Consider the following 230,686-nt stretch of genomic DNA (forward strand, 5'->3'; position numbering starts at 1 on the left):
TCCTATTCCATAAAAAAGTATAATTGCTTGTCATTTTTGAAAAATAAAGGTACGTTTAAAAGATGTGAAAGTGATCCAAATTCAAAGGTAATTCGATTATATAATAAGGACTCACAAGAGTTAAAGGAGAAGGGTATGAAAGAGCAAAACGACGTTGTCTTATACAATAGAATAAAAGAACGAGACAAAAAAGCCCTTGAACTGCTGTATGACAAGTATGAGCGAATTCTTTATTCGTTTGTATACCGGTTAACAAATAGCTCTGATATTGCTGAAGAAGCTGTTCAAGAAGTATTTATTAAGCTGTGGAGAGGGAAGGGAGTTTACAGCGATGGAAAAGGGAAGTTTTCATCATGGCTGTTTACGATTACAAGAAATACCGCGATTGATATTGTGAGAAAAAGAAAAACCGATCCTATTTTCTCAGAAGAGATTTTTGATTTCATTGAAGATGATCATCCTAAGATTGACGAGCAGCTTCAGTGGAAAGAAGAACAGCAGAGAGTACGGCACGCTGTATCAAAATTGTCTGAAGACCAAAAAAAGATTATTCAATCCGTTTATTTTAAGGGATTAACGCAGCAAAAAGTAGCAGAAGAGCAGCAAATCCCATTAGGAACAGTAAAGGGTAGGGTGCGATTAGCGTTGCGGAAATTAAAAACATATTTAGGTACCGATGCAGAAGGGAGAGCTGATTCATGAGTATGTGCAATAAACTAATTGATTACTATAATGATCAGTTGACTTCCCATGAGAAAAAAGAGTTTGAAATGCACTTGAGAAACTGTCAAAGCTGTCAAGAAGAACTAAGAGAACTGGGGGAAGTTCTTGGAGATCTAACGTATTTGACACCAGAACAATCTCCTCCGCCAGAAATGAAGCAGCGAATACTTGCGAATGTATTCGAAGAAGATCAAGGTGAGACAAAGAGAGAACCAATAGCTTTAAAAAATGAAAAACAACATGCTGCGTCTAAGAAATCAAATAAAAAATCCATCATTATTGGATTAGCTGCGGCACTTCTTTTATCCCTTGCAGGAAACAGCTACCTACTGTTGAAAGATGAAGACAAAGGCAAACAAGAACCAAATGTTTCGGTTGCTCCTCAAAACGAACCTCTTACATCTGAAAAAACAATGAAGCTGCAGGCAGAGCCGAACGTTTCTGGCGAAGCAACAGCATCTCTTACGAAAAAAGGTGGAAATTTAAATGTGGTCATTCAAGCGAATAACTTGAAAAACGTAAAGGGGAATGAAGTCTATCAGGTGTGGCTCATAAAAGGTGATAAGCCTCATCCGGCAGGTGCTTTTATAACAGATAAAAATGGAAACGGGACAGTGGTCTATACGATGAGCCAAAAAGAACAGACTGAAAAGTGGGATGTTATGGCCATTACTTTAGAACCGAACGCGAATAATAAGACGCCAAAAGGAAACATTGTGTTAAGTTCAGCGCTCTAACAAAAACCCTTCTGCTAACAGAAGGGTTTTTGTTACGTGCAGTTAATCATCTTCAAACTGTATAGCAATGGTTTGATCATTTTCTATCTTATTCAGTCGAATTTCCAATAAACCATTTTTGTACTTAGCGCGAACTGGTTCGTCTGTGTAGTGAAAAGGAAGTTTGAGCGTGCGAGAAAATACGCCTGTATGGCGTTCGTTCAGCTTTAACTTTTGTTTAGATGCTTCATAAGCATAAGGAACGTTCCCTTCAACTGTTAATATATTTGCGTCCAACTTAATTTGAATGTCGTTAGTGGATTGTAGTCCAGGAACTTCAACGACGATAATGCCTTCTTTATCGGTTTCATATAAGTCGACGTTTGGAAATCGCTTTGGCAAGATGTGATTTAAATCGCTCCAAAAGTGATTTCCAAGCATATCTTCTACCTTATGCTGAATCGAACCCCAATCAATCTCTTCATATTTTTTACTCAAAGGAACCCCTCCTTATATTCACGTAAATTCCTTCTATATATATGAAAAAAAGAAAATTCAATGCCTGCTTACAAAGAATGAGAAAAATGCGTAAATAAGTGAAAAAATGTGAGGAAAAAAAGAGATTTTGAGTGAAAAAGAAGGATTATGTAGAATAAAAAAAGTATAATTACGTATAGAGCTTTCTATTATTCTGAATGAAAGCAAGTATGTGAAGGGGGAAGTTGAGATGAGAGAAAAGCGTACATCCAGTGGTTTTCTATTAAAACAACGTGCTTTCTTAAAATTATATATGATTACGATGACGGAGCAAGAGCGTCTGTATGGCCTTCGTTTGTTAGATGTGTTGAGAGATGAATTTCGCCCTTTTGGGTTCAAACCTAATCATTCTGAGGTATACAAAGCTCTCCATGACTTGATTGAAGATGGTGTCCTCAAACAGGTGAAGCGTAAAAAAGAAGGAATGAAGCTTCAAGAAGTGGTTTATTATACATTTACAAATGAGGGAGAAGAGAAAGCTAAATTATATAAAAAACAATTAAAAGTAGAGCTGGAGCGGTGTGAAGCTATGATTCAAAAAGCTATTCGTGACAACTTCGGGTCCAAATGAACGTGTCTTTAGTTAGAAAAGACACGTTTTTTCTATAGCTGATTTTGTCGTCTTATGTCGGAATAAAAGTTATAAAATGGGTACAAAGTAGTGTAAAAGATGGATATATAGTTATATTATGGATAAAATACACACTTTTAACATATATGGATGAATTCGATTTTAAAGATTATGCACTATTCATAAATAGTGTACGAATTGATATGATACAAAGTGTATATAAATCTATTTAATACGTTATTTGCCATATTTTAAGAACTTATAAACCGTTATCAGACCATTATTGAAGCATTTTGGTTTTAGCAACTCTGACGAATTTGACTAGATTTGTATCGAGAAGATATTATTTGTTTACTATGAAAGGAATGGATTTTATGAAGTCTACAGGAATTGTAAGAAAAGTAGATGAATTGGGTCGCGTAGTAATTCCTATTGAATTGCGCCGTATTTTAAATATCAACACAGGTGATCCAGTAGAAATATATGTTGATGAAGATATTATTATTTTACAAAAGTATAGTCCATATGGTGCTTGCTTAGTAACTGGGGAAATTACGCGTGAAAACTTAACCTTTGGGAATGGGAACGTTGTGTTAAGTAAAAAAGGTGCAGAACAGCTTTTACAAGAGTTAGAGCGTACCTTAAATAAATAAGAAGTTTTAAGTCTTAGTATAAGGAAGAATATCAATCCATCTTTAAACCAAAAAAGAACGTTCTTTTGAGAACGTTCTTTTTTTGATTAAGCTGTCCGAGAAGATTTATCCTCCTCTAGCAGCTGCTTCTTTTGTATTTTTATCAAACGATACGCAAGTCCTGTTGCCCCTGCAGCGAGCCCCGCAATTAGTCCAACCCAATAGCCAAACGCCTGCAAATCGGTGTATTTTGCTAAAACAACGCCTAAAGGTAGACCAATTACCCAATAAGATACCAAGGACATTAAAAAGGTAACATTTACATCCTTATATCCTCGCAGAGCGCCTTGAATAGGAGCTTGAAGAGCATCAGAAAGCTGAAAGAAAATTGCATAAATCAAAAAGTGAGAAGTTAATGCGAGCACCTCTGCATCTTTTGTATATAAAGATGCTACTGATTCTCTAAGAGTAAATAAAAGACCTGCGCACACAAAGGCCATGCCAACAGCAATTGTTATACCAATTCTGCTATAGCTTCGTGCATCTTGATTCCGTTTAGCACCCGCTTCAAATCCTACAACAATTGTTAAAGCCATAGAAATACTCAGCGGAATCATATAGAGAAATGAGGCAAAATTAATAGCTGCTTGGTGAGAAGCGATCGTAATGGTGTTGTACGAGCTCATAAACAGCGTGACGGCTGAAAAAATACTTGTTTCGAAAAATACGGAAAAACCGATAGGTAAACCAATTTTTAATATTTCTTTCCAAGCAGAAAAAGAGATACGGTGAAATTTTTTAAATAAACCGAAGTTAGAAAAAGGCTCTTTTTTATGAATAATTAAAATTGATATGACAAGTATGCACCAATATGTGATGGCCGTTGCATAACCAGAGCCTACTCCACCCAAGTGAGGGAAGCCCAGCTTACCGAAGATTAATACATAGTTTAAAGCCACATTAATCGGAAGACCTAAAATGGTGATAAGCATAGACGTACGAGTTTGCCCTAAAGCATCAATAAAGTTTCGTAAAACCGTATAAATAAAAAGCGGAATAATACCAAAAGATAAAGCAATTAAATACTGTTTGGCAATGCGCATCACGTTTGCTTCTAAATTCATTCCTTTTAAAATAGGGCTAACAACAAAAATGCCGATTAAAATGATAACGGCAGCCATTAAAATGGAGACGTAAAGCCCTTGAATGACAGAAAACGGCACTTTTTTCTTTTGATTAGCTCCGACAAGCTGTGCAACAATTGGCGTAATAGACATTAAAATTCCGCTTAGCCCTGTAAAAACAGGCACCCATAAGCTCGAACCAATTGCTACCCCTGCCAAGTCATCTGCACTCACTCTTCCTGACATCATCGTATCAAAGAAAGTCATTGAAAACATTCCAAACTGGGTGACCAATATCGGAAATAAAATAAAAACGAACTGCTTAACTTTCTGTGACGTTGAAAACGTTTGTTGCATTAAAAAACCCCCAATTTGAAAACATTTACACCAAAAAGCATTATATCACGCAAAGGCTTGTTTTTGCTAAGAGTTCTGACAATAAATTCAAAGAATGTATCCATAAAGCACAGCCCTTTGAAAGGAAGTAAAAGGTAAAGTAGTATATGATTTTAATTTTGAGACGCAGTGGGCTATGATAGAAAGTATAGTAATTATCATTTAACGTGGAGGGATACGTGTGGATTTACAGTTACAAAGTAAAAATGTCCTCATTACCGGTGGATCAAAAGGAATTGGGAAAGCTATTGCTGCTTTGTTTATTCAAGAAGGAGCAAACGTTGGAATCGCTGCAAGAGGAGAGGAAGCATTACAGCATGCACAGTCAGAATTAGAAAACGTACGTACATATACAGCAGACCTAACAAACGAATCAGACAGAGTTGCATTAATTGAGAAGTTCATTAAAGACTTCGGAAGCATTGATATTTTAATTAATAACGCTGGAGGAAGTAATGGAAGTAAGGCAATGGAAACAGATCTATCCCTTTTCAAAGAAGCGATGGAGCTAAACTACTTTTCAGCCGTACATTTGAGTAAACTAGCAGCGGCGCATATGACAAAAGATGGGTCAATCATTAACGTTACCTCTATTTTTGGAAGGGAAAGTGGAGGGAAAGTCACGTACAATAACGCAAAAGCAGCACTTATCAGCTTTACAAAGTCATTTGCAGATGAAATGATTTCTAAAGGAATTCGTGTAAACGGAGTTGCGCCGGGAAGTATTTTGCACGAGACGGGTAATTGGAAAAAGAGAATGGAGGAAAATCCGGATAAGATCAAGCAGTTTGTTGAAAATGAAATACCAGCAGGGCGCTTTGGAGAGCCGGAAGAAGTGGCAAACGCCGTTGTTTTTTTAGCATCTTCCAGAGCTTCATGGATAGTGGGTGCGACGTTAAACGTAGACGGTGGACAGTCAAAAATGAACTTTTAAAAAAAGTGCAGGAATTTCCTGCACTTTTTTATTATCCAATATCTTTTTGCATACGAGGAATCTGAAAATCTTCATTAATTGCGTCCGCTGTAAGCTGACCTGATAATGTCACCATTGGCACGCCGCCTCCAGGGTGTGTAGAGCCGCCTACAAAATAAAGGTTAGAAAGAAGCTGACTTCTTGCTGGAATTTTAAAACCTCCATTTTTCTTGCGGTCAGTCGCTACGCCATAAATGGATCCGCCGTTAGCACCGTAAAGCTCCTGGATATCGTTAGGAGTAAACGTATATTCAAACTCAATGCTTGAACGTAATCCTTCCAAACCCATTGCTTCAAGTTTTTTCAATACGATATCACGATAGCGGTCTTTTAATACAGTCCAGTCGTCTCCTTCTTTTAAAGGAGGTACATGAGTCAGAACGAACAGGTTTTCTTTTCCTTCAGGAGCTTGCGTAGGGTCTGATTTAGACGATACGCCAATGTAAATTGTCGGATCCATGGCTACTTGACCTTTGTTAAAGATTGTATAAAACTCTTCTTTCTGATCCTTTGAGAAGAAGAAATTATGATGTTGAAGCTGCTTATACTGTTTGTTAACTCCTAATAAAAGAACAAGGCCAGAAACAGTAGGTTCAAATTTTGCAAGCTGCTGAGTTTGCTTAGCTGCTTGCTCATGATTTTTTAATAAATAGCGGTAAGTTGGAATTGCTTCTAGATTAGATACGACAATATCTGCTGATAGATTCTCACCGTTTTCCAGTGTAATTCCAGTTGCCTTTGCTCCGCTTGTTGTGATTTCTTTTACTGGCGTATTTAGATGCACAGTGACGCCAAGTTCTTGAAGGAGCTTATCCATCGCTTCAGCAATTTTGTACATTCCGCCTTTTACGTAATAAATACCTAATCCTAGCTGAACGTGAGCAAGCTGTGTTAACACAGCTGGTGCATGATAAGGAGAAGAACCGATGTACATAATTAAAAAATTAAACAATTGACGCAGATGTTGATTTGAAAAATATTTGCGTGTAGTAGCATCCATAGATCTCATTGGATCCATTTGGAGCAGTTCTTTTACCGTGTGCATCGTTCGTAAATCATGCAGTCCAGATAAACTTTTTTTATAAAAACTTTTTAAGTTCGATTCGTACATTTTATTTGCATAAGATAAATAGTCAAAAAAACCTTCAATGTCTTCTGGAGCAAGCTCTTGCAGCTGCTGAAGCATGCGGGGAAGGTCACTGGTCAAATCAATTTGTGTTCCATCTTGGAAAAAAGTTCTCCACTGAGGCTCAATTCGTTCTATTGTTAAGTAGTCGTGGATATTGCGCCCTGCACTTTCAAACAGCTGCTCTAGCACCCACGGCATTGTTAAAATAGAAGGCCCCGTATCGAAAGAAAATCCTTTGCCGCTGCGAATATTTAACTTACCGCCAATTCGCTCGCTTTTTTCAACGACTGTTACATCATATCCATCAGCTGAAAGACGGATAGCAGCTGACAGACCACCTAAACCTGCGCCTACAACAATTACTTTCTTTTTCATCTTTTTCCTCCTTATAAAACAAAAGCGAGTTGTCAACAATGTGTATAAAATGACTTCACGCAAAATAAAAATAGGTTTACAACTTTTTATTTTGTCCAGTTCGCTAATTTTCATACGTGAAGGAAAGGAGAAAGGGATGTCTTTTTTACTGGTTGCTCTTGCCTTGACAGGTACACTTGTCATCACTATCCCTACATTTAAACGTGTAAAAATAGTAAGAAACGATATGTCATGTTTGTCCATTATTATTCCAGCTAGAAATGAAGAAAGAAACCTTACCTTTTTATTGCAGTCACTCCAGTTACAGAACGCTGACTTTGAAGTGATTGTTGTAGATGACAACTCAACAGATAATACTGAGCGGGTAGCCAAAGCATTCGGCGTAAAAGTAGTGCACCCGGGGGGACTTCCAGCTGGATGGCTAGGAAAGTCATGGGCATGCTGGAATGGAGCAAGAGAAGCAAAAGGCTCGGTGCTTTTATTTTTAGATGCTGATATTACAGTAGAGAAAGACGGAATTGAAAAAGTATTTTTCTACTATCAACAGCAAGGGGGTGTGCTGTCGGTTCATCCTTATCATCTTGTTAAGAGGCCTTATGAAATGCTTTCTGCTTTATTTCACTATGTTACGTTTGCATCGATTGGCGCTTTTCACCCCTTTAAAAATTGGAAAAGTCCTTCCGTCGGTTTCGGGCAGTGCTTGCTTTGCAGCGCAGTCTCCTACTTTCAAAGCGGCGGCCACGAAGGGATAAAAAAAGAAGTGGTTGAAAATATGGCGCTGGTTGAGAAAATGAACAAACAAGGTGAATTTATTACGTGTATGAGTGGACAAGGAGCTCTTTCCATGCGCATGTATCCAAATGGTATGAAAAGCCTTATAAGAGGGTGGAGTAAAAGTTTTGCTTCAGGTGCGGGGAAAACGGAAGCCATTTATTTATTTCTAGTAAGTTTATGGCTTACTAGCATGATTAATTATGTTCTTTTTTTACCTACTCTATGGAATCAACATGCAGGCTTGGCAATTAGCAGTTATGTTTGCTATGTAAGTCTCTTATTTAATAGCTTAAGAAAAATAGGTTCGTTTACTTTTTTTTCTTTGTGCTTATTTCCTATTCATGTGCTGTTTTTTCTAGGTCTATTCGTATGGTCTTTCATTCAAACAGCGGTGAGAAAGCAAGTTAAATGGAAAGAACGCAGCATATCTATAGAAGAAGAAAAAAAGAAGAAAGTGATAAAATGACAGGTGCTCAGCTCTTAATTAATATTATGGCATGGTTTGTGATTCACATGTTCATCGCCTACAGATGCACAAAAATTTCTGCCTTTTACTTAAAAAAGGATCTTGCGCTGTTTAAGGTTCACAGCTGGGAAACAGTGGGAATATATAAAAAATTCGGGGTGCACAGATGGAAAACGTGGCTTCCTGATGCAGGAAAGCTATTTAAACGAGGATTCTATAAAAAGAAATGGGAGAGTAGAACAAAGGAATATGCACAGCTTTTTTTAATTGAAATAAATCGAGCCGAGTTAACTCATTGGATCAGCATACTTCCTTCTATTCTTTTTTTTATATGGAACTCTCCTTCTACAGGTGTTTGGATGGTTATTTATGCCATTATTGCAAACGTACCGTTTATTTTGGTTCAACGATATAATCGAATACGGATTCAACAGGTCGTTTTGAAAATCAAACAAAATTAATTCACGTGCCTTTGGCTCCGAGTAGGGGCCTCGTTTTTTATTTTTTTCTCCTTATTTGAAGACAATAATTTCTTGGATAAAAGAAAAAAAGAAGCAAAGGCGATATAAATACTAAAAAAGACTAAAAACCCCCATAAGCCTGCTATGGCATCATCAAATTCCATATTGCCTCGAGTGGTAATTCCTTGCTGAATTTCAATGGCAAAAACTAAGACAAGCATAACAGTAAGAGTATAGATAAAGGAAATAGCTGTAATACTAAATTTCCATTTTGACAATAATTTAAAGATCATATAAACGCTTAAAAACGTGAGCAGTCCAATAATGCCAATAATCCAGAAGTGAAGTTCTTTATCTGAAAGAGAAAATCCTAGTAAATAAAAAATATAAATTAATCCATCGTGCAATACATTAATAATATTTGTAATGAAAACAATACATTCTTTCATTTTTTCTCCTTTATAAAAATGTAAGACGTTTAAACTTCTTGGTATACAAGTATGCATAGCCCGTACTCATTCCGATTTTATATAAAAAATGCACTTTCTAGATCAGTCATTAAAAAGATCTGAAATTTCAAATAATATTTATAATTTATATTATAAACAAAAAGGTAAAAAAATAAAAATTTTCGATGCAAACTGACACATTTTTTTCATATTTACAGAAAGAAATAACTCAAAATATGTGGTTTACTGTAGAAAGAAAAGAAAATAAAAGGTGTTGATCTAACAAATATTCACAAGTGCTTTTATGCATTCTCTTGTAAAGTAGAAGGAAAACTAAGGCAAGTGTTAAATTTATATGTATAGTGGACAAAATAAAAAATAAATATAAAATAGTGAAACCTAAAGAGAAGCTGTCCGTATTAAATAGTGAGAAGAAAAAAGCGCAGGATACATTTGTGTTTGAAAGCCGATAGAGCTGGGAATAAGAAAGTAGTTATTTTCTCACGTTTGGTGAAAATTATACGTAGCGGTGTTGACAATTTTTTTTAAAGAGTTAAAATGTGAAAGAACAGATTAGCTCTCTTACATTTTTTGTAAGGGAGATTTCTTTTTACATTTACTATAAAAATAAAAGTGAGCTTAAATTTCAATAGAGACAGAGGTGGGAATATGAAACAGCTCATGACAAACGGTAAAAATATTTTTTCGAAACAGCTGCCGTTATTTCTAATTGCAGTTTTGTTGTTTTGGATTAAAACGTATACCGTTTATCGTATCGAATTTAACTTAGGGCTAGACAATTTTATGCAAAAGTTCTTACTTTTCATAAACCCAATTGGTTCGGCAATTTTCTTTTTTGCCATTGCATTACTATTTAAAGGGCGCGGAAAAGTACGAGCACTGCTTGGAATGAATTTTTTACTTTCATTCATCCTGTACGCAAATGTAGTATACTATCGCTTCTTTAATGATTTTATTACTGTTCCTGTATTGACTCAGTCAAACAACTTTGGTCAATTAGGCGGCAGTGCTATGGCTTTAATTAGCCCAACTGATATTTTATACTTCACAGATTTCTTTATTCTTTTAGTTTTAGTATTATGGAAAAAAGTTGACTTACCAGCAACAATTAGTCGACGTACTGTGACAGGTGTATTTTTATCAGGGATTTTATTCTTAAGTGCCAACATCGCACTAGCGGAAATGGATCGTCCTCAACTATTAACAAGAACATTTGACCGCAACTATTTAGTAAAATATTTAGGAACGTATAACTATACAATCTATGACATTATCCAGAGCTCAAAATCTTCAGCACAGCGGGCGCTAGCAGATAGCAGTGATGTGGCTGAGGTAGAGAACTATGCAAAAGCAACGTATGCTGAGCCGAACAAAGAATATTTCGGTCAAGCAAAAGGCAAAAACGTTATCTATATTTCATTAGAGTCACTTCAGTCATTTATGATTGGCTATAAGTTAAATGGTGAAGAAGTAACGCCATTCTTAAATTCACTATTAAAAGATCAGAACACAATGTATTTCGATAACTTCTTCCATCAAACAGGGCAAGGTAAAACGTCAGATGCTGAATTCATGATGGAGAACTCATTATTCGGCTTACCTCAAGGTTCTGTATTTACAACAAAAGCAAATAACACCTATCAGTCGCTATCTGGTATTCTAAATCAGCAAGGCTATACAACATCTGTGTTCCACGGAAATGGAAAATCGTTCTGGAACCGTGATGAAATGTATAAATCAATGGGTGTAGAAAAATTCTTTGATTCAGCTTATTACAATATGTCAGACGAAGATACGCTGAACTATGGTTTAAAAGATAAACCATTCTTTAAAGAATCAATGCCGTACCTAAAAGGCTTAAAGCAGCCATTTAGCGCGAAGTTCATTACGTTATCAAACCACTTCCCTTATCCACTAGATAAGGAAGACCAAACGATTGGACCTCACAATACGGGAGATAAGTCAGTTGACCAATACTTCCAAACGGCTCGTTATTTAGATGAATCAATCAAGCAATTCTTTGAGGACTTACAGGCCTCTGGTTTAGCAGACAATACGATGGTTGTGATGTACGGTGACCACTACGGTATTTCTGAAAACCATAAGCGTGCAATGGGCAAAGTAATGGGTAAAAACATCAATGATTTTGAACAAGCTCAACTGCAGCGCGTACCATTATTTATTACTTCACCAGGCCTTAAAGGCGGCGTAAATCATACGTATGGTGGAGACGTAGATGTTCGTCCAACAGTGATGCATTTATTAGGTCTTGATACAAAAGACTATATTGACTTTGGTACAGACTTATTATCAAAAGAACATCAGCAAGTTGTACCTTTCCGTAACGGTGACTTTGTTACACCGAAGGTAACAAAAGTTGATCAGAAAGTGTATGACAACGCAACGGGCAAGCAGCTTTCAGATAAGGAAGCGAAACAGTATGATAAGTATGATGACCTAGTTAAGAAAAAGCTAGAACTATCAGATAAACTTGTTTACGGAGACTTACTCCGCTTTCATACACCAGAAGGGTTCAAACCAATTGAACGCTCGAAGTATGATTACAACAAGCGCGAAGATCAATAAAAAAACAGGCAGCCATAAAAGCTGCCTGTTTTTTTGTTTTGTGAAACTTTTAAGGGATTTATCCGTATATAAATTATAACAGTAATCGTTTTAAGAGACGGGAAGACAATGGTATAATATGTATACGTTTAAAAGTTCGGTCACATTTAAGATAGGAGTGAAAGCGATGAAAGTCGTTCGAATCATAAAAAAGATTCTTGCCATTTGGGTAACAGGAGCAGTAGCCGTTCCGGTCAGCTATTTTGGATTCAGTACCACGATGATTCAATCCTTTGGCATTAGTATAGGAGTCGTGGTCGTGATGAGCCTGTTTTTTATTATGAGCAGTGCTCGACGTCATTATCAAAATCCGTATAGAGAAGAAATTGCATACGTTCGTCATCAAGTAAAAGAGGCAAGAAAGCAATTAAGAACCATTGGAAGCTATCGTTTTAAAATTCGGTCTGTTCATATGTGGACAGAACTTTCTAAACTATACAAAGTAGGCAAAAGCATCATTGAAATGGTAGAAAAAGAGCCCGCACGATATAAAGATGTTCAGCCCTTTTTTACGAACTACTTACAATCAACGGTTACCGTCATTGAAAGGTATATGTTTTTATTATCAAAACCAACGAAAAGCATAGAAGTAAAAGAAAGTCTTCATGAAGCGGAAGACATGCTGCGCGGGTTATCAGGGAAGTATGAGCATTTATTAACAAATGCTCTTTCACAAGATAAGCTGACATTAGATGTAGAGCTTAAAGTGCTAAAGCAAGCATTTGAAGAAGAGCAGCCGTATATACCGACAGCTACCAATCGCACAAAGTAATGTAAATGCAAAGGATGGGATTTTATGATGAAAGAATATGATCAAAATAAATCGTTAGATGCGCTTCTTGATGATCCTTTTGCTTCGCCTACCCCGCAGTTACAACCGGATTCTCGCGCTGCAAAAAGAAGCACATACGATGATTTGACACCGGAATATCAGGAAAAAGCACAGAAAATCGCAAATCAAATTGATTATAAAAATCAGCAGGCTATCTTACAGTACGGGGTAGCAGCTCAGTCAGAACTATCTCAGTTTTCTCAATCTGTACTACAGCATGTTCAAACGAAAGATACGGGACCAGTAGGAGACGTTATAGGAGATTTGATGAGTAAGATTCGCCAAGTGAATCCTGATGACTTTTCTGCAAAGAAAAAAGGAGTCATCGGTCGATTGTTTTCAGGAGTCTCTAGGCCGATTCAAAATTTATTAACCAAATATCAAAGCATTAATGTTGAAATTGATAAAATTGCAGATAAGTTAGAGCGCTCAAAACAAATGCTGTATCGAGACATTACAATGTTAGATAGCTTATATGATAAAAATAAACAGTTTTACGAGGCGCTTAACGTCTACATTGCAGCGGCAGAATACAAGTTAGTGGCGCTGCAGAATGAAACGCTGCCCCAGCTTCAGCAAACAGCCTCTCAAAAAAATGACTACTTGATGGCTCAGGAGGTCAATGATTTGAATCAGTTTATTAATAGGCTGGAAAAACGAGTGCATGATTTAAAACTGAGCCGTCAAATTGCCATTCAAAGTGCACCGCAGATTCGATTAATTCAAGAAGTCAATCAGACCCTTGTTGAAAAAATTCAAAGCTCTATTTTAACAGCTATTCCACTTTGGAAAAATCAAGTAGTAATCGCAACCACTTTATTACGCCAAAAGAAAGCAATGGAAGCCCAAAAGCAAGTATCCAAGACAACAAACGACTTGCTTACTAAAAATTCAGAGCTGCTCAAGCAGAATACGATTGAAGTAGCTCGTGAAAACGAGGCGGGGATTGTTGATATCGAAACATTGAAAAAAACGCAGTCCGATTTGATTACCACGTTAGAAGAAGTACTAAAGATACAAGAAGAAGGACGTACGAAGCGTACCGAAGCAGAATCAGAGCTGTATCAAATGGAAAAAGATTTAAAAACCAAATTATTAGATTTAAAATAAAAAAAGTCGGTTTACACTTTGTAAACCGACTTTTTTTAGATCTATCTATGCGTTTTGAAGTGTTCTCGCCATTTCTAAAAACGGAGTTAAATCCCTTTCGGATTTAGGAGCAAAGATCGTTAATCGGAAAGTAGGGTGTTGATTTTGCTTTCGAACAAGAAAGCCGTATGCATTACTTTTATCATCGGACGCTTTGTACGCAGCTTCTATCTCTAAGCTATGGTGAATGATGTGCGTGTCAAGAGAAGCCACTTCCGAAAAGCCTGCTCTTAAGATTCCTTTTGTTTCTTTCTTAAGCTCCTCTGCACTTTTATTTGAGGGAAACACTTCAATCCGCATCCACAAAGCATCATTTTTTTTATTGTAAATGACATCTTTTCGGGGTTCTTCTTCTGTAAACTCGTATCCTTCCAATACGTAAAGCGTATAATTTTGATTACTGCTTCTTTTAAGATAACCCACATCTGTTCTGCTGCTTCCCTTGTAAGGGTAGGTGAAGTTTTGCTGTGGCAAGCGTTCTTTTGGAATTTCTTCTTGTGTGTTGATAAGCTCTTCACGAAAAGCAGTTGAGCAGCCACTCATCAAACATATAAAACAAACAAGAAATATCTTTTTTTTCATAGCTGGCTTCCTTATCTATTTTCATTCATGCGTTTTGACTGAGTTAACAATTGAAATTAACTTTTTTTCATCATCAGAATTTCTAGCCGTAACCATCGTGATTTTTAAAGCAGGGTGCCCCTTTGTTTCTCTTAGTACATACAGCTTTGCCGTTTCTTTTTTACTTCCGGATGTAGATGCAAACACAGTTGGTTGAATAAATAGGGATGGAGAAGAAATTTTTAACGATTTTCCAAACTGGTCATCAAACAATTTTTTTGAACGATCTAGATATGATTTGCTTGTACTTTCTTTCCCGGAAAGGACTTCAATTCGCATCCAGGTATAGGGAGTCTTGGTTGAAAAAAGAATATCTTTTCCATCTTCTTCTTTTTGAAGCGTATATTCACCGGGCAATGAAAGAGAATATCCTTGTTCGCTTACGGTGAGCTGCTGATGTTTCTCATTGCTTTCACTGATTGCTTTAACAGAAGGCAGTATAACCATGGTTCCGCTTATCATTAACAGAAGCGCTAAATAAAATTTTCGCATGTATATATCTCCTATTCAAAACGCTAGACAGCGTGTAGTTACTATATAAAAATGTTTTCGCCATGTTAGAACCCGTAGGTTTATTTTTGACTTTTTGGTAAAGCTAAAAACACAATCAATTAGTAATGGAGAGAAGACTATGAAAAACCGTAAATCAACTTCTGCAGCTAATCGCCGTCAACAGCGCGTGTGTTTGGGTGATGAACGATTATTTGCAGTTGGTATTAAAGCGTTTATTGACAATACGCATGAATCACACCTAGACAAAAAAGGAGGTCATTGAGTGAAATGGTGCTTGTCAATTATCATTATTGTTTCCATTAATTTCTATGGTATTCAGGCGGATGCTGAAAAGAAGAGCAGATTTTATTATGAAAAAAAAGGAGATATCGTGTGGGAAGTTCCCATGAAAGATGAGAAGTTAATTGCGCTTACATTTGATGATGGACCAGATCCTAAATATACGCCGACCATTTTAAATTTATTGCAAAAGTACGGTGCCAAAGCAACTTTTTTTGTAGTCGGCGATCGAATAACGTCTTTTCCCAAGCTTGCTCAAAGAGAAGTTCGTGAAGGTCATGAACTTGCTAATCATACATATAGCCATTTGAAAGTAAGGGGCCAGGAAGTAGAGAGAATTGAACAAGAAATTGAAAAAGCGGATGAACGTATACAAGCTATTACAGGAATAAAACCTTACCTGTTTCGTCCACCTACTGGCTATTATGACGATCAGGTAGTAAAAGCTGCTAAAAATCAGCAGTATACTATTATTCTTTGGTCTTGGCATCAAGATACATTTGATTGGAGAAATCCAGGCGTAGGTAAAATTGTAAGTCAAGTGCTTAACCATGCCAGGTCAGGAGATATTGTATTGTTTCATGATACTGGAGGAGATCGAACCCAAACCATTGAAGCATTAAAACAAATTTTACCGAAGTTAAAGGAAGAGGGGTATAAATTTGTAACGGTCTCAGAACTTTTAAAACATCACCCCAATTATAAATCTCTTTATTTGATGCAGCAGCAAAAACAGCACTCCGTTCAATAAGCGGGTGCTGTTTTTCTAGTAAAAGCTTTCGCCAATTTTTTAACTGGTTTTTCCTTTTCTTTCATGCCCATCAGACGTATTTTTTTGGAAAAATGCTTTTACTTTATCTCGTTTTTTCTTCGAAATAAGAATATATAATGTATCACCTGCAAAAATTTGTGTATTTCCTCTAGGTGTAAGTAATTTATCATCTCGAATAACAGCAGTCACTAAAATGTCTTCAGGGAGGTGAAGTTCTTCAAGCGATTTTCCTGATATATCTGCATGTTCCACGAGCTTCAACTCAATCATTTCATTTTTGGTTTTGCCCATCGAAACAAGCTCGAGACTGTGAGGAACCGTCTCTTTTTCACCTTGAGAAAGGTTTAGAAATTTGGCTAAAGGAGCGATTGTTGCTCCTTGAAGAAGAGCGGAAGTTAAGACAACAAAGAAAACGACGTTAAAAATAAGCGTGCTGTTCTCCAAACCTGCCATCATAGGATAAGTAGCCAATACAATTGGAACAGCTCCTTTTAAACCGGCCCAAGAAATAAACAGTTTTTCTTTGGATGAGTATTTAGCAAACATCATCGAAAGAAATACGCCGAGTGGACGAGCGACAAACATAAGTAAAAGAGATAACAGTATACCCTGCCAAATGATATCTAGCAGTTGACTAGGAAAGACAAGAAGGCCGAGTAAAATAAACATTAAAATTTGCATCATCCATGCAAAACCTTCGTTAAAGCGGACAATTGTGTGACGATAAGTTAGATCTGCATTTCCTACTACCACTGCCATTACGTATACAGCAAGTAGACCGCTTGCTTCTACAAATGTGGAAATTCCGTAGGTTAAGGCGGCCAATGACAATGTAAGCACAGGGTAAAGCCCTGAAGAATCCAAATTAATTCGATTAATAATCCAAACGGATGCTTTTCCAAGTACTAAACCAAGTACCAGCCCGATTCCCATTTGCCAAAAGAAATTGAGGATTAATGAGAGAATAGGAGAGTCTGGATGTTGAATTAATTCAATAATAGAAACGGTTAAGAAAATGGCCATTGGGTCATTGGAACCAGATTCTGCTTCTAGCGTGGAGTTTAGTTTTTGGCGGATGTTCTGTGTCCCTAGTACAGAGAACACGGCTGCAGCATCCGTAGAGCCAACGATTGCCCCAAATAAAAAGCCTTCAAGCCAAGTAACACCCAAAATATATTTGGCAAGTACACCCGTTAAAACTGTCGTAATGAGGACTCCGAAAGTAGCTAATGAAACGGAAGGGCGAACGACGCGTTTGACATCTTTCCATTTGGTCTGCACGCCTCCATCAAAAAGAATAATGATAAGCGCTAATATTCCGAATCCTTGTGTTAAAAGAGCATTGTCAAAGTAGATGTAGTGGCTAACAACCATTCCTACAATAATAAAGAGTACAAGCGAAGGGACGCCAAGGCGAGTAGAGAACTTAGCAGTAAGTACCCCTATGACAAGGAGAATAGATAATAAAAGAATTGAATGGTCTACCGTAAAATCCAAAAAATACACCTCTTTTGTTCAAAATTTTTATGTAAACAATAAGTGAGGTTCCTCCATAATAATTGTAGCATAATGAATTTAAAACTTTGAGAAATCTGCTTATCAAAAAAAGAGATGCATAAACATCTCTTTTTTGTCATGTATGAATAACAGGGATAGATTCTTATTTGACATCTTGCTCGTGATAAAGATGAGGTGCTTTAAATGTTGCTCTCTTTTTAACGGAAGAACCTTGTTGATCGGGACGGGAACGATCGTAAATAGCTGTTCCAACAATCTCAGCCACATCTTGAAGTTTTTCTTTGCTTATTTTATCAAGGGTATCTTCAGGCGTATGATACCAAGGTTCAGACGGACTATGAATAAATAGAGCAGCCGGTATTCCTTCCTCTGCAAATGGAACGTGATCACTGCGGCCGCCAGCTTGGAATGGCGTAGGTGATCCATTTAATCTTGTACTTGAAGCTTGAGCTAATTCTGTGACAAGATTTGGTGTTCCATCAGCTGTATTCATCACCAAATCCCCCGCATCTCGACTTCCTACCATGTCTAAATTAAACATTCCAACAATACGATTTTTCTCATCTTCAGATAGCTCACTAACATATTGCTCGGATCCTAGTAAGCCTACTTCTTCAGCTCCGAATGTAACAAATCGCAGTTCTGTATCAGTAGGAAGAGTTTTAAATACGCGAGCTAATTCAAGCACCGTTGCTGTTCCAGAAGCATCGTCATTTGCCCCAGGTGCTCCGGCCACAGAATCATGATGAGCACCTACTACAATAATATCATTTGTTCCTTTTTTCTTAAAAGTAGAAGGTTTAGTAGCGGTTACATTATAAGATGTTCGCTCACTTACGACAGCTCCTTCAATTTTTACTGTACCTGAAGGCTTTTCGCCTTTTTGAATAGAAGTAAGAATCTTTTCACCTTCTTCTTTGGTAACAGCAAGAGACGGAATGTAGTTATCATTAGCGCCGCCAAGCGTTCCGTTTAGCTCACCGTCTGTATTATTAAAAATAATGACTGCTGCAGCCCCTTTTTCAGCAGCATTTAATACTTTTTCACCAAAAGTAATAGTGCCTCGCTGAACTAATACAATTTTACCTGTCACATCTTTGTTTGCTAAATTATCTTTTGTACCCAGTCCTCCATCTACAATTTCAGCTGTGACATTTCCATTGGTGCTATAAGTAAAAGTTGTGGGAGAGTAGCTGGTACCGTTTACGCTTAGTGAAAAACTAGCTGCTGGTGTGTAACCGGTAAATGTAAAAGGCTCTACTGCGCTCTCATAGCCTAGTTTAGACAAACGCTTTTGAACAAATGTAGCAGCTTCGCGTTCAGATTCAGTGCCTGCCACACGAGGTTTTTTTGAGAGATACGCAATGTCTTGATAAATTTTCTCAGCATTGACTTTTTTTAATACTTTTTGTTCGGAACTTTGATTGTGAGAAGCATTTGCAGAAGTAGAAGCTTGTACACTTGTAAAAGATAAAGTCAAACTGGTTGCTACAGCCAAAGAAATCACGGTTTTTTTCATTAAAATCCCCCTAAATTTATCGATGTGGTTGGTGCTATTCGAATTTACAATATTAAGAAAATACAAAAAAGAGCATTATTACCTAAATGTTCCAGTTTATTCCGTATCTAAATTCCTATTTTGATAGAGAAAATAATTCAAATAAAATGAAAATGCGGAAACAAATAAAGGGGGATAAAAGAAACTGTGTCAAAAGTAATGAAAAAAGGTATTAGATAAGAATAAAAAAATAAGGTAAACTAGTTTAAAAGTAAGAAGAATGTTCAGAACTTAATTGATAAGACATAGAGAGTGTTAACGTAAAAAACAAAGGCTGGTGGGAAATATTGATAAAAAATAGGGAGGGTGTACGAAAAGCAGCGGCGGTAGCGGGTCTTCTGCTTGTAGGGGTGTACATCGTCTTTCAAACAATGGCATATTTTAAAGGAGCATATGCTCTTAGCAGTTTGATAAAAGATAGTTTACTCGTAGGCGTAACGGCTGGCACGTTTTACTTACTTCATAAGCGTTCCGTTCATACACAGGTGTCTGATGAACAGTATCAGCTTGCAACATTAATAAACTCAATGCCAGATTTTATTTGTTTTAAAGATGGAGCTGGCAAATGGGTGGCGGTGAATGATTTTGGAAGAGAACTTTATCATTTAAAGGGTATTAATTACAGGGGGAAAACTGATGCAGAACTTGGGGAGCTTGTGCCTTTCTTTCAAGCCGCTTTCTTACACTGTATTTCATCAGATGAAGAAGCTTGGAGAAAAAAGGAAAAGGTACGCATGGAAGAAGCATTTGAAGTACCAAACGGCGAGGTCAAAACATTTGATGTTATTAAAGTACCTGTGTTTTTCGATGATGGCTCAAGAAAAGCTCTTATCACGATTGGACGAGATATCACTCAGCAAAAGCTTGCAGAAGCGCTTCTGATAAAAAAGGAAAAGCTTTCTGTAGTAGGCGAATTAGCTGCTGGAATTGCCCATGAAATTAGAAATCCGCTTACGAGTATTAAAGGGTTTGTTCAGCTCATGAAAGAAACAGACCGATCCGCGGTAGGGTATGCTAACATCATGCTTGATGAGCTGGAACGAATTAATGGTATTGTCAGTGAAATGCTCCTTTTGTCAAAACCTGAAAGTGAACATTTTCGCGTGTTTTCTCTTACAGAAGCGGTTAAGTATGTAATGAGTTTAACTTCCCATGAAGCTTTATTGAAAAATATTGACTTCTTATACGATGAACAAACAAATAACGCGAGCGTATATGGAAATAAAAATCACCTTATCCAAGTATTACTGAATGTTTTTAAAAACGCAATTGAAGCCATGGATAAGCCTGGAAATATCTACATTACGATCAAAACAGCGCAGGATGACTATGTTTTTATAGAAGTTAGAGATGAAGGAGTAGGAATTTCTAAAGACCGTCTAGAACATATAGGAGAACCGTTTTTTACTTTAAAAGAAAAAGGAATGGGGCTTGGATTAACAATCAGCTCTAAAATTATTCATGATCATCAGGGTACTCTGCAGATTGAGAGTGAACAGAAAAGAGGGACGATTGTGAAAATCCGACTGCCTCTGTATGTGGAAGATACGGCGGCTTTTGCAAGCAAATGAAATGTTGTAAACGAAAAGTAATGAAAACGTCATCCATTTCTTATTGCTAAACGCAGCCGTACATGATGTAATAAAAGAAACGAACATGTCAGGAAGGTAGCAAAATGAGACGTGCAGATCAAAAAATTATATTACCGTATACACCGGAAAATTTAAGAATGCTATTGCTTCAAGTATGTGACGGAGAAAATCCTTTTTCCCATCAAGACCTTACGTATTGGTGTGATAAATATACTCTCCATTATTATGAGTATGAAGCGGATGAAACGCAGTGGATGAATGATATGCAGCAGGGAGATAATAGGCAAGATCTAGCTAAATCCTATGCCATTGCTAAAGATATTGGCTGGCAGTGGTACTTTTATATGGCTAGAGGAACGACGCTATCTGATATTCAATATGTCGAGCTTCACGAACTAGAATTACCTAGACATTTGTTTGTAAAATGGCTAAATGAATTATATGAAATGTAATCCTATATATATGAATAGTAGTACATTTGGTGTGATGAAAGAAAGACCATCTCTGGTAACGGAGCAAAAGACCACTGAAGTACATACAAGCGTAAAATAGAAAGCTAAGGAAAATCCTTAGCTTTTTTGTTTTGTCAAAATTATTCAAAAAAACTTTCTTTAGGAAAAAACCTAAAACCCAGTTGACTTATTGGTATTGTTGTATTATAAGTAATAGAGACATAATTTATGGAAAAAATTACAGGGGGAACATCTATGAATAACTTATTAGTCATTCTAAACATCCTTATTATGCTGGCATTGCTTGCGGGGCTGTTTATGATGCAGAAAAAACATGTATCATTCTCAAAGCGTGTGTTTACAGCGCTTGGACTGGGGATTATTTTTGGCTTTGCTCTTCAGTGGGTGTATGGGCCGACTCATGAAGTAACGATAACGACCGCTGATTGGTTTAGCATTGTAGGAAGCGGATATGTGAAGTTTCTTCAAATGATTGTCATGCCGCTTGTATTTGTATCGATTGTAGCGGCATTCACTCGCTTAAAATTGACGAGCAATATTGGAAAGATTAGTAGTTTAATTATTGGGATTTTGCTTGTCACAACAGCGATAGCAGCTACAATTGGTATTTTTACAACAACGAGCTTTAATTTAGAATCTGTCCAAATCACAAAAGGGGAAGCGGAACTTCAGCGTGGAGAGGACTTAGAAAACAATTTATCTAGTTTAGAAGCAAAAACAATCCCGCAGCAAGTAGTAGAATTATTACCTGCTAACCCGTTTCTTGATTTAACAGGCGCACGTTCAACTTCCACGATTGGCGTTGTCATCTTTGCGGCATTTGTTGGAATTGCGTATTTAGGCGTGAAGCGTAAAAAGGCTGAGGAAGCAGCGTTATTTTCAAAAATTATTGATACGCTTTATGCAATTGTAATGCGTGTAGTGACGCTAATTCTTCGTTTAACTCCTTATGGGGTACTTGCAATTATGACCAAAACAGTAGCAACGAGTGATATTGATGCAATTGTTAAACTTGGAAAATTTGTTGTAGCATCATATGTCGCATTGGCAGCTATGTTTATTGTTCACTTAGTTATTCTAACAATTATCGGTGTAAATCCGGTCACATATGTTAAGAAAGTATTTCCTGTATTGGCGTTTGCCTTTACTTCCCGTACAAGTGCTGGAGCATTGCCTTTGAATGTTAACACACAAACAAGACAGTTAGGGGTTCCAGAAGGAATTGCGAATTTTGCAGGTTCATTTGGTCTTACAATTGGTCAAAACGGATGTGCTGGAATATATCCAGCTATGTTAGCCGTTATGATTGCGCCAACGGTAGGTATTGATCCTTTAACACCTTCATTTATTTTCACGTTGATTGCCATTGTAGCAATTAGTTCGTTTGGCGTAGCAGGGGTTGGCGGAGGAGCGACATTTGCGGCTTTACTTGTATTATCTTCTATGAATTTGCCCGTAGCGCTAGCCGGGTTATTAATTTCAGTAGAACCATTGATTGATATGGGACGTACGGCACTTAATGTAAGTGGAAGCATGACAGCCGGAGTCGTAACTAGTAAACTGACAAAAGAGCTAGATACAAACGTATACAACGATCAAACCATCTCGCCTGAAACAGCAGAAGTGTAAAAGAGATAAGGCATCCATAGTTAACATTGTTAACTATGGATTTTTTTCTTTATCAGCATAAAATAGGAAAAAATACTTATGATAACGCTTTCAAAAAAGGTTATAGTGAAAAATGTGTACGTACTCTATTTTACGGGAGGGTTTTAATTGAAACGTAGTTGGACTAAATATGCAATGGTACTGATGGCTTTGCTCTTACTGGTAAGCTCTTTTTTTAGCCCGTTTATGCAATCGTTTGCATCTGCAGCGGATACTACAAAACTAACGATTCACTATCAGCCTGCTTCGAACGATACAAAAGAATGGGGATTATGGGTTTTTCCTGAAGGAGGAGAAGGGAAGCCTTACGCGTTTACAGGGGAAGATCAATTTGGAAAAATAGCGGAAGTTGAATTACCCGGTACTTATGACAAAGTAGGCTTTATTGTACGAACAGAGTCGTGGGAAAAAGATGGAGGAGACCGCTTCGTTTCAGTAGAGAACGGTGAAGGAGAAGTATGGGTGAAAAGTGGAGATGAATATACATATACGTCTCCTCCTGACGGTGAATACCGAGATTTACCGAAGTTTGATAAAGTAAACGTTACCTTAAACTATCATCGATATGACGGAGATTACAGCGGATGGAACATTTGGACATGGCCAGGTGATGAAAAAGAAGGCAAGCAAATCGTATTTACGGAAGACACGAATTTTGGAAAGAAAGCAACTTACACGATTAACAGTGGAACTGGCAATTTATTTGACAAAATTGGTTTTATTGTACGCCATTCTACTAGTGACAGCGATTGGGAAAATAAAGACGGAGGAAACCGTTTTATTACCAAGATTGGTAAAGATGGGAATGTAGAAGTATGGATTGTTCAAGGGCAAAATCGGATTTACTATGATAGAGATGGAGTAGATATCACTCGGAAAATCATGAAAGCGACGATGGATACATTTAATCAAATTACCTTAGAAACAAACGTGCCGTTTGACTCTTCTAAGAGCTTAGGAGACATTGAAATTGACGGAGCTCAAATTGAGAAAGTGATACCTTATAAAGATGGAGGAGACGCTGTTACTGCTAAAGTTAAAATCATAACAAAACAGCCTTTGGACGTTACAAAAACATATAGAGTTAAGCAAAAAGGCTACGGCTCAGCTGACGTAGTCAATGGAAATGTCGTTCGTACAAAAGAATTTGATGAAAAGTATGCCTATAGCGGAAATGATTTAGGAAACACATATTCTAAGAAACAAACAAATTTTCGCGTGTGGGCTCCAACCGCAAGCGAAGCAAAGCTAGTGACTTATTCGTCATGGAACTCGAAAACTATAAAAGAAATTTCTATGAATAAAAGTGAAAAAGGAACGTGGAAAGCGGAGTTAAAAGGAAATCAAGATGAACTAATTTACACGTACAAAGTGAAAATTGGAAACAGCTGGAACGAAGCGGTTGATCCATATGTACGAGCAACAACGGTGAATGGAGATCGCGGAGTTGTCGTAGATTTGGCTAAGACAAATCCAAAAAAGTGGAGTGCAAATAAGCCGAAATTTAAAAATCCAGAAGATGCGATTATCTATGAACTGCACGTGCGAGATTTATCGTCTCAAAAAGAGAGCGGTATCAAAAATCAAGGGAAATATTTAGGCGTAGCGGAGTGGAATACGAAAGGACCAAATGGAGTAAAAACAGGACTCAGTCATATTAAAGACTTAGGTGTAACGCATGTTCAATTCCTGCCTATTTACGATTATCGCACGGTGGATGAAACGAAATTAAATGAGCCGCAGTTTAACTGGGGGTACGATCCAAAAAATTATAACGTCCCAGAAGGTTCTTATTCAACAAACCCATATAATCCCAATACTAGAATTATTGAGCTTAAACAAATGATTCAAACGCTTCATGACAAGCAGCTTCGTATGGTAATGGACGTTGTCTATAATCATGTGTATGCAGTGAGTGAGCATAGCTTTGATAAACTAGTTCCAGGCTACTACTTCCGTTATAAAGAAGATGGAACTCTATCCAACGGAACAGGTGTTGGAAACGACACGGCTTCTGAACGGAAGATGGTCCGGAAGTTTATTGTAGATTCTGTTGCTTATTGGGCAAAAGAGTACCATATTGACGGGTTTCGTTTTGATCTAATGGGGATTCACGATACAAAGACAATGAATGAAGTGAGAAAGAAGTTAGATGAAATTGATCCTTCCATTATCGTCTTAGGAGAGGGCTGGGATCTAGGAACCGAGCTTGACGCTAAGCTCAAAGCTAACCAGAAAAACGCTCAAGATATGAAGCGCATCGCTCACTTTAATGACGGTATGCGAGATGGTCTTAAAGGCAGCGTATTTTTTGATCGTGACACCGGATTTGTTAATGGAAAACAGGGACAAGAAAAGCTCATACAGCAAAGTATAGCAGCTGGAATTGATTATGATCGTTCAACTGCCACGTATGAAGATCCAGATCAAGTTGTTACGTATGTAGAAGCGCACGATAACCATACGTTATGGGATAAACTTCAGCTGACGAACCCTGCTGACACCGAGCAAACGAAAAAGCAAATGCACAAGCTTGCTTCTTCTATTATTTTAACATCTCAAGGAATGAACTTTATACATGCAGGTCAAGAGTTTATGAGAACAAAAGACGGAGACCATAACAGCTATCAGTCACCCGATTCTGTCAATCAGCTAGATTGGAAACGCCGAGCAGCTTTCAGCCAAGAAGTAAATTACATGAAAGGACTTATTGCGCTTCGAAAGCAATATTCGTCATTTAGAATGACGAGTGCACAGGCTATTCATCAAAATTTACGCTTTGTTGATGCACCAGCAAACGTAGTAGGCTATACGTTAAATGCTAAAGCCAACAAAGATAAAGCAAACGAAATAATGGTGATTCATAATGCAAATAAACAAGCTCAAACGGTTCATTTGCCTTCTAACAGAACGTGGAGGGTACTTGTTGACGGCGAGCAGGCAGGAACAAAAACGCTCCGTACGGTGAAAGGAAATACCGTAAACGTTTCGCCTCTTTCGACATTTGTACTAGTAAGATAAGTTTTAGATAGCTAGAATACATGTAGAAAAATTCAGAATATTGTATGCAAAATTGTTGATTTTACTAGATAACATGGTAAAATATTCATTGTTAGCGTTTTCAAAATTCGTGGGGAGGTATGTATTTGATGCAAAATCTTGGAGCGAAAAAAGTTGAAATGAGTCCGAAAGTAGTGGAGTTTTTAAAAGGAGTTAAACAGCTATACATTAACGGTGAATGGGTAGACTCTGTTTCAGGAAAAACGTTTGAAACAGTAAATCCAGCAACGGGTGAAAAGTTGGCAGATGTAGCTGAAGCAAATCCGGAGGACATTGATCGTGCCGTCAGAGCGGCTAGAGAAGCGTTTGATCATGGACCTTGGACAAAGATGTCAGCAGCTGAAAGAAGTCGACTCATTTATAAATTAGCTGATTTAATGGAAACACATCAATTGGAACTTGCGCAGCTTGAAACGCTTGATAACGGAAAGCCAATTCGTGAAACATCAAATGCAGACATTCCATTAGCAATTGAACATTTCCGCTACTTTGCTGGGTGGTCAACTAAAATGGTTGGACAAACTATTCCTGTGCAAGGAGCGTATTTTAACTATACGAGATATGAACCAGTAGGAGTTGTTGGCCAAATTATTCCGTGGAACTTTCCGCTTTTAATGGCAGCTTGGAAGCTCGGAGCCGCTTTGGCAACTGGATGTACAATTGTGCTCAAGCCAGCCGAGCAAACGCCGCTTTCTGCACTTTACTTAGCTCGACTAGCCGATGAAGCAGGGTTCCCAAAAGGCGTGCTAAACATTGTGCCAGGCTACGGGAAAACAGCAGGTGAACCGCTCGTTCATCATGATCTTGTCGATAAAATTGCTTTTACGGGATCTACTGCTGTCGGAAAAGCAATTATGAAACAAGCTAGTGACTCCTTAAAGCGTGTGACGTTAGAGCTTGGAGGAAAATCACCAAACATTATCCTCCCGGATGCAGACTTAACAAAAGCTGTTCCTGGTGCGCTTTCAGGTATTATGTTTAACCAGGGACAAGTATGTTGTGCCGGAAGTCGTCTGTATGTCCAAAAAAGCTTATATGATAATGTCGTAGCTGATTTAGTTTCTCAAACGAAATCTATTAAACAAGGAAATGGATTAGCTGATGAGACAACAATGGGTCCGCTTGTATCTGCGCAGCAGCAAAAACGAGTGAAAACCTATATTGATAAAGGAATTGAAGAAGGAGCGGAAGTACTCGCAGGAGGAAACATACCGTTTGATCAAGGCTATTTCGTAGAACCGACTATCTTTGCAGATGTCGATCATTCGATGACGATTGCTCGTGAAGAAATCTTCGGTCCGGTTGTAGCTGCTATGCCATTTGACGATCTTGATGATTTGATTGCCAAAGCAAATGATACAGCATATGGTCTAGCAGCAGGCGTCTGGACACAGGATTTAAAGAAAGCACACTATATTGCTCATGGTATTAAAGCGGGTACAGTTTGGGTGAACTGTTACAACGTATTTGATGCAGCAAGCCCGTTTGGAGGTTATAAACAGTCGGGAATTGGTCGTGAAATGGGAAGCTATGCGCTTGATAATTACACTGAAGTGAAAAGCGTATGGATCAATATGGAATAATAAGTAAGATTTTTTGTGAAAATCAATAGCATATCTTTGTGTGAAAAAGAGTAGTCTTTAGTGGACTACTCTTTTATTTGTTTAAGTCCCGCATTTTTAGAAAAGGAGTGATAACATTGCCGGTTATACAGGGCCCCTCGTCGTATAAGCTTACCGGTCACCTGCAAAAGTTTAGAGAGAACCCACTGGGTTTTTTGGAAAACTTGACTCAGTATGGAGAAATTGCAACATTTAGAGTTGCGCACAAACGCTTTTATGTAACGAGAGACCCTCAACTTATTAAAGATGTAGTCATTACAAACAGCAAGGCGTTTCAAAAAATTAAACTAACGCATATGTTTAAAATGCTGCTAGGTGAAGAAATGTTATGGACAGATGAAGCATTATACATGAGCCCCATTCAACCCTCACAACTTAAACAACATCTAACTTATAATAAGGAAGCAATCGCAAAAATAATTGAAAAGCATATGGAAACGTGGGAAGAAGGGCAGCTTCGAACGATAGTAAAAGACATCAGACAAATAGTCGTAGCTGTACTCCTTCAACTTGTATTTGGCATTTCGATTGAGGATGAAGATAAAATTCACTATGTTCAAGCGCTTATGAGAAAAAAAGAAAAGTTAGGCAAAATTTATATTCGTCTACCTTTGCACCAGCCTGACTCAGATGAGCAGCTAGAACAACTCCTTTTTGAACGCGTTCAAATGCGTGTTCAAAACAAAACCGAAGGAAATGATTTACTGCAGTATGTATTAAATTCTCACGGGGAAGACATCGATGAAAGAGAAATATATGAACAGCTAAATTCTATATTCCTTTCGATGTATGAAATGATTACGCACGTATGCAGCTGGTCTATTCATTTACTGTCTCAAAATACTAGGGAGCACCTTCAGCTGCATAAAGAAATTCAAGCCTATGCTAGCGGTGAATCACTTTCAACCAAAAATCTGACCTATATGCGCAAAATAATTGCTGAAAGCATGAGGCTGTATCCGCCTCTTTGGTTATTTGGACGTCAAGCACGTGAAGATATACAAATAGATGGTTACAGCATTAAAAAAGGGGAGATTATGTTAATTAGCCCTTATATGATGCATCGCCATGAAGATTATTTTTTAGAGCCAAGTGAATTTTTACCTGACCGTTTTGAAAAAGGAGGGTCCATTGATGTCCCAAGCTATATGTATATGCCGCTTGGGATTGAGCATCAAGCGGAAAGAGGCATGGACTATATCACTGAAATAGTAACTATTTTTCTGTCAGAAATGACAAAGCGCTTTTTATTTCAACTGACTAAGCCCGAGTCTATTGCTCCGATGGCGGGCGTTATGCTGAATATGAAAGAAGAACTGAATGTGAATGTTCACAAAGTTCACACGCAGTCTTGAATGAACGGGAATACTTTCCCTCTTTATATCAGGCTGTCAATTTATTGACACATCCTGCATTGAGATTTATCATAGGGTAATATTTGATAGAGATTACTGAAGGATTTTTAGAGGGGACTATGGATAAAACAATTAAACAGTTAGTGTCGCTAGTTGAAACATCATTACTAACGCAAGTTATGATTCAAAGTGAAAGTGACTATGATCCAGTTGAAGTTACGAACAAAACAAAAGAGTGGGTACTTATTGGTAAAGGAAACTATGCCGGTGTGTTTATGCACGAGAATTATCCTGAATTTGTCGTAAAAGTGTACGGAAGAGACGTTTATGGTGTAAAAAAAGAAGCGCAAGTGTATAGAAAGCTGGGCGTTCACCCAGCTTATTCTCAACTTTTCCATGAGGGAAAGACGTACTTGATTTTAAAAAGACTTACAGGCGTTACTTTGTATGATGCCGTACAGCGGGGAATAAAGATTCCAGAACAAGTCATAAAAGATGTGAACAAAGCTTTGGACTATGCAAGAAGCCAGGGGTTAAACCCTTATGATGTGCATGGCAAAAATGTCATGATGAAAGATGGAAGAGGGTATGTGGTGGATATTTCTGACTTTTATAAGAAGGGTATTGATAAAAAATGGACAGACCTTGTAAAAGCCTATTACACCTTTTATCCGTTTATTGATAAATACCATATCCGCTTGCCGTACCCGCTTTTAAACGTTATCAGAAAAGCATATCGTCTATATCGTAGAATCAAATCAAAAAGGAGTTTCCGCTGAAGGGAACTCCTTTTTAAGATGAAATACAGCGCAGTACATGCTGCTGCTCAAAAGTTGGTTTTAATTTGAATAGAATAGTTTGTAGTATTTCAGATTGATAGACAAATTTTAGCGTATGTTTAAGGGAAAGAGGGTGTAAGAAAGAACGTATTCTTTTTTCAGCATAACGTATCACCTGTTCTTCATAAAATAAAGTACGTGCGGAGATTTTAGCGTGAATGTCTTTTGTTAGTTCGATTGTAAACTGGATAATCATTAAATCAGTGTTTTTACAGTATTTTTCTAGTAGCATAATATCACCTCCATTTTGTCAACTCATTTACATAATCTTAATATAAAATTTACAAATGTCAATAAAACACGGAAAAATAAATGGTAAGACTGTTCTTTTTATATGTTGAATAAACAAGAACGTTACAGAGGTGAATAAAGTTGAACATTAACGTCGGGTTTGCAATTTTAGCTGATATTGATAATAAGATGACGGCTGCTATTTATGTGGAAAATCAAATTGTAGCAATTATAGCTGGACCTTCAGATATTCTGTATGAAAAGTTGAAAAAAGTGTTTTTATAATAGAGAAAAGATGTAATTGTAAATATGCTTCATAAAAAGCTTAAAAATTCTATGAAATAGTCGAAATAAAAGGTGAGGATAAAATATAGAAAAAGAAAGAACAGGAAGTTAAGGATAGGAGAATTACATATGGATAAAACATCTTTTATTGGACTGATTTTAGGAATAGCCTCTCTTATTGTAGGCATGTTTTTCAAAGGGGTTAATCCATCTGTGTTAGGAAATCCCGCTGCTATTTTAATTATTATTGTCGGAACCGTCGGAGCAGTAGTGATTGCATTTCCTTCAAATGAAATCAAGAGAGTCCCAAAACTGTTTGGTGTCCTGTTTAAAGAACAAAAAATGCTGCAGCCTGTTGATTTAGTATCCATGTTTTCTGAATGGGGACAAGTTGTTCGAAAAGAAGGGTTACTATCACTTGAAGCCCAAATTATTGATGTAGACGACCCTTTCTTAAAAAATGGTTTGAATTTAGCTATTGATGGTCAAAGTGCGGATTATATACGAGACGTGTTGTCTGAAGAAATTGATGCTATGGAAGAAAGACATCAAACGGGTGCAAGTATTTTCGCTTTAGCAGGTACATATGCTCCAACTCTGGGTGTACTTGGAGCTGTTATAGGGTTAATTGCTGCGCTTGGGAACATGGAAGACACAGATACGCTAGGACATGCGATCAGCGCAGCGTTTGTTGCTACGCTTCTTGGTATTTTTACTGGGTATGTACTATGGCATCCGTTTGCAAATAAACTAAAGCGTAAATCGAAACATGAAGTAAAGGTAAAGTATATGATGATCGAAGGAGTGCTTTCACTCCTAGAAGGAGAAACACCAAAAGTAATTGAGCAAAAGCTGGCTTCTTATTTGCCCACAGCGGAACGTAAAAAGCTTCTTCAAGAAAGTGAAGTGGGTATAAATGAGTAGACGCAGAAAACGAAAGCATGAAGAGGACCATGTTGACGAAAGTTGGCTGCTTCCTTATTCAGATTTGCTTACACTTTTACTTGCTTTATTCATTGTATTGTTTGCAATGAGCTCAGTGGATGCGCAAAAATTTAAGAACCTTTCTCGCGCATTTAATGAAGCGTTTGTTGGAGGAACGGGCGTGATGGAATTTCAATCTCTGGAGGAATCTGAAGAAGCGGTTCAGCCTTCAAATACTCCCGCAGCTAAAAGTACGGAAAAAACAAATGAAGTGGAGACAGCTCCTAATCAGTCTTCTGCTTCTTCACAATCGTTAACGAGCGAACAAAAGGAGCAAACCATACGAGAAGCTGATGAAGAAGAACTTCAGCAAATTCAATCTAAAATTAATGCGTATATTCAAAAGAAAAACTTAACAAATCAATTACAGACTTCGCTAACCGAGGAAGGTCTCTTAATTTCCATTCGAGACAATGTATTGTTTGATTCGGGAAGAGCACAAGTTCGAAGTGAAGATACAAAAATTGCAAATGATATTTCAGAGCTTTTGGTGATTGATCCTCCTCGTAATATTATTATTAGCGGTCACACCGATAACGTCCCTATACGCAACGCTGGTTTTGAATCCAACTGGGAGTTAAGCGTGATGAGAGCAGTTAACTTTATGAAAGTTATTTTAAAAAACGATAAGCTTAATCCAAGCATGTTCAGTGCAAAAGGATTTGGAGAGTTCAAACCGGTGACATCTAACAATACAGCAGAGGGGCAAGCGAAAAATAGAAGGGTTGAAATATTGATTACTCCTCGTACAATTAAACAGCCGTAAAAGCAGTCCTGCTTTTACGGCTGTTTTTCTATGTGTTATAAAGCTAAGAGTCTTCTCTTCTCAAAGTTTCCTCGTACTAACTTGAGATCCATTCCATCTAAAATCAAGTCAATGAGAGCGCCTTTAAAGACATCCGCTGTTTTTTTCTTATCATTGGACTGCAAATATTGCACCCGATACCACTTGTCTTCAACTTGAAAGTACATAAAACGTCCATGCGTAAAGTCAATCCAAAATTTTGTAGGTTGTCCATTGAGATTTTTATAAACATATCCCCAGCTTCGGCCTTGGTGAGAGTCCTTCATTTTAGGGCGAGCTGTATTAAATACTTCGTAATATACTTTGTGCTTAATATCATAGAGCATCATGTGACAGTCCTCCTATCTATAGACGTGCTAGCAGGTAAAGGTATATTTGTATACAACAAGTATACTCAGCTGAAAGGAATCGTAGACTACTTTTTTGAGACAAGCAGGGGCAAAGGTAAATGAAAAAGACAGTTTAAATTAGCTCAATCATTCCGCTTTTTTTATACTGTAAGTAAATGAGTTAAATAAGGAGGAAAAAATGAAACGAGTAGGAATAGTAGGTGCAGGAATGACAGGCCTTACAGCAGCGGCTGAATTACAAAAAGCAGGAATAGAGGTCTTTCTTCTTGATAAGGGTAAAAGTGTAGGGGGACGAATGGCTACCCGAAGAGTAGGAGAGGGAAAAGCAGATCACGGAGCTCAATTTTTTACAGTGAGATCCGATGAATTTCAGCAAGCCGTAAATAAATGGATAGGCGATAGAGAAGTTAAGAAGTGGTTTGGTGACCATCACCCTCGTTATCAAAGTATTAATGGCATGAATGCGTTAGCTAAATATTTAGCAAAAGATCTATGTGTATATATGAATCGAAAAGTTCAAACCATTGATTTTCAAAACGGGAGGTATCAGCTTTATACAGAAGAAAACGAGATTTTCGAAGCGACTGATATCATTCTTACACCTCCGTCTCCTCAGGTTATTGAGGTGCTTAATAGCAGTAGGTTACAGGCGGACCGATCTATCCTTAACACACTGAAATTCACTCCTTGCTTGGTTGCTATCGTAGAGCTTTATACAGAGATGCTGTATGGTGATCATGGTCAACTCACGAATCCATCTGGCACCATTCAAAGAATCGTGAATCATGAGCAAAAAGGAATATCAAAGACGCCTGTTCTTAGCGTATACATGAATAAAGACTGGTCAGAAAAACATTTTGATAAACATGAACATGAGTTGCTGCGGGCGATAAAAAATGAAATAAAAGAATCGATAGGTGCAAATCATATTAAAAGCATTCAGTTAAAGAAATGGCGCTATGCAGAGGTTGAACAAGTTCTTCACCAGCCCTTTATCGAAATTATGCCGTCGCTACTGGTGGCAGGAGATGCTTTTTTAAGAAGGGAAGATAAGACGAACCACTCACGGTTAGAGAGCGCATATTTGTCAGGGAAATCGGCAGCCGCTGAATTGATGGAAAAGAACATCTAGAAAAAGGAGAGAACAAGAAGTGAAAAACAATTGGATAATGAAGCAAACGTGGAAAGATTTACTGTTTATTCATTGGCCTGTAGATCCGGCGTTTCTGGCTTCTTTATTGCCGAGTCAGTTAGAGCCTGACACCTATAATGGTCAAGCGTGGATTGCCCTTGTGCCCTTTACGATGACAGACATTCGATTCAAAGGGACCCCCGCCGTGCCCGTCTTTTCACGATTATATGAGCTAAATGTGCGTACATACGTTACATATAAAGGGGAAAAAGGCGTTTACTTTTTTAGTTTAGACGCAAGCAACCCACTAGGAGTATGGATTGCTCGTCACTTTTTTCACTTGCCTTATTACCGCGCTGCTATGACATTCAACAAAACTCAGAACTATATTTCTTTTCAGTCAGTTCGAACGCACAGAGACTCAAAAAAAGAGCGAGTAAAGCTTACATATAGAGGTACTTCTCCGTCCTATCACAGTAAAAAAGGAGAACTAGCTCATTGGCTTACAGAGCGCTACTGCTTATTTACCACTCATCAAGGAAATGTCTACAGAGGAGATCTTTATCATGACCCTTGGGAACTGCAAAAAGGAGAGTGTGAAATAAGAGATGATTCTATCACTCAGCCTTTTTTGCGTCCGCCGGACCATCATGATTTAACTGTACACTACGCAAAGAAAGTAACCGCTTATTTTTACCCTTTTAAAAAAGTATAGGCATCAAAACAAAATTAAAAAATCTTCATAGCCTTCTTCTTTAAGCTTCTCTTTTGGAATAAAGCGCAGAGCCGCGGAATTCACTTGATAGTATCCGCTGTTTTCTTCTGTTAAAAGTAAACCCAGGTAGTTATCTCCTTCTTTGCTTTTTAGCGCTGTTGAATGCTGCGCCGGCACTCTTTTTATGTTTCCGTATAAGATAGGGCGCTTAAAAATGGGCCAGCCTGTATGAGAAGGAAGCTGATCTGACGTTTTGAACAGTGCTTCTCCAGTTAGAAGGTCAACGTAAATTCCTTGTTTTTTGTTATTCCAATATAAATTTGTAAAAGGAGGTTCGGTACCGTTTTCCTGCGTAACAAAATATTGCATAGGCGTTAGGATCTTTTTAAGGTAAGAGCGGTCCTTGGGCCAATGCTGCGTCAGAAAATCAGTGCGCCCCGAGCCTTCTTTGTATAATTTATAGTGAAATGCATTTTTTCGATAATAATCCTGATGCTGCTCTTCGGCTTCGTAAAAAGAAGAAAAAGGTAAAATAGGTGTGACGATAGGATTGTTAAAACGTCCGCTTTGGGCAAGCTTTCTTTTAGAATCGAGAGCCGCTTCTTTTTGCTTTTCGTTATGATAAAAAATGATGGCTCGATACGATGGTCCGCGGTCTGAAAACTGTCCGGCGGAATCCGTAGGGTCAATTTGCTGCCAATACAGATTAAGCAGATCTTCAAACGTAATTTGAGAAGGATTCCATACAATTTGCACGGCCTCTACGTATTCGTTTTCCTTTTCTACAAGAGCAGAAGCTTTAGAAGTGATTTGTTTATCTCTAGCGTAGCCCGAGCGGATACTGCTTATTCCTGTAAGCTGATCAAAAGGAGCGACCATGCACCAAAAGCATCCTCCTGCAAACGTTGCATATTCTTTCATATTACTTTCCTCTTTTCGTTGAATAAAATAAATGAAAATATATTTATATATTAAAATGTATAAACAAACAGAAAGCGCTTTATAATGAGTCTTGTAAGAAAGCACATTCTTATGGTATTATGACCACTGGATAAAAGAAAATGGCTTATTGTTTACGCGAGTATCCTTATTTTATGTTCTTAAAAAGATGCAGTTTATTGTTTAAGTACTCATAGAAATACATATGTTGGAGCAGTAAGAGGAACAATTAAAAAATAAGGACGTTTTGCTCTTAAACGATACCACATTCCAGAATCTACATACCAGTTTAGGAGGAGCTAGTTTGAACACAACCCGTTTACCATCTATGTGGGAAATAATGATTGTGCTTGCTTTATTTTTAGCTGTTGTTATTTCATTTGCAACTGTTTTTAATTTACCTATTCAGCTCGCTTTATTTATTTCATGGTTTATTGTTATGGCGCTAGGAGTACGACTTGGGTATACGTATAATCAGCTGCAAGGGGCCATTACAAGAGGAATATCAAACGGCCTAGAAGCTATTTTAATTTTATTAGCCGTCGGTACGTTAATTGGAACATGGATTGCCGGAGGAGTTGTTCCTTCTCTTATTTATTTTGGATTAGAGTTTATTAATCCAACATTCTTTTTACTTGCTACACTTATCATTTGCTCTATTACCTCGATTTCAACAGGAACATCTTGGGGAACGGTTGGTACAGCCGGAATCGCGATGATGGGAATCGGACAAGGCCTAGGTATGCCGCTTCCGTTAGTAGCTGGAGCTGTGATTTCAGGAGCTTATTTTGGAGACAAGCTTTCTCCTCTTTCTGACAGTACCATTTTATCTGCGTCAATGGCTCGAGTGAATGTTATTGATCACGTAAAAGCAATGTTAGTGTTGGATATTCCTGCTTACCTCATTACAGCAGTATTATTTACGGTAACAGGTTTTATGTATGGGGGAAAAGATTTTGATGCTGGACGGGTAGAAGAATTAAAATCTTCGCTGTTGGATACATTCCATATCAGCGGGTGGATGCTGATTCCGGCATTGGCTGTCATTGTTCTTTTAGCTTTAAAGAAACCTTCTCTTCCAGCAATTGCGATTGGTTCATTATTAGGAATTATATGGGCAGTTGTCTTTCAACATATGGATGTGGCGAGCGCATTTAATACGGCTTATGAAGGATTTAAAATTAATACCGACAACACATTTTTAAGTGAGCTGTTAAATCGTGGCGGAATTTTAAGTATGGTAGGTTCCATTATTGTCATTATTTTTGGACTAGGATTTGGCGGGTTATTAGATGAGCTCGGCGTCTTAGAAGTCCTGCTATCTAAATTTGAAAAAATTCTTGTCAATTCAGGAAACGTTACGGCTTCTACTATTTTCGTTGGGTTATTAGGAAATATATTTGGTTGTGCGATGTATGTTTCATTAATTTTAACACCGAAAATTATGGAGAAAAGTTATGATAAGTTAAGAATACAGCGTCTGGTGCTTGCCCGTAACTCAGAAGTAGGGGGAACCTTAACTTCTGGAATGGTTCCGTGGACGGATAACGGTGTATTTCTAGCTACAACGCTTGGAATTTCTACATTCGCTTATCTGCCGTTTATGTGGCTCAGTTTTGTCTCTATTATTTTAGCGATTATTTACGGATATACAGGGAAATTCATTTGGTACGTAAAAGAAGAAAAGCAGCGTTCTGCTATAGCAAAATAAAAGAGGCTGGGACAAAAGTGTTTTAGTTAAAGAAAAATCCGAACGATGAATTAAGATTCTCAATGAAGAATCAACTTCGTTCGGATTTTTTTATTGGTATGATAAACGTAGGTTTCATGTATTTCGTTGCTTCTAGCTGTTGATTGAATTGATTTAGTTATGTCTCGATCTCTTTTTAATCAAATCATTTCTGGATATTCGATTTTCCAATGAACATTTTGAAGGTAAAGCTGAACATCCGCCTTTTTTTTCTGCTGCAGAAGTTTCAGAATATGTCGGTGATGTTCATTCATTACATGTAAAATGGCGTATAGCTCTTTATTGTCATCGCTAAAGTACGTTTGTCTGATGAATCCGTCTTGTAAAGACATAAGCTGTTCTTTTAAGGCCACATTATTGCATCGGTTCAAATAGACTCGATGAAAATACGTTTGATATTTTTGATAATCCTGATAATTTTCTAATTCAATCGAAACATCGATTTTTTTAATAAGCTCATCCATCTTCGTAAAATCTTCTTCCGTTAAGTGATCAATCGACAGGGCAGCTGCCAGACCATCTAAAGCACCGACGATTTCAAATACTTCTAGTTTTTTTTGTGTATCAATTTCTTTTACAGTAAACCCTCTGCGCGGTCTGTATTCTAATAGGTTGTCTGAAGCTAATTTAATAAGCGCTTCTCTTACAGGCGTTCGGCTGACATTCAGCTGAGAACAAATACTGGCTTCATTTATTTTGTCGTTAGGCAGCAGTGTACCTTCTTGAATTTGACTTGCTATGTAGTTATATACATGATCTTTTAATGAATGATAAATCATAGGCCCCTTGTTCATTGTTTCCCCCTAAAATAAATATCGCATCAGCCGTTCTTTCTCTTCATGTCATGATGATGAAAGAGTATAAAAATAGCGTGAAAGAACGTACAGGTGTAAAAATAATCATATCATATCACTTCATTTAATCTTAGTTAGAATATAAAAAATAGAATTATTGAAATATTTTTTACTATTGATTGTTGTAAAAAATCTGAAAAATGATATAATCGTAAAAAGATTTAAGAAGTGTATATTGTATACAATATACAAAATTTGTACATATCGAAGAAATAGAGCCTACTCCTGCAGAGAAGAGACTATAGAGAATATGCAAATAAACCAAGTTTTTGGATGGGTTTACTACAAAAAAGGAGGTACACAATGGGAGAGAATACAACATCTATGAATCAGTTACAAAGAAAAATGAAAAGCCGTCATTTATTTATGATTTCTCTTGGCGGTGTTATCGGTACGGGGTTGTTTCTTAATTCAGGCTATACAATTAATGCAGCAGGTCCAGGGGGAACACTCCTTGCTTATTTAATCGGTGGATTAATTATGTATTTAGTCATGATATGTCTAGGGGAACTAAGCGTAGCAATGCCTGTGTCAGGATCATTTCAAGTATACGCTACAAAGTTTATCGGGCCAGGTACTGGTTTTGCGGTTGGCTGGCTCTACTGGCTGACTTGGGTGGTATCTGTCGGTTCGGAGTTTACAGCGTCTGGATTGCTTATGCAAAGATGGTTTCCTGACGTTTCGGTTTGGATATGGAGCGCGCTGTTTGCTCTTTTATTATTTGGTTTAAATGCAACATCTGTACGTTTTTTCGGCGAAACAGAATTTTGGTTTTCAAGTATTAAAGTATTAACGATTATTGTATTTATTATTTTAGGCGCAGCAGCGATGTTTGGATTCATTCCTCTTAGCGGTCATGAAAAAGCGCCGATGCTTTCTCATTTTACAGGAGAGGGCGGTTTATTTCCAAATGGACTTATGCCTGTATTAATTACCATGGTTTCCGTTAGCTTTGCTTTTTCGGGAACAGAATTAATTGGTATTACGGCAGGAGAAACAGAGGATCCGGAAAAGAACATACCTCGAGCAATTAAAAATATCATTTGGCGTACGTTCTTCTTCTTTATTGGCGCCATGTTTGTACTATCTGGGTTGATTTCGTGGAAACAAGCAGGAGTATTAGAAAGTCCTTTTGTGACGGTATTTGATCAAATAGGTATTCCTTACGCAGCAGATATTATGAACTTGGTTATTTTAACAGCTTTATTATCAAACGCTAATGCAGGATTATATGCATGTTCGAGAATGCTATGGTCATTATCTGATCAAAAAATGGTCAGCACTTGGTTAGGGAAAGTAACGTCTAAAGGAGTTCCATTTAATTCGTTGCTTATCAGCATGGGAGTGGCATGTCTGTCCTTGCTGTCAAGCGTGGTTGCACCAACTACTGTTTACTTAGTATTAGTTTCTATTTCTGGATTTGCGGTGGTAGCTGTATGGATGGCTATTGCAGCTTCTCATTTTATGTTTAGAAGACGCTATATTAAAGAAGGAAATGATGTATCAAAGCTTGTTTACAAAGCACCTTTATATCCTCTTGTTCCTATTTTAGCATTTGTGTTATGTTTTGCTGCTTGTGTAGGACTGGCTTTTGATAAGAGTCAGCGCATTGCATTATACTGCGGTATCCCGTTTGTCCTTTTTTGTTACTTGTTTTATTATTTGAAAAATAAAAAAGGAAACGGAAAAAACGAAAGTCAGCCTATAGCAAAATAAAAAGCAGAAGACCTAGGTCTTCTGCTTTTTTTTGCATACAAAAACACCCTATCCATCCGTACTGGTTAAGTGTCCCGCAACAAGCGAAATTGAATTGGATAGGGTGCGTATCTATATAGTAGAGAAAGAGGCGCCATTTGTCAAACTTATTTAGCGGCACCCTACTTAAAAATAGAAAAAAGAAAGGTTTTCACTGTTTTTTCATTTTCACTATGTATAGTAAGGAATGTAAAGAAAAGATATTCGCAGCAGCACGTCGTACAAATCCATAGAACGCAAAAGAAAGGAGGAAGTCAAATGGCTAAGCGGGATGCGTATTTTGATAACGTAAAATTTATCTTAATTGTACTGGTAGTGTTTGGCCATTTGTTAACTCCCTTCATCAATGATGAACAGTGGTTACGAACACTCTACATATTTATTTACACTTTTCATATGCCAGCATTTATTTTAATAAGCGGATATTTTGCAAAGGGATACCGAAAGAAAGGATATATGTGGAAGATGGCGAAGAAAGTATTGTTTCCTTATATTATCTTTCAACTTATCTATGCGGTATATGATTATAAGCTGTATGATGAATCGTCATTCGAAGTTTCAGTATTTCAGCCAGCTTGGTCACTGTGGTTTTTACTAAGTTTATTTTGTTGGAATGCGATGCTGTTTATTTTTACAAAGATCAAATATCCTTTAGCCGTCGCGGCAGCGTTAGGAATTATGATTGGCTTATGTGAACCGCTAGAAACAACGTTAAGTCTTTCTAGAACATTTGTATTCTTTCCCTTCTTCTTAGCAGGGTTTTATATGAAAAAAGAACATTTTAAAAAATTGACGTCTGTTTCTTGTAAGAAAGTAGCTGGAGGCACATTGCTGATTATTGCTCTGTGGATCCAATATGTAGCACCGGATTTTGAGAAGGAGTGGCTATTTGGTTCAAAATCTTATGCCTCCTTAGGTGTAAATCAAGTAGAGGGAATGATTATTCGTACGCTATTTTATAGCATCAGCTTAGCAATGACGGTTTCCTTTCTAGCTTTGATCCCTACACAGACGATGTCTTTTACATCTCGAGGTGCTCAAACCTTTTATGTGTATTTGCTACATGGATTTCTGATTAAATATATTCGCTTATCTTCTTTTGGAGACTGGATAGAAAGTGTACAAGGATACAGCATTCTTTTGATTGGAGCTTGTGGAGTGGCGTGGTTGTTGTCGAGTAAATACGTATCTACGATTGCAAGGCCTTTAATTGAGCTTAAACCGTTACCAACGCGCAAAAGTTTAAGTTTAGGTAAGTAATGAGAAATGGAAAAGGAGTTTAATGATGTCTAAAAACAAAATAATTATGATTATTGCAGCCGTTGTCATTATTGCTGCAGTAGCTATTGGTGCCGTAGCAATGAATAAATCAAAGGTAGTTGCTACCGTTGGTGATGAAAAAATCACAAAAGATCAGCTGTATGATGCTCTTCTTGCTCAAGGAGGATCAAGCGTCCTTGATTCACTAATCGAACAAAAAGTCATTTCAAAAGAAGCAGCTAAACAAAATATTAAAGTAACCGATAAAGAAATTAATGCTGAATTAGAAAACCTTAAAAGTCAGTACGGGGGAGAGGATGCACTAAATCAAGCATTAGCATCTAGCGGTGTAAAATTGTCAGAGCTGAAAAAAGATTTAAAGACGAATATTGAAGCAAAAAAAATGGTCGAGTCGACTATTAATATTAAAGATAGTGAAATGAAATCGTACTTTAATCAAAATAAAGATTCACTAGCTACAGAAGCACAGGTGAAAGCTAGCCACATCTTAGTAGCAGACGAAAAAACAGCAAAAGAAGTAAAGGCAAAGCTTGATAAAGGAGAAGATTTTGCGAAGCTAGCAAAAGAATATTCAACGGATACAGCTTCTAAATCAGATGGCGGAAACCTTGGATACTTCAAAAAAGGCGATATGGTCGAAGCTTTTGCCAACAAAGCATTTTCAATGAAGGTAAATGAAGTAAGTGATCCTGTTAAAACAGAATACGGTTATCACATTATTAAAGTAACAGGCAAAAAAGAAGCGCAAAAAGCAACATATGAAAACAGCAAAGCAAAAATCAAGCAAACGCTGCTTGATCAAAAATACCAAACAGAGTATCCAACATGGTTACAAAAGCTAAAGAAAAAGTATGATATTACAAACAAACTTGATTCATAAATAATACCTTAACGAAATGAGGGGATGGATATGAAACAAACAGCGTCTTATAGCAAATTAGAAAAAATCGTCGAACAATTGAAGCACAGAGGTGTACGAGCTGAAATATGCCGGCGTGTTGTAAAGGTCACAGAAACTGTTAATGGATCAAATCCTTCATATTCAAATCAAATCGTTAGTCATTCATAAAAGTACAAAAGACGCGAACGGCTGAACAGCAGTTTGCTCTCGTTCTTAATACAGGTAGGGAAAATTAAAATGAAAAGAGATCAGTAGAGGCAGCTTGTTTCTGCTGATTCTTTTTGTATAATAAAGTAAACAAAAGGATGCAGGGAAATGTATCAAACGAAGGAAGGAGTTACGCAGAATGAACGTACTGCTAGCAGAAGATGATTTGCAGCTAGGTGAATTAGTTAGTTATATGCTGAAGAAAAAAGGAGGCTATAACGTCGAATGGGTGACGGAAGGGAATGATGCATATGACTATGCATCTGAAGCACATTATGATGTGTTAATTCTTGACTGGATGATGCCCAATGGGGACGGAATCGATGTATGTAAACGTCTAAGAAAAGAAGGATACGCCGGGGCCATTCTTATGTTAACAGCAAAAGATGCAGTTCAAGATCGTATACAAGGCTTAGATGCGGGAGCGGATGATTACGTTATTAAGCCATTTGAAATTGACGAGCTGCTTGCAAGGCTTCGCGCTTTGGCTCGTCGTAATTATGCACCAATCTTAGAAGAAGAAGTAGAGATTGCAAGCATGATATTAAAAAGAGCAAGTCAAACCGTGCAGTTTGACGAGGAGTTTATTCAATTAAGTCCTCGTGAATTTCAACTGCTAGATTTTTTAGTAAAAAACAAAGGACAAGTTCTTTCTCGAGATATTATTTTAGACAGGGTATGGGGATATGAATCAGATGTTTCGATTAAAACGATTGATGCGACGGTTAAACTTTTGCGAAAAAAACTAGAGAAATTCAACAAACAAGATCTTATTCAAAGCATTCGTGGAGTAGGCTACAAAATTGAAAGCTAAACTTCTTACGAGGGCTAAACAGAAAGTAAAACAAAAAGTAAAACAAGATTTATTCAGCCAGACGCAAAATCGTTTAACATTCCGATACAGCGCATTGCTAATGCTGTTTCTGCTTTTATTCGTATTTATTGTTTATGCATTGGTGTATGTGGTTGTATCCAATAGTCAACAGCAAAACTTAAATAGCATGTTAAAACAAGAGTCTCGAATTGTCCAAAGCATCTTAATTAAACAAGCGGTAAACAGCTCGAATCAACAGTCGAAAGAAGAGTACAAAAACATTGTCGTAGCCGGTGAAGACCAGTTTTTTTATTATGTCATCAGTCCTGAAGGGGACCTTATTATGGGCAACGAAGCGAGTGAGCGTCTTCGCTCTACCTTGTTAGATTTAATTGATGGATGGATCCCTATTGAAAATGAGGTGCGAAAAGAACGAATAAAAGCCCCACGTCCTAGTTTTGAACACATTGAAGGAGTAAAAGGGCAAAACGGAGAAGGCAAAATAGATATTGATTTAATGATGGCGGGGGAACCTATTTTTTATAAAGGTCAATTTTTAGGGATGCTTTATATTGGAAAAGACGTTTCGTTTCTTTATCAGCTGTTAAAGTGGCTCCTCATTATTATGCTGAGCCTTACCGTACTGTTTGTAGGAGTAGCCATTTATATCAGCCGCTTAATGTCAAAACGTGCGATGGTCCCAATTGAAACAGCTTTCCAAAAGCAAAAAGAGTTTGTGGCGGATGCATCCCATGAGTTAAGAACGCCGCTTAGCGTTATGCTTTCTTCTATTAACGCTTTAGAAATGCAGGAGGAAGTAACAGAAGATCCTTTCTCTAAAAAATTAATTAATAATATGAAAGCTGAAGTGAAGCGGATGACGAGTCTCGTCAGTGATTTACTTACGCTTGCACGCTCAGATTCTAATAAAGTAGAAAAAGCAATGATGCCATTTGATATTACAGATGCGGTACAAAAGGTAATGGAATCGGTTGAAACTCTAGCGATTTCCAAACATATTGATTTGCAGTTAGATACGCCCGAAAAATTAGTCGTAACTGGAGATCAAGAGCGTCTAACTCAGCTGATTTACATTTTGTTAGACAATGCTATTAAATATACGACTCCTCATGGAAGTGTAAACATTCAAGTGGTTCAGCATGGGAGTGAATGTATATTAAAAGTACGTGATACAGGGGTTGGAATTCATCCCGACGAAAAGGATCGAATCTTTGACCGCTTTTATCGTGCTGATAAATCCCGATCCCGTCAAATGGGAGGTCACGGGCTAGGCCTAGCAATCGCTAAATGGATTGTAGAAACACATAAAGGAAAAATTGACGTAGAAAGCGAACAAGAAAAAGGAAGTACATTTACAGTAAGGCTGCCAATGTCACAAAAAGTAAAAAAGAGTTAAAAGACGCTGTGACAAAATTAGCTGAAGGAAGATCCGAACGAGCTTGATTCTTGATTGGGAATCAAACTCGTTCGGATTTTTTATGGTTAGAGTGGACGTAGGCTTCATGTATGCAGTTGCTTCTAGCTGTGGATTGGAGGGCAAGGCGAAAAACTCCTGCGAGAAAAACGAAATAGGTGAGCCCCCGCAGAAAGCGAAGGGTTGCACGGAAATCAATAGCAGGGTCACAAGCAATTATACTAGCTCATTTATCCAATTTGTTCGTCCATTGATTTAGTTATGTCGCAACCTCTTTTTAATTAGGGAAAGTGACCAAATGAAAAAAAGTTAAGACAAGATGGTGGATAAAAAATCAGATAATTCAGTTATATTTCCTGACTTAATAATCAGTCTGTGTGTCAGGGTTCTTTACAATGATAAAGACTTTTTAAAGGAAACAGTGCATGATAGAACAATAGCAGACTACTTCGTTTAATAAAAAGATGAAGTAATTAAGTAAAGGAGAGTTTGATAACATGTACGATTTAATTATTCGGGATGGTTCGGTCGTATTAGAAGACGAAATAGTAAAAGCGGATATAGGTATTAAAAAAGGAAAGATTGCAGAAATAGCGCAAGGTGTTAGCACACCAGCAAAAAAATACGTAGATGCTAAAGGCAAATATGTTCTGCCTGGAATGATTGATATTCACGTGCATTTCGATGAACCGAGCCGAGACCATTGGGAAGGGTTTGACTACGGTTCAGCATCTATGGCTGCAGGAGGCTGCACTACATATTTTGATATGCCTTTAAACGGCGTTCCTCCTACCGTAACAGAAGCAGCGCTGTGGGAAAAGAAAACGCTGGCTGATCAGAAGTCAGTAGTAGATTATGGTCTATGGGGAGGGTTGGTTCCTGGTAATAAAGAAGAATTAGCTAAAATGGCTCATTCGGGTGTAATAGGTTTTAAAGCATTTATGTCAGAAGCCGGTTCTGAATTTGATTTCTCAGATGACCTCACATTATACGAAGGAATGAAAGAGATTGCGAAACTAAACAAGGTGCTTGCCCTGCATGCTGAAAGAAATGATTTAATACAAAAGCTTGAACAGGCTAAACAGAAGCAAAAGCAAACTGCTATTAAGGATTATTTAGAAACGCGACCTGTTCTAGCAGAAGTAAACGCAGTAAAGCAAGCGCTTGAGTATGGTGGAAAAACAGGATGTCCGCTTCACTTTGTACACATTAGCAGCTATGAAGCCGTGCAGCTTATTACGGAAGCAAAGAAGAATGGGGTGAACGTTACGCTGGAAACTTGTCCGCATTATTTGCTTTTTACAGAGGAAGACTTTGAAGAAATTGGGGTAACGGCTAAGTGTGCACCTCCTCTTCGCAGCAGGAGTCAGAAAGAAAAATTATGGGCTTGTATTCAATCAGAGGAAGTAGATATGATTTCTTCAGATCATTCTCCCTGCCCGATTGAGTTAAAGACAGCTCATCAGAATGATTTATTTAAAGTTTGGGGTGGAATATCAGGCGGTCAGTACTCTTTGCAAGCAATGATTAGTGAGGGAGCCATCACTAGAGGGATTTCTCTTTCACACATTTCAAAGCTTGTATCAACCAATCCAGCTAAACGATTCGGTTTATATCCTAAAAAAGGAAGCATTTTGCTAGGATCCGATGCGGATTTGGTTATTGTTGATCTGGATCAAACTGAAAAAGTGACAAAAGAAGGAATGTTTTTCAAACATAAGCACAGTATATATGAAGGAACGGTATTTAATAGCGTTATTTTAACTACCATTAATAGAGGAACGATTGTATACACTAAAGAAGAAGGTGTGTTTCCTCTTCACAAAGGACAAATGGTAAACGGTGAATACGTAAAAATGTAGCTACAGTACAAAAAGAGGTAAAAAATAAACCTTTTATCTCTTTTTTTACATAGAAAAATGAGGATGACTTATATTAAAGGTATTACATAGGTGAAAAAATAGTATCTACTATAACAAAAGAGACATTTTTAAAGAGGGTTTTATTATTTTAAAAAAGTATATTTCCGGTTGAGGGAAGCATAATGAAAAAATAATAAAGCTTCTTTTTTAATATAAAGAAAAAATTCCCAAAAAGAAAAATATTATCTGGTTGTATGAAAAGTAGATAATCAGATGCTTTGTAATCAAGGGTTTTGTATAAAAAAAAATTCAAAAAGATATTTTAAGAAAAGAAATCTTGATTTAAAGCTTTTTATAGGTGCAATTTTATAATGGAAAACCGTATTTTATGCACTCATTGTAAAATTCTGATATTGACAGAATCATTTTATAAGAATAAAATTTTCTTGTTTCTATTTTTTTATATCATCATAATTTTTTGACAGTTTTGTCTATGATGGTTTACGGTTGAAAGAGAGGTTAAGGAATATGTCGGTAGAGAGAGAAAAAGTGTATGAAACAGTTCCTCAAAAAGGATTCTTCGGACATCCTAAAGGGTTATTTACCTTGTTCTTTACAGAATTCTGGGAGCGTTTTTCATACTATGGAATGCGTGCGCTACTTGTATTGTACATGTACGATACAATTGCAAATGGTGGATTAGGAATGGAACAAGGAACCGCTTTAGCGATCTTTTCTATTTATGGTTCCCTTGTTTATATGTCTGGAATTATTGGCGGTTGGATTGCAGACCGCATTTTAGGTACGTCTAATACGGTGTTTTACGGCGGTATATTTATTATGCTGGGACATTTAGTGCTTGCATTGCCAGCAGGTGTAACAGCGCTGTTTATTTCAATGTTCTTAATTATTATTGGAACAGGTTTATTAAAACCCAACGTTTCGAGCGTTGTAGGTGATATGTATAGCCCGACTGATAACCGTCGAGATGCTGGATTTAGTATCTTCTATATGGGTGTAAATGCAGGTGCATTTATCGCACCGCTAGTTGTTTCAACAGTAGGGGAAAAATATAATTATCACTTAGGTTTTGGAATCGCAGCAGTAGGAATGCTTTTAGGTCTAATTGTATTTATGGCTACACGAGGTAAAACCTTAGGTCGTGCAGGTAGACAAGTTCCAAACCCTTTAAAACCAGAAGAACGCAAAAAAGTATTTGGTACTATTGCATTTGCTGTAGTTGTACTTGCTATCTTTATTGTACTGACTTCTTTAGCAGGTATTTTAACAGTTGAAGGCGTTATTTTATTTGTAAGTATTTTAGCGATTGTTATTCCTATTATTTACTTTGTGGTTATGTATAAGAGTCCCAAGACAACAGCTGATGAGCGTTCACGCGTATTGGCTTATATCCCTCTTTTTATTTCTGGAGTAATGTTCTGGGCAATTCAAGAGCAGGGGTCAACAATTTTAGCAACGTATGCAAAAGATCATACACAGCTAACGTATGGCGGCTTTAAAATTCCAGTTGGCTGGTTCCAATCGTTAAATCCGTTATTCATTATTATATTTGCCCCAGTTTTTGCAGCGATTTGGGTGAAATTAGGAAACAGACAGCCTTCTACACCAAAGAAGTTTTCATTAGGACTATTATTTGCAGGACTTTCTTTCCTTGTTATGGTTATTCCAGCTAGTATTCATGGAAATGAAACGTTAGCGAGCCCGCTTTGGTTAGTGCTAAGCTTCTTCTTAGTTGTAGTTGGAGAGCTTTGTTTATCACCAGTAGGGTTATCAACTACAACAAAATTAGCACCTGCAGCGTTTTCTGCTCAAACGATGAGTTTATGGTTCTTAACAAGCGCAGCGGCGCAGGCAATCAACGCTCAGCTTGTTCAATACTATGAAAACATTTCGCAAGTTGTTTATTTTGCTGCATTGGGTGGAGTGTCGGTCATTTTAGGTGTAATCGTGCTAATGATTTCGCCAAAAATTCAGCGTTTAATGAAAGGTGTTCAATAAGAAAAACCGTCCTTAAGGACGGTTTTTTTATGATTTATTTGAAAAAATATTCATGAAGGAGGCGTAGGTCTGATCGTCCTCACCCTCATAGAACGCAAGATTTAAAAGTCTGTTAAGTTCGTTTGTTGATTTTTCAGTTTCTGCAATAATTTGATGCATATGAGCAATCTTAGACATAGATCCGTTGCCATGAGCATTTTTGATTTGATTTAATGTTAAATGAAGCGATAAGACCTCTCGGCGGAGAGCTTGTCTTAATTCAGAAGAAGCAGGGATAAAAAAGCGTTTATAAAAATAACTGGCTTCTTCAAACACCAATTCTCCATTTTCTAGCTCTTTAACCGCAATTTCTTTAATCTCTTGATCGTCTAATCGACTGGCCGCTTCTTCGATAAGAAATCCAAAAATAATAGCTGTGTCTGGTTTTAACATACAATAACCTCCATTATTATAAAAAAGAACTATGTAATTTATATGTATAGATAGAAAGGAAAGAATATTCATAGTAATTCATTAATCAGCATAGACAAAAAAATAAAAAATATTCTTTTATAGGCAAACTAAAATTATTTCAAAATAAATTTTTTATAATTAAACATTTTTTCCATATTAAAGGATTATTTTGGCTTTCAAAAAGAGATGAATAGAATAAAGAGGGTTCTTAGTACCTATATAAAAAGAAAATTGATAAAAGATATTAAATTCAGAAATTTCTACCTCTTTATAACTAAAAAATTGCTCTACTAAAATAGTTGACAGCAGAAATAGATAGGCATAAAATATACTATTGTCAAATGAATTAGCAAGCTATTCATAAAAAGTTAACGGACATTTGAATAATATGAGTAATATCCATATAAGGTATCAATTACTTAAATCTAACCAACTTGTATGCTTGTCATACAAGTCTACAGAAAGGAAGATCGTCGTATGCGCAACGTATTTTTTGCAGATAATGAAACAATTGAAACGACTTTACGTGGGAAAGAAATTTTAGGAGCTCCAATGTTAAACAAAGGAGTAGCTTTTACAAAAGAAGAGCGTAAAACGTTAGGATTAGAAGGTTTACTTCCTCCAATGACTTTAACTTTAGATGAGCAGGCAAAACGTGCATATGAGCAATTTTTAGCTCAGGCAGATAACCTTGGTAAGAATGTGTATTTAAACGATTTACAGAACCGTAATGCTGTATTATTTTATCGTTTATTGCAAGATCACTTAAAAGAAATGCTTCCGGTTGTTTATACACCAACAGTTGGACAAGCAATCCAAGAATACAGCCATGAATATCGCCGTCCGGGGGGCGTATACTTGTCAATCGATAATGTAGAAGGCATTGAAGAAGCTCTTAAAAATATCGATGCAAATAGTGAAGACATTGATTTAATGGTTATTACAGATTCAGAAAGTATTTTAGGAATTGGTGACTGGGGCGTTGGCGGTATTAATATTGCTATCGGTAAATTAGCCGTGTACACAGCTGCAGCAGGAATTGATCCAAGCAGAGTACTTCCAGTTGTTCTTGATGTAGGAACAAACAATGAAAAATTATTAAATGATCCTTTATATATCGGAAACCGTCATGAACGTATCCGCGGTGAACGCTATGATCATTTCGTAGATCAATTCATTTCAAAATCTCTTGAAATATTCCCTAATGCACTGTTACACTGGGAAGACTTCGGTAACGTAAATGCTCGTAACATTATTAACAAGTACGGAAAAGAAATTCTAACGTTTAATGATGATATTCAAGGAACAGGTGCCGTGACGCTTGCCGCTATTTTCTCAGCAGTTCAAGTGTCTAAAATGCCGCTTCGTGACCACCGTGTTTTAATCTTTGGACCAGGTACAGCAGGTATCGGTATTGCAGATCAAGTACGTGATGCAATGGTATTAGACGGGATCACAGAAGATGAAGCATACAAAAACTTCTGGGCAGTCGATTTTCGAGGTCTTTTAACAGATGATATGGACGACTTATTAGGTTTCCAAACGCCTTATGCCCGAAAAGCAGAAGAAGTGAAGGACTGGAACCGTGAAGAAGACAAAATTTCTCTTTTAGAAGTTGTCAGACAAGTTAAGCCGACAATCTTAATTGGTACGTCTGGTGTAGCGGGCGCATTCTCAGAAGAAATCGTAAAAGAAATGGCGAAGCATGTAGAACGCCCAGCTATTTTACCAATGTCAAATCCAACTCCGCTTGCGGAAGCTACTCCTGAAAATCTATTAAATTGGACAGAAGGAAAAGCACTTGTAGCAACTGGCAGTCCGTTTGAACCAGTTAACTACGATGGTGTAGAATATGAAATTGGTCAATCTAATAATGCTTTTGTCTTCCCAGGTCTTGGTCTTGGATCAATCGTGGTAAAAGCAGAAGTTATTACAGACAGCATGTTCGCAGCATGTGCACACGCTGTAGCTCAAATGGTAGACAGCAGCAAACCAGGCGCTTCATTACTACCACGCGTAGAAGAATTACGTGAAGTATCATATAACGTTGCTTTAGCGGTTGCTAACGCAGCAATTAAAGATGGCGTTGCAAAAGAAATTCCAGCAGATGTTAAAGCGGCAGTAAAAGCAGCAATGTGGGAACCAACATACAAAGAAATTAAAGCTTTAGAAACAGTAAATGCTTAATTTTTAGATAGAAAAAGCACAGCTTCTGAAAAAAGAAGCTGTGCTTTTTTTAGTTACAAAAAGAATTCTTAAGTTACATAACGTATATAGTTTTTTAAAACTTGTGTATGATTCTCTATATTAGAACCACAGGGGGTTATGAGATGAATACAGCACGTAAATTGGAAACGTTTACTCAAGATTCACAGCCTGAAAATAAGGGTTTTTGGAACCGAATCAACAATATTAAAATAGGAGTTATTCCTCTGCCACTATACGTTTTACTTGCATTAATTGTATATGGCGCGGCCGTTTACAACGAGCTTCCTCCAGATATGATTGGCGGATTTGCGATTATTATGGTAATGGGAATGCTGCTTGGTGATTTAGGATTAAAAATTCCGATTTTAAAAGATATTGGCGGACCAGCTATTTTATCACTGCTTGTACCTTCCGTATTAGTTTTTTATAATGTTTTAAATCCCGCGTCTATGGAAGCGGTAACAACTTTGATGAAAACATCAAACTTTTTATACCTTTATATTTCTTGTTTAGTAGCCGGAAGTATTCTTGGTATGAACCGTAAAGTTTTAATTCAAGGCTTTACACGTATGTTCGTACCGCTTGTATTAGGTACGCTAGTCGCTGTAGCTGCAGGTGTAGCTGTTGGGATGTTATTTGGTTATGGAGCAAAACATACATTTTTCTATATTGTTGTACCGATTATTGGAGGAGGGATTGGTGAAGGTATTTTACCGCTCTCACTTGCTTATTCTCAAATTTTAGGTAGTTCAGCCGAATCTTTTGTGTCGCAAATGATTCCAGCTGCTGTTATTGGAAACATCGTTGCTATCGTATGTGCTGGCTTAATGAAACGTCTAGGAGAGAAAAAGCCAGAATTAACAGGTAATGGAGTTCTTGTGAAGACAAAAGGCGGAGATGGCATCTCAGAAGATACAAATATCAAGAAACCGGTAGATTTTTCGTTAATGGGCGCAGGTCTTTTAATTGCATGTAGTTTCTTTATTTTCGGAGGCTTGGCACATAAATTTTTAGGAATTCCAGGTCCAGTTTTAATGATCGTAGCGGCAACGCTAGTCAAATGTTTACAAGTAATGCCTGCTAAGATGGAGCAAGGTGCTTACCATATGTACAAATTCATTTCTACGAGCTTAACATGGCCGTTAATGGTAGGGCTAGGAATTTTGTATATTCCTCTTGAAGATGTAGTGAAAATTGTGACACCAGGTTATGTAGTCGTATGTGCAGCAGTTGTCATTGCTATGGTAGCAACGGGTTATTTTGTAGGTAAAATGATGAAAATGCATCCAGTGGATGCTGCAATTGTAACCGGCTGTCACAGCGGTTTAGGAGGTACGGGAGACGTAGCGATTTTATCAGCTTCCAACCGTATGTCACTTATGCCATTTGCTCAAGTAGCAACAAGACTTGGAGGCGCTTCCACAGTTATTTTAGCTACGCTTCTTATGAAACTTTTAGGAGTATAAAATCAAAACAAAAAAGCAGTTCGTGTCATGCGAGCTGCTTTTTTTGTCTTATGAAATGCTAACAGGTTTTAAAATAAATTCTTCCACAACTTTTGCCACACCGTCGTTCATGTTTGTATCTGTTACGTGGTTGGCTTTTTCTTTAATATCGTCAGGAGCATTTCCCATTGCTACGCCAAGTCCAGCAAATTCAATCATGGCAAGATCATTATAACTGTCGCCAATGGCAATCACTTCATCGCTTGTAATGCCAAGCTGTTGAATTAATAAGTGGAGACTTGTCCCTTTAGTGACGCCTTCTTCTGTAAATTCAAGGAAGTATGGTTTAGAGCGCATTACGCTTAGCTCTCCTTGAAGCTGCTTTTGAAGTTTCTTTTCAACGTGAACCAGCATTTCCGGTTCTGCAAGCATGAGTACTTTTACAACAGGTTCTGTAACGGCATCAGTAAAAGATGAAACAACACGGATCGGCAGACCAGTAATGTCACTTTCAATATCCGTAAATTTATTTTCTACTTCGGTTATAATTTCATCTCCAACGTACGTATGAATTAAAACGCCTTCTTCGCGGCTAATATCGTTAAGACGTGCAACAGTACGCGGAGATAAGGTGCTGCTAAATAGCTCTTCATTTGTTAGGCAATTAATGATTTTTGCCCCATTAAACGATAAAATAAAGCTTCCGTACTTTTCTAATTCTAGCTCTTTTGCGATGTGAACCATTCCGTAAGTTGGTCGTCCAGAAGCAAGTACAACTTTCACTCCTGATTCTTGCGCCTTCATTAAAGCTTCTTTCGTGCGCGGAGAAATAGTGTGATCATCGCATAATAGTGTATCATCCAAATCTAAAACAATCATTTTGTAAGGCATATTTGTAAATTCCCTTCTTCTACTAGACTCATATCTTCATATGGTACTATAAAAAAACGTTTGATTCAATTTAATGATTTTTTGAAAAAAAGAAGCATGCGTATACTTTGTTTGAACTCCTTGTAAGTAGATCAAACAAAGAAATTGAGACATAACGAAGTCACTCGAATTTATAAACGAACAAATGGGATAAATGATCTAGTATGGATGACTTGTTACACCGCTGTTGATTTCCATGCAGGACTTCGCTTTCCGCGGGCGGGAGCTGAGCCCCCTCGTCGCATACGCTCCTGCGGGGTCTCATCCTTCCGCTTTTTCCACAGGAGTCTGCGTCTTGCCCTCCAATCAACAGCTAGAAGCAACTAAACATATGAAAGCTACATTCATTTTAATAATAAAAAAACGAACAAATAATCAGAATTTTGATTATTTGTTCGTTTTTTTACGTCGACTAAAATTCTTTTGTACCAGCTTCTAGATTAGTAAGCAGCTAGAGTTTGATTCGTTTTCTGGGCGTTTCCTTTGTTGAAAGCTTCTTTTAAGAGCGTGTAAGATCGCTTTTTTTGTTCGAAATTTTGAATAGCAGTAAGTATGATAAATTCATCAATAGAAAACGCCTGTTTCAAAGCTTGCAGTTTTTGACGAACGGTTTCTTTTGTACCGTATATAATGTTTGCTTCTTTTTCTTCAATTCGATAGCTTTCTTTGGACTGTTGACCAAATTCTTCCGCTTTTTCTTTGGAGCCTAGTGTAGCGGACTTTCCATTTTGTAAGTATACTTTAAATATTTTTGTGCTGGATGCTAATGTTTTTGCTTCTTCTACGGTGTCCGCTACGATGACGGAAAGCGCAACGACAAGCGAGCGTGCATGGGATGAAACGTGCTGATTATAGACAGAAATCGCTTCTTCTAGCACTTTTTGATCACCATTAATGAATTGAGCAAATACATAAGGAAGGTTTAATGAACCCGCAAGCTCTGCGCTTGAAGCACTTGCTCCCAGTAAAAATATATCTGCTGATTTTTCCGGCCTTGGATAGGCTTTTAAACCGTAAAGAGGGTGATCTTTTGGCAGCGTATCGTTTAGGTATTGTTTAAGTTCTATCAGTTTGTCTGTTAAGGACTTAGTGGGCTGAGAGTTTTGTTGCAAGGCTTGAGTAGAATGAGGTAGTCCTCCTGGTGCTCTACCGATTCCAAGATCGATGCGATTTGGAGATAATGAGGCTAAAACATTAAAATTTTCTGCTACTTTATAAGGGCTGTAGTGCTGAAGCATAACACCGCCTGAGCCGATACGGATATGATTCGTTTTAGCGAGTAGGTGAGAAATTAACACTTCAGGTGATGATCCTACAACATGTTCAGAGTCATGATGCTCCGCTACCCAAAAGCGGTGGTAGCCAAGTTCTTCTGCTAGCTGAGCTAATTGTATAGTATGCTGAAATGCATCTTCAGCACGCTCACCTTCGTAACGTGGGCTTTGATCTAAAATACTTAATTTCACTGAAAACACTCCTTAAAGTTGATAAAAAAGGTAAGAATAATTGGAATTAATTTTAGCAAAGGATTTTCCAGATGGAAAGAGTTTTTTTAAAAGAAAAATATTTTTTGAAAAATAAGTTGACTTTGCCATTTTGAGGCTATATAGTTGAATCATCAAACAGAAAAACCGATAAAACAACTTGGATAAATAAGAATTAAGTGAGTATGTTTCAAAGACACTTCACTTCATTCTCCGGTTTTATCAAAGAAACAGTTAAAGCTGATTGGTCTACCAAAGGCTCCTGAGGAAACTCCAGGAGCCTTTTTGCTGTAAAAAGGAGGGGAAGAAAGTGAGCGATGTATGTATTTTATATAACGGAAGCTCTCATAATTATCAACAAATAGCCTCAGTGAAAGGTGAGCTAGAAGCTTGCTTAACCTCAAAAGGAGTGGACGCAGAAACTATTTTGTATCATGATGTACACGCTTTGAAGCAGGAAACACAGAAAGAAGTAAAGGCATTTATCTCAAAAGTGAACCAAGCTAAAAGTATTGTCGTTCTGTTATCTGGAGTAAATGAAACATACGTACAGTCTTTTGAACGGCTAACAAAAATAGTGCCGGAAGATTTATTGCATAAAAAAATACTTCTGCCAATTCTTATTGGTGAAAATGTGAATTCTTTACTAAAAGCCAAGTATGATTTAAAACTTTTAGCGTCTTTTTTAGGTAGACCTTATTGGCTCAGCAGTCTTTTTTTGCTGCATGAATACGTCTCTTTTACAGGCATCAACAATGCGAATGCCAAAAGTCGTTTAAAGGAAGCTGTGGATGAGCTGATTTATAAAGCCGATCTATCTCTTCAAACATTTATAAAATGAGGTGAAGAAAATGAGTGAATTATTTCGATTAGCAACCGTAGAAGATGCTAAAGAACTGTTGGATTTAACGCTTCGAGCATACGAGCCGATTCGAAAGCTAGGAATTAAGTTTCCTGCCGCAACGGCAACGATTGAACTTGTAAAAGAAAACATTCAAAACAGCCGCTGCTATGTGCTGGAAAGTGATGAAAAAATCGTAGCTACGATTACAGCAAGAACGTATAAAGAAATAACGAACTGGCCTTTCTTATGGTGGTTTGCTGTAGATCCATTGGTTAAAAAGAAAGGAGTAGGTTCTAAACTCTTAACGTGGGTTGAAGAAACCATTATTCGAGATCAACTGGGGGCTCCTGCTGTTACATTAGCTACTTCTGACCGACACCCATGGTTGATTCCTATGTATGAAAGAAAAGGGTATGAACGCTTTTTTGAAGTCGATCAAGGAGAAGAAGGAAAAGAAGGAAAAGAAGGAAAAGGCGTATTCTTAAGGAAGATCTTACATCCCGAAAGATATGAGTTAGAAAAACATAAGGAGTTAAAACAAGCTAATTAATCATTTAAAAGAAAAGAGGAGAAACCATGTCAGTAAAAATTTTATTATGGAATCGAAAAGGTTGTCATCATTGCGAGGAACTAAAAGCATATTTTTATGAGAAAGGATATCAATATGAAAGTATCGATGTAGAAGGAAAAGATTATTTGCGGGATTTACTTGAAATTAAATACGGTATTCGCTATGTACCGGTCGTTGAAATTGGAGACGAGGGGCAGTTTAAAGGAGTAATTGAAAAAGATTATGAACAAATAGAAAAGTTGATTAAAGACTATTCACCAATCGTTAAATAGCTGCAACATCCATTTTATTAATTCGTTAAAACAATAAATTATTTTGAGACATAGTGAGGGACAAAACACATGAAAAAGCTACAGCTGACAGCTATCTTTTTATCACTTCTTTTATTATTAGCCGCTTGCGGAACACCCAATAAAGAAACAGCAGCTAACGCAAGCAAAGACAAAGTGCAAAAAATTATTGTAGGAACGGGTACGCAATTTCCGAACATTTGCTTTCTTGATGACAAAGGAAATCTAACGGGGTATGACGTAGAGCTTGTTAAAGAAATAGACAAACGTCTTCCAAACTATAAGTTTGAATTTAAAACAATGGATTTTTCTAATTTACTTTTGAGCTTGGAATCCAACAAAATTGATTTAGTAGCCCATCAGATGGAAGTGAATGAAGAAAGAAAACAAAAGTTCTTGTTTAATAAAGAACCTTATAATATCTTTCCGCTGCATGTAGTTGTAAATGAAAAAAATACGTCGATTAAATCAATTAAAGATTTGAGCGGTAAAAAGGTAATTGTAGGAGCAACGAGTAACTCTGCTAACTTAATCGATAAGTATAACAAAGAACATGGAGATAAAATTGATATCGTTTATTCAGGCCAAGGATCTGATGATGCAAAAACGCAGCTAAAAACAGGACGTGCGGACGCTACAATTAGTACGCCGTTTGCAGTTGACTTTGTCAATAAGCAAGCGGACGCAGAGCAAAAAGTTGTAGGACCTGCTATTTCAAATTCAAAAGTATATTTTATGCTTCGAAAAAATGAAACAGGTTTACAAAAAAATGTTGATAAAGCGCTAAAAGAAATAAAAGAAGACGGAACATTGACAAAATTAAGCAAAAAATGGCTAGGAGAAGATTATACAAAAGCAGCTGGAAATAACTAAAGCACTTACTGTGACCCAAGCCTTGAAATTGGGTCCTTTCGCTACCTGCAGAGGGAAACAAAGGAGAGAAAAAGATGGGAAAAGCATTTGATATAGAGCTGATTTTCACCTCTATTCCTCAATTATTATCTTATTTGCATATTACAATTTGGATTTTGATTGCTTCACTTTTGATTGGCAGTACCTTGGGATTGTTTATTGCGCTGCCTCGTATTTATAAAGTACCGGTGTTAAGTCAATTAGCAGCAGTTTATATTTCTTTTATGAGGGGGACGCCTATTTTAATTCAATTATTTTTAGTTTTTTACGGGGTACCTGCCCTTTTACAATTGATTCATATTGACGTTTCTAGAATGGTTCCGCTCGTATTTGTAATTATCACGTATTCACTGAGCACGGCGGCGTCTTTTTCTGAAATGATGCGCGGTGCCATTAATAGTGTAGATAAAGGGCAAACTGAAGCAGCGTATAGTGTAGGAATGACCGGAAAACAAACGTTCACTCGAATTGTGCTGCCGCAAGCTCTCGTTGTAGCCTTTCCTAACTTTGGAAACCTTGTGATTGGGTCCTTAAAAGATACGTCTTTAGCCTTTACCATTGGTGTGATGGATATGATGGGAAGAGGAGATACCATTATCGCTGCAACGGCTCATGCAGTTGAAGTATATATTGCACTTGCCATTATTTATTATTTTGTAGCCATTATATTAGAGAAATTTTTTATGAAATCCGAACAGAAGCTGCAAAAACACGATCAGCCTGTTCATGTATAAAACGAGCTTACTAAAAGAGGTGTAAACATGATTATTGACGTACCGTTTATATGGACGGCATTTGTAGAAATTTTGAAGGCATTACCTTTAACACTCCTTATTACCATCGGTCCATTACTAGGCGGATTGCTTATTGGTATTGCTGTTGCGGCTGTAAGAATTAATTCAGTGAAAATAATAACGCCTATTGCTAACGTATACGTATCATTTTTCCGAGGAACGCCTGCTATTCTTCATATTATGGTTATTTACCTAGGGTTCCCGCTATTTATTAATAAATTATCGAGCTACTATGGATGGGGCTTCAATGCAAACAGCATTCCTATTGTCGTATTTGTATTAATCGCTTTGTCTTTTACAGCGGGAGCTTATATGTCAGAGATCATTCGCTCTGGTTTGTTAGCTGTAGAAAAAGGACAAATTGAGGGTGCGTATTCCATTGGAATGAATCGTTTTCAATCGATGAAAAGAATTGTTTTTCCACAGGCGTTTGCTTTGTCTTTACCGAATTTATGTAATATCTTCATCGGCTTTTTGCATACGTCTTCTATCGCATTCATCGTCTCGCAAAAAGAGTTAAACGGTGCAGCTAATATCGTAGCTTCAAATAATCTTAAGTTTCTGGAAGCCTATATTGCTGCCGCCCTTATTTATTGGATGCTGACGATGTTAATAGAAGGAATAACGGCGCTGCTTGAACGAAAGTTAACGGTTTATAATCGAGGAGGGGTTGTATGATTACATTAACAAATATTAAAAAAACATTTGGTCAACACACAGTATTGGACGGTATTGATTTAATTGTTAAAAAAGGGGATGTTGTAACCATTTTAGGGCCGAGTGGCTCTGGAAAGACTACGTTTCTACGCTGCATTAATTTCTTAGAAAAAGCAGATGAAGGAGAAGTTTCGATTGATCAATTTACGGTGCAGTGCCAAAAGCCAAACCGCAAAGACATTTTAACTCTTCGCCAAAAAACAACGATGGTTTTTCAGCAATACAATTTGTTCAAACACAAAACCGTTATTGAAAATATTATGGAGGGGCTAGTTATTGTTCAAAAGCTGCCAAAGGAAGAAGCGAAACAACGCAGTTTAGACGTTCTTGAAAAAGTTGGGCTTGTTGAAAAAGCAAATGCATATCCAAGTCAGTTATCAGGAGGTCAACAGCAGCGAGTGGGCATTGCTAGAGCGCTTGCTTTGAATCCTGAAGTCATTTTATTTGATGAGCCGACGTCTGCTTTGGACCCCGAACTGGTTGGTGAAGTGCTGTCTGTTATTCGTAAAATTGCTGAAGAAGGAATTACGATGATTATTGTTACGCACGAAATGAGCTTTGCCCGTGAAGTCTCTAATCACGTTGTGTTTATGGACGGAGGCAAAATTGTCGAACAAGGTCATCCTGATGAAATATTTTTAAATCCAAAAGAAGATCGAACAAAGCAATTTTTCAAGCGTATTAACCCAACACATTCTCCTTACTCTTATGTTTATGAAAAAACAATCTAATATTTTAATTTAAAACCTACTTGACTCATAGGAATAATAAGTATATGATAAAATCATCAAATTAAACAAACCGACTAGATCACTAGAGGTTCTTTGCACAATGTCACGCATTGTGCAAAGAACCTTTTATTTTTAACTAGACTTAAGGGAAGAAGGGTGAACGTAGTGAATAGAGGAGCATTAAAAGCTAAAACAAGCAAAAAACTTATTATAAAAGGCCTGGTTGTACCTGGAAGGCAGCAAGGAAGACATTTGGGTTTTCCAACAGCTAATATAGATACTCAGCATGAGGAATTAAAAAATGGCGTGTATGGTGTCCTCGTTCATCTGCGGGGACTTGAACATATAGGAGTTATGAATGTAGGCGTTAAGCCGACATTTGGATCGGAACTATCTAAAACATTTGAGGTTCATATTTTGGATTTTAACGACGTTATTTATGGAGAGACAGTTCAATGCGACGTGATCTTTCGGGTGCGAGGAGAGAAAAAGTTCCCTTCTATTGAGTTTTTAAAGCATCAAATTAAAGCCGATACGCTGCAAGTTAAGCAAAGATTTCAACATATGGGCTATGTATCTAGTGAACATACAGCTTCCAAGCTAGGGCAAGCGCGGTATTTAAATCTTCCTGATCTACAGTTTTTTAATTGGTGCCACAGTCAATTCAGAGTCAATAAAGGGATTTACAATACAATCGATCAATGGTTTTATGACGAAGGAATTGAAAATATTTACCCTAGAAGAGTTCACGTTATCGCTTTTTTACAATTTGCACAAGAAGGAAATGAAAGAAAGATAGAAAAAGAAGGAGTCCTTCGCTTTGGAGCAGGCGGTTTAACCAATCAATTACGAGAATTTATGAATGGGTATGAAAAAGGAGAATGGTAATATGACACATCAAAGACAATTAAAGCTAGGGGCTATTATTCATGGAGTCGGAGGAAATATGGGGGCGTGGAGACACCCTGAAATTTTGTCAGATGCCAGCGTAAATTTCGATTTTTACAAGCAGCAGGCTCAAAAAGCGGAAGAAGGAAAATTTGATTTAGTGTTCATTGCCGATGGGTTATATATTAATGAAAAATCGCTTCCGCATTTTTTGAATCGTTTTGAACCTCTTACTATTCTATCAGCACTTGCTTCTGTCACTTCTCATATTGGTTTAGTCGGCACTCTATCGACTTCGTATAGCGAACCGTTTACGGTGGCTAGACAATTTGCTTCACTTGATCATATTAGCAGCGGCCGAGCGGGATGGAATGTTGTCACATCTCCATTAGAAGGATCTGCGCTTAACTATGGAAAAGAGCACCCCACTCATGACAAACGCTATAGAATAGCTGAAGAGTTTCTAGAAGTAACAAAGGGATTATGGGATTCTTGGGAAGATGATGCTTTTATTCGAAATAAAGAAACCGGACAATTTTTTGAGGAGAAAAAGCTGCACCGATTGCATCACAAAGGCGAATTTTTTTCTGTAGAAGGCCCGTTAAACATTGGCCGCTCAGCTCAGGGGCAGCCCGTAGTGTTTCAAGCAGGCTCTTCTGAAAGCGGCAAAGATCTAGCCGCAAAAACGGCTGACGCAGTGTTTACGGGACAAGATAATTTAGAAGAAGCAAAAGCTTTTTACCAAGATGTAAAATCAAGAGCCGCAGCGCAAGGGCGCAATGAAAACGAACTTTTAATTTTCCCGGGAATAGGTCCTATTATTGGTAGTACAACCGAAGAAGCCGAAAGAAAATATGAAGAACTTGCTCAATTGGTAACAATTGAACATGCGCTAAACTATTTAGGACGCTTTTTCGATCATTTTGATTTTTCACAGTTTCCATTAGAGGAGGCATTTCCTGACTTAGGGGATATAGGAAGTAATAGTTTCCGAAGTACAACCGACAAAATTAAAGAAAATGCTAAAAAATATAAGTGGACACTCCGAGAAGCAGCGCTGCGAATTGCTACACCTAAAACACAATTTATTGGGACGCCAGAGCATATCGCTAATTTGATGGAACAGTGGTTTGAAGAAAAAGGAGCTGACGGCTTTATTATTCATTCAAGCGTTCCGCATGGCTTAGATGACTTTGTTGAACACGTTGTACCAATACTGCAAGAAAGAGGCTTATATCGTACAGAATACGAAGGGAGTACGTTAAGAAGTAACTTGCAGCTGAATGTTCCTAAAAATCGCTACACACAGGTGAAAGTTAACTGAAGTAGATTCAAAGATACCGGGAAAAAATTATTTTAGCTGAAGTGAAAAATGAACTATTAATCGAAATCTTTTGATTGATAGTTCGTTTTTTTTGTTATGGTGAACGCAGGTTTCATCTGTTTAATTCCCTTTAGCAGTTGATTGGAGGGCAAGGTGAAGACTCCCGCGAAAGCAAAGTCTTGCATGGAAATCAACGGCCGTGTAACAAGCCATCCATATGAGCTCATGTTTCCCGTTTGCTCGTCTTTAGATTGAATTAATTTAGTTATGTCTCGACCTTTTTTAATATTTTTAATATTAAAAATATGGTAAAATTCTTTTTGTAGGTTATTCGTTTCAGTTCATAAGGCCTAAAGGGTTTTGAATACCCGGAAAGGAGTCAAATGGAAAAAAGACATAAAAGTAAGAAGGAGCATATGATTATTTGGATATCTTTATCCGTTTTTTTAGTCGGTGGAGGAGCGACAGGATGGATATTGTACCAAAACGGAAAAATTCCTTTTTTATCACAGCAAAGTATAAAAGCAAGTGCCATTAAAGTGAATCAACAAAAAGTTGATAAGTTGGAAAGCAGCGATCAGCAGGCAAAAGATTTTATAGCTGAACATCATGACGTACTAAATGATTTGACGGGGTGGAGTGCCATTGAGCACCCAGACTGGTCTGCCGTACAAGAAGAAGCGACAGCCATTAAAAATACGATTGGGACGATTGAAGTAAAAGATTCTGTTTTAAAGAAAGACTTTGAGCATATGGAGAAGCTCGCTGGACAGCTAGAGCAGACGAAAGATCAAGCACTGTTAAAAGAACTTCATCGTTATTTTCATGACTTAGATGTTGTGATCAATGAAGACGATGGATCAAATACATATTTTGATGTTACCAGCTATGGTAAATCAGTTGTAAAGACTTCTAAATGAGCCATAGCAAAAAGTTTTATACATAAAAGTAGTTTTGTATAACAAACGTCTTCGCTTATTCATGCATATGCTACGGATAAGGAGGAGACAGGTTATATGAAAAAAATTTATTTAGATGCAGGTCACGGAGGGGCAGATCTAGGGGCTGTAGCCAGCGGATTATATGAAAAAGACGTAGTGTTAGCTGTTCAACAGCACATCATCTCTTTTCTTTCTACTCACTATCAAGGATTTTCTTTTTATACAACGCGTACAGCCGATGTGTTTTTGTCATTAAATGAACGGGTCAACAATGCCAATGCGTGGGGTGCTGATGTATACTTATCTATTCATATAAATTCAGGCGGCGAAACGGGATATGAAGATTTTATTTATAGCAAAAATATAAATAACCAAACCATTGTGTTCCGAAACGATATTCATGATCATGTGAAATTTGTTCTCACCAAATACAACCACTCTAACCGAGGCAGAAAATTGGCTAATTATAGTGTGTTAAGGCGTTCATATATGCCGTCTGTACTAACTGAAATTGGGTTTATTGATACAGAACACGATGCAAAGCTCTTAAAAAACCCTCAATTTCTAAAAGATATGGGGGTGGCATATGCAAAAGGGATTGCGCAGTTTTTAAACTTGGAGCCTACGGCCACAAAGTCTGTGGAAGCCTCTGACGCGGAAAGTTTTTCAAAACCTACTTCTTTATATAAACCTTTATGGATAAAAACAACCGAGGATACCTATACGTATAAGGATGCAAATATGTCAGGGAGAACAGGTTCTTTAAAAAAGAATACCCTCTTTCAAGTTTATAGTGAAACACATGCAGCCTGGATAATTGATAGAGAACATTTTATTGAAAAAAAAGATACAATGATTGAAGGAGAAACTATCACAACTGCGGAATTAACAAAAGAAGATGTGGAAGCATTAAAATTGTTTGTGACGGAAGAAAAATTAGAAACAGCCGCAACCTTTTCCGAAGAAGGAGCTTCGGTAGCCATCATTACACTTCACGATAAAAAAATACTGAATGTAAAAGCATTTTTAGATAGAGAAAAATGGTGGTATAAAGCTGAACGGATAAAAAAATAGTAAAAAAACCTGCTTGTTTTTTGAAGCTTTCACCCTAGTAATTTTACTTATTTTTGATAGAATATAAAGAGCTGAATCGTAAAGATGCATAAAGGTGTGATGGAAATGGAAGAACAACAAGAAGCGATTGACTTAACAAAAGTATATGTCTATGAGGAGTTTCCGGATAAAGTTGCAGGCAGATGCGATAACTGTGGACATGTGAAATTTAAAAGCTTAGTAAAAGACTTTATTTTTATCCGTACATGCGCAAAGTGCGGCATGAAAAAAAGTATTTAAATCCCTACTTCTTTATAAAAAACGCTCTTTTCTGAAATGAAAAGAGCGTTTTTTCTCTATTTAACGTATAAATGATCGCTAAGCTGCTCTGAAATAGTTTCTACATCTTCTTGCACATGTTTTTGTTTTTTCATCATTTCTAACAGGATTTCTTCAAGGTTCTGTGAATGATTTTGCTTATCTTTTGGTTTATGTAAATACTTTGCGATTTGATGCATATTATTGCTTAGCCGGCTTAGCTCAGACTCAATTTTTCGCAGGTTAACTAATAGTTCCACACCTGCTTCTTTGCCGATTAAAGGCGGCTTAACTTTTCCATCCATAATAAATTTTCGAATGAGAGACGTTCGTTTTAAATTATAGTGTTCAATAAGTTCCTCTAGTTTTTCTTTTTCTTCTTCATTTAACTTAATTGCTGGAATGCTGTGTCCTCTCATAAGGTATCTCCTTTCAAGAGCAGTTCTTGCTGCGTTCAATCATATGTAAACATTCTCTTGTCTTTAATAATAGCAACCTTTTCCATGGTTAACTATGGTGAAAAGTTACTAAAATATCGAACGTACAGTCTGTTAAAAAACTGGTAAATTAAGAAATTTGGTTTAGTAATAGTTGAATTATAGAAGGAATGACATTATCTACAATATTGCTGCCTTTTTAATAAAGCAGCAAAAGGGATGAATGTACCGCTGTTGTCCTCAAGCATTTTTGATAGCGCAGCTTTAAAGAAGAGGGATGATTTTTATCAATTTTTCATCGTACCACATCTTTCCTCCTAGTAACTCTGTCGAATCTTCTAGACTATTGTCTCAAGGGAATAGAAAGAAAGAAGACGAAATGGTTGAGAACGAGGTAAAGTCATATTATGTCTTTATTTACCTCATTTACATACTTTACGGGGGGGGAATACGTTTGAAACTAAAAAAACGATTAAAACTAAACAAGATAGGGGGAGCTATGCTTGCGGCTGGGGTCATGTGTACATCTTATACGCCTATTCATTCGCTACAAGCGCCTGCAGTCGCTCAGGCTGCAGAGAATCAGTCGGATTCTTTGGAGCTGGCATTTGTACAAGCATCTAAAGAATTTGGTGTGCCAGCTTCGCTTTTAAAAGCAATTTCCTACAACAAGTCGCGCTGGGAAAGTCATAATGGAAAACCTAGCGCAGCCGGCGGATACGGTCTGATGCATTTAACAGACATCCCTTCTTTAGAGGATGGAAAAGGAAACGGAACTGCGTCTTCACAACCAGCATATGACAAACAGCAAACGCTCTCCTTAGCTGCTAAGCTGCTTAAGTCCGATAAAGAAAGATTAAAAAACGATCCTGTGCAAAATATTCGCGGTGGAGCTGCTGTACTAGCCTTTATGGCAAAAGACAAAAATGGAAACGTACCGTCTACTGATCAGAAATGGTACGATGCAGTCGCCGCTTACAGTTCTTCTCAGGATAAAGAAAACGCTCAAGTATTTGCCGATGATGTATATGAAACGCTGGAAAAAGGAGCAGAGCGTACAACATCAGACGGACAGCATCTTAAAATTTCTCCTCAAAATATAGATATGTCGATTCCTCGCGCTGAAAATTCCAATACGAATAAAGCGGATTGTCCGGCATCTTTAAAATGTGAATACATTCCTGCTTTTTACGGGAAATTCAGCGAAAGTCCTTCAGATTACGGAAACTATGATCTTGCAAATCGTCAAAAATCAGATGTTCGCTATATTGTTATTCATGATACAGAAGTAAGTTATGACGGAACGATTGATTTATTTGCTAACCCTAATAGAGCAGCTGCAAACTATGTCATACGTTCAAGTGATGGCCACATTGCACAGATGATTGATAACAAAGATGTAGCATGGCATGCAGGAAACTGGTATTTTAATACGCACAGTATTGGAATTGAACATGAAGGGTTCGCCCTTGAAGGATCCACGTGGTTTACAGAAGAAATGTACCGTTCTTCAGCAAGACTCGTACGCCACCTTGCCAAAGAATATAATATTCCATTAGACCGAGCTCATATTATCGGTCATGACGAGGTACCGGGTTTGTCTCCTAAGGCTCAATCAGGTATGCATTCAGATCCTGGGCCGTTTTGGGATTGGGGGCACTATATGGATTTAGTAGGAAACCCAGTCGAGCGCCAGCATACAAACAAACTAGCCGTTACAATTAATCCCGTCTTTAAAAACAATCAGCCGGAGGTATCAGATGCACCAAAGCAGCCGGCCAACTTTGTGTATTTGCATCAAGCTCCTAGCAATGATTCGCCGCTACTGAATGAGCCTGCAGCTTCAGGGCCAGGAACGAAACAAACGTTAGACTGGGGAAGCAAAGCTGTAACTGGACAAACGTATGCAGTGGCTGAGACAAAAGGAGAATGGACAGCAATTTGGTACGGAGGACAAAAAGCGTGGTTTTATAATCCGCATAATCAAAATACGAGTAAAGGTACGGGCATATTATTAACGCCAAAAGCAGGAAAAGAAAGCATTCAAGTGTACGGAGGAGCTTTCCCGGAAGCTTCGGCTTATCCTTCTGATATCCCGGTTAAAGACATGGTCCCACTTCAGTATACAATCTCTCCGGATCAGGTGTACGTAGGGGTAGAAAAAGTAAAGAGTGACTATTACTATGCACCCAATTTTACAACAAATCCAAACGATCACAAAATGATTGTTGGAAAAGATGAATATTATCAAATTTATTTTAATCACCGCTATGCGTTTGTAAAAGCTTCGGATGTAGAGGTTAAAAGACACTAGAATAGAGTGGTAACAAAAAAGGAAGAGACAGGGTGTATAAAGGATATGTCTCTTTCTTTTCTTTTAAAAACCAAAAAAATTTAGAATGTTATTGATACTTTTTTAGCTTATGATCTTTTTAAAAAAGGAAGGAATGTCCTGTGATTATAATTAAGCCCCTAAGCCAGTGTTCTTTTTCCGATGCGCTACAAGCATTTAATAAAGGTTTTGAAGATTATTATCTTCCACTTGAGATGTCACTAGATCAATTCATTTGTAGGTTTGGTTTGGATCAGCTATCTGTCGATCATTCTTTTGTCGCTTTTTATAATGACACACCAGCTGGAATTATGTTAAATGGAATAAAAAGAGTCAAAGGAAAAAAACACGCTTGGAATGGAGGTACAAGCGTAGCTTTACCTTACCGAAAAATGGGGATTGGTGAAGCCTTGCTAAAAGCCACACTTGAGAGATATCAACAGCAAGGAGTAGTGGAAGCCAGTCTGGAAGCATTTAAAGTGAATGAAAAAGCCATTTACCTTTATCAAAAATACGGATATGAGATTGTAGATGCGCTTTTATTTCTAAAACATAGAGGAAGTTTTCGCGCTTCTTTACTTGAAAAGAAAAATTCGTTTACGTATTCGCTAAAACGAAGAGTTGTAAAAGATATTCAGAACCTATCCTTTTATACATACGACGTTCCGTGGAAAAATCAATTTGACTGTATTCGTGATGGAGAATCGTTTATTGCGTTGAATGAAAAAAACGAAGAAGTTGGCTATCTATTATTTCAAAAGAACTTTTCTTCCATAGGCATTGTGAATTCCGTTACTTTTTATCAAGGAAGCGTTAAGGAACATATCTCAAATTCCGAGGAAGTTCTAAACTTTTTATTGATATCCATTTTTAATATGTATGGGCCAATTGCTTACAATACATATAATCTACCTGAAAAAAGGAATAGCTTACTCGTGAAAATGTTAAAATTATTTGGCTTTCAAGATTTATATACAGATGAAGGAATCAAACTTGAGCAGGTGTTTATGAAAAAACAACTTTAAAAAGCGGCCACCGGCCGCTTTTATTGCATTTCTGTAATTGGATGTGCATCATAAAATTTCTCGATTTTTTCTTGCTGCCTTTCATATTTTGTTTTCCATACTTGATTCCCGTCATTATAATTCCGCAGATCTGTTCCGTAGAAGTCGGTTAACTCTTTTCGAGTAATTGTGATTGTCTGAGGAATAGTCGTATTAATAGTAAAGTGAACGCTGTCGACATTTTGTACGGCAGAAAGTAAAATGGTTGCGTTATGTAAAAGTGTACGTTTGGTTTTAACAGACGTCCAGCTTTTTTCAAACGTATGCTGATTACCTGTTGCAGCGTAGTTAATTGCTAAGTAGTAAGGTTTTTGCGCATTTTGAAAAGTTATACCTTTTAAATAAACGTGTCCTGGAAGTTTATTTGTAATTTCTTCTATTGAAGTATCACGTTCTAAAGAAGAAGTACGATGAATAGAAGAAGCAGAGACTCTTTCGGCAGACAGATTATTATGAGGTGCATAGGCACACCCTGATAGCCAAGTGAACACTGTACAAAGTGTAAGAGAAACATATGTTTTTTTCATAATGGTAACTCCTTTTGTTTATATCTACTTGTAAAGACGAAAGACCTATATATTTTGTTTCATACAAAATATAAGTTTATTCATTAAAAAGACAGATAATCCAAAATAATAGAAGTTAATAACCCTAATGAAGCAATAAAACCAATAACAGGACCACCTTCTTCAAAAGCTTCCGGCAACATCGTAGAAGCAACCATTGCCACAATTCCACCCCCGGCGAATGATGCAATAAAACCCATCATGTTTGGGGTAGCGTCTTGAAGAAATAAGTATCCAATCCAAGAGCAAAGAGCTGATATAAAAAAAACTGAAAGCCATAATGAAAAAATTTTCTTTTGGCTGTATTGGCTTTTTAGTAGTCCGCTTGTCCCGGAGATTCCTTCCGGTATATTACTGATAAAAATAGAGACAACAAGCAGCCAGCTAACGTGATGCTGTTCAATCAAACTTGCGCCAATCATTAGTGACTCAGGTATAGCATCCATAATGGTACCAATAAAAATGGCTAGTCCCGAGCTGGAGGGCACAAGGTGGTTAGAACGTTTTCTTTTGTGAGCGCCTTTTTTAGCTAAGGTCATGTCAAGAAGAGTAAAGAGTCCTGCACCCGTTAAGAAGCCTGAAGAAGAAGCAATAATTCCCGCTTCTTTTACTGAATCTTGAATAAGCTCGTAAGCAGCAGCTCCTAACAAAACGCCCGTGCCAAAAGCCATAATATAAGCAGTCAACTGTTTTTTTAAAGGTACAAAAATAGCTATAATGGCGCCAATTAGTACAGCTGAGCCTGAGATACCACCCCACATAAGGGCATCCATCACATGAGATCCCTACTTTCTTACGTACTTACTTGTAGTGTAACCATCTCTATGATTATTATGAAACAAGATAAATGAACTAAAAAAATGGGGAAAAATCACTTATTTAGACCTTGAATAAAAATACGTCTTTGGTATAATTTACAAAATTTTCTGATTATGTCCGTTGAAAGTGAAAAAACCTTGTGATAGGCTTATCAAAAGATAAAAGATGGAAAAAAATTCTTTTATCCATAGGCGATTAAAAACCTTACCGAGTTTTACTTTTAAACGAAAGAAGGAAGACGAGATGAATCCAAAAGCAGTGAAAAGAGAAAATCGTTATGCTAATTTAATTCCTATGCAAGAAATTAAATCCGTTGAACAGCAGCTTTACCCATTTGATATTTATAATAGCCTGCGTCAAGAAGCACCTATTCGTTACGATGAAAGCCGAAACTGCTGGGATGTATTTGATTATGAAACAGTAAAGTATATTTTAAAAAACCCGTCGCTTTTTTCATCCAAACGAGCAATGGAAGAACGCCAAGAAAGTATCTTAATGATGGATCCTCCAAAACATACAAAGTTACGAAACTTAGTAAACAAAGCTTTTACGCCAAGAGCTATTCAGCACTTGGAGGGTCATATTGAAGAGATTGCAGATTATTTATTAGATGAAGTAAGCAGCAAAAAAAAGTTTGATATAGTAGAAGACTTTGCTGGACCACTGCCGATTATTGTAATAGCAGAGCTACTGGGAGTACCAATAAAAGACCGAGCACTGTTTAAAAAGTACTCCGATGATTTAGTGAGCGGTGCTGAAGATAATTCAGACGAAGCCTTTGCGAAAATGATGCAAAAGCGTAATGACGGTGTGCTTTTTTTACAAGGGTATTTTAAAGAAATTATCGCCGAGCGTCAGAAAAATAAACAAGAAGATCTTATTTCGCTGCTTTTAGAAGCAGAAATTGACGGCGAACATTTAACAGAAGAGGAAGTACTGGGGTTTTGTATTCTATTGCTAGTAGCAGGCAATGAAACAACAACAAACTTAATTACGAACGGAGTCCGGTATATGACAGAAGACGTAGACGTGCAGAATGAAGTTCGTCAAGATATATCGCTAGTTCCGAATCTCGTGGAAGAAACGCTTCGTTATTATCCTCCTATTCAAGCGATTGGACGCATAGCCGCTGAAGATGTAGAACTTGGAGAGTGTAAAATTAAAAAGGGGCAGCAGGTAATTAGCTGGGCAGCAAGTGCAAATAGAGATTCAGCTAAGTTTGAAAGGTCTAACACTTTTGTCGTACATCGTAAAGCGAATCCTCATGTAAGCTTTGGATTTGGCATCCATTTTTGCTTAGGAGCACCGCTAGCAAGAATGGAAGGGAAAATTGCCTTTGCTAAATTACTAGAAAAAGGGGAATTTTCCAAAGTTCAGAATCAGTATTTAAAGCCAATAGATAGCCCTTTTGTTTTTGGTGTAAAAAAATACGAAATTACTTTTAATAACATCTGAAAAGCGAGCGCAAATGATGCGCTTGCTTTTTAGCTTTCAGTGTTCCATTTTTGATCCTCTGAAGGAGACGTGTAGGTGTCCATTGAAGAGATGAGCTGTTCGGGAGTATCAGAAATGTTGATTAGACGAATAGCAGAATCCGTAGAAAATCCTTCATCTACGGCATGCTGAACCATTTGCATAAGCGGGTTGTAGTAGCCGTTCACATTTAATAACCCTACTGGTTTTTTATGTATACCAATTTGAGCCCAGCAAAGAGCTTCAAATAACTCTTCAAATGTTCCGAAACCTCCAGGAAGTGCAATGTAAGCATCAGCTAACTCGTGCATAGTTGCTTTTCTCTCATGCATGCTCTCTACTTCGATGAGTTCTGTCAGCGCGGTATGAACAATTTCACCGCTAAACAAACCGCGGGGCATAATACCAATGACTTCGCCTCCATGCTGAAGCATTTCATTTGCAACTTCTCCCATCAGACCCATTCGTGAGCCTCCGTAAATCAGCCGGTAGTTTTTTTGGGCCATGTAGCGTCCTAGCGAGACGGCGGCCTCTTTATATTCTGTTTTTATTCCAGCGCTTGCTCCTGCAAACACACAAATTGATTTCAATTGCTTCACTCCTTTGTTTCTTTTCTATATAAGTCTTTTCTGTTTATGAAGAACAAATTCCTTCTTAATAATTTATGAATTTTCACAATGCCATCGCTTGATTATTCTAAAAACTTTGCTTATAATCAAAGCGAAACATCTGTTTGAAAGCGTTATCTATTTCTTTTGATGGAAAAGAGAGTACGCATAGATCTACTTGTAAGATAAGTAGATAACATGAACTTATGGGGATTAGACCGTTTTAAACGCTTCATTTAGTAAGCATACGTACTTGCAGGATTAGGACAAGGGGGATATCGGAATATGATGAATAATTTAATACGCACATTAATGGTACAAACACCGACTGTACCGGGAAACTTAGGAAGAGTAGCAACAGCTATCGGAAATGTTGGAGGAGACATTGGCGAGGTTGAAACCGTTAAAGTAGGACATAACTACACCATGAGAAGCATTACGGTTCAAGTAGAAAGTGAAGACCAGCTTGAGGAATTGCTTGAAGCGGTTCGCAGTTTAGAAGGCATTACTTTACATACAGTATCCGATGAAGTTCTTCATGCGCATGAAGGCGGTAAAATTCAAATGAAAAGCAAAATGAAAATTGAATCGATCGCTGACTTAAGAAGAGTGTATACACCAGGTGTAGCAAACGTTTGCCGTGCTATTCAAGAACAGCCCGACAAAGCTAAGATTTATACGAGCATTGGAAATACGGTTGCGATTGTAACGGATGGCACCGCTATATTAGGATTAGGAAATATTGGTCCAGTTGCAGGAATGCCCGTTATGGAAGGAAAAGCTGCGTTATTTGATCAGCTTGCTAATGTAAACGCTATCCCTATTTTGCTAAATGTAAATGAGCCGGAAGAAATTATTCAAACAGTTAAAAATATTTCACCGGGATTTGGCGGTATTTTACTAGAAGATATAGGGTCGCCTCACTGCTTTGAAATTGAAGAACGTTTAAAAGAAGAGCTCGATATTCCAGTTATGCATGATGATCAACATGGAACAGCAGTTGTGACGCTAGCAGCAGCTATCTCAGCTTGTCGCAGCACAGGTGTGAATTTGAAAGAAGCAAAAGTAGGGCAGATTGGCTTAGGAGCTGCCGGTATCGCTACTTGCAGAATGTTCATGGCGTACGGTGTCAAACAGGTGATAGGAGCTGATAAGTCTCCTGAAGCGAATGAGCGCTTAGTCAGCTACGGTGGAAAAGTAGCGGATTCATTAGAAGAGCTTATGGAGAACTGTGATATTGTTGTTGCGACAACAGGTGTACCTGGCTTAATCCAAAAAGAATGGATCCGAAAAGGGCAAATCATTCTAGCACTTTCTAACCCAAAGCCAGAAATTGAACCTGAAGATGCTCTTGAAGCAGGAGCTATTTATGCTACTGACGGCAGGTCAGTGAATAATGTACTCGGCTTCCCAGGTATTTTCAGAGGAGTGTTAAATGCGGGGGTGCGTGATATTACACATACGATGCTTGTAGCTGCAGCTGAAGCCATTGCGAATTCAACGCGTCCAGGCGATTTAGTTCCTCATCCTCTTAATCTAGCTGTACATGAAGCAGTATCTGAAGCAGTTGAAAGAGCGGCTGTTGTACACGGAGAGAAAGACGGCGTTTATCGATAACAAACAAGGCTGCCTCGAAATAGGCAGTCTTGTTTGTTTTTTATCAAAAAATAATAAGAAAATAGCAAACTATGAAACTTTTTTCCTTTTTTAACGTAATATAGTAATAGAAATAGTAAAAAAGGTAGAGAAAGGAGTTTTTATGGAGTTTGAACATTTAAAGGGCAAATTGCCTCTCGAGGCTAAAAAAGCGATGCGCTGGCAATCTATTTTTACGCATAGCCTGTGGCTTCTGGCAACAGCGGGTTATTTTCTACTCGTTCATTTTTTTGATTGGTGGTCAATTATTGGATGGATATCAGCTGGACTATTAGTCGTGAGCTTTATCATATATACAATTATAGCTCCAAATGTATATATGAATGTATATTCATATGAAGTAACAGATACTCAAATTGATGTACAAAGAGGGCTATTCATCTGGTATCATACGAAAATTCCGCTTGTGAAAGTGCAGCACGTTGAAACGTTGACAGGGCCGATTTTTCGGAAATTTGACTTGGCATCTGTTAAAATCATCACAGCAGCTGGAAGTGTCGAAATTCCTGCACTCGGGCAAAGAGATGCTGAAGCACTGCGGGAGTATATTGCTAGACTAGCAGAGGTAGATGATGAAGATGAGTAAGCGGCTGCATCCGCTATATATTGCAATTGCATTTATTGAACATGTAAAAAATAATATCCTGCCTTTTGTATTTGTATTTATTGTCAATCGGCACCTGTTGTTTACATATTGGTGGGCAACGCTATTAGCGGGAGGCGTAGTCGCTTTATTTGCTTTTTTTACTTGGAGGGAATTTCGTTATGAAGTAACGGAAACGGAAGTGCGTCTTTATAAAGGAATTTTTAAAAAAGAAAAACGATTTATTCAACGAAATCGCATTCAATCGATTCAGTTAGATCAGCCGTTTGTTTTTAGAATTCTTTGCTTAGCCCGGCTTCGTATTGACACGGCCAGCAGCGGTACGGATGCTGAAATTGATTTATCTGGTATTTCACTAAAAGAAGCGCACCATCTTAAAGATACGTTAAAGCTGTCAGGAAGTCAGCCGGAAATAAGAGAAAAAAGTCCTGAATGTATGATGAAAGTGTCGGTGAAACAGCTGGCGTTAGCTGCTGCGTTTTCCGGAAATTTTGGCTATATATTTGCTGCTCTTGGTTTTCTCTATCAGTATATTGATACGTATATCAACCGCTGGGTGAAGACAGCTTACGAAGAAGTGATTCATCAATCGATGCTTGGTTTATTTGTATTAGTGGCTGTAATTGTGGTGCTTGCTTATTTGCTGTCTATCGTTTTATATGTGATACGCTTTGGCGGTTTTACAGTGGAACGCTACGATCATTATCTACATATTAAATACGGACTGTTAAATAAGAAATCCCTTACGATTCCTTTTCATAAAATACAGGCTGTTACGATAGAAGAAGGGTTGGTTCGACGCTTATTTGGATGGTCTTCCGTTTCGTTAAACGTCGTAACCTCTGATTTAAAAGAAAAGGTCTATTTACACCCGTTTATCCAGCAAAAAGAGATTTCAGCATTAATGAACGTATATGTCCCGCACTATGAATATATAAAGTGTCCAAGAAATACAGCTATTCAATATGCATGGTACCCATTATTATTACCGCTCTTGTTACTTGCAGCGGCAGGGATTGGCATCAGCTTTTGGAAATCAATGTTCGTGTGGGTTATTGCCGTGCTATCCCTTGTGTACGTACTTATTCAGTGGTTAGGATATCGCCAAGGCGGCTTAATGATGGACGAGGTATTTGTCAGTATTCGCTCGCAGTTTTTAACACGAAAAACAACGATTATTAGAAGAAAGAAAGTGGAACAAATCGAGGTGTTTGCAGGTACCTTTCTATGGAAAAAAGGATACAGGAAAATAAAAATTTCAACTATGGGTACAAGCGGCAGCTATAAGTCGGGATATTTTCCCTTTGAAATTTGGTATCCTATCTTTCTGCAAGCTACTTCTTCTAAAAAGGCATGAAGAACATCATTGTTCTCCATGCCTTTTAACGTTATCTATTCATTAAATTTTTTCCTTGCTCGTAATAGCTATTCATCACTTCAACTGGCACCATACTGCCTCCAGTTGACCAGACAAGGTGAGTAGCTTTTGACATATCGCTTTCTAGTGCTTGCGCTTGTATATATGAAGACCCGCTTTCCATCAGGTGAAGAGGTCCTTGTAAACCAGCCGCTGCTGAAGGTTCTATATACATATTTTGACGATTGGCTAGCTCATAAATAAATCGGAAAAGCTGATCATCTTCTACAGTATAAATTCCGCTAATAAGCGATTTTATCGTTTCGCCTACAAAGCTAGATGGCCTTCCTACAGCTAGTCCATCGGCAGCTGTTACGTTATCAAGTCCAATATCCGTAACGGAAATGCCATCATGCAGCTCGGTCATTAATCCAAGCAGCATGCAAGGGGAGTGAGTAGGTTCAGCAAAAAAGCAGTGAACGTGATCACCGTAGATTGCTTTTAATCCAAACGTAATACCGCCAGGACCTCCGCCTACTCCGCAAGGTAAATAGACAAACAAAGGGTGTTCGGCGTCTACTTGAATTTGCTGCTCGGCTAGCTGCTTTTTCAAACGTAAAGCCGCAACGGAATAACCAAGAAATAAATCTCTAGACTGCTCATCGTCAATAAAATGACAGGCGGGGTCTGCTTCGGCTTGCTTTCGTCCTTCTTCCACGGCTTTTCCGTAGTCAGACTGATATTCAATAACGGTTACACCTTTAGAACGAAGCAGATCTTTTTTCCATTTTTTAGCGTCCGCTGACATATGGACGGTGACATTAAAGCCGAGAGTAGCGCTCATAATACCAATGCTTAAACCTAAATTACCGGTAGATCCTACTGAAATAGAATAAGAAGAAAATAACTTTTTACATCGTTCTTCAGCTAGAAGAGCGTAGCTGTCTTCCTCGGTAAGCAGTCCTTTTTTGATAGCAAGACTTTCAGCAAACTTTAATACTTCATAAATGCCGCCTCTTGCTTTAATAGAACCTGATATGGGAAGATCGTGATCGCATTTCATCAATAATTTTCCTTGCAGCTTATTATTCATTTGTTGATTTAAATAGTCTTTCATGTATGCAATTTCTTGAAGAGGTGATTCAATGATTCCTTTTGATGCTTTCAGCTCCGGAAAAGCGATTTGAAGAAAAGAAGAAAAGCGAGAAAGTCGCTCTTTTGCCTCTTTTATATCTTTGGGATGTAAAGAAAGAGAAGAAAGTGCTTCTTGAGCAGGTTTTATATAAGGATTTATCCAAAGTATTTCCTGTTTATTGATTAAAGGTGTTAGTAAAGGATATTCATGCATCCATGTAGCAAGGGGTTTTTGGTGAAATAAATGTGTCGTCATAAAGGCTCCTTTCGCGATATGTTATTTCCTTTATATGTATAATATCAAGAATAGAAGAAGTTGAAAACGAAAATATCAAAAAGCGCATTTTAACTACCTCTTGTATACTAATAGGGATAACCTATACAACTGCATAGAAAAAAGGAGAGGAATTTATGGCATTTTCAGGTGATGATAGCACATGTCCTATCTGCGGAGAGAGAAATAACTGTGCTTCTGTACAAGGCAGAGAAATAGAAAAGTGTTGGTGTATGCAGAAAGTTTTTACCCCTGATCTGTTTAAACAAATTCCTTTAGACAGCAGAGGAAAAGCGTGTGTATGCGTCAAATGCGTTGGGAGACAGAAGAAAGAAGGTAGGGATTAACGTGAAAAAAGGAATTATTTCATATGGTGAGGCATTTATTGATTTTATCGCCAAAAATGAATCTAACACTGACTTTGCCCCTTTTTTAGGAGGCACAACCGTTAATGTAGCAGTTGGAGTTCAGAAGCTAGGAGCAAAAGCATATTATATCTGCAAGTTAGGCAGTGATGAAACAAGTGATTTCGTAAGAAAGAAGCTTTTAATTGAAGGAGTAAACCAAAGCGGCTGTGTAACATCGAAGACGAAAAAAGTTTGTGAAGTGTATGTACATAAAAGTAAAGAAGGAGATCGTCACTTTCATTCCTACATAGATTCTACACCTCATGAGCAAGTGTATAAACATGAGCTGCAGGAACCTTTATTTGAGCAGGCAGCGATTTTTTATTTTGGGTCAGGCACGTTGTTTCATCGGATTTCCCAGGAAACTACGAAAGAAGCTGTAAGGCTCGCAAAAAAATATCGTATGCTGGTAGCATTTGATCCAAATATCCGAATGAAAAGATGGGAAAGTGAAGCAGCATGTAGAAATACCGTAACACCGTTTTTGTACGAAACAGATATTTTGAAAATCTCTCAAGATGAGCTCCTATTTTTGATGAATTCAACAGATCTGACAGAAAGCCTAGAAAAACTGAGATCGTATCATATTCCGTACGTATGGATCACTCAAGGAGAAGATGGGGCAGTAGCGGTTACTGCAAATCAAACGCTTCATGTGAGTGCAAAAGAAGTGCAGGCGATAGACACGACGGGAGCGGGTGATGCATTTATGGCAGGAATTCTCTGGTGTATTCATGAAAAAGGGTTACCTGAAAGTGAGGAGTCACGGAAGCGGTACACAATGTTTGCCAACGCGTTAGGTGAAGCAGTTTCAGCGAGGTACGGAGGAATGATTTCACTGAAAGCAAAAGATGTATCTAGTATAAAAGCAGGTAGCTGATAGCTACCTGCTTTTGAACGTTTATTATTTAAAAAACGACAGTATAATCATAAGGGCAAAAATAATCGTAAGATGGTTCAATGAGAACACAAACATTAAAGTAGCCCATTTTGTATCTTCTAATTTTTTAAATCCAACAATCCCAAGAAGCATCCACACTAGTGTTAAACCGAACGTTGTAAATGCGATAATTTTACTAAACGATAAAAATAAGAAAGATGCCGCTAGTAAAATAACTAGGTATACAAGCGTTTGGACTTTGGAACGACGGATCCCTTTTACTACAGGAAGCATTGGTACACCTGCGGCTTTATATTCCTCAAGTCTTCTAATCGCAATAGCGTAGAAGTGAGGAGGCTGCCATAAAAACATAAATACAAACAATCCAATTGCTACCGGATGAAATAAGTCTGGTGAAATAGCGGCCCAGCCAATGATTGGAGGCATAGCTCCAGAAATACTTCCGACTTCGGTATTATAAATGGTTGTACGTTTTGTAAGCATAGTATAAGGCACTACATAAAAGAAAAATCCTAAAATACCCATAATGGCGGCCATGTTAGAAACTAAAAATAAAATACCTACACCGATAACAAATAAAGCCAGTCCTAACCATAGAGCAAATTTAGGGTTGACCGCTCCTGTCACAGTCGGTCTGTCTTTCGTACGTTTCATGATCGCATCAATATCACGGTCATAGAAGTTATTAACTGCCCCAGCTCCTCCTACGACAAAAGATGTCCCAATTAAAGCCAAAATAATGATAGGAATTTGTGTCACAAAGCTTAAGTCGTTAACAGCAATTGCGAGACAAAGCCCAGCAACCATTCCTAGTGAGTTCGATTTAATAATCCCAGTTTTTATAATAGCACTGATTACTTCCCGGGAAAAATACTGATTGATAGGAAGTGATTCCTTTGTGATAACTTCGGTATTTTTCACAGCAATTCTCCTTTTTGAGCTTATTCTTACATGAATAAACATAATCTTTATTAATCAACTAAACTATTTTAACAAAAAAATATCGTAATTACATCAAGGTTGCTCGTAAAATTTGTTAACATTCCTTGAACTTTTTAAAAAAACAAAGAATAATGTCGAATTACCAATTGAAAATAAGTACATCCTTTATTATAAGATAAAAATGGAATGCTTAAAAATGAAAATTTTGACTATCTGGTGAACTTTTAACGAGCAAGAAACTCGAACTTAATCGTACCATATTTATTGGTAATTGCAATCACATAGTATGTGATGAAAGAAAAGATGTGGTACATTAAAGAAAAGACTAATAAGTTTATTTACTATGTCTTATTCACAAGGAGGATATATGATGCCAGATAAATATGCTAGCTTCTCTGAACTTGCCTCTTATGAAGTATACAACCAAGACTACAAAATTCAATTTGAAATCAGACCTTCTAACATTATTATGCTCGCGATACACGGTGGAGGTATTGAAACTGGAACATCCGAACTTGCTGTTGGACTAGCAGGAAACGAATACTCGTACTATATATTTGAAGGGTTAAAGAAATCAGGAAATGCCGACCTTCATATCACATCCACTCATTTTGATGAACCTCATGCGCTAACTATTATATCGAAAGAAGACTATGCAGTATCTTTTCATGGATACAATGATAAAAGTGAAAAACACACTAAAATCGGCGGTGCTGACAAAGCGTTAAGGTCCAAAGTACATGAAGCGCTTGTTTCCAAAGGCTTTAGTACAGAAATTTTATCAGATCAAGACCCTTTTTCCGGTACAAGCCCCAGAAATATAACCAATAAAACAGCTAGGCGGATGGGTGTGCAAATTGAGATAAGTAAAGCGCAAAGAGAAGCATTTTTTGCAACTAACACGAGAAATGAACGTAAAAATTCTAAAACCCAGGAATTTTTTGAGTATATATCAGCTATTAGAAGTGCATTTCCTCTTAGATAAATCAGATACGTTTAGTATTTATTAAACAGGTTAGATTTATTACGGACATGTTTGTGGTATACATATAGTAACTACATAAACTGGAGGAGATAATCATGAAAAAGTTTGACCAAGAAGATACCCTAGAACGACTTAAAGCCTCTTATCGATATTTAAAAAGCGTAGATATATCAGAAATCAGCACATTAGATAATCAAAAACGAGCGGAGGCTGTGCAGTTAATCGAAGAGATTGGTCTTAAAATATCAGAAATGCGTGTGAAAGTAGAGTGAGAAAGAAGGACATTTGTCCTTCTTTCTCTTTTTCAACAACTATAAATAGGAGATTGGCCATGAATGAGCAATATTATGACGCTTTATTAAATATAAAAACAACGGGAGAACAAAAGGGATTTAATGATTCATTTCATTACCATCGTTATGAACCCACACCTTATCGTGCATTAGAAACACTTTTCACTCAGTATGAGCTAACAAGCAGCGATAGAATTGTCGACTTTGGGTGTGGGAAAGGAAGGCTGAATTTTTATGTAAACTACCTATGTAATGCCACCGCTGTAGGGATAGAAATGAATGAGCACTTTTATGAGCAGGCCATAGATAATCAGAGGCGCTATTTAAAAAAAGCCAAGGGCCGAAAACGTCATATTCATTTTCAGTGTTGTTTAGCCCAGGAATATAAGATTCATCCACTAGACAACCGCTTTTATTTTTTTAATCCTTTTTCAGTTCAAATTTTTATCCAAGTAGTGAACAATATTTTGCTTTCGTGGGAAGAGAATAAGCGCGAGATTGATTTGATTTTGTATTATAGTTCAGAGGATTATCTTCATCATCTCGAAAAACACCCTTCTTTCACTTTAAAAGAAGAGGTAATGCTGCCAGAGTTGGATCGTAAAAATCCATATGAACGGTTTTTGATTTATAAAGTAGCTTATTAAGACGACCTATTTACTATTTTATAAAACTGTATCGTCGCCGGTTCTATTTAACAAATCAGCAGGGGCTAGAACAAGACCCGCTGATTTTATTTATAACTTTTTAGAAAATAAAGCATAACACTTTATTATGTAAGCGCTTTCTGTTATAATGGAATTAGGTTGGATAGCATGCGTGGCTATCGGTGTACTCAGCGCAGGCGGGGCTAGTACAGAAAGAGAAGGCTACATACAAGTTAATAAACATTTAGTCGATAGAAATAAGAAGTCTCAAAAACAAATTTATTAATTTGTATGCTAAATCGTAAATTAACAAAAACAGCATTTATGATAAGCTTTTAGAGAAAAGAACCCAGCATATACTGTATAAGCAATTTTTTTACTCTAAAAAAGGGTAAAGAAATTGCTTATTTATTTTTAAATAAGTGCACAGCTGTTCAGATTTGTTTTGAGATATCTAGCGTTAGTGTATAATAGTAACAAGTACGAAAAGTTGACATTGTTAATTGATTAAAGGGGATTTAAAAATGAGTGAACTAAAAATAGATGATGTAGCGAAGCAAAGCGGTTTAACAAAACGTACGATTCGTTATTACGAACAAATTGGACTGATGCCAGCACCTCCAAGAAGTGAAGGTGGATTTCGTCTGTACACCGAAGAACATGTAGAATTCTTAAAGAAAATTACCAATGCCAAAGAAGTCATGGGTTTTTCACTTCAAGAATTACAGGAATTTCTTGCTTTAAGTGATACTCTTGAAATACAAAAGATGGATTATAGGCAAGTGAAAGGAACAAGTCAACAAAAAGAAAAGTTAGAGCAAGTGTTACATACGGTAGAAGAGCAGCTCAAGCTGATTGAACAGAAAAAGAAAAACATCTTAAAAGTAGAGTCTGACCTTCTGTCACTGAGAGATCGTGCTAAGGCTGCAATTGTAAAATTTGAGCAGGAAGAATCATAAAAAGCAGGCGCATTCACCAGAAGAGTGCGTCTGCTTTTATGGTTTTTATAGGGCATTCATTTATGATTGTGAAGTGTTTTCTTCTAACTGTACCCCTAAAAGAAGTAGAATAGCCTGTATCCCATCGGCTTTTCCACTGTGAAAGCTTCTTGTTTCAGCATCCAAAGCTTCATTTACAGATTCCATCATATTTGATTCGTATAAGTCTAAAATCAATTGTTTTCCTTCGGGACTCAAATGCAGCTGCCCGCGTTCCTTCATTTTAAACTTCAACTTCTTCAACTCCCTTTCCCATAATACTATCAGTATACAAAATTAATAACATTTACGTAAACGTTAATTTTTGTATATGGACAGAAGAACATATTGAGTATAGGTACTAAGTGAGGTGAGAGATACTGGTTATCCTTTGTTTGTTTTAATGTTTGTCAGCTTATAGCCGCAAGCTGAGCATGTATAGATAACGTTTTGATTGGACTGAGCAGTTAAAACGGTAGCAAGCTCTTTTTGAGAATGACAGTTAGGACAAATAACAACAGGGGATTTCATGTAATTTTCTCCTTTTCTTTTTCATAGTCAAATTTTATTTTATGTAAAGTTTAATCAAATATCCTTCGTGCTATCAAAAACGACGGAAGACATGTAAAAAAGCATTCTCGTTCAAAAGAAACGGGAATGCTTAAGGTGAGTTTAAAATCCGTCCTGGCTTGCTGTAAATGGAATGTTAAGTCTTCTTTCTACATTGCGTAAGCGCTGATTTAATCTGTTTATACGGTCAGTATGTCGCTCAACAACTCGATTTAAACGAGTGATTTCTCTGACTTGCTCCTCATTTTGTCTCTCAAGGGCACGAATTCTTCGTTCAAATCCTCCAAGATTTTGAAGCTGCTGTCTTTCATCGTATTCTTCATGCTGTGGTACGTAAGGGGGATAGTATTGTTGAACTGAGTAATCAACTTGCTGAGGAATATATCCAGGGTTGAAATAATAAGGGTTCATTAGGGCACCGCTCCTTTTAAATAGTAAATTCAAATCAAACACGATATAACGTATGCGAAGATAAAAAAAATGCTATAGGCACATACCTAAAGACATTCTGTATTTAAAAAGGAAAGTATTTTTAAAAGCGAAAAGGAGATAGCTGCCTCTTTCTTGAATATGCAAAATAGAAAAGCTTCTTTTTTAGACACTTTATTTAAGAAAGAGGGAAAGTGACCGATGGCTCAAGGGAAACAAAAACCAGCACCTAAAATAGAAGAATCAAAAGCTCCGCCTGCAAAGAAACAAAAGTCGAAGAGCCGCAGCACCAAAAAAGCGCAGCCTCCTATATCGCCCTGGGTAAAAGCTGCTTCCGCTTTATCTAACATTGATTTCATTCGTTTGTTTCGAGTGCTGTTTCTTGCTTTGGTGGTTGGTTTTATTGTGTATCAATATATTTTACTTACAAAAGGGATCTTCATCAAAACATACGTAAACCTTTGGCATCATCACAAAATGATCTTGCTGGCTGGAGCTGTATTTATTATCTATACTTCTTTCATCTTTTACCTTGGCTACCGCACCGCTAAAAAGCGCTAGAACTATTCTAAACGGCGAATATCATTCATTCTTTAAGCAAACCTTATATGTATATTAGCATAGAGGGGGGAAGAAACGTGGACAAGCAGCGAGCAAACCAAATTGCTGATTCACCCGTTATGGCTAACGTTACGTAAAACGATACGGCCGTTTATATTCAACATGTAAGCGAAGAAAATGATACGGCAAGAATTTATCCGCTAGGTCAGCCTGAAAATGAACAAAATGTTGCGGTGAGCCAATTAGTAGAGAATTAAGGTGGATAAATAGAGCTGCTTTTTCAGTTAAATAAAAGACAGAGAGCACAATACAGCTCTCTGGCTTTTATTTATTCTTCCCATTTCTTACTGCTAATTTTCTCAATAATCCCGTGCAAATCACCTGGCTTATGAAACTCAATCGGGGAAGCGCCTTTTTCAAATAGAATCGATTCCGCTTCAATTAACGCCACGTAGCGTCCGTTCACTTTCGCTAAGTGAATATTTTCCCCGAAATCAGCTAACAGCCCTTTAATCTCTGTTTCGCCAAGCTTCATTTTAAGCTCCGCATCAGGCGTATGCTCGACGATATGAGCAGCAGCTTCCATGACTTGATGGGTATCTAAACGTTCTTGAAGCTCACGCTTTTCACTTGTTGCCCACAGTTCCATGTCCGATTCAAACTGTTCAAGTTCTACGCTTTCTGCTTCAAACGTTTCGCTGACGTGTTCACGCACCATATCCATCACTTGTGTTTTCATAATCTCAGGCATCGGCTCGTTGTAGTCAATGAATTTCAAGAAGTCTTCAAAGTAACGGGCATGAGACGCTTGGTGGATGACGAGTTCACTTTCTTCCACCATGCCTTCTTCAGGCATGTAGGGGTATTGAATGGATTTCATGTTTTTAGTAGTAATCGCCATCTCTACGTGGCGAATAAGGGTTGATTCATCTGAAATTGAAGCCACTTTTGGTTCAAAGTCACATTTTAAAATAAACACAAAAGCATGATCAAAATATTTTCTTGGAACAGCAGATACAACTAAAAATGCTCCTCCTCGAACGGCTGCAGTATCAAGGTACGCATTGATAAACTGTTCGCTGTTTTCTTCAAATTCTTCTTTGGTTGTGGCAAAACGAGTGCGGTGAAATAAATTATAATTAGGGTTTGAATCGAGTGCGTGTCCTGGTTCAACTATAAAATACCCAAGCTTTGTAGGCACTTGTTCTGCTTTAGGGTGTCGCTCTACTTTGCGTTTTACAATTTTTTTAAATTCACCGTCTAAAAAATCTTTAATGGAACTTTCTTCATATTCTTCCGTATCAAGCGTTTGAAAATGCTTATATTGTTTAGAGGCCTGTTCTTCTTTTCCTTCTACTTGTATTACGTAAAATGATAAAAAATTAATTTTAAAATCCATAGCAGTCACCTTGTTTCTTTTTAGTCAGTTACTTCAGTATAAGAAAGAGTCCGGTAAGCGTCAATGCCTGTTAGCTTTAAGGAAAAAGAAGATCTATTTATAGAATTGATCAGCTGAGAAATAGTGTGTAAAGCAAAGAATAAGAGAGGCAGGGGGCCTCTCTTATTTATACTGCTCCAACCGTTCAAAAAAGGTTTTGACAAACTTATAAAAAATTTTATCAGAAGGTGCTAAATCACGGTTTCTAGGAATAATCATCCCGACTGTACGCTGAAGCTGCGGCGTATGAATAGGAAGTTTAGTCGTGAAACGAGGAGTCGTTTCAGACACTGTGCTTTCAGGAAGAAGCGTGACGCCAATTCCTGCGGATACAAGACCTTTAATCGCATCTAAATCTTCTCCTTCAGATGAAATATTAGGCATGAATCCTGCTTGTTTGCAAGCATCAAAGGCCATTTTATGTAAAATGAATCCTTTTGGAAACAGCACAAAATTTTCATTTCTTAAATCCCGCAGCCGGATGTTGTCCCGTTCAGCGAGCGGATGATGAGAAGGAACAAGGGCTAAAAGATTTTCAGTGAATAGAATATGCCCTTCTATACTCTGGTCCTCTACAGGTACAGGGCCTAAAAAAGCGATATTAATATCTCTTTTTTTAACCGATTCAATTAAAAATTTGTACGAACCTTGTCTAAGATGAAAAGCAACATTTGGGTGTTCTTCTTTAAAGGCTGATATAATAGTAGGAAGAAGGTGACTAGCAAGACTTGTTGGAAATCCGATTTTAATCGTCCCTCTTTCGGGATCCAAGTATTCATCAATTTGTTCTTTCGCATAGTCAATAGCTTTCATAGCCGTCTCCGTATGCTCAAGAAAGACTTTTCCTATTGCTGTTAGCTTGACATTTCTTCCTTCGCGTTTGAATAAACTAACACCTAGCTCAGATTCCAGGTTCGCGATTTGACGGCTGATTGCTGATTGAGCTACATGCAGATATTCTGCCGCCTCAGATACGTGTTCTCTTTTTGCAACTTCCATAAAATAGCGTAATTGACGCAGTTCCATAAGCATCCTCCATCTATATATATCAAAATTAGATTAGTTTTATCTAAATTATATATTGTTTATATTGATTTGAAAACTTACAATGTAAACAGGTGATCTTAAAAAGATAAAGAAAACGAACGGGGGAGAAGAAGATGACATACAATCAAATGCCAAAAGCTCAAGGTCTCTACCGTCCTGAATTTGAGCACGATGCATGTGGAATCGGACTATACGCTCAATTGAAAGGCGTAGCGTCACATGATATCGTTAAAAAAGGACTAAATATGCTTTGCCAGCTTGACCATCGAGGCGGACAGGGAAGCGATCCGCTAACAGGAGATGGAGCTGGATTAATGGTACAAATTCCACACGCGTTCTTTAAAAAGACATGCGTTGAATTGAACTTGCCAGAAAAAGGTCGTTATGGAGTTGGAATGATCTTTTTCTCAAATAACGAAGACGAGCGCCGAGAAATCGAAGCTTATATTAATAAATTAATTGAAGAAGAGGGACAAACGTTACTAGGTTGGAGAACTGTACCTGTAAATGTCGGAAAAATCGGAAAAGTTGCAAAAGAAAGCTGTCCGTACGTACGACAAGTATTTATTGGGGCAAATGACAGTATTCAAGATGACTTAGCGTTTGAACGCAAGCTGTATGTTATTCGCAAGCAAGCGGAAAATTGGGCGCAGGCGCGTCAAAACCGTTTTTATTTCACGAGTCTTTCAAGCAGAACAATTGTGTACAAAGGGTTATTAACGCCTGAGCAAGTTGATGCTTTTTATCTTGACCTACAAGATGAAGACTTTACTTCAGCGTTTGCTTTAGTGCATTCTCGCTTTAGCACAAACACGTTCCCAAGCTGGGAAAGAGCACATCCAAACCGTTATTTAATTCACAACGGTGAAATCAATACGCTTCGCGGTAATCAAAACTGGATGAGAGCGCGTGAACAGCAGTTTGTTTCGGACGCATTTGGTAAGGATTTGCCGAAGGTTCTTCCAATTTTAGATGCTGAAGGAAGCGACTCATCTATGTTAGATAATGCGCTAGAGTTCTTTGTATTGGCCGGCCGCAAGCCAGCGCATGCAGCGATGATGCTTATTCCAGAGCCTTGGTCTGAGAATCCGCACATGTCAAAAGAAAAACGTGCTTTCTATGAGTATCATAGCGCATTAATGGAGCCATGGGATGGTCCGACTGCTATTTCGTTTACGGATGGAAAGCAAATCGGTGCTATTTTAGACCGTAACGGTTTACGTCCAGCTCGCTATTATGTTACAAAAGATGATTACATCATACTTTCATCAGAAGTAGGCGTCATTGATGTTGAAGATGAAAATGTGTTATATAAAGATCGTTTAAGTCCAGGTAAAATGCTTCTAATCGATTTAGAGGAAGGCCGAATTATTTCAGACGAAGAAATTAAATCTGAAATGTCACAGGCTGAGCCTTATCAAGAGTGGTTAGATGAACAGCTGGTAACGTTGCCAGAAGTGCAGGGAGAAAAATCTGAATACTTCGATGATTTGGTTATTCGCCAGAAGTCATTTGGCTACACGTATGAAGATATTCATAAATATTTAGTTCCAGTTATTACAGAAGGAAAAGATCCGCTTGGTTCAATGGGTAACGATACTCCATTAGCCGTGTTGTCCGATCGTCCTCAATCGCTGTTCAATTACTTTAAGCAGCTGTTTGCTCAAGTAACGAATCCACCGATTGATGCTATTCGTGAACAGTTGGTTACATCGACAATGACATTGCTTGGTGCAGAAGGGAATTTACTGCATCCAACCAAAGAAAACATTCATCGAATTCAGCTTGAGACGCCGGTTTTAACAAACGATCAAACTCATCAGCTGAAGTCTGCCATTCATCCAGATTTCAAAAGTGCTGTTATATCTGCTGTGTTTACAAATGATTTAAAAGCAGATCTTGATCGCATATTTGCTGAAGCTGAAGCGGCAATTAACGCAGGCGCTAGCATTCTTGTTCTGACAGACCGTGAAGTGGGAGCTCAATCTGTAGCTATGCCAGCTTTATTAGCGGTCAGCGGGCTGCACCAGCACCTAGTGCGAAAAGGAAACCGTACAAAGGCGAGCATTGTAGTGGAAACAGGAGAAGCGCGTGAAGTGCACCACTTTGCAGCGCTTATTGGTTACGGCGCAGACGCAATTAATCCATATCTTGCTTTTGCAACATATCAAAATGAAATTAACGCAGGTACGCTAAACGTATCGTATGACTATGCTGTTGAGAAATATGTAAAAGCCGTTACTGAAGGTGTCGTAAAAGTAATGTCTAAAATGGGTATTTCAACGGTGCAAAGTTATCGGGGCGCACAAATTTTTGAAGCAGTTGGAATCAGTGCAGAGGTTATCGAGCAATATTTTACAGGTACTGCCTCGCAGCTTGGCGGTATCGGTTTAGATGTTATTGCAAAAGAAGCGAAAACGCGTCATGACAATGCTTATGTTGAAACAATTGAGCAAACGTTAGAGTCAGGAAGCGACTTCCAGTGGAGACATACGGGCGAGCATCATGCGTTTAATCCAAAAACAATTCACACGCTGCAGTGGGCTTGTCGTAAGGGAGATTACAGCTTATTTAAAAAATTCTCTGAATCGGCTAATGAAGAACGCATCGGTTTCTTGCGCAACCTATTCTCGTTTAATGGAACGCGCTCATCTATCTCCATTGATGAAGTGGAATCAGTTGATTCGATTGTAAAACGTTTTAAATCAGGTGCTATGTCGTTTGGATCTTTAAGTCAAGAAGCTCATGAAACATTAGCGATTGCGATGAACCGTTTAGGCGCACGCAGTAACAGTGGAGAAGGTGGCGAGCATCCTAGCCGCTACACTGTGGATGAAAATGGAGATAATCGCCGCAGTGCGATTAAACAGATTGCTTCTGGCCGTTTTGGAGTGAAAAGTCATTACCTTGTGAATGCGGATGAGCTTCAAATTAAAATGGCACAAGGTGCAAAACCCGGAGAAGGCGGTCAGCTTCCAGGAAACAAAGTATATCCATGGGTAGCAGATGTGCGTGGATCAACGCCAGGAGTAGGCTTAATTTCACCTCCTCCACACCACGATATTTACTCGATTGAAGATTTAGCACAGCTTATTCATGACTTAAAAAATATAAACCGTGATGCACGAATCAGCGTCAAACTCGTTTCAAAAGCAGGAGTAGGAACGATTGCTGCCGGAGTAGCAAAAGGAGTAGCGGACGTTATTGTTATTAGCGGTTACGACGGAGGTACGGGAGCATCTCCAAAAACAAGTATTAAACATACGGGACTACCGTGGGAACTTGGCTTAGCAGAAGCTCATCAAACGCTTATGTTAAACGGTCTTCGCGAAAAGGTAGTGCTTGAAACAGACGGGAAATTAATGACGGGTAAAGATGTAGTCATGGCAGCACTTTTAGGAGCAGAAGAGTTTGGTTTTGCTACGGCCCCTTTAATTGTTTTAGGCTGTATCATGATGCGTGCATGTCACTTAGATACATGTCCAGTTGGAGTGGCGACACAAAACCCAGAACTTCGTAAAAAGTTCCTAGGAGAAGCGGATCACATCGTTAACTATATGAAATTTGTTGCACAAGAAGTGCGCGAAATTATGGCTGAACTTGGATTTAAAACAGTGGATGAAATGGTTGGACGTACAGACGTATTGAGCGTTAGCGAACGTGCGAAAAATCACTGGAAGGCGCAGCACTTAGACTTAACAACTCTTTTATATCAAGCTGAAGGTGTACGTACCTTTAAAACACCTCAAAACCATAAAATTGACCAATCTCTTGATATGCAAAAAATCTTGCCTGCGGTACAGCAAGCAATCGAGCACAAGTATCAAGTTGAGTTAGAACTGCCAATTTCTAATATTAACCGTGTAGCTGGAACAATTGTAGGAAGTGAAGTTACAAAACGTTACGGTGAGAAAGGTCTGCCAGAAGATACGATTACTCTTCGATTCACTGGCTCTGCAGGACAAAGTTTTGGTGCATTTGTTCCAAAAGGGATGTCTATGTATCTAACTGGAGATGCAAATGATTATATCGGAAAAGGATTATCAGGAGGTAAAATCATTGTTGCTCCACCTAAGGAAACAACAGCTGTGTCAGGTGAAAATGTTATCGTTGGGAACGTGGCGTTTTACGGTGCAACAAGCGGTGAAGCTTATGTTAGCGGGCTAGCAGGAGAACGTTTTGCGGTTCGTAACAGCGGTGTGAACGTAGTAGTTGAAGGAATTGGCGATCATGGCTGTGAATATATGACTGGCGGACGTGTTGTCGTATTAGGTGATGTAGGTAAAAACTTTGGTGCAGGAATGTCTGGCGGTATTGCTTACGTATTTGCTGATGATCAAGAAGTATTCAAAAACCTTTGTAATAAAGACATGATTGGGTTTGAGAGCTTAAAAGGAGAAGAAGCAGAAGAAGTAAAAGAGATGATTACAAATCATTTGAAATATACTGACAGTCATAAAGCAGCATTTGTATTAGAAAATTGGGAAGAATCGCTTTCGAAATTTGTAAAAGTGATTCCGAATGATTATAAACGCATGATGAATCGCATTGAAGAGCAAAAAGCAGCTGGATTAACGGAAGAAGAAGCAGCTATGAGTGCGTTTGAGGAAAATGCAAAACAAGAAAAGAAAGCATCGGCAAAACAACAAGAAGCGGTAGCTCAGTAAGAAAGGGGAGAGTACGATGGGAAAACCAACAGGATTTATGGAAATCAAACGTGAAAAAGGGAAGGAACGTGACCCGTTAAAACGTTTAGGTGATTGGAAAGAGTATGCTGCTCCTTTATCTGATGAAGCGCTAAGCCGTCAAGGAGCACGATGTATGGATTGCGGTACACCTTTTTGCCACATGGGAATGGATATTAATGCTTTTACTTCTGGATGTCCAATCTATAACTTAATTCCAGAGTGGAATGATTTAGTTTATAAAGGGCGCTGGAAAGAAGCTTTAGAGCGTTTAATGAAAACGAACAACTTCCCGGAGTTTACAGGACGAGTTTGTCCTGCTCCGTGTGAAGGTTCCTGTACGCTTGCTATTTCAGATCCAGCGGTTTCGATTAAGAATATCGAACGCGCTATTATTGATAAAGGCTTTGAGAATGGGTGGATTACTCCGCGTATTCCGGAGAAAAGAACAGGCAAAAAAATTGCTGTTATTGGCTCTGGGCCAGCAGGCTTAGCGAGCGCAGATCAGCTGAACCAAGCGGGTCATTCAGTAACGGTATATGAAAGAGCAGATCGTGCCGGCGGTTTATTAACATATGGAATCCCAAATATGAAGCTAGATAAAGAAGTAGTGGAAAGACGTGTTCGCTTATTGACACAAGAAGGTATTGATTTTGTAACGAATACGGAAGTTGGAAAAGACATTACTGCTGAAGAGTTAAAAGAACAATATGATGCTGTTATTTTGTGTACAGGAGCTCAGAAGCAAAGAGATCTAGTATTAGAAGGTCGTGAAGCAAAAGGAGTTCACTTTGCAATGGACTACTTAACAACTTCAACAAAAAGCCTTTTAGACTCTAACTTCAAAGATGGTCAATTTATTGATGCTGAAGGAAAAGACGTTATTGTTATTGGAGGCGGAGACACGGGAGCTGACTGTGTGGCTACTGCTCTTCGTCAAAAATGTCGCAGTGTTGTTCAGTTTGGTAAACATCCTCAGCTTCCTGCTGAGCGTACGGCAGATAATATGTGGCCTGAATATCCACATGTATTTAATCTTGAATATGCTTATGAAGAAGCACAGGCGAAATTTGGGGACGATCCACGTGAATATTCAATTCAAACGAAAAAAATCTTGGCAGATGAGCAAGGCAATCTGAAAGAACTTCATACGGTTCAAATGGAAAAAGTAAAAGGTGAAAATGGACAGTACATCTTTACCGAAATTCCAGGAACAGAAAAAGTATGGCCAGCTCAGCTTGTCTTTATTGCGATTGGGTTTGAAGGTCCAGAGCATCCGGTTCTATCAGCGTTTGGTGTTGAAACGAAAAATCGTCGCGTAGATGCAGCGTATGGAAATTACAAAACAAATGTTGAAGGTGTTTTTGCTGCTGGTGATGCTCGTCGTGGGCAAAGTTTAATCGTATGGGCTATTCATGAAGGTCGTGAAGTAGCTAAACAAGTTGATAGCCATCTAATGGGAGCAACTGTATTACCATAACAAAAAACCGTCACAATTGTGGCGGTTTTTTGTTTATCTAGGATTTGATACGTCATTTCCTCTGCGTAAATTTTCAAATGAAACGGTTAAAATCGTGTTAGTAATTCGAACTTGTGAAGCGGGGGAAACGCTGTATAAGTTAAAAAGTTCAAATATCCAGGGATCACGTTTTTTCAGCTGTCGCGCGGCTTTTTCGACGCGTTCGTTAATAGATCCGCTGTAATTGTTATAGTTATCATCAACAAACCTTACAATGGAACGAAATAAGTATTCTGTTAGTTTGCTATCCATCCCGCCTCGTTGAGCATCTCTGTAGATGGACTGATACTGGCGTTTTAAAATTTTCATCACTCTGTCTACATCGCGTGTAGATCTAACTTCCTCTTCCTCATGCAGGATATAAGAAAATAAGTCTTCATTGTATCTATAAGGTTCTAAATAATTTTCATTCGTAGTAGGAACCACTGGATGGTAGTAGCGCGGCATATAAGGGTAAACCCATTGATTGTACATGAGACATTCACACCTCCCTCGTTCATTTCCCATTAGTTTATGCACTAGAGTGCTAGCTGCTGCATGTTTGTTTTAAATAAAATTTAGGGGTTTGATAATAGGACCACCCTCTAAATTCTTGATAAGTCGATACAAAATAAATGTAAATCGGTGTATTTAGCAGGTCTGGATAATGTTGAAAAAACGCTTGGTCTCCGTAAAATATTGCTTCTAAAGCAAGCGGAAGCTCCCGGCGGAAAATGTGATAACGAAGCTGTGCTTGCTCGCGGCTGAACTCACCTCCACTAACAAAAACTTCGCCTTGAATAACTGCTTTTCGGTCTGTTACGTGAAGAGCAGCTAGTACTTCATCGCGCATATTTTTATCTATCGCCTTGTTGTTATATGAGCATCCGATGCTTAAAAAAAGCTGACCCGTTGTATCAGAATGAGTAAGAGTATATTTTCTTCCGGAAACCGGATAGGAGGAAGTAGCAGGGGGAATGAGAGTCGTAGAGAGTTTTGAAGAATTAAACGAACTCATAGTCATTGACACTCCTTTTTTTGAATAAATTTCAATATTATACGGCACTATGGGCACAGATGTGATAAATGTCTACTTTCTTTCTGCAAGAAAGGCGTTTTAATGTACTTTTTGAGAAATGGATGGTAATATTTAACTAAAATTATGCGTGTACAGTCCCCGAAGATTGTCTTCAAAAGCAAATGTGAATGGAGGTTATCACTTGAATATCACAACGTTTGACGGTAAGTATGGAAACTGGTTAACGACTAAAAATCCTCTTCAATTTCAAGCAGCGACTGCCTATGGGAACATTGGGCTGGCTCCTATCTATTGGGGAACAAAAGAAGAAAAAAATGGATGGTATTACATGTATCAGCCTGAAGAAATAACGGGCGTTCAAGTAGAAGGTGAAGTTGACGGTGGTAAATTTCTCATTCGAATTCCTGATGACTGGAATGGAAAGTTAGTTATGTCGGGAGTTCCAGCTACCAGAGATGAGAAATCAACGGATTTACTGTTCAGCGACTATGTGTTGGCAAAAGGGTTTGCGTTTGCTGCTTCTGATAAAGGGACACAGGGAGAAGAAGTGAGAGATGATCCATTTGCTAAAGCAAAGAACGCTCTAGTCAAAGAAGAAGACTCCATTAGAAAATGGCATATTCAATACCGGGAAGTGACAAAAATTGCTCAGAGATTTTTGTTTGAAAATTATCGTCACAAACTTCAAAAAGAAGTGACAGAATATTTCGATATAAAAACGTATGCTTTAGGTATTTCTAATGGGGGTTATGTTGTTCGCTATGCTTTAGAAAACGATGGGAAAAATGAAGAGCCTCAGCTTTTTAATGGAGGGGTTGAATGGGAAGGGGTTATGTGGCGAGCTGATCACGATAACTTGATTACTTCCCTAACACCTGTTGTAAATCATGCGGAAGAAGCACTGTATACGGTAGGTGAATCGCAAAAAGAAGCTTTGCACCGGTTGTATCAAGCAGGGTTGCCAAAAGGATCTGAGTTTTTATGGCCATATCATGACCAGTATTATTGGTTTTTAACGCTTAATATATATAGAGATGAGTTTGACAGTCAAGCACCTGGAAGCATTCCGTGGCAAAAATACTTGACGCTTTTTGAAAACGGAGTTAGAGATCGTTCATTAGATTCTATTTTTGAAAAGTATGATTATCAAGAAAGACCGCAAGATGTTAAGCAAAAAGTTCGTGAAATTGAAAATACAGGTGATATTTCCGTTCCGTTGATAAGCATTACAGGGTCGTTAGATGCTCTTATTTTTCCGGATATTCATGCTTATCCTTATGAACAACTGGTAAAAGATGCTGGTAAGCAGCACCTTCATCGTCACTATGTAATTGAAAATGGAAACCACATTGATAGCTTAGTATGGAATCATCAAATTGACCCAGATCGAAAGCTTCAGCCTCTCCTGCCTTATGTGTATCAAGGATTTGAACTGCTATGTGATTGGGTGGAGAACTTTGAAGAACCTCCGAAAAATAAGAAAATAAGTGTGCCTCTCAAGGAAATGCATGTAAAGGATCTAAAAACAGAGGAAGACGTGCTGCCGTTGACTACCAAGAAAAGCATATCAACAGAAAAATAAATCGTTGAAAACCGTGCCGAAGGTGCGGTTTTTAATTTGGAAAAGCACCATTTGAATAAAAATAGCTTTGGTAAATGCAAAATATTATAGTACGATAAGAAAGGAATATACGTTATTTGTTATTTATTTTCATCTATTTAAAATAAAAATAATAAAAATATTGAACAAAACCGAACTTTTGTGTTAGATTAATAACTATAATTCGTACATTTATTAAATGGCTACAGTTGAAAGGAGCAAAAAGCATCATGACAGCGAAAGTAATTAAAGGAAAAGAAGTAGCGCAAGAACTGCGCGCCGCATTAAAAGAAGAGGTAGCTCAATTAAAAACAAAAGGTATCGTTCCTGGTTTAACCGTGATTTTAGTAGGAGAAAATCCTGCTTCGCAATCATATGTAAAAGCAAAAGCAAAGGCTTGTGAAGAAATCGGTGTTGCATCTGAAATTATCAAACGCGACGTAACGATTACTGAAGAAGAGCTTTTAAACGAAATCCATCACTTAAATGGAAATCCATCTGTTCATGGTATTCTTATTCAACTTCCATTACCAAAACATATTGATGAAAAGGCAGTATTAAATGCTGTATCTCCTAAAAAAGATGTAGATGGCTTCCATCCAGTAAGCGTAGGGAATATGGTCATTGGCGATGAGTGCTATTTACCATGTACACCACACGGTATCGTTGAGTTAATTAAACGTTCAGGTGAAGAAATTTCAGGTAAACATGCGGTAGTAATTGGACGAAGCAATATTGTTGGTAAACCAGTATCCATGCTGTTACTTCAAGAAAGTGCAACGGTAACAATTGCTCACTCTCGCACAAAAGATTTATCTGCTTTAACAAAACAAGCTGATATTCTTGTGTCAGCTGTAGGACAACCTAGACTTATCAAAGCAGATGATATTAAGCCGGGTGCCATTGTAATTGATGTAGGCAACACAATGGAAAATGGTAAACTCGTTGGTGATGTTGATTACGAAGCGGCTTTAGAAGTTGCAGGTTATATCACACCAGTACCAGGCGGCGTTGGTCCGATGACCATCACAATGCTATTAAAAAATACGGTAGACGCTGCTAAAACAATTAACAGCGTAAAATAATAAAAAGTTAAAAATCCCGTGCGTATATGCACGGGATTTTTTTGCTTCAGTAATGGAATGAAAGCTAAAAGAATAGAATGTAACAATCTGTATAGAAAGAGGAGGAAGCCATGGTTACGCTACCTGCAACGGTATATTCTCAACAAATGGTGAAGAAAAAGTTAAACGTTTACTATCCAGCTGTTCATTTGACTAATCCAGCTGTTCAGCACAGCATTAACAGTAAAATCTTGCAGCGTACGAATGAATTAATACGTCAGCAGGGATATGGAGCAAATCCGGATACAGAAGAAACGGGTTATTATGAGTTGAAAACAAACGAGCGAAATGTGCTCAGCTTAACGCTCGTCAATTTTGCTTATTCCGGGGGAGCGCACGGATTGACCGTGGTAGTTCCGTTAACGTTTAATGTGCTGACTGGAAAAACGTATCAACTAAAAGATTTATTTAAAAAAGACAGTGATTACGTGAGTGTTCTTTCTAAAATAGTAGGAGAGCAAATAAAAGAGCGTGATATTATGGTTCTTGGAGAATATAAAGGAATTAAACCAGATCAAGATTTTTATATCGCCGATAAATCACTTGTACTATTTTATCAGCTGTATGATCTGGCTCCTTATGTATATGGAATTCCTTACTTTCCAATTTCTATCTATGCTATTCAAGATATTATTGCAGATGAAAGTCCACTTGGACAAATGTTTGGATAAAGTTATAAAAAATTGCGGTGCGGCCGTACGTATCTTTTTAATTCGGCCGCTAATTGCTGACGAAGCGAACGAACGCCAATCGCTTCAGCAATATCTTTTGCTACAGGAAACACCCCGATTTTAGTGATATGAACACGGAGATAACCCTCATACAAGCATCCTCGCTCCCCATGCTTGATTTTGGTGCGTACAACAGCTTCTATTTTATCGTTTTCATTTTGCAAAGGGTAAGAATCTGTAATATGAAAACGAAAAGAATATTCCTCCATCAACATCATCCTTTTTTCTATGATATGTACAAGCATACTATACAAATAGTGAATCAGAAAAAATAAATGTGTCAAAAGAACAAAGCGCAAAGCAATCAAGGAAGCAGTTTCTTGCATGTAATGATCATTATTTGTGAACCATAACAGAAAAAGACAAAAAGCTGGAGTTGCGATGATAAAAATAGCATTCAAAGGATTACTTATTATTTTATCTTTATATATTCTTTATGTGGTTATAACGGCGGTGGTTCTCTTTTATGTACCTTTAAAAACAGGAGAGGAAACGGCCTCAATTAAATCGGCTAGCTTTTTTGGTCACAGTGAGTCTACGGACCGAGTGAGACTTCTTGAAGATGGTTATGAGGCAGGAAGAGTTCGTATTCAAATGATTCAAGAAGCTGAGAAATCGATTGATATTGCTTATTACTCAATAGGAAAAGGAGAGTCAACTGATTTAATTATGGCCGCTCTTTTTAAAGCAGCTGATCGAGGCGTCCATACTCGCGTTCTTTTAGATGGGATAGCTAACGGCTTACGGGGAAACCGAAGAGGCGTGCTCTATGCATTAGCTTCACATCCTAATATTGAAGTGAACTATTACGAGCCGTTTCAATTGTTTAAACCTTGGGCGTGGCAAAATCGTATGCATGATAAAATAATGGTTGTAGACGGACAGCTAGGCATAATAGGGGGACGGAATATAGGAGACAAATATTTGGCTAAAAAGCCTCCTCCAGACTTCGTCTATGATCGTGATGTCTTTATTACAAACAGCAAACATAAACAAGACAGCGTCATCACTCAAATGCAAAATTATATAAATGAATTATGGACTCATCCTTACACTAAAAAAGCTTTTCATCATCTCACACAGTACCAGGTCGATCAGGGAAAGAGGATGAAAGCTTTGCTGCTACAGCAATATGATAAAGCTAAGCAAGTAGGAGAAACATTTGCGACGCCTAAGATTAATTGGAATGCTTCCACCGTTCCTACAAAGCGTGTTTCTTTTATTCATAATCCAATTGAACGCTTTAATAAACGTCCTTTTATGTGGAAAACGTTTATTAACCTAGCAGAAGGAGCTAACCGCTCTGTTCTTATTCAAAGTCCTTATGTGGTGCCTACCACTGCGATGAGAAAGTATACAGTCATGAAAAAGAAGCCAGGCGTTCAATGGACGCTACTCACAAATTCAGTTACATCTACGCCCAATGTGTTGGCTTTTTCCGGGTATATCAGTATGCGTGATACGATTATGAACACAGGTGTAAAGCTTTACGAATACCAAGGACCTTATTCGATCCATGCAAAGTCTGTGATTTATGATCAAAGACTTAGCGCCGTAGGCTCTTTTAATTTAGATTCCCGTTCTACATTTTTGAATAACGAATCAATGGTCATTATCGATAGTCCAAAATTCGCAAAAGAGTTGACGACGGCGATGGAAAACAAAATGGATAAAAGTATTCTTGTTGCCAATCACAAGCGCTGGGTGAAACCTCCTGAAATCCAAAAGAAAGAAGAGCCTGTTATGAAGCGTACCTTACTGTATACCCTTGCAAAAGTAACTAGGTTCTTTAAGGAGTTTATTTAAACAACCGGCAGTAGAACAAAAAGCACTCAATGAACATTCATTGAGTGCTTTTTGTTACATACCTTATAACTAAGCTCATACAACGATCACATCACGTAAATTATCCCCTTTCATTTGTTGGGAAAAATCGGTAGTATAAACATAATAAACAAAAAGGAGGAAGGTACGTGGAAACTGCTGTTTTAATGAAACCGGATGCGGCTTATAAAAAGGCTTATATGAGCTTTTATCATGAATGGAAAGCAAGCGGAGAAAAAATGATTCCATGGGTAATTGCTAAAGATCCTGCTTACTTTGAAAAAATGGTTCAAGAGTTATTAGATGCAGAAAAAGGGATCGGATTAAAAAAAGGATATGTACCCGATTCCACCTACTGGCTAATGCATCACGAAAGAGTAATAGGGGTAGTTAACATCCGCCATGAGCTAAGTGAAATACTTCGAAACAGCGGAGGACATATAGGGTATGGTATTCGGCCGAGTGAAAGACAAAAAGGATATGCGAAGCTGCTACTGAGGTTATCTCTTCAAGAAATTAAAAAGCTGGGAGTTCAACGGGCATTAGTTGTGTGTGATGATTGGAACACCGCTTCTCGTCGAACTATTTTGGCAAACGGTGGTATACAAGACGAGGATTATATAGAAGAGGACGGAGCTGTTGTTCAACGCTTTTGGATTCATACGAATAAAAAGGCATAAAAAAGAGATGAATTTTTTAATTCACCTCTTTTCTGCTTAGTCATATTGTTTTAAAGCTAACTTCAGCCGCATATAGGTATACATAGCGTATGCCTGTCTTCCTTTTAAACTGTACGGATTTGCTTTGGAGCAAAGACAGTCAAGGAATTGCTCATCACACGACCGGCAGGATCCGTAATCTTCATAGCATAAATCATGGTATTTACAGCAGCAGTCTACATCATTTACAGGACATCCGGGACCACTGCATCCGGGACCACACCATTTATAGCCGGGGAAGAGGCAGGGTGTGGCTTTCCGTTTGTTCGGAACAGACATAATCATACATCCTTTTCAATAGTCTCTTTACATTAAATGCAAGAAAGAGAAAAGAGACAGGGACAAACACCTTGCAGCAGCAGCCTAATTTTCATGAGTTTCTATTTAATCGATAAATGCGTCATTCATCCGCATTAATAGTTTGCCAAACAGTTCCTTTTCTTCACTTGACCATTTTTTTAACATACCATGATAGCGTTCAAGACGCATTTGCTTATCAGTTTGCAGCATTTGTTTCCCGCGTGTTGTGATGTCAAAGAGGCTGACTCGTCCATCCGAAGGGTCAGAGGAGCGAGAAATAAGCTTTTTATTTTCTAAAGCAGCAGCCTGTCTAGAAAGAGTTGAAATGTCGAGTTTAAATGCTTCTGCCAGTTCTTTTACACGAGCTGGTCCAAATTCATCTAATTGCCGCAGTAATAAATAAGCTGATCTTTCTAGGTTTCCTATTTTTTTTTCGGAATTATCAAGATAGACGGCTCGTCTAATAAAGGTAGTAAGTTCATATTCAATCAATTCAATTGAATTCTTTTTTTGCATCATAATCGCCCCTTACAAAATCATTCATTGACAAAGAAATATATACTTGTATAATACAAATGTATATATAGTTGTATAGTACAAGTAAAAGCAGGTAAAGTAAAGGTGTTTATATAGTTAAATGTTAGACAACATGACAAAATAAAGAGAGGAGGACAGCTGTTCTTTATCTATAGGACAGTGACCTACAATGAAAGTGATACGAATCATTTTACAAATTGCGATTCTTTATGCTTTTTCTATGATTGGCGAAGCTGTTCACCATATGCTTCATCTGCCTATTCCAGGCAGTATTATAGGCTTAATTTTAATGCTCATTTGCTTAACGTGCAAAGTTGTTCCCATCAAAATAATTGAAGACGGAGCAAGTTTCTTGTTATCTTTTTTACCGCTATTATTCATACCGGCTATGGCTGGTGTGATGAATTACCCTTCGCTTCTTTCAAGCAGCGGAGCGGTTTTATTTTTAATTATTGTGCTTAGTACGATTGTTACGATGGCCGCCGCAGGGACTGCCAGCCAACTTTTGGAAAAGAAAGCGAACAAACGAAAGGAGAAACAACAGTGCAAGAATTCTTTATCGCGGTCTTTATAATCGTAGCTACAGTTGCTTTGTATCTAGTCATGGCAAAAGTATACGTACGGTTCTCCTATCCGATTCTTATTCCTGTTTTAACTACAACCATATTCGTTATTCTTCTTTTGCTTGCTTTTCATGTTTCCTATGATGAGTATATGATTGGAGGCAAATGGATTAATTCACTTCTAGGACCAGCAGTTGTTGCATTAGCGTATCCACTCTATAAACAACGTGAGATGCTAGTAAAGTACAGCGTTCCTATTATTGGAGGGGTATTTGTAGGGTTATTCGCAGGCATGATCAGCGGACTTGTGTTTGCTGAAGTATTTGGGGTGGATCGAAGCCTGATTTTATCCATTATTCCTAAATCTATTACTACTCCGGTAGCGATTCAAATTGCCACAGGACTAGGGGGCGTTCCATCGATGACCGTGGTATTTGTTATGATCGCAGGTTTTTCGGGCGTGATTCTTGGACCGCTACTTTTAAAATGGATTCGGATCAAGAGTTCTTTAGGAAAAGGAATTGCACTAGGCAGCGCTTCCCATGCGCTAGGAACTTCCAAAGCATTTGAATACGGTGAACTAACGGTATCGATGAGTTCAGTATCAATGACGTTAAGTGCTGTACTAGGATCGGTTTTTGGACCGATTGTTGTCTGGCTATTCCAGGTATAAAGTGAGATAAAAGAAAGTGAATATAAAAAAACAATCTTGTTCCAATTGGAACAGGATTGTTTTTTTATACGAAAGCATAAGTTTTGTCCGCAGCAAATTTTAAGTTGTGCGGCTCTTACTCTGGCACTATAATAAAAAGAAAGAAAATTCATAAAATAACCGCTTTTTTGTTATTCTTGGGAAGGCTAGTCAATTGTCGCACGGGTAAGTAGGCTTAGTCAAAGTTATATACGCAGTAAAAATAGCAGAAAAGAGGAGCTGAACGTATTTTATGAAAGAGGAGCTCGTGTATATAGGAAAGAAGATTCTTGAACATAAATATAGCTTGTCAGAAAAATTAGCCGAACGTTTAGATGCTACACATACGCTAAGTCTAGAGGAATTGAAAGAAAAGAAAATTCTGAAGTGGCGAGTGTCGATTATGGAATACTTTGGGAGAGCTCTATTTGAAGAACAGGAGGCTGTACTTAAATTTGTTAAAGAATGGGCACTTGATACGGGTAAATACGCAGTGGGAAAAAATATTCCTTTAGAAAAAGCACTAGGTATCCTTCCAATCTATCGCAGCGTTATTTGGGATGTATTTACAAGAGAACTAGAGGAGCATCAGTTTGCTGCAATTACCATGCTGCATGTCAGTGAACGAATTGATCCACTTTTAGATACGGTAACATGTGTTTTTGGACAAATTTATGACGAGCATAATCGATATATGATGAATTTAGCTTATACGTCACTAGAAGAACTTTCAGTTCCGCTCGTACCCGTTACAAAAGGAATCGCTATTATGCCGATTATTGGAGAAATTGATACCCACCGCTCGCAAGTTATTATGGAAACCTGCTTGAAAAAAGGGACAAGCCTTCAATTATCTTATCTTATTTTGGATATTTCAGGTGTAGTGATTATTGATACAATGGTAGCAGACAATCTTTTTAAAATTCATCGATCTCTCAAATTGGTGGGAGTAGAAGCTATTATAACGGGGATACGACCGGAAATTGCCCAAACGGTAGTCAAATTAGGAATTGATTTTAACCAAATGAAAACAGAAGCAAATTTAGAAGCGGCTCTTTTAAAAATTGGGTTTACACGTCCTGAAGAACATAGCCGCACGCATTTATCACCACAACGCATAAAATGACCGGCCGTAAATATGCATTTCAGCAGGCAGAAAGTAATTGCATAGTAAAAAAGCGGATGTTAATCAACATCCGCTTTTTACTTAATAAATGCGATATGCCATGGCAGCACAAAGGCATAAACGAGAAAGTATACCGCTATTGAATAGATAAAAAACCAGCCGTTTAAATGCATATAGCCACTTTTAATCATTCCGTATTCTATAAGTAGTGAACCAGCGCAAAAAAGAAGGGATAAAACCCATTTATTTTTAGCAGTTAAGTAAGCTAAAAATAAAATGGAAAGGGAAGGTGGAATAAACGTATAGCTTACAATATCTCCAATTCCTGTAACTTTTGGATCTCCCAAATCAATCACGTTAAAAACACGCGTAATGATCACATCACAAAGCCATCCCATAAATCCAACTACGCTAAACGTGATATAAAAATCTCGCCAAGTTAGCTGTCGTTTAAATAAAATAAGGGCAAGAATAAATAAACATAAACTAACGGTAATAGGAAACCACAAACCATGTGCAGCTAAGTCTAAATGCTGAATTGCTTGCTCCAACATTGTTCACCTCAAAAGGAAGAGTTAGTGTTGAAGTTAGCCTATGTTATGGAAAGTATTTTATACATTTTCTACACGTTGCGCGTATATTCTTCTCGCAAGATTGAATATAACTTTAAGTCTTGATGAGCTCCCTTAATAAACATGGCTTTTCGAATCGTTCCTTCATAAGACATACCGATTTTTTTCATCACTTTCTCAGATGCGGCATTCTCAACAAAGCACCTCGCCTGAATACGGACTAAATCCATTTCTTCAAATCCAAACGCAATTACTTTTTCCGCTGCTTCCGTAACAAACCCCTTATTCCAATATGCTTCAGAAATCGCATAGCCAATTTCCGCAATGCGATGAGTAGGGTTCCAAGTGACAAAGTCAATGGTGCCAATACATTTTTTCAAGGCTTTGATTTCCATAGCCCAAGGAGAAATGGATTGGTTGCTGTACTGCTTTAAAACAAAGGAAACAAACTCTTTTGTATCTTGAAGCTTTCGGTGCTTTTCCCAATTTACATATCTGCTTACCTTTTCATTTGAGGCATATTCAAACATGTCACGCACATCTTTTTTGGTAACTTTCCGCAAGCGCAGTCTTTCTGTTTCTAGTGTGGGTAAATTTCCGTATATATCTTTTACTTGAATCATAAAGTTGTCTCCTTTCTCAGCAAGAAGTGAATGAAGTGTTGATAAGAATGTTTCATAGAAGCTGCAGCATCCAAGAAAGACGCTTTTCATTTCATGTACTTGATTCTTTAATTGTAAAATATTTCATTGCTGAGCGTAAGAGGTCAAATAGCTTTTTAAAAAATAAAAAAATTATTTTCTACTGTTCATAATCAGTTCACATAAGCTTGTTAGACTAAAGTCAGAAATTACGAAGGAGTGAAATGAAACACATGAACAGTGAAGTGAAAGAAGAACGGACTTCAAACAAGAAAAGAATAGACTTATTTTTAGTTCCAATTGTTTTAATTGCAGCGTTTTTGAACTTATTTAAAATTTGGACAGATGAATACGCCAACGCTTATTACACGGCAGCTGTCAAAAGTATGCTTCAAAGTTTTCATAATTTCTTTTACGCATCTTTTGATCCAGGAGGCTATGTAACGATTGATAAGCCGCCGGTTGTGTTTTGGATTCAGACAATTAGTGCCAAAATATTTGGGTTTCACGGATGGAGTGTCATTTTACCGCAAGCATTAGCGGGCATCGGTTCAGTCCTTTTACTATACGTACTCGTAAAACGTACGTTTGGCGTATGGGCTGGGAGGTTTGCTGCTCTTGCCATGGCTCTGACGCCAATTGTACCGGCGGTAAGCCGAACAAATAATATTGATAGTATGCTTGTGTTTACATTATTAGTAGCAACATGGATGTTGTTTCGTGCTGTGCGTACGGCTAAATTTGGCTGGGTGTTAGCAGCTTTTGCGATGATTGGTGTTGCCTTTAATATGAAAATGCTTCAGGCATACATGGTTTTACCAGCATTTTATGTTTTCTATGTAGTGGCAACTAAAATTACATGGAAAAAGAAAATAGCTTTTTTAACAACAGCAACTGCACTGATGCTCGCCGTTTCTGTCTCATGGGCAGTTGTAGTAGATTCAACTTCTGCTGATAAACGGCCTTATATGGGAAGCAGTCAAACAAATTCAGTTCTAGAGCTTGCTTTTGGATATAACGGTATCAATCGTTTAACGGGAAATACAAGCGTGATGGGAAGCAGTCATAAACAGCCTGCTCAAGCTCAGCAGCAAACAGCAAGCAGTGAAACAAAACAAACGAGTAATTCAAATGTTGAGTCTTCACAAAGCTCAAATCAAAGCAAGAGCAGCTCTTCTCAAAAGATGCAGGCTCCAGGTGGAGGAAATCAAAACGGAATGTTCAACACAGGGAACCCTGGTCCATTCCGACTGTTCCAAAAAGGATTATCAGATCAAATCAGCTGGCTATTGCCATTTGTAATCTTCTCAATCGTAGGTCTATTTGCCGGAGTGAAATTTAAAGGACCTTACACAACAAAACAAAAAGAAAGTTTATTTTGGTTAGCTTGGCTGCTGCCAGTAGCTGTTTTCTTTAGTATCGCAGGATTTTTCCATCAGTATTATTTAATTATGCTGGCACCTCCAATCGCCGCATTTGCAGGAGCGGGAGCGGTAGCTTTATGGAGCATGTACAAACAGCGTAATGGCTGGAAATCATGGCTGTTGCCGGGCGGTATTTTAACAACGGCAGCGCTTCAAGTATATATTATGTCTCCTTATATCAGCTCAATCGGCGTAGCACCAATTGCAGGTGTAGGGGCACTGGGCGTCATTTTAGCTCTTGTTTTAGCTGTTCGTAAAGAGCGTAAAAATTCTGTAACGAATTATTTAGGGGTAGCAGCAATGGTTGTCTTGCTAGCAATGCCCGCGTACTGGGCAATGACACCAATTATTTATGGTGGAAATAGCATGCTTCCAGCAGCAGGTCCTGATTCTTCAAGCGGTATGGGAGGACCTCCAAGCACAGCAACGAATAGCAAACAGTCTGGCTTTAACGGCATGCAGCCTCCAGGAAGCTCTAGCGGCAATTCATCATCGAACAATCAAATGCAGCCGCCAAGCGGTTCATCGAACGGCGGTCAAATGCAAATGCCGGGCGGTTCGTCCAATAATGGTCAAATGCAAATGCCAGGCGGTTCATCCAATAATAGTCAAATGCCAAATAGCTCTTCAAGCAAATCATCATCTTCAAAACGAAAAAGTGGAGGGATGAACGCAGAAGTAAACAAAAAGCTACTAAACTATTTAACAAAAAATAATACAGGTGAAAAATATTTGTTTGCCACAACGGATTCAACTTCAGCTGCGCCTTACATTATCGAAACGGGCAAACCAGTCATGGCAATGGGAGGATTTAGCGGTTCAGATCCAATTCTAACGGTGAGTAAATTAAAAGCCATGATTAAAAAAGGTGAAGTGAAATATTTCTACTTGTCTGGAATGGGCAAGGGAGGCCAATCTGACGTTATCACGTGGATTAAAGAAAATAGTAAAGAGATTCCTTCTTCCAAATGGCAGTCTACTTCATCAAGTTCTCAGCAAGGACCATCTGGAAATGGAACATTATACGAAATAACGCTTAAATAAGGAGGACATGAACATGAGTTCAATTGTTAAATATTCTATTGTTGTTCCTGTCTACAACGAAGAAGAAGTGATTCATGAAACCTATCGCCGTCTAACAGAAGTGATGCGTTCAACGAAAGAAGCTTACGAGCTTCTTTTCGTGAACGACGGCAGTAGAGACCGAACGGCAGAAATCATTAAAGAGTACAGTGAGCAAGACCCAGCCGTTGTTTTATTAGATTTTGCTCGTAACTTTGGTCATCAAATTGCTATTACAGCTGGTATGGATTATGCAAGAGGAGAGGCGGTCGTTGTGATTGATGCTGATTTGCAAGATCCGCCCGAATTGATTTTAGAGATGATTGAAAAATGGAAGCAAGGGTTTGACGTTGTATACGCTAAGCGTACAAAGCGAAAAGGAGAAACATATTTTAAAAAGCAAACGGCTGCTATGTTTTATCGTTTCTTACGTGCAATGACTGATATTGATATTCCTCTCGATACAGGGGATTTCCGCTTGCTAGATCGTAAAGTATGCAATCAAATGAATAGCATTCAAGAAAAAAATCGCTTTGTACGCGGATTAGTAAGCTGGGTGGGCTTTAAGCAAATAGCAGTAGAATATGAGCGAGACGAGCGTTTGGCCGGGGAGTCGAAATATCCTTTGAAAAAGATGCTGAAGCTTTCAATGGATGGCATTACGTCTTTCTCCTATAAACCGCTGAAGCTAGCTAGCTATGCTGGTGTAACGCTATCTGGTATCGGTTTTATTTATCTTTTTGTGGTGCTGTATTTGAAGTTATTTACAGACAGTACCATCACCGGGTGGTCGTCGTTAATTGTCATTCAGCTATTCTTTAGCGGCATCATTTTAATTATTCTTGGTATGATTGGAGAATATATTGGCCGCATCTACGATGAAACAAAAAATCGTCCGCTCTATATCGTCCGTGAAAAGTATCAGCTTGAAACACGCAAGGAAGTATCACTTCGTGACTAACAAATGGCTACCTTTAATTAAATTTGCGTTAGTAGGAGTTGTAAATACACTGATTGATTTTGCAGTATATGCACTTTTAACAACAATCGGTGTGAACTATATACTAGCGCAGTGGATTTCATACAGCGCGGGGATTTTAAACAGTTATGTCATGAACCGTAAGTGGACGTTTAAGAAAAAAGAAAAAAGCAGTAAGCGTGAAGTGATTTCATTCGTGGTCGTGAATTTAATCACTTTATCCCTAACATCTTTTCTGTTGACTGTTCTATATAATAAATGGGGTATATCGCTGCTAATCAGTAAACTTTTGATCACAATCGTAAGTGTCGGTATCAATTTTATTGGCACTAAATTATTTGTATTTACTACTAAAAAAGAAAGAGGGATTCATATATGACGATAAAAAAAGCAGTTATTCCAGTAGGCGGTTTAGGAACTCGATTTTTGCCGGCGACAAAAGCGCAGCCCAAAGAAATGCTGCCAATTGTCGATAAGCCTGCTGTACAATACATTGTAGAAGAAGCTGTGAAATCAGGTATTGAAAGTATTATTTTTATTACAGGTCGAAATAAAAAATCAATTGAAGACCATTTTGACAAATCAATTGAACTAGAGCAAATGCTTGAAGAAAAGCACAAGTTCGAAATGTTAAAAGAAGTACAAACGATTTCATCAATGGCCAGTATTCACTATATTCGTCAAAAAGAGCCGTTAGGACTTGGTCATGCTATTCTTTGTGCTGAGCAGTTTATTGGAGATGAGCCGTTTGCCGTTCTTCTTGGAGACGATATTATGACTTCTGAAGAACCTGCGCTCAAACAGATGATTCAAGCGTATGAAACGACTAATCAATCAGTTATTGGAGTTCAAAAAGTGGATGTGGAAGAAGTATCAAAATACGGCATTATTCAGCCGAAAAATAAATGCGGCAGCCTTCATGAAGTGAATGACTTGATTGAAAAACCATCGATAGAACAAGCTCCGTCAACTATTGCCGTTATGGGCCGCTACATTTTAAACCCTTCTATTTTTTCTTATCTAAAAACGATTGAAAGAGGGGTAGGAAATGAATTACAATTAACAGATGCACTGCGCGTGGTATGTGAAAAAGAGCGATTGTTTGCTCTTGAACTTGAAGGGCAGCGCTTTGACATTGGAGATAAGGTAGGCTATATGAAAGCAATGGTAGAAGTGGGGTTAACGCGCAGAGATTTACGTCAAACGTTTTTATCGTATTTGGAAGGAATTGTAGAAAAAGAACGAGCAAACAACTTCAGCTAATAAGAGTTAATCAGTTTGTTCATATTCAGTTCATATTTGAAGTATAAAATCATTGTATGATCTTATGTGGCTCTCTGTTTGGTATAAACAGAGAGCTTACTGTGCGTAAAAGCTGGACAAACTTAGGAATAGGGAGAGACATGTATGATTCAAATATTAGTTGCAGATGATGATCAACACATTCGAGAGCTGATATCATTATATTTAGAAAATCAAGGATTTAAAATTATAAAAGCAGCAGATGGTGAAGAAGCGTGGGCGAAAATGGAAGAGTTTCGAATTGATCTAGCGGTCGTTGATATCATGATGCCATTTAAAGACGGATGGGAACTAACAAAGGAAATTAAGGAGTATTTTGATATACCGGTTTTGATGGTAACAGCTAGAGGCGAATCGCATGATAAACTAAAAGGATTTGATATCGGAACAGACGACTATGTCGTGAAGCCTTTTGATCCTCAGGAAATGGTTGCTCGTGTAAAGGCCCTTTTACGCAGGTACCGAGTAGAAGCTAACAATGTAATTTATATGGGGAATATAAAATTGGACCGTACCAAATTAGAGATGAGTGCAGGAGAAACAAGCGAACAGCTGCCGCTAAAAGAGTTTGAATTACTGTTCACGTTAGTTAGTTCTCCAGGAAAGATTTTTACTCGTGATCAGCTTATTCAATTAATTTGGGGATATGATTATGAAGGTGATGAGCGCACGGTAGACGTTCACATAAAACGTCTGCGAGAGAGGCTTAATCATATGGCAAACGTCGGTATGGAAATCAAAACAATTCGCGGACTAGGCTATAGAGCAGAAGGGTGTTAACGTGAAATCAATTTATGTAAAGCTGGTACTGTCGTTTATTATTACGATTTTATTGAGCGTTGTGATTACCGTTGTCGTCACGACATTTCTTAGCAAGCAGAAGCTTGAAATGCGATTAGGTCAGGATATGGTGAAGATGGGAGAAGATTTTATCGATTTGTACGGAGCAGAAGACTCCGACAAAGCTGCAAGGTTTTTATCTAATTCATCATTCATTCATTTTTCGTTTATTATTATTGATGATCAGCATAAAGAAAAAGTATTAGGACAGCCAGGACCGCCTATTCCAATTACACCGAAAGAAGTAGATCAAGTATTAGACGGAAAGCGTTATTCTAATTTAAACGAGGAAAAAGAGGATCGTCCACAGCCAAACGTAGTGGGTCTTCCTTTTAAAGAAAATGGACGGTCGTATGCTCTATTTATTCAGTCTCATCCCCAGCGGCAATTTTCAGTTATTCAAGATGTTCAAAATATCCAGCTTATTACGATTTTATTAGTAGGTATTGTATTGTTTGCATATGTTTCAACGATTATTATTAAACCGATTAAGCGTCTCAGTACAGCGATGAAAGTTGTCGGACAAGGAGAATACAATGTGCAAGTCGAGCACGCAGCGAATGATGAAATCGGTCTGTTAACTAAAAACTTTAATCAAATGACTAAAGAATTAAACAAAATAGAAACGATGAGGCAAGAGTTTATTGCTAGCGTTTCGCATGAAATTCAATCACCGCTTACTTCAATTCGCGGTTTTTCAGCGGCACTTAAAGATGATATCGTGAGCGAAAATAAAAAGAGACAATATTTAACGATTATTGAAAAAGAAAGTACAAGACTTTCTCAGCTTAGCTCTAATTTACTAAAACTTGCTTCTCTTGACTCTGAACATCAAACGCTGATGCTAAAACAATACAGATTGGATGAACAAATCAGACACGTGGTTATGGCTTTAGAACCTCAATGGACAAAAAAGAACATAGAAATTGACCTCGATTTATCTAATGTTCAAATAGAAGCAGATCAAGACTTGTTAGAGCAAGTCTGGTTAAATTTGATAACCAATGCTATTAAATATACGTCTGAACATGGATTTGTGAAAATATCCGTTTATCTAAAAAACGAAGAAATATTCGTAAAAGTAAAGGATAATGGAATTGGTATTTCACAAGAAGATCAAAAATATATTTTTGAAAGCTTTTATAAAGTAGATAAATCGAGAACGTTAAAAGGAAGTGGGCTTGGTCTAGCTATTACCAAAAAAATTGTTCGACTGCATGAGGGAGCCATACATGTAGAAAGTAAAAGTGATCAAGGAAGCACCTTTACTGTAACATTACCTATCCAAAAAAATAGGACTAAAAAAGACTCGTCTGTGTAAGTTCATGCAGATGAGTCTTTTTTAATAGGTCAAAGATATAAAAAAAATTAATACTATCTATTTATTTTTTTAATCCCTACTTGACATATAGGTAAAGTGTAAATAATATAGATAGTATAAATCTTTTGAAAAAATTGGGATGCTAAAGAAGCTGATCGGTCAACCGAAGGCTCATACTTGTTCGCTACTAGTGTGGGCTTTTTCTGTACAGCGACTGTGGCTATTAATATCTCAATTTTCAAATGAACATATGGGGAGGATTACCATGCATTTATCTTCTGCTCATTATACAAGTACTTATAGATGTTGTTCGTGTTGTTTATTCAATTGTAACTAAAATATAAAATTATTTATGAATAGGAGAATGATAAAATGGCTTCAATTACACAAGAAAAATTAGATTATATCGTTAAACTACTGACTGAAATTAACTATGGATCTGTACTAATTACTCTTCACGACGGACAAATTACTCAAGTGGACAGCACGGAAAAAAACCGCTTTTTAGCTAAAAGCAAAGTAGCCAGCCACAAGTAAGCCTAATTGAATATTTTTTTGAGAAAGTCAGAAGGACTGGTCTAGTTAGCGACGTCTTGACAGTAGGCGGCAAAAAAGTGCTTTGTTAAATATAGAAAATATGCGTGGTTGAAAAAGGATTGACTTTCTTTTGAGACAAAGATTTAGAATCTTTCAAATTCAAGGTGGATTATAAGCTTTATGAGTATGACATTTTTTAAAATTATGAAGGTCTGACAGTTTCATTCCTGTGCTGATCGGATTACCGAAGGCTTCTGACCTGTGTTAGGAGTCTTTTTTTATTCTTAAATTAATATAATAGGAGGAGAAAAGATGGAAAATTTATTACGAGCAGCGGTGCGGCAAAGAAAACAATACCTCATTGAAGAGTTACTGAAAAAAGGGATTTACAAAAAAGAAAAATATCATCTTTTTGAACTCACACTCTCTGACTTAGAAAAAGAGTATCGGGCACGCAGTAAGTAAGGAAAACACGTAAAAAGAACTAAAATAAGTGTAAAAAAGATTAAAAACCTAGTTGACTAATAGGTAAAGTGTGTTTATTATAAAAACAAGAATAAATTGTCTTTTCAGAAAGTATCTTCTTTTTATTCTTACTAATAAATTTAATAAGAATAATTTAAGAGCATATACGCTGATCAGACTAACTGAAGGCTGCTTCTCTTTTCAAAGAGATAGCGGCCTTTTTGTATTTTTTTATAAAAAGGGGAGTAAAACATGAAGAAAAAAGCAGTTCAGTTTTTAATGGTGCTGACAGCACTGCTCGTGGTGCTAGCAGGTTGCGGCAATGGAAAATCTACTGAAACAGCAGGGAAAGATAGTTCTGCGAGTAAAAACGATTCAAAAAAACCGGTAGAACTTTTAAACGTTTCATATGATCCTACACGTGAGCTTTATCAGGAGTTCAATAAGAGCTTTGCGTCTTATTGGAAAGATAAAACAGGGCAAGACGTCACTATCCAGCAATCACACGGTGGCTCTGGTAAGCAAGGCCGAGCAGTTATTGACGGTTTAGAAGCGGATGTAGTAACGCTGGCGCTTGCTTACGATATTGATGAAATCGCTCAAACTCGCCAATTATTAAACAAAGACTGGGAAAAAGAATTGGCTCATAATTCTACACCATACACATCAACGATTGTTTTTTTAGTTCGTAAAGGAAATCCAAAAGGAATTAAAGATTGGGATGATTTAACGAAAAAAGGTACATCTGTTATTACGCCAAATCCAAAAACTTCTGGAGGCGCACGCTGGAATTATTTAGCGGCTTGGGCATACGCGAAGGATAAATATAACGGAGATAATAAAAAGATTGAAGACTTCATGAGTAAGCTTTATGGAAACGTCGAAGTGTTAGACTCAGGCGCACGTGGAGCTACAACTACCTTTGTAGAACGAGGCATTGGAGACGTGTTAATTGCATGGGAAAACGAAGCTTACTTATCGTTAAATGAGCTAGGAAAAGATAAATTTGAAATTGTCACACCGTCATTAAGTATTTTAGCAGAGCCGCCTGTTGCTGTAGTAGATAAAGTAGCTGAAAAGAAAGGCACGACAAAGGTAGCAAAAGCATACTTAAAATACCTATATACAGAAAAAGGTCAGGAAATAGCAGCGGAAAACTACTATCGCCCTCGAAATGAAAAAGTATTAGAGGAACACAAAGATCAATTTCCTTCTCTTAACCTAGTTACCATTAAAGATTTTGGTGGATGGAAAAAAGCTCAAGAAACGCATTTTAACGATGGAGGAACATTCGATCAGATTTATCAGCCAAAGTAATATGATGCATTAAAAAAGTAGAAAGAGGAAGATACGAATGGTGATTCGTATCTTCTGTGTACATGTATCTGAAAAGCAGAGAGAGGTGTAAGACGTGAGCGTGTTACAACGACAGAAGAAAAAGAAAAGCATCTTACCTGGGTTTGGGCTTTCTTTAGGTTTTACGATGTTTTATGCAAGCATCCTTGTTCTTTTTCCGTTATCTATGATTTTTTTCAATACGGCATCTATGGGGTGGAGCGACTTTATTAAAACTGTTACAGACCCTAGAGTAGTAGCATCGTATAAATTAAGCTTTGGAGCAGCATTTGCAGCCGGCATCATTAATGTTATTTTTGGAACCATTATTGCGTGGGTATTAGTGAGGTATCATTTTCCTGGAAAGAGGCTTATTGACGGACTTGTGGATTTGCCGTTTGCCTTGCCAACGGCTGTTGCCGGCATTGCCTTGACCACTCTTTACGTTCCGAAAGGATGGATTGGTCAATTATTTACGTTTAAAATCGCATTTACGCCTATCGGAATTATTATCGCTCTTACGTTTATCGGTCTGCCGTTTGTAGTCCGAATGGTGCAGCCGGTATTGCAAAACTTTAATGCAGAGATTGAAGAAGCATCTGCTAGTTTAGGAGCTAGCCGAATACAGACGTTCAGAAAAGTTATTTTTCCGGAGCTGGTGCCTGCTGTTTTAACAGGTTTTTCTCTTTCATTCGCAAGAGCGCTTGGAGAATATGGGTCGGTTGTTTTTATTGCTGGAAATATGCCGATGAAAACTGAAATTACGCCGCTTATTATTATGACAAAACTCGAGCAGTACGATTATGCGGGCGCTACTGCTATTGCATCAGTCATGCTCGTTGTATCATTTTTTCTGTTATTACTTATTAATATTATTCAATGGTGGACAAATCGTAAATTTGTATATAGTTAAGGAGGGATGACATTGGCAGGACATGTTCCAATGCAGCATGCAAAAACGACTGTTGAAATCACTCATTCTAGTTTAAAAGAGCCCAAAGTGGTCCAATGGCTGCTTACATTTATTGCGCTGGTTTTTTTAGCTCTATTCTTAGTGCTTCCGCTCATCACCATTTTTATGACAGCCTTTCAAAAAGGGTGGGAAACGTATCTCGCTGCGATTACGAATCCGGATGCTTTGGCTGCTATTAAACTAACGCTAATTGTTGTGCTTATTACCGTTCCTTTAAATGCCGTTTTTGGCGTGGTAGCTGCATGGTTAATTACGAAGTTTGATTTTAAAGGAAAGAATATTTTAATTACGCTTATTGATTTACCGTTTGCCGTTTCGCCTGTTATTGCTGGATTGGTTTTTATTTTATTATTTGGTGCACAAGGGTTATTCGGAGAATGGCTGTTTAATCAAGATATTAAAATTGTCTTTGCTATTCCCGGTATTATATTAGCTACCCTTTTTGTAACGCTTCCGTTTGTTGCCAAAGAATTGATTCCACTCATGCAAGCTCAAGGGTCAGCCGAAGAAGAAGCGTCGTTAACGTTAGGAGCCAGTGGTTTCAAAACTTTTTTTCTAGTGACGTTACCGAATATTAAATGGGGCTTATTATATGGCATTATTTTATGTAATGCGCGTGCAATTGGGGAGTTTGGAGCCGTTTCCGTTGTGTCTGGACACATTCGAGGAATGACAAATACGATGCCTCTGCAAATTGAAATTCTCTACAATGAATATCAATTTGCAGCAGCGTTTGCGGTAGCATCTTTAATGTCAATTTTAGCTATTTTCACATTAATTATAAAAAATATTATTGAGTGGAAAGCCAAACATATTTAAACAGGAAGGAGCTTATGAGATGAGTATCCATATTAAGCACGTATCAAAGAACTTTGGTGATTTTAAAGCGCTGGATTCTATTAACATTGATATTCAAACGGGTGAATTAGTAGCGTTACTCGGTCCGTCCGGTTCTGGAAAAACATCTTTGCTTCGCATCATTGCCGGTCTTGAACATCTTGATCAAGGAGCTATTTTATTTGATGGAAAGGAAATTACGCACGTAAATCCAAAAGAGCGGAATGTGGGGTTTGTTTTTCAACACTATGCTTTGTTCAGGCATATGACTGTGTTTGATAACATTGCGTATGGTTTAAAAGTACGACCTAAAAAAACAAGACCTTCTAAAACAGACATTAACAAGAAAGTAACCGAGCTGCTGCAGCTTGTTAAATTAGAGCCGCTTGCAGATCGCTATCCTTCTCAATTATCGGGCGGACAGCGCCAGCGAGTAGCGCTTGCACGAGCGTTAGCAGTAGAACCGAAAGTACTACTATTAGATGAACCTTTTGGCGCTCTGGATGCAAAAGTTCGCAAGGATTTACGCAGATGGCTGCGTAAATTGCATAATGATTTTCATATTACGAGTATTTTCGTTACGCATGATCAAGAAGAAGCCTTGGATGTAGCTGATCGTATTGTTGTGATGAACAACGGGAAAATTGAGCAGATTGGAAGTCCTGAAGAAGTGTATGATTATCCTAACAGTCCATTTGTGTACGATTTTTTAGGAAACGTCAATTTATTCAAGGGCCGCATTCATAAAGGGAAACTACAACAAGGAAGCTTTGAAATGGATGTTCCGGAATTTAGCGGAAGAAATGAAGAAGCAGCTGTTGGATATGTGCGACCTCATGATATTCACCTTGAAAAGATAAAAACAAGCGCAGATGCCGTTTCTGCAACGGTTAGCCATATTCATGTGATAGGACCTATCGTGCAAATTGAATTAAAAAGAGAAGATGCAGAAGAATTTCTAGAAGCTGAATTAAGTAAAGAGCATTATAAAACGCTCAGCCTTCAAGTAGGAGAGCAGGTGTATGTAAAGCCTAAGCAGCTAAAAGTATTTATTCCAGAAGATTATTCTATATGATAAAAAGCGTGAAGGGTGCGCCTTTACGCTTTTTATCTATTAAAAATTAGTACCAGATATTAAAAGTAGATGTTATAATTAAGTATCAACTGATTTGAGGTGGAGAAATGATACAATCAAAAGCTAGAATCACAGGCATGGGGACGTATACACCAAAGCAAAAATTAACGAACGACCATTTAAAAGAAATGGTTGATACAAATGACGAATGGATTGTGCAGCGTACGGGAATGAAAGAGCGACGAATTGCTGGTGAAGGCGAATACACGTCTACGCTTGCCATTCGAGCAGTTGGAAATTTGCTTAACCGATATGCTGTAGAAATAAAAGATGTAGATGCAATTATTGTTTCGACAACAACGCCTGATCACTTTTTTCCCAGCGTAGCATGTCAGATTCAAGAATACTTTCATATTGAGCAAGCTGCAGCATTTGACTTAAGCGCTGCATGCGCCGGGTTTACATATGGCCTTCATGTGGCCAATGGCTTAGTGACATCGGGACTGCATAAAAAGATTTTAGTTATCGGTGCGGAAGTGATGTCGAAAATTACAGATTATACGGACCGGGCAACATGCGTGCTGTTTGGTGATGGAGCGGGAGCGATGCTTGTAGAGTTCGACGAGTGTAATCCGAGTTTCTTAGGCTCTCATTACGGAACGGATGGAAGCGGAGGCGTAAATTTATACCGTTCTAATTTATCTGACACTCTTTCAGAAAAAGAAATTAACTCGAGCGGGAATTTGGTTCAAAACGGACGTGAAGTGTATCGTTTTGCCGTCCGAACGGTTCCAAAAGGAGTAGAAGCCTTATTACAAAATACACCTATTTCTCTTTCTGATGTAAATTGGTTTATTCCACACAGCGCAAATCTTCGAATGATTGAAGCGATTTGTGCTAAAACAGGTGTTTCAATGGATAAAACGTTAACGAGTGTGCAATACTGCGGAAATACATCTTCAGCTTCTATTCCGCTTGCTTTAAACGAAGGGATAGTGACAGGAAAAGTACGGAATAATGACCTTCTTATTCTCTATGGGTTTGGAGGAGGATTAACGCACTGCGGTTTGTTAATTAAGTGGACGTGTAAAGAAAAAAGCTAAAAGGCCTCGCCTTTTAGCTTTTTTGTCTTTTACCGCTAGGAAGAATTCGGTAAAATGGAAAAAGAAGTAAAGGGGTGTGCGCATGAATCACGTTTTATACATTGAAGATAATGAAGAAATTGGATTAATGATTCAAAAAGAGCTTAAAAAGAAAAACTATGAAGTTACTTGGTTACAATCAGGAGATAGCGCCAGTCAGTTTATTAAACAAGCGGATATTGTTATTTTAGATGTAATGCTTCCTGGATTAGATGGATTTACCGTAGGGAAAAAGCTTAAAAAGTTAGCGCCCGATGTCCCTGTTTTAATGCTTTCAGCTCGTACAGCTCTAGAAGATAAGATTATTGGGCTAGAGTTTGCCGATGACTATGTCACAAAGCCGTTTCATCCAGAAGAGCTGCTGGCAAGGCTCGAAGTATTGTTAAGAAGGTTTTCAAGAAAGAAAGAAGAACTTATTTTAAAACATTTGCATATTTCGATGATAGACTATCGTGTAATGAACAGAGAGACAAGTGAAGAAATTAGTTTAACAGGTAAGCAATTTCATATTTTCACTTATTTTCTTCAGCATTTAAATCAAATTTTAACAAAAGAACAAATTTATGAAGGGGTATGGAAAGAACGTTATATAGAAGGAGATAAAACGTTAATGGTACATATTCGCTATTTGCGAGAAAAATTGGAGAAAAATGCAGCTAAGCCTGAAATTATTGAAACAATACGAGGGATTGGCTACAGGGTCAAGCAATGAACGTTGCACAGTCCCTTGTTACGAAGTATATCTTAATTATGATTGTAGCCGTATTGATTATACCGTTATCATTTTTTGCGGGCTCATGGCTGATCACCGTTCCTTTTATGCATATTCAAGGATTATTAAATGAAGAGTATAAAGGAAAAAGCTATTATGAACAAATGTGGAATCAAGAAGCCAAAAAGCTAGACGGAGCAAATGAGGAAACAATCAATAAAAAGCTCAAACTATTGAAGGGAAAATATCCTGAAGCTTCAATGTTTTGGGTAAACGAAGCTGGACAAACACAGCTCCCGCTTCCTTATCATGAATTACTCCCGAAGCAATGGTCATCTTCTTATACGGCTGAATTTATAAAAAGGCGGTATGGAAACGATCCGTATACGGTTCTTGCCTTTATTGGAACAGATAAAAAGCAAGGTTTTATGGTAATTGAAGTACCGGAAGAAGCTGTTGAGCTGCCTATTCAGAAGCTAGATCCAGCCTACTATAATATTTATTTAGGATTTGTTTGTGTCATTGTGCTTTCTTTTATTGTGCTTTCTCTGTTCTTCTTCCTTCGAATTCGAAAGAGGCTAAGTGCATTACAAGTCGCTATGAATAACAAAGACGAGCAAGGAATTCCCTTGCCTGTTGCATCTGAGTACACGGATGAAATTGGACAGCTAGAACAATCATTTAATCAAATGGTAAGACAGCTTCATGAAAGTCGGAGCCGAGAGCAGCTAGAAGCACAGCTGAGGCAAGACTTAATTATGAGCCTGTCCCATGATTTACGGACACCGCTCACGACCGTTCGAACCCATATCTATCAGCTGAAAAGTGAAGAAGTAACGTGGAATGTTCAACAGGCTCTTGAAGTAATTGATACTAAAATAGAATTTGTCAGCAGTTTAATAGATAATTTATTTTCTTATACGCTGCTGTTAAATGGAAAATATCCGTATCGAGAAGAGGAGGTTGATATGGTTCGATTTTTCAGAAAAAGCATTGCGCAGTGGTATCCACTATTTGAAGAAGAAAATATGGAAGTGGATATTCAGCTACCGCCACAGTCTCTATACTGGTATGGAGACGTGCAGTGGTTAGAGAGAATAATAGATAACTTATGTCAAAACGTAATTCGTCATGCTAAAGAAGGTCGTTTTATTGGTTTTCGCCTTGTTCAAGAACATAATTCATCTTCTCTTATCATTTCTGATAAAGGGTCAGGCTTTAAAAAGAATAGTGAGACCAAACAAAACGGTGTAGGTTTAGCGGTTGTAGATGTGATGATTAAAGAAATGGGGTTAACGTGGTCAATTCATTCAACAAAACATGGAACGGATATTCAAATTGTGTATGAAGCGAGTGATTAATTCACTCGCTTTTTTTAAACGGATTTTAACCTTTCTTTTCCTTCCCCTTAACTTTCTCTGTTTATAGTAATAGAGAGGTGATAAAAGTGGAAATTGTTAAAACGACTCAGGTGACAAAAGTATTTAAAGGAGTAGAAGCTGTAAGTGAAGTGAATCTTTCCATCAAAGAAGGAGAAATCTATGGCTTTTTAGGACCTAACGGAGCTGGAAAGACGACAACGATTCGAATGCTGCTCGGTCTAATGAAGCCAACGAGTGGCGGAATTGAGCTGTTTGGAGAAAGAATAATAAATCATAGGCAGCATATTCGAGCCTTAAAACAGATAGGTTCACTTGTAGAGAGTCCTTCTTATTATGCACATCTAACTGCAAGAGAAAATCTAGAGGTACTTCGCAAGATACTAGGCGTATCTAGAAATAGAGTGGATGAAGTACTAGATATTGTAAAGTTAACAAAGGAAGCAAATCGTCCAGTTAAAGGATTTTCTCTCGGGATGAAACAGCGTCTTGGCATTGCTTCTGCACTTCTAGGAAACCCTCGCTTATTAATCCTAGATGAACCAACTAATGGACTAGATCCTGCAGGAATTCAAGAAATTCGCTCATTAATTAAAGAAATGCCAAGGGAAAATGGCGTTACCGTTTTGATTTCAAGTCATTTACTTTATGAAATTGACCACTTAGCGACTCAAGTAGGCATTATTACAAAAGGAAAGATGCTATTTAATGGATCAATTGAATCGCTTCGCAAAAAGGCTAAACATCAAGTGGCATTTACAATAGGGGAGGTAGAAAAGGCAAAAACGATACTATTAACAAACGGACTTGTACCTACTGTCAATAAAAACAGCCTCCTTCTAGATTATATTGATCATGAGCAAGTGGCACATCTTGTTTATCAACTCGTGCAAGAAAATGTCTCTATCTATCGCGTCGAAGAAAAAATAAAATCACTAGAAGATATCTTTTTAAAGCTGACGAGCGAGGAGAATGAACATGTTCATAAAAATAATGCAGGCTGAGTGTATGAAATTAAAAAGAAAATGGCTTTGGTTTTTATTATTTTTAGGTCCAGCAGGTGTAGTAGGCTTAACACTTGTAGATTACAGCGTTCGATATGAATATTTAATTCAACAAAATCCAAATGTGTGGGAAGGTCTTTTTCATGAAATAAACATTACGCTTCCTACAGCTTTTTTACTGGGAGGAACAATTCTTGCTTCAAATATAGCGCATGTTGAATATCATAGAAGCTCCTGGAAGCATCTGCTGAGCTTACCTGTAACCAGGCTAAGTGTTTATACGGCAAAATTTATAGTAGTTATGGCTATGTTACTCATCGCTTCTGCTTTTCTATCGATTGGTATAATCGGGCTGGGGTGGTGGTTAGGATTTGGTCTTCCTTCTTCTTGGAAAACCCTTTTTGTTTATAACTTCTATCCGTTCTTTTCAGCCATCCCGTTTGTGGCTATTCAAATATGGCTATCTATGCTTTTTAAAAATCAAAGCCGTTCTCTTGCACTAGGTATTATGATGAGTGTGACAATGAGTGGTATGGGAGAATTGCCAAGCTGGTTTATTTGGCAATGGCCGATGTTAGTATTCTCTGATTACCGGAATACGTATATGATAACAGGCGCGATTATCGGTATCTTCTTATATGGTGCAGGCGCCTTTCACTTTATCAGAAAGGATGTGGCGTAAATGTTGTGGCAATTATGTAAGGTAGAATGGTTTAAATTGTTGAAAACAAAAGCCTGGGTATATCTTTTTATTAGTCCAATTCTTATCGCTGCTATCCTTTTTGTGGGAGATCCGGCGTTGCCAAATGGGAAAATGAAATGGCTTATGGCAAGTGCCTTCATTGCCAATGTTCACGGCTTATTACTTTTTCCGCTAATTGGCGGTTTAGTAACTTCGTTCGTTTGTCGATACGAACACGAAGCAGGAGGGTGGAAACAATTATTATCTCTTCCTGTGACAAGGACAGCAGTATACGGAGCAAAATTGATCACAGCAGCGGCTTTTATGGGAATTCTTCAAGTGCTTGTATTTGTTGCTTTATTAGGGGTTAGCATATTGAAAGACTACCCGAGTGCTATTCCATTAAAAATGATAGCTGGAAATATGCTAGGCGGCTGGATTGCAGTGTTGCCAATTCTTGCGTTTATGCTAGTTGTGTCGATGGCACTTTCTAGCTTTGGAGCATCTTTAACAGTTAACGTCATTTTCACACTACCGAATTTATTCGTTGTTAATTCTCAAAGATTTGGCCCGTGGTACCCATGGACTCAGCCGATGTATGGAATGTTAAGAGTAACGGGAAGAGAATCATGGGATTTGATGCTGACTACACAGACTTTCTTAGTGGTTATCATAAGCAGCTTTCTTCTTTTTGTAGCAGCAGGTTCACTGTATTTTCAGCGCAAACATATATAATAGAAAAAACCCGCTTTTATACAGCGGGTTTTCAACTGGCTTTTGGAATGGTAAAACCTACTCCAAAGACGTCGCGCACATCGTGTACGACCACAAAAGCTTGTTCGTCGACTTTATGAATAATGCGCTTTAACTCTAGCAGTTCTTGTTTGTTCACAACTACGTACAATACGTCTTTTGCTTCTTTTGTATAGCTTCCATGAGCAGAAAAGACAGTGACGCCGCGCTGCATCTTTTTATTGACTTGTTCGGCTACTTCAGCTGAACGGTGCGAAATAATGGTGATTGCTTTGCGGGGGTTGAGTCCTTCAATGATATAATCAAGCACCTTTGTTCCAATATAAAGAGAAATAACCGTGTACATCGTCTTTTCTCCCCCGATGACAAAATAAGCGCTTGCTACAACTAATAAATCAATTGCTAGCATCGTTTTGCTAATATTCCAGTCTAGATATTGATTAGCTAAGCGGGCGATAACTGCAGAGCCTCCGGAAGTTCCGCCTCCTCTAAACACTAGTCCGAGTCCTACTCCGGCTAAAATCCCAGCAAAAATAGCCCCCAGTAGCGTATCGTCAAGAGGATTTCCCAGTCCTTCAGTTATATGTAGGAATAGAGATGTGAAAATAATACATATAATTGTGTAAGCAATCACACGTTTGTGAAGCAATTTGTATCCGATCAGTACCAGCAAACCGTTTAATATAAAGTTTGTGATACCCGGCGACCAGCCTAGTACATAATAGGTAATCATTGTTACACCGGTTACGCCGCCTTCTGCTAATTCATTTGGAATAGCAAAATAATTAATGGCCAGTGCGAAAATGAGGCTCCCTAGAATAATGAGGATAATTTCTTTTATTTTATTAATCATGAACGTTACCTCCAATCATCAAAAACTCCGAAAACACAGTCATGACAATGTATTATACCAACTCTAGAGAATGAATTAAAGATGGTATATTATTATTTTTTTAAAAATCAGTTTCTACTATTAACATAAAATCTTTTGACAGTTTTTATGGAGTATGAAAAAATGAATTGTTTGCTTTTATTTTGATTAAAAAGTTTTGCAATGAGAATGTTCGTTCGGTAAAATAGAAGCAAGAGTCAAGGGGGAGAATGAACGTGTATCAAGATGAATTAAAACAGTATGCGAAGTTAGTAATGCCTGAGCATTTAGAGAAAATGAAGAAAATGTACAGTCCCGAGGCGCATAAGCAGTCTTTAGGGTTGAAAAAAGAAAAGATTGAGCATATTGAAAATGTCATTATGAACAGTTACTCGGAGCATCATCCAGTAACGCTTCACGTCTATGAAGCAGGACATATTCAAAGGTATGAACGAGTGACGATCGATAAAGTCTCGCTGCAGTCGAATACGCTGATGGTGACAGGGCCTTGTTATACATATTCGATTCGAGCAGATGCAGTAATTGAAGCAGATGTATGGAAAGATGAAAGCTACTCTAGCTAAGAGTAGCTTTTTTGTTCGATTTGTATCTTTTTTTTAACGCTTGCATACAATACATAAAAGCATATTCTGCGAGTAGTAACTTTTAGCTACTAGGAAATTTTGATTAAAGAAGGGATATTGTATGCAAAATGAAAAAACTCAAGTAAGAGAAATTGAATTAACGCAGTTCATTAAAAAAAGACTCGTTCGTTTTATCTCAAGTTTAGCTATTTCTTCTGCCCTTGCTTCTATATTATATATGCTTCTGTTTTTATTTAAATGATGGGTCACTTCGAGTTGTCCAAAAAGGTGGACAACTTTTTTTGATGTATAGGCTCTCATTAAAACAGGACAAGCTAAACATAATTCAGTCAGGAGAAATTCAATCGGTCAAGAAATAGTCAAAAACAGTCATAGCTAATTAAGTGCAAGAAAACCTTTACATATAATGAGAAAAGTAGACAAATTCTTGAATTACCAGCTTATTTCCTTTTGTATAAACTATTATTAAAACAAATGCAAATCTAATTATTCGTTCAAAAAACTTTATTTTGTAATTAAAAAAATGAATGTTTTTGATTTTTTATGATTGATTTTGAATGTAAACCGTGATAAAGTAAGTACATGAAATAAATGAAAACGCTTTTTTGAAAAAGGAGCTAGAACATGTTAACGCCGGAGAGACATCAACTAATCTTAAAACTTTTAAAAGAGAAAGAACTTGTAAAAGTACAAGAGTTTATCGAAGTTACAGGCGCTTCGGAATCCACAATTAGAAGAGACTTAAGTCAACTAGAAGAAGAGCAAATGCTCAAACGTGTTCACGGTGGCGCTTCGCTTATTCGCAGTAAACGAATCGAACTAAGCGTTATCGAAAAATCTGCTAAAAATGTTCAAGATAAACGAAACATTGCAGAGTATGCGGCTTCCATTATAAATGAAGGTGACTGTATTTTTTTAGATGCAGGAACTACAACGTATGAAATGATTCCTTTTTTAAAGCAAAAAGATGTAGTTGTCGTGACAAATGGTTTAATGCATTTAAACCCGATGCTAGAACAAGGTATCACCCTCTATTTAATTGGAGGATCCGTTAAACATAAAACGGGTGCTTTAATTGGCAATGGAGCTCTTTTAAGTCTTGAGCAGTATCGTTTTGATAAGTGCTTTATGGGAGCGAATGGGATTCATCATCAATATGGATATACAACTCCTGATCCAGAAGAAGCATTGATCAAGCAAACGGCAATGAAGCTGTCTAGAGAATCTTATATTTTATCAGATTCTACTAAGTTTTTTGAAACAAGTTTTGCGAAAATAGCCGATTTACATGAAGCAAAAATTATAACAAATGACGTACCTAGCGATGTACTTACACAGTATGCAAACAAAACAGACATAAAGGTTGTGAAATCATGATTTATACATGTACGTTGAACCCATCCGTTGATTACGTAGTACATGTTTCAGCATTCGAAGAAGGCGGACTTAACCGCACAACGAATGAAGCCAAGTTTCCAGGAGGAAAAGGCATTAACGTCTCTCGCGTTTTAAAACGATTAGGTGTTGATAATAAAGCTCTCGGTTTTGTAGCCGGCTTTACAGGAACCTATATCGAAGACTACTTAAAAGCGGAGAATATTGAAACAGCTTTTACAAGAGTTGATGGAGATACCCGCATTAACGTAAAGTTAAAAACCGAAAAAGAAACAGAAATTAACGGTCAAGGACCTGCTATTACAGACGAAGCGCTTCAGTCTTTATTGACTCAAGTAAAGCAAATGACTGAAGGCGATATCTTCGTATTAGCGGGGAGTATACCGAAAACGCTTCCAAGTTCTGTGTATGAAACATTAACTGAACTAGCAGCAGCGAACGGAGTAAAAGTTGTAGTAGATGCAAGTGGAAAAACCTTGCTAGACGTCGTATCTCACAAGCCGTTTTTTATCAAACCGAATCATCATGAACTTGCAGAATTGTTTGATGTAGAAGTAAACAGTGCAGAAGATGCGCTAGTATATGGTAAAAAACTCGTGGAACAAGGAGCGCAAAACGTCGTTGTATCCATGGCAGGCGATGGAGCACTTCTTATTAACGAAAGCGGTGTCTACAGTGCCACAGTCCCTAAAGGAACAGTGAAAAATTCTGTTGGAGCTGGCGATTCACTTGTAGCTGGATTTATTGCTTCTTATGTAAAGCAAGGGGATTTATTAGAAGCCTTTCAAACAGGAGTTGCTTCAGGAAGTGCCACAGCATTCTCACTTGAATTATGTACAGCAGAAGATGTAAAGACGCTTCGTGAACAAGTGTCAATCACAAAGGTAGAGTAGGGGGAACCGAGAATGAGAATTACAGAACTATTAAAAAAAGATACAATCATTCTTGATTTAAAAAGCACGTCAAAAGCTGATGTTATTGATGAGTTAGTTGGAAAATTAGACGAAGCTGGTCGCTTAAGCGACCGAGCTGGCTATAAAGAAGCAATTTTAAACCGTGAATCTCAAAGTACAACAGGAATTGGGGAAGGCATCGCCATTCCGCATGCGAAAACAAGCTCGGTAAAAACACCGGCCATTGCATTTGGACGCTCAACAGAAGGTATCGATTATGAATCATTAGACGGACAGCCTGCACACCTATTCTTCATGATTGCAGCGAGTGAAGGCGCGAATAACGCTCACTTAGAAACACTATCTCGTTTGTCTACGTTATTAATGGACGAATCGTTCCGAAAAACGTTGCTAACGGCATCATCGATTGATGAAGTCATTAAAGCAATTGATGATAAAGAAACTGAAAATGAAGCGCCGGAAGAAGAAGTGGATACGGCTTCAGATCAATTAGTGCTTGCTGTAACGGCTTGTCCAACAGGAATTGCCCACACATATATGGCAGCGGACAGCCTAAAAGCAAAAGCGAAAGATATGAACGTGACGCTCAAAGTTGAAACAAATGGTTCCAGCGGTGTTAAAAACGCGTTGACGAAGGAAGAAATTGAAAACGCTACCGCTATTATTGTTGCAGCGGACAAGCAAGTAGAAATGGAACGTTTTGCAGGTAAAAAAGTTATTCAAGTCCCAGTAGCTGAAGGAATTCGCAAGCCTGAACAATTAATTAACCGCGCGTTAAAAGGAGACGCTCCTGTATACAGCGGCGGTGGTGGCAGCAAAGAAGGCGGAGAAAGTAAAGGATCAGAGCGTACAGGGTTTTACAAACATTTAATGAGCGGTGTATCAGCAATGCTTCCGTTTGTTGTAGGGGGCGGGATCTTAATTGCCATTTCATTTATGTTTGGCATTCACTCAGCAGAACCGAAAGATCCAACGTACAATGCATTTGCAGCGGCGCTAAAAACAATTGGCGGAGATAATGCATTCTTCTTACTAGTACCGGTACTAGCGGGGTTCATTGCAATGAGTATTGCTGATCGTCCTGGTTTAGCTCCTGGTATGGTGGCAGGTCTTCTAGCAGCTTCTGGTGGAGGCGGTTTCTTAGGTGGTTTAATCGCTGGTTTCTTAGCGGGTTATGTAGTAGTGGGATTAAAGAAATTATTCAGCGGTTTACCGCAAGCGCTTGATGGAATTAAGCCAGTTCTTCTTTATCCGCTATTTGGGATTTTTATCTCAGGATTGATTATGCTTTATGTTGTAAACGAGCCAGTTAGTGCAATTAACAAAGGATTAACGCACTGGTTAAGTGGATTTGGTACAGGTAACTTAGTATTATTAGGTATTATCTTAGGCGGTATGATGGCTATTGATATGGGTGGCCCTATTAACAAAGCAGCCTTTACATTTGGTATTGCAATGATTGATGCTGGAAACTATGCACCACACGCAGCGATTATGGCAGGCGGTATGGTTCCACCATTAGGTATGGCTATTGCGACAACTTTGTTCAAAAACAAATTTACTCGCCAAGAGCGTGAAACAGGTAAAACGTGTTATGTAATGGGTCTTTCATTTATCACAGAAGGTGCGATTCCATTCGCAGCAGCTGACCCAGGCCGTGTCATTCCCGCATCGGTTATCGGTGCTGCAGTAGCAGGTGCTTTAACAATGATGTTCCACATCGGTTTACCAGCACCACATGGCGGCGTATTCGTTATCGGAATTGTACAAGGAAATCCTCTTTTATATGCACTAGCAATTTTAATTGGTGCAATTGTAACAGCGGTCCTTGTAGGTGTATTAAAAAAGCCAAAAGCAGAATAACAAATAAAGACTGATTTTACATGATGTAAAATCAGTCTTTTTGTGTTTTCGTGGTAGACATTTGTTCTTTATGAGAGTACAATTACGGTAGTATTCCTTTAATTTTTAGAAAAGTTAGATAGATAAGCTTTTCTACTTGATAAAATATGATACAATAATCGAATATTAAAAACAAAGTAAGGAAGTGTCTCAAACATGAAGGTTGCGAAGTTTGGCGGGAGTTCAGTTGCAAGCGCAGAGAAATTTAAACAGGTTGCGCATATTGTAACGTCTGATAAAGAGAGAAAGCTGGTAGTTGTATCAGCTCCGGGCAAGCGATACGGAGAAGATACAAAAATGACAGATTTGCTAATCGCACTTTCTGCCAAAATACAGCTTGGAGAAGATTACGTCGATGAGTTTGGGCAAGTAATTGATCGCTATCGTGAAATTGTTGTGGACTTGTCTATGCCAGAAACGATTATTACGGACATTATTACGAATTTACAATCACTTATTGATTTACATAAAAACGATCCGTTTCGCTTATTAGACTGTCTAAAAGCAAGCGGAGAAGATAATAACGCAAAGGTAATGGCTGCTTATTTAAACCATTTAGGGTTTGAAGCTCATTATGTAAATCCAAAAGAAGCAGGTATTTTTGTTTCTGATGAACCCGGAAGAGCAAGAGTGCTTCCACTGTCTTATGAAAAACTACCTCAGCTAAGAGAGCGTTCGGGCATTTTGGTGATTCCAGGATTCTTTGGCTACTCTGAAGAAGGGAACATGGTTACGTTCTCGCGCGGTGGGTCAGATATCACAGGCTCGATTGTAGCAGCGGGAGTAAAAGCTGATTTGTATGAAAACTTTACCGACGTAGATGCTATTTATAGCGTAGATCCAAGACTTGTGGAAAAGCCTCATGAAATGAAAGAAGTCACATACAGAGAAATGCGTGAACTATCCTATGCAGGTTTTTCTGTCTTCCATGATGAAGCGCTAGAGCCGGTTTATAAACTAGGCATTCCTGTATGTGTAAAGAATACAAATAATCCTGAAGCAAAGGGTACATTTATTGTAGCTGAGCGTCCTCACGGCGATACGCCGGTGGTCGGAATCGCTGGGGACAAAGGTTTTTGCAATATTCATGTGAGCAAATACTTATTAAACCGTGAAATTGGTTTTGGCAGAAGATTGCTTGAAATTTTAGAAGATGAAGGTATTTCCTACGAACATACTCCTTCAGGAATTGATAATATCTCTGTCATCATGCGCGAGCATCAGCTTACGCCAGATGTGGAAAAGCGTGTATTTGCTCGAATTGAAAAAGAACTTGAAGTAGATGAAATCTTTATTGAGCGTGATCTTGCTATGGTTATGGTAGTAGGAGAGGGAATGAATAGCACAGTAGGGATTGCTGCAAAAGCGACAGACGCTTTTGCTCGTGCTGAAGTGAATCTTGAAATGATCAATCAAGGATCTTCTGAGGTGAGCATGATGTTTGGTGTGAAAGCAGCCGCTTTAGACCGTGCTGTTCAAGCTCTTTACAATACGTATTTTAACAGCATGTACAGTATTTCTTATTCTAATGTAAAATAAACAAGACGAAAAATCCCGCTTTCTTTTTAGAGAGCGGGGTTTTCTAGTGAAGGCGTATAAAAATCAAATTTGTGGACATAAAAGGAAGGAAGAGTGAACTAAAAGGAGGAAACACAGTGAAGAAACGACCCTTTTTCATATTCTTTTCCCTTATAGGTATTAGCGTACTTTCAGCATGCCACAATGATGATGCAGCACCGGCAAGAGAAGCTCAAAATAAACAAGGCGTGACAAATGGCGGAACGCCGATGAGCTATGACAATCAAAGTGAAAACACATCTTTTAACTTTTTAAAATTTGATTTAGAAGTAGACTATAAGGGGCTCAACAATGATTATGAAGCCGACTATGAAAATGAAAATGATGAGATAGAAGCCAAAGTGGATGATAATATTAACGATGAGCACTTGAACGGAGACAAAGCTTTTAATAAATTATCTTCAAAATTTAAAAAGTTAAATTTTGATCAGCGCACGCCCGATGAAGATGTGAAAAAGGAAGTAATCGATGCGTTTGATCTAAAAAAAGATTTTCAGTCTTTTGAATTAGAAGTTCGTTTTTCAAACGGAACGGAAAAAGAATACAACTTTAAACAAAAGTAAGACGTTAAAGTGAAGAAAAAAGTGGAAACACGAGAGAGGTTGAGACATAACTACATCAATCGAATCTAAAGGCGAACAAAGAGGATCAATGAGCTAGTATGAATCGCTTGTGACACCGCTGTTGAATTCCCTGCAAGACTTCGCTTTCAGCGGGCGGCCGCTGAGTCTTCTTGTCGCTTATGCTCCTGCGGGGTCTCATCTATTCCGCTTTTCCCGCAGGAGTCTTCGTCTTGCCCTCCAATCAACAGCTAGAAGCACCTATCTAGATGAAACCTACATTCATCATCACCGTGAAAAATCCAACTTGTTCAGATTTTCCTTCGACTAAAATACTTTTGTCCCATCCTCTTTTTTTATGTCTAAAAAAAGGAGAATAGTGAAAGGATGGTGATAAATAAGCAAAAGGAGGAATCACGGATGCAAAAGTGGATAATGAACGGATGCGTGGTCTTTATCTTATTAATGCTGGGAGCATGCAGTATGGTAAAAGAGCAAAATAACGCTCATGAAAACCATTTGAAAGCAGAGGAAGCGAAAGAAACAAGCGAAGTATCGGTAGAACCTGTTAAAGTGAATTTAACGAATACATCAGGCAAAAAAGTAGGAGAGGCTACGCTGACAGAAGCAAAGAACGGTGTGCAAATTAAATTAACTGCTCAAGGTCTTTCACCCGGGAGACATGGATTTCATATTCATGAAATAGGAAAATGTGAGGTGCCGGATTTTAAAACAGCAGGGGCCCATTTTAATCCTTTTAAACGTGAACACGGCTTTAAAAATACAAAAGGCCCGCATGCCGGTGACTTGCCCAACCTAGAAGTTGCGCCAAATGGAAAAGTAGATACCGAAATTTTTGCTTCTCTCGTCACGCTGCAAGAAGGAAAGCCGAATTCTCTTTTGGATATGGATGGGTCGGCATTAGTGATACATGACAAAGTCGACGATTACACAACGGATCCTTCAGGAAACTCAGGAGATCGAATTATTTGTGGAGTGGTTACAAAATAAGCCAAAAAGCTGTGAGATCATTCACGGCTTTTTTATTTCAGTAACGAGCCGCTTCTAAATTGCGGTGAGCTTCTTTTTTTTGCACAATAGAAGAAAGAGCTAAAGAAGGTGAAAATATGCATAAGCAAGTTGTTGTAATAGGCGGAGGAATAGGTGGGTTAACAGCCGGAGCGCTTTTAGCTAAGCATGGCTATGAAGTGACGGTTTTAGAAGCTTCTCGAGAGTGGGGAGGCTGTGCCGGGAAATTCCAGCGCCATCTTTATACATTTCCTGTTGGAGCGACGCTTGGAATGGGCTTTGAGCGCGGAGGGATACATGAGCGAATCAGCACGTACCTTGGCCTAGAAATTGAAAAGATTTCTCTTGAGAAAATCATGAAAGTTCATCTTCCTCATCGTACACTGATTTATTATCAAGACCGGCATCAGCATATTTCCTATCTTCAAAAACAATTTCCTCATAAAGCGAAGAATATTAGGAGCTTCTATGAAAGTATTTTTAGAGTTGCAAAAGAAATTCGCAAGCTCATGCGGCCGCTGCCGGTTCTTCCTCCTCTGACAGTCGGTGAGTGGAGTCGGCTGGTAAGTTCGTTAAATCTTGGGTCTGTGAAGTTATTACCTTATTTTCATCGATCGTTTAGTCATTTACTAAAAAAACACAGCTTGCTAGACGAAACGGACTTTCTTCATTTTGTTGATGGTCAATTAATAGACAGCATGCAGACAACGAGTGAGAACTGTTCAATGCTTATCGGATGTCTAGCGTTGGATATTTATCACGAAGGAGCTTTCTACGTGAAGGGTGGCTTATACAAAGTCGCAGAAGCCCTGCAAAAATCGATTAAAGCCAACGGAGGAAAAACGATTCTAGGAAGGAAAGCAGTAAAGATAGAGCGTGATAACGACGAGTGGATAGTGCATGATCATAGAGGTAACCGCTACAGTGCTTCAGACGTTGTATGCAACGCGCCAATTCAAAGCTTAAAGTCTTTACTGCATGATGAAGATTACCAACATATCCATAAGCGGATCAAAGAAAAAAGCGAGCTTCCGCAGTGGGGAACGTTTTCGATGTATGTTGCGATTGATGAAGGAGATTTGCCGCAGAAGGTAGAGTTGTTTCAGCAAGTGCTTCAATCCGAACAAGGCGAGATGACGGAAGGAAATCATTTATTTATCTCCGTGTCTCATCCTGACGATCGTTTTCGCGCGCCTCAAGGCAAGCGTACAATTACAGCGTCTACTCACATTGAGCTTAGCAAGTGGCGTAACAAAGAAGCCTATGATGTTCAAAAACAAGTTCTTGAGAAAAAAATGATGGCAGGAATTAAAACCATCATTCCTAACATTGAAGAAGCAGAGCATCAAATTTCAGGAGCTCCTAAAGCATGGGAAAGGTTCACTTCTCGCCCAAACGGCGGAGTGGGAGGCTTTCCGCAAACGTTAGATCATGCTTTGTTCAACAGCATTTCGCATCGATCTGGCTTACAAGGGCTGTGGCTGTGCGGAGATACAGTGTTTCCGGGAGCGGGAACTATAGGCGTATCGGTAAGCGGCTATCATGTTTTTCAAAGTATAACGTCTCGTCAGCATAGGTTACCTTAACGTTTCGTACAGACAAACTACTAGTGTTACCATCAAAAAACACCGGCCCTATTACCATAGGGCCGGTGTTTTCAGGAGAGAAACAGCTTCCACCACTTCCGTTTTCGCTTCATATCAGCAGCGGCGGTTTGTCTAAAGGTTTGGACAAAATCACTAAACATTTCTTCGCGTTCAGCTACGCTTTGACGATGAAGCTTACGTTCTTTCTCCATTTCTTTCAAATAATAGACTCGTTCTTCATTCATCGAATCAATTAGATCACGAAGCTCTTCTGTCGTATTAGTTGAAGAATTGTTTAATTTTTCAACCATAAATTTTACTTGATTCATCGCAACGGTAGAATTGCTTGAGAATCGGTCTAATAAATACTGCATTTCTTTAGAGGATTCATCCGCATTCTCCATGACATCTTTCATGAACAGGCGCATATCCTCTGTTTTTTCTTCCGCAATTGTTGAATAATCTTCAATCAAAGAAGTGACCTCATCAAACGATTTTTCGTTAGAACGGATAATTTTTTTAGACATATTTTCTACATCTCTTGCGCTGCGTTCTGAAGACTCAGAGATATATGCCCCGACCGATTCCACCATTTCTACAGTTTGAGTAGCACTTTTTTCAAGCTCTTTTTTTACTTCTCCGACAATTTCTTCCCGAACTTCATTTCGCATTCCTTCTCGCATTTCTTTTAACAAATCAGCTTTAAACGTATCAAGTACTTCAAACACATCTTCATAGCGGCGAACAGCTTCTACTAGTTCCCCTTGAAGCAGCTCTTTTTCATTCACGACAAGGTCGTTTGGCTTTTGTTCTTCAATAGAAGCCGAAATAGCCTGCTTTTCTTCTTCAGTAGCTAATCGCGCTTCAGGTATAGGAGGGGTCTTCTCTTGCTTATTCTCTGAAACGCTTTCCTGCTTTTCAGCAGCTTTTTTCTTTTCTTGCTTCATTTGTTTATTGGAGTGTTCTTGGAAATCAATGACGTTTTCTTTTTTAGCAGTTTTCAACTTTGCTGGTTCTTCTTCTTTTGAAACCGCTGCCTCTGATTCCATCACTAAATGTTCCTGCTCTTCTTGTTCCTTTATCAGCAGCTGAACATATTCTTTCACTTCATCTAACGTACATTGTTCATCAAACAGCTGTTTAATATCATTAAATAATTCAATTTGTTCCTCTGTATAGACACGGGCCCCATCTACTCGTTCAATTGTTAAATAGCTGCCCAATAATTTTTCCCATTGTTTTAACGTTTTCTTTTCTACCTCTAATTGATCACTTACTTTTTTAATTGTATATGTCTCCATCATTTTTCATTTCCTCCCTTATCTATTTTCATCCAACTATGTAATGGATTATTTGTTGTATGTTGTATTCACCATATCTTCACTTGTTTTCCTGCTAGGTGACAAAGGTTGTCAAAACTAGACGACATTAGCCTTCTATGTAAAGAAAACGCATATTTTGTAAAAAAATGTACAGAAATGCGCGAATGGAAAAAATTAAAATAGAGAAGGGCAAGAGAGTATAGAAAACAGTTGACGGGAAAAAATGAATCCTATAAGATAAGTTTAAATGTTTAAGTTCTTGAACATATAAACATAAGGAGTGAACACTATGTCACAGCATTATGCGCTCATCACCGGTGCGTCGGGAGGAATAGGTAAAGAGTTAGCTTATCGATTTGCAAAGGATGGCCATTCTTTAATTTTAGTTGCCAGAAGCGCTGATAAACTAAGAGCTATTCGAGAAAATTTAAAATCTACTTACAATATTGAAGTGATAACGGTTGTAAAGGATTTATCAAGAGAAGAAGAGATACAGTCACTGTATGAAGAACTTAAAAATAAAGAAATGCACGTTGATTATTTAGTGAACAATGCAGGTTTTGGGCTATACGGTAAATTTGTTGAAACAGCTTTAGACGAAGAGTTAAACATGATTGACTTAAATATCCGATCATTAACTCATTTAACAAAATTATTTTTACCCGATATGGTCAAAAGAAATTACGGGAAAATTTTAAACATTGCGTCCGTTGCTGCATTTATGCCGGGTCCGCTTATGACGGTATATTACGCAACAAAAGCGTACGTATTATCTTTCACAGAGGCTCTTGAAAATGAATTAAAAGGTACCAATGTAACGGTAAGCGCTCTATGCCCGGGTCCAACTAAAACTGGTTTTAGCGACCGAGCCCAGCTAAGCAACTCCAAGCTTTTTCAAAGCGGTGCAATGGATGTAGAAGAAGTTGTTAAAGTTGGCTATAAAAAATTTATGAAAGGGCAGACGGTTATCATACCAGGCGTACATTTTCGTCTTGCTACGTTCATCCCGCGCTTTGTACCAAGAAAGTGGCTTTCATCCGTTGTCCGCAGAACACAAGAAATTAAATAAAGGAGAATATTTATGAGTGAAAAAGCAGTGGAGTTATTTCGTGCCAGCATTCCTATTTTTCAGGCTCTAAGTGATTCAGCAAGACAAGATATTATTTTGCTGCTCGCGGAAAAAGAGCCTTTAACCGTTAATGAAATTGCAAACGAGTCTACTCTATCACGACCGGCAATTTCTCATCATTTGAAAATTTTACGCGATCAAAAGCTTGTGCAAATTGAGCAAAAAGGAACGCAGAGATATTATTCATTAGCTTTAAACGAGGCAGTTGAGCTATTAAAAAGCTTGCTTGCTACAGTTGAAGCCGAATGTTTATAGGGAGATGAAAGGAATGAACCACGAGCAATTCTATATCACAGATGAAACGGTCATTGAGCATATTGTCTCTACACAAAAGCAGTATTTCTATGCGCAAAAGACAAAGAGTATCAACAGTCGCATTCAAGCGCTGAATAAGCTCAGAGACGTAGTCAAACAAAATGAACAGAGAATTATGGATGCTTTAAAACAAGATTTAAATAAATCTGAAGTAGAGGCCTACACGTCGGAAATTGGGATTTTACTAGAGGAAATTCGGTTTACGCTTAAACATTTAGCAAAATGGATGAAGCCTAAAAAAGTAAAAACCGCTTTAACACATGTGGGCTCTAAAGGGAAAATTGTTCCTGAACCGTATGGAGTCGCGTTAATTATTGCTCCGTGGAACTATCCGTTTCAATTAGCGCTATCTCCTTTAGTAGGAGCGATTGCCGCTGGGAACACGGCTATTATTAAGCCTTCTGAATTAACGCCTAGCGTATCTCGCGTTATACAAGAATTACTAGCTGAGGCTTTTGATCCAGCATTTGTGACGGTGATTGAAGGAGCTGTAGAAACCACAAGCCTGCTTTTAAAACAGCCGCTTGATTATATTTTTTTTACGGGAAGTGTAAATGTAGGGAAAATTATTATGCAAGAAGCAGGGAAGCAGCTTATTCCCGTCACGCTTGAGCTAGGAGGGAAAAGTCCGTGCATTGTACATGAAGATGCAAACCTAGATCTTGCAGCGAAGCGAATTATGTTTGGCAAAGGAATGAATGCAGGCCAAACGTGTGTTGCTCCTGATTATTTGCTCGTGCATAAAAAGGTAAAAGCGCAGCTGGTGAAAAAACTTCGCGAAGCAATTTCTCAATTTTACGGTAGTAATCCGCTTGAAAGCGACCGCTACGGCCGTATTGTCAGTGAGCGCCATTTTACTCGGCTAATTGAGTTTTTAAAAGACGGAAACGCTATAGTTGGAGGCGGGTACAATAAAAGCACGCTCACAATAGAACCTACGGTGTTAAGTGAAGTAAGCTGGACATCAGATGTTATGCAAGAAGAAATTTTTGGGCCTATTCTTCCTATGATTGAATACGAAACGCTAGACGAAGTTATTCATAAAGTTCAAGAAAAAGCTAAGCCGCTCGCTCTTTACTTGTTTACAGAAAGTGAAGATGTACAAAACGTCATAACGGAGCGTCTTTCATTTGGAGGAGGCTGCATAAATGATACACTTATGCATATCGCTACGCCATATTTACCCTTTGGCGGAGTAGGAGAAAGCGGTACGGGTCAATATCATGGAAAAGACAGCTTTCAGACATTTTCTCATTTTAAAAGCATGTTGTCTCAAACAACCAAGTTTGATTTGTCATTCCGCTATCCTTCGGAGAAACAAAACCTGAAAATGATCAAAAAATTATTGAAATAAAAAGCCTCCTGATAGGAGGCTTTTTCGTTATTTTGAAAGTGAAAGCTGAGAAAGCGGCCATTTTTCCTGCGTATACGCCATTTCCCAAAATAAATACTCCAGTTCACAGCTTTTGATGAAGTGATCTTTCATACGATTACGTTCTTCTTCAGTAGCTTGTTCGGCAAGTTCATCAAGCTTGTTACAAAACCATTGTGTTGTGCTATTCATTTCTTCATTATTATAAAACTGAATCCATTCATAAAAAGGATGAGAAGGAGATGGATTTACTTGTTCTGTAATCCGCTGGCCAATTTCAACGTACGTCCATGGACATGGAAGAAGCACGGCAATGATTTCCGCTAAGCTGCCTGTATGCGCAACGCTTGTCATATGGTTAATGTAGTGGCTGGCCGTTGGTGAAAGAGCCTCAGTGTGAAGGTCTTCATAGCGTACGCCTGCTACTTCACAAAAATTATTGTGAGGGTGTACTTCACTATGTAATACCGTAGAAATGCCGGCATTAAAGGCTTCCATTTCGGTACGCGTGCGGCATTTTGTTAAAGCAGCGCCGTAAATGCGTACAAATGCTGTTAAGTATTCGTAATCTTGAGAAACGTAGTGAATAAGCGCTTCTTTTGGCACGTTTCCTTCAGCAATTCCTGTAATAAAAGGATGGTTAAAAATTGCTTCGTAAATATAATTTGCTTCTTGTCTTAAGTGAGACGAAAATGACATCAAAATCCTCCTTTAATATGAGGAAGTCACAAACAAGCACATAAAGGAAATAAAAAACACTCCGTTTGTAAACGGAGTGGCAAAGGACAGTACAAAACTGAACATTGCCACTTTCCTACGCTGGTATGAGCCAGATCAGGTTCAAAGGGATCAAGAAAACTTGTCTCAGCCGGTCGGCACCCCTAGTGGACTTCCTATTAGTCTATGTTTAACTTACCATATATTCTGAAAAATAGAAAGCGTTATGGAAAATTGTTCCCTAACGGTTTTTATCTCTTAAAGAGGTAGCATCTTGAAGCTATTTTTAATCATTTTTGTTTAAAAATGCATATTTTTAGGGAAGAAGAGGTATTAATGAAGGGAAGAGCCGTTTTCGTCTCCGAAACATTCCCATATAAATAGAAGAAAGGAGAGAACAAAATGGCGAAATTTCGTTTGTATGCTGTATTAAATACAGTAGGCTTGGCTATTACACTGCTTGTGAATTATTTAGCAAATGCTATTCCAATAGGAGGCAAAACAACGGGAGAAGCTTCTGCGCAAGTTCCTACGTTGTTTACACCAGCGGGTTATGCCTTTGCTATCTGGGGCGTTATTTATTTATTATTAACCATTTGGGTTATACGCCAATTTTTTGCAAGAGAAGATCAAAAGGAAATATATGCACGTATCGGCATTTGGTTTTCTCTAAACTGTTTGTTAAATAGTGCGTGGATCTTTATTTTCCAAAACGATTACTATAAGTTATCTCTTTTAGTTATGCTCTTTATTCTAGGCACATTAATGATTGTGTATTCCATTATTCAGCATTCTCGAATGACGACATGGTTTATGCGTCTGCCGATTTCTCTGTATCTTGGATGGATTTCTGTTGCGACTATTGTCAATGTGTTTGTTGTATTTCAAGCAAATGGAATACAGCACTTGCTTGGCTTAAACGAGTTAGCATGGACGATTATTATGCTGCTGGTAGGAGCTGCGCTGGGCATTGTGTTTACATTAAAAAACCGAGACGCTGTTTATCCGCTTGTTTTTATTTGGGCTTATATTGCCATTGCAGTGAAGCAAAGTGGAAATCAGCTAATTGTCATTACTGTCATCATTTCAGTTGTTTTATTAGCAATTGCCATTATTGTGGGATTGATTAAACGCTATAGACGTTTTTAAAAAGAAGCTCTAGCTTTTGTAAGCTAGAGCTTTTTATGATGCTCTTTTGATTGTAAAAAAGCAGCTGTAAAAGCAATTAAGATAATTAAAATACCAAAAGGAACAACAATTGGTACGAATGATAAAATAAATGTCATAAGCGTAACCTCCATGTTGCATCGGTGCATAATGAAAAATTCAACTTTTTAAATTGAAGTTCCGCTATTATACTATGCTAGGCATTATGTTTGGAGCCTATATGTTTAGAAATAAACGAAAAAGGCAAAATACGTTACATATAGGTTATATAGGAGGAGTTAAAATGGAAACATATTTAGTTGCTTACACGGATAAAGATGATATGGAATATAAACAAGTGACATGCGAGAGCTATGAAGATGCAGAGCGTACGGTTCTTCGTTTAGAGAGAGAAGGGCATATGCATATTGAAGAAATATCAAATCAAGAAGCCTACCGCGGAGACGAATCATCGTACAGAGAATAATGTCTGAATAGAAACATCAAACCTAAAATGAAGAAGCAGCTGCTTCTTCATTTTTTCTATTCTATATAGATATCGTTTTATAGAAAAAAGTAAAACGGGAATGATTTTCTTCTGCATTTATGGTACAGTACTAATCAGGTGAGTTTTGAGTTTAGAAGAGGAGAGAGTAACATTATATGAGTAAAGGAAATCAGTGGTCTTCACGCCTCGGTTTTATTTTAGCATCTGCTGGGGCAGCAATTGGTCTAGGAGCGATATGGAAATTTCCATACGTAACGGGAACCAGTGGCGGTGGAGCATTTTTTGCGTTGTTTATTTTATTTACAATTTTTATTGGATTGCCGCTTCTGTTGGCAGAATTTATCATTGGAAGACATACGGGAAAAGAAGCGATTAGTGCTTATAAGGCAATTGCCCCAAAGTCCGCTTGGGTATGGATTGGCCGGCTTGGAGTACTAAGCTGTGTCATTTTACTTTCCTTTTACAGCGTCGTTGGCGGCTGGGTGATTTTATATACGATTATGAGCGTAACCGGTATGCTAAGCGGAAAAGAGTACGGCCCGTTGTTCAATGCCGTCATTAGCCAACCTTACGTGGTATTAGGTGCACAGGCGCTGTTTTTATTAATTACAGTGTTTGTTATTTCAAAAGGCGTACAAAAAGGAATAGAGCGTGCTAATAAATACATGATGCCGCTGTTATTTATCTGTTTTATCATTATCGTGGTTCGCTCTTTAACATTGGACGGAGCTATGGACGGGGTGAAATTCTTTTTAAAACCGGATTTTTCAGCCATTACAGGGTCATCTGTTCTCTATGCGCTCGGTCAGTCGTTTTTCTCGCTTTGCGTGGGATTATCCTGCATGGTGACATATAGCTCTTATTTAGGGAAAAAAGTAAGCTTGCCGCGTTCTGCAGGCACCATTGCTATTTTGAACTTGTTTGTTTCGCTGCTGGCGGGCTTGGCTATTTTTCCAGCTGTTTTTTCATTCGGATTAAAGCCAACCGAAGGACCTGGACTTTTGTTTGTTGTCTTGCCAACAGTATTTGAGAAAATGCCGTTTGGCACCGTCTTTTTAGCACTGTTTTTAATTTTATTTCTATTTGCTACGCTTACGTCTGCTTTTTCACTGCTGGAAATTATCGTAGCTGCTTTAACCAAAGACGATCAGACAAAACGAACTCGCTACGCTTCTCTATCAGGGATTCTTGTGTTTGTAGTAGGTATCCCATCAGCGCTTTCGTTTGGTGTATTAAAACATGTCTCACTTTTTGGCAGAAGTATATTTGACGTAGCTGACTTTTTTGTGAGCAACTTAATGCTGCCTCTTGGGAGTTTAGCCATTGCGATTTTTGTGACATTTAAAATGAAAAAAGAAGCTGTGTACGAAGAGTTTATTTCAGGAAGCACAAAAGGTGCTAAATTATTTAACGCATGGTTCTTTCTAGTTAAATACGTATTGCCGATTATTATTATAGCTGTTCTATTAAGCTTACTTGTTGCATATTAAAAAAAGCACTCCTCTGAGTGCTTTTTTTGTTTATTTTGCAAAAACGTGATTTCCGATTGTAATCGTAACCTGTTTTTGACGAAGCCATTGGTCGCTTGTTTTATCTGGATTAAAGAAGAATAACGAACCTTTTCCTTGACCCCTAAACGCTAGTGCTTCATTTACAGCTTTTTTTGCTTCAGCATCCGCTGCTTTATTAATTTCACCGTTTTGTACAGGTGTAAACTGTGTGCCTTGATAAATAACATCATGAATAGAGTTTGGGAAAGAATCGCTATCCACGCGGTTTAAAACGACTGTTGCTACAGCCACTTTGCCAGCGTAAGGTTCGCCTTTTGCTTCAGCTTGTACAAGGCGAGCTAACAATTCTTTATCGCTTTCGCTAATAGAGTTAGGGATTGTTAATGTTTCATTTGCATTAATAGAGTCGGTAGATTTGTGATTCGCTTCTTTTAACTGTTGAACCGTAACGCCGTATTCAGCGCCAATCTTGTAAAGAGTCTCGCCGGCTTTTACGCGATGGGTTGTTTCAGCGGCATTTGCCCCGTGACTCATGCCGAACATAGGAACTGCTAGTGCTCCAATAATTGCTAGTTTCTTAAACATAAAGTAAGTACCTCCTGAAATCCTTTTGAACGCCCCTTTTATCACGGATCGGTGCGTGCTGTGCACCGAACTTTATATGTACGTTTCAAAGATTAACAGGTGTCAATACATCTTGTCACTGCTTAAAACATACCAATCTAGGAAGATATTATAATAGTTAACAGATAATTTGAAAAATACGTTGACTGATAATAAAGGAGTGAATTATAATGAACGAGTAAATAGTTAACCGTTTAACTGGAGAGATTTTATGGGAGAAAAGATAACGATTCGTGATGTAGCAAAGCATGCAGGAGTGTCTGCAGCTTCAGTATCTTACGTCTTAAACGGAATTAACAAAGTATCCGATGAAACAAAAGAGCGAATTTTAACAGCGGTAAAAGAATTAAACTACGAACCCAATTTAACCGCCGTTAGTCTTTCGAAACAAAAGTCAAATATGATTGGCGTGATGTTCCCGCTTACAGATGATTCACTTTCTACTATATTTAAAGATAACCATTATTACAGTGAAATGATTAGTGGAATTGAATATGTAATCCGTAAGCATGGTTATGATCTAGTCATATCCGGAGTGAGTAGCCCAGCTGATTGCCTAAAATGGATTCGGACGAGAAATATTGATGGTCTTCTGTTTTTAGGAGCCTTCCCGCATCGATTGTATGAAAAAATGAAAGCGTTATCGAATCCGATTGTGCTAGTAGATACATACGAAAGGTACGAACGTGATTATCATCATATTTCTGTAGACGATGAGTATGGAGGATATCTAGCTACAACACATTTAGTGAGTTTGGGACACAAAGAAATTGCCTTTGTTGCTCATCACCTCGTCAATAGTCCAGTGGATAAAAAGAGGTATATAGGCTACGAGAAAGCATTAAAAGAAGCGGGCATTACACCATCAAAGACGTTTGTTTTTGAAGTGAACGAAAGTTCGTTTGATAACGGTTACAATTTAGGGAACAAGCTGCTGCAAGATCATAAGGATATTCGGGCAGTTTTTGCATCCTCTGATACGCTGGCGCTTGGAATTATGAAAGCACTGCAAGAAAAGGGGAAAAAAATTCCGCAGGAATATTCAATCGTAGGGTTTGATGACATAACCTTTAGTAGCTATGCATCTCCAAGTCTAACAACCATTCGTCAAGATGTATTTAATAAAGGAGTCGTCGCCGCGACGTCTGTTATTCAAGCAATTGAACACCGTTTCAGCACGCTGCAACATGTAAAATTATCGGTTGAACTTATTATTCGAGATTCGACTGCTAAGCGCGAGTGAACCACAGTAAGTTAACCGGTTAACCCAAGTTTAGCATTTATCAAAAAAGGGGATATAAGTTAGCATTCACAAAAAAAGGGGATATGAAAATGATTAACGTTACAGTATGGAATGAAAATCGTCATGAACAGAAAAATCCGGTTGTAAGAGAAATTTACCCTGAAGGCATCCACGGTGCCATCGCTTCTTTTTTAGAAGAAGGAGGGTTTCGCACGCACACAGCAACATTAGACGAAGTAGAACACGGGTTGACAGAAGAAGTATTAAATCAAACGGATGTTTTAGTATGGTGGGGTCATTTAGCGCATGACGAAGTAAAAGATGACATCGTTGAGAAAGTAAAGCAGCGCGTGCTGGACGGTATGGGGCTTATTGTCTTACATTCAGGTCACTTTTCTAAGATTTTTAAAACGTTGATGGGCACAAGCTGCGACTTAAAATGGCGTGAAGCAGATGAAAAAGAGCGCTTGTGGGTAGTAGAACCGAGCCATCCGATTGTGGAAGGTATTGGTGAATTTATCGAGCTGGAGCGCGAAGAAATGTACGGAGAGCACTTTGATATTCCAGCACCTGATGAACTGATTTTCACAAGCTGGTTTGAAGGCGGAGAAATTTTCAGAAGCGGCTGCACGTACAAACGCGGAAACGGAAAAGTATTTTATTTCAGACCTGGACATGAAACATATCCAACATACCATAACAAAGACATTCAGCGTGTCATTATGAATGCTATTAAATGGGCGAAGCCAGCAGAGAGAAAACGTCCTGTTTACGGCAATGCGCAACCGCTTGAATCAATCGCTGTTAAAAACTAATTAATAATGCTTAAGCAAAGGGGATAGGAAAGATGGCAAAAGTAAAAATTGGCGTTATTGGGTGTGGAAGCATTGCGCAACACCGTCACTTACCAGAATATAAGATGAATGAACTAGTAGAATTAGTAGCCGTTTGCGATATAAACACCGAACGTGCAAACAGCGTAGCACAGCAGTACGGTGTAAAAGCGTACACAAACTATGAGGAACTTTTAGCAAGCGGTACAGTGGAAGCAGTGAGCGTGTGTACGCCCAATTATCTTCATGCGCCTATTTCGGTTGCAGCGTTAAACAGCGGAGTTCATGTTCTGTGTGAAAAGCCGATGGCAACATCAGAAGAAGAAGCGAAAGCAATGATTGAAGCAGCAAAAACAAACGGTAAAAAACTAATGATCGGACATAATCAGCGCTTTGTAGCTTCTCATCAAAAAGCTCGTGAACTTATTGAAAAAGGGGAAATCGGTAAAATTTATAGTTTCCGTACGGCTTTTGGCCACGGTGGCCCTGAGGGGTGGAGCGTGGACGGAAAAGACAGCTGGTTCTTCAAAAAAGACGAAGCGTTTATTGGAGCTATGGGGGATTTAGGCGTTCATAAAACCGATATGCTTCGCTACATATTGAGTGAAGAAATTGTAGAAGTCGGTGCATTTGTGGAAAGCAATGCAAAAGACTTTGCAAATGTAGACGACAATGCTGTGTGCGTATTAAAAACGGAAAGCGGGATTATCGGGACGCTTGCGGCAAGCTGGGCTTACAATGGAAAAGAAGATAACTCCACGATTGTTTACGGAGAGAAAGGGATTCTTCGTTTAGAAGACGATCCGACGTATTCATTAGTTGCACAATATGCAACCGGTGAAGTGGTGAACTATGAATTAGGAAAAATCCAGTCGAACGATGAAGGCGGACAAAGTAATTCTCACGTCATTGAACAATTTGTAGATGCAGTTGCAGAAGATAAAGAGTCTCCTGTTCCTGGTGAAGAAGGATTAAAATCACTTGCTGTTATTTTAGCAGCTTTAAAATCAAGTCAAACGAAACAAATTACGCGCGTGTAAGAGGTGAAAAACGTGAGAATTGGCATAATCGGAGCAGGAGGGATTGCTGTAAGCAGGCATATCCCGGCATTCAAACAACTGGGTGATGAATGTGTGATTTGGGGGCTTAGCGATATTAATAGTGAAAGAGCCACAGAGGTAGCCAATGAGCATAATATCCCTCACGTATTTGTTGATTACAAAGATATGTTTAAAGAAGTGGATGCTGTATGTATTTGTACACCGAATAAATTTCACGCCGAGTTTGCAGTAGAAGCGCTAAAAGCAGGCGTTCACGTCCTATGTGAAAAGCCAATGGCGATGTCTAAAGAGCAAGGTGAAGAAATGCTTGCCGCTGCTAGAGAATCAGGTAAGCAGTTAGCGATTGCGTATCATTACCGATTCATGAAAGAAGCACAGGCTGCGAAAAAAATGATGACAGAAGTAGGGCGACCATTAGTTGCACGTGTCAGAGCAATGCGTCGGCGAAAGGTTCCCGGTTGGGGGGTATTTACGAACAAAGATCTTCAAGGAGGAGGCAGCTTAATTGATTACGGCTGCCATTTGCTTGATTTAACCCTTTGGCTAATGGGAAACCCAAAGCATACTGAAGTACTGGGAAGTACATATAATGACCTGAGTAAAACGCCTAACCAAGTAAATCAATGGGGAACATTTGATCATGAATCATTCAGCGTGGATGATCATGTAACAGCCTATATTAAATTTGAAAATGGAGCGTCGCTTCTTTTAGAAACTTCTTGGGCTGCTAACATCGAAGATGATGAAGAGCACGTAAGCATATCAGGGGTAGAGGGCGGTTTAAGCGTGTTTCCGTTTGAACTATACACGTCTAAAAACGGTATGCTCATGAACAGCACGTCACCTTGGATAGATGGAGAAGATGATTATAGCTTAAGTCAGGCTAAAAATTTCGTTGAAGCGTGTAAAGGAAATGCTGAATTAGTGGTAAAGCCACAAGAAGCGCTTCAAGTCTCAGCTATTATTGACGAAATATATCGCACAGGGGGAAATTAAAATGAAACTTGGAGTATTCACGGTCTTATTTGCGGATCTTTCTTTTGAAGAGATGTTAGATAAAGTAAAAGCAGCAGGCCTTCATGCTGTTGAAATCGGAACGGGCGGCTATCCGGGAAACAGTCATTGTCCGCTAGATGAGCTGCTTGAAGATGAAGAAAAAAGAGAAGCATATATGAAACAGATAAAAGACCGCGGACTTACAATCAGCGCATTTAGCTGCCACGGCAATCCTATTTCACCTGAGGCAAGTTTTGCAAAAGAATCTGACGAAACGCTTCGCAAGACCATCCAACTAGCATCATTAGTAGATGTTCCAGTGGTTAACTGCTTCTCTGGAACAGCAGGAGATCACGAAGAAGCGAAGTACCCAAACTGGCCTGTTACTCCTTGGCCTAACGAGTATGGAGACGTATTGAATTGGCAGTGGGAAAATAAGCTTGTTCCTTATTGGAAAGAAATTGGAGAACTAGCGGAGGAGCATAATGTAAAAATTGGTTTAGAACTTCACGGTGGATTTTTAGTTCATACTCCGTATACGCTCCTAAAGCTTCGCGAAAAAACAAGTCCAGCGATTGGCGCTAACCTTGATCCAAGTCATTTATGGTGGCAAGGAATTGATCCGGTAGGAGCTATTAAAATTTTAGCAAAAGAAAATGCGATTCATCATTTCCATGCAAAGGATACGTACTTGGACCAGGATAATATTAACATGTATGGACTGACGGATATGCAGCCATACGGAGAAGTCCAAACGCGTGCATGGACGTTTAGATCCGTAGGATGCGGACATGATGTAAAAGAGTGGTCTGATATGATGAGTGCACTTCGCATATACGGATACGATTATGTAGTCAGCATTGAGCACGAAGATCCAATCATGTCGATTGAAGAAGGATTTAAACGCGCGGTTACAAACTTACAAAGTGTATTAATTGAAGAAACTCCCTCACAAATGTGGTGGGCGTAAGCAAAAAGAAGCATCTCTAAAAAGAGGTGCTTCTTTTATTTTCGTTAATAAATCATTTGCCTTTTGTTCACCTGAATTTCGATACACAAGGGTGATTGGTAACCCAGAAGCGCCAAGGGTAATCCTTCGCTTCACCAGAATTATCAATGCCAACGCGAGGCCCGGCGGAAATCGCTGGAGGAGTGAAGCCACGAGCAATATAAAGAGGAGAGCTGGTTAGATCATGACCGTACAAATCCATTGAAACCCCTAGTGCTTTTGTTAGTTTCCCAGGACCGTTTGTCCAATTTATTTCATTTTCCATCCCTCGACGTCTAGTTTTCATCAAATCTTTTCCGCTAAAGGGCTCAATAGCTCGAATGAGGACGCCTTCTGGACAATCGATGTCGCTGCTTACGACATTGAGTAAGCAATGCGTATGCATCGTATGAGTATAAGCATGACCAGGAGGACCGAACATTACCTCCGTCCTTTTTGTGCGCCGGTTGTTAAAGCTATGAGCTGCTCGATCCAATGGCCCTTTGTAAGCCTCTGTTTCTACAATAAAACCAGATGCAGTTCCTTCTGCCGTTTCGTGAACAAGAAGACATCCTAACAGCGACTGAGCTAATTCAAGCGTAGGCTGTTGATAAAACGAAAGAGGAAGTGGTTCAATCGCTAAAAGAGAACGCGTCATTTGCTGTAGTCCATCCTTTCAAAGCAGAGTCATTCACGCTGTGATGCGCATCTTTTATTATGATGTTTTCTTTGTTATTTTGCAAAGGGAGGGACCGATTAATACAGTAATCTTTGTTACCCCACTTTCAAGTATTTATCATGGTTCAATTTACTCTATGAAATTATTTTATTTTAAAGAATGGTTTCGTTTCGTACGTGTAGGGGGAATATTTTACTACAATACTTCGCTTTTGCTGCTGGTATGATATACACAGTTCACCCATATTTTACATGATTTTAGTTTTAAAAAATAGTGATCCGTCTTTTCTTTATTTTCGTTCTACACATGAAAGCAAAATAAAAAGATTGAATTGTAGAAAGTTCTTTATAAATGGAGATAAAGAAAAAGTACCCTTCAAAGAGTATTTAAGGGATTTTAGAACATATTAAAAATAAAATTTATACACTGTGAGGAATAGCTATGAACATCCACTTTAATACAGTAACGAACTTATCAATTAAACATATTTTTGGGCCTGCATCTCAAACGATCAACCATCTCACATATCATTCAAAGCAGGTTCACGACGGATCAGTATTTTTTAGTATAAAAGGTGAAAACGAAGACGGACATCAATATATTAAAGAAGCGATAGCTAGAGGAGCCGTAGCAGTCTTTGGGACAAGTATTGAGGAGCTGCGTCTTTTAAGCACTCATTATTCTCACTGTACGTTTTTAGCTGTTGACGACGTTCGCAAAGTAATGGCGTCTTTTTCTAAAATGTATTTTGATTATACGGATGAAAAAATTGAGACAATTGGCGTTACAGGTACAAATGGCAAAACAACCGTAGCAGCTTACGTAAGGTCGCTTTTAACTCTTTTAAAACTGCCAACAGGATCGATTGGAACGACCGGCATTTGGTCATCAAAGAAGAAGTTAGTTTATAAAAAAAGTACGCCTACAACACCTGAATCGGTAGACTTGCATAAGATTTTTTATGATTTGTATACAAGAGGCGATGAAGCGGCAGTGATGGAAGTATCTTCAATTGCGATTGATCAGCAGCGAGTAGAAAATATCTATTTTGATGTAGCGATTCACACAAACTTATCGGAAGAGCATTTAGAGTATCATAAAACGTTTGAGCACTATAAAAAATGCAAGATGAAATTATTTCAACAGGCCAAACATGCCGTTATTAATATAGATGATCAGGACATGGGTAAAGACTTAAGCAGGCTATTTGAAGGCCCTAAAGTCACGTATAGCTTATTAAATAATGCGGAGGCAACTCTGCAAGCAAAAAACATTACTGTCAAAGAAGGGGGCTCTTTCTTTGATTTACTTTATAAAGGACAATCATACAAAGTAGCAGTGCCAGTATATGGCGATTACAACATTGCTAACGTGCTAGCGGCCATTGGTACAGCTCTTCACTTTGAATACCACATTGAGGATATTATTAGCGTGCTTCCTCAATTGGAAAGTCCAGAAGGGCGATTTCAAGTGATAGAAGGTCCGAATAACCAAAAAGTGATTTTAGACTATGCTCATACGCCTGTTGCCCTTACTCGTTTAGTAGAAGAAGTAAAAAAGATGGAGTATAACCAGCTGATTGTTATGATTGCAGGGATCGGCATTCGAGATTTTAATAAAATGCCTAAAATGGCGCGCACCATTGAAGGAAAAGCTGATGAAATTATCGTAACGGTTGATCACCCAGGTCATCATGATCCGAACGCAATTGTAAATCAAGTAATGACAGGTTTTTTAAATCCGAGCGCAAGCAATATTCACCGTGCTCCTACTCGAACAGAAGGCGTATTAAAGTCGCTTTCTTTAGGAAAGCCGAATGATATTATTTTACTTACAAGCGGCTGTATTAACGGCGCTCAGCTTGTAAAAGGAAACGAAATTCCGCATTCAGATGAAGAAATTATTGCCTCTTATTATGCATCGTTAAGCAATATTTCCTGATATTCTTCTTCATTTAGCGAACGTGGAGAAATTGAAACAGCATACGAAAGAAGGTCTCTTACTATTTTTAGAGACCTTCTTTTTGCATCAAAACTATAGGCTGTTTTCTCGCTGTGTTTTTGGTTCTTCAATTTTCACATCATGTTCTTTAGCCAGCTTTTTAATAGCTGCATTATAATCGCGTATGCCTTTTCGTGCTTCATCAAGCATAGCGTTTGCCTCAGCAATAAGATTGCGATCCTGCTTTTCTAAAGCGCTGACAATTTTAATGAAAGCATTATACTGGGTGTTGGCAGCCTTTATATAGCCTTCATGAACCTTTCGAAGATCGTCGGTTTCTACATCGATGTTTTCCAGTTCGTCAACAAATTTACGATAGGTAGGAATGACTTCACTCGTCATCGTATCGTACATAACAGCGTCACTTGTGTAGTTAGCGCCTGTAACAGAATCGTATGCGTCAATCGCTTCTTTTTCAAGCTGAGCGGCTTTTTTTAAATCTTGATTGTTATAGTCGATTAAATCATCTTGAACAGGATCACTAAAGCAGGCGGATAATAGAAACAAAAGAGGGACAAGACAAAATAAAACTTTCTTCAACGAATTTCACCTCCGTTTAACAATGTATGAAACATCTGCTTGGCAAAGTCGGTTTTAATAACTGGAGAAAAAGAAAGGAGTGTATAAAAGGATTTTTAAAGGTCGACAGTGAATTTATTTATAAGTCGGTTTGTAGTTGACTACCCCTTAGTAGCAGGAAGGAAGAGAAGATGATTAAAATAACAAAAGACCATTTAACGAACAATGAAGTTATTGAACTAGTAAGTTCTCACCTTCAAGGAATGAACTTACATTCGCCCCCTGAAAGTATTCATGCTCTAGGTATTGAAAGTTTAAAACAACGTGATATTACGTTTTGGAGCGTGTGGGAAGGAAGTCAGCTAGCAGGGTGCGGAGCTGTAAAAGAGTTAGATGAGCACCACGGAGAAATCAAATCGATGCGAACAGCTACCGCCCATTTGCGGAAAGGAATTGCTAGAGAGCTGCTGCAGTACATAATAAATGAAGCAAAAAAACGAGGGTACCGGCGCTTAAGCTTAGAAACAGGATCCGCACGCGCTTTTGAACCGGCTAGAAAGCTATACGCCAGTTTTGGATTTTACGAGTGCGACCCGTTTTCTACCTACAAAGAAGATCCATACAGTGTATTTATGACAAAGAAATTGACTGATTAAAAGGCAGGAAAGAAGGCGCAGATGATTTTTTTATTTGTATGCAAACTGTGCGGGCAAGCAGCTGTCATTTATCCTGTTAGCAAGTAAGCTTTTTAGGCAAGGCCTTTTTAAAAGGCTTTGTTTTGGTCATGATTCATATGAAAAGGTATAAACTAGGTTTTCTCACTAGACAAAAAGGTTTTTCCTATGTAGTATAGGTGTCAGATAATACAAAACGAATGTTCAGTATAAATAATAAATGTACGGGGCGGTGGAAATAGCTTGAATAAAAAAAAGCTTCAAAGTGAACAAACCAAAAGAAAAGTGGCAGATGCCGCTAAAGCATTGTTTTCTCAAAAAGGCTATAAAGCTACATCTATTGAGGAAATTGTAGAAGCTACGGGAAGCAGCAAAGGGAATATTTATTATCACTTTAAAAGTAAAGAAGGGCTTTTTCTTTATTTAATAGACGAATGGAATCTTGAGTGGGAACGAAACTGGAAAGAAAGAGAGTCTCTTTACAAAACAACAAGAGATAAGCTTTTTGGAATAGCAGAGCAAATCATTTTAGATGATTTGAATCACCCTCTTACGAAAGCTGCCGATGAGTTTTTTAACAACGAAGAAAAGGGCAGCGACATCGAAGAGCGAATTGATGAGATGGTGAAACGACACGTGGAGTTTAATCGCGAACTTTTGCAACAAGGTATCGATGAAGGCGAGTTTTCTCATAAAAATGCAGAGCAGCTTGCAGTAATTTTAGAAGGGCTGTTTGTTGGAATGAGCCGCATGTCTCGAAAAACGAGTACGGAAAATGCCCTGCAGCTTTACCATTCAGCAATCGATGTATTTTTAAACGGAATTATAGCAAGGTCTTCTTAAATAATCGGGGATGCTTATTGCGGTAATGAGTAATCCCTCATTATTTTGTGTTTTTATAGACCGAACGTTCAGTATTTTTGTAACCAGGAGGTTTATATGTCATTATTGTTAAGAAATCGAGCGGCGATTTTGCTGCTCATGCTAAATATCTTTATTATCTTTACGGGAATCGGTCTCGTTATTCCAATTATGCCAACATATATGACGGAGCTTCATATCAACGGCAGCGTGATGGGACTTTTAGTAGCGGTGTTTTCACTAACTCAATTTCTGTTTTCACCTTTAGCGGGGCGGTTATCAGATTCGTTAGGAAGAAAGAAAATTATTGTAGCGGGAATGATTGTTTTTGCCCTGTCTGAATGGTTCTTTGGTTCAGTGAGTACACCTCTTTTATTATTTGTATCCAGAATGCTAGGCGGGGTCGGGGCTGCGCTTATTATGCCTGCTGTTATGGCCTATACAGCGGACGTGACGTCTGCTAAAGAACGCGCTAAAGGAATGGGCTATGTGACGGCGGCGATTACAACAGGATTTATTATCGGGCCCGGTATCGGAGGCTTTTTAGCTGAATACGGTATGCGCGTACCGTTTTATATGGCCGCAGTAGCAGGAGGCTTGGCTGCAGTGATTACGCTTTTTGTTTTGCCAGAGTCTCGTCCTGTACAAAATCATGCTGTTTCAAATAATGAGAATCCAAAAGAAGATCGGCTGCTGCTGCAGCTTATGAATTCCTATAAAGAACCTTATTTTTTAAGTTTAATTATCGTTTTTGTGACATCGTTTGGATTATCCAATTATGAAACGATCTTTTCACTATTTGTGGATCATAAATTTAGCTTTACGCCAAAAGATATTGCGTTTGTTATTACGTTTGGCTCTATTGCAGGGGCTGTAGTGCAGGTTACGATTTTTGGCTGGATTTTAAATAAGTTTGGTGAAAAAAGAGTGATTTCGTTTTGCTTGATGATGACGGGACTTTTTATTTTACTTACGCTATTTGTGCACACGTACTGGCTTATTATTGTTGTGACATTTATCGTCTTTTTAGCAACAGATATTTTACGTCCGGCAATCAGCACGCAAATGTCGATGATGGCACAAGACGACCAAGGGTATGTAGCCGGACTAAACTCTGCTTATACAAGTCTGGGGAATATTATGGGACCCGTTGTAGCAGGCTTTCTCTTTGATATAAACATTAATTATCCGTACGTATCAGCTGCACTTGTACTGCTGCTTTGTTTTCTTTTATCTTTAAGAGCAGGGAAGGACCGAAAAGCAGCTGTGAGAAATCAAGCGATTCAAGAGAAATAACGAAAAGGAAAAAATGATAGAATTTTTAAGGGATAGAAGACCTCCAGTAGCTTACCGGAGGTCTTTTACTGCTGCTTTTAGTAAAGCTATAAGATTTACAATACCACTCAGCCTATAGCGAAGCTTTATTTTATCGGCAAAACAGTGAAATGGTTGCAAATAAAAAAAGTTAATAGTAAACTTTAAACGTAACAAGAATAGTATGGGAGCTTGCGCGGGGCAGGCTGAGAGTACAGGGGCGCCTGTTGACCATTTGAACCTGTTGGATAATGCCAGCGCAGGGAATGTGAGTACATACCAAAGCACCTTGCATGCGCAAAGTGCTTTTTTGTCTTTTTTTGCAGTGTTAAAACTAAATGAAAAGAGTGAGAGAACATGGATATTAGTAAAATTTCAGCTCAATTAGAAAAAGTAAGAGATACAAGTCCGCTTGTTCATAATATTACGAATGTTGTGGTAACCAATTTTACAGCAAATGGACTGCTTGCTCTAGGAGCGTCACCTGTTATGGCGTATGCGAAGGAAGAAGTGGCTGACATGGCTCGAATCGCCGGAGCGCTTGTCTTAAATATGGGTACACTGACGGCTCAAGAAGTAGAAGCGATGAGAATAGCAGGAAAATCAGCAAATGAAAACGGCGTGCCGGTTATTTTCGATCCTGTAGGAGCGGGAGCGACACCATTTCGTACAGAAGTGGCACGTCAGCTTGTAGAAGAGTTAAATATTGCCGTTATTCGCGGTAACGCTGCTGAGGTTGCGAACGTAGTAGGCGAGTCATGGCTCATTAAAGGCGTTGATTCATTAGAAGGGCAAGGAGACGTCATTGAACTTGCTGAGAAAGCAGCGAACAAATTAGATACAGTGATTGTTATTACAGGTAAACAAGATGTAATCACAGATGGAAACACAACGTATACAGTAGACAACGGCCACCCGTTATTTACGAAAGTGACGGGTACTGGATGTCTGTTAACATCAATTATAGGAGCTTTCGCCGCTGTAGAAAAAGAATATGTCGAGGCAAGCGTTGCTGCTTTAAGTTTTTACGGAGTGGCAGGTGAAATCGCCGCAGCGAAAAAAGGTGAAGAAGGGCCGGGGAGCTTTCAAATTGAGCTGTTAAATCAGCTTCATCTTTTATCTGGGCAGGATATTGAATCATATGCAAGAGTACATCAACGTTAAAAGGAGCCGGAAAATGACAAACGAAGAAATCAAAAAGCTGCTGCAAGTTTATTTTATAATGGGCAGCAATAACTGTACAAAAGATCCGAAAGAAGTGTTGAAAGAAGCAATTGAAGGCGGCGTTACCGTGTTTCAATTCCGTGAAAAAGGCGAAGGTGCCCTAACAGGAGAAGCGAAATATCAGCTGGCGAAGGAACTTCAGCAAATTTGTCAGCAGCACAACGTTCCTTTTGTTGTGAATGATGATCTTGACTTAGCGATCCGTTTACAAGCAGATGGCGTTCATATTGGACAAGAAGATGAAAAAGCTCATATTGTTCGAGAAAAAATAGGAAAAGGAATTGTGGGGGTCTCTGTTCATAATATACAAGAGCTGCAGCAAGCGATAAAAGACGGGGCGGATTATGTAGGAATGGGACCTGTTTTTCCTACTTCTACAAAAAAAGACGTAAAAGCAGTGCAAGGTACAAAATTAATTGAAGAAGTGCGAAAACAGAATATTGACTTTCCAATTGTAGGAATCGGTGGCATCACGCCTGAAAATGCCAAACAAGTAGTAGAAGCAGGTGCAGATGGCGTTTCTATTATTACCGCGATTAGCTTAGCAGCGTCTCCAAAAGAAAAAGCAGCTCAATTGAAAGAAGCGGTAGGAAAATAAAAAAGCGCACAGTGTGCGCTTTTTTATTATAGCTGAACAGTTTGAGGAGTTTCTTCGCCTTCATTCATAAAGCGAATTTCGTTTGGCGTAATTTCCAGAACAACATACTCAGGGTCATTTGGACCGTCAAACCATTCTTTCATGTGATCGTTCCATATACGTCCTTTTAATTGATCGCCAGTACGAAGAACAGCTGTCCCAGATAATTCTAAGTATTGATCGCCATATCCTTCGCCGCTGTAGCCCAATAGTACGTGTACGTTCGGATTGGCTTCGATTTCTTCTGCCTTATGTGTATTGATATTTGTTGGTGTGTAAAGAGCGATACCATCTTCATCGCTGAAAAATGTCATATAGCGAGAGTGGGGTTTGTTGTTTACAACTGTTGCTAATGTTCCTACACGATTTCCTTCTAATACTTCATTTACTTTTTTAGCAATTTTTTGTTCATTCATTTTATCCATCTCCTTTATTACTTTTTATGTTCCTCAATCGAAGATAAATAAAACATACATGTCTAAAAAAAATATAAGTTAACAATAAAATAATTATGTAAACTAATAAATTGAAAAATAAAAAAAGCTAGCTACAGCTAACTAAAAAATAAGCCCGCACTGCCGTAACCCTAAGTGTCTTAAATACCCAGATCTACTAGGTGGGTGCCCTCATAGCCGGGTTTAGCGTCCCAAGAAGGGCGTGCTATCTGCAGCTAAATTTTGAGCTCCCTTTTAACACTCAAAGGTTTAAGACAACATGAGTATACGCACAGCGCAGGTATGTATAACAAATGTAAATAAAATGCCGATATATAAATGTTTTCTAATTAATCAACTTTCATCGTACAAGAAATGATTATAACGGAATAATGAATGGAACGCAAGACTTTTATTTAAAGTTTTTCTTCTCTAATATCTTGGCGGTTATCTAGTAACAAAATAAGAAAAGGGCCGGCAACTGGAATGAAACACAAAAGAGGGTAAGGCCAGGACGCTATTTTTTCTTTTGTCATAACGGAGTAAGAAAGCCACGTTAAAACAAAAAAATCAGCGGTCATCACGCTAACAAGCTGTGACTGCATAAAAGCATCTCCATAAGCTTTTATTGAACCTATAGATAGTCCGTATACGTAACCTGCAATCGTGAGTGCTAAGCATAGTCCAATCCACAAACGAGAAGAAATGATGGCAATGAAACGTGAAGGAATACGCGAATGAGTTCGAACTTTTTGTCCTTTCCAATGATAATAGAACAAAAGAGAAAAAGCTCCAAGCGCAAATGATGAAAGAGAAAAGGGCCATCCAGGCAGTTTGTACGTATCTTTTTTACAGATCATTACCATGAACAATACTGGGAAAAGTCCTAAAAAAAGAGAATACCATAACCACGAGCGGATCTACCTGTTGGAAATTTCCTGTGATAAGGTTTTTAAACAGCAAATCATCAGCGGCGCCTGCTCCCGGAGCTAGCAGCAAGACGTATAGTACAAGCATAGCCCATACAATGATATACATATTCTCAACTCCTTTTAATTGTTTTAGTATACAAAAACCATTTCAGTATATTTCCCGTCTTGTGATGAAGGGAAACGCTTGAAACTCTTCTTAAATTAGGTGTAATATTACACTAAAGAAATGTGCGTGTATGGAAAGAAAGGGCTGTAAAAATGAATAAACAAGAAGTGATTAAATCCGTATCGGATAAAATACGATTAATTCGTTTAGAAAAAAACTATTCACAAGACAGAATGGCTGAAGTCATTGGTATTTCAAAAAAAACACTGGTTCAAATTGAAAAAGGGCGCACGGAAGCAGGGTGGACGACCACTGTTGCAGTATGCGGTTTGTTTCGTGACAGTGAAATCCTTCAATCGGTTTTAGGAGATGTCCCCTTAGAAGTAGTAGAAGTCATTGCTCATAACGGCGTATCTTCTCCAAAAGATAAAACGCTCGGTGGAAGAGTATGGTGGAAAGAGATCCAAAAAGAAGGTTCTTTTCGTCTGCAGCAAAATATGATTAGTCAGCACTATCGTATTTTAGATGACCAAGACTATCGATGGTTTAGTTCATTTGATAAAAGCGAAGCTGTAGAAAGGTTTGAAGAATTAACGAAGAAATAAAATAAAAACAAGCACTTGCTTTCAAGTGCTTGTTACTGATTCATTAACGTGCCGGATGAAGGGCGGTTGAACCAATTCCATAGCTCTACATCTCCAAGTGACGCGTAGGTGATAGACGGATCATTTTTTAATTTCAGAAGCTTTTTGGTAGGTCCTGTAATCACAACGCCGTACACACCGACGCCATGTTTCTTTACATAAGAATATCGCTGCTTTAGCAACAAATCGGAATGGTCTAGCTGACGAACTTTTTGGACCGTTTCTTCATTATCGGCTAATAGTTTCATCATATTTAAAACGTTCGACTTGCTAGTAGAGTGCGTTTGATTTCCTTTGTGCTCGTAAGGCAAGTCTAAAAACTCTGGAAAGCCAAATGTTGATGTTAAGTCAATTAATGGCTCATTTTTTGTGCTTGTTTTTTGTTCGTTCCCTGTATTAAGCGCGTACCAAGAGGTAGAAAAATCACGGCTGTCGATGGCGTTCATTTTTTGCTGAACTTCTTTTAGCGAATACGTATCATCAAAAGAAATAGCCACTTCGCTTACCGTTCCTTTTGGCAGGTTTTCTAATGCATTCCATGTTTCATTCGTCCATTCCTTATACTCTTGTGCATGCTGCTTTAGTTTTTTGGGATCAGGATAGACAAAGGAAAGGTTAAGATCGTATTTACCGCCGGAAAATTCTTTTTCTACACCGCTCGTTTTATCAAACAGCTGATGAAATGTAAACGTCCCAATGGCCTGCTCTTCACGTCCAATTTGCTTATAAGCTTCCATTTTCGACTGCATTCGGAAAAAGGACTGTGTATCAGAAGTGGTTTCACGTATATGAACGTTCGGAAAAGCAGATTCGATAGCCGCTTGATTGACGCTGTTTATGTATTCGGTTTTTGATTGATGATAATATACAATGGATAAAAAGCTGCCGACAATCCATAGCAGAACGACAGAGCTAATGACAGTTGTCACATTTGAAAGACGCTGCTTCCATTTGGCCATATAGATGGACTTTTTAACTTTTTTATTATCCAACATCGTATCGTCACTTAGTGAAGTAGCTGATGGAGTTGGCGATAACGGTTCATCTTCGGTTAACAAGTGCTCTAAATGAGCTGAGCATGCTTCACAATTTTCCGTATGTTGTTCAAGTGTTTCTGCTTCTTTGTCTGTCAAAGTGCCGTTTTTATATTTTTCCCATTGATGCTTCATATCTTGACAGCTCATCCGTCCTCTTCCTTTCTTTTTTTCAATTGTTGACGACCACGATACAAGTCCATTTTCACTTTTGACAGAGTAAAGCCAGTCATTTCTGCAATCTCTTCATATGTGAAGCCATGATAATCTCGTAACAGTACAATATTCTGCTTAGCCGGAGGCAAAGCAGATACATCAGAAAGCCAGCCGTCGATTTCACTTTGAATCATCACTTGTTCTTCAGCACTTGGCTGAGGAGTAAAGTGCCATTCTTCTATTTCGACAGTAGGGCGTTTTTTTTCTTTTCGATACCAGTCAATAAAGGCGTGATAAGCAATTTTGAACAGCCAAGGCTTCACTTCCTCGCCTTTATACGTTTCTAAGTGTAAAAGTGCCCGGTAAAAGGTCTCCTGCATTAAATCTTCCGCTGATTCTTTTCTGCGAGTAAGAGAGAGAAGATAGCGCAGCAAATCATGCATGTGCTGTTTATAAATGTGTTCAAAGTTATGCTGTTGTGCCATTTTCTCCCCCTTTCATTTAATCAACGCAATTTGTGGATAAAAGTTTCGGTTTTTTTATCAAAAATCGTATGTAATAGATAAAAGATGCTTAAAATACGATATATAGCTTATCATACTAAAAAGAAAATCATATGAAATTCGACATAATTCCGTGTAATTTGTCATTTTTTTAAAAAACTAAAGGGTAATTGGTGTTCGAAGGAAACAGAAAATGTTATGATAGAACAAGGATGTGCTCTTACAAAAAACAGCTACATACATAATAAAAAATACAGCGTTTGTTTGCAAAATTAAAATGGACAAACACATGGTGTTTAACCATGGATGTTTGTGGGAAAATAAACTAAGTATTTTCAACAAAAAGTAAATTAAATTGTGTTTTCACTTATAAAAAACACGGTAAATTGGAAAAGGTGGGGTCATGATGGACGTAGAAAATACACAAGGTACAGAAGAACAAGCACCTAAAGTCAAAGCAGCTAAAGTTGGCGATACGATTCAGCCTAAAAAAGGCGACTATAAAGGATTTAAAGGAATTGTTATGGTAGTGCGAGACAATTCGGTTATCGTCGATTTTGGGAAAGATGCTGAAACGGGCGAATCCATGAAAACAGTCGTTAATCATAAAAACTATAAAATCGTAAAAAAGTAGGTGAATAACCTACTTTTTTTTACTGAATATATGTTTAAAGGCGGCGATTTTTCTATCGGAAACCTGAGGAAAACGCATAGGTAAAGCAATTCTTTGAGAAGAAGAATGTTTTTTAGTAAACTATAGAAAGTATGCAGAAAGAAAGGATTTTTTGTTATGTCAATTCAATTATCACAATTATCATTACCAAAAGAGGTTCTTTCGCTTTTAGCGAATCGTAAATATGAAAATCTATCTCATGCTGATCAGCTATTAATCGGAAAAGGCGGCTATACAGCAGAAGAAGCAGATATTTTAGAAGATGCCATTATTGCCTTGTCACTAGGGAAAAACGTACTTTTAAAAGGGCCAACAGGTTCAGGTAAAACAAAGCTAGCTGAAACGCTGTCGCATTTATTTTCTCAGCCGATGCATAGCGTTAACTGCTCGGTTGATTTAGATGCAGAAGCGCTGCTTGGCTTTAAAACAATTTCTGAACAAGAAGGTAAAACAGGTATCGAGTTTGTAGAAGGACCTGTTATTCAGGCAATGAAAAAAGGCCATTTATTATATATTGATGAAATTAACATGGCGAAACCTGAAACGCTTCCTATTTTAAACGGGGTACTTGACTACCGGAAAATGATTACAAACCCATTCACTGGAGATGTAGTGCGCGGTCAGCAAACATTCGGCGTAGTAGCGGCTATTAACGAAGGGTACGTTGGGACTGTTCCATTAAACGAAGCATTAAAAAATCGTTTTGTTGTCATTGAAGTGCCATATATTCAAGGGAGCAGCTTAAAGCAAGTTCTAATGTCTCAGTCTCAGTTAAAAGACGAAAAGTTAATTGATAAATTTGTCACGCTCTCTGCAGATTTAATTACTCAAGTTCAAAGCGGCCATGTATCAGAAGAAGCTGCGTCTATTCGTGCGCTTATTGATACGTGTGATTTAGCTCTTTATATGCCGCCTCTTCGCGCGATTAAACGCGGTATTATTGAAAAGCTAGAAGATGAAAGGGAAAAAGCCGCCATTCAAAATATTGCTGAAACATTATTTGAGTAAGGAGTGGCGCTATGCGATTTATTAAATTTAACGACAAAAATGTAGATTCCTTTCTCTATATGGAGCTGGCAGATTTAACGAAAACATTAACAAAAAATGATGAAATTGAAGTAGAGTATCGTGTTTCTTCTTATTATGACCCTGTACACGGCATTATTTATCTCAGTCACTTTTGGGATAACCGTCCAGAAGAAGACAAAGTACACGGTTTAAAAAGTGATGTATTTTTAAGGAGTATTGGAAGCTATAAGCATTCAAACTTCAAAGAAATTAATGCATATTTAAAGAAAATAAATAAAACGTCGGTACCTAGCTTAGCTAAGCAGCTGTTTATGCTGTTTGAAGATATTCGTTTAGAAGAAGTATGCAAACGCGAACGTCCTGGAACGAAAAAAGCCTTCGCAGTCAGAAGAAATCTCTACAGAAAATATTTTGCTACACAAATGAGCGCAAATTTAACAAAAAGCGTGTATACGGATGCACTTTTTAACGGCATCTACTTGCTATTGACGGCTGAAAATCCGTTTGAAGAGATTCCTTCAATGAGTGAATCGATTAACTTAGCGATGCCTTTTATTCGCAGACAGCTAACAAATGTATATGAAGCTAAAACGACAAAAGATGTGTCTCGCATCTGCCTTGAACTTGTAGATATTTTTGATGATATTATCGAAAAAGATATGCTTAATACTTATTTCTTTTTGGCTGAACTCCAGTATGATCAGTTAGAAGAAGGGTTAACCTTTGAAGATTTAAAACGCAAAGATTCATTAGTTAACGATGATATTTTAGAGCATGAAAAAGACGGAGATGAAGACATTCACGAAGAGAAAATGGAAATGTGGCATCGAGAGACAAGCGAAGCGACGCAAAGTTTTCTGCAGTTTGATATGGATCAAGGTTCAAAAACAGATATGCTAGGCGATGGTGTTCGTGAAGGCGACGATGGAGATCAAGCAATGGGAATGGTGCAAGGATCTTCTCAAAAAACATCGAGGAACGATTACTCTCAAATCGAAGCCATGGAGCAAACGCATCCGGAAAAAGACGGAGAAGCAGATTATGAGTATGGGAAAGAAAATAAGCATGCCTATGCTGTTTTTATAGATTCTAAACTTCCGAACGAAGATCATGTTGTTCAGTATGATGAGAATAAAAAAATCATTGCATCGTATCAAAAGAAATTAAAGCAAATGATTGAAAAAACGCTTGAACATAAAAAAACGCTTCCTAGAAGCGAGCTGCACTTTGGCCGATTAAATAAAAAACTTCTAAAACTATGGACGGATGATAATCCTCGTTTGTTTTATAAAAAAGATGAAGATTCTGCACAAATTGATGCTGTCTTCTCTCTTTTAGTTGACTGTTCCGCATCGATGTACGACAAAATGGATGAAACGAAGCTCGGAATTACGCTATTTCATGAAGCATTAAAATCTGTTATGGTGCCTCATCAAATTGTAGGATTTTGGGAAGATACAAATGATGCTACCGAAACAAGCCAGCCTAACTACCTGCAGACGGTTATGGACTTTCAAGCATCATTAAAGCGTAAAAGCGGTCCTGAAATTATGCAGCTTGAGCCTGAAGAAGATAACCGTGATGGATTTGCCATTCGCCATATGACACGTCGCTTGCTTCAGCGTTCTGAGCAGCAGAAGTTTTTACTTGTGTTTTCAGACGGGGAACCAGCGGCTATGGGATATGAACAAAATGGTATTGTAGATACGCACGAAGCGGTATTAGAAGCACGAAAACATGGAATTGAAGTCATCAACGTCTTTTTATCGAACGGTGAAATTGATGAAGGACAAAAGAAAACCATTCAAAATATGTACGGGAAATATAGTATTCTAGTACCAAACATCGAAGAACTTCCCGATGTGCTATTTCCTTTACTCAAGAAATTACTTCACAAAAGTATTTAAAAAAGTCGAAGCATATTGCTTCGACTTTTTTTGCTATTGACCGTTAAAGAGGAGAGAGGTAAGTTAAATATATATGAAAAAGAGAGAAGGAATGGCAAGTGGAAGGAGTTCAAACATCATCTAAAAGAGCATGGGGGCTGCTGCTTGTAATCATTGGCGCTACGATGTGGGGGGTATCTGGCACGGTAGCACAATATTTATTTCAGCATAAAGGTTTTAACGCAGAGTGGCTGGTCGTCGTCCGTATGCTAGTATCCGGATTGCTGCTTTTGGCAATAGCCTCTAAGCAGCGCAATATTTTTGCGATTTGGAAAACAAAAGAAGAGAGGACTTCGCTGCTTTTGTTTGGTGTAATCGGTATGCTCGGCGTACAGTATACATATTTTGCAGCTATTGAAGCAGGAAACGCTGCTACAGCTACAATACTTCAATATACGTCGCCAATATTTATTATTGGCTATTTAGCCCTGCAAGCAAGAAAGTGGCCGGTGAAGGTAGAAATGATTTCTGTTGCGCTCGTCATAACGGGGACATTTTTTCTTGCAACAAGCGGAAATTTTAACGAGCTGTCTATTACAGGATGGGCGTTGTTTTGGGGGATTGGGGCAGCTGTGACGTCTGCTTTTTATACGATTCAGCCTAAACGCCTTCTTGCGAAATGGAGCTCAGTTGAAGTAGTAGGCTGGGGAATGGTAATAGGCGGTGTAAGTTTTTCATTTATTCATCCGCCGTGGCATATAGCTGGTGAGTGGTCGTTATTGTCGCTGTGTGCGGTGCTATTTGTGATTATCTTCGGAACGCTCATTGCATTTTATTGCTATTTGGAAAGCTTGAAGCATATTAGCGCTTCTGAAGCTATTGTTCTTGCGTCAGCAGAGCCTTTATCAGCGGCGGCGCTCTCTGTTCTATGGCTTCATGTGACCTTTGGGTGGACAGAGTGGTTAGGTACAATTCTTATTATCGCTACGGTATTTTTGCTTTCTCAGCGAAAGCCGGAGGTGACATCATAAGTAAAAAGGACTTTCAAATGAAAGTCCTTTTTACTTTTATAGAGGTTTTAGCGTAAACGTGTTTGTATACGAGCGGTTGGCATACAGTGTGTAATCAGGATGTGTTTTAGCTCCCCAGCTGTCGTCTCCGCCAACGCCCATTTGCTTGTAGTTAACCCGCACGGTTACTGAATCGCTTGACGGCAATTTGTAAAAATGATCGTAAGCCTCCAGTTCAAAAGGTGAGTAAGGTAAAGCGTTCAGCTCGACTGTTGGCAAACCTTTTAGTAAAAAGCCGCGTCCTTGATCGTTTGTAATAGTTGCCCATCTAACGTCCGTTTTGTTTCCGCATTCTTGAGGGCGTAAATACGGTGTAACTTGCTCTTTTACACTGCCATTATGAAGGCCAAGCTTAGCGCCAGTTTTACGATCCCAATAATTTTCATGAGGGCCTCTGCCGTACCATGTTAAAGAATCAAAAGCCGCATCCATCGTAAACAGCATGCCGATTTCAGGGATTTCAGGCATTGTCTGAGAAGGTGCTAAAGATTGTTCAATCTTCATTTCACCATCGTTATATAGCGTATACGTTACATAGCAAGAAGCAACAGAGTTATCTAAAGCTAGTTCAACCGAAATGATAACAAAGTCAATTTGCGGCTGAACAGTTACTTTTTGCACATGCTGCTCTAAGCTTGCTTGACGCCACGTTTGACATCTTTCATGCAACTTATTTCCAAGGTCATTATCGGTGACTGCACGCCAAAAATTCGGACGGAAACCCGACGCAAGCAGCTCGGTGTGCTCATAGTTGTAAGAGATAAACTGTCCTTTTCGCTTGTCAAAAATAGCCGTGAAGTTAGTTCCTGTAACCGTAAGCGTTTGTTCGTTTTGGTCAACTGATAAAGCAGGATAAGCAGCTTTTACTGAAGGTACAGCGGTTTTGGCAGGCAGCACAAACTGTTCGTACGCCACTTCATATCCAGCTGAAGCCCAAGCTGTATCTTTGGATAATCTGAGAGAAAGAGTCAAAATAAATTCATCAGTTTCGTTTTCCTGCTCGTAAAGAGGATAAGAAAGCGTCAGTTCGTTTGTACTATCAGGAGCTACATTTAAAAGAGACGCATGTTTTTCAAGTAGTTCACCGTTTTTTTCAACCGTCCAAACAAAATCAAAGGCGTTCAAGTTTGTAAACAGGTGTTTGTTTTGAACGGCAAATTTTCCTTTAGAAGCGTCGACTGCTGTCCACTTTACGGGCTGATAGCATTTTTTTACTTCTGCAATTTTGGGGCTAGCTGTCCCATCAGCAAAGATTAAGCCGTTTCCGCAGAAGTTACCGTCGTTAGGCGTATCACCAAAATCTCCGCCGTAAGCTAAGTAAGAAGTACCGTCTTCTGCTGTTGTTTGAAGAGCTTGATCTTTCCAGTCCCATATAAAACCGCCTTGCAAGACTGGATATTGATCGAACAGGTCCCAGTATTTGTACAGATTTCCGCAAGAATTGCCCATAGCATGACTGTATTCACATAAGATGTAAGGTTTTTTTGGATTCATTAATGCATAGCGTTCTACATCTGCTGGCTTAACATACATCGTGCTTTCTATATCAGAAGCATCATAGTCGCGGTGATGGAAGATTCCTTCATAATGAACAAGTCGAGTGGAATCTTTTTCTTTAAAAAAGGTATACATATGCTGAAAATTTTCTCCGCCAAATGATTCATTTCCAAGCGACCAAATAATGATAGAAGGGTGGTTTTTGTCACGTTCGTACATCGAACGACAGCGATCTAATACGTTTTCTTTCCATTCTGGCTTGCTTCCTGGAACGGCTTTTTGCTCACCTTCTTGTAAATAAGTCCACGTTCCGTGCGTTTCTAAATTGGTTTCGTCAATAACATACAGCCCGTATTCATCACATAGTTCATACCATACTGAATCGTTAGGATAATGGGATGTACGCACCGCGTTAATATTATGCTGTTTCATCAGCAAAATATCGTGAATCATGTCTTCGCGTGTGATGCCTGCCCGGCCCTTTACTGAATCAAATTCGTGGCGGTTCACTCCTCGAAGTACAATGCGCTTGCCGTTGATTGTCATAAGGCCATTCTTTAGTTCAAACGTACGGAAGCCAACTTTACAGCTTTCTGTTTCGATAATAGAACCAGCAGAATTCTTTAAGCTGAGTACAAGTGTATACAAATTAGGGCTTTCCGCGCTCCATTTTGCAGGGCTTTTAATGTGCGTACGTAAGGACGCTGTATATTGATCGCTTACACTTACATTTGTTTGCAGCGGAGCTTGTAGTACTTCTTGGCCATTCGCGTCATACAGCATGACTTCAAATGTTAGATCTTGAGTATCGTGCTGAAAGTAATTTAAAATATCAGCTGAAACGCTAAGTTCACCATCTTCGTAGTTGTTATCAAGCGACGAACGAACGCTAAAGTCATAGATGTGAACCGGTGGAGTAGAGTAAAGATACACATCTCGGAAGATGCCGCTCATTCGCCAAAAATCTTGGTCTTCAAGCCAGCTTGCGTCACTCCAGCGATATACTTCTACTGCTATTGTATTTTCACCTTCTTGAAGGTAAGAAGTTATATCAAATTCAGCTGGAGTAAAGCTATCTTCGCTGTATCCAACAAACTCACCGTTAACCCATACGTAAAAAGCAGATTCGACGCCTTGGAAGCTGACGTACACCGGCTGATCTTTCCATTCGGATTTAGGTGTAAAAGTACGGACGTACTGACCGACAGGGTTATATTTAGTCGGTGCAAAAGGAGGTTCGAGGTTTTCGTTTTCAACCCAAGGGTACGTCACGTTTGTATATTGAGGATAATCATATCCTTGCAGCTGCCAGTGTGAAGGAACTGAAATAGAGTCCCATTTCTTATATGAAAATTCAGGAGCGAAAAAGTTTTTGACGCGGCCATCTGCATTTTCAGCAAAATGAAAATACCAGCTGCCATTTAAGCTTTGATAGTAAACAGAAGATTTTCTATCATTTTTTAAAGCCTCTTCGACCGTTTGATAAGGCATAAGTAAAGCGTGTGCTTTTGCACGGTTCAATTGAAAAATTTCAGGGTTGTTATTCCATTCAGGGTATCCGTTTGCAGGTGCTGTATAATGAAATTTCTTGCCGGTTTTTAACATGTCGATCCCTCATTTCTAAAGTACTAGGTTATTAGTTTATATGAAAATGATAACGTTTTCTGAAAACCTTATCAATCTAATTATTTTCATGATAATATAACTATATTCACATAAAAAGGGGGAAGTAATGTGGACCGTATGTACTTTCCGGCTCTTTCAGATGAAGATATGAAACTGCCATTCTATGTTACAAGCGCTGGAAGCTGGAGACACCAAACGCATATTAAGCGTCAGGGAGAGTTTCCTGATTACCAATGGATTCAATGCCTAAAAGGAAGGGGAGAGCTTCGTGTAAACGACGAGGTTTATATTATAAAAGAAAATGAAGGGATGTTTCTGACGCCGCACGTTCCGCACGAATACTATCCCGTTACGAGCGAATGGCAAGTATGCTGGGTTTCTTTTAGCGGAAGTTTGATTGATGATATCATGCTTTCTCTTCAATTTATTAATTCGGGAAAAATCGTCCTTACAAATGCTGAAAGTCTTTACAGGATGCTTCAAGAACTAATGAATCGGTTAGAAGAAAATCATACCTCTAGCACCATGCAGTGCTCTGAACTACTATACAGCGTCATTTTAAAACTTCGCCAAGACAGCGTATATATAGAAAGTAAAAGTCGCCTGCAGCAAATTACTCAGCTAAACCCAGTCCTTCGTTATATCGAGGAATACTATCATCAGCCGTTAACGCTAGAAGTACTGGCGCAGCAGCTCAACGTAACGGAGCAGTATACGTGTTTGCTCTTTCAACAATCTCTTGGCATCCGGCCGTTTGAATACGTAACGCGCGTGCGGATTCAAAAAGCAAAGAAACTGCTGCTTAAAAACAACCAAATCTCCGTACAAGATATAGCAAGACAAGTAGGGTATGAACATCCAAGCTATTTTATCAAGCGCTTCAAAGAACAGGAAAACGTGACGCCAACTGTTTTTCGGAAAATGTATTTTTCATAAGCTACATATATCGGGTTTTATCTAGGTCATAAGACATGATGTGTATGCTGGTTATTTCGTATGAGTTTTAAAAAAGAAATTAAATGTAGTTTTAAGTGAAAACGGGGAGGAAAAGTAGAGAGAAGAAACAAAAAGGAGGGATAAACGTGTTTGGGTTAAATGATCTTCCAAAGTTTGTGTGGTCATTCTGTCTTGTATTGCCACTTGTATCATTTGTTCATCAGCTGGGGCATTCCGTCATGGCAATTATTTTCGGAGGGAAGGTCGATTTTACTATTGGGCGGGGGAAAACGATTCTTAAAATGGGGAAGTTTAAAATTAAGTCAGTCTATTTTCTAGACTCGTTTTGTAAATATGAAAATCTTAAGAACGACAGTCGCTTTTCCCATGCAGTGGTGTATGCGGGCGGCGTACTGTTTAATTTACTTACTATTTTTATAATAAATGGATTCATTATGGCTAATATTCTGCCTGAAGATATATTTTGCTATCAATTTGTTTATTTTTCAGTCTATTATGTTATTTTCTCACTGCTTCCAATTCAATATACAGAGACAACTGCAAGTGATGGACGTGCTATATATAACGTATTACGGTACGGGAAAACGTGTGATCCAGATTAAAGGGCTGTGTGTAGCAGCCTTTTTTTCTGTTTCATTTAAATAAAAAAAGGAAAACTTTACGAAAAGAAAATAGTAGCGGATAATAAAGATATTACGCTATGGAATGGAAGAAAGGAGAGGATTTATACGATTATTGAGACAGAGCGAATGACGCTGCGAGCTATGGCTGAAAGCGATGCAGGCAATTTAATGAAAATATTTGAAGATGCTGAAACCATGAAGTATTATTCTTCTACTAAAAATGAACAGGACACATATCGCTGGATTCAATGGATGAAGCAGCATTATCAAACATACGGCATTAGCATGTGGGTCGCTGAGGATAAACAGGATGGAGAGTTTCTAGGGCAGTGCGGCATGGTTCTTCAAAAAGTAGACGGAAAGGTAGACCCGGAGCTTGGCTATTTATTTTTACGCAGCTGCTGGGGAAAAGGCTATGCGAGTGAAGCAGCAAAAGCTTGCCTACATTACGGACTTAATAAGCTGAAATTTCAGAAGATTATATCATTAATAGATCCTGACAATTTCCCATCGATTAAAGTGGCTGAAAGAATTGGCATGAAAAAAGAAAAGCAAGTTAACAAATGGGATAAATCATTATTTTTTTATAGTATATATAATGAAAAATGAGAGTAAAGGAGTGTTAGCATGATCAACATTAAGAACGTTTCAGTAAAACGAGCAGAAAAAGAAATTTTAAAAAGCGTGTCGTGGTCAGTGGAAAAAGGGGAACATTGGTGTTTGCTTGGATTAAATGGTTCCGGAAAAACGACGCTTTTAAATATCATCAACGGATATATCTGGCCTACAAAAGGGGAAGTAGAAGTTCTTTCAAGGAAATTTGGAGAAACAAATCTGTCTGAGCTGAGAAAAGAAATTGGATGGGTAAGCTCTTCGCTTCAACAGCGGTTTCGAGATGACGATACGGTTGTAGAAATGATTTTAAGCGGAAAATTTGCATCTATTGGGTTATATGAACAAGTGGATCAAAAAGATATGAACCAAGCCATAGAATTAATGCAGCTGCTAAATTGCGAAGATTTACAAAATCAGGCCTACGGAACACTTTCTCAAGGAGAGCGCCAGCGAGTGCTAATTGCCCGAGCTCTTATGGCTTCACCAAAGCTTTTAATACTTGATGAGCCATGTACAGGTCTAGATATAATGGCCCGAGAACAGCTTCTTCAGCTGATTGCAAAAACGGCAGATCAGCCAAAAGCTCCTACGCTTATTTATGTTACTCACCATGTAGAAGAAATTTTGCCTTGCTTTACCCATACGCTTTGTATGCGCCAAGGAGAAGTGTTTTCTTCTGGAAAAACGAAAGACCAGCTCACTGAGCCGCATCTTTCTGAATTTTTTAATCACCCCGTAGAGATTCAGCAGCAGAAGGAACGCACTTGGCTGTCATTAAAAGAACCGGTAAAAAGCTGAGCTAGCGTCGAGAAACCTTCTTACATACCATGGGAAAAAGAGCGCTGCTTGCAATAGAAACCAGCTCATTGTGGAGATAATGTTTACATGCTACATAAATAGTGGTGCTGCAAATAATATCAATTAGTAAAAAAGCAGCAATGTCATGTTTGTCAATGGTTACAAATACAAAAGAGGAGGAATCATAAGTTGTCATCGTTGGCTCCTTTGGTTATATCGTTATGTTACTTTATTCACAAAAGGCTTGGGCTATACGAACTTTTAAAGAAGTACGATGATGACAGCTGGTTCTCTCCTCTACAGCTGATAATACTCTTGTTCGAGTATACTCATGATAATATCTGTCTGAAATGCTTCTTCAATAAAAGCACCTTCACGCTCTATTCCTTCTTTTACAAAACCGCATTTTTCATAACAAGCAATGGCTCTATAGTTGTACTCAAGCACTCGTAAATCAACTCTGTGCAAGTGAAGGTGTTCAAATGCGTACGCAAGTACCAATTTTGTAACTTCAGTGCCGAGCCCTTGATTCCAAACGGAAGAATCAAATAAACCAATTGCATACCGTGCGCGCCGGTCGTATTCGTTAACGGTCAGCCGGGCTTCTCCAACAAAGCGCTGCTGATATTCAATACACCAATTCAGCTTTTGAGACTTTATGTACTCGACATGCCGCTTGGCATCTTGTAATGTAAGAGGTTTTAAGTTTCGGGTATCGCCTCCGTACATGCGAATAAGTTCTTTTGTTTGCTTGCATGCTAAATAGTCATTTACATCGCTGTCTTTTGGTTTTCTTAGTATCACGTTTTTTCCTTTTAAAAGTGGTGAAACATTATTCATTTGATGCATCCTTTCTTTCCTAACATTAAAAAGGTATTCCACTTGTCTCCTAAAAAACCTGCTTTTATATATAAAAAGAAACAGCTATAGGCGCTGTTTCTTTACGAAGAATGTTTTTTTGCGTAGTGGGCAAGTGCAAGAAGAGGAAAAATATCATTGTAGCTGTGGTACTGAATATAAAATTGTCCAGGAAGACCAATTCCCGTGGGATAATGAATTTGCTGCTCTGTAAGATTTGGATTCAGTAAAAATTTAATTCCTTTTTCAACGGCTCGATCTTTTAACGGACATATTGTCATTAAAGCATCGAGAGCCCAAGCCGTTTGAGAAGGAGTGCTAAAGGGTAAAGGCACATATTTTTTTAAAGAAGCGCTATAGCATGATTCTCCGAATCCGCCGTCTTCTTGTTGAATGCTTTTGAGCCAATTGATGGCTTTGATGATACGCGGATCAGAAGCAGAAATTCCTACAGCACGGAGTCCTGTAATAGCGGCCCACGTTCCGTAAATGTAGCAAACACCCCACCGGCCGTACCAGCTCCCGTTATCCAATTGATGATCAAACAGCCATTTTACTGCAGCTTTAATCGAAGGATGGGATTTATTCATACCGGCAAAGTTTCCGAGGCACTCAAGCACTCGACCGGTTAAATCGGCAGTAGCCGGATCCGTCGCTGCATCTTTTGCATTTTCAAGCGGCAGATAAGTAAATAAAATAGAGTCGGTATTTTTTTCAAATGCAGCAAAACCCCCGTCTTTGTTTTGCATGGACAACAGCCAGTTAATGCCTCTTTGCCAAGACTCCAAATAATCTGTATCGGTTTGCGCTCTTCTAGAAAGAGCTCTGATAGCAGCAGACGTGTCGTCTAAGTCAGGGTTATTCGTATTAATATCGGAAAATCCCCAGCCTCCAGGTGCTGTATTTGGGTTATGAAACTGCCAGTCTCCAAGCTTTGTATGCTGTCTTTTCTTTAAGTAGCGAGTTGTGCCTTTAATCATGGGATCTTGCTGCGGTACACCTGCTTCTTGTAGAGCGTAAGATAGCAAGGCGGTATCCCAAACGGTTGACGTAGAGTTTTCTACGTGCACGTGGCCGCTGCATGTACTAAGTAGTGAACAAATACCGTCAATTGCTTTTTGAACCACAAATGAATCTTTTTTATAGCCAAGAGCCAAAAGACCGTAAATCATAAAAAAAGTAGAGGTGGCGTAGCTGTAGAGTGTACCATCTTTTTCGATTCTTTCCAGCATGTAACGCTCGGCTGCTTGATAACCAAGCTTGTGGATGTAAGAAGGTAAAGAAGCCAGCTGTTTTAAATGGTCGACTAAAAAAATAGAAGCGCGTGATTCCTGAGCAGTTTGATCCGATTCCTGTTTCTGTTCTCTTACATCTAAATGAGAAAGAGAAGGTGTATGCCTAGAAGTAAGTGAAAATTTTTTGTTTCCCGCTACCATCATCGGAACGAAGTGAATTCTGGCATAGGTGCTTAATTCATAAAAGTTAAGCGGTACATAGGTAGGGACGAGCAAAAGAGAAAGCGGGAGGTAAAATAGCTTTGGCCACTCGTATAAGCCGTTAACACAAAGCATCCATCTTGTGAGAAAATGGGCGCGAGAAATGCCTCCTGAATCTATAATATATCTTTCTGCTTTTCGTAAAATCCGGTCGTTTTTTTGGTAATAGCCTGAATATAAAAGAGCTGTATAAGCTTGAATAGTGGCGGATAAGTTATGTTCTTCATCATCAAACAACGTCCAAAGGCCATCTTCATTTTGAAGGGAAACGATCCGTTCGGTTAATTGTTTAATCAACACTTCTTTATCTAAATCAAAGGTGCGAAGAAGCATAATTAAAAACGCATCAGGCATAACGCCTGTTTCAAAACAGTAGCGAAATGACCCGTCATTTTTTTGTGTTGGGCGCAGATAGGCGATTCTTCGCTGAATCTCTAGCTGAACTTCCTTTAGCAATATGATCACCTCTTATGATAATGCTTTTCAATCTTTCGACCTGTTTCTTTATAACTGTATTCAAAGGAAGAGAGTTCTATGAGAGGAGAAAGTTGCAAAGAATAGAGCGCTTGCTGCACAATAAAGGTACTGGAAAATTGGAGTGATAAAAGTGAAAGAAATACAGGTAGAAGTTATTCAAGGGCGAGGCTCTTACCGAGAGCTTGGTGAAATGCAAGGGGAATTACATAAAGGGACAAAGCTGTTTGAAAATCATCAAAAAAGAAGAAAACGTTCATTACGAAGCTATCAAACGATAGCAAAAGAAGCTCGTCATTATTACGACTTATTTGCTCCCGGACTGTGGGATGAGCTAGTGGGCTTAGCAGAAGGCTTAGATTGGTCTCTTGAAGACGTTATACATGAGTACAGCGGGTATCAGCAAGAGTGGAAGAAAACGGGATGTTCTGCTCTTATGCAGCACGGCGTGTACGTGCGAAACTACGATTATCATCCTAAAACGTACGAAGGTCGATTTTTGCTTTTTCAGCCAAATGAAGGATATGCAAGCGTCGGGTTTGGAACAAGAATGATAGGGCGAATGGATGGAATGAACGAAAAGGGATTAGCAATTGGCTATCATTTTGTCAATCGCCGCCGTCAAACGAACGGATTTATTTGCTGTACGCTTGCGCGGTTTATTTTAGAAACATGTGAAACGACAGAAGAGGCTGTTGCTATTTTAGAAAGGGCACCGCACCGTCATGCGTTTAATTATTCCATTTATGACCGCAGCGGACAGGGAGCAGTAGTCGAAGCATCTGGACGAGGCGTTCATGTACAAAGAGGAACGATGATGGGGTGTACGAACCATTTTAATCAGCTAGTCGAAGAAAATCGTCATCATTTGGTAGAGTCAAGGGAAAGGCTCGATCATATTCGAGATCATATTGAAAAAAAGCTATCGCCTCTTGAAGCTTTCACTTTATTTAATGAAGATGAATACGGTATTTTTAAAGAAGATTACCGGAATTCTGCTGGAACGCTTCATACAGTGGCGTATGTACCGGAGACATTGCAAGTCATTGTCGGTATTGGACGAAAAGCAAAACCTCTTATTTTCTCGTTTGAAGATTGGATGAAAGGAGAACAATTAACTATAACGAAAATAAAAGGAACGGTAAATACAGACGAACCATTTCCGTTTCAGTAAGGAGCAGCATAATGAGAATTGTAACGAATCAAGAAATGTATCAAGTAGATGATTATATGATGAATACAATTGGGATGAGTGAAGAGTCCCTTATGGAAAATGCCGGGCAGGCTGCTGCAAACGTGCTGAGTGAGCGAATCGAACAATATGAAAAAATAGGGCTGCTTATAGGAACGGGAAACAACGGAGGAGACGGTTTTGTCATTGCACGTGCTTTGAAGTCAAAAGGCTATGAAGTTGACGTCTGGGTAGTTCCTGCACGGGAAAAAATAAAAGGCGCAGCCAAAAAAGCAATGATCATCTATGAAAATGCTGGATTCGCGTGGCAGTCGGCGGGAGACAACTTCTCTGTGAAAAAGTATACGGTCCTTATTGATTGTCTATTAGGTATAGGCGTAAAAGGCAGCATCAAATCACCTTATGATAACATTATAAAAAAAATAAACGACTCTAAGGCTTACATATACAGCATCGATGTCCCAAGTGGAGTAATGGAACAGAAGCAAGAGCTTACGATACGTGCAGATGCTACGATTACGCTTCAGCAGCCAAAAATCACGGCATTTACATACCCGAGCAAAGAAAGCTACGGTGAATTGATTATAGTAGATATCGGTATTCCGCCGCTAGCAATTGAAAAAAGCTCATTTCTTAAAGAGATATGGTCAACCCAGCATATTAAACAATCTTTTCCCATTCGGAATGCTTCGTCCAATAAAGGTACGCATGGAAAAGGAATCGTAATAGGAGGTTCACTCCAAACACCTGGAGCGCCAATGCTAACGTCAAAAGCAGCACTCACAAGCGGAGCAGGGCTTTTAACTCTTGCGCTTCCGAGTGATATTCATGCGATTGCAGCTGCTCACATGTTGGAAGTGATGTACAAGCCATGCCCAAGCAAAGATGGCTTTTTTGCAGGCGAGATTCCTTTAGAAGAAGCGAAGTATGATGCGGTTGCAGTCGGACCGGGGCTTGGGAGAACGAAAGAAACGAAGAAAGTCGTCGAGCAAGTGCTTCAACAGCCGGTTTCTGTTGTAATCGACGCAGATGCTCTTTTTCATCTGCCAGATTTGATGAAAGAAGTAAAAGAAAGAGCACACGCAACGATTTTAACACCTCATCCGGGAGAAATGGCTAGACTCGTGGATACAACAATCTCAGAAGTAGAAGAAAATCGATTTTTAATATCTAGACAATACGCAGTGGAAAATGGTGTGTACCTTGTATTAAAAGGTCCAAATACGATTGTTACAACACCTGCCGGGAAACAATATGTAAATACCACTGGAAACGCAGGACTTGCCAAAGGCGGAACGGGTGACACGTTAACGGGGATCATCCTCGCTTTTATCATGCAGCATGATTCTCTTCAAGAAGCAATCAGTAATGCGGTATATGTTCATGGAAAGGCGGCGGATGTGCTGCTCGATCAGGGGCATACAATGATAGATATTTTAGCAAGCGACGTTATTTCTGCACTTCCGGCAGTCTTCGGGCAGCTGAATGAGAAGTAATTTCTTCTAGATTATTAAAATTTGTTGACAAAATCCTTCAAAAAGTTGTCAAAACTCTGTGTAAATGATAACGTTATTTTACGTAAGATTTTACATAGAAAGAAAGTGATGTTGTGTACTACTCAATGAGACCAAGAGGCATTCATTTAGCTGTGCCTACACTTTTCTTCCTTATTACAGTCGTGTTATTTGCGATGATGCAGTTTGGGTTTTATTTGGATTCCAGCATTCTTCGTAAAATTTGGGTCATCATTATGGCTTTGTTGCCCATTGCTGGACTAATCACGGCTATTAAAGGTAGAAGAGGAAGCGCAAAGCCGTGGTTAATTATAGGGAACGTGATTCTTATTTTAACCGTTACAATAATGAGCGTACAGGCTATTATTTATTAAACAAAAAAACGTGTTCGCCAAAAAGGCGGACACGTTTTTATTAGGAAAGAGAAACGATTTGCTTTGTTACATAGGCAGCTTCTCCTGCGATTACCACACCATACGTATTCTCTTTTTTTGTAATTTCTACATGAACGAATCCATCTCTATCTATTTCCTGTCCTTGCTCAATCACAAATTGCCAGCGGTCGTTTTTTTGCTGATCCACATATCTCGCATAATAGGCGCCCATCACGCCAGAAGCCGTTCCAGTTACAGCATCTTCTACTGTACCCGAAAATGGTGAAGAGAAATGTCTTCCGTGCATATGAGCTTCTGAGTGAATCGTTTCAAAACAAAAGGGATGAATAGATGCTTTTGGCATATCTGTTAAAATGTGAGGGAAATCTTCTTGATTAGGCTTCATCTTTTTACAGGCATCTAAACTTTTTAACGGTACAATAAGCGTCCAGTTTCCTGTACTTCCATATACAATAGGAAGTCTTTGATCAAGGTCATCAATATGAAGATTAAGAGCTCTTGCCAGCTTTTCTTTTGAACCTGAAAACGGATGAAACTGCGGAGAAGCTTGACTCATGGTGATAACAGGTTGTCCGTTTCTATTCTGCACAGTCATCGGTAAAATTCCAGCATTTGTTTCAACCGTAAATGTAGTTTTTGGAAGTTTGTTTTTACTATGTAAAGCATAAAGAGAAGCGACGGTCGCATGGCCGCACAAATCCGCTTCTTGTCCAGGCGTAAAGTATCGAATTCGTAAATCAGCACGGGAAGAGTTCATGATAAAAGCCGTTTCATTAAACTGTGCTTGATAAGCAATCTTCTGCATTTCTTCAGCTGAAAAATCATCTCCGTTAAACACAATTCCCGCAGGATTTCCTTTATTAGGGCGCGTGCTAAACGCGTCGTATTGATACACAATCGCTTCTTTCATAAAAATCCCCTCCATTTTTATATTATTATATGAAAGCTATAACCATCGTTATTAAATGATCCGCTATTAAAATAGTGAAGTACCTGAACGTTATTCAGAATAAAAAAACAGCAGTTTTTACCTGCTGCTTTTCACTTCGCAAAACTATTCTTCCATCGCGGCATTTATTCCTTCTTTTCTAACTTCTAGCATATGAGTAGCTTTTTTATCAATATCTTTAGCTGTATCGGAAGAAATGACGCCTACGCTGCTTAAGTCATAGGCAAGACTTGTAACAAGCAGCTGCTCTCTTTGTGCTAGTGTGCCGTATGTAAGTGCAGCGGTTTTAGCTTGAATGCCACTCGTATTTAATTCATCAGTAGAAGAAGCTGCTTCTTTTTTTGCGGCTATTGCTTCTTGATAAAGAGAATCATATCCTCCAAACCCCACTTGGGCAATTAGAAAGTTATAAATGTCATCGGCCGATTTTTTAGAAGGCTGAGAAAAAGCTCTTTGAAATTTATTGCGCGGTAAAAATTTTAAGGATGCTTGCCTGCCATCTTCATAAATTTTTTCTTGTATTTCTTTAGTAGCTTTTTCGTCGCTTTTTTTCTGTGCTGCATCTAGCTGTTTGCGATATTTTTGAATAATGACTCCGTCCTGCTGATCGTTTCCCTCTTTGAAAGTAGCCGCAGCTTGTGGAACATCTGACGTTGCTAGCGTCTCAGTAGCGTTCTCTGAAGAAGAAAAGAACGTATTTTTGACAAAAATAAGTACAAAGATCAGCAAAATAAACCATAAAAACCTGAATTTCTTAAACAAAATGTTCACCTCTGTATAAGGTTTCTAAATTATGTAAAACAACATGGACTAGTATACAACAATTTTAGTGTTTTTTTACACATTTACCCAAAAATAAGAAAATAGTAAGAGGTGGTTTTATTAATCTAATAGATATATAGGTTCATTGTTATGGTTCTAAAGAAACCATTGATCTATTTGTACTGATTCACATAATCGAATATGTTTTTGCTAATAAGACTTAAAGTGACAAGGATAAAAAGCGTTCGGACGTACGTCACGCCTTTTGATAAAGCGACGTTTGATCCCACAAAAGAACCTACGATCATCGCAAACCCCATAATTAATCCGTAAGAAAATACAACAGAATCAAAATATAAAAACACAAGCAAAGCACCTAAATTACTGCCGAAATTTAAAAACTTTGCGCTGCCTGCTGACTGCAGGAAATCAAATCCCATAAATAAAAAAGCAAATAAAATAAATGAACCTGTACCTGCTCCTAAAAATCCGTCGTAAAAGCCAATGATAAAAATAAGGGCGGTAAAAAAAATAAGCTTTTTGATAGACAGCGGCTTATACGTGGACGTAGCACCCCAGTTTTTTTTGAAAATCGTATAAATAGCGACCAAAACAAGGAGAATTAAAATAACCGGTTTTAAAAAAGCAGAGGATAGAAAATGAACGGTGATTGAGCCTCCTAAAGAACCGATAAATACGAAAGGAAACCATTTACCTACAACGGGAAAATCGACTTTTCCAGATTTGACAAATCGAATAGTACTCGTTAATACGCCCATCGTGCCAGCTAATTTATTTGTAGCTAAGGCAGCAGCCGGAGGCAGGCCTAAAAATAAAAGGGCAGGCGTTGAAATTAAACCGCCTCCGCCAACTACAGAGTCAATGAATGCAGCTAAGAACCCAAATAGTAAAAGCAATAGTACAATCTGTAAACTTAATTCTTCCATAAAGCACCTTCCTCATGTCATAATATATAGTGACTACTTAAATAGTAACTATATAAAAAGCAGTTGTAAATATGTAAATGATGAAAATTTCAAATAACTTAAAAAACAGGGAGGTTTCCTTTATGGAAAATATTATTCAGCAGCTGCAGTCGCTTGGATTTAATCAGTACGAATCAAAAGTGTACGTGACGCTTGTCAAAAAAGGATCTTCCACTGCTTATGGCATTAGTAAACACTCAGGTGTGCCAAGAGCGCGTGTATACGATATTTTACAAACACTAGAGGAAAAAGGCATGGTGTTAAAAGAAGAGAGTAATGATGGCACTCAGTACACGTCGCTGCCCGTCGATGCTTTTTTGCATTCACTGCAGAAAAAATGGAACGAAACGTATGAAGACGTTAGCGAAACGCTTAAACGTCTTGAAGCTGCAGAGTCTATAGAAGAAAGCCGGGTTATGACGATGAAAGGAGAAACTGCCATTCTTGCTTTTTGTGAGTCGCTATTGTCAAAAGCAAAAAATAAAATTGTCATCTCGCTTTGGCCCGATATTTATAATGAGTTGAAGCCTCTTTTATTACAGCTAAGGGAGAGCGTAACACTAAAAGGAATTGTGTTTGAACAAGATGAAGCGATGGAGGAATTTGACCGGCACCGTCATACAAGCTATACCGAAAACATTGGGAATCAAAACTGGTTTATTATATCTGTTGACAGCAGTGAAATGATTTATGGTCATAAAGAAATGGCTTACTATACAAATAACGCAGTCAACATTAATTTACTTGAAAACTATATTTGGCATGATATTCTCGTTAACAGGCTTGTAGAAAAAAGTGATCGAGAAATGGACAGGTGGATTGAAAAGGAAAGAGAAAGCTTTTTTGCGTAGAAAAACCCGCTTTACGCGGGTTTTTGTATTAAAAAGTTTGTGCAAGTTTTTTTGCTTCTGCTATTCCTTTTTCTTTAATTTCTTGGGCTTTGTCTGGCATTGCGTTATGCCCTTCGACAAAAATGCCGTCTAATGAAGGGACTCCAAAGAAATTCATCATAATTCCAATATAACGATGTCCCATTTCCATCTCAGCTGCAGGACCTTCAGAATAAATGCCTCCGCGTGCTTGAATATGAAGCGCTTTTTTATCCGTTAATAGCCCAACAGGACCTTCTGCCGTGTATTTAAATGACTTACCTGCTACGGCTACAGAGTCTAAATAAGCTTTCATAACCGGTGGAAACGAAAAGTTCCACATTGGCGTTACAAAAACATATTTGTCCGCTCCTACAAACTGTTCGCTCAGTTCTGCAAGGCGATTGACCTTTTCTTGTTCGTGAGAAGAGAGTTCCGAGCCAGACTGCAGTTTGCCCCATCCGCTGAATACATCTGCATCAATATGAGGGATATTTTCTTTATAAAGGTCAATATGTGCAACTTCGTCACTTGCATTGTGCTCTTTGTAAGCATCGATAAACGCTTTTCCAGTTGCCATACTGAATGATTGAGACTCATCGTGAGGATGAGCTGTAATATAAAGTACTTTTGCCATGTCTTATCATCTCTTTCTTATTTGGAATAATGTACTGTCTTATCGTTATCACTCGTATAAAAAACTATACGTTCTTTGTCAGGTAAGCTAAAAAAGAGCGCAAGAAAGGGATGTTCATATAGAAAATAATGGTATAATAAATGTTTGAATATTTACATAAAAAGTATGTGTAACAGAAAGTAGATAAGAGGTGTCGAGATGAAAGAAAAATGGATAATCGTCACGGGTGCAGGTTCTGGAATTGGCAAAGAAATTGTAAAAGAATGTGTGTCGAAGGGCTATTCAGTTATTGCTTGTGATATTAATGAAGGAGCTTTGAGACAGCTAGCTGAAGATACAAAGGGCCATATTGAAACGTATGTAGTAGATGTTAAAAAAGGAAACGATGTAAAAGATCTTTTTTATCAAATAAAAGATAAAAGTTTGTATGGGTTAGTTAATAATGCGGGTGTATATTTAGGGAAAAATTTATTGGATTATGAAGAAAGCGAAATAGATGTTGTGATGGACATTAATATTAAAGGATATATTTATTTTTCCAAATACTTTGGCGAATTATTAATGGAAAAGGAAACAGAAGGAGCGATTATTAATATATCGTCCGTATCGCGAATGGAAGGAAGCTCCGATGCTATATATGGAATGTCTAAAGCAGCGGTATTAGGATTAACCAAGAGCTGTGCAATGAATTTTTCTCCTTATATCCGGGTGAATGCCGTAGCGCCTACAATGGTAAATACCGATATGATGAAAAGTATTCCAGAGTGGCGCAAAAATGAATACATCGCCCATCAGCTGATTCCAAGCTTTGTTACGCCTCAAGACGTGGCAGATACGGTTCTTTTTTTACTGAGTCCTCAATCAAAACATTATACAGGAGCCACCTTTGATTTAAATAGCGGATGTTATTTACGCTGAATACTCTTTCAAAAGGAATTGAGACATTAACTACATCAATCCAAAGACGTACAAATGGGATAAATAGTATGACGCTTGTTACACCGCAGTTGATTTCCGTGCAAGACTGCGCTTTCCGCGGGCGGCCGATGAGCCTGCTCGTCGCTTGCGCTCCAATCACCGGCTAGAAGCTGCTACATACCTGAAACCTACGTTCACCATAACCATAAAAAATCCGAACGAACTTGATTCTCAATAAAGAATCTCAATTCATCGTTCGGACCTTTCTTCAACTAAAATACGTTTGTCACATCCTCCTTTTTATTTTCTTAAGAATTCTTAAGAAATTTACTTAACGTTTCTTTAGTTTTTTTTTCTATTCTAGAAAGAAAGAGTAGAAAGAAGGAATAGAAAATGAATTTAGCTTTTATGTATCAATATTTTCACCAGCCGCGAACGGTAGGAGCACTTTTGCCAAGCTCTACGCACTTAGCGAAAAAAATGGTAAAAGGGATTGATTTTGAACATGCAGCCTGTATAGTAGAGTACGGGCCAGGAACCGGAGTTTTCACCCGTGAATTAATAAGAAGACGAAGCGCTCAGACAACTTTGCTTCTTATCGAATACAATCGGCATTTTTACGAAAAAGTAAAGGAACAAGTAAAAGATGAAAAAAATGTGTATGTGATACACGGATCCGCTGAACATGTTCAAAAGTACTTGATCCAGTATGATATTCCAAAAGTGGATTACGTACTATCAGGTCTTCCTTTTGCTTCTTTAACGTCTGAAGTGTCGGACTGTATCTTGCAAAACACGCGCAGCGTATTAGCCGATGGAGGGAAATTTATTACGTTTCAGTATACGAATTTAAAAAAACAGCTGATCCGCTCGTTTTTTCCGCATATTAAAGTTGAAAAAGAGTGGAGAAACGTTCCTCCCGCATACATTTTTACATGCGAAAAGAATGAGATATAAGGAGTTTGTAAATGAAAGACAGAATTTTAATTATAGATGACGATGAGCAAATTCGTAATCTAATTGCTATTTACTTAGAAAATGAAGGATTTGAAACGCTGAAAGTTTCTAATGCTGTATCTGGCTTAGCGCTTTTAGAGGAACAAGAAGTAGATTTAATTATATTAGATATTATGATGCCGCAGATGAATGGCATTGATGCTGCTTTTAAAATACGTGAAGAAAAAAACATGCCCATTATTATGCTGTCGGCTAAGTCAGAAGATATGGACAAAATTTCTGGTCTAACAGCAGGCGCAGATGATTACTTAACAAAACCATTTAATCCTCTCGAGCTCATCGCACGAGTCAAATCACAAATTAGACGCTATAAAAAATACAATGAACGCGCTGAGCGTGACGTTATTCAAATTGGCGATTTGGAAATTAACCGCAGCACTCGCCTTGTATTTGTGCGCAGCCAAGAAGTTCGTTTAACGCCAAAAGAGTTTGATATTTTAGAGCTGCTGGCACGCAACAAAGGAACAGTGATGAGTATGGGGAAAATATATGAATCCGTGTGGCAAGAAGACGCGTTTAAATCGGATAATACCGTAATGGTCCATATCACAAAAATCCGCGAAAAAATTGAGGATAATCCGAAAAAACCGATTTATATTAAAACCATATGGGGCGTAGGATACAGGATATGAGAAGAATAAGTGTAAAGCTTCTTTTTGCTATCATTATAAGTTTTTTGGCTACCAATTTAATTTTTATTTTAATTGCTAGGCTTGTTTTGAGGAGGTATATACAAGAAGAGAAAATGAATGTCCCTGCATATAATGTATTGGCGTTTGGACTTTTCTTTATCGCCGTTGTGGTTTTTGTTTTGGTTTTTTTAGTACTTATTCGTTCTCATATTCGTTATATGAAAGAAATCTCTAAACAAGTTCAAAAAATCTCACATGGAGATTTAGGGGCAACCATTCATGTGCGAGGAAAAGATGAGCTTGCTGAATTAAGTCAAAACATTAACAAAATGTCTGCGCAGCTTCGTACAAAGTTTGATCGCGAACGAGAAATCGAACAGGTAAAAAATGAGCTAATCTCAAGTGTGTCTCATGATTTGCGTACGCCCTTAACTTCCATTGTCGGGTACCTCGATTTAATCAAAAAAAGAGAACAGTTGGATGATGAAAAGTTAGATAGCTACTTATATATTGTGGATTCAAAAGCAAATTATTTAACGGATTTAATAGACGAGTTGTTTGACTATACAAAATTAACGAGTCCGGATTTTCAGCTTCAGCGAAATGAGGTTGATATGAAACGTTTGCTTCAGCAGGTAATAGGAGAGTACGAACCGATTTTAACGAGAGAAGGAATTGACGTTCAGACGAACTTTACTTGTGAATGGAATGCATTTATTGATGTAGAAAAAATGGTAAGAGTATTTCAAAATTTGCTCGAAAATGCCAAGAAGTACAGCGAAAAGCCTTCCGTATTAGAGGTGAATCAGGAAATTGATGAGAATTCGTTGGTAATTTCCTTTAGGAACAGCATTAGCATCAGTGAAAAACTTGAGGTGGAAAAGTTATTTGACCGATTTTATCGAGGTGATGAATCAAGAACGAACGCAAATGGTTCAGGTTTAGGACTGGCTATTGCAAAACAAATCATTCAGCTGCATCAAGGAGAGATACGAGCGGATCTTCAGCATAATAAGCTCACTTTTTTTATAAAGCTGCCCTTAACACAAGAAAGCCTTAAGAATCACGTGTAAAGATTCTTAAGGCTTTTTGCGACTATTTTGATGCCGTATTCAAATTCTGCAAGCGTTGCATAAGAAAAGGATATTCTGATATGCTGTGATGTCTCATGGTCATACAATGCGCCTGGATTTAAAAGAACGCCTTCGTCGAGACAGTGCTTAAATAATTTCCGCATTGAAACAGGTGTATGGAGCGTAAGCCAAAAATAAAAACCTCCGCTCGGAGCATTCCACGCAGCAAGACTTTTTAAATGCTTCTCTAAAATAGTCTGTGCTTGTTGAGATTTTTCTTTTAATTTATAGCGTACGTTGATAACGTGCTTGTCGTAGATTCCTGTCTTAAGAGCTTCAGCAGCTGCCCATTGAGATAAGGAGCTGGCTCCGTAGTCAACTTGCATTTTAAGGTCGGCTAATCGCTCAATTACATGTTCAGGCCCGACAATCCATCCAATTCGAAATCCTGGACTGAATGTTTTAGAGAACGTTCCTAAATAAAGAACCATTCCATTTTTATCTCGAGCTTTTAATGAAAGTGGAGGCGGTGAATGGAACCAAAGCTCTCCGTACGCATCATCTTCAATAATAGGCAAATGCATTCTTTCACATTGGTGAAGCAGCTCTTGGCGCCTTTGTTCACTCATCGTCACATTGGTGGGGTTATGAAAGTTCGGTATCGTATATAAAGCTGTGCCTTTTTCTTTTTTATGCTGGTCTTTTAATGAAGATAATTTCATTCCTTCTTCGTCTAACGAAACGCCCGTTACTTTCATTTGTGCGGACTGAAATAACGGCAAAGAATAAAGATAAGAAGGCTTTTCAGCTAATATATTGGCACCTGGAGACAGCAGGCCGATTGAAATTAGCTGCAGCGCTTGAAGAGAGCCAGATACAACTAAAATAGATGAAGGAGACGTTTCAATGCCTCGTTTTTTTACATGCTTCACTAGCTCTTGTCGCAGTTCATCGTTGCCGTTTGGATGCTCATAGCCCAAGTGTACGCTTCTATGTTTCATTCCCCTGAACAACTCGGAAAGCTGATGGGAAGGAAGCAGGTCAGGTGCTAACTCTCCGGTTCCTAAACGAATAATGCCCGGTTGAAATTCAGCTTCGTTAATATGGCGGATAGTCGGAGAATTTGGTTGGTATATTCCTGCTTCTACATACGAATTCCAGTTCATCTGAGAAGCTGATGCGAGTAAGCTCCACGTATTGTTGATGACCTTGGTGCCGCCACCTTTGTTTCCACTGAGAAGTCCTTCAGCAATTAAGTTTTCGGTTGCCGTCACCACCGTGCTTCTATTTACAGAAAAGCTAGCAGCTAAATGGCGCTGCGAAGGAATTTTAGTTCCAATAGGCCACTCTCCATTTGTAATTTTCTCTTTCATATACTCTTGAATTTGTTTGTGTATTGGCTTTTTATCAGCCGGATTTGGAATCCAATTCATGTGATACCACCTTTTTGTAATTTGGTTGGTATTATAAATCAAAACTTGGATGGAGACAACAGGGTACGTCAATTGTAAGATGAAAGAGAAAGGAGAGAGTAATATGTTTACAGTGGTTATGCATGCTTTGTTGTTAGCATTCGGTTTGATTTTACCTTTAGGAGTACAAAATGTATTTGTTTTTAATCAAGGAGCAAATCAACGAACCTTTAAACAGGCGCTTCCCGTAGTGGTGACGGCTTCTGTTTGTGATACGATTTTAATTGTAGTTGCAGTGCTGGGAGTTTCGGCAGTAGCCGCTTCTTTTTCAGTTTTCCAAACGCTTATTTTTGGAATAGGTCTTCTTTTTTTAGCGTATATGGGTTTTGTGACGTGGAAGAGCGAACCTTCAAAAACGTCAGTAAAGGTAGGAATGACGGTAAAAGCGCAAATTCTATTTGCTGCGTCTGTCTCTCTGCTAAATCCTCATGCGCTGATGGATATTATGGGCGTAATCGGAACAAATTCTCTGCTGTATAGCGGAAAAGAAAAATGGATTTTTACGCTCGTTACGATATGTGTTTCATGGATATGGTTTTTATCCTTAGCTTTTGCAGGAAAAGCAGTAGGGAAAATGGATTCAAATGGAAAAATAATGATCTGGATCAATAAGGCTTCTGCATGCATGATTTGGGGAGTGGCTCTTTACATGGCAAAAAGTATGTTTTTTAAGTAGAATAGGTGCTAAAAGGAGAGTTATGTAATACTTTTTTTGTAGAAAGCGAGGGTAAAAGATGATTCAAGGAATTAATCACATGTGCTTTTCTGTGTCAAATTTAGAGCAATCCATCACATTTTATCAAAAAGTGTTAGGAGCGGAACTTTTAGTAAAAGGAAAGTCCACCGCTTACTTTAGTCTAAATGGATTGTGGCTGGCGTTAAACGAAGAAGAAAATATTCCTAGATCAGAAATTCAGTATTCTTATACTCATTTAGCATTTTCTATTTCCGTTGAAAGCTTTGACGAGGCAAAAGAGCTGTTAAAACAGCATAATGTAAATATCTTACCGGGAAGGAACCGTGACGAGAGAGACAAAAACTCCATTTATTTTACGGACCCAGACGGCCATAAATTTGAATTTCACACCGGTACGCTCCAAGACCGCTTAACGTATTATCAAGAAACAAAACCTCATATGAAATTTTATTCGCTAAAAGAGTAGTACTAAAATAGTTATATAAGGTTACAATTTTATTACATTCGCATTCCTCTCTCAGTTATCATTAAATAAACGATTCCGTTGTGATATAATGGAAAAAAAGTGAGGAGGAGGAAGAATGTATACCGCAAAACAGGTGAAGTTTGGTTCGCATATTGTGATAGGCGTACTTTTCGGCATCCTAGCTGCAATGTTAATCGGCACTTTTTATCAAAATGTACCGGGTGTATTACCGTACGGGATGATTAGCGGACTTGCAGTAGGACTCATAGCAGATACATATTATACAATTAAAACAAAAATAAAGGTTATCTAATTAATATAGTGTAGTGCTATCTTCAGGAGAAATAAAAGATTCCTCTTGAAAATAGTACTATTTTTATGAAGAAAATGGTTGATTTCTATTTTAGAAAAACAAGTCAACCATATTATTTTGAATCAGAACTAGAGGTTGAAATATCAAATTAACTCTAAGTATAGAATTATATGTTAAAGTAAATAACCATTTTCTAAACAGTGAAACGGTTTTTACTTTTTTTCTAATTAGTTTTAATGCGCGTAAGATAAAAGATCTAATAACTAAGCAATTGTTAGTAAAACTGCGGATAAGAGTTTTTTTAAAGCTGCTATTAACAGATAAAATATTGTTGTTTCTAAAGGTTCATCTATGGAAAACTTGATAATTTTTCTAAAATCGTTCTTTTGGAGTGCATAATATATGCTATCATTGTTGGGTGAAAAAACTACATACCAAAAAAAGGAGAAAAAATGAAGAATTTAAAAAAAATCGGCCTAGGACTTGTAGCATCACTGTTATCTATTAGTTTAGTAGCTTGTGGGTCAACAAAAGAAGAGAAAAAACAAGAAGAGGCTAAACAAGAGCAGAAACAAATGGGGAAAGAAAAGAAAGAACTAGAACAAAAAATCTCTAAATTAGAGAGTGACTATGAAGACTATACAAAAGAAAAAGGATATATGGAATCTGATGATTATCTTGTTTTTGAAGCAGACTTTAACATCCTAGCAAAGTCAATTGAAAGCAAGAATATTCTTCAGGGCGATGATGGTGAAATAGACAAACACTTAAAAGACTTAAAAACTGAGATAGACAATTTAAGTAATGATCAAGCAATAAAAGCTCAGAAGCGTTATGGTTCAGCAGTAGATGTGTACGAGGCTGCAATAGGTACTCACTTACATTATGTATTAACTAAAGCAGATATTACTCAGCACTTTAATGCGGTGAACACTATTGAGTTAGACAAAGATTTTAATGCAGATAACTATGATTATGAAAAAATTGATGCGGACGCAACTGAGGCTATTAAGTCCATACAAGGCACTCCTATGAAAAGAATAAAGCTTATTAAGGAAGAATTGGAGAAATATAAAGCTAGTTTTAGTACTGAAGAATATAAACAATTGTCTTCCGCAGTCAATGGCATATCTTTGTCATTAAATAAACAAGTTGAAATGTTAGAAGTTCTGCAAAAACAAAGCGGTAAGGATAAATCAACTTTAGAAGAAAATACGAAAATTGCTGAAACACAATTTTTAGATGCTAAAGAAAAAGTGTCTGCATTTGAATCTAAATTAGATATTCAAATGTAAGATAAGTACTTTGAATACAATTGTTTATTAAAAGAAGTCGTTTCTTATACAAAGAAACGGCTTCTGATTATTTTTCTCTATTAATCTTAGATGTACGTAAGAAGAAAGAGAGTAATAACGCAATTAGAGCCAATAGCGTCGCAAATAAGAATACATCGTTCCTACCATATCTATAGTCGAAGTTGTTATTGCTTTAGCGAGGTGTCCCGTAGCTTGTTGCGTCATAACTGTAACAAATATAGCAGTACCAATCAAACCTGCAACTTGACGAATTGTATTATTTAAAGCTGTACCGCGAGAAATTAAATGTTGAGGTAATTGGTTCATACATTCAGTCACAGTCGGCATCATAATTAATGCACTTGGCAATAATAGTAGATCTGATTGAAGCGGCGTAAAGCCTCGAATGCTTTGTAGATAAATTGGTAGCAGTAACTTTGTATTTTTGAAATTATTTAGGATGAAACATAAAAAGCTATAATCAGATTTGCTGAAAATCAATTCAAGAATTATCGATGTAATTTTCTGAAATCTTCCTTCGTACTAAAACGTATAGTAAGTATAGGGAATGTTAATTTAAATTCCTTTTTGCGGAAAAACATTTAATATACAGTCGGAGGATATATGCTGTATTACGCGACGCTAGGTGAACTAAAGAAGAAAGAGGGGGTATTAAAATGACAATGTGGCTGTGGGCAGGCGGATGTATAGTGTTTTTGTTAGCGATGGGTTACATTGCAGATCGTGTAGCAATAAGGAGAAACATTGAATTTAGTCCGGAGGATGGAATTAAAAATGCTACAGATGCAGAACAAATATATGTGGAGAGCTATTTGAATGAAACAAAAAATACGAATAATAATATACCGCTTTAATAGAAATTATAAATAAAAGGCTTATCCGCTGCTACTTGCATTAGGGATAAGCCTTTTTGTTCTATACTTAGTTCCAAACTTCGTCTAAAGTATCTCTAAACAATTGATCTAATTCATATGTAGGGTCATCTAATTCTACAGATAAAGTTCTGACGTATTTGTCTAAACGGTCAATTTCTAAGCTTAAAAATTCATTAATAACGTTGATGCGCGGTTCTAAATCTAACTCATCACCGCTAATTTTACGCTTTAACAGCTTGCTAACCTCTTCTTTTAATGCTTTCTATATACAAATCTATATACAAATTATATTTCATAATAGATGGAAAATGATAAACAAATAAAAGAAGCTTCCTTTAAGCCTCTAAAAAGCTACGAAAATATAGAGAGTGAAAAATTATATCACTCAAAAAGCACTACATCCAATCCGTTTCTGCGGTAACAGGTTAAAAGCGTATACAGTTCTGCACGGTGGTGGTATAAATGAGACTGAATTTCAAGCAGCCACTCAAAGCGTGTATACGTGCATCCCCAATAGGATGTCTGCAGTGAAAATAGCTTTTGTTCGTCAAAAGAAGAGTAGGCCGCTTTTAGCTGGTTAAAACCATCTATTTTATTCAACTAAATACCGCATTTTTTGATCGAGCCAGTACTCTGATTTTTCATTGTTATCGAGCTTGATATAGCAATCGACAATTTCATCATAAATGAATTCCTTTTCTTCTACTAAATCAATAAATTTAATGAGTAGAAATACGGCTTTTGAAACTTTTCCATTTTCACAAAGCCATTCTTTCATCCAGATTAATAGGTCAAGAAGAATAATCTCTATTTTCACTCGGATATCAAGGAACCAATCGTCATAAATCGTTGTTAAATAATGAGGAACTAATTGATGCAATCGCTGTTCAGCTTCCTTGAATTTCAGCGCCGGGTCAGACTGTTCGGTTATCCACTGAAGGTCAGTTAGTAAATCTAATCCATCGCTTGACACATCGGCATTTAAGGAAATGAGCTGCCTGTTAACAAGTAAAACCGGCTCTGAATGTTCTGCGTTCAATAATTTTTTTAAATGAGATAAGTAGACGCGTAAATTCTTTTTGGCGTTGCTTAAAGGCATTTCGGGCCACAGCGCTTCGCATAGCTGTTCCCTGCTGATAGAATGGTGAAAAATAAGATATAGTAAAATTTCTTGAGCAAAGCGCTTATTCCAGCCTTCTGTAATAAGCTGACCATTTACATAGACGGAAAAAGAGTATAAGAAATCTACTTTAAGAGAGGGTGTGTGGGCATGGAAGTCTTTTTGTATGTCTATAGCCGTATCACTTTCCCAGTTTTTAAGTATTTTCATAGAATCATTCTTTAAAGAAGGCAGCTGATATGTATTACTTTTAATAAAATCTACGACAATTTCTCTGAGTAAAGCTGCTTTTTCTTTTACTAGAAATAGAGAATGTGCGTTAGGTATGGTCATATGACTGTAGTTTTTTAAAAACATCGTTTTTGAAATCAGATACTGAGATGAAAACAGCAAATCATTTTGGCCAGATAAAGTGAGTACAGGAAGTGAAATGCTGCTCAGCTCTTGAAATAGACTGGCTGTAGTAGAAAGTTTAACGAAACGGAAATATACATTGGGATCCATTTGTTTAAGTCTTTCAATTACCTCTTGTATGTTTGGATATTTGAGACTTTCCAGTTTGCCTAATTCAAGGATTTTATCTACCGGTATTTGATTTTTGCTTTCTTCGTTGTAACATCTCTTAATCTTTTGAATGGTGCTATCTGAATAAAAAGGAAGAGACAGTAGTATCAGTCCTTCAATAAGAGCTTCATAGCAGGCGGCAAATTTAACAGCGATTTGTCCCCCAAATCCCACTCCAACTAAGTAACATTTTTTTATATGTAACGTATGTAATAAGTGGAAAAGATCTTCAATATGAGCCTCGAACGATATCTCCCCTGTAGCGGAGGCGCTGTTTCCTGTCTCTCTCAAATCGTATTGAATAACAGAATAATGTTGGGTTAATTCTGCAGTAATAGAATCAAAAAGCGTATGATCAGTGATAACAGAATGAATCATCACAATGGTGTCTGTCTGGTCAGTGAACGCGGGCGAATGAACTTCATAGTAAATTTTTTCTGTCGCCGTATGCAGAAAAGGCATAAAAACAATCCCCCTAGTGTCTAACTGTAGCGTTTGTGTAACGGTAAAATTATTATGATAAGAATAGACAAAAATTTCAAAAAAATAGGTGCTTTTTAGTAATTAAAAAATGTCTAATGTTCTAGTAATATCCATTATACTGTAAAACCATAGTGAGAAATAAGGGAGAATGCCCAAAAACAGAAAAAAGAAAACGTTATCAATTTCGAAAAAAGAAGAAAGGAGGAGAATTATGAATTTTAAAGACGAAAATACGTTAGACTTAGAATGGGTTATGCTCATAATGGAAGCAAAACAAACAGGTATAAGCATCGAGGAAGTTAGACAATTTTTACAAAGCATTAGTTCAAATGCTTAGCCGATACAATGATAAGGGAATAAATCGTTCCCAAGTATAGATAACCTTTATAACCAGTCTCAAGCTATTTTCACTAGATGCATAATCACCCTTTTTTAGATGTATAATCACCCCTTTATGGTAAGAACGTTTATTTATAATGCACGGTAAAGTGAAATTATGGTATTATTATCGATAAGTAAGCATTAGTAAGGGTGATTAAAATGACAATTGGCCAACGTATTCGAGATCTTAGAACGAAACAAGGAATATCGCTAACAGAACTTGCAAACCGAGCGGGTGTTGCTAAATCGTACATATCTTCAGTAGAAAGAGGAATTCAGCTCAACCCATCCATTCAATTTCTAAACAAAATTTCTACCTCATTGAACGTGAGTATTGATAGATTGATTCATGAGCCTATGGATAAATCTGAATCGTTGGATATTGATGATGAGTGGCTTGAGTTAGCAAAAGAAGCAGCGGAGTCAGGAATAAGCAAAGAGCAGTTTAAACAATTTCTTGAATTTCAAAAATGGCAGCGGGCAAAGCAAGATTAACTTCGCGGAATATACATAAAAGAGAACTTACGTAGAATAACTGCTAAAAAATCATGATTGCAAAAAAGAGATTCCATTTATCTATGGAATCTCTTTTTTAGGTTTAAGAAGAAATAAAATGAGACGAGAATTCTTTTTCTCGCTGAAACTGAATACGTTCAAGAGTTATTAATTTAGGCTTTCTTTTCTGTTCAAACTGTCTCAATGTTTCTGAAATCTCTTTGTTTTGATAAAAAACTTGATGCAGTAAGTCAGACAGTAAGTCAGCGTCTTTTAATGACTCGTTTAATCCAAAAGCGCCAGTGGGGGTCATCGTATGAGCAGCATCCCCTAATAATAACAGGTGATGCTTTGACCATACTTCGCTTATGCTGCTTTGCACAGAAAGAAGCGTAAAGTCTGACCACGACGTAATAAACCTTTCTATTGAAAGGTTTAAGCTAGGGAAAGCGTCTATTAAACGCTGAATAAACGGTCTAAACGATTGTTTCCGAAGAGCAGGATAGCTACCTTTTTCAATATTCCATCCGATTTGCACGTAGCCTTTTGCTTGAGAAAAAAGCGCCACCTGCTGCTGTTTTACAAGTGCAAATTTAATAGAAGGCTCCCAATTGGCAGGTGCAGGAATTTTCGCCCAAAGCAAATCGTATCCATGATTGTGGATATTGTTTTTTATGTGCGCAAGTTTGCGAACAGTTGAATATCGACCATCTGCTCCAATAATGATTTTACTTTCAACTATTATTTCACCTTGGCCTTTTTGCTGAGCTTTTATTCCAGTATATCGGCCTTTTTCATTCTGCATGAGTTCCGTTATTTTTGTGCCCAGCATAAGCTTGTAGGAGGGATGGCTGCTTGCTTGGTTATTTATAGACTGAAGAAGATGCTGCTGTGGAACATGAATTCCTGCATGTCCAAGTTCAGATTTTATCGTTTTGAATACATGTCCATCCTTCCAGTATTCGACCCTGGACATTCGAAGGAGGCCTAAGCTTTCAATTTCTTCAAATATACGATGTTTCTTAAGAATCATTTCTCCATCTTCATTTAAATGTTCGCCTCGAAATTCTTTTCCAAGCGTATCAGATCTCTCTATCAATATAGTTGATATATTTTGTTTAGCCAGCAGATAGGCCAGTAGAGCACCGCCTGGTCCGGCTCCTATTATACACACATCTGTTCGATAGTTCATTTTCTTCACCTTGTTTGTTATATGCAATTAAGTTACTTTTAGTAAGTATATTAACTTTTATAAATTCTGATGTCAACTTTTTTATAGCTTTTCTTCTATGGAATTCGCTCTTTGGACAAAACACAAAGAAGGTTTTACATAATCAAAGTCAAAGATTAAGTTTTATGGTAAACTAAAATACGCAAATTATTTTGAATAATTTGTATAAAGGTGAAACTTCAAAATTGTTGAGAAAAAGCACGGTTGGAAAGCTGCAGGATTTTTAGCAAGAAGAGTATCGTTTGTATAGAGATCGTCTCTGAAAATTCTAGCAAACTCCAATTTCAACTGGAGGATGATTATGACAAAAATAGAACATTATATTCAAACATTAGGTAACAGTGCAGATTTGCTAACGCAAAGGCAGACAAGCATTTACTTCGAAAAACTTTCAAACACCTTTCCTTTTTTAACAATCATGCAAATTAATTGGAGAAAAGTATTAATTAAAAAGTCCGCTCGGCATATTGAAGAAATCAAAAAATGGCTTCAAGAGATGAATATAAAAGAGCATCAGGTTGTTTTATTCTGGAAACGAGCGACTAAAGCTGTAAGCGTCGATTTAGCTCAAGCTTTAACGTTTTTTCAACAAACAGCTGATCTTACAGAAGAAGCGTTTATTTACTGTCCGTCTGTTGACTATGTCATTGAATATTTTAAAGACGGTAAAATGATGATTGGTTTAGCAGCACGTTAATTAAAAGGGAAAAAAGCTGAGGGAAGAGGGGAATGAGAACTTCTTCACTCGGCTTTTTATGCATATAAACTCTAAAAAATACGAAACATAACGTTATTTACAACATAAATTACCTTCTCTTTATAATTAGTGGGAAAAGTATTGACATTTTCCATAAAATAAATATAATTAACATTAATCATATTGTTAATTGTAAAAAGAGTGATCAGGAGAAATGCTGAATGTCGAACAAAAAAGCAATGACGAATCAAACGAAAAAAGAATACCCTAAACCCTATGGCTATACGTCAGATATTGCTGTATTTACGATTGTGACGGAAGAAAAAGAACCATACAAACCACCTAAAATGAATTTGAAATTAATGCTTATCCAGCGAGCAATGCTAAACGCGGAGGGAGAAAAGAACAGCGAAGCAGGAAAGTGGGCGCTTCCCGGCGGATTTGTCCATCCTGATGAATCAGCTTTTGAAGCGGCTAAAAGAGAGCTCGAAGAAGAAACGGGCGTGAATGATATCCATTTAAAACACTATGGTGTTTATGATGAGCCCGGAAGAGACGATAGGGGATGGGTCATCACAAACGCACATTATGCAATCGTCCCAGAAGATAGTCTAATAAAGCGAAAAGCGAATGATGATGCTGCTCGAGTTGAATTATTTAAAATAGATGAAATCTTTTCATTGCCTTTAGCTTTTGATCATGAAATCATCATTCGAGATGCAATCAAGGAAATTAAGAAAGATTTATTGCAAACGACCATTGCTCAGAAGTTTCTGCCTTCTCAGTTTACATACTCTGAACTGCAGGCTGTGCTGCTTACCGTAACGGATGATGCGGCAATTAAAAGTGATCAGGCATTTGCACGAAAAATAAGAATGCTGCCATTTATTGAAGAAGTAGACGGAAAAACAACGACGAGAACGTCTAAAAAGCCAACAAAGCTCTACCGGTTTGTTGAGATGAATGTGATGAAGCCAATCTATACAGCACGCTATTAAAAGAAAAAACTTTCAATTCAAATAATTAACAATATGTTAACTGTTAATTTTTACTTATGAGGGGGAGACATAATGAAAAAAGCACTGATTAACATCGATTATACAAATGATTTTGTAGCTGAAAACGGAGCTTTGACATGCGGAGAACCAGGGCGGCACATTGAAACATCTATAAGCGATATCACGCGTCAATTTATTGAGCAAGACGAGTATGTCGTGTTTGCCATTGATTTTCATAAAGAAAATGATTCCTTGCATCCAGAATCAACGCTGTTTCCGCCTCATAATATTGAAGGTTCTGCAGGAAGAAAGCTATACGGAAAGTTAAATGATTTATATAATGTGTATCAATCAAAGGCAAATGTAGAATGGATGAATAAAACGAGATACAGTGCATTTGCTGGAACAGATCTGGAGATTAAACTGCGAGAAAGACAAATTACCGATGTCTACTTAGCAGGTGTATGTACGGATATCTGTGTACTTCATACAGCAGTAGATGCCTATAATAAAGGATTTGCTATTTATATCTATGAAAAAGCCGTAGCGAGCTTTAATCAAAAAGGCCATGAGTGGGCGCTTGAACACTTTAGATCTTGCCTCGGAGCAGAAATTATTTAAGGACATAAAAGTGGAGGAAATCAATGAATATGTTTACAGATGACAGCGTAATGCTACACACCGATTTATATCAAATTAATATGGGAGAAACGTATTGGGAAGATAACATTCATCAAAAGAAGGCTGTTTTTGAAGTTTTCTTCCGCAAACTTCCTTTTGGAAATGGGTATGCTGTTTTTGCTGGATTAGAAAGAATTATTGAATATATTAAAGCATTTAAATTTAGCGAATCTGATTTAACCTACTTGCACGAAGAATTAGGTTTTAAAGAGGATTATTTAGCTTACTTAAAAGACCTTACATTTACTGGGACAATTCGATGTATGCGTGAAGGTGAGCTTGTGTTTCATAATGAACCAATTTTACGTGTAGAGGCACCGTTAATTGAAGCTCAGCTCGTAGAAACAGCCATTTTAAATATTGTGAATTACCAAACGCTGATTGCAACAAAAGCAGCTCGAATCAAACATGTAGTAGGAGATCAAGTGGCAATGGAGTTTGGAACACGACGCGCTCAAGAAATGGATGCTGCTATTTGGGGAACAAGAGCAGCCTATATTGGCGGATTTGGTGCTACTTCTAACGTGCGTGCAGGAAAGAAATTTGGAATTCCAGTTGCAGGAACGCATGCCCATGCAATGGTGCAAGCTTATAAAGACGAATATATTGCATTTCATAAATACGCTCGTCGCCATAAAAACTGCGTGTTTCTAGTTGATACGTACGATACGTTAAAATCAGGAGTTCCCAATGCGATTAAAGTAGCAAAAGAATTGGGCGATAAAATTAATTTTACAGCGATTCGTTTAGACAGCGGCGATTTAACTTATTTGTCTAAAAAAGCTCGTCAAATGTTGGATGAAGCAGGGTTTACAGAGACAAAAATTGTTGCTTCCAACGATTTAGATGAAGATACGATTATGCATTTAAAGTCGCAAGGTGCACAAATAGACATGTGGGGAATTGGTACGAAGCTCATCACTGCATATGATCAGCCGGCGCTTGGAGCAGTGTATAAACTCGTCTCTATTGAAGGAGAAAATGGCGAGATGATGGATACGATTAAAATTAGCGCAAATCCTGAAAAAGTGAGTACACCAGGGTTGAAACGCGTATATCGTATTATTAATAATTTGAATGGAAAATCTGAAGGGGATTATATCACGATGGAAGACGAAGATCCTCAAAGCGAAGAACGTTTAAAAATGTTCCATCCTGTTCATACGTTTATCAGTAAATTCGTCACAAATTTTGAGGCAAAAGAACTCCATCATGATATCTTTGTAAACGGAAAGCTTGTGTATGAAACAGAAGAACTTCAGGAAATTCAGCAGTACGTAAAAGATAATTTAGAGCTGCTTTGGGATGAATATAAGCGCACGCGTAATCCAGAAGAATATCCAGTAGATTTAAGCGAAAAGTGTTGGGAAAATAAAACGCGTCAAATTGCGTACGTCAAACAAAAAGTAGCGGAAGCCCTAAATAAAAAATAGTAGGGAGCTGGGGACATGTCAGATACGCTTGCTTATTTTCAACAGCTAAACCCTGATAAGAAAATAGATAAGCTTTTAGAAAAAGGAGCGAAAATTGGAATTTATGGTTCTTCTTTTGATCCGGTTACCAATGTTCATCTTTGGACGGCATCAACGGTTGCGCATCGAAAGAAGTTAGATGCTATTATCTTTTTGCCTTCATCGCACAAACGAACAGATAAAAAGCTTCAAACGTCCGATGAGCACCGTGTAAATATGGTTAGCTTAGCGATTAAAGACAACCCGAAATTTTTGCTCGATACGTATGAGCTAGACGTATTGCCCGGCTATCATTACACATACTACACTATGGAGCACTTTAAAAAATTGCTCCCACACGCTGACTTATTTTTTATTATGGGAGCCGACTTACTGCAAGATATTGGTGAGGGCAAGTGGAAGAAAGCAGATGAACTTATTAGTGAAAACCAGTTTATCATCATGGCAAGAGAGGGAATAGACATGTTGAAAGCTATTAGTCATTCTCCTTTGCTTCGAAATTATGACGACGGCCGGTTTCAGCTTCTTGATAAGGGGCTGGCGATGGAAATCAGCTCTACTTATATTCGTCAAGAATTTGCCCGAGGCGGAGAACCAAGATATTTAATGCCTGATCTCTGTTATTTTTATAGTAAAAAACATGGATTGTATCAGTAAGAAATCTACATATAATGAAAGGAGAGCATGTATCATGTCAGACATGCAAGAAAAAATAAGGAAAGAGTTACATGTGAAATCTGAAATTGATCCAGCACAAGAAATTCGTGCCCGCGTTGATTTTCTGAAAACCTACCTAAAGTCAGCAAATGCAAAAGGCTTTGTATTAGGTATAAGCGGAGGGCAGGACTCTAGCTTAGCTGGACGATTAGCGCAGATTGCTGTAGACGAACTGCGAAAAGAAGAATATGAAGCAAAATTTGTAGCCGTTCGCTTGCCTCATGGCACGCAGCATGATGAAGCGGATGCCAAGGCGTCACTAGAATTTATTAAACCTAATGAAACATATACGTTTAATATTAAAAACACGGTGGAAGCATTTGAAAGTTCGTTTACAGGTGCTACAGATATAGCGCTCTCTGATTTTCATAAAGGAAATGTCAAAGCACGTACGCGTATGATTGTACAGTATGCAATCGGAGGAGAAAACGGCCTTTTAGTTATCGGAACCGATCATGCAGCAGAAGCAGTAACAGGCTTTTTTACAAAATACGGGGATGGCGGAGCAGACGTGCTGCCTCTAACGGGATTAACAAAACGTCAAGGAAAAGCATTGCTAAAAGAATTAGGTGCAGATAAACGATTGTACGAAAAAGTACCAACAGCTGACTTATTAGATAATAGTCCTGGTCAATCTGATGAAACGGAACTAGGAATTTCTTATGATGAACTAGACGATTATTTGGAAGGAAAAGAAGTATCACAAGAAGCTGCTGAAAAAATTGAACAGCGCTATCGTATTACTGAACATAAGCGTCAGTTACCGGCTAGCATGTTTGATGAATGGTGGAAATGAGAGAAATGCCCATATTAGGGATATCTAATATGGGCATTATTTTGACTGATTTCTTTCAAAAAACAAAAAAGAGGCGGAAAAAGTGTAATTTAACGAATTGTTTTCTCATACACACTTTGTTATTCTTACGCACTTTGGTATAATGAAGTGCTTTTAATATTATTGAGGAGGAACATTTTTTATGGCAGTTGAAGTAGGTAGCAAGGTACAAGGTAAAGTAACAGGTATTACTAATTTTGGAGCATTTGTAGAATTACCTGGAGGTCAAACTGGGCTTGTACATATTAGTGAGGTAGCTGACAGCTATGTAAAAGACATTAATGACCATCTTAAAGTTGGTCAAGAAATTGAAGTGAAAGTCGTTAATGAGAAAGACGGAAAAATTGGATTATCGATTAAAAAAGCGATAGATAAACCTGAAAGACCCTCATCTTCTTATTCACAACGCCCGCCACGTCAGGCAAGAAATAATGATAATCGTTCTAAAAGCAACTTCCAACCAAAGGAAAACTTCGAACAAAAAATGGCGCGTTTCTTAAAAGATAGTGAAGATAATTTATCTACACTAAAACGCAGCACTGAATCAAAACGAGGTGGCAGAGGCGGAAGACGCGGATAAATCCCTTCCACTTTAACTACTTTATTATATAGTTGAAGCAAGCCAGTAAAAATTGGCTTGCTTCTTTTTTGTGATAGCTTACGTACATGCGCTAGAAGAGTAAAGAGAAGGTTAGGTACTTACTTAGTTGTAAAGTAGATGCCAATCGTGACAAGCGATGAGAGAAGATCAAGGATGAGTAGGATGAAATTTAAATCTATCATAATCATGCCTCCCTTTTTGCGAGCGTTGACGTTAGTATCTGCACGAACTACTTTTATTATTCGTAATTTTTAAAAATTTCATTTAATTAAGTGTAATATTTTATATTAAATTAAACTATGTTCTAAATAATAAGTTATAAGATAAAAAACGCTTATAAGAACAATTTTCTTAAAATAATAAAAAAACCTTATAAGTAAACGAAGAGAAAGTAGCAATGAGTCCTTGATAGAAATAGCTAAATTAACAGAAATTCGTCAGTATTCTTGTATATTCATCTAATTCATTCATAATTTTAGGAATAAAAAAGTGCTGAAAAAGCAAAAAACAGACAAAATTCTTCGTTTTTTGAGCAGTAGTGCTTAGTTTATAAGAGAATGCAAAATGATTCTATAGACTCAAGGATTTTATAGTAATATATAGAACTTCCATACTATTCTAGTTTTTAGCTCATTAGCTCAGTAAAAGATGCGTATGTTCTGGGGATGAAGGCATACATAGTTGCACGAATTATAGAGAGAAATGGAGAGGGAAAACGATGAAAAAAGTATCAATTCAGGCTGTATTGAGTACAGTAGCATTTTCGGTTGCTTTATCTTCTTTTGCAATGGGAGCATCTGCTAACGGAAATTCAAAGCCGGCGCTTGAACCGTCTTTAGTTAAAATTCAAGGAGACTATAACTTAAAGTCGGCTAAAAAAGTAAAAGTTATTGTGGAGTTAAATGAAGAGTCTGTAGCGGAAGCAAAGAAAAAAGGAGTAGCACAAAGTAAAGGAAAGATTAAAAAAGCGCGTGACGAAGTGAAAAAAGAGCTTTCAAAAGCTTCGAAAACTTCAAAAGTAAAGCGAGAATACGATCAAGTGTTTTCCGGGTTTTCAGCGGAACTTCCGGCTAATGACCTTGAAAAAGTAGCAAGTTTACCGGGAGTAAAAGCTATTTATCCAAGCGTTGAATATCATACAACGGAAGTGAAATCCAAAGAAGTGAGCGCAGAAGAATACGGTTCTGAAATGGATAAAAGCATTTACTATGTGGGAGCAGATCAAGCGTGGAAATCAGGGTATACAGGTAAAAATATGACCGTAGCCGTTATTGATACAGGCGTTGATTACGACCATCCGGATTTAAAATCAGCGTTTGAGAAATATAAAGGATGGGATTTTGTTGACGATGACAAAGACCCTCAAGAAACGCCAGCTGGAGATCCAAAAGGAGAAGCGACAACGCACGGTACGCACGTAGCGGGAACAATTGCAGCAGACGGGAAAATTAAAGGGGTAGCTCCTGATGCTCATTTACTTGCATATCGTGTACTAGGTCCAGGAGGAACGGGTACAACCGAAGACGTGATCGCCGGTATTGAACGTGCGGTAGAAGACGGAGCGGATGTAATGAACCTGTCGCTTGGAGATACGATTAATAATCCGGACTTGGCAACGAGTATTGCATTAGATTGGGCAATGGAAGAGGGAGTCGTAGCTGTTACATCAAATGGAAACAGCGGACCAGCCAACTGGACAGTAGGTTCTCCGGGAACGTCTCGTGAAGCTATTTCAGTCGGTGCGACTCAGCTTCCTTACAATTTGTATAAAACGACGTTAACTGTAGATAATGCAAGCTATGCGTCAGCTGAAGTAATGGGCTTTCCAAATGACAAGGCGTTACTGGATGCAAGCGGTAAAACGTATGACTTTGTACCTGTCGGACTCGGAAAGCCAGAAGACTTTGAAGGAAAAGATGTAAAAGGAAAAGTAGCGGTTATTTCTCGCGGTGACATTGCGTTTGTAGATAAAGTTGACAATGCGAAAAAAGCCGGTGCTGCTGCAACGGTTATTTACAACAACGTAGAAGGAACAATTCCTGATATTCCAGGTACATCTCTGCCGAGTATTCGCCTATCAAAAGCCGATGGACAAGCTTTGGTAGCTTCTTTAGCAAAAGGATCCGTCACGGGCTCTTTTAACGCAACATTTGATCAGACAGTCGACGAAATAATGGCTGACTTTTCATCTCGCGGACCGGTTGTGGATACATGGATGATTAAGCCGGACATTTCGGCACCAGGAGTAGATATTATCAGTACAGTGCCAACCAATGATCCAAGTAACCCTCATGGATATGGATCAAAACAAGGAACAAGTATGGCCGCACCGCACGTAGCAGGAGCAGCAGCGTTAATTTTACAGGCACATCCAAATTATAAAGTAGAAGACGTAAAAGCATCTTTAATGAACACAACGGAACTTCTTCGTGACCGCAATGGGCTCATTTATCCTCATAATACGCAAGGTGCAGGAAGCATGCGCGTAGTAGATGCAATTAAAGCGAAGACGCTTATTACCCCAGGAAGTCACTCGTACGGTGTCTTTTATAAAGATAAAGGGAAACAAGTAGAAAAACAAAGCTTTAAGATTAAAAATCTATCAAATCACAGTCAAAAATACTCGGTCAAAGTAAAATTTAAGAAAAGCCATCAAGCAATTGACGTTAAATCAACAAACGATTTAGTTGTTAATGCAGGAAAAACGCAAAAAGTAAATCTCAATGTAAAAGTAGATGCAGGAAAATTATCTCCTGGCTATTATGAAGGCACAATTACGGTAAGTAACAATAAAGAAACGTACGATGTTCCAACGATCTTATTTGTAAAAGAGCCGGACTATCCTCGCGTTACTTCTGCTTATGTAGATGTACTTGGAAATGGCTCATTTGAATACGGCAGTTATTTACCAGGAGGAGCAGAGAAGCTTAGCTATTACATTTACGATGCAGCCCTAGAAAAAGGGGAATTGTTAAGTTCGTATACGAATGTAGAAAAAGGATTCTCTAGCGCAACGTGGGACGGGAAAATTAACGGTGAAGCTCTTCCAGCTGGAACGTATTATTTATACGCAGAAGCAGTAAAAGCAGGTCAGACGACTGGTTCTTTAGGGGAATTTGAAATTAAATAAATAAAAAAGAGTGTCAGGGTAACTGACACTCTTTTTTTATTGAGCTGTATATCCTCCATCGATCACAGCAGCTTGGCCGGTTACGCCTTTTGCTAAATTACTTGCTAAAAACATTGCATAATCTGCAATTTCATCGACAGCAAGCAAGCGTTTTTGAGGAACAAGAGGATAAATGACTTCTTCTAGTACTTTTTCAAGCGCTACATTTCGCGTACGTGCCAAATCTTTTAATTGATTTTGAACAAGCGGCGTATCAACATAACCAGGGCAAATCGCATTTACCGTAATGCCGTGCTCCGCACCTTCAAGAGCAGCCACTTTCGTTAAGCCAATCACGCCGTGCTTAGCACTGTTGTATGCCGCTTTTCCTGAGAAACCAATCAATCCGTTAATGGAAGACATGTTCAAAATGCGGCCGAATTTTTGCTTTTTCATAATAGGAAACGCATGCTTAGTCGCAACAAAAGGTGCAACAAGCATAATTTTCGTTAAAAGTTCAAATTTTTCAGTAGGGAATTCTTCGAGCGGGGAAACAAACTGCATGCCGGCATTGTTAATTAATACATCAAGGCGGCCGTATGTTTCAACCGTTTGAGCAATCATTTGTTCAATGTCACTTTCATTTGTCACATCTGCTTTAATGCCTAATGCTTCGTAGCCTTTTGTCTTCAATTTGTCTGCTGCTTTCTTAACTCCATCTTCATTCAAGTCAGTTAAGACAACAGTGGCTCCGTCTTCAGCAAAGCGTTCACCAATTTGATAACCAATACCTTGAGCTGCACCTGTAATTAACACAATTTTGTTTTCAACCATCGTTTTTTCCCCCTTATATGTAGAAAAAATAAAATCGCTTACTTTTCCATTTTATCAAAAATTATCTTGATTTAGCGAGTTTTTTAACTGTACTTCACGCGAAAAGAATGGGTGTGGGAAGGAGTGTTTACTATCTTTACTTCCACATTGCTAACAGAAGCGAACGGAGAGGGACCCTTTTTTATTTCTTCAATAAATTTTTGGATGTTACTTTCTTCCCCTTCAGCATCAATTTCCACTTTTTGATCGTCTCGATTTCGTACCCATCCGTTAATGGAGCATTCCATTGCTTTTAGCTGCGTGTAGTGACGGAACCCAACCCCTTGAACGCGTCCGTCTACAATCATATGCACATGTTTTTTCACTGTTCTCACCTCACAGGCAATTTTCCCTTTTTTATAAAAAAGAAAACAACTACAATCTTACTTTTCACTGTATAATAGAAAAAGACATTGTAAGACTTTAACAATTATAATGTAGATTAAATAAGAAAGAAGGGTTACGAATGCAAGCAGCAGCACGAACGCAGCAAGCGCAGCCGGCAACGATTTACCGTATTTTATTTGCGATTAGTTTAGGACATTTCCTAAATGATTGTATGCAGTCCGTTATACCGGCACTTTTTCCTGTCCTTGAAAAATCGATGAATTTAAACTACACGCAAATCGGCTGGATTGCTTTTGCTTTAAACATGACGTCATCGATTATGCAGCCGGTGTTCGGCGTATTTGCCGATAAGCGTCCCTCGCCATTTTTATTGCCAATTGCAATGTGTTTAAGCATGATTGGTATGGTTGGGCTCGCTTTAGCGCCAAATTTTTATTTTGTGATTATATCTGTTTTATTTGTAGGATTCGGATCCGCTATTTTTCATCCGGAAGGTTCTCGCGTAGCGTATATGGCAGCAGGAGGAAAACGGGGGCTGGCGCAATCTATTTATCAAGTTGGCGGAAATACCGGACAGTCGATGGCTCCGCTGTTTACGGCATTTATCTTTATCGGACTTGGTCAGTTTGGAACGATTTGGTTTACATTAATTGCAGGGATAGGCGTAGTGGTTTTATACAGCGTGTCTAAATGGTATAAATCAGAATTAGCTACTCGCCAACGCTTGAAGAAAAAGCAGTCAGATACTTCATTTACGATGAACAAGCAAATTATTTTTGCGGTTGGACTTTTAATTTTTCTTGTTTTTGCACGTTCATGGTACGGAGCAGGCATCCTTAATTTCTTTCAGTTTTATATCATTGAAAAATTTAATTTGCCTATCAAAAGCGCTCAACTTTACGTTTTTTTATTTATGATTGCAGGGGTATTTGGAACATTCTTTGGAGGGCCGCTTGCCGATCGTTTCGGAAAACGAAATATTTTATTGTTTTCTATGTTAGGGTCAGTACCATTTACTTTATTACTTCCTCACGTTTCTCTCGGAGTTGCAGCACCTCTTTTAGTACTAATCGGCTTTATTCTTCAGTCAAGTTTCAGCGTCACGGTCGTCTATGCTCAGGAGCTGATGCCGGGGAAAATTGGCTTGGTTTCCGGCTTGATTGTAGGGCTTGCTTTTGGAATGGGAGCTTTAGGAGCTGTTGTGTTCGGTAAATTAGCCGATGTCTTCAGCCTTCAGTTTATCATGCTGTTTTGCAGCTATCTTCCAATCCTAGGATTCTTAACGTGGCTGTTACCGAGCGATAAGCGTGTGAAAGAAATGCACGAAGCAAAATAAGGAAAAGAAAAAGCAAGCGCAGGGTAGCGTTTGCTTTTTTCTATGGGCGTGAAGCAAATTTCAAGACGAATTCATATTTTTCTCCTACAATAGATACAATAGAAATTGAAAATCGAAAGGAAGAATCAGCTATGATTAAGCTAAGCGTATTGGATCAGTCTCCTGTTTCAAGCGGATCAACACCAAAGGAAGCGTTAGAACGCACGGTGGAGCTGGCTAAATTAACCGAAGAGTTAGGCTACCATCGCTTTTGGGTAGCGGAACATCATAATACGAACGGTCTTGCAGGCTCATCTCCGACACTTTTAATGACTCACTTGGCATCTCACACGAGCCGAATCCGAATTGGATCTGGAGGAGTCCTTCTTCCTCAATACAGTCCGTATAAAGTAGCAGAAGATGCTCAGCTGCTTGAAAATCTGTTTCCGAATCGAATTGATTTAGGTCTGGGACGCTCGCCGGGAGGAGATGCGCTGACGCGGCTAGCACTCACAGATGGAGTCCGTAAAAGCCTTAATGAATTTCCGCGTCAAATTAAGGCGTTAAAAGGACATCTTGAGCATAATTTGCCGTCTGACCATCCGTATTACGGGGTGACAGCTTATCCGTTAAGTGAAACAAAACCAGAACTGTGGCATCTTGGTATCAATAAAAGAGGAGCAAGATCAGCTGCTGAGCTGGGCATCTCTTTTACGTTTGGACACTTTATTTATTCAGTTGGTGGACAAGAAGCCATTCGTCATTATAAACAAGAATTTATCCCTTCTTCCTATCAATCAAAGCCTAACACCAATGTATGCGTATTTGTTGTATGTGCTGAAACAACAGAAGAAGCGGAGGCGCATGCCAAAACGTTGGATGATTGGCTGTTGAAAGTAGCCAAAGGCGGAGATACGACGATTTCATCGATAGAAGAAGTGCACAAACGTTCTTATTCAGAAGAAGAGCTTAAAAAAATAAGCACTAATCGTCCGCGTATGATTATAGGAAATCCTGCTGAAGTAAAAAAAGGACTAACTCAGCTGCAGCAAAAATACGATAACGACGAATTTTTAATTATTACAAATATCCATGATTATGAAGCGAAAAAGAAGTCTTACGAACTGCTTGCAGAGCTATTTCCTCAATCCTCATTTTTTTAAGAAAAAGATGGGGTTTTTTTACGGAATTAAATGTTAGAATATTTAAAAAGGAGGAGTGACATGCACGTAGATCAAAAAAGTGTAAACAGCCAAACTCATAGAATTACCTATACACATATTAAAACAGGAGGGCCTCGCATTTGCTTTATGTTTTCAGGGCTAGGCTATACGTACGAAAAACCGCTGTTGTATTATGTAACGATGCTGATGATAAAACACGGAATTGACGTGGTTCATATTCACTATACATACCCAAAAGAGCTGATGACAAAGTCTACAGATGAGATTGCAGGTGTTATGATGCAAGATATTGATCTCGTGCTGCAAGACGTTTTATCTCACGACGACTATAAAAATATCATATTTGCAGGAAAATCGATTGGCACAATTCCGCTGATTCAGCGAATGATGAAAGATGATGCTTACAAAGATGCAGTGATGCTTTTACTGACGCCGCTTTTAACCAGATCGGAACTGTTTGAAAGTTTACTAGAAAGCACTCATAAAGGTCTTATTGCAATAGGAACTCGTGATCACTATTATACTGAAGCAGTCCATCAACTAAAAACAAACAAAATGAATATCGCAGTCATCGAAAATGCCGATCATTCATTGGATGTTTTGTATTCTCCAGCAGAATCGTTAAGGGCGCTGGAAACCGTTTTGAACGGCATAGAACAGCTTTTGTGAGATATGAAATAAGGAAAGGAGAACGAAATGGATACGCTACGTGAAATTATTTGCGAAAAAAGAGCCTACAGCTATTCACCTCATACCCATGATCATAACTACAGCCAGCTTCTGTTTCCGCTAGCAGGTGCTCTTGATATTCAAGCAAGCGAACAGCACTTAACGCTGAAAGAAGGATGCTTTTACATTCCGCCTCGTCAGCTGCATACGTATCAAGCTAAAAATACAAATGAATGTTTGGTCGTTGATATTCCGTTGAAGCTTACAGAAAGTGCGCATCTTTCTCAACAAGCAGCTTTTATTCAATGGGATTCAACGTGGAAAGCCATTCGCTACCTTTTACTTGATGAGCTTCAAAAAAGCACTGACAGGGGGGCGCTTGAAGATTTGGTCCGTTACGTTCAGCATTATTTGCCAAAGACACAAACGTTTAAATCCATTGATTACCTTCATGCTAACTTTAATCAAGAGTTAAACATAGAAAGTCTTGCCAAGCTGGAAAATTATCATCCCGCCTATTTTTCCGCTTGGTTTAAACAAAAAACGGGTTATTCGCCTCAAAGTTATGTAGCGCATATACGTTTAAATAAAGCAAAAGAACTGTTAAAAGAGACGAGCTACTCGGTAACGTATATTGCGCATGAAGTTGGCTATCACAGCTTGTCTTCATTTACAAAATGGTTTGCAAAACAAGAAGGAATCTCACCGACGCAATATCGAAGTATCTTAAAAACAGACAAGTAACATCATAAAAGCGGAAAAACTTTTTTCTTTCTTTTAGCTATGATAAAAGAAAGGAGATGGAACGATGAATACTTCATTATCAAAAATACTTATTTTATGTGCTGCTGTACTATGGGGAACTACAGGAACTGCCCAAGCTTTAGCATCTGCTGAAGCGCATTCTGTGGCGATTGGAGCCGTGCGTTTAGCTGTAGGGGGACTGTCGCTTCTTGCAGCTTGTCTTATACAAAGAAAGAATATGGACTTAAGACGTCTTCCTATCCTGCCTCTTGCGGTTGCCGCAGCAAGTATGACCGCTTATCAGCCGCTGTTTTTTTCAGCCGTTATCAAAACCGGCGTTGCAGTAGGAACAATGGTGGCAATTGGCAGTGCGCCGCTTTTGTCAGGAGTGCTAGATTACATAGTTTACCGTAAGAAACCTACAAAAAAATGGTTGCTTGCCACGTTTACGGGTATTATAGGGTGCTGCTGCTTGTTGTTAAAAAAAGATAGTCAAATCGACGTGATAGGTTTGGGTATGGCCATAGGAGCAGGGGCATCTTTTGCTTGCTACACGACTGTTAATAAAAGCATTGTTGGGCATGTTGATCCGCAAGTGGGCGCTGCTCTTGTGTTCACAGCCGCCGCCGTTTTACTGATACCATGCTGGTTTATGTACGATATGAGCTGGCTAGTCTCTTTAGATGGCATAGGGATTGCTCTTCACTTAGGAATACTTACGACCGCTCTTGCTTATGTATTATTTTCTACAGCACTCAAGTCGGTGCATGCGTCTACCGCCGTCACGTTATCCCTAGCAGAGCCTGTTACAGCCTTTTTACTTGGCGTTTTTTTGCTGGGAGAATCCCTGACTTTGGTAAACATATGCGGTGCAACATTAGTATTTGCTAGCTTAGCGATTTTAACGTATTCTCCGAAGTCATCGCTAAATCAAGAGGTGCGTATATAAAAAAATCCCCCTTTCTCTATAGAAAGGGGATTTCTTATTAAGCGTACATGCCTGCTACTTGTTTTTGCAGGTTGCTGTCTTCTAAATACTCATCGTACGTCATTTGCTTGTCAATTACTCCATTTGGCGTAATTTCAATTACACGATTTGCAATCGTTTCAACGAACTGATGGTCATGAGATGTGAAAATCATTGAACCTTTGTAGCTGATAAGTCCATTGTTTAGTGCTGTGATTGATTCTAAGTCAAGGTGATTCGTAGGATCGTCTAGTAAAAGAACGTTTGAACCGCTTAGCATCATTTTAGAAAGCATACAGCGAACTTTTTCTCCTCCGGAAAGAACGTTTGCTTTTTTCAACACTTCTTCACCAGAGAATAGCATTCTACCTAAGAAACCGCGTAAGAAGCTTTCGCTTTGATCATTAGGTGAATACTGGCGCAGCCAGTCTACTAAGTTTAAATCTCCGTTTTCGAAGTACTCGGAGTTATCTTTAGGGAAGAAGGCTTGAGACGTTGTGACACCCCATTTGTACGTACCGCTGTCTGCTTCCATTTCACCCATTAAAATCTTCATTAATGTTGAATTTGCAAGTTCGTTGCGGCCTACAAGAGCAATTTTGTCATCTTTATTCATAATAAAGCTTACGTTATCAAGAACTTTTACGCCGTCAATTGTTTTTGTTAGACCTTCAACGCGAAGTACGTCATTTCCAATCTCACGTTCCGGCGTGAAGTTCACGTATGGGTAACGACGAGAAGAAGGACGGATGTCATCTAATGAAATTTTATCAAGCAATTTTTTACGAGACGTTGCTTGTTTTGATTTCGATGCATTTGCGCTAAAGCGAGCGATAAAGGCTTGAAGCTCTTTAATTTTTTCTTCTTTTTTCTTGTTCGCATCTGACGCCATTTTTTGTGCCAATTGGCTTGATTCATACCAGAAATCATAGTTACCAACGTAGACTTGGATTTTACTGAAGTCAAGGTCAGCAATGTGCGTACATACTTTGTTTAAGAAGTGACGGTCATGAGATACAACAATGACTGTGTTTTCAAAATTAATTAAGAACTCTTCTAACCATTGAATTGCTTGAATATCCAAGTTATTCGTAGGCTCATCTAAAAGTAATACATCAGGTTTTCCGAATAAAGCCTGTGCAAGAAGCACTTTTACTTTTTCACTACCCGTTAGTTCAGCCATTTTTTTGGCGTGAAGATCTTCAGAAATACCTAATCCTTTTAAAAGAATAGCTGCTTCTGATTCTGCTTCCCAACCGTTTAATTCCGCAAATTCACCTTCAAGCTCAGCTGCTTTCATTCCGTCTTCATCTGTGAAGTCTGCTTTCATATAAATAGCATCTTTTTCTTGCATTACTTCATAAAGGCGAGCGTGCCCCATAATAACGGTTTTCATAACTTCTTGATCTTCATATTCGAAGTGGTTCTGTTTTAAGACAGCAAGGCGTTCGCCAGGGCCCATATGTACATCACCAGTTTGAGATTCAATTTCACCAGATAAAATTTTTAAAAACGTTGATTTTCCAGCACCGTTTGCGCCGATTAATCCATAGCAGTTACCAGGCGTGAATTTAATATTCACATCTTCAAATAACTTTCGGTCGCCAAATCGTAAACTTACATTACTAACTGTAATCATGTATGAGCAGTCCTCCAAATTCAATATCTATAAAATTATACCATTCTTTTTATATAAGAGCGATATGAATACAATATTTCAAACATAAAGTGTAACCGACACTTTAAGCACTCGTCAACCATTTAAGGGGTTTTTTGAGCGGTAAAACTTGATTATTCTAGCATTCACCAAAACATTGAGCGGCAAACCAGCATGTCTAAGCCTTCAGTAGTAAGCTATTTTTCATTTTTACGATGGATGTTGTATTCCTTTGTATAAGAAACAAAAAGAAGAATAATACTACCTGGTAAATAAAAGAATTTCTACGAAGTAAACACTGATATTTTACGGATGCTTATTTCTAGAATTGTTTTGTTAGAGACATAAATAGGGTGATTAACATGTGGGAATTAATTGTTTCCTATCTTCCAGAAGGGCCAGTTTTTATACAAGCAGTTCTGGTTTTTTTCATCCCGTATATAATCTACAAATTATTAAGCGGGATTCGTAATTCAGAGGAAGAGTGATGAAAGTGAAAAAATGGAAATCGACAATAAAAAAAATAGGGAACCATGCGAATGAAAAGGAAAATAAACAGGAATTTACACCTCAAAATTCACCTGATCATGTTACGGAGCATGTAGCTTTAACTCTAAAAGCAGTTAAAAATGAAATTGGTCATAACTCCGACGTTCATTTTCGAGAGTTTATTATAGGACGCACCGGCATTCAGGCAGCTATTATTTTTGTAGAAGGGCTCTCAGATAAAGATCTTATTGAAAAACATATTTTGTCATCATTGATGGCTGATTTTTCAAAAGAATACCAACAGGATCAGCTTTACGTAAAGGGAAGCCTTTCAAAACAGTTTATTAAAAGCCAAGTATTATCAATCGGTGATGTAGAAGAGGTTCATTTCATTAAAGAAGTAACATCAAAAGTCTTAACAGGATCTACGGCGCTTTTAATTGACGGGTTATCATCTGCCTTAATTCTTGGTACAAGCAAAGTGAAAACAAGGACGATTGAAGAGCCCGTATCAGAAGCATTAGTGAGAGGGCCAAGAGTAGGCTTCACCGAATCTTTAAGTGATAATACTTCTTTATTAAGAGGAAGCGGAGACATTGAAAATTTGTCGCTGGTGAAATTTCAAGTAGGAAAGCGTTCCAAAAAAGACTTAGTTGTTGCTTACATAAAGGAGATTGTTGATCCAGAACTAGTTGAAGAAGTAGAAAAACGAATTAAAAAAATTGATCTTGATAATGTACCGGAGTCAGGATATGTGGAACAACTCATTGAAGATAATTACCTTAGCCTATTTCCTCAGGTGCAGAATACGGAGCGTCCGGATCGTGTAATTGCTGCTTTGATGGAAGGGAGAGTAGCCATTTTATTAGACGGGACGCCTTTTGCTTTGATTGCCCCCGTTACGTTTAGCATGATGCTACAGTCGCCGGAAGATTATTATGAAAGGTGGATTCCCGGTACATTCATTCGTTTTCTTCGTTACATCGCAGTAGTTCTTTCCCTTTTTACACCGGCTTTGTATATTGCTTTTATTTCGTTTCACCCAGGGATGATTCCGACTAAATTGGCTATTTCAATTATAGGAACGAAGTCTGGAGTGCCATTTCCAGCGCTTATAGAAGCCTTATTCATGGAAATAGCTATCGAAATCTTGAGAGAAGCTGGACTCAGGTTACCAAAACCAATTGGTCCAGCAATGGGAATTGTCGGTGGATTAATTATTGGAGAAGCTGCTGTGCAGGCAGGGATTGTTAGCCCTATTTTAGTGATTATTGTAGCGTTAACTGCCATTTCATCGTTTGCTATTCCGCAATATAGCGTCGGGATTTCATTGCGTATTCTTCGCTTCATAGCTATGCTATGTGCTGCCATACTTGGATTATACGGCGTCGTTTTATTTTTCCTTTTTATGACCAGTCATTTGGTGAAACTAAAAAGTTTTGGCGTATCTTACATGAGTCCAGCGGTACCCTATCGTTTAAGTGAATGGAAAGACTTGATGGTCCGTATGCCTCTTATGATGATGAAAAGACGTCCAAAGATGATGCACACCAAAGATTCTCTACGAAAAGGATAGGAGCTTATGAAAAAAGGAAGTGAATCAGTGGTAATGATAAATTCAAACGATCGTATTACGACGCCACAAACAGCTATTATTGTCATCAATTTTATACTTGGAACTGGTATTCTGACGTTGCCGCGAACAGCTGCGGAACAAGTGAAAACACCAGATGTGTGGTTAACTGTTATTCTAGGAGGAATAGTCACCATAATAGCAGCGATAATCATGGTGAAGTTAAGCCGGAAATTCCCTGGAAAGACGTTTTATCAATACAGTAAAGAAATTACAGGGAAATGGTTGAGTAAGTTAATTAGCTTGCTCATGATAGGTTATTTTTTACTGCTTGGTGGTTTTCACGCCCGTTCATTGGCAGAAGTAACCGGATATCTCTTGCTGGAAGAAACGCCGACGTGGGCTATTATTATGCCATTTATGTGGATAAGCCTCTATTTAATTAGAGGGGGCATTAATCCAATCGCTCGACTGTTTGAAATTATATTCCCTATTACCGTTATTCTTTTTTTACTGGTAGCTTTTATGAGTATGAAAATATTTGAAATAGATAATCTGCGTCCAGTACTTGGATCAGGAGTCCTTCCTGTACTAAAAGGAGTAAAAACAACTGCTCTTGCATTCACGGGTCCTGAAATTATGTTAATCATTTTAGCTTTTATGAAAGAACCTCACAAAGCAGGAAAAGCTGTGCTAGTTGGAATTACTATTCCTATATTTATTTATGTGATTACGGTTGTAATGGTTATCGGAGCGTTATCGATTGATGGAGTAGTAATAAGAACGTGGCCAACGCTTGATTTAATAAGAAGTTTTGAGCTGACAGGCTTGATTTTTGAACGATTTGATTCCTTGCTGCTAGTTGTATGGATCATGCAGATGTTTGCTTCTTTTACTATTAACCATTACGCCGCTTCATTAGGACTGTCTCAGCTTTTCCAAAAAAACATTCATCCATTTATGTATGGTTTGCTTCCGGTTATATATCTTATTTCCATGATTCCTAAAAATATTAATGATGTATTTAAATTGGGAGATGTGATTGGCAATATCGCCTTAGTTTTATTTGGCTTTTTGCCGCTGCTTCTTCTCATTATTTCAAAAGTAAAGGGAGTAAAGTATGAAACAAACCTTTAATCATTTCCAGTTCCTATTGGTTTTGTTTTCTGTTTTTTTGCTCTTTCCTCTGGCAGGCTGCTGGAGCAGTCATGAAATTGAAGAGCAAAGTTTTGGAGTGGGTGTGGCCTATGATAAAGGTAAGGAGTCTATAGCTGAAAAAGAATTTGATGAACAAGGAGAAGGGTATACTAAAAAGAACCTGATTACGTCAACTTATCAACTGATCACTCCTCAAGTCGCAAGTTCAACGACTAAACAAGGAGGATCGCAGCAAAAATCTTACGTAAATATCTCGGAAACAGGAGATTCTCCTTTTCAAATGCTTCGTGAATTATCTTTAAGAAGTGATACTCCTTTAACTAGTCCCCATATGAAAGTAATGGTTATAAGTGAGGCTCTTGCACGAGCGTATAGTTTAGAGCAATTAGTGGACCAAACTCTTCGGGACAATGATTTTAGACCTAGTTGCCTTGTGTTTATTAGTAAAGGAAGAGCTAGCGACACGTTAGAATCAAAAACAGCAGGAGAGATCCCGGCTTTTCACCTGTATGGAATGATAGACAATACGTATCGAACGACGCGAATTTTACCGCCCATGCCGCTTATTAAATTAGCAAGCAAGATTCAAACTGGGTCTAGTTTTCTGCTGCAAAATGTATTGTCAGCAAATGGAGAAATCAAATTTGCGGGTGCTGGTATAATTAAAGGGAAAACAAGCAAAATGATTGGTTTTTTGAATGAAGAAGAACTAGATGGTTTGGCTTGGATCACAGGCAAAGGGAAAGGCGGGCTAGTGAAAAGCTTTGATAAAAAGACTGGTCAGCTGATTGTATACGAAATAGAGTCTATGAAAAGTCATATTCAACCCCATGTTAAAGGAAATAATATCTCTTTTGATGTACACATTGAATCAGTGGGAAGGCTATCTGAAAGTTGGATGACTTCAGGGAGCTCTTTTAATAATCAATTTTTACAGAATGCGCAAAAAACTTCAGAAAAAAAAGTAAAGTACCTGGTAAGAAACGTACTAGAAAAAATGCAAACAAAATATAAAGTTGATGTTGCAGGCTTCGGAAATCAATTGAGAATTAAGCAGCCTAGAACATGGATGAGGGTCAAAGAAAATTGGGATCAAACATTTAGTGAAGTGCCAATTAACTATGATGTGAAGTTAAAGATTAAAGATTATGGAGCATCCGGGTCAAAAAAGTAAGCACCCGACTGTAACTTTGCTTATCGTTATGTCAAAAATGAAACTCCCACAAGAATAATAATCTCAGAACTTCCCACGAAATACTCATCGCATGCTTCGTACGGAGCCTTCAATAAACAACAAATAAGAGCTGCCGGTTTTCGACAGCTCTTATTTGTTGTTATTCAAAAATATAAGCTAGTGCTTGAAGAGCCTGTTCTGGCGTTTCGACTACAACTTGCGCTTTGTTTGACAGTTCTTTAAGCGGGTGGTGCAGTTTTTCAGGACGAACCAAAATTAGCGGTTTATCTAATGCGATGGCTGTCGCCGCATCCATTGCGCTGTTCCACTGCTTGTATTTTTCACCAAATAAAGCAATGACCACATCAGATTTTTTAAGGAGCACCTGCGTGCGTAAATTATTAATTTGGGAAGCAGCTTCATCTTTTAAGACAGCATTAGGCTGTTTTCCTAAAATTTCTTCTCCAATATTATCGGAGCGGTCATGGTCTGTCATGGGACCGACAAAGGTAAGGGGAAGGTTTAATTGTTCCGCTTGGTTTTTAATTTCGTCTCGCCAGTTATCGTGAATTTGCCCGGCAAGGTATATGGTTAAGTTCATTATGTAGAAGTCCTCCTCTAACTAAGATTTGTTTTATTTTATCAAATGTAAGCGGATAATACGAATGATTTGAATGGGCTACTTTTCCAAAAATAAGGTTATAGTAGACAAATAGTTAAAAAAGAGAAACAATAGAAGGCGTATTGCTAATTAAAGAAAGGATGTACATGATGACAGAAACAGTGCTACAAGTAGATCATGTCAGTAAAGTAATTGGGAAGAAAACCATTTTGCATGATGTATCCTTATCGGTTGAGCGCGGTGAGATTTTCGGATTGCTTGGTCCAAACGGATCTGGAAAAACAACGCTAATTCGTACCGTAGTAGGACTCATTAAAGAAACAAAAGGGACAATTACCGTCAATGGGTTTCCATTAAAGGAACAGTTTACATCAGCTATGAAATCAATTGGAGCGATTATTGAAAACCCTGAGTTTTATGATTATCTAACGGGCTATCAAAATTTAAAACACTTTGCTAATATGCATGAAGGAATCACAGCAGAACGCTTGGATGAAGTGATTGCGCTAGTAAAGCTTGAAAACAGCATCCATGCAAAAGTGAAGACGTATTCTCTTGGGATGAGACAGCGTTTAGGAGTAGCTCAAGCTATTTTACATAAGCCTGCATTGCTTTTACTAGACGAACCAACAAATGGTCTAGACCCAGCGGGAATGAGAGAGTTTCGTACATATTTACAAACACTTTGCAGGGAAGAAGGCATTTCAATCTTAATCGCGAGCCACTTATTAAAAGAAGTAGAAGCATTATGTGACCGCGTTGGCATCATTCAAGACGGTGAGTTAAAAGCCGTTCAAGATCTATCTCCAAATCGTCAAGATCAAGGAATGTACGTAGAATTTGAAGTGTCTGACGCGCAAAAAGCAGCGGAACTTTTATCAAAAGAATTTGAAGTAACGATGAGATCGCATATTATCGACGTAGCGATTGTGAAAGAGCAAATTCCAGCTGTGAATGAAAAATTAGTGGACAGCGATATTTTAGTCTACCGAATTACCCCTGTGTATGAGACGCTTGAAGATTCGTTTATGTCCGTTACGGAAGGAGAGCACCATGCTTAAGTTAATTCAAAATGAACACATGAAATGGTTTCACAAAAGAAGTACAAAAATCACGTTTATCACAATAGGCATTTTAACTCTTTGTATGGCTCTTTTAATGAAGAAAGTGTCAAACAGTGCAGGAACAGAAGAAAACGTTTTGAACTTCCTGTCATTTAGTTCAGGTATGCTCATTCTTGTTCAATTTTTCGCTCTTGCTGTCGGAGGGTCAATGGTTGCAAAAGAGTTTGAAGCAGGTACCATTAAGCTTCTGTTAATTCGTCCGGCTAGACGTTCAACGATTTTAGCATCCAAATACATAACGCTCATTTTAATTAGCTTATATTACTTACTGAGCTATTTGCTTTTTTCATTTGTATGGGGAGCATTGTTCTTTGGATTTGCCAGTCTAGAAGGAGATGCGCAGCTGCTTAAAAACATTACGCTTACGTATGACAGTGCGTATATGGAAACGTTTATGATGATGACGTTCGCATTTATGCTGTCGTCTTTATTCAGAAACAGCGCGCTTGCTTCAAGTCTAGCTATTGTTGTAAGTATCGGGGCGAAAGCAGTAACTGGAATAGTATCACAGTTTGGTTTATGGTGGGGGAAATTTTTACTGTTCGCCAACACGAACTTTGTGCAGTATATGGACGGCATGAAGACGATGTTTGAGGGCATGACGATTTCATTTTCAATCTTCATCTTAGTTGCACACTTTGTCTTTTTTATGGGCGTAGCTTGGGCAGCGTTTTTAAAACGTGACGTAGCTAATTGATGTGAGAATTTTCTCACTATATATTTTTCTGAAATAGCATTTGACAATTATATAAAAAGAGATTACAGTAGTGAAAGACTATTTTTAAAACAACTATAAACTTCTTATCAAGAGAGACGGAGGGACTGGCCCTGAGATGTCTCGGCAACTGGCTGTACGCAGTGCGGTGCCAAATCCAGCAGACGATGTTTCGTTTGGAAGATGAGAAGGGTAATCTTATGATACAAATAAGAGACCTCTTCTTATCAATAAGAAGAGGTCTTTTTTTATTACGTAAACAAGAGGTGTTAAGAATGGAACAACAAAAAGGAAACGGCTGGGCGCTGTTACCGCTGGGCGTCTTTTTAGTCCTGTTTGTCGGATCAGGAATTATAACGGGAGATTTTTATAAGCTCCCTGTATTAGTGGCCATTATCATTGCAGCCATTGTGGCGCTGGCTATGAATCGTAAAGATTCACTTAATGTAAAAGTTGAACGTTTTGCTAAAGGAGCAGGGCATCCTGATATTATTATTATGGTACTTATTTTTATTTTAGCAGGTGCTTTTTCTCAAGTTGCTAAAGGCATGGGAGCTGTTGATTCAACGGTAAACTTAGCGCTTTCTGTACTTCCGCAAAGCTTAGTAGTAGTCGGAATCTTTGTTATTGGCGCATTCATTTCAATTTCGATGGGAACGTCAATGGGAACCATCGCTGCATTGGGGCCTATCGCTGTAGGAATCAGTGAGCAGGCTCATGTATCCATTACATTAGCAATTGCCGCTGTTATTGGTGGTGCAATGTTTGGAGATAATTTATCTATAATCTCTGATACAACCATTGCAGCAGTTCGTACGCAAAAAACAAATATGTCAGATAAATTAAAAGTAAACTTTTTTATTGTCCTTCCTGCAGCGATCGTTACGGTGATTCTATTGTTTGTCATGACGCTTGGCAACACGTCTTCAGTAGAAATCAAAGATTTCAGCTGGTTTAAAATCTTGCCATATATCGGCGTACTAGTGGCTGCTATATTTGGTGCAAACGTCTTAAGCATTTTAACTGGAGGAATTGTATTAGCCGGCGTAATTGGATTAGCTGATGGAAGCTACACGCTTTCTTCTCTTGCTAAAACTGTGACAGAAGGTATTGGTGGAATGTCGGAGTTAATTATTTTATCTCTTTTAATTGGTGGAATGGTTGAACTCATTCGCTATAACGGCGGTATTCAGTTCTTATTGAATTTATTAACACGACGTATTCAAACAAAAAAAGGTGGAGAATTCAGTATCGCTGGATTAGTAAGTTTAACCAATTTGGCCACGGCTAATAACACGATTTCAATTATTACGGCAGGTCCGTTAGCAAAAGAAATCTCTGATAAGTATTCAATTGATAATCGAAAATCAGCCAGTCTGCTTGACTTGTTTTCATGCAGCGTTCAAGGTCTTATCCCTTACGGTGCACAAATGCTTCTAGCAGCAGGATTTGCTAAAGTTTCACCAGTTGAGATTATTCCATTTACATTTTATCCAATGTTAACAGCTGTTTGCGGCATCATTGCAATTGTAATTGGATTTCCTCGTTTAAATAAAAAATCAAAATCATCTAAAGAGGCTGCGTAATATCAAACCCTTAAAAAGAATGTTCTTTTTAAGGGTTTTTTACTGTTTGAAAAAATCAACTGGCTTTTCTTTATCTAACTCCTTCCAAAGCGTCTCATTTTGTTTAAGTGCATAAGCCGCTCCTCCAATTTCAATTCCGCATAATAAAATGAATAATAAAATACCCATGAAATGACCTCCTTACGTAAATGAATAAAAACACGATGGTAACGGGTTTAGCTTATTGCTGTTTCACTTTATAATGAGAATAAAGTATGAAACGCGTTTCAGCGCAAGAGAAAAAGGTGAAAACATGACAAATATCCGAGATATCGCCAAAAAAGCTGGTGTATCTGTTTCGACTGTATCCCGGGTGCTAAATCATCATCCGTATGTAAAAGAAGAAAAACGCCGGCTGGTAGAGCAGGTTATTCACGAACTTAATTATGAACAAAACATTAATGCCGTTCACTTATCAAAAGGGAAAACAAATATGATTGCCGTCGTTTTGCCTTTTATTAATCATCCTTATTTCAGTCTGCTTTTAGAAGGAGTGGCATCTCAAGCGTTAGAAAAGCAGTATCAGCTTGTTATTTGTCAGACCAACTATGATGTGAAAAAAGAAGAAGAAGCGCTTCATATGCTAAAAACAAAGCAGGTTGATGGAGTCATTATTTGTTCTAGAGCCAGCAGCTGGAGCACCATTGAATATTATCAGCAGTACGGGCCCATAGCCGTGTGCGAAAATGTACAGAATCGTTCTATTCGCTCCGTATACGTTGATCATTATGCAGCTTTTAAGCAGGCGCTCCTGTATTTAAAAGAAAAAGGATATACGGATATTGGCTACTGTATTGGAAGAATGACGGGTACAAATAGTCAACAGAGGCAACAGGCATACAAAGAATATATAAAAGGAATAAATCAGCCTTATCATTCAGAATGGGTTTTTCAAGGCTGTTTGAATGTGACAGATGGTGAAAAAGTGGTGAAAAAATTGGTGCAGATGAAAGATAGGCCTCAGGCGCTTTTAGTAACAAACGATCAAGTCGCTATCGGAATAAAAGCTCAGTGCGAACAAGCCGGTATATTAGTTCCAGGGGATTTAGCTATCATTGGTTTTGATAATCATCCGCTTTCTTCATATTTACAAATCACAACGATCGAACTTCCTCTTAAAGAGATGGGAGAAACGCTTTTTACATTAGTCGGAAACAAGGCGACTCAAAAAATTGAGCTCCCTTTTCGGTTTATTGAGCGTAAAAGCGTATGAATTCTTGATGATGCCATGAGGTGTGTTTACCGGATAAAATGAGCAAAAGCGGACATCATACGAGTAAAGAAAGAAGAAAAGGATGATGATCGTGGAGAAAAAAGAATATCAAGTGGGAGATCAAGTATTTGTTATTTACCGAAATCCTCATACGGCGAACGTTGCCAATATTAATCAAGCTGAAATTGTTGAACATCCTGAAAACAAAGGTGAAAAAGCGCTGTTTCTGCATGAGTCTTATCATTTGTTAGCTGAAGATGATGCCGTGTATTCAACGTATGAAGAAGCAGAGAAAATGTATAACAAGATATTTGATTATGAACAATATAATTGACGCAAGGCTCTCCTTAAACAGAGAGTCTTTTTTGTTTGAAAAATAATTACCACGGATAGAGTCTTTTTGTTTTTCAAACGCTATTAGTATTAGAAAAAAGGAAGTGTACATGATGATAAAACCTTTTGTACCTCAATTAGTATACATTGAGCCGGGGGCAATGGAGTACCCGCTTGGTGTTCAATTAAAAGAAAAGTTTGAGAAGATGGGAATTGAGATTCGTCAAACAACTTCTCATAATCAAGTGCGTAATATACCGGGAAAAAATGATTTGCAAAAATACCGCAATGCCAAGTCCACTTTAGTAGTTGGTGTGCGTAAAACCTTAAAATTTGATACATCTAAACCATCAGCTGAATATGCAATACCGTTTGCAACAGGGTGTATGGGACACTGTCACTATTGTTACTTACAAACAACAATGGGAAGCAAACCATATATTCGCACGTACGTGAATGTTGAAGAAATATTAGGTCAAGCAGAGCAATATATGCGGGAAAGAGCCCCTCAAATAACGCGATTTGAAGCGGCCTGTACATCTGATATCGTAGGAATTGACCATTTAACACATTCATTAAAGCGTGCGATTGAATATTTTGGGGAAAGTGAACTAGGTCAATTGCGCTTTGTGACTAAGTTTCATCACGTGGATCATTTATTGGATGCTAAACATAATGGCCGCACGCGCTTTCGTTTTAGCATAAATGCGGATTATGTCATTAAAAATTTTGAACCTGGTACATCTCCTCTCGATTACCGGCTTGAGGCTGCTAATAAAGTTGCAAAAGCCGGATATCCACTTGGCTTTATTGTGGCGCCTATTTACATTCATGAAGGTTGGCAAGAGGGATACCGTCAGTTGTTTGAAAAGCTTGATGCTTCTATACCTGAAGAGTCAAGAGATGATATTACATTTGAAATGATTCAGCATCGCTTTACCAAGCCAGCCAAACGAGTGATTGAGAAAAACTATCCGAAAACAAAGCTTGAGATGAATGAAGAAGAGCGCCGCTACAAATGGGGACGTTACGGAATTGGAAAGTATGTATACGCAAAAGATGAAGAACAAGAATTAAGAGAGACGTTGGAATATTACATTGATCAGTATTTTCCAAATGCGAAAATCGAGTATTTTACGTAATTATTCTACAGTAATTGAAAAGTTATTTTGGCATCTTAGTCGAGATAGCTTTTCACTTTTAAATGCAAAAAATAAATTGGTTGCTAATAAGCTGAAAAAAGAGGTTATTTGTATCTCTTGTCGTATTACATACATAAGGGAGGTGACTGAGATGTTAAAAAACGAAGAGTTTGCGCTAACAAAAGAACTAACAAAAGAACAGCAAGAAGCTGCACGAAATTTTATTCAAGTGTTGTTCCAAGAAGATTTATCTGAATTTTGGAACATATTATGTGATATCGATAAGTCTCGTATTTACGGCTTGTATGAAGCAAACCACTATTATGATTCAGATGTTGAACTCCATGGGTTTGTACAAGAAATCAGAGATAATGTAAGAGCTGTTTATGCGCCTCTTCAAAGGCAAGGAGGTATTTCGACGAAGGTTCGATATACAAACGAAGGAAAGATGTATGTATACATATTAGGAAGTGGCGAAAACCCGAAGGTATATCCTGTCGGATTAATGCCTGAGACCTACATTGAAGAAGAACGTTTTTCTCAGCGTCTTCAAATTAGCATTTATAACGATGAGTTTCGAAACGTTGCTCTGTAAACCATATACCAATGGAAAAATAAAGAATAATAAAATTAATTTGTTAAAATAGCAATATTTGGGGTATGTAATAGGTATAACATTAAAAAGGGGTGAAAGAAATGCATTATTATCGTATTTCAGAAGGAGACCATGAAGAGTATTGTGAAACGATTCTGCTTCATGAAAAGAAGTTTTGCAAAGAAACATTTCAATCTATGGTGCGAGAAGCAATGAACAATAAGCCTGGTAAAATTGATCGTGTGGATATTGTTAAATATTTAATTGGTCACCATAGTTTTCAAGTAGCCCACATCGAAGCGGGGTTTCATAGTACATACAGCGAGAAAGTGACATAAAAAAATGCGGCCCATCCTATACAACGAACTTTTCTTTTGAAAAGGGCGCTGTATTTTTTTTTGCTAAAAATAGAATGTTTCTAAGTGATATTCCTTTTAATGGTATAATAGTTAAGTTCTGTAAGATATACATATAAAAATCACAAATACTTTAAAGAGAAAGGGTGAGGAAATATGGAAAAAGAAAGGATAGAAGAGCTTGAACGAAAAATAAGCAGTTTAGAAGAAGACGTAGCCACGCTAAAGTCGCTCGTATATAAAACAAATTCTCCTAGACCAGCAGTTCACGCTCCTCCCAAGCAGCGCCAGGAGACGATTAAACGTCCTGCTCAAACAGCTGCTAAAAGCTCACAGGCAATAGAAGAACCCGTTGATTGGGAAAAAGTTCTTTTTCAAACATGGCTGCCGAGAATTTTTATTTTTGTGTTTATCATTGGCGTGCTATGGGGATTTAAAGCAGCCTCTGACTATGGGTTAATGAATGAAAAAGCAAAAGTTGTTCTCGGCTTTGTTGTTTCGATAGGTTTTGCTGTGACAGGTCATTTCCAAATTAAAAAGGGCAGGCTGGTGCTCGGGCAAGTACTTGTAGGAGGAGCCGTTCCTATTCTCATGTTAACGACGTTTGCGATGCATAGCCTGTATCATTTAACGGGACCAACGCTTGCTTTTATCCTAAATGCGAGCTGGATTATCCTAGGGATTATTGCGACAGTCTTTTATCGTTCGCAGGCATTAGGGATTATTAGCGCAGTGGGAGGCGTACTAGTTCCGTTTCTAATTGAAAGTAATTCGCCTAATGCGCTCGTTTTCGTCGGCTATGAAACGCTTCTGTATATAGCCTTTTTATATGTGGCAGTCAAACAAAAATATTCTATTTTATATGTGCTTTCTGCGGTACTATTAAATCTTACCCTGCTGATTTACTATTCGTTTGTTGGCGATAATGGTGTAAAAGAGTTATTAGGTATGGCGATTCTTATTCAGCATTTATGCTTACTTTCTAGTTTTTTTCTATCAAAGTCCGTACTGCAAATATATGCGTTTACTCTTTTATCAAGTTTAGCAGTTACGTACGGCTGGCTGCTCGCCGTTTTCAACGATGGCACGACTACACTGGTGCTGCTTGCGTTAGTTATTATTTACGCATTCGGTGCTTACGCAGCAAGAAGTTCTAAAGAGAAATTTGAATTTTTTATTACCTATTTAATTGTTGCAGTAGCGTTTTTTATTCATCAGCTCGTCGATTTAAGAGAAGGAGTGATTTTATATGTGATTCAAGGGCTGGCTGTTTACTATATAGCCATGACGTATAAAAATCTTCTTCATCAACTGTTTTCTTATACGATTTATATATTGAGCGCCACGTATATCTTAGTTACGCCAATCGAAGAAGTGCTGTCTTTTCCTACATTAAATTGGCTTGTTGTGTTAGCGTCTATTCTAGTATTTATATGGATCAGCATTCAAAAAACAGAAAAAGATGAGCATGATACGTTCAAAATTGGAGGAAGTATTGTTTTTTCTATTCTTTCTTTAATTTTTGCAACGGAAGTGACGGTCGCTGGCACCAATGATTTTTCCGCTAATACACAAACGCTTATTATGACGGCCGTTTGGCTAGTGCTGTCCATTGCTGCATTCGTGATAGGATCACTTAAAACGTTTAAAACAGCAACGTATGTCGGCGTGGGCATTTTGTTCTTAACACTTTTTAAACTCATTTTATATGATTTACCTTTTATCCCAATAGCTATCCGGGCCCTGTTATTTATCGTCTTAGGAGCTATCGGTTTAATTATTTCGCGACTATTTTATAAAAAGAAGTAGCCAGAAGCTGAAGAGAAATTCTTCAGCTTTATTTATTATAATAGTATTATGTAAACTTAACCTTGAAGTCGTACAAAAAGTATACAATCATGTATAATGGAACAAGTGAATTGGAGGTATACATAAAATGAAATCACTTGTATTAGCAGAAAAGCCAAGTGTAGCACGTGATCTTGCGCGCGTACTTGGCAGCACACAAACAAAAAAAGGGTATATTGAAGGGCCAAAGTATGTCGTAACATGGGCACTTGGTCATTTAGTTGAATTACAAACACCAGAGGATTATGATAACCAATATAAAACATGGCGATTAGAAGATCTGCCAATCATGCCTGAGAAAATGAAATTAAAAGTAATTCGTAAAGTGAGCTCTCAGTTTCGCACAGTATCCGATCTAGCAAAAAGAAAGGATATTGGAGAGTTAATTATTGCGACTGATGCAGGGCGTGAAGGAGAGCTTGTAGCACGCTGGATTATGGACAAGGTACGCTGGAACAAGCCGTTTAAACGCCTTTGGATTTCGTCTCAAACGGATAAAGCAATTCGTGACGGGTTTAAACAGTTAAAGCCAGGAAAAGAGTTTAATCGATTGTATGATTCAGCCGTTTGCCGTTCAGAAGCCGATTGGCTTATCGGTTTAAATGTAACGAGAGCGTTAACGACTAAATACGAAGAACCATTGTCGGCAGGAAGGGTCCAAACACCGACGCTTGCGATGATAATTGAGCGTGAACAAGTGATTAACACATTCAAACCTAGTGAATATTGGACGCTTACAGCTCAGTTTTCATCTTTTGAAGCAGCTTGGCAAAAGGGCAGTGAAAAGCGCATTTTTGATGAAAAACGCGCAAAAGAGCTGCACTCAAAATTATCAGGTGAGGCAGTTGTAAAAACAATTAAGCGCAAAATGCATAAAGAAGCGCAGCCGCTTCCTTATGACTTAAACGAACTGCAGCGAGATGCTAACAAACGCTTTAACTTCTCTGCTAAGAAGACATTAAATGTACTTCAAAAGCTATATGAACAGCATAAGTTAGTCACCTATCCACGTACTGATTCCCGTTATTTAACAACAGATATGGTTTCTACTATGAAAGAGCGTTTGGAAAGCATCTCTGCTGTATATAAAGAAGAGGTTCGTCCAATTTTAAGAAATGCACAGCTGCCAAAGCGAGTGGTTAATAACGAAAAAGTAAGTGATCACCATGCTATTATCGTGACGGATCAGCCTGTGTTTTTACAAGACCTATCAGCTGATGAACGAAAGCTGTATGACTTAATTGCAAAGCGATTTATTTCATTATTTTATCCCGCATATGAGTATGAAGTGGTTAAAGCAGAGCTTGAAGTAAACGGGGAACAGTTAGTAGCAAGCGGAAAGCAAGTCGTGAATGTAGGCTTCAAAAAAGTTTCTGGCGGAGACTCAGAAGTAACGGTGAAGCTGCCTGATATGGAAGAAGGCAGCAAGCTGCTCATTCAGGATGTAAAGATGAAAAGTGCATTTACAGAGCCGCCGCAGCGCTATACAGAAGCAGATCTTCTTGGACAAATGGAAAAACATAATTTAGGTACGCCGGCAACACGTGCAGATATTATTGAAAAGCTTCTGCAAAATGAATCTATTGATCGCCAAAACAATCGTCTGCATGCAACCAAAAAAGGAAAGCAGTTGATTGACTTAGTAGCGGACGAGTTAAAGTCTCCTGAGCTTACGGCTAAATGGGAACGTGACTTAGAAGCCATTGCTAAAGGAAAAGGAAATGCAAAAGAGTTTCTAACAAATATTCGTGAGCAAACGGAAAAGCTGGTTAAACAAGTAAAAACAAGTAATCAAACGTACAAACCCCATAATTTAACGGGCTCTAAATGTCCAGAATGCGGTTCGTTCTTAAAAGAAAAGAAAACAAAGCAAGGCAGAGTGCTCGTTTGTTCAAGCCTTGAGTGCAGCTATAGACGCGCAAAAGACCCTAAACTATCGAACCGACGCTGTCCGCAATGTCATAAACGAATGGAAATTCACTCAGGAAAAGCAGGGACGTACTTCCAATGCCGTTCATGTCAAGTAGTGGAAAAAGCTGAGGACAAAAAGAAAAAGATTTCAAAGCGAGAAGAACGAAAGCTTCTTAACAAATACAACGATGACGGAGCATTTGGTTCAAGCTTGGGGGATGCTTTAAAACAAGCTCTTCAAGATAAAAAAGATAAGTAACGTAGAAAAGTGCGATACCATGGTATCGCACTTTTTTGGTATAGTATGGATTAAGAGATGAGTAAGCAAGGTGGCGTGGAACAATGAAAAGAAAAAGCAAGGGAATGGATCGTTTAATTGCGTTCTTTATAGCAGGAACGATGGTGCTAATCATTTTAGCTATCTTAATGGGAAGCTACTTTTTTGGTTTTATAGGCTTCCTTAAAGTGATGGGAGTGGAATATGACTCTTACTGGGCTATATGTTTATTTCTATTTTTTATTTTTGTGTTTGGCTCTGTCACAGAGCTTTTTTCAAAGGCACTTATTTTTTTAATGAAGAATGCTAGGATGAACAGAGTACTATTTATAACATCTGCAGCTTTTGTGGATATCTTTTTTACTTTTCTATCAGTTTATATAGCAGACTTGCTTGTGAGCGGAATCACTGTATCTATTTTAGCGGTGACTCTTTTATCCGTCTTATTCTTTTGTATGGAGAGTGCATTGGATAGTGAGTTTCTACGTGAAAAAAAAAGCTGATGAAGTTTTTCATCAGCAACGCATCAACAAAAAAAGCGCATCATATCAAGCTTCAACGCTATTTAAAGAACTCTGTAACATATTTTTTTAAAAAAGTATGTGATTTTTTTCACATATCTCTTGAAAAAGGACAAACATGTTTGTATAATAAGAATTGTAAAAGATATGTGAAACATTTCACAATATATGTGAATAACTTCACAATATCATATTTTCTATAATCCTAAGGGGGATATCATCTATGAAAATTGCAGTAGTAGGGTGTACACATGCAGGAACAGCAGCAGTAAAAAATATGGCAGAACTTTATCCAGAAGCTAAAATTACAGTTTATGAGCGAAATGATAATGTTTCATTTTTGTCTTGTGGAATTGCGCTCTATGTAGGCGGGATCGTAAAAGATGCAAATGGCTTATTTTACTCTTCACCGTCTGAATTGCAGGAGATGGGTGTAAATATGAAAATGAAACATGAAGTGACGAATATTGATACAGAAGACAAAAAAATAGCAGTGCGAAACTTAGAAACAAACGAAGAATTTGAAGATACATTTGATAAATTAGTAATGACAACTGGATCATGGCCGATTATTCCAAACCTTGAAGGCATCGATCTAAATAATGTTGTGCTTTGTAAAAATTATCAGCATGCCAATCACATTATTGAAAAAGCAAAACAAGCAAAAAAAATCGCCGTAATTGGTGCTGGTTATATCGGTGCAGAATTAGTAGAAGCCTTCGAAGTGTATGGAAAAGAAGTCACGTTTATTGATAGTGCGGATCGCATTTTAAATAAATATCTTGATCCAGAATTTACGAACCTAATGGAAACTGAGTTTGAAAATCGCGGAGTTACATTAGCATTAAACCAAGCGGTTACTAAATTTGCAGGCAGCGATGGACGTGTTGAAAAAGTAGTGACAACTGAAGGTGAATACGAAGCGGATCTTGTGATTTTGTGTGTTGGCTTCCGTCCAAACACAGACTTAGTAAAAGGACAGGTCGACATGCTTCCAAACGGCGCAATTGTGGTTGATGAATATATGCAAACAAGCAAAAAAGATATATTTGCTGCCGGAGATAGCTGTGCGATTTACTACAATCCGATTAAGAAACATACCTATATTCCGCTTGCTACAAATGCGGTTAGAATGGGAACATTAGTAGCTCAAAACCTTGTTAAGCCGACGATTAAGTATATGGGAACACAAGGGACATCAGGGTTGCATATTTATGATTACAATGTTGCGTCTACCGGCATAACTGAAACAGCGGCTTCTCTTTTTGATATGAATGTGAAAAGTATCACAATCTCTGAAAATAACCGACCAGAATTCATGCCAACGTACGAAAATATCACGTTAAAAGTAGTATACGAAGAAGAAACAAGACGAATTGTAGGAGCGCAGGTTATTTCTAAAATTGATGCCACTCAAGCAATCAATACATTGTCTGTATGCGTACAGCAAGAAATGACCATCGATGAGCTTGGCTTTATGGACTTTTTCTTTCAACCCCACTTTAATAAGCCTTGGCATTTCTTAAACCAAGCAGGGCTTCAAGCGCTTAAAGCATAAAAAAGCAGGTGACTACCTGCTTTTTTTTATGTGGATTTTATTATCTTTTTGATTTTTATTTTAGCAGGTTTAAAGCGGATCCATCCTATGATAAGAAGAATAAAAGGATATAAAGCTCCTATCAAAAAACTATAAGGAATCCACGTTTCGGCTAACCATGTTTTTTGATAAGTAATGCTTGGGTACACAATAATGGAAAAAGTCGCAACGATTAATCCCATCGGTAACGTTAAAAAGCGGGTTTCAGCAATGTTGAAAATTTGACACAGTCCAGCGATGGAAGCATGAAAATAATTAGTGTTATATTTTCCTGAAAAATAATTACTTATACTGAAGGAGCATTTTTTATGAAAGGTTTTTGGCTTTTTATCCATTGCTAGAACGCCGCTTTTTGTTTTGAATAAACCCTGCAATTAAAAGGAAAAGTGGATATAGGATGCCTACAAGTAAGCTGTAGGGAATCCACGTTTTTGTATCCCAATCCTTTTGATAAGAAACGCTTGGATACACAATAAGGGAAAGTGTAATCATGATGAGTGCGACTGGAAAAGAAAATAGCTTGTAGTCCTTTATATGAAATACATTGGCAAACCCCAAAAGAGTAGCGTAAAAGTAAATGCAAAGCTTAAAAAAGAGAGTAATGAACCACAAAATAGCAATGACTACTTCAATTCCTTGAAGAAAGTTTCCTACATCAATTCTTCTTCCTAATTCATAGCTTGGAAACATGGTGATTTGGGAGTAATAAGGACCAAGTACTAAAATCCCGAGTAAGATTAACGTCACCATCACTAGTCCACCGGCTATATTACCTGCATAAAAAGATTGAGTTGCCTTTTTCGTGTCTGGTGTGTGTGAAGGGAAAATCATAAGCAGGATAGTATAAGTCAAAGAACTCATGCTTAAAAACGTTAAAACAGCACGAATAAAAGCTTTTGGATGTATTTCCAACACAGGCTGAATATACTCTATTTTAATTTGCGGAATCATAGACAAAATAAGAAGTCCAAACAATCCGACAAACCAAGGGAATAAAATCTCGGCACTTCGTGCAATCACTTCTATTCCTAGACGCACTCCTACGATGACGACACCCATAAATGCAATGTGGATGGCTGTGAGCGGCGTGTAGGGAAGGATTTGAGTGGTAAGAAAATTTCCTACATAGTAAAGAACTTGACTGCTGATAAATAAATTAGATAACACAAAAACAGCAGAAACAATCTTTCCAAATAGTTTGCCTAAAATTTTTTCGTTCATTTCCATCAGCGTAAGCGTGGGAAACATTTTTCCTAGTGAGGTAAAAAGCAAAACTAAGCCAATTCCTGATGCTACGCCGAAGAGTGCTGCAATCCAGGCATCTTGATGAGCATCAGCTGTAATAGCGGCAGGTACAACAATAATTGTGCTTCCGATGCTATATAAAGTTACTAATTTGCGAAACTGTGCAGCTGAAATATTGATTTCATTAAGCAAAATGAGCACATCCTTTTGCCATATACACGAATTAAGTGATCCAACGGAATAATAAGTGACTTAAAGGTTGAAACATTACTTCTACCCAATCAGAAGGGTTCGGTAGAGGCAGCCGAAAGATTTTTGCAAGAGCGATTATGATACTGATTGTCATGAACACCATAAAAATGTTCCGTTCCTTTTTATGAGAGTGTTGAGGTAATCTTTTCATTTCCATCCGTATAATCCCTGCACAAATGATCAAAAAGGAAAGAAACAAGTGCATGCAGTCAACCCCAATACATTTTTCGTTCAGATAAGCTATTCGTATGATGTCCGCTAAAGAAAGTGATTATACATTTCTGTAAAATATAGAAAGTATTTCAGGAGATAGAAGATATTTTATAGAGCCCTTAAATGATTGAGTGATTTGTTATGAGGAGTAGTCACTTAGCTTTAACTTATTGAAGCGTCGTATGAATAAGTAGAAAAATGCCACACTAAAGAGTGAACAAATGGAAAGGAGCACTATGATGAAAAAATTCCCATATAATAAAGATAAACAACAATCGTTTCAAGCAGCACAGCAGGGGCATAAAGAAGCAGTAGATGCATATGAACAGGCAAATGAAGCTAAAAATGATGCATCGTATGGACATGAAGCGAAGCAAGCGATAGGTGAAGTAAATGAAGCCTCTCAGCAAATTGAGAACGCGCTTGAAAATGCTTCTGAAACCCAGCGTCAGCGTTTAAACGAATTTCAGCAAGATATAAAAGATATGGAAAACGACCTTAATCAATAAAAGAGCCGCTGTTTTACTTAGAGCAGGTTCACAATAGGGTATAAATTGCAAAAGCAGAAGATAATGAACTTCTGCTTTTTTTTGCGTAAGAAGTATTTACGCTCATTTTCCAGTAATTCATTACATGCCAGAATTATTTAAAAAAATTACAGATAGGGAGTATGATTCTGCAGAAATAATTTCTCATAGAATCTTCGTTCGGATTTTTTATTGGTAGGATGAACGTAGATTTCATGTATGTAGGTGCTTCTAGCTGTTGTTTGGAGGGCAAGGCGAAGACTCCTGCAGAAAAAGCGGAAGAGGTGAGACCCCGCAGGAGCGTATGCGAAGAGGAGGCTCAACGGCCGCCTGCGGAAAGCGGAATTTTGCACGGAAATCAACAGTGGTGTAACAAATAATCCATCATTCCATTCTTATTTTAAAAGGTATAGAAGTTAAAAAAGTAAGAATCCTAATAAAAACAGAACGATAAGAATGGAAAGGGATTGTGACAGGAAATATGCTAATAAATATACTAATAATGATTGTCGTATTGTACTTCATATATGTATTTGTAACTGCAGTGGTACTGTTTTATGTCCCTTCGCACAAGGGAAAAGACTTAAAAGTAATGAATACTGAGAATTTTTATGGAAAGAAAGAATCCACAGACCGCGTTATGCTTTTGGAAAACGGTTATTTTTCAGGGCTTGTTCGGATGCAGATGATTCAAGAAGCGAGGCACACAATCGATATTGCATATTTTTCCATTGGTAAAGGGCGTTCTTCAGATTTACTTATGGGCGCTTTATTCGAAGCTGCAGATCGAGGTATACGTATTCGAGTGCTGTTAGACGGGATCTCTCACGGATTAAAAGGCAAGAGAAAAAATGTTCTTTATGCTCTAGCTTCCCATCATAATATTGAATTAAAGTACTATGAACCCTTTGCTATGTTTAAACCTTGGACATGGCATAACCGTCTTCACGATAAAATAATAGTAGTCGATGGTCAATTAGGTATTAGTGGAGGACGAAATATTGGAGATAAATACTTGGCCAGTCAACCAGATAAAAATTTTGTCTATGACCGCGATGTGCTGATTTATAACACAAAGCAAGAAAGTAATAGTGTTATTGTCTCCATGGAGAAGTATGTAGAGAAATTATGGAACCACCCGTATACCCGAAAAGCTTTTCCGAAGCTCAAGAAAACTAAACAATTTCGTGGCCTTTCAGGAAAGAAATTGTTAATAGATCAATACGAAGAGGCCAAAAAAGCAAATGAACCTTTTGTCCATCCTTATATTGTATGGAGAGAATCAACGATGCCTACAAGAAAGGTTTCTTTTATTACAAATCCTATTCAACGAATGAATAAAAGCCCTTTTATATGGAGAACGTTTATTAAGCTTTCCCAGCAAGCTGAAAAATCCATTGTCGTTCAAAGTCCTTATATTGTACCAACAAAAGAGATGGAACAGTATATAGATAAGTCAGTAAAATCTAAAGTGCAAAGAATTATTTTAACTAATTCGATTACATCCACTCCAAATGCTATGGCTTTTTCTGCATACTTGGGAGTGAAGAATTGCGTTATAAAAGCTGGTTCAAAGCTTTATGAATATCAAAAGCCTTATTCAATTCACGGGAAATCTGTTGTTTATGATCAGCGTTTAAGTGCAGTTGGTTCTTTTAACTTAGATTCACGTTCAGTATTTTTAAATACTGAATCCATGGTTATGATAGATAGTGAAGAATTTGCATCCGAGCTAACAGGAGCTATTGAAACTAAGATTTCTCACAGTACGCTTGTGGGAAATGAGGGAGAACCTGTGGATTTTAATACGGATTCTCAAAAAAACGTGCCTCCTATGAAATCTGCACTCCTACATATCCTTTCAGTCTTCACGCGATTTTGGAGACATTTTGTATAGTTCCGCACTGTGCCTAAAAAAGGCTTTTACTGAAAATCAATGGTAGAGATTAAAAGCTACTGCAACTGGAGGAGGGGAGTGTAAAAAGCTGTGATATGCCTCACAGTTTTTTGAAATGGCTAGTACTAGTCGTGATTCATAAAAAGACCTATTGACGAAATTCCATATATGTTTTATTATAATATAGCGTCGTCAATAAACGAAACGAGGTTCTTTTGAAGAAATCATTTCTAGGGGCATAGTTTAAAGGTAGAACTACGGTCTCCAAAACCGTCAGTGTGGGTTCGATTCCTACTGCCCCTGCCATTTTAGAGTTATCTTTTAATTCACACGCGGGTGTGGCGGAATTGGCAGACGCGCTAGACTTAGGATCTAGTGTCTTATGACGTGGGGGTTCAAGTCCCTTCACCCGCATCTTTAGTTTCATATATGCGCGGAAGTAGTTCAGTGGTAGAACACCACCTTGCCAAGGTGGGGGTCGCGAGTTCGAAC

General features: G+C 38.1%; 232 protein-coding genes, 3 tRNA genes, 1 other RNA gene, 3 pseudogenes and 3 riboswitches (1 of these 242 only partly in view). Of the genes and pseudogenes, 173 read left to right on the top strand and 66 right to left on the bottom strand.

Annotated features, from left to right (window positions below):
• The first annotated feature begins 135 nt into the window (after positions 1-135).
• Positions 136-702, top strand: coding sequence for an RNA polymerase sigma factor (locus tag ACOZIR_RS19185; RefSeq protein WP_310878681.1), 567 nt, complete (start codon positions 136-138; stop codon positions 700-702).
• A complete protein-coding gene (locus ACOZIR_RS19190; RefSeq protein ID WP_310878682.1) occupies positions 699-1,460 on the top strand; it encodes an anti-sigma factor in 762 nt (253 codons plus the stop codon). Before ACOZIR_RS19185 ends, ACOZIR_RS19190 begins: the two co-directional genes overlap by 4 nt.
• Positions 1,461-1,502: 42 nt before the next feature.
• Here ACOZIR_RS19190 and ACOZIR_RS19195 read toward each other — a convergent pair whose 3' ends face one another.
• Positions 1,503-1,937 (bottom strand): Hsp20/alpha crystallin family protein, encoded by a 435-nt coding sequence (locus tag ACOZIR_RS19195; protein ID WP_045294540.1) that lies wholly within the window; start codon positions 1,935-1,937, stop codon positions 1,503-1,505.
• 229 nt (positions 1,938-2,166) lie between these two features.
• On the opposite strand from ACOZIR_RS19195, the gene ACOZIR_RS19200 reads away from it, so the two are divergent.
• Positions 2,167-2,547 (top strand): helix-turn-helix transcriptional regulator, encoded by a 381-nt coding sequence (locus ACOZIR_RS19200; protein WP_013056721.1) that lies wholly within the window; start codon positions 2,167-2,169, stop codon positions 2,545-2,547.
• 374 nt (positions 2,548-2,921) lie between these two features.
• A complete protein-coding gene (locus ACOZIR_RS19205; protein WP_025752053.1) occupies positions 2,922-3,200 on the top strand; it encodes an AbrB/MazE/SpoVT family DNA-binding domain-containing protein in 279 nt (92 codons plus the stop codon).
• Between the two features lie 86 nt (positions 3,201-3,286).
• Here the strand turns inward: ACOZIR_RS19205 and ACOZIR_RS19210 are convergent, their stop codons facing one another.
• Positions 3,287-4,660, bottom strand: coding sequence for an MATE family efflux transporter (locus ACOZIR_RS19210; protein WP_045294539.1), 1,374 nt, complete (start codon positions 4,658-4,660; stop codon positions 3,287-3,289).
• A 220-nt stretch (positions 4,661-4,880) separates the two neighbouring features.
• Between ACOZIR_RS19210 and ACOZIR_RS19215 the strand changes: the two genes are divergently transcribed.
• On the top strand, positions 4,881-5,633 hold the full coding sequence (locus tag ACOZIR_RS19215) for an SDR family NAD(P)-dependent oxidoreductase (protein WP_045294538.1): 753 nt from the start codon (positions 4,881-4,883) through the stop codon (positions 5,631-5,633).
• 31 nt (positions 5,634-5,664) lie between these two features.
• Here ACOZIR_RS19215 and ACOZIR_RS19220 read toward each other — a convergent pair whose 3' ends face one another.
• A complete protein-coding gene (locus ACOZIR_RS19220) occupies positions 5,665-7,176 on the bottom strand; it encodes a phytoene desaturase family protein (protein ID WP_045294532.1) in 1,512 nt (503 codons plus the stop codon).
• Positions 7,177-7,312: 136 nt separating this feature from the next.
• On the opposite strand from ACOZIR_RS19220, the gene ACOZIR_RS19225 reads away from it, so the two are divergent.
• Both ACOZIR_RS19225 and ACOZIR_RS19230 read left to right on the top strand, forming a co-directional pair.
• On the top strand, positions 7,313-8,416 hold the full coding sequence (locus tag ACOZIR_RS19225) for a glycosyltransferase (protein WP_045294526.1): 1,104 nt from the start codon (positions 7,313-7,315) through the stop codon (positions 8,414-8,416).
• On the top strand, positions 8,359-8,877 hold the full coding sequence (locus ACOZIR_RS19230) for a glycosyl-4,4'-diaponeurosporenoate acyltransferase (protein ID WP_310878683.1): 519 nt from the start codon (positions 8,359-8,361) through the stop codon (positions 8,875-8,877). Before ACOZIR_RS19225 ends, ACOZIR_RS19230 begins: the two co-directional genes overlap by 58 nt.
• Here the strand turns inward: ACOZIR_RS19230 and ACOZIR_RS19235 are convergent.
• A complete protein-coding gene (locus ACOZIR_RS19235) occupies positions 8,874-9,326 on the bottom strand; it encodes a hypothetical protein (protein WP_028408776.1) in 453 nt (150 codons plus the stop codon). The two genes, ACOZIR_RS19230 and ACOZIR_RS19235, sit on opposite strands and share 4 nt — an antisense overlap.
• 669 nt (positions 9,327-9,995) lie before the next feature.
• Between ACOZIR_RS19235 and ACOZIR_RS19240 the strand changes: the two genes are divergently transcribed.
• The 3 genes from ACOZIR_RS19240 (at position 9,996) to ACOZIR_RS19250 (ending at position 13,914) form a co-directional block, all read left to right on the top strand.
• Positions 9,996-11,933: an LTA synthase family protein gene (locus ACOZIR_RS19240; protein WP_421535755.1), complete on the top strand. Its 1,938-nt coding sequence runs from the start codon at positions 9,996-9,998 to the stop codon at positions 11,931-11,933.
• A 166-nt stretch (positions 11,934-12,099) separates the two neighbouring features.
• A complete protein-coding gene (locus ACOZIR_RS19245; protein ID WP_310878684.1) occupies positions 12,100-12,744 on the top strand; it encodes a 5-bromo-4-chloroindolyl phosphate hydrolysis family protein in 645 nt (214 codons plus the stop codon).
• Between the two features lie 24 nt (positions 12,745-12,768).
• Positions 12,769-13,914, top strand: coding sequence for a toxic anion resistance protein (locus ACOZIR_RS19250; RefSeq protein ID WP_045294611.1), 1,146 nt, complete (start codon positions 12,769-12,771; stop codon positions 13,912-13,914).
• Between the two features lie 45 nt (positions 13,915-13,959).
• On the opposite strand, the gene ACOZIR_RS19255 is transcribed toward ACOZIR_RS19250, so the two are convergent.
• Both ACOZIR_RS19255 and ACOZIR_RS19260 read right to left on the bottom strand, forming a co-directional pair.
• Positions 13,960-14,535 (bottom strand): hypothetical protein, encoded by a 576-nt coding sequence (locus tag ACOZIR_RS19255; RefSeq protein ID WP_045295195.1) that lies wholly within the window; start codon positions 14,533-14,535, stop codon positions 13,960-13,962.
• A gap of 21 nt (positions 14,536-14,556) precedes the next feature.
• Positions 14,557-15,066 (bottom strand): hypothetical protein, encoded by a 510-nt coding sequence (locus ACOZIR_RS19260; protein ID WP_045295193.1) that lies wholly within the window; start codon positions 15,064-15,066, stop codon positions 14,557-14,559.
• A 139-nt stretch (positions 15,067-15,205) separates the two neighbouring features.
• Here ACOZIR_RS19260 and ACOZIR_RS19265 point away from each other — a divergent pair, with 139 nt between their 5' ends.
• Together ACOZIR_RS19265 and ACOZIR_RS19270 are read left to right on the top strand one after the other, a co-directional pair.
• Complete coding sequence (locus tag ACOZIR_RS19265) at positions 15,206-15,349, top strand: hypothetical protein (RefSeq protein WP_013056734.1); 144 nt, start codon at positions 15,206-15,208, stop codon at positions 15,347-15,349.
• Entirely contained in the window at positions 15,350-16,117 is a 768-nt protein-coding gene (locus ACOZIR_RS19270; RefSeq protein ID WP_045295191.1) for a polysaccharide deacetylase family protein, read from the top strand. It begins immediately after the preceding gene.
• A gap of 39 nt (positions 16,118-16,156) precedes the next feature.
• Here ACOZIR_RS19270 and ACOZIR_RS19275 read toward each other — a convergent pair whose 3' ends face one another.
• Together ACOZIR_RS19275 and ACOZIR_RS19280 are read right to left on the bottom strand one after the other, a co-directional pair.
• Positions 16,157-17,635 carry a potassium/proton antiporter gene (locus tag ACOZIR_RS19275; protein ID WP_045295190.1) on the bottom strand — a complete coding sequence of 493 codons (1,479 nt, stop codon included), beginning with the start codon at positions 17,633-17,635 and terminating at the stop codon, positions 16,157-16,159.
• 163 nt (positions 17,636-17,798) lie between these two features.
• Positions 17,799-19,175 carry a M28 family peptidase gene (locus tag ACOZIR_RS19280; RefSeq protein WP_045295189.1) on the bottom strand — a complete coding sequence of 459 codons (1,377 nt, stop codon included), beginning with the start codon at positions 19,173-19,175 and terminating at the stop codon, positions 17,799-17,801.
• Between the two features lie 326 nt (positions 19,176-19,501).
• Here ACOZIR_RS19280 and ACOZIR_RS19285 point away from each other — a divergent pair, with 326 nt between their 5' ends.
• The 7 genes from ACOZIR_RS19285 to ACOZIR_RS19315 all read left to right on the top strand — a co-directional run bounded on the left by ACOZIR_RS19285 (position 19,502) and on the right by ACOZIR_RS19315 (position 29,763).
• Positions 19,502-20,785, top strand: coding sequence for an ATP-binding protein (locus ACOZIR_RS19285; protein WP_045295188.1), 1,284 nt, complete (start codon positions 19,502-19,504; stop codon positions 20,783-20,785).
• A 104-nt stretch (positions 20,786-20,889) separates the two neighbouring features.
• On the top strand, positions 20,890-21,258 hold the full coding sequence (locus ACOZIR_RS19290; protein ID WP_045295187.1) for a hypothetical protein: 369 nt from the start codon (positions 20,890-20,892) through the stop codon (positions 21,256-21,258).
• 255 nt (positions 21,259-21,513) lie between these two features.
• Positions 21,514-22,908, top strand: coding sequence for an L-cystine transporter (locus ACOZIR_RS19295; protein WP_045295186.1), 1,395 nt, complete (start codon positions 21,514-21,516; stop codon positions 22,906-22,908).
• 174 nt (positions 22,909-23,082) lie between these two features.
• Complete coding sequence (gene pulA, locus ACOZIR_RS19300) at positions 23,083-25,968, top strand: type I pullulanase (protein ID WP_375156322.1); 2,886 nt, start codon at positions 23,083-23,085, stop codon at positions 25,966-25,968.
• 128 nt (positions 25,969-26,096) lie between these two features.
• Positions 26,097-27,590: an aldehyde dehydrogenase family protein gene (locus ACOZIR_RS19305; protein ID WP_013082880.1), complete on the top strand. Its 1,494-nt coding sequence runs from the start codon at positions 26,097-26,099 to the stop codon at positions 27,588-27,590.
• A 107-nt stretch (positions 27,591-27,697) separates the two neighbouring features.
• The gene (locus tag ACOZIR_RS19310) at positions 27,698-28,984 is read left to right on the top strand and encodes a cytochrome P450 (RefSeq protein WP_421535814.1); all 1,287 of its coding nucleotides are present in this window, start codon (positions 27,698-27,700) and stop codon (positions 28,982-28,984) included.
• Positions 28,985-29,103: 119 nt separating this feature from the next.
• Positions 29,104-29,763 (top strand): serine/threonine protein kinase, encoded by a 660-nt coding sequence (locus ACOZIR_RS19315; RefSeq protein ID WP_045295185.1) that lies wholly within the window; start codon positions 29,104-29,106, stop codon positions 29,761-29,763.
• A gap of 13 nt (positions 29,764-29,776) precedes the next feature.
• Here ACOZIR_RS19315 and ACOZIR_RS19320 read toward each other — a convergent pair whose 3' ends face one another.
• Complete coding sequence (locus tag ACOZIR_RS19320; protein WP_045295184.1) at positions 29,777-30,055, bottom strand: hypothetical protein; 279 nt, start codon at positions 30,053-30,055, stop codon at positions 29,777-29,779.
• Between the two features lie 140 nt (positions 30,056-30,195).
• Between ACOZIR_RS19320 and ACOZIR_RS19325 the strand changes: the two genes are divergently transcribed.
• The 3 genes from ACOZIR_RS19325 to motB all read left to right on the top strand — a co-directional run bounded on the left by ACOZIR_RS19325 (position 30,196) and on the right by motB (position 32,089).
• On the top strand, positions 30,196-30,339 hold the full coding sequence (locus tag ACOZIR_RS19325) for a hypothetical protein (protein WP_014460421.1): 144 nt from the start codon (positions 30,196-30,198) through the stop codon (positions 30,337-30,339).
• A gap of 129 nt (positions 30,340-30,468) precedes the next feature.
• On the top strand, positions 30,469-31,263 hold the full coding sequence (gene motA, locus ACOZIR_RS19330) for a flagellar motor stator protein MotA (RefSeq protein ID WP_013056745.1): 795 nt from the start codon (positions 30,469-30,471) through the stop codon (positions 31,261-31,263).
• Positions 31,256-32,089, top strand: a complete 834-nt coding sequence (gene motB, locus ACOZIR_RS19335; protein WP_045295182.1) for a flagellar motor protein MotB — start codon at positions 31,256-31,258, stop codon at positions 32,087-32,089. The genes motA and motB overlap by 8 nt, the downstream gene beginning before the upstream one ends.
• Positions 32,090-32,124: 35 nt before the next feature.
• On the opposite strand, the gene ACOZIR_RS19340 is transcribed toward motB, so the two are convergent.
• Positions 32,125-32,457, bottom strand: coding sequence for a hypothetical protein (locus ACOZIR_RS19340; RefSeq protein ID WP_043982072.1), 333 nt, complete (start codon positions 32,455-32,457; stop codon positions 32,125-32,127).
• A gap of 199 nt (positions 32,458-32,656) precedes the next feature.
• On the opposite strand from ACOZIR_RS19340, the gene ACOZIR_RS19345 reads away from it, so the two are divergent.
• Entirely contained in the window at positions 32,657-33,610 is a 954-nt protein-coding gene (locus ACOZIR_RS19345) for an NAD(P)/FAD-dependent oxidoreductase (RefSeq protein WP_045295177.1), read from the top strand.
• Positions 33,611-33,629: 19 nt separating this feature from the next.
• Entirely contained in the window at positions 33,630-34,325 is a 696-nt protein-coding gene (locus ACOZIR_RS19350; RefSeq protein WP_045295176.1) for a YqjF family protein, read from the top strand.
• Between the two features lie 3 nt (positions 34,326-34,328).
• Here ACOZIR_RS19350 and msrA read toward each other — a convergent pair whose 3' ends face one another.
• Positions 34,329-35,246 carry a peptide-methionine (S)-S-oxide reductase MsrA gene (msrA, locus tag ACOZIR_RS19355; RefSeq protein WP_045295174.1) on the bottom strand — a complete coding sequence of 306 codons (918 nt, stop codon included), beginning with the start codon at positions 35,244-35,246 and terminating at the stop codon, positions 34,329-34,331.
• Between the two features lie 322 nt (positions 35,247-35,568).
• On the opposite strand from msrA, the gene nhaC reads away from it, so the two are divergent.
• Positions 35,569-36,975: a Na+/H+ antiporter NhaC gene (gene nhaC / locus ACOZIR_RS19360; protein WP_045295172.1), complete on the top strand. Its 1,407-nt coding sequence runs from the start codon at positions 35,569-35,571 to the stop codon at positions 36,973-36,975.
• Between the two features lie 179 nt (positions 36,976-37,154).
• Here the strand turns inward: nhaC and ACOZIR_RS19365 are convergent, their stop codons facing one another.
• Positions 37,155-37,808 (bottom strand): GntR family transcriptional regulator, encoded by a 654-nt coding sequence (locus ACOZIR_RS19365; RefSeq protein WP_045295170.1) that lies wholly within the window; start codon positions 37,806-37,808, stop codon positions 37,155-37,157.
• 363 nt (positions 37,809-38,171) lie between these two features.
• Between ACOZIR_RS19365 and ACOZIR_RS19370 the strand changes: the two genes are divergently transcribed.
• The 8 genes from ACOZIR_RS19370 (at position 38,172) to ACOZIR_RS19405 (ending at position 48,142) form a co-directional block, all read left to right on the top strand.
• Positions 38,172-39,584, top strand: coding sequence for an amino acid permease (locus tag ACOZIR_RS19370; protein WP_071275176.1), 1,413 nt, complete (start codon positions 38,172-38,174; stop codon positions 39,582-39,584).
• 297 nt (positions 39,585-39,881) lie between these two features.
• Positions 39,882-40,883, top strand: a complete 1,002-nt coding sequence (locus ACOZIR_RS19375; RefSeq protein WP_045295167.1) for an acyltransferase family protein — start codon at positions 39,882-39,884, stop codon at positions 40,881-40,883.
• 25 nt (positions 40,884-40,908) lie between these two features.
• A complete protein-coding gene (locus ACOZIR_RS19380; RefSeq protein WP_033578796.1) occupies positions 40,909-41,784 on the top strand; it encodes a peptidylprolyl isomerase in 876 nt (291 codons plus the stop codon).
• Between the two features lie 30 nt (positions 41,785-41,814).
• Positions 41,815-41,973, top strand: a complete 159-nt coding sequence (locus tag ACOZIR_RS19385; RefSeq protein WP_155017217.1) for a hypothetical protein — start codon at positions 41,815-41,817, stop codon at positions 41,971-41,973.
• A gap of 178 nt (positions 41,974-42,151) precedes the next feature.
• Positions 42,152-42,826: a response regulator transcription factor gene (locus ACOZIR_RS19390; protein ID WP_028413601.1), complete on the top strand. Its 675-nt coding sequence runs from the start codon at positions 42,152-42,154 to the stop codon at positions 42,824-42,826.
• The gene (locus ACOZIR_RS19395; RefSeq protein WP_045295165.1) at positions 42,816-44,243 is read left to right on the top strand and encodes a sensor histidine kinase; all 1,428 of its coding nucleotides are present in this window, start codon (positions 42,816-42,818) and stop codon (positions 44,241-44,243) included. The genes ACOZIR_RS19390 and ACOZIR_RS19395 overlap by 11 nt, the downstream gene beginning before the upstream one ends.
• A 515-nt stretch (positions 44,244-44,758) precedes the next feature.
• The gene (locus ACOZIR_RS19400; RefSeq protein ID WP_421535756.1) at positions 44,759-46,123 is read left to right on the top strand and encodes an allantoinase; all 1,365 of its coding nucleotides are present in this window, start codon (positions 44,759-44,761) and stop codon (positions 46,121-46,123) included.
• A 528-nt stretch (positions 46,124-46,651) separates the two neighbouring features.
• Positions 46,652-48,142, top strand: a complete 1,491-nt coding sequence (locus ACOZIR_RS19405) for a peptide MFS transporter (protein ID WP_029714107.1) — start codon at positions 46,652-46,654, stop codon at positions 48,140-48,142.
• A gap of 27 nt (positions 48,143-48,169) precedes the next feature.
• Here the strand turns inward: ACOZIR_RS19405 and ACOZIR_RS19410 are convergent, their stop codons facing one another.
• Complete coding sequence (locus ACOZIR_RS19410; RefSeq protein WP_045295159.1) at positions 48,170-48,574, bottom strand: hypothetical protein; 405 nt, start codon at positions 48,572-48,574, stop codon at positions 48,170-48,172.
• Positions 48,575-49,072: 498 nt separating this feature from the next.
• Between ACOZIR_RS19410 and ACOZIR_RS19415 the strand changes: the two genes are divergently transcribed.
• Together ACOZIR_RS19415 and ACOZIR_RS19420 are read left to right on the top strand one after the other, a co-directional pair.
• Positions 49,073-50,782, top strand: a complete 1,710-nt coding sequence (locus ACOZIR_RS19415) for an NAD-dependent malic enzyme (protein ID WP_045295157.1) — start codon at positions 49,073-49,075, stop codon at positions 50,780-50,782.
• 143 nt (positions 50,783-50,925) lie between these two features.
• The gene (locus tag ACOZIR_RS19420) at positions 50,926-52,269 is read left to right on the top strand and encodes a 2-hydroxycarboxylate transporter family protein (RefSeq protein WP_045295156.1); all 1,344 of its coding nucleotides are present in this window, start codon (positions 50,926-50,928) and stop codon (positions 52,267-52,269) included.
• Between the two features lie 48 nt (positions 52,270-52,317).
• Here ACOZIR_RS19420 and ACOZIR_RS19425 read toward each other — a convergent pair whose 3' ends face one another.
• Complete coding sequence (locus ACOZIR_RS19425) at positions 52,318-53,139, bottom strand: Cof-type HAD-IIB family hydrolase (RefSeq protein ID WP_045295154.1); 822 nt, start codon at positions 53,137-53,139, stop codon at positions 52,318-52,320.
• A 479-nt stretch (positions 53,140-53,618) separates the two neighbouring features.
• A complete protein-coding gene (locus ACOZIR_RS19430) occupies positions 53,619-54,644 on the bottom strand; it encodes an LLM class flavin-dependent oxidoreductase (RefSeq protein ID WP_045290616.1) in 1,026 nt (341 codons plus the stop codon).
• 328 nt (positions 54,645-54,972) lie between these two features.
• Between ACOZIR_RS19430 and ACOZIR_RS19435 the strand changes: the two genes are divergently transcribed.
• The 12 genes from ACOZIR_RS19435 to ACOZIR_RS19490 all read left to right on the top strand — a co-directional run bounded on the left by ACOZIR_RS19435 (position 54,973) and on the right by ACOZIR_RS19490 (position 64,027).
• Positions 54,973-55,503 carry a hypothetical protein gene (locus ACOZIR_RS19435; RefSeq protein WP_310878686.1) on the top strand — a complete coding sequence of 177 codons (531 nt, stop codon included), beginning with the start codon at positions 54,973-54,975 and terminating at the stop codon, positions 55,501-55,503.
• Between the two features lie 10 nt (positions 55,504-55,513).
• Positions 55,514-56,056, top strand: a complete 543-nt coding sequence (locus ACOZIR_RS19440) for a GNAT family N-acetyltransferase (RefSeq protein ID WP_421535757.1) — start codon at positions 55,514-55,516, stop codon at positions 56,054-56,056.
• A gap of 26 nt (positions 56,057-56,082) precedes the next feature.
• On the top strand, positions 56,083-56,349 hold the full coding sequence (locus ACOZIR_RS19445) for a glutaredoxin family protein (protein ID WP_045290612.1): 267 nt from the start codon (positions 56,083-56,085) through the stop codon (positions 56,347-56,349).
• Positions 56,350-56,418: 69 nt separating this feature from the next.
• Complete coding sequence (locus ACOZIR_RS19450; protein ID WP_045290611.1) at positions 56,419-57,240, top strand: amino acid ABC transporter substrate-binding protein; 822 nt, start codon at positions 56,419-56,421, stop codon at positions 57,238-57,240.
• Positions 57,241-57,314: 74 nt separating this feature from the next.
• Positions 57,315-58,013: an amino acid ABC transporter permease gene (locus ACOZIR_RS19455; protein ID WP_045290610.1), complete on the top strand. Its 699-nt coding sequence runs from the start codon at positions 57,315-57,317 to the stop codon at positions 58,011-58,013.
• A 27-nt stretch (positions 58,014-58,040) separates the two neighbouring features.
• On the top strand, positions 58,041-58,751 hold the full coding sequence (locus tag ACOZIR_RS19460; protein ID WP_045290608.1) for an amino acid ABC transporter permease: 711 nt from the start codon (positions 58,041-58,043) through the stop codon (positions 58,749-58,751).
• Positions 58,748-59,521, top strand: a complete 774-nt coding sequence (locus tag ACOZIR_RS19465) for an amino acid ABC transporter ATP-binding protein (RefSeq protein WP_045290606.1) — start codon at positions 58,748-58,750, stop codon at positions 59,519-59,521. Before ACOZIR_RS19460 ends, ACOZIR_RS19465 begins: the two co-directional genes overlap by 4 nt.
• Positions 59,522-59,686: 165 nt before the next feature.
• Positions 59,687-60,409: a riboflavin kinase gene (locus ACOZIR_RS19470; RefSeq protein ID WP_045290603.1), complete on the top strand. Its 723-nt coding sequence runs from the start codon at positions 59,687-59,689 to the stop codon at positions 60,407-60,409.
• Between the two features lies 1 nt (position 60,410).
• The gene (locus tag ACOZIR_RS19475; RefSeq protein WP_310878687.1) at positions 60,411-61,733 is read left to right on the top strand and encodes an LLM class flavin-dependent oxidoreductase; all 1,323 of its coding nucleotides are present in this window, start codon (positions 60,411-60,413) and stop codon (positions 61,731-61,733) included.
• Positions 61,734-62,149: 416 nt separating this feature from the next.
• On the top strand, positions 62,150-62,653 hold the full coding sequence (locus ACOZIR_RS19480; protein ID WP_237758391.1) for a hypothetical protein: 504 nt from the start codon (positions 62,150-62,152) through the stop codon (positions 62,651-62,653).
• A gap of 96 nt (positions 62,654-62,749) precedes the next feature.
• Positions 62,750-63,748 carry an N-acetylmuramoyl-L-alanine amidase family protein gene (locus ACOZIR_RS19485; protein ID WP_045290597.1) on the top strand — a complete coding sequence of 333 codons (999 nt, stop codon included), beginning with the start codon at positions 62,750-62,752 and terminating at the stop codon, positions 63,746-63,748.
• 99 nt (positions 63,749-63,847) lie between these two features.
• Positions 63,848-64,027 (top strand): hypothetical protein, encoded by a 180-nt coding sequence (locus ACOZIR_RS19490; RefSeq protein WP_025752091.1) that lies wholly within the window; start codon positions 63,848-63,850, stop codon positions 64,025-64,027.
• A 56-nt stretch (positions 64,028-64,083) separates the two neighbouring features.
• Here the strand turns inward: ACOZIR_RS19490 and ACOZIR_RS19495 are convergent, their stop codons facing one another.
• Positions 64,084-64,464 carry a plasmid mobilization protein gene (locus tag ACOZIR_RS19495; RefSeq protein WP_013056777.1) on the bottom strand — a complete coding sequence of 127 codons (381 nt, stop codon included), beginning with the start codon at positions 64,462-64,464 and terminating at the stop codon, positions 64,084-64,086.
• A gap of 472 nt (positions 64,465-64,936) precedes the next feature.
• Here ACOZIR_RS19495 and ACOZIR_RS19500 point away from each other — a divergent pair, with 472 nt between their 5' ends.
• Positions 64,937-66,796 (top strand): N-acetylmuramoyl-L-alanine amidase, encoded by a 1,860-nt coding sequence (locus tag ACOZIR_RS19500; RefSeq protein WP_421535758.1) that lies wholly within the window; start codon positions 64,937-64,939, stop codon positions 66,794-66,796.
• 140 nt (positions 66,797-66,936) lie between these two features.
• A complete protein-coding gene (locus ACOZIR_RS19505; protein ID WP_340141376.1) occupies positions 66,937-67,839 on the top strand; it encodes a GNAT family N-acetyltransferase in 903 nt (300 codons plus the stop codon).
• A 20-nt stretch (positions 67,840-67,859) separates the two neighbouring features.
• Here ACOZIR_RS19505 and ACOZIR_RS19510 read toward each other — a convergent pair whose 3' ends face one another.
• Positions 67,860-68,405, bottom strand: coding sequence for a DUF4825 domain-containing protein (locus ACOZIR_RS19510; protein WP_045290595.1), 546 nt, complete (start codon positions 68,403-68,405; stop codon positions 67,860-67,862).
• Positions 68,406-68,488: 83 nt separating this feature from the next.
• Complete coding sequence (locus tag ACOZIR_RS19515) at positions 68,489-69,220, bottom strand: ZIP family metal transporter (protein ID WP_421535759.1); 732 nt, start codon at positions 69,218-69,220, stop codon at positions 68,489-68,491.
• Between the two features lie 286 nt (positions 69,221-69,506).
• On the opposite strand from ACOZIR_RS19515, the gene ACOZIR_RS19520 reads away from it, so the two are divergent.
• On the top strand, positions 69,507-70,718 hold the full coding sequence (locus ACOZIR_RS19520) for a cytochrome P450 (RefSeq protein ID WP_045290592.1): 1,212 nt from the start codon (positions 69,507-69,509) through the stop codon (positions 70,716-70,718).
• Between the two features lie 29 nt (positions 70,719-70,747).
• On the opposite strand, the gene ACOZIR_RS19525 is transcribed toward ACOZIR_RS19520, so the two are convergent.
• Entirely contained in the window at positions 70,748-71,326 is a 579-nt protein-coding gene (locus ACOZIR_RS19525) for a TIGR00730 family Rossman fold protein (RefSeq protein ID WP_045290591.1), read from the bottom strand.
• Between the two features lie 303 nt (positions 71,327-71,629).
• Between ACOZIR_RS19525 and ACOZIR_RS19530 the strand changes: the two genes are divergently transcribed.
• The 3 genes from ACOZIR_RS19530 to ACOZIR_RS19540 all read left to right on the top strand — a co-directional run bounded on the left by ACOZIR_RS19530 (position 71,630) and on the right by ACOZIR_RS19540 (position 74,961).
• Positions 71,630-72,961 carry an NAD-dependent malic enzyme gene (locus ACOZIR_RS19530; protein WP_045290590.1) on the top strand — a complete coding sequence of 444 codons (1,332 nt, stop codon included), beginning with the start codon at positions 71,630-71,632 and terminating at the stop codon, positions 72,959-72,961.
• Positions 72,962-73,103: 142 nt separating this feature from the next.
• On the top strand, positions 73,104-73,586 hold the full coding sequence (locus ACOZIR_RS19535; RefSeq protein WP_029714080.1) for a PH domain-containing protein: 483 nt from the start codon (positions 73,104-73,106) through the stop codon (positions 73,584-73,586).
• On the top strand, positions 73,579-74,961 hold the full coding sequence (locus tag ACOZIR_RS19540; protein WP_237758389.1) for a PH domain-containing protein: 1,383 nt from the start codon (positions 73,579-73,581) through the stop codon (positions 74,959-74,961). The genes ACOZIR_RS19535 and ACOZIR_RS19540 overlap by 8 nt, the downstream gene beginning before the upstream one ends.
• 31 nt (positions 74,962-74,992) lie before the next feature.
• Here ACOZIR_RS19540 and ACOZIR_RS19545 read toward each other — a convergent pair whose 3' ends face one another.
• The gene (locus ACOZIR_RS19545; RefSeq protein WP_340141375.1) at positions 74,993-76,351 is read right to left on the bottom strand and encodes a D-serine ammonia-lyase; all 1,359 of its coding nucleotides are present in this window, start codon (positions 76,349-76,351) and stop codon (positions 74,993-74,995) included.
• Between the two features lie 155 nt (positions 76,352-76,506).
• Here ACOZIR_RS19545 and ACOZIR_RS19550 point away from each other — a divergent pair, with 155 nt between their 5' ends.
• On the top strand, positions 76,507-76,716 hold the full coding sequence (locus ACOZIR_RS19550) for a cysteine-rich CWC family protein (RefSeq protein ID WP_310878690.1): 210 nt from the start codon (positions 76,507-76,509) through the stop codon (positions 76,714-76,716).
• A 1-nt stretch (position 76,717) separates the two neighbouring features.
• Positions 76,718-77,656: a carbohydrate kinase family protein gene (locus ACOZIR_RS19555; RefSeq protein ID WP_421535760.1), complete on the top strand. Its 939-nt coding sequence runs from the start codon at positions 76,718-76,720 to the stop codon at positions 77,654-77,656.
• A 24-nt stretch (positions 77,657-77,680) separates the two neighbouring features.
• Here the strand turns inward: ACOZIR_RS19555 and cyoE are convergent, their stop codons facing one another.
• On the bottom strand, positions 77,681-78,598 hold the full coding sequence (cyoE, locus tag ACOZIR_RS19560; protein WP_045290581.1) for a heme o synthase: 918 nt from the start codon (positions 78,596-78,598) through the stop codon (positions 77,681-77,683).
• Positions 78,599-78,986: 388 nt separating this feature from the next.
• Here cyoE and ACOZIR_RS19565 point away from each other — a divergent pair, with 388 nt between their 5' ends.
• The 4 genes from ACOZIR_RS19565 to ACOZIR_RS19580 all read left to right on the top strand — a co-directional run bounded on the left by ACOZIR_RS19565 (position 78,987) and on the right by ACOZIR_RS19580 (position 81,503).
• A complete protein-coding gene (locus ACOZIR_RS19565; RefSeq protein WP_029714073.1) occupies positions 78,987-79,604 on the top strand; it encodes a poly-gamma-glutamate hydrolase family protein in 618 nt (205 codons plus the stop codon).
• 95 nt (positions 79,605-79,699) lie between these two features.
• A complete protein-coding gene (locus ACOZIR_RS19570; RefSeq protein WP_310878692.1) occupies positions 79,700-79,876 on the top strand; it encodes a hypothetical protein in 177 nt (58 codons plus the stop codon).
• 59 nt (positions 79,877-79,935) lie between these two features.
• The gene (locus ACOZIR_RS19575; RefSeq protein ID WP_114895125.1) at positions 79,936-80,544 is read left to right on the top strand and encodes a class I SAM-dependent methyltransferase; all 609 of its coding nucleotides are present in this window, start codon (positions 79,936-79,938) and stop codon (positions 80,542-80,544) included.
• 524 nt (positions 80,545-81,068) lie between these two features.
• Complete coding sequence (locus ACOZIR_RS19580; protein ID WP_033578828.1) at positions 81,069-81,503, top strand: MerR family transcriptional regulator; 435 nt, start codon at positions 81,069-81,071, stop codon at positions 81,501-81,503.
• Between the two features lie 60 nt (positions 81,504-81,563).
• Here ACOZIR_RS19580 and ACOZIR_RS19585 read toward each other — a convergent pair whose 3' ends face one another.
• The 3 genes from ACOZIR_RS19585 to ACOZIR_RS19595 form a co-directional block, all read right to left on the bottom strand.
• Positions 81,564-81,776: a hypothetical protein gene (locus ACOZIR_RS19585; protein WP_013056795.1), complete on the bottom strand. Its 213-nt coding sequence runs from the start codon at positions 81,774-81,776 to the stop codon at positions 81,564-81,566.
• Between the two features lie 129 nt (positions 81,777-81,905).
• The gene (locus ACOZIR_RS19590) at positions 81,906-82,052 is read right to left on the bottom strand and encodes a hypothetical protein (protein ID WP_152640830.1); all 147 of its coding nucleotides are present in this window, start codon (positions 82,050-82,052) and stop codon (positions 81,906-81,908) included.
• Positions 82,053-82,193: 141 nt separating this feature from the next.
• Positions 82,194-82,502 (bottom strand): flagellar hook-associated protein FlgK, encoded by a 309-nt coding sequence (locus tag ACOZIR_RS19595; RefSeq protein ID WP_013056797.1) that lies wholly within the window; start codon positions 82,500-82,502, stop codon positions 82,194-82,196.
• Between the two features lie 219 nt (positions 82,503-82,721).
• On the opposite strand from ACOZIR_RS19595, the gene ACOZIR_RS19600 reads away from it, so the two are divergent.
• Positions 82,722-83,081, top strand: a complete 360-nt coding sequence (locus tag ACOZIR_RS19600; protein ID WP_045290575.1) for a hypothetical protein — start codon at positions 82,722-82,724, stop codon at positions 83,079-83,081.
• A 77-nt stretch (positions 83,082-83,158) separates the two neighbouring features.
• Positions 83,159-83,338: pseudogene (locus tag ACOZIR_RS19605) on the top strand (H-type small acid-soluble spore protein).
• Between the two features lie 71 nt (positions 83,339-83,409).
• Here ACOZIR_RS19605 and ACOZIR_RS19610 read toward each other — a convergent pair.
• Together ACOZIR_RS19610 and ACOZIR_RS19615 are read right to left on the bottom strand one after the other, a co-directional pair.
• Complete coding sequence (locus tag ACOZIR_RS19610) at positions 83,410-84,480, bottom strand: DUF3900 domain-containing protein (RefSeq protein ID WP_045290574.1); 1,071 nt, start codon at positions 84,478-84,480, stop codon at positions 83,410-83,412.
• A 162-nt stretch (positions 84,481-84,642) separates the two neighbouring features.
• Positions 84,643-85,545, bottom strand: a complete 903-nt coding sequence (locus tag ACOZIR_RS19615) for a LysR family transcriptional regulator (RefSeq protein WP_029714063.1) — start codon at positions 85,543-85,545, stop codon at positions 84,643-84,645.
• 134 nt (positions 85,546-85,679) lie between these two features.
• On the opposite strand from ACOZIR_RS19615, the gene gltB reads away from it, so the two are divergent.
• Together gltB and gltD are read left to right on the top strand one after the other, a co-directional pair.
• On the top strand, positions 85,680-90,233 hold the full coding sequence (gltB, locus tag ACOZIR_RS19620; protein ID WP_421535761.1) for a glutamate synthase large subunit: 4,554 nt from the start codon (positions 85,680-85,682) through the stop codon (positions 90,231-90,233).
• Positions 90,234-90,249: 16 nt separating this feature from the next.
• On the top strand, positions 90,250-91,731 hold the full coding sequence (gltD, locus tag ACOZIR_RS19625; protein ID WP_421535762.1) for a glutamate synthase small subunit: 1,482 nt from the start codon (positions 90,250-90,252) through the stop codon (positions 91,729-91,731).
• 33 nt (positions 91,732-91,764) lie between these two features.
• Here gltD and ACOZIR_RS19630 read toward each other — a convergent pair whose 3' ends face one another.
• Together ACOZIR_RS19630 and ACOZIR_RS19635 are read right to left on the bottom strand one after the other, a co-directional pair.
• Complete coding sequence (locus tag ACOZIR_RS19630; RefSeq protein ID WP_328120389.1) at positions 91,765-92,244, bottom strand: hypothetical protein; 480 nt, start codon at positions 92,242-92,244, stop codon at positions 91,765-91,767.
• A gap of 52 nt (positions 92,245-92,296) precedes the next feature.
• A complete protein-coding gene (locus ACOZIR_RS19635) occupies positions 92,297-92,767 on the bottom strand; it encodes a staygreen family protein (protein WP_071275045.1) in 471 nt (156 codons plus the stop codon).
• Positions 92,768-92,969: 202 nt separating this feature from the next.
• Between ACOZIR_RS19635 and ACOZIR_RS19640 the strand changes: the two genes are divergently transcribed.
• The 3 genes from ACOZIR_RS19640 to ACOZIR_RS19650 all read left to right on the top strand — a co-directional run bounded on the left by ACOZIR_RS19640 (position 92,970) and on the right by ACOZIR_RS19650 (position 96,183).
• Positions 92,970-94,370: a tannase/feruloyl esterase family alpha/beta hydrolase gene (locus tag ACOZIR_RS19640; protein WP_045290569.1), complete on the top strand. Its 1,401-nt coding sequence runs from the start codon at positions 92,970-92,972 to the stop codon at positions 94,368-94,370.
• 248 nt (positions 94,371-94,618) lie between these two features.
• A complete protein-coding gene (gene folD / locus ACOZIR_RS19645; protein ID WP_029714058.1) occupies positions 94,619-95,473 on the top strand; it encodes a bifunctional methylenetetrahydrofolate dehydrogenase/methenyltetrahydrofolate cyclohydrolase FolD in 855 nt (284 codons plus the stop codon).
• 110 nt (positions 95,474-95,583) lie between these two features.
• Positions 95,584-96,183: a DUF3298 and DUF4163 domain-containing protein gene (locus tag ACOZIR_RS19650; RefSeq protein WP_328120388.1), complete on the top strand. Its 600-nt coding sequence runs from the start codon at positions 95,584-95,586 to the stop codon at positions 96,181-96,183.
• Between the two features lie 2 nt (positions 96,184-96,185).
• Here ACOZIR_RS19650 and ACOZIR_RS19655 read toward each other — a convergent pair whose 3' ends face one another.
• Positions 96,186-96,452, bottom strand: coding sequence for a diaminopimelate epimerase (locus tag ACOZIR_RS19655; RefSeq protein WP_328120387.1), 267 nt, complete (start codon positions 96,450-96,452; stop codon positions 96,186-96,188).
• A 172-nt stretch (positions 96,453-96,624) separates the two neighbouring features.
• On the opposite strand from ACOZIR_RS19655, the gene ACOZIR_RS19660 reads away from it, so the two are divergent.
• Positions 96,625-98,049 (top strand): phospholipase D-like domain-containing protein, encoded by a 1,425-nt coding sequence (locus ACOZIR_RS19660; RefSeq protein WP_421535763.1) that lies wholly within the window; start codon positions 96,625-96,627, stop codon positions 98,047-98,049.
• Between the two features lie 185 nt (positions 98,050-98,234).
• On the top strand, positions 98,235-98,747 hold the full coding sequence (locus ACOZIR_RS19665; protein ID WP_328120404.1) for a GNAT family N-acetyltransferase: 513 nt from the start codon (positions 98,235-98,237) through the stop codon (positions 98,745-98,747).
• Positions 98,748-98,783: 36 nt separating this feature from the next.
• On the opposite strand, the gene ACOZIR_RS19670 is transcribed toward ACOZIR_RS19665, so the two are convergent.
• Together ACOZIR_RS19670 and ACOZIR_RS19675 are read right to left on the bottom strand one after the other, a co-directional pair.
• The gene (locus ACOZIR_RS19670; protein WP_306385328.1) at positions 98,784-99,071 is read right to left on the bottom strand and encodes a phospholipase; all 288 of its coding nucleotides are present in this window, start codon (positions 99,069-99,071) and stop codon (positions 98,784-98,786) included.
• Positions 99,072-99,170: 99 nt separating this feature from the next.
• Entirely contained in the window at positions 99,171-99,602 is a 432-nt protein-coding gene (locus tag ACOZIR_RS19675; RefSeq protein WP_045290558.1) for a MarR family winged helix-turn-helix transcriptional regulator, read from the bottom strand.
• A gap of 190 nt (positions 99,603-99,792) precedes the next feature.
• On the opposite strand from ACOZIR_RS19675, the gene ACOZIR_RS19680 reads away from it, so the two are divergent.
• The 3 genes from ACOZIR_RS19680 (at position 99,793) to ACOZIR_RS19690 (ending at position 102,003) form a co-directional block, all read left to right on the top strand.
• The gene (locus ACOZIR_RS19680; RefSeq protein ID WP_033578834.1) at positions 99,793-100,197 is read left to right on the top strand and encodes a CidA/LrgA family holin-like protein; all 405 of its coding nucleotides are present in this window, start codon (positions 99,793-99,795) and stop codon (positions 100,195-100,197) included.
• Positions 100,167-100,859, top strand: a complete 693-nt coding sequence (locus ACOZIR_RS19685) for an LrgB family protein (RefSeq protein ID WP_028413552.1) — start codon at positions 100,167-100,169, stop codon at positions 100,857-100,859. Before ACOZIR_RS19680 ends, ACOZIR_RS19685 begins: the two co-directional genes overlap by 31 nt.
• 271 nt (positions 100,860-101,130) lie before the next feature.
• The gene (locus tag ACOZIR_RS19690) at positions 101,131-102,003 is read left to right on the top strand and encodes an STAS domain-containing protein (RefSeq protein ID WP_421535764.1); all 873 of its coding nucleotides are present in this window, start codon (positions 101,131-101,133) and stop codon (positions 102,001-102,003) included.
• Positions 102,004-102,080: 77 nt separating this feature from the next.
• Here ACOZIR_RS19690 and ACOZIR_RS19695 read toward each other — a convergent pair whose 3' ends face one another.
• Both ACOZIR_RS19695 and ACOZIR_RS19700 read right to left on the bottom strand, forming a co-directional pair.
• On the bottom strand, positions 102,081-102,557 hold the full coding sequence (locus ACOZIR_RS19695) for a hypothetical protein (RefSeq protein WP_328120383.1): 477 nt from the start codon (positions 102,555-102,557) through the stop codon (positions 102,081-102,083).
• Positions 102,558-102,625: 68 nt separating this feature from the next.
• Positions 102,626-103,198: a GNAT family N-acetyltransferase gene (locus ACOZIR_RS19700; RefSeq protein ID WP_045290551.1), complete on the bottom strand. Its 573-nt coding sequence runs from the start codon at positions 103,196-103,198 to the stop codon at positions 102,626-102,628.
• 242 nt (positions 103,199-103,440) lie between these two features.
• On the opposite strand from ACOZIR_RS19700, the gene ACOZIR_RS19705 reads away from it, so the two are divergent.
• From ACOZIR_RS19705 to ACOZIR_RS19790, 18 genes are all read left to right on the top strand, one after another.
• Positions 103,441-105,684 carry a glycosyltransferase family 39 protein gene (locus ACOZIR_RS19705; protein WP_045290549.1) on the top strand — a complete coding sequence of 748 codons (2,244 nt, stop codon included), beginning with the start codon at positions 103,441-103,443 and terminating at the stop codon, positions 105,682-105,684.
• Between the two features lie 13 nt (positions 105,685-105,697).
• Positions 105,698-106,663: a glycosyltransferase family 2 protein gene (locus ACOZIR_RS19710; protein WP_045290546.1), complete on the top strand. Its 966-nt coding sequence runs from the start codon at positions 105,698-105,700 to the stop codon at positions 106,661-106,663.
• Positions 106,656-107,060: a GtrA family protein gene (locus tag ACOZIR_RS19715; protein WP_310878694.1), complete on the top strand. Its 405-nt coding sequence runs from the start codon at positions 106,656-106,658 to the stop codon at positions 107,058-107,060. The genes ACOZIR_RS19710 and ACOZIR_RS19715 overlap by 8 nt, the downstream gene beginning before the upstream one ends.
• Positions 107,057-107,944, top strand: a complete 888-nt coding sequence (gene galU, locus ACOZIR_RS19720) for a UTP--glucose-1-phosphate uridylyltransferase GalU (protein ID WP_045290544.1) — start codon at positions 107,057-107,059, stop codon at positions 107,942-107,944. The genes ACOZIR_RS19715 and galU overlap by 4 nt, the downstream gene beginning before the upstream one ends.
• 144 nt (positions 107,945-108,088) lie before the next feature.
• Positions 108,089-108,763 (top strand): response regulator transcription factor, encoded by a 675-nt coding sequence (locus ACOZIR_RS19725; protein WP_045290542.1) that lies wholly within the window; start codon positions 108,089-108,091, stop codon positions 108,761-108,763.
• A 1-nt stretch (position 108,764) separates the two neighbouring features.
• On the top strand, positions 108,765-110,144 hold the full coding sequence (locus ACOZIR_RS19730; protein WP_045290540.1) for a sensor histidine kinase: 1,380 nt from the start codon (positions 108,765-108,767) through the stop codon (positions 110,142-110,144).
• A gap of 372 nt (positions 110,145-110,516) precedes the next feature.
• Positions 110,517-110,681, top strand: coding sequence for a YezD family protein (locus ACOZIR_RS19735; RefSeq protein ID WP_013056824.1), 165 nt, complete (start codon positions 110,517-110,519; stop codon positions 110,679-110,681).
• A 312-nt stretch (positions 110,682-110,993) separates the two neighbouring features.
• Entirely contained in the window at positions 110,994-111,146 is a 153-nt protein-coding gene (locus ACOZIR_RS19740) for a Fur-regulated basic protein FbpA (RefSeq protein WP_310878695.1), read from the top strand.
• Between the two features lie 252 nt (positions 111,147-111,398).
• The gene (locus ACOZIR_RS19745; protein WP_045290539.1) at positions 111,399-112,463 is read left to right on the top strand and encodes a sulfate ABC transporter substrate-binding protein; all 1,065 of its coding nucleotides are present in this window, start codon (positions 111,399-111,401) and stop codon (positions 112,461-112,463) included.
• A gap of 94 nt (positions 112,464-112,557) precedes the next feature.
• Positions 112,558-113,394: a sulfate ABC transporter permease subunit CysT gene (cysT, locus tag ACOZIR_RS19750; RefSeq protein ID WP_045290537.1), complete on the top strand. Its 837-nt coding sequence runs from the start codon at positions 112,558-112,560 to the stop codon at positions 113,392-113,394.
• A 12-nt stretch (positions 113,395-113,406) separates the two neighbouring features.
• Positions 113,407-114,273, top strand: a complete 867-nt coding sequence (gene cysW / locus ACOZIR_RS19755) for a sulfate ABC transporter permease subunit CysW (RefSeq protein WP_045290536.1) — start codon at positions 113,407-113,409, stop codon at positions 114,271-114,273.
• A gap of 19 nt (positions 114,274-114,292) precedes the next feature.
• Positions 114,293-115,366 carry a sulfate/molybdate ABC transporter ATP-binding protein gene (locus ACOZIR_RS19760; protein WP_045290534.1) on the top strand — a complete coding sequence of 358 codons (1,074 nt, stop codon included), beginning with the start codon at positions 114,293-114,295 and terminating at the stop codon, positions 115,364-115,366.
• A 107-nt stretch (positions 115,367-115,473) separates the two neighbouring features.
• Entirely contained in the window at positions 115,474-116,469 is a 996-nt protein-coding gene (locus ACOZIR_RS19765) for a ketoacyl-ACP synthase III (RefSeq protein ID WP_045290532.1), read from the top strand.
• An 82-nt stretch (positions 116,470-116,551) separates the two neighbouring features.
• A complete protein-coding gene (locus tag ACOZIR_RS19770) occupies positions 116,552-117,220 on the top strand; it encodes a response regulator transcription factor (RefSeq protein WP_045290531.1) in 669 nt (222 codons plus the stop codon).
• Positions 117,217-118,581, top strand: coding sequence for a HAMP domain-containing sensor histidine kinase (locus ACOZIR_RS19775; RefSeq protein WP_045290529.1), 1,365 nt, complete (start codon positions 117,217-117,219; stop codon positions 118,579-118,581). The genes ACOZIR_RS19770 and ACOZIR_RS19775 overlap by 4 nt, the downstream gene beginning before the upstream one ends.
• 86 nt (positions 118,582-118,667) lie before the next feature.
• On the top strand, positions 118,668-119,603 hold the full coding sequence (locus ACOZIR_RS19780; protein ID WP_045290528.1) for an ABC transporter ATP-binding protein: 936 nt from the start codon (positions 118,668-118,670) through the stop codon (positions 119,601-119,603).
• Positions 119,578-120,285 (top strand): ABC transporter permease, encoded by a 708-nt coding sequence (locus ACOZIR_RS19785; RefSeq protein WP_045290527.1) that lies wholly within the window; start codon positions 119,578-119,580, stop codon positions 120,283-120,285. Before ACOZIR_RS19780 ends, ACOZIR_RS19785 begins: the two co-directional genes overlap by 26 nt.
• Positions 120,286-121,020, top strand: a complete 735-nt coding sequence (locus tag ACOZIR_RS19790; RefSeq protein WP_310878698.1) for an ABC transporter permease — start codon at positions 120,286-120,288, stop codon at positions 121,018-121,020.
• Between the two features lie 31 nt (positions 121,021-121,051).
• Here ACOZIR_RS19790 and ACOZIR_RS19795 read toward each other — a convergent pair whose 3' ends face one another.
• On the bottom strand, positions 121,052-121,891 hold the full coding sequence (locus tag ACOZIR_RS19795; RefSeq protein ID WP_028413534.1) for a YitT family protein: 840 nt from the start codon (positions 121,889-121,891) through the stop codon (positions 121,052-121,054).
• Between the two features lie 248 nt (positions 121,892-122,139).
• Here ACOZIR_RS19795 and ACOZIR_RS19800 point away from each other — a divergent pair, with 248 nt between their 5' ends.
• From ACOZIR_RS19800 to ACOZIR_RS19840, 9 genes are all read left to right on the top strand, one after another.
• Positions 122,140-122,493: a YolD-like family protein gene (locus ACOZIR_RS19800; protein WP_033578844.1), complete on the top strand. Its 354-nt coding sequence runs from the start codon at positions 122,140-122,142 to the stop codon at positions 122,491-122,493.
• A 121-nt stretch (positions 122,494-122,614) separates the two neighbouring features.
• Complete coding sequence (locus ACOZIR_RS19805) at positions 122,615-122,755, top strand: hypothetical protein (RefSeq protein WP_013056833.1); 141 nt, start codon at positions 122,615-122,617, stop codon at positions 122,753-122,755.
• Positions 122,756-123,138: 383 nt separating this feature from the next.
• Entirely contained in the window at positions 123,139-123,891 is a 753-nt protein-coding gene (locus ACOZIR_RS19810; protein ID WP_045290524.1) for a DeoR/GlpR family DNA-binding transcription regulator, read from the top strand.
• A complete protein-coding gene (gene pfkB, locus ACOZIR_RS19815) occupies positions 123,888-124,802 on the top strand; it encodes a 1-phosphofructokinase (protein WP_014460320.1) in 915 nt (304 codons plus the stop codon). Before ACOZIR_RS19810 ends, pfkB begins: the two co-directional genes overlap by 4 nt.
• A 12-nt stretch (positions 124,803-124,814) precedes the next feature.
• A complete protein-coding gene (locus ACOZIR_RS19820) occupies positions 124,815-126,686 on the top strand; it encodes a PTS fructose transporter subunit IIABC (RefSeq protein WP_045290523.1) in 1,872 nt (623 codons plus the stop codon).
• 195 nt (positions 126,687-126,881) lie between these two features.
• Positions 126,882-128,264: an aspartate kinase gene (locus ACOZIR_RS19825; protein ID WP_045290521.1), complete on the top strand. Its 1,383-nt coding sequence runs from the start codon at positions 126,882-126,884 to the stop codon at positions 128,262-128,264.
• Between the two features lie 116 nt (positions 128,265-128,380).
• On the top strand, positions 128,381-128,866 hold the full coding sequence (locus tag ACOZIR_RS19830) for a YusW family protein (RefSeq protein WP_045290519.1): 486 nt from the start codon (positions 128,381-128,383) through the stop codon (positions 128,864-128,866).
• Positions 128,867-129,283: 417 nt separating this feature from the next.
• The gene (locus tag ACOZIR_RS19835; protein WP_310878700.1) at positions 129,284-129,874 is read left to right on the top strand and encodes a superoxide dismutase family protein; all 591 of its coding nucleotides are present in this window, start codon (positions 129,284-129,286) and stop codon (positions 129,872-129,874) included.
• 116 nt (positions 129,875-129,990) lie between these two features.
• Entirely contained in the window at positions 129,991-131,478 is a 1,488-nt protein-coding gene (locus tag ACOZIR_RS19840) for an FAD-dependent oxidoreductase (protein ID WP_045290515.1), read from the top strand.
• A gap of 71 nt (positions 131,479-131,549) precedes the next feature.
• On the opposite strand, the gene ACOZIR_RS19845 is transcribed toward ACOZIR_RS19840, so the two are convergent.
• A complete protein-coding gene (locus ACOZIR_RS19845) occupies positions 131,550-132,782 on the bottom strand; it encodes a helix-turn-helix domain-containing protein (RefSeq protein ID WP_045290513.1) in 1,233 nt (410 codons plus the stop codon).
• Between the two features lie 307 nt (positions 132,783-133,089).
• Between ACOZIR_RS19845 and ACOZIR_RS19850 the strand changes: the two genes are divergently transcribed.
• Genes ACOZIR_RS19850 through ACOZIR_RS19860 form a run of 3 tightly spaced genes read left to right on the top strand, consistent with a single transcriptional unit; the run spans position 133,090 to position 135,598 of the window.
• Positions 133,090-133,869, top strand: a complete 780-nt coding sequence (locus ACOZIR_RS19850; RefSeq protein WP_045290511.1) for an SDR family NAD(P)-dependent oxidoreductase — start codon at positions 133,090-133,092, stop codon at positions 133,867-133,869.
• A 12-nt stretch (positions 133,870-133,881) separates the two neighbouring features.
• Complete coding sequence (locus tag ACOZIR_RS19855; protein ID WP_033578848.1) at positions 133,882-134,184, top strand: ArsR/SmtB family transcription factor; 303 nt, start codon at positions 133,882-133,884, stop codon at positions 134,182-134,184.
• 13 nt (positions 134,185-134,197) lie between these two features.
• Entirely contained in the window at positions 134,198-135,598 is a 1,401-nt protein-coding gene (locus ACOZIR_RS19860; RefSeq protein WP_045290509.1) for an aldehyde dehydrogenase, read from the top strand.
• 27 nt (positions 135,599-135,625) lie between these two features.
• Here the strand turns inward: ACOZIR_RS19860 and tenA are convergent, their stop codons facing one another.
• The gene (gene tenA, locus ACOZIR_RS19865) at positions 135,626-136,315 is read right to left on the bottom strand and encodes a thiaminase II (protein WP_045290507.1); all 690 of its coding nucleotides are present in this window, start codon (positions 136,313-136,315) and stop codon (positions 135,626-135,628) included.
• Positions 136,316-136,410: 95 nt separating this feature from the next.
• Positions 136,411-136,509: riboswitch (TPP riboswitch) on the bottom strand.
• Between the two features lie 226 nt (positions 136,510-136,735).
• Here tenA and ACOZIR_RS19870 point away from each other — a divergent pair.
• From ACOZIR_RS19870 to ACOZIR_RS19880, 3 genes are all read left to right on the top strand, one after another.
• Positions 136,736-137,482, top strand: coding sequence for a TspO/MBR family protein (locus ACOZIR_RS19870; protein ID WP_045290505.1), 747 nt, complete (start codon positions 136,736-136,738; stop codon positions 137,480-137,482).
• A 301-nt stretch (positions 137,483-137,783) separates the two neighbouring features.
• The gene (locus ACOZIR_RS19875; protein ID WP_013056847.1) at positions 137,784-137,966 is read left to right on the top strand and encodes a hypothetical protein; all 183 of its coding nucleotides are present in this window, start codon (positions 137,784-137,786) and stop codon (positions 137,964-137,966) included.
• A gap of 176 nt (positions 137,967-138,142) precedes the next feature.
• Entirely contained in the window at positions 138,143-139,477 is a 1,335-nt protein-coding gene (locus ACOZIR_RS19880) for a sodium-dependent transporter (protein WP_216141895.1), read from the top strand.
• A gap of 30 nt (positions 139,478-139,507) precedes the next feature.
• Here the strand turns inward: ACOZIR_RS19880 and ACOZIR_RS19885 are convergent, their stop codons facing one another.
• Complete coding sequence (locus ACOZIR_RS19885; protein WP_221814990.1) at positions 139,508-140,083, bottom strand: cell wall hydrolase; 576 nt, start codon at positions 140,081-140,083, stop codon at positions 139,508-139,510.
• A gap of 250 nt (positions 140,084-140,333) precedes the next feature.
• On the opposite strand from ACOZIR_RS19885, the gene ACOZIR_RS19890 reads away from it, so the two are divergent.
• The 5 genes from ACOZIR_RS19890 (at position 140,334) to ACOZIR_RS19910 (ending at position 145,225) form a co-directional block, all read left to right on the top strand.
• Positions 140,334-141,365: a LacI family DNA-binding transcriptional regulator gene (locus ACOZIR_RS19890; protein ID WP_045290500.1), complete on the top strand. Its 1,032-nt coding sequence runs from the start codon at positions 140,334-140,336 to the stop codon at positions 141,363-141,365.
• Positions 141,366-141,454: 89 nt separating this feature from the next.
• Positions 141,455-142,180, top strand: coding sequence for a ThuA domain-containing protein (locus ACOZIR_RS19895; protein WP_013056851.1), 726 nt, complete (start codon positions 141,455-141,457; stop codon positions 142,178-142,180).
• A 32-nt stretch (positions 142,181-142,212) separates the two neighbouring features.
• Positions 142,213-143,238 (top strand): Gfo/Idh/MocA family protein, encoded by a 1,026-nt coding sequence (locus tag ACOZIR_RS19900; protein ID WP_045290498.1) that lies wholly within the window; start codon positions 142,213-142,215, stop codon positions 143,236-143,238.
• A gap of 12 nt (positions 143,239-143,250) precedes the next feature.
• The gene (locus ACOZIR_RS19905; RefSeq protein WP_045290496.1) at positions 143,251-144,255 is read left to right on the top strand and encodes a Gfo/Idh/MocA family protein; all 1,005 of its coding nucleotides are present in this window, start codon (positions 143,251-143,253) and stop codon (positions 144,253-144,255) included.
• 1 nt (position 144,256) lies between these two features.
• The gene (locus ACOZIR_RS19910) at positions 144,257-145,225 is read left to right on the top strand and encodes a sugar phosphate isomerase/epimerase (RefSeq protein ID WP_328120375.1); all 969 of its coding nucleotides are present in this window, start codon (positions 144,257-144,259) and stop codon (positions 145,223-145,225) included.
• A gap of 67 nt (positions 145,226-145,292) precedes the next feature.
• Here the strand turns inward: ACOZIR_RS19910 and ACOZIR_RS19915 are convergent, their stop codons facing one another.
• Positions 145,293-145,901: a DNA-3-methyladenine glycosylase gene (locus ACOZIR_RS19915; protein WP_328120374.1), complete on the bottom strand. Its 609-nt coding sequence runs from the start codon at positions 145,899-145,901 to the stop codon at positions 145,293-145,295.
• A gap of 462 nt (positions 145,902-146,363) precedes the next feature.
• Between ACOZIR_RS19915 and ACOZIR_RS19920 the strand changes: the two genes are divergently transcribed.
• Positions 146,364-147,863, top strand: a complete 1,500-nt coding sequence (locus tag ACOZIR_RS19920; protein ID WP_421535765.1) for a UDP-N-acetylmuramoyl-L-alanyl-D-glutamate--2,6-diaminopimelate ligase — start codon at positions 146,364-146,366, stop codon at positions 147,861-147,863.
• 93 nt (positions 147,864-147,956) lie between these two features.
• Here the strand turns inward: ACOZIR_RS19920 and ACOZIR_RS19925 are convergent, their stop codons facing one another.
• A complete protein-coding gene (locus ACOZIR_RS19925; protein ID WP_013082979.1) occupies positions 147,957-148,463 on the bottom strand; it encodes a hypothetical protein in 507 nt (168 codons plus the stop codon).
• Positions 148,464-148,633: 170 nt separating this feature from the next.
• On the opposite strand from ACOZIR_RS19925, the gene ACOZIR_RS19930 reads away from it, so the two are divergent.
• The 5 genes from ACOZIR_RS19930 to thiE all read left to right on the top strand — a co-directional run bounded on the left by ACOZIR_RS19930 (position 148,634) and on the right by thiE (position 153,113).
• The gene (locus ACOZIR_RS19930) at positions 148,634-149,098 is read left to right on the top strand and encodes a GNAT family N-acetyltransferase (RefSeq protein WP_421535766.1); all 465 of its coding nucleotides are present in this window, start codon (positions 148,634-148,636) and stop codon (positions 149,096-149,098) included.
• 261 nt (positions 149,099-149,359) lie between these two features.
• Positions 149,360-149,959 carry a TetR/AcrR family transcriptional regulator gene (locus ACOZIR_RS19935; RefSeq protein ID WP_045290487.1) on the top strand — a complete coding sequence of 200 codons (600 nt, stop codon included), beginning with the start codon at positions 149,360-149,362 and terminating at the stop codon, positions 149,957-149,959.
• Between the two features lie 96 nt (positions 149,960-150,055).
• A complete protein-coding gene (locus ACOZIR_RS19940; RefSeq protein WP_045290485.1) occupies positions 150,056-151,273 on the top strand; it encodes an MFS transporter in 1,218 nt (405 codons plus the stop codon).
• A gap of 192 nt (positions 151,274-151,465) precedes the next feature.
• Positions 151,466-151,574: riboswitch (TPP riboswitch) on the top strand.
• Positions 151,575-151,648: 74 nt separating this feature from the next.
• Positions 151,649-152,455 carry a hydroxyethylthiazole kinase gene (thiM, locus tag ACOZIR_RS19945; protein ID WP_013056862.1) on the top strand — a complete coding sequence of 269 codons (807 nt, stop codon included), beginning with the start codon at positions 151,649-151,651 and terminating at the stop codon, positions 152,453-152,455.
• A gap of 13 nt (positions 152,456-152,468) precedes the next feature.
• Positions 152,469-153,113 (top strand): thiamine phosphate synthase, encoded by a 645-nt coding sequence (gene thiE, locus ACOZIR_RS19950; protein WP_045290483.1) that lies wholly within the window; start codon positions 152,469-152,471, stop codon positions 153,111-153,113.
• Positions 153,114-153,139: 26 nt separating this feature from the next.
• Here the strand turns inward: thiE and ACOZIR_RS19955 are convergent, their stop codons facing one another.
• The 4 genes from ACOZIR_RS19955 to ACOZIR_RS19970 form a co-directional block, all read right to left on the bottom strand.
• Entirely contained in the window at positions 153,140-153,568 is a 429-nt protein-coding gene (locus ACOZIR_RS19955; RefSeq protein ID WP_013082985.1) for a pyridoxamine 5'-phosphate oxidase family protein, read from the bottom strand.
• A gap of 147 nt (positions 153,569-153,715) precedes the next feature.
• Positions 153,716-153,893: non-coding RNA, 6S RNA (gene ssrS, locus ACOZIR_RS19960), on the bottom strand.
• A gap of 109 nt (positions 153,894-154,002) precedes the next feature.
• Positions 154,003-154,458: a hypothetical protein gene (locus ACOZIR_RS19965; protein ID WP_421535767.1), complete on the bottom strand. Its 456-nt coding sequence runs from the start codon at positions 154,456-154,458 to the stop codon at positions 154,003-154,005.
• Complete coding sequence (locus tag ACOZIR_RS19970; protein WP_421535768.1) at positions 154,436-154,624, bottom strand: hypothetical protein; 189 nt, start codon at positions 154,622-154,624, stop codon at positions 154,436-154,438. Before ACOZIR_RS19970 ends, ACOZIR_RS19965 begins: the two co-directional genes overlap by 23 nt.
• 152 nt (positions 154,625-154,776) lie before the next feature.
• On the opposite strand from ACOZIR_RS19970, the gene ACOZIR_RS19975 reads away from it, so the two are divergent.
• The gene (locus ACOZIR_RS19975; RefSeq protein ID WP_045290628.1) at positions 154,777-155,229 is read left to right on the top strand and encodes a helix-turn-helix transcriptional regulator; all 453 of its coding nucleotides are present in this window, start codon (positions 154,777-154,779) and stop codon (positions 155,227-155,229) included.
• A gap of 32 nt (positions 155,230-155,261) precedes the next feature.
• On the opposite strand, the gene ACOZIR_RS19980 is transcribed toward ACOZIR_RS19975, so the two are convergent.
• Together ACOZIR_RS19980 and ACOZIR_RS19985 are read right to left on the bottom strand one after the other, a co-directional pair.
• Positions 155,262-156,452 carry an anti-sigma factor gene (locus ACOZIR_RS19980; protein WP_045290479.1) on the bottom strand — a complete coding sequence of 397 codons (1,191 nt, stop codon included), beginning with the start codon at positions 156,450-156,452 and terminating at the stop codon, positions 155,262-155,264.
• A complete protein-coding gene (locus tag ACOZIR_RS19985) occupies positions 156,449-156,943 on the bottom strand; it encodes an RNA polymerase sigma factor (protein WP_013056868.1) in 495 nt (164 codons plus the stop codon). The genes ACOZIR_RS19980 and ACOZIR_RS19985 overlap by 4 nt, the downstream gene beginning before the upstream one ends.
• A 421-nt stretch (positions 156,944-157,364) precedes the next feature.
• Between ACOZIR_RS19985 and ACOZIR_RS19990 the strand changes: the two genes are divergently transcribed.
• From ACOZIR_RS19990 to ACOZIR_RS20005, 4 genes are all read left to right on the top strand, one after another.
• Positions 157,365-157,595 (top strand): YkvS family protein, encoded by a 231-nt coding sequence (locus ACOZIR_RS19990; protein ID WP_013056869.1) that lies wholly within the window; start codon positions 157,365-157,367, stop codon positions 157,593-157,595.
• 156 nt (positions 157,596-157,751) lie between these two features.
• A complete protein-coding gene (locus ACOZIR_RS19995; RefSeq protein ID WP_014460283.1) occupies positions 157,752-158,642 on the top strand; it encodes an ATP-binding protein in 891 nt (296 codons plus the stop codon).
• 11 nt (positions 158,643-158,653) lie between these two features.
• Positions 158,654-160,570: a vWA domain-containing protein gene (locus ACOZIR_RS20000; protein ID WP_045290476.1), complete on the top strand. Its 1,917-nt coding sequence runs from the start codon at positions 158,654-158,656 to the stop codon at positions 160,568-160,570.
• Between the two features lie 98 nt (positions 160,571-160,668).
• Positions 160,669-161,580 (top strand): EamA family transporter, encoded by a 912-nt coding sequence (locus tag ACOZIR_RS20005; protein ID WP_421535769.1) that lies wholly within the window; start codon positions 160,669-160,671, stop codon positions 161,578-161,580.
• A 36-nt stretch (positions 161,581-161,616) separates the two neighbouring features.
• On the opposite strand, the gene ACOZIR_RS20010 is transcribed toward ACOZIR_RS20005, so the two are convergent.
• Positions 161,617-164,721 carry a glycoside hydrolase family 2 TIM barrel-domain containing protein gene (locus tag ACOZIR_RS20010; RefSeq protein WP_421535770.1) on the bottom strand — a complete coding sequence of 1,035 codons (3,105 nt, stop codon included), beginning with the start codon at positions 164,719-164,721 and terminating at the stop codon, positions 161,617-161,619.
• Positions 164,722-164,859: 138 nt separating this feature from the next.
• Here ACOZIR_RS20010 and ACOZIR_RS20015 point away from each other — a divergent pair, with 138 nt between their 5' ends.
• The 4 genes from ACOZIR_RS20015 to ACOZIR_RS20030 all read left to right on the top strand — a co-directional run bounded on the left by ACOZIR_RS20015 (position 164,860) and on the right by ACOZIR_RS20030 (position 167,735).
• A complete protein-coding gene (locus tag ACOZIR_RS20015; RefSeq protein ID WP_340142141.1) occupies positions 164,860-165,678 on the top strand; it encodes an AraC family transcriptional regulator in 819 nt (272 codons plus the stop codon).
• Between the two features lie 146 nt (positions 165,679-165,824).
• Positions 165,825-166,301 (top strand): site-2 protease family protein, encoded by a 477-nt coding sequence (locus tag ACOZIR_RS20020; protein ID WP_045290467.1) that lies wholly within the window; start codon positions 165,825-165,827, stop codon positions 166,299-166,301.
• 147 nt (positions 166,302-166,448) lie between these two features.
• A complete protein-coding gene (locus tag ACOZIR_RS20025; RefSeq protein WP_421535771.1) occupies positions 166,449-166,931 on the top strand; it encodes a GNAT family N-acetyltransferase in 483 nt (160 codons plus the stop codon).
• Between the two features lie 18 nt (positions 166,932-166,949).
• Positions 166,950-167,735: an ABC transporter ATP-binding protein gene (locus ACOZIR_RS20030; protein ID WP_421535772.1), complete on the top strand. Its 786-nt coding sequence runs from the start codon at positions 166,950-166,952 to the stop codon at positions 167,733-167,735.
• Between the two features lies 1 nt (position 167,736).
• Here ACOZIR_RS20030 and ACOZIR_RS20035 read toward each other — a convergent pair whose 3' ends face one another.
• From ACOZIR_RS20035 to ACOZIR_RS20045, 3 genes are all read right to left on the bottom strand, one after another.
• Positions 167,737-167,931 carry a hypothetical protein gene (locus ACOZIR_RS20035; protein WP_014460274.1) on the bottom strand — a complete coding sequence of 65 codons (195 nt, stop codon included), beginning with the start codon at positions 167,929-167,931 and terminating at the stop codon, positions 167,737-167,739.
• Positions 167,932-168,032: 101 nt separating this feature from the next.
• Positions 168,033-168,575 carry a GNAT family N-acetyltransferase gene (locus tag ACOZIR_RS20040; RefSeq protein ID WP_045290626.1) on the bottom strand — a complete coding sequence of 181 codons (543 nt, stop codon included), beginning with the start codon at positions 168,573-168,575 and terminating at the stop codon, positions 168,033-168,035.
• Between the two features lie 101 nt (positions 168,576-168,676).
• Positions 168,677-170,554, bottom strand: a complete 1,878-nt coding sequence (locus ACOZIR_RS20045) for a prenyltransferase/squalene oxidase repeat-containing protein (protein ID WP_045290462.1) — start codon at positions 170,552-170,554, stop codon at positions 168,677-168,679.
• 142 nt (positions 170,555-170,696) lie between these two features.
• Here ACOZIR_RS20045 and ACOZIR_RS20050 point away from each other — a divergent pair, with 142 nt between their 5' ends.
• From ACOZIR_RS20050 to ACOZIR_RS20060, 3 genes are all read left to right on the top strand, one after another.
• The gene (locus ACOZIR_RS20050) at positions 170,697-171,737 is read left to right on the top strand and encodes a C45 family autoproteolytic acyltransferase/hydolase (RefSeq protein ID WP_045290460.1); all 1,041 of its coding nucleotides are present in this window, start codon (positions 170,697-170,699) and stop codon (positions 171,735-171,737) included.
• A gap of 11 nt (positions 171,738-171,748) precedes the next feature.
• Entirely contained in the window at positions 171,749-173,251 is a 1,503-nt protein-coding gene (locus ACOZIR_RS20055) for a bifunctional ADP-dependent NAD(P)H-hydrate dehydratase/NAD(P)H-hydrate epimerase (protein WP_045290458.1), read from the top strand.
• 113 nt (positions 173,252-173,364) lie between these two features.
• Complete coding sequence (locus ACOZIR_RS20060; protein ID WP_223260155.1) at positions 173,365-173,643, top strand: hypothetical protein; 279 nt, start codon at positions 173,365-173,367, stop codon at positions 173,641-173,643.
• 40 nt (positions 173,644-173,683) lie between these two features.
• Here the strand turns inward: ACOZIR_RS20060 and ACOZIR_RS20065 are convergent, their stop codons facing one another.
• The 3 genes from ACOZIR_RS20065 to ACOZIR_RS20075 all read right to left on the bottom strand — a co-directional run bounded on the left by ACOZIR_RS20065 (position 173,684) and on the right by ACOZIR_RS20075 (position 176,322).
• Positions 173,684-174,574: a PhzF family phenazine biosynthesis isomerase gene (locus ACOZIR_RS20065; RefSeq protein WP_045290456.1), complete on the bottom strand. Its 891-nt coding sequence runs from the start codon at positions 174,572-174,574 to the stop codon at positions 173,684-173,686.
• 144 nt (positions 174,575-174,718) lie between these two features.
• A complete protein-coding gene (locus ACOZIR_RS20070) occupies positions 174,719-175,384 on the bottom strand; it encodes a hypothetical protein (protein ID WP_237758386.1) in 666 nt (221 codons plus the stop codon).
• A 164-nt stretch (positions 175,385-175,548) separates the two neighbouring features.
• Positions 175,549-176,322, bottom strand: a complete 774-nt coding sequence (locus tag ACOZIR_RS20075) for a sulfite exporter TauE/SafE family protein (RefSeq protein ID WP_045290452.1) — start codon at positions 176,320-176,322, stop codon at positions 175,549-175,551.
• Between the two features lie 122 nt (positions 176,323-176,444).
• Between ACOZIR_RS20075 and ACOZIR_RS20080 the strand changes: the two genes are divergently transcribed.
• The gene (locus tag ACOZIR_RS20080; RefSeq protein ID WP_045290450.1) at positions 176,445-177,212 is read left to right on the top strand and encodes a TrmB family transcriptional regulator; all 768 of its coding nucleotides are present in this window, start codon (positions 176,445-176,447) and stop codon (positions 177,210-177,212) included.
• Positions 177,213-177,240: 28 nt separating this feature from the next.
• Here the strand turns inward: ACOZIR_RS20080 and ACOZIR_RS20085 are convergent, their stop codons facing one another.
• On the bottom strand, positions 177,241-177,867 hold the full coding sequence (locus ACOZIR_RS20085) for an FMN-dependent NADH-azoreductase (RefSeq protein ID WP_045290448.1): 627 nt from the start codon (positions 177,865-177,867) through the stop codon (positions 177,241-177,243).
• A 198-nt stretch (positions 177,868-178,065) separates the two neighbouring features.
• On the opposite strand from ACOZIR_RS20085, the gene ACOZIR_RS20090 reads away from it, so the two are divergent.
• From ACOZIR_RS20090 to ACOZIR_RS20105, 4 genes are all read left to right on the top strand, one after another.
• A complete protein-coding gene (locus tag ACOZIR_RS20090) occupies positions 178,066-178,785 on the top strand; it encodes an SDR family NAD(P)-dependent oxidoreductase (RefSeq protein ID WP_045290446.1) in 720 nt (239 codons plus the stop codon).
• Positions 178,786-179,178: 393 nt separating this feature from the next.
• Complete coding sequence (locus ACOZIR_RS20095) at positions 179,179-179,742, top strand: class I SAM-dependent methyltransferase (protein ID WP_045290444.1); 564 nt, start codon at positions 179,179-179,181, stop codon at positions 179,740-179,742.
• Positions 179,743-179,753: 11 nt separating this feature from the next.
• Positions 179,754-180,434 (top strand): response regulator transcription factor, encoded by a 681-nt coding sequence (locus tag ACOZIR_RS20100; protein WP_045290442.1) that lies wholly within the window; start codon positions 179,754-179,756, stop codon positions 180,432-180,434.
• Positions 180,431-181,507 (top strand): HAMP domain-containing sensor histidine kinase, encoded by a 1,077-nt coding sequence (locus ACOZIR_RS20105; protein ID WP_045290440.1) that lies wholly within the window; start codon positions 180,431-180,433, stop codon positions 181,505-181,507. Before ACOZIR_RS20100 ends, ACOZIR_RS20105 begins: the two co-directional genes overlap by 4 nt.
• On the opposite strand, the gene ACOZIR_RS20110 is transcribed toward ACOZIR_RS20105, so the two are convergent.
• Complete coding sequence (locus tag ACOZIR_RS20110; protein ID WP_310878707.1) at positions 181,498-182,940, bottom strand: PLP-dependent aminotransferase family protein; 1,443 nt, start codon at positions 182,938-182,940, stop codon at positions 181,498-181,500. The two genes, ACOZIR_RS20105 and ACOZIR_RS20110, sit on opposite strands and share 10 nt — an antisense overlap.
• 103 nt (positions 182,941-183,043) lie before the next feature.
• On the opposite strand from ACOZIR_RS20110, the gene ACOZIR_RS20115 reads away from it, so the two are divergent.
• From ACOZIR_RS20115 to ACOZIR_RS20130, 4 genes are all read left to right on the top strand, one after another.
• The gene (locus ACOZIR_RS20115; protein ID WP_045290436.1) at positions 183,044-183,655 is read left to right on the top strand and encodes a LysE/ArgO family amino acid transporter; all 612 of its coding nucleotides are present in this window, start codon (positions 183,044-183,046) and stop codon (positions 183,653-183,655) included.
• A gap of 58 nt (positions 183,656-183,713) precedes the next feature.
• Positions 183,714-184,142 carry a metallothiol transferase FosB gene (gene fosB / locus ACOZIR_RS20120; RefSeq protein WP_045290434.1) on the top strand — a complete coding sequence of 143 codons (429 nt, stop codon included), beginning with the start codon at positions 183,714-183,716 and terminating at the stop codon, positions 184,140-184,142.
• A gap of 115 nt (positions 184,143-184,257) precedes the next feature.
• Complete coding sequence (locus ACOZIR_RS20125) at positions 184,258-184,455, top strand: hypothetical protein (RefSeq protein ID WP_016763981.1); 198 nt, start codon at positions 184,258-184,260, stop codon at positions 184,453-184,455.
• A 452-nt stretch (positions 184,456-184,907) separates the two neighbouring features.
• On the top strand, positions 184,908-185,750 hold the full coding sequence (locus tag ACOZIR_RS20130) for a hypothetical protein (protein WP_045290432.1): 843 nt from the start codon (positions 184,908-184,910) through the stop codon (positions 185,748-185,750).
• Between the two features lie 150 nt (positions 185,751-185,900).
• Here the strand turns inward: ACOZIR_RS20130 and ACOZIR_RS20135 are convergent.
• Positions 185,901-186,185 (bottom strand): annotated as a pseudogene (locus ACOZIR_RS20135) (hypothetical protein); the annotation flags it as partial.
• Positions 186,186-186,427: 242 nt separating this feature from the next.
• Between ACOZIR_RS20135 and ACOZIR_RS20140 the strand changes: the two are divergent.
• A complete protein-coding gene (locus ACOZIR_RS20140; RefSeq protein WP_045290429.1) occupies positions 186,428-186,625 on the top strand; it encodes a hypothetical protein in 198 nt (65 codons plus the stop codon).
• A gap of 67 nt (positions 186,626-186,692) precedes the next feature.
• Here the strand turns inward: ACOZIR_RS20140 and ACOZIR_RS20145 are convergent.
• The 3 genes and pseudogenes from ACOZIR_RS20145 to ACOZIR_RS20155 all read right to left on the bottom strand — a co-directional run.
• Positions 186,693-186,893: pseudogene (locus ACOZIR_RS20145) on the bottom strand (DNA polymerase beta superfamily protein); the annotation flags it as partial.
• A gap of 134 nt (positions 186,894-187,027) precedes the next feature.
• Complete coding sequence (locus tag ACOZIR_RS20150; protein ID WP_052942369.1) at positions 187,028-187,246, bottom strand: hypothetical protein; 219 nt, start codon at positions 187,244-187,246, stop codon at positions 187,028-187,030.
• Positions 187,239-188,792 (bottom strand): alpha/beta fold hydrolase, encoded by a 1,554-nt coding sequence (locus ACOZIR_RS20155; protein ID WP_421535773.1) that lies wholly within the window; start codon positions 188,790-188,792, stop codon positions 187,239-187,241. Before ACOZIR_RS20155 ends, ACOZIR_RS20150 begins: the two co-directional genes overlap by 8 nt.
• A 232-nt stretch (positions 188,793-189,024) precedes the next feature.
• On the opposite strand from ACOZIR_RS20155, the gene ACOZIR_RS20160 reads away from it, so the two are divergent.
• Positions 189,025-189,150, top strand: a complete 126-nt coding sequence (locus ACOZIR_RS20160; protein WP_013083022.1) for an anti-repressor SinI family protein — start codon at positions 189,025-189,027, stop codon at positions 189,148-189,150.
• Positions 189,151-189,353: 203 nt separating this feature from the next.
• Entirely contained in the window at positions 189,354-189,689 is a 336-nt protein-coding gene (locus tag ACOZIR_RS20165) for a helix-turn-helix domain-containing protein (RefSeq protein WP_013056901.1), read from the top strand.
• 103 nt (positions 189,690-189,792) lie between these two features.
• Here the strand turns inward: ACOZIR_RS20165 and ACOZIR_RS20170 are convergent, their stop codons facing one another.
• On the bottom strand, positions 189,793-190,881 hold the full coding sequence (locus ACOZIR_RS20170; RefSeq protein ID WP_045290427.1) for an FAD-dependent monooxygenase: 1,089 nt from the start codon (positions 190,879-190,881) through the stop codon (positions 189,793-189,795).
• A gap of 340 nt (positions 190,882-191,221) precedes the next feature.
• Here ACOZIR_RS20170 and ACOZIR_RS20175 point away from each other — a divergent pair, with 340 nt between their 5' ends.
• The 8 genes from ACOZIR_RS20175 to ACOZIR_RS20210 all read left to right on the top strand — a co-directional run bounded on the left by ACOZIR_RS20175 (position 191,222) and on the right by ACOZIR_RS20210 (position 200,051).
• Entirely contained in the window at positions 191,222-191,617 is a 396-nt protein-coding gene (locus tag ACOZIR_RS20175) for a hypothetical protein (RefSeq protein ID WP_045290425.1), read from the top strand.
• Positions 191,618-191,838: 221 nt separating this feature from the next.
• Positions 191,839-192,615, top strand: coding sequence for an NUDIX domain-containing protein (locus ACOZIR_RS20180; RefSeq protein ID WP_045290423.1), 777 nt, complete (start codon positions 191,839-191,841; stop codon positions 192,613-192,615).
• A 72-nt stretch (positions 192,616-192,687) separates the two neighbouring features.
• Positions 192,688-193,236 carry a cysteine hydrolase family protein gene (locus tag ACOZIR_RS20185; RefSeq protein ID WP_045290421.1) on the top strand — a complete coding sequence of 183 codons (549 nt, stop codon included), beginning with the start codon at positions 192,688-192,690 and terminating at the stop codon, positions 193,234-193,236.
• A gap of 23 nt (positions 193,237-193,259) precedes the next feature.
• Positions 193,260-194,729, top strand: coding sequence for a nicotinate phosphoribosyltransferase (locus ACOZIR_RS20190; RefSeq protein ID WP_028413473.1), 1,470 nt, complete (start codon positions 193,260-193,262; stop codon positions 194,727-194,729).
• A 15-nt stretch (positions 194,730-194,744) separates the two neighbouring features.
• Positions 194,745-195,425: a nicotinate (nicotinamide) nucleotide adenylyltransferase gene (gene nadD / locus ACOZIR_RS20195; RefSeq protein WP_014460242.1), complete on the top strand. Its 681-nt coding sequence runs from the start codon at positions 194,745-194,747 to the stop codon at positions 195,423-195,425.
• A 34-nt stretch (positions 195,426-195,459) separates the two neighbouring features.
• The gene (gene nadE, locus ACOZIR_RS20200; RefSeq protein WP_045290418.1) at positions 195,460-196,281 is read left to right on the top strand and encodes an ammonia-dependent NAD(+) synthetase; all 822 of its coding nucleotides are present in this window, start codon (positions 195,460-195,462) and stop codon (positions 196,279-196,281) included.
• Between the two features lie 181 nt (positions 196,282-196,462).
• Positions 196,463-196,900, top strand: coding sequence for a S1 domain-containing RNA-binding protein (locus ACOZIR_RS20205; protein WP_013056909.1), 438 nt, complete (start codon positions 196,463-196,465; stop codon positions 196,898-196,900).
• 739 nt (positions 196,901-197,639) lie between these two features.
• Positions 197,640-200,051 carry a S8 family serine peptidase gene (locus ACOZIR_RS20210; protein ID WP_045290416.1) on the top strand — a complete coding sequence of 804 codons (2,412 nt, stop codon included), beginning with the start codon at positions 197,640-197,642 and terminating at the stop codon, positions 200,049-200,051.
• 36 nt (positions 200,052-200,087) lie between these two features.
• Here the strand turns inward: ACOZIR_RS20210 and ACOZIR_RS20215 are convergent, their stop codons facing one another.
• The gene (locus ACOZIR_RS20215; RefSeq protein ID WP_045290414.1) at positions 200,088-200,864 is read right to left on the bottom strand and encodes a 3-hydroxybutyrate dehydrogenase; all 777 of its coding nucleotides are present in this window, start codon (positions 200,862-200,864) and stop codon (positions 200,088-200,090) included.
• Positions 200,865-200,947: 83 nt separating this feature from the next.
• Positions 200,948-201,229 (bottom strand): acylphosphatase, encoded by a 282-nt coding sequence (locus tag ACOZIR_RS20220; RefSeq protein ID WP_028408645.1) that lies wholly within the window; start codon positions 201,227-201,229, stop codon positions 200,948-200,950.
• 140 nt (positions 201,230-201,369) lie between these two features.
• Between ACOZIR_RS20220 and ACOZIR_RS20225 the strand changes: the two genes are divergently transcribed.
• The 5 genes from ACOZIR_RS20225 to ACOZIR_RS20245 all read left to right on the top strand — a co-directional run bounded on the left by ACOZIR_RS20225 (position 201,370) and on the right by ACOZIR_RS20245 (position 206,112).
• Positions 201,370-202,587 carry an MFS transporter gene (locus tag ACOZIR_RS20225; protein WP_045290413.1) on the top strand — a complete coding sequence of 406 codons (1,218 nt, stop codon included), beginning with the start codon at positions 201,370-201,372 and terminating at the stop codon, positions 202,585-202,587.
• 131 nt (positions 202,588-202,718) lie between these two features.
• Positions 202,719-203,729, top strand: a complete 1,011-nt coding sequence (locus tag ACOZIR_RS20230) for an LLM class flavin-dependent oxidoreductase (RefSeq protein WP_045290412.1) — start codon at positions 202,719-202,721, stop codon at positions 203,727-203,729.
• Between the two features lie 60 nt (positions 203,730-203,789).
• Positions 203,790-204,419 carry an alpha/beta family hydrolase gene (locus ACOZIR_RS20235; protein ID WP_045290409.1) on the top strand — a complete coding sequence of 210 codons (630 nt, stop codon included), beginning with the start codon at positions 203,790-203,792 and terminating at the stop codon, positions 204,417-204,419.
• Between the two features lie 27 nt (positions 204,420-204,446).
• Entirely contained in the window at positions 204,447-205,163 is a 717-nt protein-coding gene (locus ACOZIR_RS20240) for a helix-turn-helix transcriptional regulator (protein WP_045290407.1), read from the top strand.
• Between the two features lie 64 nt (positions 205,164-205,227).
• Positions 205,228-206,112: a DMT family transporter gene (locus ACOZIR_RS20245; protein WP_045290405.1), complete on the top strand. Its 885-nt coding sequence runs from the start codon at positions 205,228-205,230 to the stop codon at positions 206,110-206,112.
• 37 nt (positions 206,113-206,149) lie between these two features.
• On the opposite strand, the gene ACOZIR_RS20250 is transcribed toward ACOZIR_RS20245, so the two are convergent.
• Complete coding sequence (locus ACOZIR_RS20250; RefSeq protein ID WP_028413463.1) at positions 206,150-207,769, bottom strand: ABC-F family ATP-binding cassette domain-containing protein; 1,620 nt, start codon at positions 207,767-207,769, stop codon at positions 206,150-206,152.
• 505 nt (positions 207,770-208,274) lie between these two features.
• Between ACOZIR_RS20250 and ACOZIR_RS20255 the strand changes: the two genes are divergently transcribed.
• Genes ACOZIR_RS20255 through ACOZIR_RS20265 form a run of 3 tightly spaced genes read left to right on the top strand, consistent with a single transcriptional unit; the run spans position 208,275 to position 212,181 of the window.
• Positions 208,275-209,852 (top strand): spore germination protein, encoded by a 1,578-nt coding sequence (locus ACOZIR_RS20255; RefSeq protein WP_045290403.1) that lies wholly within the window; start codon positions 208,275-208,277, stop codon positions 209,850-209,852.
• 6 nt (positions 209,853-209,858) lie between these two features.
• The gene (locus ACOZIR_RS20260) at positions 209,859-210,986 is read left to right on the top strand and encodes a spore germination protein (RefSeq protein WP_045290401.1); all 1,128 of its coding nucleotides are present in this window, start codon (positions 209,859-209,861) and stop codon (positions 210,984-210,986) included.
• Positions 210,970-212,181, top strand: coding sequence for a Ger(x)C family spore germination protein (locus tag ACOZIR_RS20265; protein ID WP_045290399.1), 1,212 nt, complete (start codon positions 210,970-210,972; stop codon positions 212,179-212,181). Before ACOZIR_RS20260 ends, ACOZIR_RS20265 begins: the two co-directional genes overlap by 17 nt.
• A gap of 160 nt (positions 212,182-212,341) precedes the next feature.
• On the opposite strand, the gene ACOZIR_RS20270 is transcribed toward ACOZIR_RS20265, so the two are convergent.
• Entirely contained in the window at positions 212,342-212,782 is a 441-nt protein-coding gene (locus ACOZIR_RS20270) for a YtoQ family protein (RefSeq protein WP_045290397.1), read from the bottom strand.
• A gap of 170 nt (positions 212,783-212,952) precedes the next feature.
• On the opposite strand from ACOZIR_RS20270, the gene ACOZIR_RS20275 reads away from it, so the two are divergent.
• The 3 genes from ACOZIR_RS20275 to ACOZIR_RS20285 all read left to right on the top strand — a co-directional run bounded on the left by ACOZIR_RS20275 (position 212,953) and on the right by ACOZIR_RS20285 (position 216,228).
• Positions 212,953-213,864, top strand: coding sequence for an ABC transporter ATP-binding protein (locus ACOZIR_RS20275; protein ID WP_045290395.1), 912 nt, complete (start codon positions 212,953-212,955; stop codon positions 213,862-213,864).
• Entirely contained in the window at positions 213,857-214,624 is a 768-nt protein-coding gene (locus ACOZIR_RS20280) for an ABC transporter permease (RefSeq protein ID WP_310878720.1), read from the top strand. The genes ACOZIR_RS20275 and ACOZIR_RS20280 overlap by 8 nt, the downstream gene beginning before the upstream one ends.
• A 101-nt stretch (positions 214,625-214,725) precedes the next feature.
• Positions 214,726-214,832, top strand: a riboswitch (SAM riboswitch).
• Positions 214,833-214,917: 85 nt separating this feature from the next.
• The gene (locus tag ACOZIR_RS20285; protein WP_045290391.1) at positions 214,918-216,228 is read left to right on the top strand and encodes a Na+/H+ antiporter NhaC family protein; all 1,311 of its coding nucleotides are present in this window, start codon (positions 214,918-214,920) and stop codon (positions 216,226-216,228) included.
• A gap of 39 nt (positions 216,229-216,267) precedes the next feature.
• On the opposite strand, the gene ACOZIR_RS20290 is transcribed toward ACOZIR_RS20285, so the two are convergent.
• Positions 216,268-216,396: a hypothetical protein gene (locus ACOZIR_RS20290; protein ID WP_272946311.1), complete on the bottom strand. Its 129-nt coding sequence runs from the start codon at positions 216,394-216,396 to the stop codon at positions 216,268-216,270.
• A 124-nt stretch (positions 216,397-216,520) separates the two neighbouring features.
• On the opposite strand from ACOZIR_RS20290, the gene ACOZIR_RS20295 reads away from it, so the two are divergent.
• From ACOZIR_RS20295 to ACOZIR_RS20335, 9 genes are all read left to right on the top strand, one after another.
• Positions 216,521-217,480: a LacI family DNA-binding transcriptional regulator gene (locus tag ACOZIR_RS20295; protein WP_045290389.1), complete on the top strand. Its 960-nt coding sequence runs from the start codon at positions 216,521-216,523 to the stop codon at positions 217,478-217,480.
• Positions 217,481-217,565: 85 nt separating this feature from the next.
• A complete protein-coding gene (locus ACOZIR_RS20300) occupies positions 217,566-217,814 on the top strand; it encodes a transcriptional regulator SplA domain-containing protein (protein ID WP_045290387.1) in 249 nt (82 codons plus the stop codon).
• 112 nt (positions 217,815-217,926) lie between these two features.
• Positions 217,927-218,955, top strand: coding sequence for a spore photoproduct lyase (gene splB, locus ACOZIR_RS20305; RefSeq protein ID WP_045290385.1), 1,029 nt, complete (start codon positions 217,927-217,929; stop codon positions 218,953-218,955).
• 151 nt (positions 218,956-219,106) lie between these two features.
• Positions 219,107-219,550 (top strand): hypothetical protein, encoded by a 444-nt coding sequence (locus ACOZIR_RS20310; RefSeq protein WP_045290383.1) that lies wholly within the window; start codon positions 219,107-219,109, stop codon positions 219,548-219,550.
• A gap of 101 nt (positions 219,551-219,651) precedes the next feature.
• Positions 219,652-219,888 (top strand): hypothetical protein, encoded by a 237-nt coding sequence (locus ACOZIR_RS20315; RefSeq protein ID WP_013056931.1) that lies wholly within the window; start codon positions 219,652-219,654, stop codon positions 219,886-219,888.
• A 174-nt stretch (positions 219,889-220,062) separates the two neighbouring features.
• Positions 220,063-221,715 carry a DUF2339 domain-containing protein gene (locus tag ACOZIR_RS20320; RefSeq protein ID WP_045290380.1) on the top strand — a complete coding sequence of 551 codons (1,653 nt, stop codon included), beginning with the start codon at positions 220,063-220,065 and terminating at the stop codon, positions 221,713-221,715.
• A gap of 127 nt (positions 221,716-221,842) precedes the next feature.
• A complete protein-coding gene (locus tag ACOZIR_RS20325; protein WP_045290378.1) occupies positions 221,843-223,924 on the top strand; it encodes a DNA topoisomerase III in 2,082 nt (693 codons plus the stop codon).
• A gap of 83 nt (positions 223,925-224,007) precedes the next feature.
• The gene (locus ACOZIR_RS20330; RefSeq protein ID WP_310878723.1) at positions 224,008-224,445 is read left to right on the top strand and encodes a YrvL family regulatory protein; all 438 of its coding nucleotides are present in this window, start codon (positions 224,008-224,010) and stop codon (positions 224,443-224,445) included.
• Positions 224,446-224,686: 241 nt separating this feature from the next.
• Positions 224,687-226,021: an FAD-dependent oxidoreductase gene (locus ACOZIR_RS20335; RefSeq protein ID WP_045290375.1), complete on the top strand. Its 1,335-nt coding sequence runs from the start codon at positions 224,687-224,689 to the stop codon at positions 226,019-226,021.
• 26 nt (positions 226,022-226,047) lie between these two features.
• Here the strand turns inward: ACOZIR_RS20335 and ACOZIR_RS20340 are convergent, their stop codons facing one another.
• Both ACOZIR_RS20340 and ACOZIR_RS20345 read right to left on the bottom strand, forming a co-directional pair.
• Positions 226,048-226,395 (bottom strand): hypothetical protein, encoded by a 348-nt coding sequence (locus ACOZIR_RS20340; RefSeq protein WP_045290373.1) that lies wholly within the window; start codon positions 226,393-226,395, stop codon positions 226,048-226,050.
• Entirely contained in the window at positions 226,388-227,497 is a 1,110-nt protein-coding gene (locus tag ACOZIR_RS20345) for a GerAB/ArcD/ProY family transporter (RefSeq protein WP_045290372.1), read from the bottom strand. The genes ACOZIR_RS20340 and ACOZIR_RS20345 overlap by 8 nt, the downstream gene beginning before the upstream one ends.
• A 512-nt stretch (positions 227,498-228,009) precedes the next feature.
• Here ACOZIR_RS20345 and ACOZIR_RS20350 point away from each other — a divergent pair.
• The 6 genes from ACOZIR_RS20350 to ACOZIR_RS20375 form a co-directional block, all read left to right on the top strand.
• Positions 228,010-228,279: a hypothetical protein gene (locus ACOZIR_RS20350; RefSeq protein ID WP_045290367.1), complete on the top strand. Its 270-nt coding sequence runs from the start codon at positions 228,010-228,012 to the stop codon at positions 228,277-228,279.
• A 256-nt stretch (positions 228,280-228,535) separates the two neighbouring features.
• Positions 228,536-228,670 (top strand): hypothetical protein, encoded by a 135-nt coding sequence (locus ACOZIR_RS20355; RefSeq protein ID WP_272946310.1) that lies wholly within the window; start codon positions 228,536-228,538, stop codon positions 228,668-228,670.
• A gap of 129 nt (positions 228,671-228,799) precedes the next feature.
• Positions 228,800-230,194, top strand: coding sequence for a phospholipase D-like domain-containing protein (locus tag ACOZIR_RS20360; RefSeq protein ID WP_375156323.1), 1,395 nt, complete (start codon positions 228,800-228,802; stop codon positions 230,192-230,194).
• Between the two features lie 232 nt (positions 230,195-230,426).
• Positions 230,427-230,500: transfer RNA gene (locus ACOZIR_RS20365), tRNA-Trp, on the top strand.
• Positions 230,501-230,526: 26 nt separating this feature from the next.
• A tRNA-Leu gene (locus tag ACOZIR_RS20370) sits at positions 230,527-230,608 on the top strand.
• Between the two features lie 19 nt (positions 230,609-230,627).
• A tRNA-Gly gene (locus ACOZIR_RS20375) sits at positions 230,628-230,686 on the top strand; it runs 13 nt beyond the window's last position.

This window comes from Priestia sp. D3YE.R1 (assembly GCF_049199565.1).
Classification (GTDB): domain Bacteria; phylum Bacillota; class Bacilli; order Bacillales; family Bacillaceae_H; genus Priestia; species Priestia aryabhattai.

Coding starts and splice junctions, on each gene's coding strand:
- ACOZIR_RS19185 (WP_310878681.1), top strand. CDS start 136: ATGAAAGAGCAAAACGACGTTGTCTTATACAATAGAATAAAAGAACGA.
- ACOZIR_RS19190 (WP_310878682.1), top strand. CDS start 699: ATGAGTATGTGCAATAAACTAATTGATTACTATAATGATCAGTTGACT.
- ACOZIR_RS19200 (WP_013056721.1), top strand. CDS start 2,167: ATGAGAGAAAAGCGTACATCCAGTGGTTTTCTATTAAAACAACGTGCT.
- ACOZIR_RS19205 (WP_025752053.1), top strand. CDS start 2,922: ATGAAGTCTACAGGAATTGTAAGAAAAGTAGATGAATTGGGTCGCGTA.
- ACOZIR_RS19210 (WP_045294539.1), bottom strand. CDS start 4,660: ATGCAACAAACGTTTTCAACGTCACAGAAAGTTAAGCAGTTCGTTTTT.
- ACOZIR_RS19220 (WP_045294532.1), bottom strand. CDS start 7,176: ATGAAAAAGAAAGTAATTGTTGTAGGCGCAGGTTTAGGTGGTCTGTCA.
- ACOZIR_RS19225 (WP_045294526.1), top strand. CDS start 7,313: ATGTCTTTTTTACTGGTTGCTCTTGCCTTGACAGGTACACTTGTCATC.
- ACOZIR_RS19230 (WP_310878683.1), top strand. CDS start 8,359: ATGGAAAGAACGCAGCATATCTATAGAAGAAGAAAAAAAGAAGAAAGT.
- ACOZIR_RS19235 (WP_028408776.1), bottom strand. CDS start 9,326: ATGAAAGAATGTATTGTTTTCATTACAAATATTATTAATGTATTGCAC.
- ACOZIR_RS19240 (WP_421535755.1), top strand. CDS start 9,996: ATGAAACAGCTCATGACAAACGGTAAAAATATTTTTTCGAAACAGCTG.
- ACOZIR_RS19245 (WP_310878684.1), top strand. CDS start 12,100: ATGAAAGTCGTTCGAATCATAAAAAAGATTCTTGCCATTTGGGTAACA.
- ACOZIR_RS19250 (WP_045294611.1), top strand. CDS start 12,769: ATGATGAAAGAATATGATCAAAATAAATCGTTAGATGCGCTTCTTGAT.
- ACOZIR_RS19255 (WP_045295195.1), bottom strand. CDS start 14,535: ATGAAAAAAAAGATATTTCTTGTTTGTTTTATATGTTTGATGAGTGGC.
- ACOZIR_RS19260 (WP_045295193.1), bottom strand. CDS start 15,066: ATGCGAAAATTTTATTTAGCGCTTCTGTTAATGATAAGCGGAACCATG.
- ACOZIR_RS19265 (WP_013056734.1), top strand. CDS start 15,206: ATGAAAAACCGTAAATCAACTTCTGCAGCTAATCGCCGTCAACAGCGC.
- ACOZIR_RS19280 (WP_045295189.1), bottom strand. CDS start 19,175: ATGAAAAAAACCGTGATTTCTTTGGCTGTAGCAACCAGTTTGACTTTA.
- ACOZIR_RS19290 (WP_045295187.1), top strand. CDS start 20,890: ATGAGACGTGCAGATCAAAAAATTATATTACCGTATACACCGGAAAAT.
- ACOZIR_RS19295 (WP_045295186.1), top strand. CDS start 21,514: ATGAATAACTTATTAGTCATTCTAAACATCCTTATTATGCTGGCATTG.
- pulA (WP_375156322.1), top strand. CDS start 23,083: ATGGTACTGATGGCTTTGCTCTTACTGGTAAGCTCTTTTTTTAGCCCG.
- ACOZIR_RS19305 (WP_013082880.1), top strand. CDS start 26,097: ATGCAAAATCTTGGAGCGAAAAAAGTTGAAATGAGTCCGAAAGTAGTG.
- ACOZIR_RS19315 (WP_045295185.1), top strand. CDS start 29,104: ATGGATAAAACAATTAAACAGTTAGTGTCGCTAGTTGAAACATCATTA.
- ACOZIR_RS19320 (WP_045295184.1), bottom strand. CDS start 30,055: ATGCTACTAGAAAAATACTGTAAAAACACTGATTTAATGATTATCCAG.
- motA (WP_013056745.1), top strand. CDS start 30,469: ATGGATAAAACATCTTTTATTGGACTGATTTTAGGAATAGCCTCTCTT.
- motB (WP_045295182.1), top strand. CDS start 31,256: ATGAGTAGACGCAGAAAACGAAAGCATGAAGAGGACCATGTTGACGAA.
- ACOZIR_RS19340 (WP_043982072.1), bottom strand. CDS start 32,457: ATGATGCTCTATGATATTAAGCACAAAGTATATTACGAAGTATTTAAT.
- ACOZIR_RS19345 (WP_045295177.1), top strand. CDS start 32,657: ATGAAACGAGTAGGAATAGTAGGTGCAGGAATGACAGGCCTTACAGCA.
- msrA (WP_045295174.1), bottom strand. CDS start 35,246: ATGAAAGAATATGCAACGTTTGCAGGAGGATGCTTTTGGTGCATGGTC.
- ACOZIR_RS19365 (WP_045295170.1), bottom strand. CDS start 37,808: ATGAACAAGGGGCCTATGATTTATCATTCATTAAAAGATCATGTATAT.
- ACOZIR_RS19370 (WP_071275176.1), top strand. CDS start 38,172: ATGGGAGAGAATACAACATCTATGAATCAGTTACAAAGAAAAATGAAA.
- ACOZIR_RS19375 (WP_045295167.1), top strand. CDS start 39,882: ATGGCTAAGCGGGATGCGTATTTTGATAACGTAAAATTTATCTTAATT.
- ACOZIR_RS19380 (WP_033578796.1), top strand. CDS start 40,909: ATGTCTAAAAACAAAATAATTATGATTATTGCAGCCGTTGTCATTATT.
- ACOZIR_RS19385 (WP_155017217.1), top strand. CDS start 41,815: ATGAAACAAACAGCGTCTTATAGCAAATTAGAAAAAATCGTCGAACAA.
- ACOZIR_RS19390 (WP_028413601.1), top strand. CDS start 42,152: ATGAACGTACTGCTAGCAGAAGATGATTTGCAGCTAGGTGAATTAGTT.
- ACOZIR_RS19400 (WP_421535756.1), top strand. CDS start 44,759: ATGTACGATTTAATTATTCGGGATGGTTCGGTCGTATTAGAAGACGAA.
- ACOZIR_RS19405 (WP_029714107.1), top strand. CDS start 46,652: ATGTCGGTAGAGAGAGAAAAAGTGTATGAAACAGTTCCTCAAAAAGGA.
- ACOZIR_RS19410 (WP_045295159.1), bottom strand. CDS start 48,574: ATGTTAAAACCAGACACAGCTATTATTTTTGGATTTCTTATCGAAGAA.
- ACOZIR_RS19415 (WP_045295157.1), top strand. CDS start 49,073: ATGCGCAACGTATTTTTTGCAGATAATGAAACAATTGAAACGACTTTA.
- ACOZIR_RS19420 (WP_045295156.1), top strand. CDS start 50,926: ATGAATACAGCACGTAAATTGGAAACGTTTACTCAAGATTCACAGCCT.
- ACOZIR_RS19425 (WP_045295154.1), bottom strand. CDS start 53,139: ATGCCTTACAAAATGATTGTTTTAGATTTGGATGATACACTATTATGC.
- ACOZIR_RS19440 (WP_421535757.1), top strand. CDS start 55,514: ATGAGTGAATTATTTCGATTAGCAACCGTAGAAGATGCTAAAGAACTG.
- ACOZIR_RS19445 (WP_045290612.1), top strand. CDS start 56,083: ATGTCAGTAAAAATTTTATTATGGAATCGAAAAGGTTGTCATCATTGC.
- ACOZIR_RS19450 (WP_045290611.1), top strand. CDS start 56,419: ATGAAAAAGCTACAGCTGACAGCTATCTTTTTATCACTTCTTTTATTA.
- ACOZIR_RS19455 (WP_045290610.1), top strand. CDS start 57,315: ATGGGAAAAGCATTTGATATAGAGCTGATTTTCACCTCTATTCCTCAA.
- ACOZIR_RS19460 (WP_045290608.1), top strand. CDS start 58,041: ATGATTATTGACGTACCGTTTATATGGACGGCATTTGTAGAAATTTTG.
- ACOZIR_RS19465 (WP_045290606.1), top strand. CDS start 58,748: ATGATTACATTAACAAATATTAAAAAAACATTTGGTCAACACACAGTA.
- ACOZIR_RS19475 (WP_310878687.1), top strand. CDS start 60,411: ATGACACATCAAAGACAATTAAAGCTAGGGGCTATTATTCATGGAGTC.
- ACOZIR_RS19480 (WP_237758391.1), top strand. CDS start 62,150: ATGATTATTTGGATATCTTTATCCGTTTTTTTAGTCGGTGGAGGAGCG.
- ACOZIR_RS19485 (WP_045290597.1), top strand. CDS start 62,750: ATGAAAAAAATTTATTTAGATGCAGGTCACGGAGGGGCAGATCTAGGG.
- ACOZIR_RS19490 (WP_025752091.1), top strand. CDS start 63,848: ATGGAAATGGAAGAACAACAAGAAGCGATTGACTTAACAAAAGTATAT.
- ACOZIR_RS19495 (WP_013056777.1), bottom strand. CDS start 64,464: ATGAGAGGACACAGCATTCCAGCAATTAAGTTAAATGAAGAAGAAAAA.
- ACOZIR_RS19510 (WP_045290595.1), bottom strand. CDS start 68,405: ATGAAAAAAACATATGTTTCTCTTACACTTTGTACAGTGTTCACTTGG.
- ACOZIR_RS19520 (WP_045290592.1), top strand. CDS start 69,507: ATGAATCCAAAAGCAGTGAAAAGAGAAAATCGTTATGCTAATTTAATT.
- ACOZIR_RS19530 (WP_045290590.1), top strand. CDS start 71,630: ATGATGAATAATTTAATACGCACATTAATGGTACAAACACCGACTGTA.
- ACOZIR_RS19535 (WP_029714080.1), top strand. CDS start 73,104: ATGGAGTTTGAACATTTAAAGGGCAAATTGCCTCTCGAGGCTAAAAAA.
- ACOZIR_RS19540 (WP_237758389.1), top strand. CDS start 73,579: ATGAGTAAGCGGCTGCATCCGCTATATATTGCAATTGCATTTATTGAA.
- ACOZIR_RS19545 (WP_340141375.1), bottom strand. CDS start 76,351: ATGACGACACATTTATTTCACCAAAAACCCCTTGCTACATGGATGCAT.
- ACOZIR_RS19550 (WP_310878690.1), top strand. CDS start 76,507: ATGGCATTTTCAGGTGATGATAGCACATGTCCTATCTGCGGAGAGAGA.
- ACOZIR_RS19565 (WP_029714073.1), top strand. CDS start 78,987: ATGATGCCAGATAAATATGCTAGCTTCTCTGAACTTGCCTCTTATGAA.
- ACOZIR_RS19570 (WP_310878692.1), top strand. CDS start 79,700: ATGAAAAAGTTTGACCAAGAAGATACCCTAGAACGACTTAAAGCCTCT.
- ACOZIR_RS19575 (WP_114895125.1), top strand. CDS start 79,936: ATGAATGAGCAATATTATGACGCTTTATTAAATATAAAAACAACGGGA.
- ACOZIR_RS19580 (WP_033578828.1), top strand. CDS start 81,069: ATGAGTGAACTAAAAATAGATGATGTAGCGAAGCAAAGCGGTTTAACA.
- ACOZIR_RS19590 (WP_152640830.1), bottom strand. CDS start 82,052: ATGAAATCCCCTGTTGTTATTTGTCCTAACTGTCATTCTCAAAAAGAG.
- ACOZIR_RS19595 (WP_013056797.1), bottom strand. CDS start 82,502: ATGAACCCTTATTATTTCAACCCTGGATATATTCCTCAGCAAGTTGAT.
- ACOZIR_RS19600 (WP_045290575.1), top strand. CDS start 82,722: ATGGCTCAAGGGAAACAAAAACCAGCACCTAAAATAGAAGAATCAAAA.
- ACOZIR_RS19610 (WP_045290574.1), bottom strand. CDS start 84,480: ATGGATTTTAAAATTAATTTTTTATCATTTTACGTAATACAAGTAGAA.
- ACOZIR_RS19615 (WP_029714063.1), bottom strand. CDS start 85,545: ATGGAACTGCGTCAATTACGCTATTTTATGGAAGTTGCAAAAAGAGAA.
- gltB (WP_421535761.1), top strand. CDS start 85,680: ATGACATACAATCAAATGCCAAAAGCTCAAGGTCTCTACCGTCCTGAA.
- gltD (WP_421535762.1), top strand. CDS start 90,250: ATGGGAAAACCAACAGGATTTATGGAAATCAAACGTGAAAAAGGGAAG.
- ACOZIR_RS19630 (WP_328120389.1), bottom strand. CDS start 92,244: ATGTACAATCAATGGGTTTACCCTTATATGCCGCGCTACTACCATCCA.
- ACOZIR_RS19635 (WP_071275045.1), bottom strand. CDS start 92,767: ATGAGTTCGTTTAATTCTTCAAAACTCTCTACGACTCTCATTCCCCCT.
- folD (WP_029714058.1), top strand. CDS start 94,619: ATGACAGCGAAAGTAATTAAAGGAAAAGAAGTAGCGCAAGAACTGCGC.
- ACOZIR_RS19650 (WP_328120388.1), top strand. CDS start 95,584: ATGGTTACGCTACCTGCAACGGTATATTCTCAACAAATGGTGAAGAAA.
- ACOZIR_RS19655 (WP_328120387.1), bottom strand. CDS start 96,452: ATGGAGGAATATTCTTTTCGTTTTCATATTACAGATTCTTACCCTTTG.
- ACOZIR_RS19660 (WP_421535763.1), top strand. CDS start 96,625: ATGATAAAAATAGCATTCAAAGGATTACTTATTATTTTATCTTTATAT.
- ACOZIR_RS19665 (WP_328120404.1), top strand. CDS start 98,235: ATGAAACCGGATGCGGCTTATAAAAAGGCTTATATGAGCTTTTATCAT.
- ACOZIR_RS19670 (WP_306385328.1), bottom strand. CDS start 99,071: ATGATTATGTCTGTTCCGAACAAACGGAAAGCCACACCCTGCCTCTTC.
- ACOZIR_RS19675 (WP_045290558.1), bottom strand. CDS start 99,602: ATGCAAAAAAAGAATTCAATTGAATTGATTGAATATGAACTTACTACC.
- ACOZIR_RS19680 (WP_033578834.1), top strand. CDS start 99,793: ATGAAAGTGATACGAATCATTTTACAAATTGCGATTCTTTATGCTTTT.
- ACOZIR_RS19690 (WP_421535764.1), top strand. CDS start 101,131: ATGAAAGAGGAGCTCGTGTATATAGGAAAGAAGATTCTTGAACATAAA.
- ACOZIR_RS19695 (WP_328120383.1), bottom strand. CDS start 102,557: ATGTTGGAGCAAGCAATTCAGCATTTAGACTTAGCTGCACATGGTTTG.
- ACOZIR_RS19700 (WP_045290551.1), bottom strand. CDS start 103,198: ATGATTCAAGTAAAAGATATATACGGAAATTTACCCACACTAGAAACA.
- ACOZIR_RS19705 (WP_045290549.1), top strand. CDS start 103,441: ATGAAACACATGAACAGTGAAGTGAAAGAAGAACGGACTTCAAACAAG.
- ACOZIR_RS19710 (WP_045290546.1), top strand. CDS start 105,698: ATGAGTTCAATTGTTAAATATTCTATTGTTGTTCCTGTCTACAACGAA.
- galU (WP_045290544.1), top strand. CDS start 107,057: ATGACGATAAAAAAAGCAGTTATTCCAGTAGGCGGTTTAGGAACTCGA.
- ACOZIR_RS19725 (WP_045290542.1), top strand. CDS start 108,089: ATGATTCAAATATTAGTTGCAGATGATGATCAACACATTCGAGAGCTG.
- ACOZIR_RS19735 (WP_013056824.1), top strand. CDS start 110,517: ATGGCTTCAATTACACAAGAAAAATTAGATTATATCGTTAAACTACTG.
- ACOZIR_RS19740 (WP_310878695.1), top strand. CDS start 110,994: ATGGAAAATTTATTACGAGCAGCGGTGCGGCAAAGAAAACAATACCTC.
- ACOZIR_RS19745 (WP_045290539.1), top strand. CDS start 111,399: ATGAAGAAAAAAGCAGTTCAGTTTTTAATGGTGCTGACAGCACTGCTC.
- ACOZIR_RS19760 (WP_045290534.1), top strand. CDS start 114,293: ATGAGTATCCATATTAAGCACGTATCAAAGAACTTTGGTGATTTTAAA.
- ACOZIR_RS19765 (WP_045290532.1), top strand. CDS start 115,474: ATGATACAATCAAAAGCTAGAATCACAGGCATGGGGACGTATACACCA.
- ACOZIR_RS19770 (WP_045290531.1), top strand. CDS start 116,552: ATGAATCACGTTTTATACATTGAAGATAATGAAGAAATTGGATTAATG.
- ACOZIR_RS19775 (WP_045290529.1), top strand. CDS start 117,217: ATGAACGTTGCACAGTCCCTTGTTACGAAGTATATCTTAATTATGATT.
- ACOZIR_RS19785 (WP_045290527.1), top strand. CDS start 119,578: ATGTTCATAAAAATAATGCAGGCTGAGTGTATGAAATTAAAAAGAAAA.
- ACOZIR_RS19790 (WP_310878698.1), top strand. CDS start 120,286: ATGTTGTGGCAATTATGTAAGGTAGAATGGTTTAAATTGTTGAAAACA.
- ACOZIR_RS19795 (WP_028413534.1), bottom strand. CDS start 121,891: ATGATTAATAAAATAAAAGAAATTATCCTCATTATTCTAGGGAGCCTC.
- ACOZIR_RS19800 (WP_033578844.1), top strand. CDS start 122,140: ATGAACGTGTATCAAGATGAATTAAAACAGTATGCGAAGTTAGTAATG.
- ACOZIR_RS19805 (WP_013056833.1), top strand. CDS start 122,615: ATGCAAAATGAAAAAACTCAAGTAAGAGAAATTGAATTAACGCAGTTC.
- ACOZIR_RS19810 (WP_045290524.1), top strand. CDS start 123,139: ATGTTAACGCCGGAGAGACATCAACTAATCTTAAAACTTTTAAAAGAG.
- pfkB (WP_014460320.1), top strand. CDS start 123,888: ATGATTTATACATGTACGTTGAACCCATCCGTTGATTACGTAGTACAT.
- ACOZIR_RS19820 (WP_045290523.1), top strand. CDS start 124,815: ATGAGAATTACAGAACTATTAAAAAAAGATACAATCATTCTTGATTTA.
- ACOZIR_RS19825 (WP_045290521.1), top strand. CDS start 126,882: ATGAAGGTTGCGAAGTTTGGCGGGAGTTCAGTTGCAAGCGCAGAGAAA.
- ACOZIR_RS19835 (WP_310878700.1), top strand. CDS start 129,284: ATGCAAAAGTGGATAATGAACGGATGCGTGGTCTTTATCTTATTAATG.
- ACOZIR_RS19840 (WP_045290515.1), top strand. CDS start 129,991: ATGCATAAGCAAGTTGTTGTAATAGGCGGAGGAATAGGTGGGTTAACA.
- ACOZIR_RS19845 (WP_045290513.1), bottom strand. CDS start 132,782: ATGATGGAGACATATACAATTAAAAAAGTAAGTGATCAATTAGAGGTA.
- ACOZIR_RS19850 (WP_045290511.1), top strand. CDS start 133,090: ATGTCACAGCATTATGCGCTCATCACCGGTGCGTCGGGAGGAATAGGT.
- ACOZIR_RS19855 (WP_033578848.1), top strand. CDS start 133,882: ATGAGTGAAAAAGCAGTGGAGTTATTTCGTGCCAGCATTCCTATTTTT.
- ACOZIR_RS19860 (WP_045290509.1), top strand. CDS start 134,198: ATGAACCACGAGCAATTCTATATCACAGATGAAACGGTCATTGAGCAT.
- tenA (WP_045290507.1), bottom strand. CDS start 136,315: ATGTCATTTTCGTCTCACTTAAGACAAGAAGCAAATTATATTTACGAA.
- ACOZIR_RS19870 (WP_045290505.1), top strand. CDS start 136,736: ATGGCGAAATTTCGTTTGTATGCTGTATTAAATACAGTAGGCTTGGCT.
- ACOZIR_RS19875 (WP_013056847.1), top strand. CDS start 137,784: ATGGAAACATATTTAGTTGCTTACACGGATAAAGATGATATGGAATAT.
- ACOZIR_RS19880 (WP_216141895.1), top strand. CDS start 138,143: ATGAGTAAAGGAAATCAGTGGTCTTCACGCCTCGGTTTTATTTTAGCA.
- ACOZIR_RS19885 (WP_221814990.1), bottom strand. CDS start 140,083: ATGTTTAAGAAACTAGCAATTATTGGAGCACTAGCAGTTCCTATGTTC.
- ACOZIR_RS19890 (WP_045290500.1), top strand. CDS start 140,334: ATGGGAGAAAAGATAACGATTCGTGATGTAGCAAAGCATGCAGGAGTG.
- ACOZIR_RS19895 (WP_013056851.1), top strand. CDS start 141,455: ATGATTAACGTTACAGTATGGAATGAAAATCGTCATGAACAGAAAAAT.
- ACOZIR_RS19900 (WP_045290498.1), top strand. CDS start 142,213: ATGGCAAAAGTAAAAATTGGCGTTATTGGGTGTGGAAGCATTGCGCAA.
- ACOZIR_RS19910 (WP_328120375.1), top strand. CDS start 144,257: ATGAAACTTGGAGTATTCACGGTCTTATTTGCGGATCTTTCTTTTGAA.
- ACOZIR_RS19915 (WP_328120374.1), bottom strand. CDS start 145,901: ATGACGCGTTCTCTTTTAGCGATTGAACCACTTCCTCTTTCGTTTTAT.
- ACOZIR_RS19920 (WP_421535765.1), top strand. CDS start 146,364: ATGAACATCCACTTTAATACAGTAACGAACTTATCAATTAAACATATT.
- ACOZIR_RS19930 (WP_421535766.1), top strand. CDS start 148,634: ATGATTAAAATAACAAAAGACCATTTAACGAACAATGAAGTTATTGAA.
- ACOZIR_RS19940 (WP_045290485.1), top strand. CDS start 150,056: ATGTCATTATTGTTAAGAAATCGAGCGGCGATTTTGCTGCTCATGCTA.
- thiM (WP_013056862.1), top strand. CDS start 151,649: ATGGATATTAGTAAAATTTCAGCTCAATTAGAAAAAGTAAGAGATACA.
- thiE (WP_045290483.1), top strand. CDS start 152,469: ATGACAAACGAAGAAATCAAAAAGCTGCTGCAAGTTTATTTTATAATG.
- ACOZIR_RS19955 (WP_013082985.1), bottom strand. CDS start 153,568: ATGAATGAACAAAAAATTGCTAAAAAAGTAAATGAAGTATTAGAAGGA.
- ACOZIR_RS19970 (WP_421535768.1), bottom strand. CDS start 154,624: ATGTATATCATTGTATGGGCTATGCTTGTACTATACGTCTTGCTGCTA.
- ACOZIR_RS19975 (WP_045290628.1), top strand. CDS start 154,777: ATGAATAAACAAGAAGTGATTAAATCCGTATCGGATAAAATACGATTA.
- ACOZIR_RS19980 (WP_045290479.1), bottom strand. CDS start 156,452: ATGAGCTGTCAAGATATGAAGCATCAATGGGAAAAATATAAAAACGGC.
- ACOZIR_RS19985 (WP_013056868.1), bottom strand. CDS start 156,943: ATGGCACAACAGCATAACTTTGAACACATTTATAAACAGCACATGCAT.
- ACOZIR_RS19990 (WP_013056869.1), top strand. CDS start 157,365: ATGATGGACGTAGAAAATACACAAGGTACAGAAGAACAAGCACCTAAA.
- ACOZIR_RS19995 (WP_014460283.1), top strand. CDS start 157,752: ATGTCAATTCAATTATCACAATTATCATTACCAAAAGAGGTTCTTTCG.
- ACOZIR_RS20000 (WP_045290476.1), top strand. CDS start 158,654: ATGCGATTTATTAAATTTAACGACAAAAATGTAGATTCCTTTCTCTAT.
- ACOZIR_RS20010 (WP_421535770.1), bottom strand. CDS start 164,721: ATGTTAAAAACCGGCAAGAAATTTCATTATACAGCACCTGCAAACGGA.
- ACOZIR_RS20015 (WP_340142141.1), top strand. CDS start 164,860: ATGTACTTTCCGGCTCTTTCAGATGAAGATATGAAACTGCCATTCTAT.
- ACOZIR_RS20025 (WP_421535771.1), top strand. CDS start 166,449: ATGACGCTGCGAGCTATGGCTGAAAGCGATGCAGGCAATTTAATGAAA.
- ACOZIR_RS20030 (WP_421535772.1), top strand. CDS start 166,950: ATGATCAACATTAAGAACGTTTCAGTAAAACGAGCAGAAAAAGAAATT.
- ACOZIR_RS20035 (WP_014460274.1), bottom strand. CDS start 167,931: ATGACAACTTATGATTCCTCCTCTTTTGTATTTGTAACCATTGACAAA.
- ACOZIR_RS20040 (WP_045290626.1), bottom strand. CDS start 168,575: ATGAATAATGTTTCACCACTTTTAAAAGGAAAAAACGTGATACTAAGA.
- ACOZIR_RS20055 (WP_045290458.1), top strand. CDS start 171,749: ATGAGAATTGTAACGAATCAAGAAATGTATCAAGTAGATGATTATATG.
- ACOZIR_RS20065 (WP_045290456.1), bottom strand. CDS start 174,574: ATGAAAGAAGCGATTGTGTATCAATACGACGCGTTTAGCACGCGCCCT.
- ACOZIR_RS20075 (WP_045290452.1), bottom strand. CDS start 176,322: ATGGAAGAATTAAGTTTACAGATTGTACTATTGCTTTTACTATTTGGG.
- ACOZIR_RS20080 (WP_045290450.1), top strand. CDS start 176,445: ATGGAAAATATTATTCAGCAGCTGCAGTCGCTTGGATTTAATCAGTAC.
- ACOZIR_RS20085 (WP_045290448.1), bottom strand. CDS start 177,867: ATGGCAAAAGTACTTTATATTACAGCTCATCCTCACGATGAGTCTCAA.
- ACOZIR_RS20090 (WP_045290446.1), top strand. CDS start 178,066: ATGAAAGAAAAATGGATAATCGTCACGGGTGCAGGTTCTGGAATTGGC.
- ACOZIR_RS20095 (WP_045290444.1), top strand. CDS start 179,179: ATGAATTTAGCTTTTATGTATCAATATTTTCACCAGCCGCGAACGGTA.
- ACOZIR_RS20100 (WP_045290442.1), top strand. CDS start 179,754: ATGAAAGACAGAATTTTAATTATAGATGACGATGAGCAAATTCGTAAT.
- ACOZIR_RS20105 (WP_045290440.1), top strand. CDS start 180,431: ATGAGAAGAATAAGTGTAAAGCTTCTTTTTGCTATCATTATAAGTTTT.
- ACOZIR_RS20110 (WP_310878707.1), bottom strand. CDS start 182,940: ATGAATTGGATTCCAAATCCGGCTGATAAAAAGCCAATACACAAACAA.
- ACOZIR_RS20115 (WP_045290436.1), top strand. CDS start 183,044: ATGTTTACAGTGGTTATGCATGCTTTGTTGTTAGCATTCGGTTTGATT.
- fosB (WP_045290434.1), top strand. CDS start 183,714: ATGATTCAAGGAATTAATCACATGTGCTTTTCTGTGTCAAATTTAGAG.
- ACOZIR_RS20125 (WP_016763981.1), top strand. CDS start 184,258: ATGTATACCGCAAAACAGGTGAAGTTTGGTTCGCATATTGTGATAGGC.
- ACOZIR_RS20130 (WP_045290432.1), top strand. CDS start 184,908: ATGAAGAATTTAAAAAAAATCGGCCTAGGACTTGTAGCATCACTGTTA.
- ACOZIR_RS20140 (WP_045290429.1), top strand. CDS start 186,428: ATGACAATGTGGCTGTGGGCAGGCGGATGTATAGTGTTTTTGTTAGCG.
- ACOZIR_RS20155 (WP_421535773.1), bottom strand. CDS start 188,792: ATGCCTTTTCTGCATACGGCGACAGAAAAAATTTACTATGAAGTTCAT.
- ACOZIR_RS20160 (WP_013083022.1), top strand. CDS start 189,025: ATGAATTTTAAAGACGAAAATACGTTAGACTTAGAATGGGTTATGCTC.
- ACOZIR_RS20165 (WP_013056901.1), top strand. CDS start 189,354: ATGACAATTGGCCAACGTATTCGAGATCTTAGAACGAAACAAGGAATA.
- ACOZIR_RS20170 (WP_045290427.1), bottom strand. CDS start 190,881: ATGAACTATCGAACAGATGTGTGTATAATAGGAGCCGGACCAGGCGGT.
- ACOZIR_RS20175 (WP_045290425.1), top strand. CDS start 191,222: ATGACAAAAATAGAACATTATATTCAAACATTAGGTAACAGTGCAGAT.
- ACOZIR_RS20180 (WP_045290423.1), top strand. CDS start 191,839: ATGTCGAACAAAAAAGCAATGACGAATCAAACGAAAAAAGAATACCCT.
- ACOZIR_RS20185 (WP_045290421.1), top strand. CDS start 192,688: ATGAAAAAAGCACTGATTAACATCGATTATACAAATGATTTTGTAGCT.
- ACOZIR_RS20190 (WP_028413473.1), top strand. CDS start 193,260: ATGAATATGTTTACAGATGACAGCGTAATGCTACACACCGATTTATAT.
- nadD (WP_014460242.1), top strand. CDS start 194,745: ATGTCAGATACGCTTGCTTATTTTCAACAGCTAAACCCTGATAAGAAA.
- nadE (WP_045290418.1), top strand. CDS start 195,460: ATGTCAGACATGCAAGAAAAAATAAGGAAAGAGTTACATGTGAAATCT.
- ACOZIR_RS20205 (WP_013056909.1), top strand. CDS start 196,463: ATGGCAGTTGAAGTAGGTAGCAAGGTACAAGGTAAAGTAACAGGTATT.
- ACOZIR_RS20210 (WP_045290416.1), top strand. CDS start 197,640: ATGAAAAAAGTATCAATTCAGGCTGTATTGAGTACAGTAGCATTTTCG.
- ACOZIR_RS20215 (WP_045290414.1), bottom strand. CDS start 200,864: ATGGTTGAAAACAAAATTGTGTTAATTACAGGTGCAGCTCAAGGTATT.
- ACOZIR_RS20225 (WP_045290413.1), top strand. CDS start 201,370: ATGCAAGCAGCAGCACGAACGCAGCAAGCGCAGCCGGCAACGATTTAC.
- ACOZIR_RS20230 (WP_045290412.1), top strand. CDS start 202,719: ATGATTAAGCTAAGCGTATTGGATCAGTCTCCTGTTTCAAGCGGATCA.
- ACOZIR_RS20235 (WP_045290409.1), top strand. CDS start 203,790: ATGCACGTAGATCAAAAAAGTGTAAACAGCCAAACTCATAGAATTACC.
- ACOZIR_RS20240 (WP_045290407.1), top strand. CDS start 204,447: ATGGATACGCTACGTGAAATTATTTGCGAAAAAAGAGCCTACAGCTAT.
- ACOZIR_RS20245 (WP_045290405.1), top strand. CDS start 205,228: ATGAATACTTCATTATCAAAAATACTTATTTTATGTGCTGCTGTACTA.
- ACOZIR_RS20250 (WP_028413463.1), bottom strand. CDS start 207,769: ATGATTACAGTTAGTAATGTAAGTTTACGATTTGGCGACCGAAAGTTA.
- ACOZIR_RS20255 (WP_045290403.1), top strand. CDS start 208,275: ATGAAAGTGAAAAAATGGAAATCGACAATAAAAAAAATAGGGAACCAT.
- ACOZIR_RS20260 (WP_045290401.1), top strand. CDS start 209,859: ATGAAAAAAGGAAGTGAATCAGTGGTAATGATAAATTCAAACGATCGT.
- ACOZIR_RS20265 (WP_045290399.1), top strand. CDS start 210,970: ATGAAACAAACCTTTAATCATTTCCAGTTCCTATTGGTTTTGTTTTCT.
- ACOZIR_RS20270 (WP_045290397.1), bottom strand. CDS start 212,782: ATGAACTTAACCATATACCTTGCCGGGCAAATTCACGATAACTGGCGA.
- ACOZIR_RS20275 (WP_045290395.1), top strand. CDS start 212,953: ATGACAGAAACAGTGCTACAAGTAGATCATGTCAGTAAAGTAATTGGG.
- ACOZIR_RS20280 (WP_310878720.1), top strand. CDS start 213,857: ATGCTTAAGTTAATTCAAAATGAACACATGAAATGGTTTCACAAAAGA.
- ACOZIR_RS20285 (WP_045290391.1), top strand. CDS start 214,918: ATGGAACAACAAAAAGGAAACGGCTGGGCGCTGTTACCGCTGGGCGTC.
- ACOZIR_RS20290 (WP_272946311.1), bottom strand. CDS start 216,396: ATGGGTATTTTATTATTCATTTTATTATGCGGAATTGAAATTGGAGGA.
- ACOZIR_RS20295 (WP_045290389.1), top strand. CDS start 216,521: ATGACAAATATCCGAGATATCGCCAAAAAAGCTGGTGTATCTGTTTCG.
- ACOZIR_RS20300 (WP_045290387.1), top strand. CDS start 217,566: ATGATCGTGGAGAAAAAAGAATATCAAGTGGGAGATCAAGTATTTGTT.
- splB (WP_045290385.1), top strand. CDS start 217,927: ATGATAAAACCTTTTGTACCTCAATTAGTATACATTGAGCCGGGGGCA.
- ACOZIR_RS20310 (WP_045290383.1), top strand. CDS start 219,107: ATGTTAAAAAACGAAGAGTTTGCGCTAACAAAAGAACTAACAAAAGAA.
- ACOZIR_RS20315 (WP_013056931.1), top strand. CDS start 219,652: ATGCATTATTATCGTATTTCAGAAGGAGACCATGAAGAGTATTGTGAA.
- ACOZIR_RS20320 (WP_045290380.1), top strand. CDS start 220,063: ATGGAAAAAGAAAGGATAGAAGAGCTTGAACGAAAAATAAGCAGTTTA.
- ACOZIR_RS20325 (WP_045290378.1), top strand. CDS start 221,843: ATGAAATCACTTGTATTAGCAGAAAAGCCAAGTGTAGCACGTGATCTT.
- ACOZIR_RS20330 (WP_310878723.1), top strand. CDS start 224,008: ATGAAAAGAAAAAGCAAGGGAATGGATCGTTTAATTGCGTTCTTTATA.
- ACOZIR_RS20335 (WP_045290375.1), top strand. CDS start 224,687: ATGAAAATTGCAGTAGTAGGGTGTACACATGCAGGAACAGCAGCAGTA.
- ACOZIR_RS20340 (WP_045290373.1), bottom strand. CDS start 226,395: ATGGATAAAAAGCCAAAAACCTTTCATAAAAAATGCTCCTTCAGTATA.
- ACOZIR_RS20350 (WP_045290367.1), top strand. CDS start 228,010: ATGAAAAAATTCCCATATAATAAAGATAAACAACAATCGTTTCAAGCA.
- ACOZIR_RS20360 (WP_375156323.1), top strand. CDS start 228,800: ATGATTGTCGTATTGTACTTCATATATGTATTTGTAACTGCAGTGGTA.